This window comes from Alcaligenes faecalis (genome assembly GCF_009497775.1).
Taxonomy (GTDB): Bacteria; Pseudomonadota; Gammaproteobacteria; order Burkholderiales; family Burkholderiaceae_B; genus Alcaligenes; species Alcaligenes faecalis_D.
In genome coordinates, this window is record NZ_CP031012.1 from 3,189,235 (window position 1) to 3,419,920 (window position 230,686).

Below are 230,686 nucleotides of genomic sequence, written 5' to 3' on the forward strand. Positions count from 1 at the left end.
ACCAACCACAAAAGCGGTGGTGGAGGATGACGGGATCGAACCGACGACCCCCTGCTTGCAAAGCAGGTGCTCTCCCAGCTGAGCTAATCCCCCGAGGTAATCGTTGGTGGGTCAAGTTGGAATCGAACCAACGACCCCCGCCTTATCAAGACGGTGCTCTAACCGACTGAGCTACTGACCCATCTATCACCAGTGGGCGATACCTTCAATGGTCATGACATTAACTAACAGCCAATAAGTGTGGACGCTTTCGCTTTGCGAGCCATTCGCTCTAAAAGGAGGTGATCCAGCCGCACCTTCCGATACGGCTACCTTGTTACGACTTCACCCCAGTCATGAATCCCACCGTGGTAAGCGCCCTCCTTACGGTTAGGCTACCTACTTCTGGTGAAACCCACTCCCATGGTGTGACGGGCGGTGTGTACAAGACCCGGGAACGTATTCACCGCGACATTCTGATCCGCGATTACTAGCGATTCCGACTTCACGCAGTCGAGTTGCAGACTGCGATCCGGACTACGATCGGGTTTCTGAGATTGGCTCCCCCTCGCGGGTTGGCGACCCTCTGTCCCGACCATTGTATGACGTGTGAAGCCCTACCCATAAGGGCCATGAGGACTTGACGTCATCCCCACCTTCCTCCGGTTTGTCACCGGCAGTCTCATTAGAGTGCTCTTGCGTAGCAACTAATGACAAGGGTTGCGCTCGTTGCGGGACTTAACCCAACATCTCACGACACGAGCTGACGACAGCCATGCAGCACCTGTGTTCCGGTTCTCTTGCGAGCACGGCCAAATCTCTTCGGCTTTCCAGACATGTCAAGGGTAGGTAAGGTTTTTCGCGTTGCATCGAATTAATCCACATCATCCACCGCTTGTGCGGGTCCCCGTCAATTCCTTTGAGTTTTAATCTTGCGACCGTACTCCCCAGGCGGTCAACTTCACGCGTTAGCTGCGCTACTAAGGCCTAACGGCCCCAACAGCTAGTTGACATCGTTTAGGGCGTGGACTACCAGGGTATCTAATCCTGTTTGCTCCCCACGCTTTCGTGTCTGAGCGTCAGTATTATCCCAGGGGGCTGCCTTCGCCATCGGTATTCCTCCACATATCTACGCATTTCACTGCTACACGTGGAATTCTACCCCCCTCTGACATACTCTAGCTCGGCAGTTAAAAATGCAGTTCCAAGGTTGAGCCCTGGGATTTCACATCTTTCTTTCCGAACCGCCTACACACGCTTTACGCCCAGTAATTCCGATTAACGCTTGCACCCTACGTATTACCGCGGCTGCTGGCACGTAGTTAGCCGGTGCTTATTCTGCAGATACCGTCAGCAGTACCTCGTATTAGGAGATACCTTTTCTTCTCTGCCAAAAGTACTTTACAACCCGAAGGCCTTCATCATACACGCGGGATGGCTGGATCAGGGTTTCCCCCATTGTCCAAAATTCCCCACTGCTGCCTCCCGTAGGAGTCTGGGCCGTGTCTCAGTCCCAGTGTGGCTGGTCGTCCTCTCAAACCAGCTACGGATCGTTGCCTTGGTGAGCCTTTACCCCACCAACTAGCTAATCCGATATCGGCCGCTCCAATAGTGAGAGGTCTTGCGATCCCCCCCTTTCCCCCGTAGGGCGTATGCGGTATTAGCCACTCTTTCGAGTAGTTATCCCCCGCTACTGGGCACGTTCCGATATATTACTCACCCGTCCGCCACTCGCCACCAAGAGAGCAAGCTCTCTCGTGCTGCCGTTCGACTTGCATGTGTAAAGCATCCCGCTAGCGTTCAATCTGAGCCAGGATCAAACTCTTCAGTTTAATCTCTGTGGTTGTCCCGTCTTGCGACGAGACCGATTGTGTCTCAAAGAAAAATTCAGAGTTACACAAGGTAATTCTTCATCTTTCGTTTGTGAGCACTTGATACAAACTTGTGGCGATCCCCGAAGGGTTCGACTCGCTCATTCCAAGCGCCCACACTTATCGGCTGTTAATTGTTAAAGAGCAATGACAGTTGCCTGTCGTTCTACTGACTAACCCGGCTGGCTCGTCGCGCTTGGCGCTTCGTGCCTTGCTGTGTTAGCAGCAGAGAAACGAGATTATGAAGCAGATCAGGCAGTGTGTCAAGCGTTTTTTTTGAAGAAGTTAGAAAGTTTTAAAACTGTCTAACTCGTCCCGCTTAAACCAGAACTTTCGTTCCGAACTACCTGATGAACAATCAACCGTGAGGCTAACCATCCAACTTCACAAACAAGGGTAAATTTTCAAATCCGTTTCAACCTTCGAAACCGCTTAAAAACTTAACGTTGCGTTCTCTGGAGCAGAACCTAGAACTTTAACACAGAATTTTCTGATTTGTCAAGCTCCGGGTTTTACGCCGTGTCAGTTACCTGACTCAGTCATTCAAGCTTCGGTGCGGGCCTCTTGGCCAAGGCGGTGAAACTTGTCTAACTGCTCTCCGTAGCGCTTCAGGGAAAACCCTGTGTGTGCTGCAGCGAGAAAAGAACTATAGCACGATGATTTTCAGACTTGCAAGCCTTCTTTGCCATTTTTCTTGGTATTTCAGGAGAGAAAACTCCGTAAAACGACCTAGCATATTGATAACTATGAATAATAACTATAAAAATAATTTTTGGATTAACTTCGGATTTTTTGCCCTGATAGCAGGCCAGCCTGCCCTCAGACCCAAATCCTGGGCTAAGCAGCTATTTTCCTCGTGAAAAATCGTCAGATATTCCTCTGTCACTCAGCATTCTTCCTCTCTATATAGAGGGAAGGCGAGAACCCTCCCCAAAATAGTCACCAGTCCTTGTGTTTGCTTGCTTGCTTGCTTGCTTGCTTGCTTGCTGAAGAAGCAGGGAAATAGTGAAAAAGAAAAATGGAGAGATGGAGGACCAACAAAGGAACGCCAGTACGAACACTGCATCAGCCCTTCGCTCCAATCAACAGCGTCTCTATATAGATAGAGAGTTAAGTAGCCTCCAAGATCGAACACTATGCAGGGCTGCTAGCCACTCGGGGCCCCGGGACAGGGGGTTGGGGCGAGTCAGACGACTTGCCGCAGTCGGAGTCACCATCGGGGATGCAAGCAGTCTGCTGTTTGAGCCCAGCGTTTGTGATTGGTCCGGGGGACCAATCACTGGGCGAGTTCAGACTGCGCCCCGATGGTGACTTCGACAAAGGGACCGGCGCAACGCGCCGGCAAGTCGTCCGCCCCAACCCCCTGTCCCGGGGCTTCGAGTGGCGACCTACATAGAGCGGCTGGAGCAATGAACGCCTCTCTCTATATATAGAGGAGCCATTCATCATTGCGACTCTGCTCTCTCTATATAGATACGCTCACTCTATATAGAGACCAAAGACACCCTTACCTGATAGAGACACGCAGCTAGAGACACACAGCCAGAGCGGCACAAGCTCACCCACCGCAGAGCCACAAACAAAGCCCCTCCTATCTACTCTATATAGATAGCCCCCTCCCCTTACGCCCCACAGAAATAAGCTAATCCCCAATTCATTGTTATTTTCTGTAGCCACGTTCATTACCATTCCTTATGCACTTAATCCTCTAAGCAGGCCCCTGCTTACTCAAGCGAGTAATAATGATCAAACCTATCCTCATCTCCTTGGCATTTGCATTCAGCTCGGTCCTGGCACCGACTGTCTCCGCAGAACCAAGCGCACCCGAAACGGCCGCCAAACCCGCCGCCCTGATCTCGGCCGCCGACCTGGCCAGCCAACTGGATCAAACCAATCTGCGCATTCTGGATATCCGCAGCGACAAAGAATACGAAGCAGGCCACGTACCCGGCGCCGTTCACACCCCCTATGGTGCCTACCGTGGTCCAGCCGAAAACGCCGGTGCCCTGCGCTCCGAAGCCGACCTGTCTGCCCTGTTCAGCAAAGCCGGCATTTCCAAAGACAGCTACGTTGTCGTGACCTACGCGGGCGCCAACCCCACAGACTTCGGTGCAGCGGCACGCGTGTACTGGACACTGAAAGCAGGCGGCCTGACACAACTATCCATTCTGGACGGTGGCCTGCAAGCCTGGGAAGCCGAAGGCAAACCCTTGAGCAAAGACGCCCCCACAGTCACCCCCACCGAATTCAGCTACCACTACAACAAAGACATGGTGGTCAGCACACAAGAAGTAGCTGACTACATCAAGAACGGCCAAGCCCCCGTCCTGCTGGACGCACGCCCAACAGAATTCTTCAAAGGCGAAAAGCGCGTTGACGCCGCCGCCCGCTACGGCACCTTGCCCGGCGCACGCGAACTGGACTTCAACAGCTTCTTTCGTAGCGATAAGCCAGTCCTGAAAGACACGGGCGAACTCGTCAAGATCGTCAAAGAACAAGGCCTGGACGACAAGCCTACCGTTTCGTTCTGCAATACCGGCCACTGGGCTGCCACGAACTGGTTTGTCCTGTCCGAACTGGCAGGCAACCCCAATGTGAAGCTCTACCCCGAGTCCGTCGTGGAATGGAGCCGCAGCAACTTGCCTATGGATAACCAGCCCTCCCGTTTCGAAGTTCTGAAACTCGATGCCAAGCGCGCCATTAACTAAAGAAATCGATCATGCTTTATCTGACTAGACTGGGCTTTATCCTGGCCAGCCTCGCCCTGATTGTTGGGGTCGCCCTGGTAGGTGGACTGCGCCAAGGCCTGCTCGCCCTGTTGGGGATTGGCTTTGGTGCCGTGCTGCAAGGAGCCCGTTTCGGTTTCACAACCGGCTGGCGCAACTATATCGAGCGTCGTGACCCTCAAGGTATCTGGGCACAAATGCTCCTGCTGGTACTGGCCGCCGCTTTCACCCTGCCCTTGATCGCTGATAGCGGTGGCGAGCTGGTCGGTGCAATTGCCCCCTTGACCATCAGCCTGGTGCTGGGTGCCTTCCTGTTTGGCGCTGCCATGCAACTGGCCGACGGTTGCGGCTCCGGAACCTTATATAAAGCAGGCGCTGGCGCACCGATATCCTTTGCGGTTCTGCCTACCTTTGCGATTGGCAGCTTTCTGGGCGCCTCGCACCAACCCGGCTGGATTGCCTTGGGTGGCTTGCCCGCTATCGATCTGACTGTTTCCCTGGGCTGGCCCACCGCCTTGCTGATTACCGTACTGGGCTGCGCCGCCGTATCCTGGTTCGTCGGCCGAGGCGCACGTCGCCATCAGAAAGAGCACAACAGCGCACCCGCCAAATGGGAAATGCGCTGGTGGATGGGTGCCTTGTTGCTGGCCGTGCTCTACGCCATTCACATGATCGTTGCAGGCCAACCCTGGGGCATCGTCTACGGTATTGGCCTGTGGGGTGCAAAAGTATTCTCGGCTCTGGGCTGGTCCCCGGTTGGCGACGCATTCTGGGGCGTGGCTCCACACGCACAACGTCTGGCTGAACCCGTCCTGGCTGACGTTACCTCGGTCACCAACTTTGGTTTGATTCTGGGAGCCATGGCCGCCTCGCGCTGGAACCATCCTGCCAATTTCAAATCGCCCAATGCTCGCACTTTGTGGGTAGGCGCGATTGCGGGTCTGGTCATGGGCTACAGTGCCCGTATGGCCTTCGGATGTAATGTGGGCGCATTCCTGGGAGGCATTGCCTCGGCCAGCATACATGGCTGGGTCTGGTTTGCACTGGCCTTTGCCGGGTCCATCATAGGCGTGCGCATTCGTCGCCGCGTTAATCCTTGAGTCGCGCCACCATGAGCAAAACTACTTTCCGCCTTATTACCAGTACCTTCTGGCTGGTTGTTGTCTTGTTAGTTGTCATGGACAGTCTGCAAGATTATCCCTACCGTCCTGAGCCCGCCCCCATTGCCTGGGGTAGCGGACAAGCCGCCAGCGGCGGTCACTGCTCGGGTCGATAAGCCCCCCGACTGCCAGGCCTGAAACGCCCCTGATTTAAAAAACTTTGGCAGCGACTTCTGGCTGCTGCACCAGGTTTTGAGATCAGGGGCTTTTTTGTGGGCAATATAAACTCACCGCCCCCCCGTAGGAGTAAAGGGCAAGAACATTCAGCCCCCTGCTCTTCAGTTGGACAGGAGCCACAGCACAGCAAAACTGTCGGCTTGCCGTGCTAGCATCAGTCAAATTTTTCATCGCTCCCGCTGTCATGCTGAACTTCCTACGCACCACGCTGATCCGCAGCCTGCGCATGTTCTATACCGTTGCACGCATCATGCTCCCCATCATGATTGCGGTGCGTATTGCCGCGCAGTTGGGCTTGATCGAGCAAGTCGGCAAACTGATAGGTCCAGTCATGGCATTGGTCGGCTTGCCTGCCGAAGCCGGTATTGTCTGGGCAACTACCGCCCTGGCTGGTATTTACGCTGGTATAGGATCAATGGCCGCCTTGGGCGACAGCTTGAGCTTCAACGTGGCACAAATCAGCGTCTTGGGCACCATGATGCTGTTTGCGCACAATATGCCCATGGAACAGGCAATTGTGCGTCGGGCCGGAGCCAGCTTCTGGTTTACCGCCGCGCTACGAATTGTCTGCGCCCTGCTTTACGGCGGTCTGCTGGCCTGGGGCTTGAACAGTGCTGGGCTGTTGCAGGAACCTGTGTCGCTTACCTGGCTTTACGGACAATCCAATGCCACGCAAGGTGGCTGGCAAGGCTGGGTAGACTGGCTCTGGGGAACGGCCAGCTCGCTATTCATGACCTGGCTGATTATTCTTGGCCTGCTTTTGATCCTGTCAGTCCTGGATAAAATCGGCTTCACCCGTTTGCTGACCCGACTTCTGCTTCCCCTTCTGCGCTTTTCAGGGCTGGAAGAGCGAGTCGCTCCCACCACCACGATTGGCGTGTTGCTGGGCTTGAGCTACGGCGGTGCCTTGATTATTGATGAGTCCCGTCAGCAAAACTACAGTCCCAGAACACGCCTGCTGGCCTTGTCCTGGCTGTCTTTAAGCCATTCCCTGATTGAAGACACCATTCTTATTCTGGCTCTGGGTGCCAACATCTGGGTGGCCCTGGTCGGCCGACTTGTTCTGACCTTGCTGATTATTGGCCTGATGGCCCGTCTGACTTTACCAGGTAGCGCCCTGTACAGACGCTACCTTGCTTCTGCCTCGCACCCTCAGGATGCTTAGCTTTTGACCAGCAAATCCTGAAAACGCTGGTAGAACTTCTTGAGCTTGGGCGCAATCACCATCTGGCAATAGGCTTGCTCGGGGTGCAATGCAAAGTAGTCGTGGTGATAGTCCTCGGCTTCCCAGAATGTGGAGCTATCGAGCACATGCGTCACGATAGGTGCATCAAACTGCAGTTTGATTTCTTCGATGACCTCAAAGGCCTGACGGCGCTGTTCGTCGTTCTGACAGAAAATAGCCGACGCATACTGCGGCCCCTGGTCAGCGCCCTGACGATCCGGCGTGGTAGGGTCGTGGGTCAGGAAAAACACCTCCAGCAAATCCCGATAGGAAATGACGGAAGGGTCGAATTCCACTTTGACCACTTCAATATGGCCGGTCTGCTTGCCGCAAACCTGCTCATAGGTGGGATGCTCTACATGGCCGCCGCAATATCCGGGCACCACAGACTGCACACCTTGCAAGGCTTTGAAAATCCCTTCAGTGCACCAAAAACATCCGCCACCCAATATGGCTGTTTCCTTCATGAATTCTCCTTCGTTGACGAATTGGCTAGACTCAGCAACCAGGCTGCAATAGCTTGTGCTTGCTCGGCGCTGATCCGGTTTTGAGCGGGCATGGGAATGGCTCCCCAGTTCCCCCGGCTACCCTGTTGAATTTGTCGCTGCAAATACGCCTGGGTTTCCTGCGCCGGACCTGGCGCGTAGCGTTGGGCGATCTCCTGGAAAGGAGGCCCGACCCGTTTACGATCAATCTGATGACAAGACAAGCACTGCGCCTGCACGATATCCATCAGCGCTACCGTATCAGCCTTTGCCGCCGGATTAAAGACCATCAATCCACAAAAAACTACTAATGGTAAACGGCTGGCCCAAGAGACTGAATGCAGCATGATCCTTCCCTTACAATTTACCCAGCCCTGGTCTGGGCTCGCAGTCACGCTATTATCTGATATTCATCTCTGTAATGGGCACGCATGTTAATTCACCCGCAGTTTGATCCCGTCGCCATACAACTTGGACCCCTTGCCATTCATTGGTATGGCTTGATGTATTTAGTGGGCTTTGGCCTGGTTTGGCTGGCTGGCACGGCGCGTATCCGTGCGGGCTATGCCTTGCTGACTCGCAAAGACCTGGAAGACCTGATCTTTTACTGCGTCCTGGGCGTGGTGGCGGGCGGGCGTCTGGGTTATACCCTGTTCTATCAACCCTCTTATTACCTGTCGCACCCGCTGGAGATTCTGTATGTCTGGCAAGGCGGCATGTCCTTTCATGGCGGCCTGATCGGCGTGCTGGTGACAATCGCGCTGTTTGCTCGAAACCGTCAACGGCGCTTTCTGGAAGTCAGTGATTTTCTGGCTCCCTTGATTCCATTGGGGCTGGCCGTGGGCCGTCTGGGTAACTTCATCAACGGCGAGCTGTGGGGTCGCCCCAGTGATGTGCCCTGGGCCATGGTGTTCCCGCAAGTGGATGCAACGCCCCGCCACCCTTCGCAGTTGTATGAGATGGCCCTGGAAGGCATCGCCTTGTTTATCCTGCTGTGGTGGTTTACGCGCCGCCCTCGTGCCGTGGGTCAGACCAGTGCCCTGTTTCTGATCGGCTATGGTTTCTTCCGCTTCATGGTGGAATACACCCGCGAACCTGATGGCTACCTGGGTTTGCTGAGCGCAGGCTTGTCGATGGGACAGTGGTTGTCCTTGCCCATGATTGTGGCCGGACTGGCTTTGTTTGCTTATGCCAGCAAGCGGGGTGTGACGCCCGGCAGTCAGGGATAAGAAGATCTGCAGAAAAGAAAAAAGCCCGTCCAGATCTGGACGGGCTTTTTTTGTAGGTGCCCCACCATTGCCGTCAAGACCGGCATCCTGGAACCGAGGGTCCAAGATCGGCTGTCATCAAGCCAGCTTCGGGTTCGTCGACGAGGACGATCGCTCCTACTGGCTAATCCAACAACCTGTATGCCAAAAGCATTGGTTCAAGGAATGTATGGTCGTGTCACGAACACGGCAGGGACTTACTGGGATGAAGCAACCCGCGAGGGACAACAAGGGGCTGCTTTCAAATTTTTTTAGCGCGCAGTACCCGAAGGTTCGATGACATCGTCAATCATTGCGTGCATGTCCTCAATTTTACGCTTGAAATCGCCAAAAGCAACATTAGCCAGAGGACCATCAGGTGCTTTAGCAGATAAAAACTCGCTGGCGATCTGAATGGCGGCCATAACGGCGATACGTTCGTTACCCGAGACGCGGCCCGAACCCTTGATAGACTGCATGCGCTGGTCTACCAGTTTGACAGCTTCAAGCAAGCGTGCTTTTTCGGAAGGAGGGCATGCCAGAGAGTAATCGCGGCCCAACAGGGAAATATCGACTCGTTCCATGACTTACTCCTGTACGGCACCGGGTAAACGCATCAGGATCGAACCGATCTGGTCGCGAGCCTGTCCTGCTACATCACGCAACACACCCATGCCGGCGCGTGCACTGTCCAACTCGCGACGCAAGGCAACAATCTGGGCCTGTTCCTGTTCGAGCAGCTTTTTCAGTTCAGCCTGATCGGCTTGCGCTTGTTGCTGCACCACATCCAGTTGACGCTGATGCGAAGCAACTCCGGTGGACAGAGACTCGAACTCGTCCTGTTGACGTCGATTTTGCTGGCGCAAGGCGTCCAGCTCGGCATCCTGAGTTTTCAGACGAGCTAATAATTGAGCGCGTTCAGCGTTGAGCTGACGAGATTGCTCTACCAGTTGACCGATGCGGTCAGCGAGAAAGTCGAGATCTTGCAACATGGGCCTTATCGTAAACCATTGCTAGCGTTACTGGGTAGAGGAATTTCATACTAATGATAACCTTTCACCCATCTTTCCATTACCTTTCAAACTTCTTTCAAAGCCTGCCATCCCCCGGCGAACACGCTCCCAAAAAACCCTAAATTTCCGGAATTACCGGGAAAACCCTTAAAAACTAGGGTCATCTCAGGGTTTCCAGTCTTCAAGTGCTCCATTACCATGCGTCACCTCTGCTCAATGCAGTCGGCACAAGCAGAGTGTGGAGTTCGCTCCACCATAAAGAAGCTGACACAGGAAAAAGGAAAACCAATGCGCAAGGCAGACAAGGAGAATCCACCTTATGCAAATTAAAAATAAACAGGACTTCTGGTCCGGGGTCATGTTCGTGGTCGTGGGCGCCGCTTTCGCGCTCGGGGCTACCAGCTACTCGATGGGAACAGCCGCCCGCATGGGACCCGGCTACTTCCCCTTCTGGCTTGGTGTATGCCTGAGCTTGTTAGGGGCGGTTGTCACTTTGGGCTCGATGTCTGCCAAAGCAGAAAACACCGAGGTAGAGAAGTTTAACTGGAAAGTGCTCTTCGTTATCATCGGTGCAGTCGTGCTTTGCGGTCTGACACTGAACTCGCTGGGTGTTTACATCTCCATTTTCCTGCTTGTACTGATCAGCAGCTTTGCCAGCCATGAATTCAGCTGGCCTGTTGCACTGGGCGCAGCCGCCTTTCTGGTGCTGTTCGTCTGGTTGGCATTCATCAAGGGCCTGGGGCTGGTATTCCCCTTGTGGCCAAGTTTTCTGGCCTGATTAGGGGGTGAACAGATATGGAATTATTTGACAATCTGATGCTGGGTTTCTCCGTGGCGATCACGCCCGAGAACCTGGCCTACGCTTTGCTCGGTTGCATACTGGGCACCTTGATTGGTGTGTTGCCTGGCATTGGCCCTGTGCCAACCATTGCCATGCTGCTGCCTATTACTTATGTGCTGCCGCCCGTAGCTGGTCTGATCATGCTGGCCGGTATTTACTATGGTGCTCAATATGGTGGGTCCACAACGGCCATTCTGGTCGCCCTGCCGGGAGAAACCTCGGCGGTGGTAACGGTGCTGGACGGACACCAGATGGCACGTAATGGTCGGGCCGGTGCTGCCTTGGCCATCGCCGCCCTGGGTTCTTTCTTCGCCGGTTGTGTGGCCACGGTGTTGCTGGCCGCATTTGCGCCGCCCCTGGCTGAAGTCGCCTTCAAGTTCGGGCCGGCAGAGTATTTCTCATTAATGGTCTTGGGCCTGGTCGGTGCTGTGGTGCTGGCTTCGGGTTCCCTGCCTAAGGCCATCTGCATGATCTTGCTGGGTCTGCTGCTGGGTATGGTCGGTACAGACGTGAACTCCGGCGTAGCCCGCTACGACTTTGGTATTCCAGAGCTGCAAGACGGTATCGACTTTGCCGTGGTGGCCATGGGTGTGTTCGGTTTCTCCGAAATCATGAACAACCTGGAGCTGGGCGACCAGCGCGTTGAGATCACGGGCAAGGTAGGTAGCCTGTACCCCAACAAGCAGGAATTCAAAGAGTCCTGGCCTGCTGTGGTCCGTGGTACTGCCATGGGTTCTTGCCTGGGTATCCTGCCCGGTGGTGGTGCGGTTCTGTCCTCCTTTGCCTCCTACACGCTGGAGAAGAAAATCTCCCGCAATCCCGAACGCTTTGGTAAAGGCCACCCCGCTGGCTTGGCAGGTCCCGAGTCTGCGAATAACGCAGCTGCTCAGACCTCCTTCATCCCGCTGCTGACACTGGGTATTCCTGGTAACGCCGTGACCGCTCTGATGATTGGTGCGATGACCATCCACAACATTCAGCCCGGCCCACAAGTGATGACCAGTCACCCCGAGCTGTTCTGGGGCCTGATCGCCTCGATGTGGATTGGTAACCTGATGCTGGTGATTCTGAACCTGCCGCTGGTTGGTCTGTGGGTGAAGCTGCTGAAAGTACCTTACCGTCTGCTGTTCCCCGCCATTCTGGTGTTCTGCACGGTCGGTGTGTACTCGCTGAACTACAACGTGTTTGATATTTTGGTCACCGCCGCCTTTGGTTTCGTCGGCTACGTGTGGTCCAAGCTGCGTTGTGAAGGTGCTCCACTGTTGCTGGGTCTGGTTCTGGGACCCATGATGGAAGAAAACTTCCGTCGTGCCCTGCTGCTGTCCCGCGGTGACTACACCACCTTCCTGACTCGTCCGCTGTCCTTGTCACTGCTGGTGCTGGCCGCCTTCCTGGTTGTGGTTGTGGCCCTGCCTTCGGTGAAGAAAAAACGCGATGAAACTTTCGTGGAAGAGGACTAAGGCACAGCCAGTCCTCTGGTTTGAAAGCCCCCCCTGAAAGGGAGCATTCAAAACGGTGCAGTAAACAAGAAGGCCTGATTTCGTCTCTCCACGAAATCAGGCCTTTTGTTTTGTCGCCTGGTTTTGCTGCCTGGGTTCAAGACCGCTCAATCCTTGAAAGGCAGAACAGGGCTGCTGCCAAGAGCAAACATCAAGCAGCCAGCACCGCCTGCGTACACTGCCTTCCCAGCAAGGGAGCCAGAATGACACCGGGATGGGCTATGGCTGCGAACAAACCATCCAACGTTCCGATAGGCCCACACAAAGGTTGCTTATTGAGAGTCATGGGGCGCTGCCCGACCTCTAAAGACACAACGCGCGGGACAGAGGGCAATTGCAGCAACTGAGCAATGGACTGACAGGTTTGCTCTGCCAGGCTCTGCAAACCCGCCTCGCCTTCCAGGGGATAGTCCAACGCCGACATCAAGCCTCGTTCCTTGCCCGGTCGTAACTCCAGGTCCTGAGCACAGAGTAAATGTCGGACCAGGCTTCTATCAGCATCAAGGCGCAGCAATACGGCGGGCTGCTGCTCGATAGGCAACACCACTCCTGCACTGGCCGCCAAAGCCAAGGCGCCATAAGCATTGGCCAGCACCACCTTGTCGGCATGGATGGCTTGCCCTTGCAGCTCTACGCCGGTCACTCGCCCTCCTGTCGACAGCACTCGCTGAACAGTACCGGACAGAACCGTGGCTCCACCCGCTTGGGCAGCCTGAATAAAGCAGCGGGCCAGATCTACCGGCTCCAAGGCAAAATCATCCGGCGCCCACATTGCCAAATCCGGTACCGCCACCAGCGAGGGTTCTTTTTGGCGCACTTGTGCGGCCGACACGCTTTCAATCCTGGAACCTGCTGCCAAATGCTCTTCAATCAAGGCAACTGTCTCCTCCTTCGTCGCTCCCCAGGACAAGGCTCCACGCACTGTCACGGGTAATGCCCCCAAGGTCTGTTCCAGACGTTTGAACTCCTCCAGCGCATGCAGGCGCAAGGCAAAGGCATCAGGGTCATCTGAAGGCGTGCTGGCGCTGGCCCCTACCCATCCAAAAGAAGCCGCAGTTGCGCCAGGCGTACTGCCAGGACCTTGATCGATCAAGGTCACAGCGGCACCCGCTTGAGTCAGATGCCAGGCAACCGACGCCCCCATCACGCCGCCACCGACAACCAGCACTTTGCATTTATGCGTCATAGCTTTCTACGAATTAGGAAAACAAAAAGCAGTCTGCTCATGATGTGAGCACACAAGCGAACAGCCTGAATGGCGACAAGATACGATCTGCCCACGGCAAAAACAACAAAGGCCTGAATCCCTTGCGGAATTCAGGCCTTTGAAATCAGCCCAACTTACATCGTGCCTTGACGGCGCTTGTAGAAGTTGCCGATATACATGGCCAGCAGCACCAGCACGGTAGAGATCAGAATCATGATGATCCCCAGCGCCGAGAGCTTGCCCCACAAACCATCTTCGGCATAGCCCAGCACCTGTACCGCCAGCACTTCCGTACCGGGACGGGACAGCACCACCGACACCGTCAACTCACGAATGAACATGGTTGCCATCAAGATCCAGGCAGACACCACACCGGGAATCAGCAAAGGAATAATGATGCGGCGCATGGTGGTCCAGGAACTGGCCCCGGCTACCGACGAGGACTCTTCCAGGTGAGCGTGGACCTGCACAAAAGCGGCCGACAAAGGTCGGATACCGTAAGGCAGGTAAGCAGCGATATAGGCCAGCAGCAAGGCAGTCAGCGTGGCATACAAAGGCGTTTGCACAAAGAACCACATAAAGCCGATACCGATCACAATCCCCGGAAAGGAGAAGGACAGGAAGCTCAAGGTATCCAGCAGCGCCGCCGCCCGTGTTCGCAGCTTGACCACAACATAGGCCACAAACAGGGACAGCAATACACCCAGACTGGCTCCGACCACCGCCAGGAACAGACTGTTCTTCATGGCCACTTTGGAGATCGGGTCTTGAATGACATCTATCCAGTTCGCCCAGCTCATCAGGGAGAAAGCACGCGCACTAGGCACCATGGAGTACGGAATCATGGAGGTGTAGAGCAGCACAGCCACCGGCAGCACCACCATCAACAAGCTGATAATGCCCACGATGATGAACAGCGGGATTTTCGCGCGACGCAGTTCCAGCTGGGTGGGTTTGAAACCACGGCTGGAGATCGTCACGTACTTGCTGCTTTCTGCCGTCATGTAGCGGTACAGCACAATCAGGGCAATGGAGGCCGACAGCACACTCATGCCCAGCGCCGCCGCTTTTCCGTAATCCGGCGCGAAGCCGGTTGAGATCATCTCGAACAGATACGTGGCCAGCACATCCACACGACCCGGCGTACCCAGAACTCGGGGTACGGCGTAAGAGGCCAAGGCCCGCACAATCGCCAGAATGAACGCCGCCATGATGGCTGGACGCAGAATCGGCAGGGTTACCCGCGTCAAGGTACGCCACAGACCGCCCCCGAATACACGGGAGGACTCTTCCATGGAAACGTCAAACGAGGCCATGGCAGGCGCAATGATCAGATAGGCCACGGGCATGTTCAACAAGCCCTCGACCAGAATCATGCCCCACAGGGAATAAATATTCAGCGGCGCTTCCTGCAGACCCAAGGTGTCCTGCAAGAACATATTGATCAGGCCGTTGGACGGGTTCAGCAGCAGTGCCCAGCTAACCGAGAACAGCAAGTGCGGAATCATCATGGGAACGATGGACAGCACTGTGAACACCCCTTTCATGGGCATGTTCGTACGCGTATTCAGGTAGGCCAGGAAAACCGCCAGCGCGGTAGAGAACAGGGACGAGCCCAGCACGAAAACCACCGTATTGAAGGTAACTTCCAGCAAGAAGGGATCGGTGTAAGCGGCTACATATTTAGCCGTGGTGAAGGAGCCAAAAGCCGTCAGGCCCTGCGAGAAGCTGCCCAGCAACAACATCAGGACCGGGCACAGCGTCAGAAAGCCGACAATCAGAATAAGCGACCAGCTAAGTGGCCTGCGAGTTTGATTCATGATGCCCCGCCCTTATGCCGACAACAGCATGCAGTGTTCAGGGTGCAGGTTAAAGCGTACGGTATCGCCCTCTTTCACCTTCACGTCCGGATCAATACACACCAGGAGCTGCTCTTTACCCACTGTGACCTCGGCCTCGTAGGACTCACCCACGAACTCCAGGGCCTGGACTTGGCCGTGGAACAGGTTCTGGCCCACTTCACTGGCCTGGCTGCTGACACGAATAAACTCCGGACGAATGCACAAGGTGACCTCGGCGCCCACGGGCAGGTCGCGCTTCTTGCAATGCAGTTGGCCCAGCTCGCATTCCACAATGGTGGAATCCACACGCTGCTCCAGCACTTTGGCGTTGATCTGGTTGGCACGACCAATAAAGTCCGCCACAAAGCGGTGATCAGCATCAAAGTAAATTTTTTCAGGCGTACCAATTTCCAGAATCTTGCCACCGCGCATCACAGCGATGGAGTTGGACAAGGCCAGTGCCTCGACGCGGTCGTGCGTCACGTATACAGCAGTAATGTCCAGACGGCTCAGGAACTCACGCAATTCTTTACGAGTTTCTTCGCGCAGCTTGGCGTCCAGGTTACTGAGCGGCTCATCGAACAGAATGACTTTAGGCTCGGCCACCAGGGCTCGTGCCAGCGCCACACGCTGTTGCTGACCACCGGACAGACGCGTTGCGGAACGCTGATCCACCCCTTCCAGCTGCACAAACTTCAGGATGTTCGCAACTTTTTCACGAATCACCTCTTTGCGCTCGCCACGCACTTGCAACGGGTAAGCGATATTGTCGAACACCGTCATGTGCGGCCAGATAGCGTAGGTCTGGAACACCATGCCCAGGCCGCGCTTTTCCACCGGCACAGCAATATTCTTGGCGCTGGACCAGACGATCTCGTCCCCAATGCGGATTTCACCCTCGTCTGGGGTTTCCAGACCAACAATGCACCGCAGCAGCGTGGTTTTGCCGCAGCCGCTGGGTCCTAACAGTGTGAAAAACTCATTAGCGGGAATCGTCAGGTTGATATTGTCCAAAGCTTTGAAGGTTTTGCCCTCTGAGACATAGGTCTTGCTTAGGCCGGTAATTTCAATTTGCATAATGAGTAAATGTTTTCAATAAAAATGAGGCGAGGCGCCAAGGCGCCCCGTTCTAGACGAATCTGTCGTTTTCGTCGTCCCGATTAACGGACGGCGAAGATACGGCTGAATTCGCGGCCCCAACGGACCAGTTCTTCATCGCTCAGGTCGCGAATAGGCTCGACCTTGGCTTTTTCGATCCCTGCTACCGGAGGATGTACCCCTGGAGCCAGGACGTATTCGCCAACCTTGTTGGCCAGAATGCCCATGGCTTCATTGCCCAGCCAGTAATCCAGGAACACGCGGGCAGCATCAGGATGCGGCGCATTCTTGGTCAGGGCGATGGCACGTGGAGAGCCCAGCAAAGGCTGATCCGACATGGGGCCCCAGGCCAATGGCGCAGGCGACTTGGTCACGATGTACTTGGGCATGGAAATGGCAATCAACTTCTCGCCACTTTCAATAGGAGCCGGGGTTGGGCCAAACGAGGCCACAAACATGGGCTTGTTGGCAGCCAGGCCTTTCAGGAAGTCCAGCCACTGCTCTTCACTGCTAAAGACCTTTTCCTTCAAACCAATCAGCCAGCCAATGGTGGATGGGTGGTTGGAAGGGTTGGCCATCACAATCTTGTCTTTCCACTTGGGATCGGCCAGATCTTCGTAGCGTTGTGGAGCATCCTCGGCCTTGAGGTGGTCCGTATTATAGATATAAGACACATATTCGATGCCAAATTGAATAATCGAATCGTCTTGAACGGCCCACTCGGGGTAGCCCTGCACGGCTTCGGACTGATGAGGAATCAGCACGCCCTGCTCTTTGAGCAGTTGCAACATGGGCAGGGGAGCCTGAACCACGTCCGCCATCAACTTGCCAGCGTTGAACTCGGTCAGGATGGTGGGGATGAACTTGGAGCTGGAAATACGGGTGTATTTGCCTTCAATGCCTTGTGCTTGTTGCAGGGCCTTCATGATGGGCTCTACGGCCGTGATGTTGGCGTAGAAAACAGCCTGGCCTTGAGCCTTTGCTTTTTCCAGTACGGCAGCGTCTGCCGCCCACGCCGCCCATGGCAAAGAGGTACTCATAGACGCCAGTCCGGTGGCACCTGCCAGCTTCAAGAAACGACGACGGTCAAAAGTAGTCATAAGGTTCACGTTCCAGTTAATTAGCTAGGAAATTATGTGGGCCCATCATAATCCAGACAGGCGACTTCCATTTATTACAGATCTATGTGTGGTTTAGAACATGAGGGGCCTGACGCCGTCAAGCCTCAAACGCTTTGCCGCTTATTCGCGCAGGCGAAGATCAAGGCGGAAAAGCTGCGCTAAGCTGTACGACCGAACCGATTATTTTCAAGGAGACCCGCGCCATGAGCTCATCCATTCAGCCTAAACACTATGAACCCGGCAGCCCGCAAAAAGTGGCGTTCATTGGTCTGGGGGTGATGGGTTACCCCATGGCGGGGCATCTGGCCCAGGCAGGTCATCACGTGACGGTGTACAACCGCAATCCGGCCAAGGCAGAACAATGGAGCGCGGAATTCAAACAGGAATGGGCTGCTACACCGGCCCTGGCTGCCGCACAGGCTGACATCGTGATGGCCTGTGTAGGCAATGATGATGACTTGCGCTCTATTTTTTTGGGACCGGACGGTGCGCTGGCCGGCATGAAGGCAGGCAGCCTGTTTATCGACCACACCACTGCCTCTGCCGAAGTGGCCCAGGAACTGGGCGCATTGGCGGCCAAGCAGCAAGTCGCATTTATCGACGCCCCGATTTCCGGCGGACAGGCGGGTGCCCAGAAAGGCATGCTCAGCATTATGTGTGGTGGGCAAGCAGAAGATATGGAGCGCGCCCGCCCCCTGATGATGAACTACGCCCAGGCCTGCACTTTGATGGGGCCCTTGGGATCAGGGCAACTGTGCAAGATGGTGAACCAGATTGCCGTGGTCGGTCTTTTGCAGGGTTTGGCCGAAGCCATGGCTTTTGGTGAACGCGCCGGACTGGATATGGAGCAGGCCCTGTCTGTATTGACCAAGGGCGCGGCGCGCAGCTGGCAAATGGAAACTAAAGGCCCCACGATGCTGGCCAGAGACTTTCAGCCCGGCTTTACCGTGAACTGGATGCTGAAGGACCTGAATTTGGTACAGCAGGAGGCTCAGCGCAACGGTGCCCAGCTACCGGCGACCCGCTTGATTCAGGAGCAGTTTGCGAAGATTGCCGAACAGGGCCACCGGGATTGGGACATTTCTACCCTATTCAATCTGCTGGCCCGCCCAAGCGACGCGGCTTAGTTTACGTGCTGGCTGGTTTAGGGGCTTCGGGTTGCAGCAAAGGCAAACGTAGCGTCGCCTTCAAGCCGTAGCCGCCCATATCGTTGGGCTCGCCATCGGTCAGCACAATCGTGCCGCCATTGCGCTCGGCGTAAGCCAGAGCAATGGCCAAGCCCAGCCCGGAGCCTGAGCCCCGTCCGCCCTTGCGTGCCGGGCCGCCCCGATCAAAACGCACAAACACGCTTTCACGCAAGCTGGCGGCCAAGCCCATGCCGTTGTCCGTCACGCTGATCCAGGCCAGCTTGTCGTCGTGTCCGGCAGAAACTGTAATTGCACTGCCACTACCAGCGTGATTGATGGCGTTGTGAATCAGGTTGGAAACGGATTCATGAATCTCGGCATCGCTGGCGTAAACCCAAAGAGGTGCTTGCTCGCCCTCTTCACCCGGCCCGATCCAGCCCAGGTCCTGACGATGCTCCCGCGCCAAGGGCAGGTATTGCAGCACGACCTCACGCCCCAGGCTGGCCAGATCCACCTGGCCCTGGCTCATGGTGGTGGTATGGCTGGCGTGCGCCAAAGCCAACAACTGCTCGGTCAGGCGAGTTGCCTGCCCCAATTGCTTGATGATCGCCCCCAGGGATTCACGGACGCGCTCAATATCCGGCTCACGGCGCGCGTACTGGGCTTGGGTATGAATAATCGCCAAAGGAGTACGTAATTGATGCGAGGCGTCGGCCAGAAACTGAGCCTGCCGATCCAGCACGGAACGGTACAGCTCAATATGGTGATTGACCGAACGCACCAATGGCACCACCTCGCGCGGTACATCGCGCTCGTCCAAAGGCTGCAAATCGTCCACGCTGCGGTTACGCACTTCCTGTCGCAAGGCCTGCAAGGGACGCAACGCCCACGCTACGGCAAACCAGACCAGCGCCACAGCCAGCAGCAACATGCGCAAATTACGGAAAATGCCTTCGCGCCAGGCTTCTTGCTGGGTACGCAGGCGCAAGTCCAGGCTTTCGCCCACCATGACCAGAACCTGCCTGTGCTGGCCTTTGTAGTGCAGGTCGCGCCACAAGGCCACCATGCGTACGGTGTCATTGCGGAAATAAGAGTCGTAGAAAACCGGCACGCCTTCATGGTCGGCCAGATTGGAGGGGCGCGGCAGCCCTTCCATCCCCAACAAGGTACGCCCTTTTAATTGATTGGCATCAGCACCGCCCAGGTTACGGACCAAAGGGGTGACTTCCTCGACACGGAAATACTTGCGATTGCCCGGTCGGGATTCCAGCATGACCTGCGCGTAGAAAGGCGGATCAATGCGCAAACTGCCGTCGGCATTGAACTCCACGCTGGTCTCCAGCACTTTGGCCGGTTCCAGCAAGGCGCTGTCGTAGACATTTTCCGTGACCGCATTCATGGCCAGGTAGTCTTCCCAGCTGTCGTACAGCAGTAAAGCCACCACCCCCGGTATCAGCAGTACCAGCAGCCAAAAGCGCAAACTGCCTTGCCAGGCATTGGCGGGGGGTGGAGAAGAGGCCGTCATGAAACGCCGGATTCCGCCTCAAGCACTTCCAGCATGTAGCCCAGGCCACGCACCGTCACGATGTGTACATCGCTATTGGCCAGTTTCTTGCGCAGGCGGTGCAGGACAACCTCGATGGCATCGGGGCTGGCGTCGCTATCATGCTCGAACACGCGAGCAAACAATTGGGACTTTTCGACAGGCATGCCGGAACGGCTGATCAGAACAAGCAAGGCCGCATGTTCACGCGGCGTCAAATGCACAATGGCATTGTCCAGCAGGAATGCCCGGCTTTCTGGGTTGTATTCCAGCGAGCCACAGCTGACCACAGGAGCCACACGGCCACGGCTACGCCGCACCAGGGCCGCCAGACGCGCTTCCAGCTCTTCCAGGGCAAAGGGTTTGGTCAGGAAATCGTCGGCACCCAGATTCAGACCACGAACGCGATCCTGCAAGGCACCTTGAGCGGTCAGAATCAGCACGGGAGTGTGATCGCCGCGTTCGCGCATCTCGCGCAAAAGCACCAGCCCGTGCTTGTCGGGCAGGCGCAAATCCATGACGACCGCATCATACTCATGAGCCGCCAACAACACTTCTGCTGTACGAGCATCGTGAGCGGGATCGGGCAAAAAACCACTTTGCGCCAAAGCCCGCTCTAGCCATGCGGCCATTTCCCGCTCGTCTTCAACCAATAATATGCGCATGATCCCTGCTATCTAAGGTATCGGCATCAACTGCGCTTTGGAGGCGCTGACGTAAATAACGATTTTCCTGACGCCGTCGGAACAAAATATCCGACAGCTCGTTCAGCGCTTGCTGATAGACTTCCCGCTTGAACTCAATCACTGAATCAAGTGGCACCCAATATTGACTCCAACGCCATGCATCAAACTCCGGCGTCGAGGAAGAACGCAGGCAGACATCACTGTCTCGCCCGACCAGCCGCAACAGGAACCAGATTTGTTTCTGGCCCTTGTAATGGCCACGCGCCTCCCGACGTACAAAATGATTGGGCACGTTGTAGCGAAGCCAATCTCGCGTCCGGCCTAATATACGGATATGCTCAGGCAGCAAGCCCACTTCTTCGTGCAGTTCGCGGTACATCGCCTGTACGGGTGTTTCACCGTATTTGATACCGCCTTGCGGGAACTGCCAGGCATGTTCCCGAATACGCTTGCCCCAAAAAACCTCGTTCTTGCGATTAACGAGGATAATTCCGACATTAGGACGGTAGCCTTCACGATCTAACATAGGCCACCTCTAACGAATTCAATACAATTAGATCTGATTATACGTACCTGACGAGTTCCCTACCATGCATGCTAGCCAGTATCACATTAATACCCTGAAAGAAGCGCCTACCGAGGCCGAAGTTGCCAGCCACCAGCTCATGACGCGTGCCGGCATGATCCGTAAAGCGGCCGGCGGTATCTATACCTATATGCCTATGGGTTTGCGCGTGCTGCGCAAGATTGAAAACATCATCCGTCAGGAAATGGACCGCTCCGGCGCCATTGAACTGCTGATGCCGGTGGTCCAGCCTGCCGAACTCTGGGTAGAGTCGGGCCGTTGGGAAAAATATGGCGACGAACTGCTGCGAATCAAGGACCGCCACCAGCGCGACTTCGTCCTGCAGCCCACGTCCGAAGAAGTGATTACGGACATCGCCCGCAACGAAATCCACAGCTGGCGCCAGCTGCCCATCAACTTCTACCACATTCAAACCAAGTTCCGTGACGAGCGTCGTCCCCGCTTTGGCTTGATGCGTGGCCGCGAATTCACCATGAAGGATGCCTATTCCTTCGACCGCAACGCCGAAGACGCCCAGGCCAGCTACGACAATATGTATGACGCCTACATGCGCATCTTTGGTCGTCTGGGCCTGAACTTCCGTGCCGTGGCTGCCGATACCGGCTCCATTGGCGGTACGCGCAGCCATGAATTCCAGGTGATTGCCGATACCGGCGAAGACTTGCTGGTTTACAACCCCGACACCGACTACGCCGCCAATATCGAGCTGGCTCCAGCTCCTTGCCTGCTGGCCGAGCGTGCCGCTCCTGGCCAGGCCCTGGTCAAGACAGCGACGCCTGACGCGCCCAAGTGCGAGCTGGTTGCCCAGCAACTGGGCCTGGACCTGACTGCCACCGTGAAATCCGTGGTGCTGGCTACTGACCTTGAAGAAGACGGAAAAACCACCAGCACGGTCTACCTGCTGCTGGTTCGTGGTGACCATGAAGTCAACGACATCAAGGTTTCCAAGCTGGCCGGCTTTGAAAAAGGCCACCGTCTGGCCACTGAAGAGGAAATTCTGGCCGTCTTTGGCTGCAAGCCCGGCTATCTGGGCCCGATCGGCACACGTCAGCCTGTACAAGTAATTGCCGACCTGACCGTGGCCAACATGAGCGACTTTGTCTGTGGCGCCAACGAAGAAGGCTTCCACTACACCGGCGTGAACTGGGGCCGCGACCTGCCCGAACCCATCAAGGCGGACCTGCGCAACGTGGTTCACGGCGACCCAGCCCCTGAAGGCGGCAAGCTGGCCATCCAGCGCGGCATTGAAGTGGGCCACGTTTTCTTCCTGGGCGATGTCTACTCCAAGAAGCTGAACGCCACCTTTTTGGAAACTGATGGTAAACCTGCTGTCATGCAAATGGGTTGTTATGGCATTGGTGTCAGCCGTATTGCAGCCGCTGCCATCGAGCAAAACCACGACGAACGCGGCATGATCTGGCCTCGCGCCCTGGCTCCTTTTGAAGTCGTGATCTGCCCGATCGGCTTTACCAAGAGCGATGCTGTGCGTCAGACTGCTACTGATCTGTACACCCAACTCAAGGAGCAAGGTGTGGATGTCATTCTGGACGACCGCGACGCCCGCCCCGGCATCATGTTTGCCGACTGGGAGCTGATTGGTGTGCCACTGCGCATTACCATCGGTGAGCGCGGCCTGAAAGAAGGCATGGTTGAAATGCAGGCACGCCGTGATGCCAGCAGCACCAACGTGCCAGTGGAACAGATTGCCCAGGTCAGCCTGGAGCGTCTGGCTACGCTGTAAGGACTCCAAGCAGGGCTGGCCGTGGGCCATGCCCTGCCCGTCAACATAAACTCTTTTACGAACGACATGCTTAATGACAAGTGGGACACCCAGGCTCGGCTTGATATTCGCGTATATTACGAGGACACCGACGCTGGGGGGATCGTATATTACGCCAACTACCTGAAATTCTTTGAGCGTGCGCGCACAGAATGGCTCAGGAACTTGGGCGTAAACCAATCCGATGTGGCCGAGCAGAATCAACGCCTGTTCGTAGTCAAGAAGGTTGAAATACAATATCTCAAACCTGCCCGGCTCGATGATTTGATCTCGGTGCGCAGCCGCATTACCCAGCTGGGTTCGGCTACCATCCATTTCGAACAAGGTGCCCTGCGAGGTGAGGAACTGTTATGCCAAAGCACCATCCAAATTGTTTGCGTTGACGCCAACACGCTTCGTCCAAGCAAGCTGGACTCTGATTTACGTACCCTCTTGGAAAAGGTTCAGGACTGACCATGCAAGCTACTAGCGACCTGTCGCTGATTTCGCTACTTCTCGATGCCAGTATTCCCGTTCAGCTTGTCATGCTGATTCTGTTGGGAATCTCGATTCTCTCGTGGGCCTATATTTTCAGTAAAAGGGCTGCACTTAAACGCACGCTGGAACAGACCCGCCGTTTCGAGGACGACTTCTGGGCGGGTGGCGATCTGGCCGTGCTACAGCAATCCATTTCCTCGCGTCGTGCCGAACACGGTGCACTGGCCCGTATTTTTGAAGCTGGCATGACCGAGTTCATCAAGGCCCGTCGCAGCCAAAGCTCGGGCCCTGCCCTGCTAGACGGTCCGCGTCGTGCCATGCGCGCCAGCTACCAGCGCGAAATGGACACACTGGAAACACACCTGAACTTCCTGGCCTCTGCCGGTTCGGTCAGCCCCTACATCGGGCTGCTGGGTACCGTCTGGGGGATCATGCACGCCTTTATCGGTTTGTCCGGCATGCAGCAGGCCACGCTGGCCTCGGTGGCTCCCGGTATTGCCGAAGCCCTGATCGCCACGGCTATTGGTCTGTTTGCCGCTATCCCTGCCGTGGTTGCCTACAACCGCTTTACCAACGAGCTCGATCGTATCTCGATCCGCTTTGACAGCTTTATCGACGAATTCCTGAACATCTTGCAGCGGCAGGTGAACTGATGCCATCGATGCGTGGAAGCACCGGCCGTCACGGCCGGCGCATGAAAAATGAAATCAACGTCGTCCCTTATATCGACGTGATGCTGGTGCTGCTGGTGATCTTCATGGTCACCGCTCCCATGATTACCCCCGGTCTGGTGGAATTGCCTTCGGTAGGCCAAGCCTCCGAAGTGCCTGCCAAGCCGGTGGAAATCCAGGTTGATAAGGACGGCAAACTGGCCATTCGCTTGCGCGATGCGGGCTCCGAGTTCATGAACATCGAAAAGTCCACACTGCTCAATGAAGTGCGCTCGCGTATGCAGGCCGACAGCCCGGTTGTCATTGCCGCCGACGGCAAGGTTCCCTACGAGACCGTCATGGGCTTGATGGATGAACTGCGCTCCAACGGCATCAACCGCCTGGGTCTGATCGTCGATCGCAATAGCGACTCCGACGCTCGCAAATAACCTCTGGCCGGATAGCGTGCTCGCCATCCGGCGCGAAAAACCTGAACTGAATGAAGCACAGAACACGCAATACCCGCAATCAGGCGCTGCGCTCGCCTGAGCAAAAGGAAGATCGGCGCGGCTTGCTCATCGCCCTGGGTCTGCACGGGCTGTTGCTGCTCGCCATTTTGGCGGGAGCCCTTTTTTCTGCGCCCAAAACACCCAATGCGGTGCAGGTCGAATTGTGGATGGACGGTGTCGCGCCCGATGCGGCCGTCAATGCTGATCCCGAAGCCCCCGAGGCCGAACCCGAGCCGCAGCCTGAGCCTGAACCGGCTCCAGAGCCAGAACCCAAGCCCGAACCCAAACCTGAGCCCCCTCCGGCTCCCAAGCCGCCTCCTGAGCCTGCCAAGGTCACGCCTCCTGCTGAACCCGAAGTTGATCCCGAGATCGCTTTGGAACAGGCTCGCAAAGAACGCGAGAAAAAAGAGCGTGAAGAAAAGCTGGAACAGGAACGTCAGGAAAAACAGCGTCAGGACAAACTAGCCGCTGAACGTCGCGAACGCGAACAGAAAGAAAAGCAGGAACAGGAACGCAAGGCCAAAGAAGCGGCCGAAGCCAAGGCCAAGGCCGACGCTGATCGCAAGGCCAAGGAAGAAGCCGACGCAAAAGCCAAGGCCGATGCCGAGCGCAAGGCCAAAGCCGATGCAGAAGCCAAAGCCAAGGCAGACGCCGAAGCGAAAGCCAAAGCAGACGCTGAACGCAAGGCCCGTGCTGATGCCGCCGCCAAGGCCAAGGCTGATGCCGACCGCAAGGCCAAGGAAGAAGCATTCCGCCGCGCCATGCGTGAAGGTGCCCCTGGTCGTCCCGGTGGTACTGCAGACCGCAACCAGGCCGGTGGCGGTGGTGGTGATGGTGGCTATGCCGCCAAGGTGCGCGCTTGCGTGCAGCCTGGCGTGGTCTACAGCACCCCTGCCCGCTCCGAAGTACGCGGCAACCCTGCCCTGCAGTACCGCGTGGACCTGAATGCCGATGGCACGCCTAACCGCGTTCAAATCAAACGATCGTCCGGCATCGCTCAGTTCGATGATGCCGTATCCAAGGGTCTTGCCCGTTGCAGCCCTTTCCCCAAACCGCCTAGCGGGCAGTATCCATCGTATATTGATGGCGAATACCGCATGTTCGATTAATCAGGAGATTGCATAATGACCGCCGCTACCCCTGCCCTGGCGACCTTAGGTCGTCATTGGCGCGCCACGGCCACTGGAGCGTTTGCCCTGGCCGCTGGCATGTTCGCCAGCCAACCGGCCCAGGCCCAACTGCGGGTCGATATATCGGGTGTGGGTGCTACCCAGTACCCCATCGCGATCGCCGATTTTGCTGACAACCCAGCCAGCCAATCCCTGGCTGAAGTTATCCGTGCCGACTTGACCCGTTCGGGTCAATTCCAATTGATCAATGCCACCGGTGCTGGTCTGAATGCAGAAAGCACGATTGCCTACGACGAATGGCGCAATCGTGGTGCCGATTATCTGGCCTATGGTTCGGTCGCCCAGACCGGCGGCCAATATTCCATCAGCTATCGCCTGGTGGATTCGGTCCGTCAAACACAGCTGGACGGGGTGGCTTTTGCGGGCAGCGAAAAAGAACTGCGCCGTATTTCTCACCAAATTGCAGACCGGATTTATGAAAAAATTACTGGCGTACGCGGTGTTTTTTCGACTCGACTGGCCTACGTGTTGCAAACAGGCAACAATTACGAGTTACAAATTGCTGACGCGGACGGCCAAAATCCGCAAGTAATGTTGCGTTCTCGACACTCAATCATCTCTCCAGCCTGGTCTCCTGACGGTAAAAAGCTGGCTTATGTGAGCTTTGAAAACGACAAACCTGTTGTATATGTGCAAACTTTGGCCACTGGTCACCGTGAACCTCTGGCTAATTTCAAGGGCAATAACAGTAGTCCGGCATGGGCTCCAAACGGCAACCAAGTCGCTGTTGTGCTCTCCAGAGACGGTATTTCGCAGATTTACACGCTAAATACGGACGGTTCCGGATTGCGCCGCGTGATGCGTTCTCCCTTGATCGATACTGAACCGAGTTTTATGCCCGATGGCAACTCCCTTGTATTTGTGAGCGATCGTGGTGGTGCTCCCAATATTTACAAAGTGAGCCTGGGTGGTGACGATGCACAGCGCATTACCTTCAACGGGAGTTACAATATTTCACCGGAGGTCTCTGCAGACGGTACTAGGCTTGTATACGTCACACGCAGAAACGGTGCTTTCCGAATTGCCACTCAAGATATGGCATCAGGAGCTGAGCAACTGCTGACGACAGGTCCCGACGATCAGTCTCCGAGTTTCGCCCCTAATGGGATGCAGATCTTATATAGTTCTGTTCAGGGGGGCCGCAGTGTCCTAGCTGTGACATCCGTGGACGGTCGCGTTCGTCAGACCCTCTCGTCTTTGAATGGCAAAGTACGCGAACCCACCTGGGGACCATTTACCAACTGACATCCTGTGTGACTCTTTTTCAAAAGGAATTCAAATGAGCTCGCGCATTCTTAAAAGTCTTACCCTCGCCGTTATGGCTGCCGCCCTTGCTGCTTGCAGCTCGGTTCCTCTGGATCAAAACTCCGGTTCAACCGGCGGTACAGGATCGGACTCTGCTAGCGCAGGCCAGATCATGGACCCCTTCAACCCTCAAAGCCCACTGGCACAACAACGCTCGGTGTTCTTTGACTACGACAGCTACGTGGTTAACGACCAGTACCGTGGCCTGGTAGAAATGCACGCTTCGTACCTGAGCAGCCATCCTCAGCAAACCGTACGCATCGAAGGTAATACCGACGAGCGTGGTGGTGCCGAGTACAACTTGGCTCTGGGTCAGCGTCGTTCCGACGCCGTGGCACGCATGCTGGGTCTGCTGGGCGTAAGCAACAGCCAGATCGAAGCTGTGAGCTTTGGTAAAGAGCGTCCAAAAGCCTTGGGTAACACCGAAGCTGATTACGCCGAAAACCGTCGCGCAGACATCGTTTACCAACGATAATTTCTGCATCGACCAAGTGGTTCCGACGCCGTGGCGGTTGTTAACGCCGCGGCGTTTTTTATCGGCAGTACGCCCGATCCACTGAAAATTCGTTATGCTGGACAGCGGGCTCGCCAGGCCGGCACAAAGCCCCCAGATCACAGCCCCCAACAGAGGGGAAACCGGCAGGTGAGGAGCCTGCGCATTGCGGATGCACATTTTTTAACGGACTTCACTATGCACGCTTATAAAAAGCCTTTTCGTCTCGCGACCGTTACCCTGATCGCTACGGCCGCCCTGTTCGCCAGCCTGCCGGCCAAGGCCTTTGCCGATGACGAGGCCCGACGCGCCATTTTGGAGCTGCGGCAGCAAATTCGTCAGATGAACGAGCAAAACACCCAGGCTCGCCTGCAATTGGCTGATCAAATTGACACCCTGCGCTCCGAAGTTGTGTCGCTGCGCGGCCAGGTAGAAAAACTGAGCTGGCAAGCCAGTGGTCAGGGCCAGGGCAATAGTCCGGCTCCCGGCCAGCAAAGCCCTCACGCAGCGGACCCACAAGAACAAGCCGTCTTTGATAGCGCCATGGACGCCTACCGCGCTGGCCAATACAAGCCCGCAGCCGATGCCTTTGCCGGTTTTCTGGCCGCCTACCCCTCCAGCGTTCTGGCTGACGAAGTGCGCTTTTACGAAGGCAGCAGCCTGTACGCCGTCAAAAGCTTCAAGACTTCCATCCAGAAACTTCAGGCATTTGTGAAAGCTTCCCCACAAAGCCCACGCGCGGCTGACGCCCTGATGGTAACGGCCTCCAGCCAGATCGAACTGAACGATCTGAGCGGTGCCAAAACTACCTTGCAGCGTATCGTCAAGGACTACCCGCAATCCGAAGCGGCCGAGACAGCGCGCAGCCGCCTGAAACTGCTGGAATAATACCCAGCGCGTAATGCCACACGGACCGGGTTCAGACCCGGTCTGTTTTTTTCAGGCCACGGATCCCAGCCTGACCTCTACTGCTTGCCATGACAAACCCTTTTGCCGACTTCCCCACGCTTGAACTGACCGCACAAGGCTATCGCCACACCTTTGTGGATCAGGGACAAGGCGTACCCGTTTTGCTGATACACGGTTCGCTGTGCGACTGGCGTTACTGGCGCTGGCAGATCCCCGCCTTTGCTAGCCAGTATCGGGTTCTGGCTCCCAGCCTGCGCTCTTACTGGCCCGGTGCTCCCAGCCCTGGCAACTTCAGCACGGCGCAACACGCCCAGGACTTGCAGGCCCTGCTGGACCAGCATATCCCTGATGAGAAAGTACATATCGTGGGGCACTCTCGCGGCGGTCATGTGGCCCTGCTGCTGGCTCAAAGAATGCCCGAGCTAGTGGCCAGCCTGACCTTGGCGGACCCCGGCTTTCCGACTCCGGGTGCCTATTCTTACGCCCCCTTGTTCCAGCAAGTGGCCGAACGTCTGAAACAAGGCGACCGTGATGGTGCCATGGCTCTGTTTGTCGATACGGTCAATGGCTCGGGGACCTGGAAGCAAATGACGCGCTGGTTCCGCGAGATGATTCAGGACAACGCCCACACCATGCTGGATCAGCAGCAAGAACCCAATCAGGGCCCGGATCTGGAATGGCTCAAGCAGCTGGATGCGCCCCTTAGCTTCATCACGGGCGAGAACAGCCCCACGCGCTACCACCACTGCATGGATATCATTCGTCAGTACCGGCGCGAGGATCAGATGCACCGCATCCCTCTGGCAGCCCATGGCATGAATCTGGCCAATCCCAAGGCCTTCAACCAGGCCGTGCTGGCAGCACTGCAAGCCTGAACAAGAAAACAGAACTGGCCGCTTGAGTGAACAGCTCCCCGAAAGTTAGACCGCTATCCAAGCTTTTCGGGGTCAATTCAAATACGGCCAGCGTCTATATAGAAGTGCCTGTCTGAATCAGTAGGCCTGGGTCTTGGCGGGACGTAACTCGCACTCGGCCTGGACCTGCGTATCGTCAGACAAATGCAGGCTCAAAATAATGCGTTCACCCAAAGCCAGATCTTCTTTGGCCTGCCCCAGCATCACATGAAAAGCACCGGGTTTCAGGCTGAGTTTTCCGCCCGCCGGAATCTCCACCTCGGACGTATGCGACATGCGTGACATGCCATCGTGCTCAGTAGTCTGGTGCAACATCACATGCCCGAATGACAAGGTGCTGGCCCCCACCAAAGCCACGCTCTGCTCGCCCTTGTTTTCCAGCTCCAGATACGCTGCCGAAGGGGCTGGCTCCGGGAGCATGCGCACCCAGCATTGGCTGGCATGAACCTGTGTGCTCAAGGCGCGTACCGGTTCGGGTGTGCCATGACCATGGCCTCCATGCCCTTGTGCCATCACGGTGCCGCTGGATGCCAGCAAACCCAAGGCAAAAACAATTGCGCTGCGTTTCATGATGCTCCTCGCTTCTTTCTGATCGATTGGAATGGGTCCAGCCCTGAACAGCCGGGCGCCGAACTACCCCGATACGCGGGACGATCTGATACAGTACCAGCCAGTATGCCTTTCTTACAACGGCCTTCTTTTCAGTGACGACGTCATGACCAGCACACACACTGCACCCGAACCCAAAATCGATATTGTTCAGTTTCGTGATCTTCTAGAGCGTCTGCATCCCTTTGCCGCCGTTCTGGGTATTGATGTCGTGCACATTGGCCACGACAACGCCTGTTTGCGCTTGCCCGAGCGCAATGCCCACCAGCGTATGGGGGGCATGGTGGCAGGCCCCATGCTGATGGGGCTGGCTGATCTGGCCTTGTATGCCGCTGTGGTCGGTGCCACGGGCAACCCCGATGCCGTCACCTCCAGCCTGACCATCAATTTCCTGCGCAAGGCCCCTCCCGGCGATATTCTGGCTCACGCCCGGATTCACAAGACCGGCCGTACCTGCGCGGGCGATGTTCTGCTGGAACCGGCCAACGGTGGTCCAGCTGTCGCACAAGTTATCAGTACCTGGTCCCTGCCTCGCGCCAAATAAACCATGTTTGCAAAGTCTCAAACTACCAGCCCGAGCCAGCTCTGGCTGGCGGAGCTGCAATCGTCCTTGCGCTTGGGCGGCCCTCTGATTCTGACCAATCTGGCTCAAGTCAGCCTGTTGGCAACCAACCTGATTTACATGGGCCGTCTTGGCCCCGATGAGCTGGCCGCCGGGTCCCTGTCCGCCAGCCTGTATCAAGCCTTCATGATTTTCAGCATGGGCCTGGTGTCGGCCGTGGTTCCCATGCTGGCCACTACCCTGGGGCGGCGACTGCGTAATGTGCGCGAGTCTCAGCAAATCATCCGTCACGGCTTTTTAACGGCCTTGCTGATCACCCTGCCCGCCTGGCTTGTGCTGTGGAATGCCGAGCACATCTTGCTGATGATGGGGCAGGACCCTGTCGTCGCAGCGCGCTCCGTCAATTACATGCATACGCTGCAATGGGCGCTCTTGCCTTATCTGGGCTATATCGTGCTGCGCTCCTTTTTGGCGGCAATGGAAAAGCCAGGATGGACCTTGGTGATTGCCATCGCGGCCATTGGGATCAATGCCTTGCTGGGCTGGTTGTTCGTATTCGGCAATCTGGGCATGCCCGAAATGGGACTGGCGGGAGCCGGTCTGGCTACGACCCTGTCCAGCATTTTCATGTTCGCAGGGCTAAGCTGGGTGGTTCTGAACGATCCCCGTTTCCGACGTTATTACCTGTTTAACGATGCCTGGCAATGGAGTGTGAAGCGTCTGTGGAAAATGTGGGCGCTGGGTATCCCGATTGCGATTACCTTCACCCTGGAAACACTGGTCTTTTACGCCGCCGTCATGATGATGGGCGTACTGGGACAATCGGATCTGGCCGCACACGCGATTGCCATGCAGATCTGCTCGGTGTCCTACATGATCCCGCTGGGCTTCAGCCAGGTTGCCACCATCCGTGTAGGGCTGGCCGCGGGCCGGGTCGATCCTTTGGGCGCACGCCGTGCTGGCTGGATTTCCTACATTCTGGGGGTAGGCTTCATGGGACTGGCGGCCCTGGTGTTCTGGTTCGCCCCCTTGACCCTGATTGGTCTGTTCCTGGATCTGGATGTGGCCGAGAACCAGGCCGTTATTCAGCTGGCCATTACCTTCCTGGCACTGGCGGCGCTGTTCCAGATCAGTGATGGTGCCCAGGCCGTGGCTGCGGGGATGCTACGCGGCCTGCATGACACGCGCATACCCATGTTGCTGGCCTTGCTAGGGTACTGGGTGCTGGGCGTTCCTACGGGCTCTCTGCTGGCCTTCCAGTTCAATATGGGCGGGATGGGGATCTGGATTGGACTGGTGACAGGTTTGTCTGTGGTTGCCGTGCTGATGACTCTGCGCTGGATGCGGGCATCGACACGGTTGGGACGGAAGCGGCCTGCGCAGGCGGCATAGTACTGAGGGTGGATCTAGAGGTCGGGGGTTATAGGTCGATTCTGTATATCGACTCCGTATCTCAGCTCTGTATTTCTGCTCTATGCATCAGACCTGTAGTCCTGAGCGACGACAAACCAGTCCTAAACAAAACAAAGAACAAGCTCAGGCTTAAACCGAGCAACAGCCTGAAAAGCCACACCGGCCACCTATAACAAAGCCCCTTGTCGGACTCTCCGACAAGGGGCTTTGTTTATCTACAGACTGCGAGGCAGATTACTGCTTGGGCAGTTTGCTGGCCACGCCTTCCACGTAGTAGTCCATGCGGTTCAAAGCGTCGTCATCCAGGAAGCCGGATTCCAAACGCACTTTGCCGTCGTTGTCCTTGATAGGAGCGGCAAAGGGTTGCAGTGTGCCAGCCACGATCTCGGCCTGTTTGGCCAGAACGAACTCTTTCACGTCGGCGGGCACTTCAGGACCGAAGCCTTCCAAAGCAGCCATACCGGACTTCAGGCCACCCCAGGTGCTGTCGTTCTGCCATTTGCCATCCAGAACTTCAGTGGCTTTACGAGTGAAGTAGTCACCCCAGTGGTGAGTCACCGCAGCCAGCTGGGCTTTAGGACCAAACTTGCTCATGTCGGAGTGGTAGGCAATCGCGTACTTGCCCGCTTCTTCAGCTGCCTGCACGGTAGCAGTCGAGTCGGTGTGGTGAGTCACCACGTCTGCGCCCTGACCCAGCAAGGTCACAGCCGCATCACGCTCTTTACCTGGGTCGTACCAGCTATTGGCCCAAACCACACGCACCTGAGCTTCAGGGTTCACGCTCTTCAAACCGATAGCAAAGGCGTTGATACCTTGCAGCACTTCAGGAATGGGGTGAGCACCCACGTAACCGACCACATTGGATTTGGTCATCTTGCCAGCCAGCACGCCAGCCAGGTAACGGGACTCGTAGAAACGGGCGTTGGTGGTTGCCACGTTAGGAGCCGTCTTGTAGCCGGTGGAGTGGACGAATTTCACGTCTGGAAACTGCTTGGCCACTTTCTGCGTCTGGTTCATGTAGCCAAACGAGGTTGTGAAAATCAGCTTGTTGCCTTGCTGGGCCAGATCGCGAATGACGCGTTCTGCGTCAGCACCTTCAGGCACGTTTTCCACGTACTGAGTGACCACGCGGCCTTTCAGGGCCTCTTCCATTTCACGACGGCCAATATCCTGCTGCCAGGTCCAACCGGCTTCACCGATAGGGCTGACATATACAAAACCAATTTTCAGGGGTTCTTGATCGTTTGCCTGAGCGGACACAGGCAAGGCGGCCAAGGGGGAAGCGATGGCAGCGGCCAAAAGGGCCTTGCGCATAAAGTTTCCAGTCATGTCAGTCCTCTAGTTGTTGGGATTGAAGTTTTTGCCAAGCGATGCAGGCATATTCAACCTGATCCAGTTAGCGTTTCGGGAAATTAAAACCAGCACAATAATCGTGGCCAGATACGGCATCATGGCCAGCAATTGCGAGGCTACCGGAACACCCAGAGCCTGCGCATGATAGGTCAGGATCGTGACCCCACCAAACAAGTAGGCGCCCAGCATCACGCGCCAGGGACGCCAGGTTGCAAACGTCGTCAGCGCCAGGGCAATCCAGCCACGCCCGGCGACCATATTCTCGACCCACATGGGGGTGTAGACCAGACAGATGAAGGCACCGGCCAGACCGCAGCAGGCACCACCAAACATCAGGGCACCCAGGCGAATGTAGCGCACGTTATAACCCAGCGAGTGCGCCGAGGCAGGCGATTCACCCACCGCACGCAGCACCAGACCGGAGCGGGTGCGGGCCAGGAACCAGGCCACGGCAATACACAGCACCCAGGACACGTAGACCATGTAATGCTGCTGGAAGAAAGCAGGCCCGATCAGGGGAATATCTTTCAGTACGGGAATGGACAGCTTGGTCACGACCAGGGAATTGCCGGTAAAGGGCAAGCCGATATAGGCCGAGGCCCCAACTCCGAATAAGGACAAAGCCAGCCCACAAGCCACCTGATTCGCGCCCAGCCAGACGGTCAGCCAGGCAAAAGCGGCTGCCATGACCATGCCAACTACCGCGCCCAGTACAAAGCCCAAAGCGGGGCTGCCGGTTTGCACGGCCACGGCAAAGCCCACAATGGCCGCCATCAGCATCATGCCTTCCGAGCCCAGATTGATGACGCCCGACTTTTCATTGATCAGCAAACCCAAGGCTGCCAGGAGCAAAGGGGTGCCTGCGTTGATGGTTGCGGCTAGCAAAGGTGCAATCGCGTCCATTACTTTCTCCAGACCAAACGCTTGGTGATGAGCACGTCACAAGCCAACAAGGAAAACAGGAGGATGCCCTGGAAAATGCCAGTAATCGCGTTAGGCAGACCCAAACGACTTTGGGCCAATTCCCCACCGATATAGAGCAAGGACATCACAAAAGAGGAAAAAATCAGTCCCAGCGGGTGCAGTCGCCCCACAAAGGCCACAATAATGGCTGCAAAACCATAGCCGGGAGAAATCGAAGGCGTCAGTTGCCCAACCGGGCCCATGACTTCTGCTGCACCAGCCAGACCGGCCAATGCGCCCGAAATCAGCAAGGAACTCCACAAGGCCTTACGGGAAGAAAAACCGGCGTAACGGGCTGCCAGCGGGGCCATGCCGCCCACTCGCAAGCGGAAACCGGCCATACTGCGTGTCAGGAACAGCCAGGCCGCCACCGATGCGATCACCGCCAGCACAATACCGCTATGCAAGCGAGTGCCGGGTATGACGGCGGGCAGCAAAAAGCCATCCGAAAACAGGCTGGACTGCGGGAAGCCGAAACCATCGGGATCACGCAATGCACCGTGCACCAGATAGCTGAGCAAGTGCTGGGCCACATAAACCAGCATCAGGGACACCAGAATCTCGTTGGCATTAAAGCGGTCTTTCAGGAAAGCCACGATCGCGGCCCAGGCCATACCGCCCAACATGCCGCAAGCCAGGGCGACGGTAATCAGGAAAAAACCGCCGTTATCGCCATCGTCCACTTGCAGAATAAAGGCCCCGGCGGCCAAGGCCCCCATCACCAACTGCCCTTCCGCCCCGATATTGAAAATATTGGCCCGGAAACAGATTGCCAGACCGACCGAAATCAGCAGCAAGGGCACCAGTTTGACGCCCACCTCAGCCCAACCATTCAGGTCACGCAAAGGCTCCAGAAAAAATACGTTCAAACCCGCCAGTGGGTTTTTGCCCAGCGACCAGAACAGGGTTCCGGCGACCACCATGGTCAGCAAGACCGCCAGCAAAGGGGAACACCAGGCCATCAAGGTAGAGGGCGTGGCACGAGTCTCAAGCCTGAGCATGTTCACCCTCCTCCCACAAACCGCTCATCCATTGCCCAATCTGATCAACACTGGCTTGCGCCACGGGAATAGAGGGAGACATACGACCTTTGGAGATAACAATCAGGCGATCGGCAATCGCAAACAATTCATCCAGCTCTTCAGAGATGACCAGCAAGGCGCAGCCCGCATCGCGCAAGGCCAGCAGCTCGGCGTGAATCTGGGCGGCAGCCCCTACGTCCACCCCCCAGGTTGGTTGGGCAATTACCAGAATGCGCGGCTGACGGGTAACTTCACGGCCAATAATGTACTTTTGCAGGTTCCCGCCCGACAGGCTGTTGGCAGCAGCCTGCTCGTTGGACGTCTTGACACGGAAACGCTTGATAATCCCGCCCGCCAGACGGCGAATGCTGGGAAAGCGCAGAAAACCACGCTTCACTGTTTCCGGGTTTTGATGAGACAGCAGCAGGTTTTGGGCCAGAGACAGCTCCGGCACAGCACCGCGTCCCAAGCGTTCTTCAGGCACGAAGCCCATGCCCTGGTCACGTCGCCAGGACGCATCGCGTTGGGCAATCGCCTGGCCGTCCAGCACAATCATGTCGGCCCGTGCGCGGGTATCTTCACCCGACAAGGCGGCCAGCAATTCCTGCTGACCATTACCGGAAATACCGGCCACACCCAGAATTTCGCCCTGGTGCAGATCAAAACTGACATCCTGCAATTCGCAGGCAAAAGGATGGGATTTGCTCAATTGCAGATTACGTACCTGCAAGAGCGTCCCGCCTTGTTGCGTGCTGCGTTCGCCCAGAGACTGAGGCTCGGCACCAATCATCAGGCGCGACAGACTGGCCGTGGTTTCTTCGCGAGGATCGCAATACCCCGTGACCTTGCCCATGCGCATGACCGTACAGGCATTGCACAGCTCGCGAATTTCATCGAGCTTGTGGCTGATATAGACAATGCTGCAACCTTCAGCAGCCAGCTGGCGCAAGGTGCCGAACAAGCGGCGCACCGCTTGCGGGGTCAATACCGAGGTGGGCTCATCCAGAATCAGCAGCTTGGGCTTGCCCAGCAAGGCACGCACAATCTCCACTCGCTGGCACTCGCCCACGGACAAGGTATGAATGTGACGTTGCGGGTCCAGATCCAGACCATATTGGCCGGCAGTCTCGCTAATGCGACCAGCCAGCTCCTGCATATTGGTGGAGGCTGGCAAACCCAGCGCAATGTTTTCCGTGACAGTCAGGGTGTCAAACAAGGAAAAATGCTGGAACACCATGCCAATGCCCAGTTGCCGGGCCGCAGCCGGGCTGCTGATCTGGACAGGCTGGCCGTCCCACAAAATCTGGCCCTGATCAGGTTTGACCACCCCATAGATAATCTTCATCAGGGTGGATTTACCCGCGCCATTCTCCCCCAGCACGGCATGAATCTGCCCCGGCAGGATAGACAGGGAAATATTGTCGTTGGCCACCACCGCCGGGTAGGCCTTGGTGATATTGCGAAGTTCCAGGCGTGGCACAGCCTTGGGGTCTAGGGATACCGTTTGCTCACCGGACTCAGAGGAATGGCCCACGGGAGACGATAGGGTCATGGCTGTATCAGCAAAAAAATATAAAACGCCTGAGCAAGCGCATCATGGCCTGCTCAGACGTACAAATAGGGAAGAAAAACCTTGGGCTTAACGCTTGCCCAGAGCTTGCTCGATTTTCTTGTCAGTCTTGTATTGGCTAAGCGAATAGACCGCCCAGATAGCGGCAGGGATCCATCCAATCACGGTCAACTGCAAAATCAGGCAAATAATGCCTGCCACAGGCCGACCAATCGTGAAAAAACCCAGCCAGGGTAGTAATAGTGCGATTAGTAAGCGCATGAGAACACTCGAAATAATGGGAAATGAGCGCTATTTTACCCTTTATTGCCCGGCTGAATCATTTGCCCACGAACAAGTGAAACATACGGCCCGGCTCAGATACGCTGAGCCGGGCCGCACACTTCAAACTGAAAGTTACAGCAACTCTTTACGCAACTGCGCAGGCGACTTGGGCGAGAGCAGGCCAGGAGCCACGTCCAGCACAGTTTGAGCACCGATCTGCCCTTGCTGGTTCATGCGGTAAGCGGCACGCGCGTAAGCGACCAGCACGCTGGAGGTGAACTCCGGGTTGCTGCCCAGATTCAGCGCGTATTCCACGACTTGCTGCGAGCCCGAACCCGACTGGCCGCTACGGATCACAAAACCACCATGTGGCATGGCAGCGTGATCGCGAGCCAAGGTTTCGGCGTCGATAAAGTTCACTTCGGTGTCGTAGTCTGCGAAGTAGTCAGGCATGGTCACAATCGCTTCACGCACGGTATCAGCATCGGCGCCCTGCTCCAGCACGACGAAACACTGGCGTTTGTGCTTTTCACGGGTGCTGAGCTCAGGCTGTTCGCCATTGCGCACGCGCTGTACCGCGGCTTCGATAGGCAGGGTGTATTGCACACCACCGGCTACACCGGCAACACGACGGATCGCATCGGAGTGGCCTTGGCTCAAACCCTTGCCCCAGAAGGTGTAAGTCTGACCAACAGGCAAAACGCATTCGCCATACAGACGGTTCAGCGAGAACAGGCCTGGGTCCCAACCCACTGCGATCAGAGCGGTTGTACCAGCGCCTTGAGCTGCTGCATCCACTGCCGCGTAATACTCGGGGATACGGGCGTGGGTATCAAAGCTGTCCACGGTTGTGAACCAGCGCGCCAAGGCCGGGCCTTGTTCGGGCAGGTCATTTTTAGAGCCACCACAGAGAATCAGCACGTCAATATCATTGCGGTACTGTTCGATCTGGTCCAGGGCGCGCACGGGCACGCCTGCACTTTGCAGACGCAGGGAAGCAGGGTCACGACGAGTAAAAACGCTGACCAGCTCCATGTCCGGGTTTTGTGCCAGGGCCAGCTCTACGCCTCGCCCTAAATTGCCGTAACCTGCAATACCGACACGGATTTTGCTACTCATGGTGTTTTCCTTAAAACTGATAAATAAGTGCTGTCAGAACTGCTGCGCTCTGAAGCGGCTGGCCTAGTCGCTGATCATGCGGGCCGCAAAGCCCATGAACAGCAGCCCCACCGAGCCATTGCCCATACGGGACAGACGCTGATGACGTCGGAAAATTCCTGCCAGGCGGTCACCGCCAAAAATCAGCAAGGACAAATAACAAATGCTGATCAGCTCCACCACCAGACCCAGCAACATGAAGGCCAGGCCGGTGTGACCTTTGGACGGGTCCACAAATTGCACGAAGAAGGACAGGAAGAACAAGATGGCCTTGGGGTTCAACAAACTCAGGAACAAGGCTTTGCGAAAACGGGTTTCGTGACGCAAACGCGTGTCCACGGACTGGACCGGGCCGCCTTGCCTGAAGGCCGACTGTAACAGCCGCACACCCAAATACAGCAAATAGGCCGCACCCAGCCAGCGTATGCCCATATACAACATGGGCAGCGTCTTGAGCAGCGAGGCTGCGCCCAAAGCCGTCAGCGTCATCAAAATGCCGTCGCCCACGACAACGCCCAATGCGGCTTTATAGCCTTCACGCACGCCATGTCCGGCGCCACTGGCCAGAACGTATAAAGAGTTGGGTCCGGGCAAAAGCACGATAAACACCGTGCCCACCACAAAGGCCCAGAAATTGACAATACCGATTTGTTCAAACACGCCGGCCTCGCTAAACGCAGCAGAATCCGCAATTTTAGCGCTAAAAAAATGCCCCTGGCACGGGTGGAATGCCAGGGGCGATCAGGTCAATTTGTAAGGTCTACGCTGCCGGACTGACTCGGCTACGCATTACCAGACCTGATGGACTACGCAGTGGCGAGTTCCTGGGTCTGGAACTGCTCCTGTTTCATGGTGCCTTCCTGCTGGAAACGAACGTGCCAGGACAAGGCTTCTTCCAGGATGTGGGGCGTATGGCCGCCACGTTGGCTGGCGCGTTCAACATAGTCCAGCAAAGCAGGACGGTAGTCGGGGTGAGCACATTTTTCGATGATGACGCGGGCACGCTCACGAGGAGCCAAACCGCGCAAATCAGCCAGGCCCCATTCGGAAACCAGCACAGCCACATCGTGCTCGCAATGGTCTACGTGCGATGCCATGGGCACCACACTGGAGATGGCACCGTCTTTGGCCACGGACTTGCTGACAAAAATGGACAGGTGCGCATTGCGAGCGAAGTCGCCCGAGCCACCAATGCCATTCATCATGTGCGTGCCACAGACGTGCGTGGAGTTCACGTTGCCGTAGATATCAAATTCCAGGGCTGTGTTGATCGCGATAATGCCCAAACGACGCACCAGTTCCGGGTGATTACTGATTTCCTGTGGACGCAGCACCAGCTTGTCGCGGTAGCTATCCAGACCTTCCAGGAACTGCGCCATTTTGGGGGCAGACAGAGTCAAGGACGAAGCCGAGGCAAAGCTCAGTTGGCCGGAGTCCAGCATGGCAATCGCGCTGTCCTGCAAAACTTCCGAGTACATCTTCAGATCGGTGAAGGGAGAATCCAGCAGGCCGTAAGTGACGGCATTGGCAATCGTACCGATACCAACTTGCAAGGGCAGCAAGGAGTGGCTCATACGGCCAGCGTCTACTTCGCCTTTCAGGAATTCAATAATGTGACCGGCAATTGCCTTGGTTTCTTCATCAGGTGGCAGCACGCTGGAGGGGCTATCCAAAGCATCGGTCACCACAATACCCACGATGCGGGAAGGATCCACCTGAATAGCGGTGGTGCCAATACGCTGGTCCACATCCGTCAATTCAATAGGCTGGCGATTGGGGCGGGCTTCAGGCACATAGATATCGTGCAGGCCCTCCATTTCCACCGGCATGCTCAGGTTCAGCTCAACAATGATTTGTTTGGCTTGCTGGGCAAAGCTGGCCGAGTTGCCTACCGATGTTGTCGGCACAATTGCGCCGGTTTCAGTAATAGCAACCGCTTCAATGACGGCAATGTCGATGGCAGGCAGGTTGCCCGAGCGCATGTGCTCCACCGTCAGGGACAAGTGCTGATCAGTGAACAGGACCTTGCCTTCATTGATATGACGGCGCAGCACCGAGTCCACTTGGAACGGCGAGCGGCGGGCCAGAACACCGGCCTCGGCCATCATGCCGTCGCTATCATTACCCAGCGAGGCGCCGGTAACCACATTCAGTTTTAATTGCTCGGTCTGGGCGCGCTCGGCCAAGGCACGAGGCATGACCTTACAGTCCCCAGCGCGTGTAAAACCGCTCATCCCGACATTCATCCCGTCTTTGAAGAAGGCGACTGCCTCCTGAGCGGTCATGACTTTGCCTTCCAATTCGGGGGAACGAATGCGATCCTTGAACATCGTGTGCTCCTGTCTCTGTGTCATTGATCTACCTGTTGTTGCTTTCGGAAGGAGCCAGGGCCGAAAGCGCCAGGCGAAATCTTCACGCAACAGAACGACATCACGCTTTAAAAATAAGGGCTGTATGAGCCGGAGATAAAAAGCCGAAATCGCCCTGACAACAGGCGTTTATGTTTTTTGAACAAAGCCAGCATAGCATCGCCATAATGAATAAAATAACTCCTAAGAAGTCGTAAAAGTCATAGATAAAAGGCCAGCCAATCATGGACATTCGATCCTTGCGATACTTCATTGAAACCGTTAAACATCAAAGCTTTACACAAGCTGCGCAGAGCCTGAACGTGACGCAATCGACCATCAGCAAGATGGTGAAGCAGCTGGAAGATGAACTGGGCGAGCCCCTGCTGATTCGCGATCATCGCCAATTGCAGCTGACCGATTGCGGCAAGGTGGTCCTGGAGCGAGGGCAGGAGGTTTTGCAGAGCATGCAAGGCTTGCTGCGAGAGGTTCACGAGGTACAGGCCTTGCAGCGCGGTCGCCTGGATCTGGGCATTCCACCCATGATTAATGTGCTGTTTACGGAAGTGCTCAAGAGCTTCAAGAACCGGCATCCGCAGATCGAGCTGATTCTGCATGAAGAAACCGGCATGGGAATTGAACGCATGGTTGCGGCGGGCACGGTTGAAATGGGGCTAAGTATTCTGCCTTTGGGGCCGGAGCTGAATGTATCGGCTACCCCCGTGGCCAAACATGCGGTTTGGGCGATTGGCCATAAAGATACGCTGGCGGGTGCGCAAAAGAAGATCAAGCTGCGGGAGCTGGAGAAACATCCTTTGATCTTCCTGGGCGAAGACTACGCCCTGACCCGTATGTTGCGACGCGCTTTCGCCCATGCGGGCTTACGGGCAAATATCGCGGCGCAAAGCAATCAGTGGGATTGGGTGGCTTCCATGGCGCAGGCAGGAATGGGGGTGGCTTTATTGCCCCAGCCGTTTCTGTCTCGTCTGGAACCGGGGGACTGGGTTGCAAAAGAAGTGGTGGAACCAGCACTGAACTGGGAAGTGGCGCTGCTGTGGAATGGACGGTATCTGTCGCAGGCAGCCAGAGCATGGCTACAGGTCTGTGCAGATGTACTCGGCGGGAACTGGCCGGAGCTTGAAGGGGATCTGTAGCAGGGCTTCTTGTGGATTAATGCATAGGCAATCTCAATAAAGCACCACTGCTGCGGCTTGCGGGGGCGCCGGGCTTGACCACTTGCCGACGCTACGCGTCGGCAAGTGGTCAGAAAGGCAGGACGGGCGCATTCTGAACTCGCGCGATAGCTCGTCCATGAAACGACTGAAAAATCACGCCATCTCATGCATTGAGCCGCTCAAGCCGTCTGCCCCTGCCTCGGGGCGATTCAGACTGCTTGCCGCGGGCTGTTCTGGAATCCGGGATGCAAGCCCTGTGCTGTTTGAGCGGGACGCTTGTACTTGGTCCGGGGGACCAAGTACCCCGCGAGTTCACAGGGCGCCCGGATTCCAGAACAGACAAGGGTACCGGTGCGCAGCACCGGCAAGTAGTCAAGCCCCGAGGCAGGGGCAGACGGCTTGAGCGGCGTCTTTCCTGAGACGACTTTTCTCAAAGAACGCAATCAATGCTGAAGTACTCCCGATACACAACAACTACTACTTATCCCCCCCACCCACAGACAAAAAAAAAGAGCCACCCCAAACAGGGTGGCCCTCTTGAACAGCCAGTTCCAACAATCAGAACGACTTAAGCAGTCACTTTCTCTGCAGCCGGCTCTTCAACTTCAGCCGAGCTACGGATCAGGTAGTCAAACGCGCTCAACGCAGCCTTGGCACCCTCACCTGCAGCAATCACGATCTGCTTGTAAGGCACAGTCGTCACGTCACCGGCAGCAAAGACACCTGCCAGCGAAGTTGCACCGCGTACATCAACCTCGATCTCGCCATGGCGCGACAAACCAACATCGCTGCCCTTGAGCCATTCCGTATTTGGCACCAGACCAATCTGAACAAACACACCGTCCAGCTTGATGCTCTTGGCTTCCTGAGTCTGACGATCCAGGTAATTCAAACCAACAACCTTGGCACCATCACCCAGAACTTCCGTAGTCTGAGCCTGCGTAATGATCGTCACATTAGGCATGCTGCGCAGCTTGGTCTGCAAAACCTGGTCAGCACGCAAGGCATCGCCAAACTCGATCAAGGTAACGTGCTTGACCAAACCAGCCAGGTCAATCGCCGCTTCCACGCCGGAGTTACCACCGCCGACCACAGCCACATCCTTGCCCTTGAACAGAGGACCATCACAGTGCGGGCAGTACGCCACGCCACGGTTACGGTAATCCTGCTCACCAGGAACATTCAGCTCGCGCCAGCGGGCACCCGTTGCCAAAATGACGGACTTGGCTTTCAACTGAGCGCCACCATCCACATCCACGATGACCTGCTTGCCCTCACGGCGAATACCCTTGGCACGATGCAGATTCATGATGTCCACATCGTAGGTTTTAACGTGCTGCTCCAGCGCTGTGGCAAAGGCAGGACCATTGGTCTCAACCACCGAGATGTAGTTCTCGATAGACATGGTATCCAGGACTTGACCACCAAAACGCTCGGCCAACACACCAGTGCGAATACCCTTGCGAGCAGCATACACAGCAGCGGCTGCACCAGCAGGGCCACCACCGACGATCAGCACATCAAACTCGTCCTTGGCATTCAAGGCTTCAGCACGAGCCGAGTTATCGCCTGTGTCCAGCTTGGCCAGCAACTCTTCAGCACTGGCACGGCCTTGATGGAACATTTCGCCATTCAGGAACACAGCCGGAACCGACATGATGTTGCGCTGCTGAACCTCGTCCTGGAACAGGGCACCGTCAATCGCCACGTGCTTGATACGTGGGTTGATCACGGACATGGCGTTCAGAGCCTGCACCACGTCAGGACAGTTCTGGCACGACAGCGAGAAATACGTTTCAAAAACAAAGTCGCCGGGCAGATTACGGATCTGCTCAATCACAGCGGCATCCAGCTTGATTTCATGGCCGCCCACTTGCAGCAGGGCCAGAATCAAAGAAGTAAATTCGTGTCCCATCGGGATACCCGCAAAGCTCACGCTAATGTCGGTACCGGGACGGTTAATTTGGAAGGAAGGCTTGCGCTCTTGCGCATCCGCATCTTCGCGATAGCTGGTCTTGTCGGACAAGCCATCAATTTCTTGCAACAGCTCGCGCAGCTCGACGGACTTGGCGCCAGTATCCAGCGTTGCAACGATCTCGATCGGTTGCGTGATCTTCTCGAGGTAAGCCTTCAATTGAGTTTTGATGTTTGCATCTAACATGTGAAACGCCCTTTATCCTGTACTGAACGAAACAACTTGAGGTGCCTGAACCGGTCAGGCACCGGGGTGGCGGCGCAAAGCGCCGACCACCGCTTAAGACCCGTGTTTAAAAAGGTCTTAGATCTTGCCAACCAGATCCAGGGAAGGAGTCAGCGTCTTGGCGCCTTCTTCCCATTTAGCTGGGCAAACTTCACCGGGGTGAGCGGCGATGTACTGAGCAGCTTTAACTTTGCGCAGCAGTTCGGAAGCCACACGGCCGATACCGTTGTCGTGGATTTCCAGAACCTTGATTTCGCCTTCTGGGTTCACCACGAACGTACCACGCAGAGCGATACCTTCTTCTTCAATCAGCACTTCAAAGTTGCGCGAAAGCTGATGAGTTGGGTCAGCCAGCATTGGGTAGTTAACTTTGCCAATGGCGTCCGACGTGTCGTGCCATGCTTTGTGAGCAAAGTGAGTGTCGGTGGACACGGAGTAAATTTCCACGCCCAGTTTCTGGAACTCCGCGTAGTTCTCGGCCAGGTCTTCCAATTCGGTTGGGCAGACAAACGTAAAGTCGGCTGGGTAGAAAACGAAAACAGACCACTTACCCGCAACGGTTTCGTTGCTGACTTCGATAAATTTGCCGTTGTGAAAAGCTTGTGCTTTAAAAGGTTTGATGACGGTGTTGATCAAAGACATACATGCTCCGGTGAGTGATTAATCATTGATAGTGAGTTCATTATAGGAACCCCCTCTCAATTAGTAAAATTGATTAATGCAATAATGTTCATTGCTATTAGCTATCGCACTCCGCATAAAAATTTCAATCTATGCGTCGCACAGACTTATGCTAACAGAGCTAGATGACAGTGCAACTATCAGCGTTCAAGCTATAAGGCTACTTCACTGGGCACACTAGGAAGCGACTGCCTGGCATCGCCCAAACAGCGGGCAAAATCACGCCAAAATGAGGCATCGTCGCCTAAAGAAACATTGATGCGCATATATGTAGATGGTTGCTGTTGCGGAGAAAACAAGGCCCCCGGCACCAATAAATGCCCCGGCCGCCCCAGGGCGCGCACCAGACTTTCCGTATCCACACCCGTATCCACCCAGACAAACATGCCCGCCTGAGGCGGTGCATCCGGCGCCAGACCGACATGAGCCAGTTGCTCCAGGGTTTTATGCCTGTCGGCATCAGCATGGCGGCGCAGCCGCTCCAGGTGCTTGCGATAGGGACCGTCTACCAGTACCCGGTGAATTACCCGCTCGCCCAGCTCTGGCGAGGTCAGCCCCGCCAGCATTTTCAGATTCACCAGCGCCTGTAAAAGCTCGGGGGCCGCTGCCATATAGGCCACCCGCAAGCCAGCGGCCATCACCTTGGAATAGCCTCCCACTAAGGTGACCCGGTTCAACTGATCCAGTTGGGCCAGACGGCAGGCAGGATTGGCATGCAGCTCGCTATAGGTATCGTCTTCAATAATGTGGAAGTCCCAGGTCTGGGCCAAAGTCAGAATGCTGTGCGCCACCGCCGGGCTCAAACTAAAGCCGGTGGGGTTATGCACCACGGTATTCAGGATGACCAGACGTGGACGGTGCTCGCGCGCCAATTGCTCCAACACCGCCAGGTCCGGGCCATCTGCACGGCGCGGCACACTCAGCACTCGCACATCCACCACGGCCAGACGGGCAAACAAGAGGTACCAGGCAGGATCCTCTACAACGACCGCATCACCGGGTCGCAACCAATGGCGCAAGAGCAAATCCAGCGCCTGCGTCACGCCACTACACAATAAAAGCTGGGTATCCGGATCTGCCTGTATGCCGCTATCTTCCAGTTGCCCCGCAATATGCTGACGCAAAGGTCTATAGCCATGCGAATGCCCATAGCCCAGCAAATTGGAGCCTGCACTACGGCTGACCTGTCGCAAGGCCGCCAGAATCATCTCGTTATCCAGCCACTGACGGGGAATGCCCGCGCTATCGCTATGCCCCATGAAGCTGTTCAACATCCAGTTCACATCAATCTTGCGCGGCTCATTCTTTTCTACGTGCAGGGATTCGGAACGCAGACGCCGAGGGCTGCGCACCCGCACAAAAAAACCTGAGCCGGGCCGGGACTCCACCAGGCCCAAGGCCATCAACTTGTCGTAGGCAGCCACAACGGTATGCGTACTGACACCGGCAGACTGCGCCAACCGACGCACCGAAGGCAAGCGGCTGCCACCCCGATAACGCAAATGCAGGGCCTGCTGTACCCAGGCGACCAACTGATCGCTAAGCGTCACGTCCGAACCGCGCACGGGCTGCCAATCCAACCATTCCATGATGCTGACCTTTAAGCGAGAAAACCGACTGTAGCGGAAGTTTGACCAGTACAGCTTGGCCGACTGATTGATGAACTGTATCGCAACTGTATTGCTTATTTATTTTAAGCTCAAAGCTGTGATAAACCTATTTCTCATCCGTGGTGATTTTCATGAGCCGCAGCACCAGTCTTCCCATGCCCAGTACCGCCCCAGCATTGCTGATCTATCTCTACGCTTTTATCGGGGTTACCGTCTTTGCCTTCACCTTGCCCATGACGCGGCTGGCGGTGCAAAGCTTTGATCCCTGGCTGATCGGGATGGCGCGAGCCAGTATCGCGGGGGTGTTTGCGGCCATCATCTTGCTGGCAACCCGCAGCCGTCGCCCCACGGCATCGGAATGGCGTGGTATTGCCCTGTCCTGTACAGGTGTGATCGTAGGCTGGCCCGTGTTTTCCTCGATTGCCATGCAGACCGTGCCGTCCTCGCACGGGGCCGTCTTGAGCGGACTGATTCCTCTGGCTACCGCCATTGTTGCCTCTGCCCGCAGCGGAGACCCCTTGAGCCGCCGCTTCTGGATGCTGAGCCTGCTGGGTGCCGTACTGGTGCTGCTCTACGCTTTTTATATTGGTGAAGGTGCGCTGCAAACTGGCGATATCTGGTTGGCGCTGGCGGTGTTCATGTCTGGCGTGGGCTATGCCGAAGGTGGCCGTGTCGCTCGTACCCTGGGTGGCTGGCGCACCATTTGCTGGTGCCTGGCAGCCAGCCTGCCGCTGACCATTCCCGCCACCTTGTGGCTGACCTTGCCCATGACAGAAATGCCCTCTTCCCAATCTGTCATGGCCCTGCTCTACCTGGCCCTGTTCTCTTCCCTGCTGGGTTTCTTCCCCTGGTACAAGGCCATGGCCATGGGCGGTGTGGCGCGTATTGGTCAGGTGCAACTGGCCCAGCCTTTTCTGACTGTACTGATTTCAGCGGTATGGTTAAGCGAGCAAGTAGACCTGCTGACCTGGCTGTCCTGCATCGTCATCATCGCCATTATTGCCGCCAGCCGACGCGCCTGAAAACACGATGACAAGGCGGCTAAATACAGCAAGGGCATATTCACCTAACTAATACTTCGTTCCCAGCGTGGGCTCGCGCAAGCACACTGGCTCATCATTCCATGAACCATGTAAGGCGATAGCGCGGCCCACGTGACTCCGTTTTGAGCAGGGCCGGTACTGGTATTGCCGCAAGGACATCTGATCATGCCCGCCCAAGCCCCTGCCGCGCTTGCCCTGAGCGCCCGGCCCCTGATGCTGTGGAAACAGCTGCGCGACGATCTGCAATACATCGCGCGCGAACACACGGATGCCGTTCTGGCCAGTTCCCTGGCCGCGGAAGACATGGTGCTGTTTCATGCCATGTCCATCTACACCCCCGAGCTGCAAACTGTCACCCTGGATACCGGTCGTCTGCACGAAGAGACCTTGCAATTGGGCCGCGACATCCAGCAGCACTACGAACGCCCCATCCTGTTTTTTCACCCTGACCCGGACCGGGTGCAGGAACACGTCAGCACACACGGCACACACGCTTTTTACGAAAGTGTGGAGCTGCGCAAAGAATGCTGCGCAATCCGCAAAGTGGAGCCGCTGCGCCGTGCCTTGCAAGGCCGATCGGCCTGGATTACCGGCCAACGCCGCGAACAGACCGCCAGCCGCACCGAGCTGTCCAGCAAGGAATACGACAGCGTCTTTGGACTGCAGAAATTCAACCCCTTGATCGAATGGACTCAGGATGATGTCTGGGCCGTGATCCGTGGCTTGAGCATCCCCTACAACCCGCTGCACGACCAAGGCTACCCCTCCATAGGCTGCGAGCCCTGTACGCGCGCCATTCGTCCCGGTGAAGACGTGCGCGCCGGGCGCTGGTGGTGGGAACAGCGCGACAGCCTGGAATGCGGCCTGCATGCCAGCAATCTGAATAGCAGTGTCAACACCTGAAGGAACCCCATGGGCGAACCACTCTCTACCCGTACTCATCTGGACTGGCTGGAAGCCGAAGCCATTTTTATTCTGCGCGAAATCGCGGCTGAAGCTGAAAAACCCGTGCTGCTGTTCTCCGGCGGCAAGGACTCCGCCGTGCTGCTGCAACTGGCGCAGAAAGCCTTTGCGCCCGGCCCATTGCCGTTTCCCTTGATGCATGTGGACACCGGCCACAACTACCCGGAAGTCATCGAATTTCGGGATCGCCGCGCCGCGGAGCTGAACGCCGAATTGATTGTGCGCAGCGTGGAAGATTCCATTGCACGCGGCACCGTCGTGCTGCGCAATGAAACCGCCAGCCGTAACGGTGCCCAAGCCGTCACCTTGCTGGAAGCGATTGCCGAATTTGGCTTTGATGCCTGTTTCGGTGGTGCCCGCCGTGACGAAGAAAAAGCCCGCGCCAAAGAACGCATCGTGTCCTTTCGCGACGAGTTCGGCCAATGGGACCCCAAAGCGCAACGCCCCGAGCTGTGGCACTTGTTCAACACCCGCATTCACAAGGGCGAGAACCTGCGCGTCTTCCCGATTTCCAACTGGACCGAACTGGACGTGTGGCAATACATCCAGCGTGAGGCCATTGATCTGCCATCCATCTACTACACCCACTCGCGCGAAGTGGTGGAGCGCCAGGGCCTGATCGTTCCCATCACTCCACTGACTCCTCTGCTGGAGGGTGAGACCTCCGAATGGCGCGATGTACGTTTTCGCACCGTAGGCGATATTTCCTGCACCTGCCCGGTGCTCTCTACCGCCGCGTCCGTGCAAGACATTATTGCTGAAACCGCCTTGGCCACCATTACCGAGCGCGGTGCCACCCGCATGGATGACCAGACTTCCGAAGCCTCCATGGAACACCGCAAGAAACAAGGATATTTCTAATGAACACAGTCAATGACGCCTGGCTGCAGGCTGCCGATCAGGGCGTGCTGCGTCTGATTACCGCTGGCTCCGTGGACGACGGAAAATCCACCTTGATTGGCCGCTTGCTGGTGGACAGCCAGGGCGTGTTTGCCGACCAGATTGCGGCCATTCAGCGCTCCAAGTACAAACGTGGCGAGGACGCCGAACCCGATCTGGCCTTGCTGACCGATGGCCTGGAAGCCGAACGGGAACAAGGCATCACGATTGATGTGGCCTACCGCTACTTCGCAACTCCCAAACGCAAATTCATTGTGGCCGATACCCCCGGTCACGAGCAGTACACCCGCAACATGATTACGGGTGCCTCCACCGCCCAGGCCGCCATCATCCTGATTGACGCACACCGCGCCAAAGACGGAGAACTGCTGACCCAGACCAAGCGCCACAGCACCGTTGCCAAACTGCTGGGCCTGCGTCATATCGTGGTGGCGGTGAACAAGATGGACCTGGTCGATTGGGACCAAGCCGTGTTCGACCGCATCCATGAAGCCTATCGCCAACTGGCCACACAACTGGGGATTGAGCACTTTCATATCATTCCGCTCTCGGCCCTGAAAGGCGAGAACATCACCCAGGCATCGCCACACACACCTTGGTATCAAGGCTTGCCGCTGCTGCCTTTGCTGGAATCGCTGGATCTGCGCGAGAACATTCAGCGCCCTGCCCGCTTGTTTGTGCAATGGGTAGCGCGTCATGGTGGTAGCAGTGCTGATGGTTTCCGTGGCTACGCCGGGCAGCTCAGTGGTGGCCGCATCCAGGTGGGCGATAGCGTTCAGGTGTGGCCTAGCGGGAAAACCGCCGTCATCACACAGCTGTTCCGCGCTGGTACGGAACAAGTTTCCGTCAGTGACGGGGACGCCGTGACTGTGGTGCTGGATCGTGAGCTGGATATTTCGCGGGGCGACCTGCTGACACTGGCCCATGATGAGGTCAGCACCAGCAAACGCTTTGACGCCCAGTTGTGCTGGCTGGACGAGCAGGCCTTGAACACCACCCGCTCTTACTGGTTAAAGCAAGGCACACGCCTGACGCAAGCCAAGGTGCAAGCCGTGCATGCCCTGCGCGACGTGCATAGTCTGCAAGAGCAGCAAGCCACTGGCACCCTGTCCTTGAATGATATTGGCCGTGTCAGCCTGGTCAGCCGTGACCCGCTGGTGCTGGACGATTATCAGGATCATTCCAGCACGGGCTCGTTCATCCTGATCGACCCCAGCACAAACCAGACCGTGGCTGCTGGTCTGGTTCAAAAAGCCGCCTAAGGTCTAGTCGCGAGTCTGCTGTTTGGCACGTACCAAAGCGAGGGACTGTTCAGCAATGATCAGTTCCTCGTTGGTTGGGATCACCAAAACACGTACAGCACTGCTGTCCGTAGAAATCACGGTTTCCCCTGCCTGGTTACGAGCCGGATCAATCTCCACCCCCATCCACTCCAGGTGCTTGGCGATGCCTGCGCGAATGGATGGGCTGTGCTCGCCAATCCCCGCCGTGAACACCAAGGTATCCAGGCCCTTCAAGGCCACGCACAAGCCCGCCAGATTCTCTGCCGTGTGATAGCAGAAGTACTCCACCGCCAGCTTGGCGCGAGGATCATCCGAAGCTTCCAGCGCGCGCATATCTGCCTGATCACCGGATAAGCCTTTCAGGCCGGATTGGGTGTAGAGCACGGACTGGATCTCATCGTGTTCCATGCCCTGCTCCAGCATCCACAGGACCACACCGGCATCCAGACGCCCCGGACGTGTGCCCATAGGCAAGCCGTCCAGCGCCGTAAAGCCCATGGTGGTGTGCACGCTGCGGCCTTCTTTCAGAGCGCAAGCCGATGCCCCGGAACCCAGGTGGGCAACGACGACACGCCCATCGGCCAGCTCGGGCATTTCGCGGCGCAGGTGCTGAGAAATATAGTGGTAGGACAGGCCGTGGAAACCGTAGCGGCGCACGCCCTGCTCAAAGAAACGGCCCGGCAAGGCAAAGTGCTGCAAATGCGGCGCATGCCCTTGGTGGAAAGCCGTATCCAGACACGCGACCTGGAAGATTTCCGGGTAGTGTTCAAAGATCACACGGACAGGAGCCAGATTGTTTTGCTGATGCAGCGGTGCCAAAGGCGACAGGCTGTCCAGATATTCCAACACCTGCGGCGTCAGGGGCACGCTGCTGTCGTAGCGAGCGCCCCCGTGCACAATGCGGTGGCCAACAGCAATAGGCCGACCATCTACATGCTCCAGCAGCCAGCGCGCCACCAAAGCCTGGGCCGTATGCAAGTCCTTGGCCTGTTCGCCATCCAGATCCTGCTTGACCATGGATTGGCCTTGCGCATCCTTGACCTTGAAAGCTGGCTGGCTACTGCCAATGCCAGAAACCTGACCGCCAAACTCAAAATCCAGCTGGTCGCCCGGCTGCACCTTGTACATATGAAACTTCAGGCTGGAGCTGCCTGCGTTAATGACCAGAATCTGCTCGCTCATTAGTGCGTGGCCTCCACGGCAACTTTACGTTCCAGATAGCCGGCGTAAATGCTGGCAACGGCGCAAGACGCCATGCGAGTCTGGGCACTATCGGCGCGGCTGGTCAGAATAATCGGCACGCGAGCGCCCATCACAATACCGGCAGCCTGTGCGCCGGACAGGAAGGTCAGGTTTTTGGCCAGCATATTGCCGGCTTCCAAATCAGGGGCCACCAGAATCTGCGCCTTGCCCGCAACGGGCGACACAATTCCTTTGATACGCGCCGCTTCGGGGCTGATGGCATTGTCCAGCGCCAAGGGGCCGTCCAGCACTCCACCTGTAATCTGGCCGCGATCAGCCATCTTGCACAAGGCAGCGGCTTCCAGTGTGGTGGGGATTTTTTCCGTCACCTGCTCGACCGCAGACAGGATAGCGACCAGCGGTTTGCCCAGGCCCAGACCATGGTGCAGATCAATGGCGTTCTGCACGATATCTGCCTTGGTGCTCAGGTCGGGGAAGATATTGATAGCACCATCCGTTACGAACAAGGGCTCGGGATAGCTGGGGACATCCATGATGAACACATGGCTCAGGCGGCGGCCCGTGCGCAAGCCTTTGCCCTGGGTGCAGAGCACGGCCTGAATCAGTTCGTCCGTATGCAGGCTGCCTTTCATCAGCAATTGCGCGCGTCCGGCCAGCACTTCTTCTACAGCGCGCTCTGCCGAGGCATGGCTATGCGGGGTATCAATCAAGGTCACCCCTTCCAGGCTCAAACCATGCTCTGCCGCGACGGAATGCAAACGGGCCTGCGGGCCAACCAGCACGATCTCGAACAGGCCTTGGGCCCGTGCCTGCAAGGCGGCTCCCAGGGACACGTCGTCGCAGGGGTGAGCCACTACACAAATCCGACTGTGCTCCTTGCGAGCTTGCTCGATCAATCGGGAATAATGACTGGAAGGCCCAGTGCGATCCACGGCGGCCATATCCAGGCCTGCAGGGTGATTCATGATAGATGACTCCTTGGAGATGAACGAAGCTAACCCAACACTAAAACATTTATCAGCCCGCATGTCTTTGATTGCGAACAGGGAAACTTCAACATTTTGCCCATAATTCTTTTAAGCACGCCATGAATGAGGCATAAAGATTAAAGATTTAAAAAAAATCCGGTTTTGCAAAGCGCAAACCGGACTTTTTTATTTTTATAACTGTTTATTCATGACCGTAGCCCAGATCCGACAGTATCCGGGCTGGGTGTTACAAGCCTAATTCACTCAGGCTGGGGTGCTCGTCGGGGCGTCGGCCCAGAGGCCAATGGAATTTGCGCTCGGACTCGGTAATGTCCAGATCGTTAATGCTGGCATGGCGGACTGCCATATAGCCATTCTCATCAAACTCCCAGTTTTCATTTCCATAACTGCGCCACCATTGTCCGTATTCATCTTGCCATTCATAGGCAAAACGCACGGCAATTCTATTTTCATGCCAGGCCCAGAGTTCTTTAATCAAACGGTATTCACGCTCTTTTTGCCATTTGCGTTCTAAAAAAGATTGAACCTGATCGCGTCCCTGCGGAAATTCGCTACGATTGCGCCAGCGCGTATCCACGGTATAAGCCTGCGAAACCTTGACCGGGTCACGGCTATTCCAGGCATCCTCGGCGGCACGCACTTTCTGGCGGGCACTTTCCAGATCGAAGGGTGGCAAGGGAGGACGTTTATCCATAGTGATCTCCTAGAAAACAAGAGTGGACCAGACAGTCTAGCGGCAAAACGTAAGCAGTCTCTTACTGGCCGGTATCGGCCCAGGGTGCTTGCTCAAATCCGGCGACCAGAAAGTCGATAAAGGCTTGTACACGGGCCGAGCGGGACCGGCCCGGAGGCGTCAGCAAATGCAAGGTCAGGGTGGGCAAATCCCATTGCGGCAATACAACTTCCAGTTGGCCTTGCTCGACCATATCGCCCAGCAGGAATTGCGGCAGCACGCTCAGCCCCAGGCCCTGGAGCAAGGGTGGGATCAAGGCCTGGGCGTTGTTGACTTGCAGGGCGCAGGGCACGGTTTGGGAGTAGTACTCCTCCCTCTGCTGAAAGCGCCAGACGCTGCCACGGCGCTCGTAGGCGTAGCGCAGGCTCATGTGTTGTGCCAAGTCGCTTGGGTGGGTGGGTCTACCGTATTTGGCCAGGTAACTGGGGGCTGCGACCAGGCGCAAACGCAGATTGCACAGGCGGCGCACCAGGAGACTGGAGTCATCCATGGTCGAGATACGCAAGGCCATGTCGAAACCTTGTTCAACGATGTTCACCTGGGCGTCGTTAAAGTGCAGGTCCAGCAGAACGGCCGGGTGCTTTTCCATGAAGGCTGGCAGCAAAGGGGCCAGGTGCTCCAGCCCGAAGGACATGGGCGCGGCAATCTTGATGCGTCCTTGCAGGCTTTCTTTCTGGTCGCGTGCCAGGGCTTCGGCGCTTTGTCCGGCCGCCAGAACGGCCTGGGCCTGTTCCAGGCTGGCCTGCCCGGTTTCTGTCAGGGACAGGCGTCGGGAGGTGCGGTGGAACAGGGATACGTGCAGCTGTTTTTCCAGCCGGGTGATTGCCTTGGAGACGGTGGGTTGTGACAGGCCCAGAACTTCGGCAGCCTGGGCGAAGGAGCCGGTTTCCGCCACAGTGGCGAAGATGGCCCATGCTTGTAGATCCGGTAATGTTTTCATGTCGTTTTTGGAATGGATTCTATGCTATTGATTCTATTTTATTCAATCAGCAAGACGCTTAGAATTCTTTTTAGTATCCAATATTAAGGAGCGCATCATGATTGAACATCGGCCTTTTAATGAACTGGGCGGCGCCAACCACGGCTGGCTGGACGCCAAGCACCATTTTTCTTTTGCGAATTACTATGATCCCGCTCGCATGAACTGGGGTGCCTTGCGTGTCTGGAATGACGACACGATTGCGTCCAACACCGGGTTTCCGCCTCACGATCATGCCGATATGGAGATCATTACGTATGTGCGTGAAGGGGCAATCAGCCACCAGGACAGTTTGGGCAATAAGGGTCGTACGGAAGCGGGTGATGTGCAGGTGATGAGTGCCGGCACGGGTATTCGCCATGCGGAGTACAACCTGGAAAGTGACACGACGCGGATTTTCCAGATCTGGATTCAGCCAGAGCGTCGTGGTTTACCGCCTGCCTGGGGTGCCAAGCCTTTCCCCAAGGATGAGCGTTCGGGGCAGTTTGTGGCTCTGGCCAGTGGGTTTGAGGGTGACGCGGAGGCTTTGCCGATTCGTGCCCAGGCTCGTGTGCTGGGAGCGACCTTGAAGAAGGGTCAAAGCACGACTTTGTCTTTGCCTGCCGAGCATCTGGCTTATCTGGTGCCTGCCACGGGGCGGGTTGTGGTGAATGGTCTGGAGTTGAGTGCTCGTGATGGGGCGGCGGTTCGCAATGAAACGACGCTGGAGATTCAGGCACTGGAGGATGCTGAGCTGGTGCTGGTTGAGACGGCGCAGTAATTGCGGATGAAGCGTTTTAAGGATGGGGAGAGCGATTTGGGCTCTCCCCTTCTTCTTTTTTGTTCTGCTGTTCTGTTGTTCTGTTGTTCTGTTGTTCAAGAACTAAACGCAGGTAAGAGAAGATGTTTGTTTTTTAGATGTCATGTGTCGGCTCAATAATTGAACAAACTAAAAGGACGCGTAGATGGCCGGGCGAGTGCTTATTCGGTACTCGGCGTTGTCAGAAAGACGCCACTTGGAGCCCTGCCAGGGTGTCCGGGCTGAGCACTTGCCGGTGCTGCGCACCGGTGCCCTTGTCAGGAGATAGCTACGGGCGCACCCTGAACTCCCGGGGTGGTTCGTCCCCCGGACGAACCACAAGCGCCCCGGTCAAACAACAGGGTGCTTGCATCCCTACGCTATCTCCTGACCGCGGCAAGTACTCTGAATCGCCCCGACACCCTGGCAGGGCTCCAAGCGGCTCGCATCGTGAGCAAAGTGAGGGCGAAACGTAACTGTGATGCCGCTTTGTGGGCTAATTGGTGATGGATTCAGGGGTGTTTTTTGTGGCCCAGTCTCTTGTCATGAAAAATGCAGCGGAGGGTGGGTCTCCCCAGCTGTCTGTTTTTGGTCCTGGTTTGGAAAGTATTCCTGATTTTTTGTTTAGGTAAGGTAAACAATCCTTTGTTTTTCTCCCCCTTCTTGTTCTGTGGAGCTTTCCCTTAACGGAAACTGGCTCATAAAGCAGATCAAAACATCTTCTTTACTCTGATTAAACTGTTTGTTCTCAATTGATAAGCGTTTGCCCTGCAGCAATATCGTTACAATTGTTGGAACGCCGATTTTCAACTTTTCTTAATGCACGCGAACACACCGTGTCCTCTTCCAACCAGTATTTCGTTCTGATCGTCCCTGCCTGCGCGGCATTGCTGGGCGTCGCGATGATTTACTGCTGGAGCCGTCTACGCGATCATCGTTATCTTCTCTGGATTGCCTCGGGGTATATCTCCACGGCTATTCCTATGGGGATCCATAGTCTGATGCCCAATGGGCTCTTGGCGCGCTGGACTCTGCCTTTGTCGGCTATGTATTTGTTTGGTGTCTGGGCCCTGTCTCATGGGGTTGCTTTGCGTTTTGGCGGGCGTGCTCATCCCAGGCTGGCCTGCGCGATCATGCTCCTGACGCTGGTGCTGCTTTTTTATTTTTCCCAGATTGATGATGATCTCTGGCTACGTTTGCAGATTCTGAACTGGGGCTTAGCCTTGCTGGTCGCCCTGCCCGTCAAGTCGATTATGTCCAGCAGATCGCGCACGATTCCTTTAGCAACGCTGTTGCGGGCCTCTTATCTGACGGCTCTGCTCTATGCTTTTGTTCGTGTTTGTGCGCTGGCCACGTTGATCCCTCGCGAGATGCAGCCAGAGCTGACCCGCTCCGGGTTTTGGCTCTTGATGCTGGCGACCAATATGTTCATCAGCATTTGGGTCGCGCTGGCTATCTTGACCAGTACAGCCATGTCGATTGTGCAGACGCTGGATCATGAGCGCAGCCGGGACCCTTTGACTCGCTTGCTGAATCGTCGTGCGTTTTTCGAGCAGGTTAAAAAGCGGCTGGAGCTGTATGGTCATAGTGGCTGGGCGGTCATGACTTGCGATCTGGATCATTTCAAGATGGTCAATGACACCTGGGGCCATGCCGCGGGCGACCGGGCCTTGAAGGAGTTTGGGGCTTTGCTGGCTCGCACGGTACGGCAGGATGATTTGGCCGCCCGCTTCGGGGGCGAGGAGTTTGTCTTGCTGATACGCAGTACCAGCCTGCATACCGCTGTGCTGGTTGCCGAGCGTTTGCGTAGCAGTGTGATGAATCTGCATATCCCCGCCACAGCGCATACGTTAACCGCCAGTTTCGGGGTGGTTCAGCTAAGCAGCAATGGCGACATCAATCAGGCCATTGAACATGCTGACCGGCTTTTGTACGAAGCCAAGCATGCTGGCCGCAACAAGGTCGTTTGGAAGGCTTCCTGAGTTATTCCTCCTGCTTGCTGATACCCTTACAGTCTCTTTTTCAAGACAGCCCTGTTAGAGGCTGATTGATCGGACTATCACAGCAAAAGCCGGGAGCGTTCACGCCTCCCCAGGAGACCTCATGTCACTTACCGAACTTAGCGCCAGCGATCTGCTGGCAGGTCTGGAAAAAAGCCAGTTCAGCGCCCGCGAGATTGCCGACGAGCTGCTCAAACAATCACAAGAAATGGCCCATTTGGGCGGCCTGGCTCATTTGAATTCGGAGCTGTTTTACCAGCAGGCAGATCAGTCCGACGCGCGCCGCGCCCGTGGCGAGGCCCTGGCGCTGGACGGCGTGCCTTTGGTGATGAAAGACAATCTGAACACCACGGACATGCCCACCACATCCAGCACCGGCGCATTGCAAGGCCGCGTACCCTTGAAAGATGCGGATGTGGTCACACAATTGCGTAAAGCCGGTGCCGTGCTGCCCGCCAAGTCCGTGATGCACGAACTGGCTTTTGGCATTACGACCAATAACGCCACCACCGGCCCCAGTCGCAATCCGTATGACCCGAAACGGATTCCCGGTGGCTCTTCCGGTGGCACTGCAACGGTTGTGGCGGCTCGTCAATTTCCAGCTGGTTTGGGCACGGATACCGGCGCTTCGGTGCGTCTGCCCGCAGCGCTTTGCGGCCTGTACGGTTTCCGTCCTACGGTGGGCCGATATTCGGGCCAGGGCATTGTGCCTTTGTCCCCTACCCGCGATACGGCTGGCCCCATGACTCGTAGTCTGGCTGACATCAGCCTGCTGGACAGCCTGCTCTGCCAAAAAGCCCCATCCGTTATCGCCACTCCCTCCTTGAAAGAACTGCGTCTGGGCGTACCCCGTGACAGCTTCTGGAAAGAGATGGATGCCGGTGTGGCCGACGTCACCCTCGCATTTCTGGATGATTTGCAAAAAGCCGGTGTCACGCTGGTCGATGTAGATCTGTCCCCGGTGCTGAAAATCAATGCCCGCGTCGGCATGCCGATTGTGCTGTACGAGACCTTGCAAAACCTGCCTTTGTATCTGGCCGAGAACAAGTACAGCATTGGTCTGGACGAGCTGATTGCCGGTATTCACAGCTCGGACGTAAAAGAGATTTTTGATGCCATTACGGGCGACTACACCATCAGCCAGGAAGCCTACGAAGAAGCACTGAATGTAGACCGCCCCCTGATGCAGCAAGCCTATGCAGACCTGCTGCGCCAGTCCAATGTGGGTGGCTTGATCTTCCCGACCAGCCCGCTGACCGCCTGCCCGATTGGCGATGATGAAACCACCATGATGAACGGCAAGGCAGTGCCTACCTTCAACACCTATATCTCGCGTACTGATGTGGGCTCGAACCTGGGTGCACCGGGTATCTCCCTGCCCATCGGCCTGTCGGGCGGTTTGCCGGTGGGCATGCTGATTGAAGCCGGTATCGGTGCGGATGATCAGTTGCTGGCTCTGTGCCGCGCAATTGATCCTTTGTTGCCAGCTACACCTGCGCCGGATTTGAGCAAACGATCTAGCGCTGCCTGAGACCTTGCTTTAGAACCAAGCAGACACACAGAACCGCGATTAAAAAGGCTTGAGCAGTTGGTTTTAACAACTCCACTAGCCCTATACAAAAAACAGGCCGGACTCCTTTGGGAGCCGGCCTGTTTTTTCGCCATTAATGCAATATCAGGACGTAGACGGAACGACTGCTACTGATGTTCAGTATCAGAAGCGCCCACGCAAGGTCAAGGTCGCGTTACGTGGTTCGCCATAGAAGCTGCCCCAGCCCGGCGCGCCAATAGTCTGGTAGTACTTCTTGTCGAACAGATTGTTGACGTTCAATGCGGCCGACCAGTTCTTGTCGAACTGATACCCCACCCGCGCATTCCATACAGCATAAGAAGCCTGCGCCACTCTCACGCCACGAGTTTCAGTATGGCTACCCGTCTGAAAGTTCACCCCGCCGCCCAGATTCCAGGCCGAGTAAGCGCCGGGCAATTGATAATCGGACCACAAACGGAACATATGCTTGGGCGTGAAGGTACGGCCAAACGCAGTCGGTTGCACCTCGGTATCATCAAGGAACTTCAAGGTATTGAAGGTATAGCCAGCAAACAGCTGCCAGCCGGGGGCCAACTCGCCACTAATCTCGGCATCCACACCTTGACTGCGCACTTTACCGCTGGACAGATAGCACAGATTGCCTACCGAGCACTGGCTGACCATATCCTGCTGTGCACGGTTTTTCTGATCAATACGGAACAAGGCTACCGAAGCATTGACGCGTCCATCCATCAGTTCCCCTTTCAGACCCAGCTCGTAGTTCTTGCCCTGAATGGGATCAAGTACCTTGCCGGCAGCATCCAGAGAGTTTTGCGGCTGAAAAATCTCCGCGTAGCTGGTATAGACCGACCATTCAGGTGTGACATCGTAGATCAAGCCGCCATAAGGCGTGACCACGCCGCTTTCCTTGAACGGATCAGAGTAAGTCAGGCCCGTGTCGCGATAGCGGTTGGTATTTTCATACCAACTGACACGAGCCCCCGCCACCAGAGTCAAAGGCTCGGCCAGACTGAACCGACCTACCCCATACACGCCCTTTTGCTTCATCTTCACAATATTGGCATCACCGCGATAAGCGTTCTCGCGCAACCAATCGTCTGAAGGCTCCGGTACATGGTGGTCCAGATTCCAGATATTCACCGACCGGCCCATGCGGGCCAGGGCAAAGTCACTCTTGCTGGTCAACTCGTTATAACTGGCACCAACGCTCAAGGAATGCTTGCGGCCCAGGGCTTCAAAAGCCCCGTTTACCTCCAGATCCAGCGCCTTGTTGCGTGTGGAGAAATCAAACAGACCGGCATACATGGACAAGCCTTGGCCGGTCAGGGGATTTACCGCCCCCTCCAAAAAAGCATATTTGGAGTCGTTTGACTCTTCCGTGGTCGAACCGGTAAAACGCATCGACCAGTCTTCGTTGAAGCGATGCGCCAACTCTGCAAATGCCGAAGTCTGCGTGCTATTCCAACTATTCCAGTCCTGCCCCAAAGATATGGAGCGCTTCAAGCCCAGATCTTCACCCGTGGAGGAATGCGGCAAACCATGAAAGAAGGGTGTGGCGCGCATCTTCTCATAGCTCAATCCACCTGTCAGCTTGGTACCCGGGCTGAAGTCATAACTGAGCACGCCATACAAAACGCCGGTCTTGCTGTCTGCCCCATCATAAAAATAGTCGTGCTGGTTGTGGCTGGCGACGGCACGCCCTTTCAAGGCACCGTCCTCACTGAGCGGGCCAGTAACATCCAGATCGGCTCGGTAGTTATTCCACGAACCACCACTGACCAGCATGTCCAACTGGTTTTCTGCCAGAGGACGCTTACGCACCAGATTCACCGCCGCACTGGGCGAGCCCGCACCTTGGAGCAAGCCTGTCGCACCACGGATGATCTCTACCCGATCCAGCAGCACGGTATTGCTGGTGAAGCTATTGGCCTGTGGATAATAGAAAGCGCGATTAACACCATCAAACTGAAAGCTATCTACCTGAAACCCACGCGAGAACACGTAGTTCCCGCCCATGGGGCTTTTATAAAGCGTCATGCCCGTGCTGTTGGCCAGCACATCATCCAGCGTGGTGGCATTTTGATCGTCCATGCGCTGACGCGTCACCACCGTCACGGACTGCGGGATTTCTTTCAGGCTTTGCTGTCCTTTGCCTATGGTCACGGCGCGGGTGGTGTAGCTGCCCGAACCCTCTGTCGCGGCATCCCTGGCCCTACTTCTGACTTTTACCGATTCCAGCATGGACACGCCAGGTGCCTGCTGGGCGATACGACGCAGGTGATAGCCTTCGCCATTACTGTTCGCGACCGCTTGCAGGCCAGTCCCGCTCAACAAGATATCCAGCCCCTGCTCGGCGGTATATCGACCGCTTAGCCCTCGAGTCCTTACGCCACTGGTCAGATCCGGCGATGCAGCTACCGTTACTTTGGCAGCAAGGCCAAACTGTCCCAAAGCTGTATCCAGGGCTGCGGGCGCAATCGCAAAAACAATGCCGCGCTCCGATGCTGCCTGCGCCCAGCTGGTAGCAGGCATGACAAGCGGAGCAGCAGCCATCGCAAGGCCTAGTGCCAGACGCAAATAAGTGGGCCGTACTCTGGGGCTGGTAAAGACAGCAGGATGGGATGAGGACTGACTTGGAGGCATGACTGAAATTCCTGGTTCGTCGAATAAAAGGATTAAACCCCTGGCGCCTCGGGGTCTATCACTATGTCTAACGAAGCAGAATCAGGAATCTTCGCAGCAGTTACAAATTAGTTTCGGTAAAGGGCGAAGGCAGTCATCAAGCCTGCCCCACGCTGACCCAATAACGGGTGCGATAGCGCAACTGCAACTTCAGAACATCGGCCAGTACTTCCAGAGCCTTGTCGGTGTCATCAATACGGAAGGCACCCGTGACGGTCAGATGAGCGACCTCGGGATCACAACGCAGAACACCGGGGCGATAACGGCTTAGCTCTTGCAGGAACAGATCCAGACGCATGCGATTGGCCACCAACATGCCTTGCGTCCAGGACGGCTCTGCATCTTGCAGCGGCTGAGGCGATGACATGCTGTGTCGACCGAACTCAATCTGCTCACCCGCGTGCAAGACCTGCGAAGCGGATGCGCTATCTGCAGGCTCCACCCGCACCGCCCCCTCAAAAACCGCCAGCCGTGTTGCAGCCGCCTCATCATCCATCTGCCGCACCGTAAAGCGCGTACCTAAGGCTGTCAGCAAACCATTGGGAGTTTCAACCGTGAAGGGACGCGCAGCCAGATCCTTTGCTGTGGAAATCAGGATTTCGCCACGACGCAGGTGAATGTGACGCTGTTGCGCGTCGTAGCGCAACTTCACGACGGAACCTGTATTCATCGTCAGCACCGTACCGTCCGGCAAGCTCACAACCCGCTGCTCACCAGTCGCTGTGCGATACACGTCTGCGCTATCAAACAGACCCTCGTGCAATCCGAGCCAGCCCAAGGAGCCAGCGGCCACGCCGCCCAACATCCATTTCATGACATGACGACGTGAACGGCGTTCGCAATAACGCAAGATAGTTTGCCCCGCGACAGGCGCAGCGGCGGAGCCACCAATCGCAGCATTCAAATTCTGGCTGATTCCCTGCAGGCGCTGCCATGCAAGTTCATGACGGGCATCCGCTTGTCGCCATTGCTGACAGGCTTGCTCCATGGAAGCATCCGGCCCATCCCCAAGCCGCATCATCCACTGCGCAGCCTGTTCAATAATGTCGGGATGCAAGGCCTCGGGACGGGACGTACTCATGCGTATAGCACCGCATAGCAATACTGCCAGGCCTTGACCATATCGCGCTGCACGGACTGCACTGAAATCCCCAGTGTCTGCGCCACTTGCTGATACGCCAGCCCTTCTACTTGCACCAGCACAAACACCTTGCGCACCCGTGCGGGCAACTGCTCCATCATGCGGCACACCGAATCCAGCGCTTCCACCACCAGAGCATGGGTCTCCGGACTGGGCTCCACTTCCACACTACGTGCAGCCAGAGTTTCCAGATAAGCCTGCTCAATAGCCTGCCTGCGCCACTGATCGATCAGCAAACGCTTGGCTACCGTCGTCAGAAATCCACGAGGTTCGGAAAATACAGCGGTGGATTGACTGCGGATTACCCTCTCGAAGGTGTCATGCGCCAGATCAGCAGCATGGTCCGTATTGCCGCTAAGCCGACGACGCAACATCTGCACCAGCCAGCCGTGATGCTCACGGTACAGGCTGACAAACTCGTCAGAAGAAGCGAAATCGGAAGGGCCGGAGGTCGGGCTCATTCAAACAGTAATGGGAATGATTTCTAATTAAGATTCGCATTGTACCTGTACTCGGAAAAAGGCGAACTTGGAAAATCAAACCAGACACTGTTTTTAAATACAGCATAAAATAGCAGGCCAAAAATCCCGCCTGCGCGGCAACACCACAACGTCACAGCAAGAACACACCATGAACACACAGATTCTTTTATTGCGTGGCGTCATGCCTACCGGCAAAAACAAAGTACTGATGGCACCGCTACGGGCGGCTTTGGAAGCGGCGGGTTTGCGGGACGTCAGAACCTATATTCAAAGCGGCAATGCCATTGTGTCCACGGAGCTTGAGCAGCCGGAACTGGAGCAACTAGTTCATCACGCCATCAAGGAAAACCTGGGCGGGGATATTCAGGTGATTGCCCGGACACCAGCCTATTTCATGCAGGTCATGGCGAACAATCCCTTCAAGGACCAGCCCTCCAGCCAACTGTATTTCACCTTGCTGCGTTCACCGGCAGACAGCGCACTACTGCATGCCTTCCTCGCCCTGGAACACGCGCCGGATCAGGTGCGCGTCATTGATGACATCGCCTATATCCTGTGCGCAACCCGGTATCGAGACCTGAAAGCGAACAATAATTTCATCGAGAAAAAGCTCAAGGTCGTTGCCACTACGCGTAACTTCAACACGATGAGCAAGCTGATTGCCTTGAGTACGGGGAATTAGGCAGTGGTTTGCAGAGCATCACAATAACTGAGCATTCGCTGCCCCCTAAAGGAGCAGCATCAAGCAAACCAGCGTAATGCTCTTAAGAGTGATTTCAGGCCCGGATAGCCCTGGACGCGGCCAGATGTCCTTCCCGCAGAAACAGGAAAAACGGCAAGGCCAATGATGGGCCTACCGCCAGACACAAAAGGGGTAACCACAGGCGTTGCATCGCAATCCTGTTCCCTTCGACAAGAATAAACACAGCAACTGCGATACCCGAAACTAAAACGTCTGCCCAGGCAAAGGCGGAGATAGAGCTGGAGGTGGCTTGCTGTAGCAAGAGCGGCAGGTTCAGCCCATAGGCGGAGAGCCACGGAACAAACTGCGACAGAGGCAATGCCGCGCCGAGGACGGCGAGAAGAAGGTAGATGTTCCGCACGATGTTTTTTGCTTTGTCCAAGAGGTGGTGGGGGGAGTGGATCGTGCACTCCCCTATATGAACTGCCCTGCATATATACCGGATATTAGAGCTGTGCGGGCCGCAGTCGAACGCCACTGAGCTTTGAGCTTTGAGCTTGCTGTATTGTTCATCGCTTAATTTTGAATCGTGTTTACTGATCTATATATTGAGGCGAGCATCAGGCAGTTGCCTAAACGGCGCGGCTGCTTTCGACCCAAAGGAGACATTCACAGTTCGACTGTTCTTTCCGAGAAATATAATTGAGGCATGAACGAAATGATCCAACTGGCTAATTCAAGCCAATAGCAAGCCATAGCATTATTGGTCAACAAAGCATACCGACCAGATGCGAATTCAGGTGGTTGGACGCACGAGTCAGATTTAGTCGCTGACAGTAGAGCCTCCCCAGAGCAAATAGCTCAACAGATGACTCCTAACTCACAAGTGTTGGTGGCAGTTCGCAACGATGAAATCGTCACTTGCGTTCAAGTTACTTATGATAAATCGGATTGCTGGATAGGAATGCTTGCCACGCTTCCCACAGAGCAAAATTCGGGAATGGGTAAGAAAATGCTTTTGGCGGCCGAAACTTATGCCATCAAGAACTTTGCCCCTGCGCGTTTGATGATGTCGGTGCTTTCATCACGCCCCGAATTGCTCAGTCTCTATCAGCGTAGAGGTTACAAGCTCACAGGCAACACTACCAACTACCCATTGAATGCAGGTGTAGGCACGCCGCTATTGAATGACCTTCTTGTCTTGGAACTGAGCAAGATGCCTCCAGAGATTTCAATGGATTGAAAGGCTCCTTCCGGCCGAATTTGGGCACTTATTCGCACGGCAACCCGACGTGTTGAGGTAGGTCATCGGTAATCTCAAACCAAGATGCTTTATTGGCGACGAATACGTGCTTTTCTGGGCGAACACCTGGATCATCGTCTAGCGCTCCTAGCGGTAATCCGTAGATGGATGGATGATTGTCAAATCGACTAAGCAAGGGCGTGCCGCATATGCGGCAAAATCCTCGGTGGTTGCCTTGTGATGACTCATACCAAGTAATTTGGCTTTCACCACTAACCCATTGAAAATCGCTCACGGATACCGCTGCTCTAGATCGAAACGCAGCGCCGTGTGCCTTGCGGCACATTGAGCAATGACAATTAAGTCCCCCTGATAGAGGCCCGGAAATTTTGTAGCGAACACTGCCACATAAGCAACTACCAATCATTTGTGGGTTCCTTGAGGTCATGCGAAATGAGGCTTACAGAATATTCGATACCGAAGAGGTTCGTCAGCAATCTATTTGCTTTGTCTAATGTCACCTCCTGGCCGAAAGCGGCCAACTGTTTGGTGTTTGTTCCATAAATGGACTCCGAAGTCCATAAAACCAACCAAACAAGGGATTTCCAAAACTTTCCATAAGTCCTCCTCAGCCTCATACCCTCCACTGACACCCAGTTGGACTGCTATTCAGAGTTCAAAACTGAGTGACGGAAGCTCAAACCTCGGTGCCCCTCTCCCCCTCCAACACCCCCACAACCCCACGCCCCAGGACAAATATGTAACACCAGCCCCCGGGTGCTCTTGAAATTAGAAAAGTCGTCCCTATAATTAGCACTCGAAGGGGTTGAGTGCTAAAGCGCCTCGCCCCCCAATCGGACTCACAACTAAAGTCATATTTAAACAGGAGTTTCTCCATGGCACTGCGTCCTTTGAACGATCGTGTGATCGTCAAGCGTCTGGACAACGAACGCACCACCGCTTCCGGTATCGTTATCCCCGAGAGCGCGACTGAAAAGCCCGATCAAGGCGAAATTCTGGCCGTTGGCCCCGGTAAGAAAACCGAGGACGGCAAGGTTCTGCCGCTGGATCTGAAAGTCGGCGACAAAGTTCTGTTTGGCAAGTACTCCGGCCAGGCCGTCAAGATCGACGGTGAAGAGCTGCTGGTGATCCGCGAAGAAGAAATCTTCGCCGTGATCGAATAAGTACCGCCAACGAAAATTCAATAGGATTCAAACCATGACCGCAAAACAAGTTTACTTCGGCGACGACGCACGCACCCGCATCGTTCGCGGCGTCAACGTTCTGGCCAATGCTGTTAAGACCACCATGGGCCCTAAAGGCCGTAACGTTGTTCTGGACCGTTCTTTCGGCGCTCCTACCGTTACTAAAGACGGTGTGTCCGTTGCCAAAGAAATCGAACTGAAAGACAAATTCGAGAACATCGGTGCTCAACTGGTTAAAGAAGTTGCTTCCAAGACTTCCGACAACGCCGGTGACGGTACCACTACCGCTACTGTGCTGGCTCAAGCCATCGTTGAAGAAGGCCTGAAGTTTGTTGCCGCCGGCATCAACCCAATGGACCTGAAGCGCGGTATCGACAAGGCTGTTGTTGTGGTTGTTGACGAACTGCGCAAGCTGTCCCGTCCTTGCACCACCAGCAAAGAAATCGCTCAAGTCGGTTCCATCTCGGCCAACAGCGACCACTCCATTGGTGAGATCATCGCCAATGCCATGGACAAAGTCGGCAAAGAAGGCGTGATCACCGTTGAAGACGGCAAATCGCTGGAAAACGAACTGGACGTGGTTGAAGGTATGCAGTTTGACCGCGGCTACCTGTCCCCTTACTTCATCAACAACTCCGAGAAGCAAGTTGCTGTTCTGGACGACCCGTTTGTTCTGATTTTCGACAAGAAAATCTCCAACATCCGTGATCTGCTGCCCGTACTGGAGCAAGTTGCAAAGACCAGCCGTCCTTTGCTGATCGTTGCTGAAGACGTGGAAGGCGAAGCCCTGGCTACTCTGGTTGTGAACAACATCCGCGGCATCCTGAAGACCACTGCTGTTAAAGCCCCTGGCTTTGGCGACCGTCGTAAAGCCATGCTGGAAGACATCGCTATCCTGACTGGCGGTACCGTGATCTCCGAAGAAACCGGTATGTCCCTGGAAAAAGCGACTCTGGACGACCTGGGTCAGGCCAAGCGCATTGAAGTGGCCAAAGAAAACACCACGATCATCGACGGCGCTGGCAACGGCACCGACATCGAAGCTCGCGTGAAACAAATCCGCGTTCAGATCGACGAGTCCACTTCCGACTACGACCGTGAAAAACTGCAAGAGCGCGTGGCCAAGCTGGCTGGCGGTGTTGCCGTGATTCGTGTTGGCGCTGCCACCGAAGTCGAAATGAAAGAGAAGAAAGCCCGCGTTGAAGACGCCCTGCACGCTACTCGCGCAGCCGTCGAAGAAGGTATCGTTCCTGGCGGTGGCGTTGCACTGATTCGTGCCCGCTCAGCTGTTGCCCAACTGACTGGCGACAACACCGACCAAGACGCTGGTATCAAACTGGTTCTGCGTGCTATCGAAGCTCCTTTGCGCACCATCGTCTCCAACGCCGGCGAAGAAGCCAGCGTGGTTGTTAACCAAGTGGCCAGCGGCACCGGCACCTACGGTTACAACGCTGCTACTGGCGAATACGGTGACCTGGTCGAGCAAGGCGTTCTGGACCCAACCAAGGTGACTCGCACTGCCCTGCAAAACGCAGCTTCGATCGCCAGCCTGTTGCTGACCACCGAAGTGGCCGTGACCGAAATCGTGGAAGACAAACCTGCTCCAGCCATGCCTGACATGGGTGGCATGGGCGGCATGGGTGGTATGGGCGGCTTCTAAGCCACACATCAGCACCCCGATTCGGGCGGAAATTGATCACTTCTGCCCTGATCGCCACGCTTTTAGTACAAAAACCGGATGGATTTTTCCATCCGGTTTTTTTTCGTCCAAGCAAACCCCTATAATCAGGGCACTTCAATCTGCAGCTTCCTTCATGTCAGACTCTCCATTCAAAAGCAAAGGTGGTTTGGGCCGCCTGTTCAATGCCTTGCGCTACTCCAGTCAAGGCCTGGCCGCTGCCCTGCGCCACGAGGCTGCCTTTCGCCAGGAACTGGCATTGGCTGTCATCCTGACTCCACTGGCATTCTGGCTGGGGCAAACCCCGGCGGAGATTCAGGTCTTGCTGGGCACACTGGTCTTTGTGCTGGTGGTGGAGCTGTTGAACTCGGCCCTGGAGGCCCTGGCTGACACCATTACCCTGGAGCATCACCCCTTGATCGGGCGCGCCAAGGACCTAGCCAGTGCTGCCGTGCTGCTGTCCCTTATTTTTGCTGGTGCCGTCTGGCTCAGCTTTTTGTATAGCCGTTTACTTTCCTGATTCCCATGACATTCATAGAAAAACTGAACCGTGCCTGGACGGACAACCAATCCATGCTGATGGTGGGTCTGGACCCAGACCCTGCCCGCTTGCCTTTGGAGCTGGCCAGCAAACCCGGCGCGATTTATGAGTTCTGCAAAGCGATTGTGGACGTCACCGCCGACTACACCTGCGGCATCAAGCCACAGATTGCCTACTTTGCCGCTCAGGGTGCCGAGGATCAGTTGCAAGACCTGTGCGACTACATTCGCAGCCGCTACCCTCACCTGCCCATTGTGCTGGATGCCAAACGTGGGGACGTGGGTTCGACAGCCGAACAGTACGCACGCGAAGCTTTTGAACGCTACCGCGCGGATGCCGTCACGGTCAGCCCTTACATGGGTTTTGACTCGGTAGAGCCGTATCTGGAGCACAAGGACAAGGGCGTGATCGTGCTGTGCCGCACTTCCAACCCCGGTGGCTCGGACCTGCAATTCATGGAAATGGCTGACGGCACCCCGCTGTACCTGCACGTGGCCAGCCTGGTGGCAGAGAAATGGAATACGAACGGCCAATGTGCTTTGGTGGTCGGCGCAACCTTCCCCGAGGAAATCGGTAAAGTGCGTGCCCGTATTGGCGATATGCCTTTGCTGGTGCCCGGCATTGGTGCACAAGGTGGCGATGTGGTCGCAACCGTTGCTGCCGGTATGGACTCGCAAGGTAACGGCATGATGATCAACTCTTCGCGCGCCATCCTGTACGCCAGCCGTGGCGATGACTGGCGTGATGCGGCACAAGCTGCGGCAATTGCTACGCGCAATGCCATTAATGACGCACGCAACAAGCAACGTTGATTGATGGCCCTCCCGGCTTGTTGAACAAGTCCGGGGATCGCGACAGCGACAGCGACAGCGACAGCGACAGCGACAGCGACAGCGACAGCAATTAGTGTAGATATAAGAAAGCCCCACTCACTTTGGATTGAATCCAAGTGAGTGGGGCTTTTTATTTATTAGGCTATGACCGATAGGTCCCGCTCAGGCTCAGTTGAACCTTAAGCGTAAGAAGCAACTTCCCCCCTACTGAGTCACGAGCCCCAGGCCAGGGTCTGAGCTGTATTTCAGGTAGCAGGAGCGGTGTCAATCGGACACTGCTCCTGCCACAAGTCCAAACGCTAAACCAGGCCTGCGCCTCGACTCTGGCACTGGCACTGGTTCAAATTCTGGTTTGGCTTTGGCTTTTAACCCTAGTCAAACCTGGTTCCGGTTACGCCACTGCTTCAATTCCAGGCTATCCGCCCCGAGCAAACTCTCCAGAGCCTGCTCCGTATGTTCGCCCAACTGCGGCGGAGCCATCCGATAGGACACCGGGCTATCTGAAAAACGCATGGGGCTGGCCGTCATGCTGACCTTCCCTGCCTGGCTATGGTCCAGCTCGATCCGCATGTTCCGGGCCTGAACCTGCGGGTGCGAGAACACACCATGCAGATCATTGATAGGCCCGGCTGGCACGCCAATCTTGTCCAAAGCTTCCAGCCAATAAGCACTGGGGTGCTTTTGCATCGCGGCACTCAGGATCTGCTCCAGCTCGTCCCGGTGTTTGACACGCTGGCTATTGATGCGGAAACGCGCGTCCTTCACCACTTCCGGATGGCCAATCGCTTCGCAGTAAGCCGCGAACTGACGGTTATTGCCGATAGCCACAATGATGTGACCATCTTCCGTCGGGAACACCTGATACGGCACCAGATTCTGATGTGCATTGCCCGCCCGCTTCGGCGCCTGCCCGCTGACCAGATAGTTCATGTTCTGGTTCGCCAGCATGGCAACCTGACAGTCCAGCAGAGCAATGTCGATATGCTGCCCCAAGCCACTGCGTGAGCGTTCAAACAAGGCGGCCAGAATGCTGCTGGTGGCATACATACCCGTCATCAGGTCCGCGACAGCAACCCCCGCTTTCTGGGGGCCACCGCCGGGCTTGTCGTCACGCTCGCCCGTCAGGCTCATCATGCCGCCCATGGCCTGGATCATGAAGTCATAACCCGGCCGCTCGGCGTAAGGGCCTGTCTGGCCAAAGCCGGTAATCGAGCAGTAGATCAGACGGGGGTTGATCTCTTTCAGGCTGGCGTAGTCCAGGCCGTATTTGGCCAGGCCACCCACCTTGAAGTTCTCGACCAGGATGTCGCATTCCCGTGCCATGGCACGCACCACATCCGCCCCTTCCTGGCTGGCAATGTCCAGGCTGATCGACTGCTTGTTACGGTTGGCGGACAAGTAGTAGGCCGCTTCAGCCGTATCTTCCTGTTCAGGTGTCTGCAAAAAGGGCGGGCCCCAGGCGCGAGTATCGTCGCCGGTTTCGGGCCGCTCTATCTTGTAGACATTGGCCCCCAGGTCGGCCAGGTTCTGTGTGCACCATGGGCCAGCCAGAATGCGTGTCAGATCCAGAACCCGGATGCCATCCAAAGGGGCAGGACGCGTCGCCTGCGAGGCGTGCTGATCGCTCACGTTACAGTGCTCCATTCAAAAAACGATTAGTCCAGCGTGATATTGGCTTGTTTGATCAGGCTGCCAAACTTCTCGTCTTCCTGACGCAGGAACTCGGCGTACTCGGCAGGGGTGGAGGAAATGATATCCACGCCCTGACGACGGAAGGTTTCAACAAACTCGCTGTTTTCGCTGACAGTCTTCATGGCCTGGCTCAGGCGGTCGACAATTTCAGCAGGCGTGCCACTACTGACGTGGAAACCAAACCAGGCTGTCACGTTGTAGCCCTGGTCCAGGCCCAGCTCTGCAAAGGTTGGAACCTCTGGCAGCAAGGAAGAACGCTCGGGACCGGACACGGCCAAGGGGCGCACGGTATTGGCGTTGATGTGCGTAATCGCGGTGCCCATGCTGTCGAACATGAAGGAGATATGGCCACCCAGCAGATCGGTCATGGCTGGTGCGCTGCCACGGTAAGGAGCGTGGATAACTTCGATATTGGCCATGGTAGTAAAGGCGGCTGCCGACAGGTGCGAGGACGAGCCATTACCAAAGGAAGCGTAAGTCAGATCATCAGGTTTGGCGCGAGCATGGCTGATCAGCTCTTCACCCGTATTGAACGGACTTTGCTTGGCATTGACCACCAGCACGTTCTGCCCTTCTGCCACCAGAGAAACAGCAGCCAGATCCTGCGCGGGGTCATAAGGCAGTTTCTTGTAGAGGTGATTATTCACCACGGCCTGACCAACCGCAGCCAGCAAGACGGTGTAGCCGTCTGGGGCGGATTTCGCGACGAAGTCCGTGGCAATAATGCCGCTGGCACCGGGCTTGTTTTCCACAATGATGATCTGGCCCAGATCCTTGGACAGTTGCTGTGCGACGCCTCGGGCAATCACGTCAGTTACACCGCCCGGCGTAAAGGGCACAACCAGACGGATAGGCTTGTCCGGGTACGCCGCTTGCGCACCCAAGGAACAAAACAGCAAACCCATTCCGGCCAGCAGAGGAGCCACTTTACGAGCTAGGACTTTTTTCATGAATCACTCCAAACTTATTTTGTTCGATAATCGAACCTGATTATTAAATTGCTAAGTCTTGTTTTTTTTACAATTTATCATCGATAATTCTTGATAATCCTGCCACGTTCGTTAATCGAACAAAACAAGCCCTTGCCCCCGACTGAGCAATGACAACGAATAAAGAGACAAATCCCCCCACCAGCAGCTACAAAGGCGACCCGGACTACATGCAATCGCTAGCCCGTGGCCTGCAGGTGATTACGGCTTTTTCAGACAGAAGACGCCCATTGCGGGCCGCAGAAATTGCCCTGAAAACAGGTCTGGCGCGAGCAGTGGTGCAGCGCTGCCTCTACACTCTGCAAGCCTTGGGCTATGCGGAGCAGGAAGGCGCGTTCTGGAAACTGCGCCCAGCGATTTTGCAGCTGGGCCATGCTTATTTTTCTTCGACGTCCATCGTCAGTCTGGCCCAGCCCATACTGGACGATTTAAGTGATCGCGTCGGTGAAACCTGTGCGCTGGCCTTGCTGGATGGGGACGAGATCCTGTATCTGGCACGTGCCCAACGACAGCGTGTGTTGACGGTGTCGTTGGGCCTGGGTAGTCGCCTGCCTGCCCACTGCACTTCGATCGGGCGAATGATGCTGTCGCAGTTGCCGCAAAGCAGGCTGGATGCCTATCTGGAGCTGGCTCCCTTCAAGATCATGACGCAATACACCGCCCATACTCGCGAAGCTTTGCTGCGCGAATTGAAGCAGGTGCAGGAAAAGGATTATTCCTTGATCAAGGAAGAGCTGGAGCTGGGTTTGACGGCGATTGGCGTACCCGTGCGCAGTGCCAGCGGGCGCGTTGTGGCCGGGATGAGCATCAGCATCAAGGACTGGCAGGATACGGAAGAGAAGCTGATCCAGCGCTGCCTGCCCGAACTGCGTTCGAGCGCCAGGCAGCTGGGTTTGATGTTGCCGGCCTGAAGAAATCAGGCAGGATTGAGCATGGTCAGCGCGCTGGCCAAGGCGTATTCCACGGCCTGCTGACGGATCTGAGCCCGATCACCATCAAAGATACGGGCAGAGGCGCGAGTCACAATGCCATCGCCCCGGCGTTGTGCAAAACCAAAGCACACCAGGCCAACCGGCTTTCCTGCTGTGGCTCCGTCCGGACCGGCAATGCCAGTCGTGGAAATAGCCAGTTCTGCATCTGCAGTGGCTTCCAGCGCACCCGCCGCCATTTCCATGGCGGTTTCTTCGCTGACTGCACCAAAGCGATCCAGGGTGTCCTGGTTCACGCCCAGCTCCTGAACCTTGGCCTTGTTGCTGTAGGTGACCAGACCACGTTCAAACCAGGCGCTGGAACCGGGCAGGTCCGTCAAGGCAGCAGCCAGCAGGCCACCTGTACATGACTCGGCGCAGGCGACCATCCAGCCGCGATCTTTAAGGGCTCGCCCCAGGGCCAGGGCGGCATTGCCGTGCTCGTAATCGCTCATGAGAAAACTCCAAAACGTACCAAGACAGCCATTAGCAACAAGGTATAACCTGCCGCCAGGAGATCGTCCCACATAACGCCAAAACCATTATGCAGACGACGATCAAAATAGCGGATCGGCGGTGGTTTGAGAATATCAAAGAAACGAAATAAAACGAATGCGATGCCCTGTGCCAGCCAGGTCTGCGGAATCAGCCACAGCACCAACCAGAAGGCGACCATCTCATCCCAGTTCATGCCGCTGTGATCGGACACGCCCAGATCGTAGCCTGTGCGATGGCAAGCCCAGCAGCCTATGAAAAAGGTGACTGGCAAGAAAATGGCCATTTGCGTGTCGGTCAGTACATGCAGACCCAAGACCCACAAGACCCAGGCCAGCACCGTGCCCCAGGTGCCCGGCCCCGGACGCAAGACGCCGGTACCACCACCAAAGGCAATCAAGCGCCAAGGCTTTTTCACCACCCAATCCAGGGTAGGACGTTGAATCGGATTCAAGGAAGGATCAGGAAATGTGCTCATGACACAGACTCAGCCACCAAAATGATCGAAACCGCCCTGGGCAGGGGCAGGATGCAGACCCTGTTGATCACGCACATGCACCCCGCTACCAGCATGCATGGAGCCAATACGGCTAAGCTGCACGCCTTCGCGCTGGGCCAGCGCCATGATGGACTCCCGTTCTTGGGGAGCACCCGTAAAACACAATTGAAAAACGTCGCCACCAACCAGAGCCGCTTCACGTTGCAGCTCGGCTGGTAAACCCTTCAAGGAAGGATCCAGCGGCAAGGCATCCCAATCCAGATGGGCGGCACATTGGCTGGCTTTGGCAATATGGCCCAGGTCCTGGACCAGGCCATCAGACACATCAATGGCGGCATGAGCCAAACCTGCCAGGGCATGACCCAGGCGATAAGGCGGCCAGGGTTGCTCCAATGCCGGGCGACTGGCAGCCAGACGATCAGGATCAGCAGCCAAGCGACCTTGCAGGAGACGCAAGGCTATGTCTGCGGCACCCAGGGTGCCCGTTAACCAGATATCGTCACCGGGCTGGGCTGCATTGCGTTGCAACGCCTGCCCAGCCGGAACCTCACCCAGCACCGTAATGCTGATGACCACGCCTTGTTTGCTGCGCGTGGTGTCACCGCCAATCAAGGGGCATTGCGCCTGATCGGCCAACTGGAACAAACCTTTGGAGAATGCGGCCAGCCATTCGGGACGGACTTCGGGCATGGATAAAGCCAGCAGGCAGGCTCGTGGTTTGGCTCCCATGGCGCCCAGGTCCGACAGATTCACGGCCAGCGCCTTGTGCCCCAAGAGAAAGGGGTCCACATCGGGAAAGAAATGTTGCCCTTCGATCAGAAGATCCACGCTGCTGGCCAGTTGCCAGCCGGGTGTGGGGGTAAAAAGGGCGCAATCGTCACCCACTCCCAAATATCCTTCGGGAGCGGGGCGATTGAAATACTGCTGGATAAGACCGAACTCGTTCAGCACGGCACGCCCCGTTTTAGCGGCGGGCCTGCTTGGCAACTTCAGGAGCGCGTACGTCGGCGGCCAGTTTGTCCAGCACGCCGTTCACGAATTTGAAACCGTCTGTGCCGCCAAAGGACTTGGCCAGTTCAACTGCTTCGTTAATGGCAACGCGGTAAGGCACTTCAACGTGATGCACCAGTTCGTAGCTGCCAATCAGCAAGATGCCGTGTTCGATGGGAGAGAGCTCTTCCAAAGGACGATCAACATAAGGCAAGAAACGTTCGCGCAGCACAGGGGCTTCGCGCATGACGCCGAACAGCAAGGTTTTGAACCAGGCTGCGTCAGCTTCGCCAAACTCCTCGTCGCCCCGGATATGGGCGTCGATGGAGGTGGCTTCCTGCAGGCCATCAGCGCCTCGCAAAAGCCAGGAGTAGATGCCCTGCAGGGCAAATTCGCGCGAGCGGCGGCGCGCGGATCGTCCGTTGGCCTTGCTGGCCGGGACTTTATTTGTCGTCGTCAAGATCTTCGTCCTCGTAATCTTCGTCCTCATCGTCGTCCAGCTCGGGTTCGAGGACGGCGATAAGATTGCCCAGCTCGACCGCTGTACGGGCGCAATCGCGACCTTTTTCAGCAGCGCGAACTTCGGCTTGTTCATCTGTGTTGGTGGTCAGTACACCGTTGGCAACTGGAATACCGGTTGCCAGGGAGACTTGAGTAATGGCCGAAGCGCTTTCATTGCTGACCACTTCAAAGTGGTAGGTATCACCGCGGATAACGGCGCCCAGAGCGATCAGAGCGTCAAACTCGCCGGTTTCAGCCATCTGGCCCAGAGTAATGCCCAATTCCAGCGCGCCAGGCACGGACAGAACGGTCACATCGCGCTCGTCCACGCCCAGAGCTTCCAGCTCTTTCAGGCAAGCTTCCAACTCGGTCAGGCCGATGGATTCGTTGAAACGTGCACGCACAATACCAATGTGCAGACCTTCCCCATTCAGGTCAGGGGTAACAATGTAAGGATTCATGTTGGAAGCTCCGCTTAGGATTGAGAATCTGGTTCGCTATGGTAACCCGTCACGGTCAATGCAAACCCGGCCATGCTTGGCATTTTACGTGGTCGCGACATCAAACGGGCTTTGCCAACATTGAGGTCACGCAAAATTTGTGCACCAATTCCATACGTGCGCAAATCATTGCGGCTAGGACGACCGCGTGGCGTTGGTACCGGACTGTCGGCACCCCAGGCCTGGATCTGCTCAAAACTCTCTTCTTCGGAGTTCTGACAGTTCATCAGCAAGACAACACCGCTGTCGGATTTGGCTACGGTACGCAAGGCGGTAGGCAGGGTCCAGCTATGGCCTACGTCACCCTCGATCAGCACATCCAGCACGGTCGTCGGCTCATGCACACGGACCAGGGTTTCCACGTCCGGGCTGATTTCACCGTGCACCAGTGCCAGGTGCAAGCCACCGGAAGACAGGTCGCGGTAAGCGTGGCATTCAAATTCACCATAAGGAGTCTTGACGGGCTTCTTGTGCAAACGCTCGATCATGGACTCGTGTTCACTGCGGTACTGGATCAAATCTGCAATGGTGCCAACCTTGATGCCGTGCTCGCGGGCAAACATCAGCAAATCCGGCAGGCGCGCCATGGTGCCGTCAGGATTGAGCACTTCGCAAATGACAGCCGCTGGCGTCAAACCCGCCATGGCCGTCAGGTCACAACCGGCTTCGGTATGACCGGCACGCACCAGCACGCCACCTTTGGCCGCCTTCAGCGGGAAAATGTGACCGGGTTGCACCAGATCCACCGGACGCGCATCGCGTGCCACGGCCGCTTGCACGGTACGAGCGCGGTCAGCAGCCGAAATGCCGGTTTCCACGCCTTCAGCCGCTTCAATCGACACCGTGAAGTTGGTGCCAAAACGCGTACCGTTGCGGGTGGCCATCAAAGGCAGGTCCAGTTGGCGGCAGCGCTCTTCGGTCAGGGTCAGGCAAACCAGACCGCGACCATGCGTCACCATGAAGTTGATCGCTTCGGCATTCACGAATTCGGCGGCCATGACCAGGTCGCCTTCGTTTTCGCGGTCCTCTTCGTCAACCAGAATAACCATGCGACCTGCGCGCAGCTCTTCAACAATCTCTGGAACGGGAGCGATTGGACTGGCGCCCAGTTGACCAGCGTCGGACTGAATTTCTTGATTCATCGTGCTCTTTGCTCAGACAGATAATAATTAAGGCCATTTTACGACACCCAGGCCCCGGCGGGCAGCTTCATTAGTCGGTACACTTGAAGACCGTGCCAAACCGCCCCAAACCCCTATGACCGAACCCATTTTGCCTGCTCTGGACGACAAACGTCGCCGTATCCAATCCATTGAAACGGGTTTTGGCCTGTTGAAAGTGCTGGTGGACAGCGGACAACCCATGATGTTGCGTGATCTGGCCACTCAGGCGGGAATGAGTTCAGCCAAAGCCCACCCCTATCTGGTCAGCTTTACCAATGTAGGACTGGTGCAACAGGCTCCGGCTACCGGGCTGTATGAGCTGGGGCCCTTTGCCTTGCAGATGGGCCTGGTCAGCCTGCAAAGCCAGAACCCGGTCAAGATTGCCCTGCCCCTGGTTCAGGCCTGGGCCTCGCGCATTGGGCATACCCTGGGCTTGGCGGTGCTGGGTTCACACGGCCCCACCATGGTTCATATCAGCGAGGCCAGCTACCCGGTCCACGTGAACATGCGCTGCGGCACGGTCATGTCCATGTTGCATACGGCCACTGGCCACGTCTTTGCTGCCTGGCTGCCCCCGGAAGTGGCGCGCCACTATATAGAGCGCGAGGCAGGCGACAGTGCCGTGGTCACCAGTATCAGCCCGCTGCGCCCCAGCCCCAAAGAGCTGGCCGCCATGCTGGAAAAAATCCGCGAGCAAGGAGTGGCACAGGCGCTGGGCAACCCCTTGCCCGGTATTGATGCCCTGTCCGTCCCCGTGTTCGATCACTCCGGCCAAATTGTGCTGGCCCTGACCAGTCTGGGCCCCAGCACCTTGTTTGATGCCAGTATCGACAGTCCCATCCTGGCTCAGTTGCGACAGTGTGCCAACAGCATTTCGCATCAGCTGGGCTGGCGCGAGCCGCTGGGCACTCCCCCTTTATAAAGCCTGACACGACTGCAAACATTTATGCGGGGTATCGGCACTTCAAGTTTGGCGTGTTTACATGCAAAATAATCGTTTTATCCGCCCACCCTCTGTGGGCGACATCTCGAGTGCGATGCTGTGCTAGAACAAGAGTTGAAATTTTTTGTACCCGAGAGTGCCCGTCCCGGCTTATTGACCGCCTTTGACGCTGTACGCACGGGTAGCATTACCTTAAATGCCATTTACTTTGATACGCCCGAACGCGATTTGGCGCGCTCGAGTATCGCCCTGCGACTGCGCAAGGAAGGCGAACAATGGGTTCAGACCGTCAAACTGCCCGGTCCTGACACCCTGTCCCGCATTGAAATCAATCACCCCAGACCTGGCCCGGAACTGGACCTGAGCCTGTATCAGGACACGCCTGCCCACGCGGCGCTGGCTCGCTACGCGGACCAGATTCAAGCCCGTTACCAGACTCGCATCCAGCGCGAGCTGGCCCTGATCAAGCAAGGCCAGTCTGAACTGGAGCTGGCCTACGATGTGGGCCATATCGAATCCAATGGCTTGAAGCTACTGGTCAACGAGCTGGAAATTGAACTGATCAGCGGCGAGAGCCTGACCATGTTTGAGGTCGGCCAGCGCTGGCTGTACAAGCATGGCCTGATTCTGGAGATGCGCAGCAAGTCCGAGCGTGGTGATGCACTGGCCAGTCTGGCGGATCGCCGTCGGGCGAAATCCGAAAGCTTGGACCTGTCACCCGAACAGGTGGCTGCTGCCCTGACGCGCAAAGCCTACGATCTACCCAAACCGCATTTTTTCGATACCGAAGAGCTGGAGCAGTTTTACAGCCTGAGCGCCACCATGAGCCTGGAACAGGTCATTCGCAATGCCGCTTTGCTGGCGGGTGTGGATGGCATACGTCCGGACTCCTCCCGTCAGGCCGATTATCTGGCCTTGATGCGTGTGGGTCTGCGTCGCCTGCGCTCCTGCCGCAAGCTGTTCAAAATGTGGCTGTCGGCCAGCGAAGGCTATGCCAATACCCGTCTGACGCATTATTTTGGTCTGTTCGGTCAGGCACGCGATCAGGACCTGGTGCATCTGGAAATTACCCCCTTGCTGCTGCAAGCAGGGATGCCCGGCCCAGCCCCGGAACCAGCCCCTGCTCATCTGGAGCACGACCCGGTTCAACTGGCCAGCGCGGCCGAGTTCCAGTCCTTGCTCTTGAGTAATCTGCAAAGCCTGATCTGCGGCCCTACGCTGGAACTGAATGGCGTACCCCAGCCCGAGCATCTGGTTGAAGCCCGTATCAGCCGCTGGTTCCAGACGATTCAATTGCGCAGCCAGCGCTTTGCGCAAATCAGTCAGGACAAGCAACATCGCCTGCGTAACCGGATCAAGAGCCTGCGCTACTGCCTGGAGTTTTTGCCCAGCGCGGCCGACAAGCAGGGGCTGCACAAAGTGCTGCGTGAATGTCAGGCCTTGATTGGTGCGGTCACCGATGTGGATGTGGCGCTGGATTGGTACGCCCAACATGCGGCCAACCCCGAGCAAGCGCAGTTTGCGCGGGACTGGCTGACGCATGCCCGCCAAGGTCGTGCCGCCCATGCCCAGCATGCGCTCAATGCCTTGGACCAGCATCAGCCACAAACTGAGCTTCTGCGACGCTAAGCGCTACAAGTACTAAATAGGCGTCCATATACTAAGCGCCTATATACGCTGAGCCTTTGCTTTTCACCAAATGGCTCTTGTTGCCTTGGACGATCCAGCAATAAAAAAACCGGCGATGCCTTTAGAGACATCGCCGGTTTTTTGTAGCCAAACTTGGGCTTAAGCGTTCATGCCCAACAAGGCCGACGCAAATTCACGGGCCACAAAAGCCTGCAGATCCTGCATGCCTTCACCCACGCCAATCCAGTAGACCGGAATAGGACGCACGCCCTGAGCACAGGCAGCAACTGCGGCCAGCGTACCGCCTTTGGCCGTACCGTCCAGCTTGGTGACGACCAGGCCAGTCAGACCCAAGGCTGCATCAAAAGCACGGATCTGGGAAATGGCGTTCTGGCCAGTGTTGCCGTCCACAACCAAGAGAATTTCATGGGGAGCCTGGCCATCGGCCTTGCCGATTACGCGCTTGATCTTCTTGAGCTCTTCCATCAGGTGAAGCTGAGTCGGCAAGCGACCGGCGGTATCCACCATGACCACACCCATATCGCGGGCGCGGCCTGCGTGTACCGCATCAAAGGCCACCGCTGCCGGGTCGCCACCGTCTTGAGCAATCACGCTGACGTTATTGCGGGTGCCCCACTCAATCAACTGTTCACGAGCAGCTGCACGGAACGTATCACCGGCCGCCAGCAGAACTTTTGCGCCCTGCTCCTGGAAGGTGTGCGCCAACTTACCGATGGAAGTGGTCTTGCCTGCACCGTTCACACCAGCAATCATAACGACCAGCGGCTTGCTGGAACCCAATGGAAAGGACTTCTCCAAGGGCTTCAGGTGATCGGTCAGGATGTCACACAGGATTTGTTTGACCTGGGCCGCATCGCTGACTTTTTCCTTGCGAACACGGGCACGCAAGGCGGTAATCAGCTTCTCGGTAGCCTCGACACCCGCGTCTGCCATCAACAAGGCGTCTTCCAGTTCCTCGAACAGAGCTTCATCAACCTTGGCACCGACGAACAGGCTGCTCAGGCTTTGACCTGTACGCGACAAGCCCTGTTTCAGGCGAGACATCCAGGAAGTCTTCACCACGGGTGCGACGGCTTCCGGCTCTGGAGTCGGAGCTGGTTCAGGCTGTGGAGCAGGAACAGGGGCTGGTGCAGGAACTGGAACAATCTCTGGCTGTGGCTCGGGTTCAGGAGTCGGCTGCACCTCAGGTTCTGGCTGCGGTGCAGGCTCAGGAATCGGCTGTACCTCGGGCTTTGGCTGCACCTCTGGCTCAGGAATCGGTTGCACCTCGGGTTCAGGCACCGGCACAAACTCAGGAGTCCGAATGGGCTCCGGCGCAGGTTGCACTTCCGGCTCGTAGACGCGTGCAGGCTCTGGTGTCGGAACACTGGCCGGGGCCGGTTGTGGCACCTCTGGCTGCGTGGGCGTAGACTCGGGAGCAGCGCGATGTTCAGCCTGACTACCTGCCTGGCTATCCAAAGCCACAGCAGGCGGGGCCACCGGCGTTTGAACCGGCGTGCCTTGCTCCTGCGATACAGCGGGGGATGCGTCTGCCGCGTCTGCCTGGGGCTGAGACTGGGCAGGAGAAAGCGGCTCGGTCAGCTCCGTTTGAGTGACTTGTGGCTCTGGCTTGGCCTTCTTTCTTTTAAAAAAACTGAACATACGATTTACACTAGAAAATTCTGTTGAATGACCACATTATCCGATCAAAGCGCTAATGAGAAAACATGCTGTCCGTATTGTAGGTGGTGATTACCGCCGCACACCGATTTCAGTCGTCGATGCACCCGGTCTGCGGCCCACCCCGGATCGTGTGCGCGAAACGCTGTTTAACTGGCTTAACCACTTCTGGGGCGGGCAATTCAGCGACAAGAACGTGCTGGATCTGTTTGCCGGTAGCGGAGCCCTGGGCTTTGAAGCGGCCTCGCGCGGTGTCGCCTTTGTACAAATGGTGGAACGCCACGGACCCGCTGTTACCAATTTGCGCAGCCTGCGTACCAAGCTCAAGGCAGACCACGTCCGTATCCATGCGGGTGACGCCCTCCATATTCTGGAGCGCAGCCAGATGCGCTACGATCTGGTCTTTATAGACCCGCCCTTTGCGCGCGACTGGATGGAACGCATCTGGCCCTTGCTGCCCAATGTGCTGGCACCGGACGCACTGGTTTACATTGAGTCCGAAACCCCTATACAAGCCCCAGATCAATACGGGATACTACGACAGGATAAGGCAGGGCAGGTACATTATCATTTGTTGCGATTTGCTGCGATGCAAAAAACAGTCAATAATGCCGAATTTTCCGGGACGCCTGCACCGCTCCCCCCGGACTCCGACCTGCCAACTTGAACCACTTACGCGGATGCACCATGATCACAGCTGTTTACCCCGGCACCTTCGACCCCCTGACCCGAGGCCATGAAGACCTGGTCCGGCGAGCCGCCAACCTTTTCGATCACGTCGTGGTCGGTGTGGCCTCCAGCCAGAACAAGCGCCCTTTCTTCACCGTTGAAGAGCGTGTTGAGATCGCCTCCGAAGTGCTCAGCCACTACCCGAACGTGGAAGTGAAAAGCTTTTCCGGCCTGCTCAAGGACTTTGTACGCGAACAAAATGGTCGCGTTATCGTACGTGGCCTGCGCGCCGTGTCCGATTTTGAATACGAATTTCAAATGGCGGGCATGAACCGTCACCTGCTGCCCGAAGTCGAGACCATGTTCATGACTCCTTCGGACCAGTACCAGTTCATCTCCGGCACCATCGTGCGCGAAATTGCCATTCTGGGCGGCGACGTGGGCAAATTTGTGTTCCCATCCGTGGAGCGTTGGCTACAAACCAAAGCCAAAGAACGCAGCCAACAAGCGGTTTCAGCCACCTGAACTCGCCCTGCGCAGCGGTCCGTACTACACTGTAGGGTGACCGACTGGTCAAATCCAAGGACCACGCTTATCAGGACACTGCGCTATGGCACTGCACATTACTGAAGAATGCATTAACTGCGACGTTTGTGAGCCGCAGTGCCCTAACTTGGCTATTTACATGGGCGAGGAGATCTACGAGATCAATCCCAACCTGTGTACCGAATGCGTCGGCCACTTTGACGAGCCGCAGTGCGTGGTGGTGTGTCCGGTTGAATGTATCGAGATTCATCCCCAGCACAAGGAAAGCCAGGAAACCCTGCTTGCCCGCTATCACCGGCTGCAGTCCGAACCTGCAACATGATCTGAATGCAAAAAAAGCCCTGCCATGAGCAGGGCTTGTTATATGTGGGCTCACAACGCAGGCGGCTTACTCGGCCTGGGGCAAACGCTTTAGCAAACGCAGCGGCTGGCCTGTATAGCGGCTGAACCACTGGGCAGGTAAATCCCCTTCGTCTACCAATTGCACGGATTGACCATTTTCTTGCCACAGGGAAAAGGAATCCGGATCGTCTTCAATAACGTCCACTTCAATATCCAGGCGCAACATGCCTGGAGCGCGCAGCACCAACTGACCAAAACGCAGTTCCAGGCTGAGCTCGGCCAAGGCGGGCAGCGCATCAGGGGCCAGAACCTGCCCCTGATCGTTTCCCAGAACCCAACGCCCCTTGCAGGCCAGCGCCTTGCTGTCGCTTAGAGCCGGGCCACCTTGCAACAGGCAGACCGTCTCTTCAGGCGAATTCACCACTGAACCCGTACTCATGGCTTGAACCACTGCTTCATGGCTTCGCCCACGGTTTGTGGAACCTTGGCACCCAGCTCTTCCTTGATGATCTGCTTCACCTCGGATTTCACATCAGGCTTGGACTCCGCTTTAGCTTCCGAGGCTTGCTGGCTCAACAAATCCAGCAAACCGTCTTGCAGCGCCTTCTTGATGGAATTGCTGGCAATGTCTTTCCACTGAATCTGGTAGGACAGCTCTGTCCAGGGACCGGAGATGTGGATAGGAATCAGCACATTACGCAGATCCTGGAAGGACTTGCGCTCTTCTGCGGCCAGATTGTTGTGATTCAGGCGGGCCTGCAAAGTCACATCCGCTTGCTGGTTAACCAAATCCAGCGTGGCGCCTTTAGCCGTTGTCACCGACAGAATCGGGGTGGTGGCACGGAAATTACGGAAAGTCGCTTGTCCTTTCTTGATATCCAGACTGCCCTGCAAGCGGTTCAGCACCGTGCGACGCAGAGGATCGGACTCGGGCAGCAGCAAAGGAATCTGACCGCCAAAGGCATTACGCACGGCTTCGTTAATGTCGCGCACGCTCTGGTCCAGATCCACACTGCGCCAGCTGCCATCACGCAAATCGACCGTCAGACCACCTTCCAGCGCATTCAGGCGTTCTTCGCTTGTAGCGCCTTGCGCCTTCAGGTTCAGGTCCACATTGCCCTTGCCAGCCAGATAGTCATTGCCGAACGCATCCAGCAAGAGCGAGCCGACCTGCATTTGTTGCAGCTTCAGGCCCAGTTCAAAGCGCTTGCCAGGCTCAACCTTGGCCTTGGCCTGGAGTTGACCTTCATAAGCCTGTGCATTGAACTGCGACAGATTGATCACCTGGCCCTGGTTCTTCACCTGAGCCTTGACCTGATCCATTACCACACCCAGGCTGCGCAGCTTTTCGATTTCAAAGCGCAGATCAAAGCTGAGCGTATCCAGCCAGGCGTAAGGGGAGGCTTCTTCAGGCACTTCTTCTGCAGCGGGGGCAGCCTCTGGCTGCTCTGCCTTGGGCAGCTCGGCTTGCTCAGCGCCCTCTGCGGCAGGCTCCTGCTCGGCAGTGGCTTCCGGGGCTTCGGCCTCGGGCTCTGGCTCCGGTGTAGTCACCACTTCAGGGGCGGTTACCCAGAAAATCGAACGCAGCTCGTCCAGATCCAGCTTGTCTGCTTTCAGCACCGCACCCAGCAAAGGTCCTTTACCTTTATCCTGCAGCGTCACATCCAGGCTACCTTGAGCCTGCTCGGTGCTGCTGCTTAGCTGTGCACTGTATTCCTGTTTGCCTTTATTCAGATCAGCCTGACCAGTCAGCGGCATCTCGAAGCGGCTACCTGCATCGGCTTCGTCTTCCACGCGAATATTGGCTTGAATTTCGGGCAGGCGCAGCCACTCGTTCGAGGGTTGCCACTGCATGGGGGAGCTGGCCTTCAACTGCGCAACACGGCTGCCTTGCTTGATGGCACCGTCCAGCTTGGCCTGCTCAAACACCAATTCCTGGCTGTTGCCGGACAAGCCTTGCAGCGTCAAACCCAGGCCCAGGACCTTGGGGCCGCTGATTTTCAGGCTGGCAACGACAGGCGAGCCTTCAGCTTGGGCAGGCGATACCTGGATACGAGGCACATCCAAGGCCAGATCCAGATTCTGATCGTCACTCTTGCCACGGACACGCAAAGCCAGCTTCTCGAAAGACACCAGATCGCTGACGCTGTCGATTTCCATCTTGGGCGTATTGAGCGTGGCGTTCAGATCGCTGACCGGGTAAGCGCCCAACCACTGACCTTGCAATTGGGTATCCAGATTAGTGGCGCTGAACTGACGCTGAGCGGACTTGTAGGCCACATTGCCCTTAAGCGTCAGGCTTTGTGCCTGCAGTTGGTCCAAATCACCAACAAAGCTCAAGTTCAGCTTTTGCGCGCCGTAGGATTTGGAAGCAGGGTCCAGACTCAACTGCCCTTGCCCTTCCAGCACACCATCCGCCACGGGGTAATCCCCAGACAAGCGGCTCTTGAAAGCCACATCAAAAGGCTGACCAAAGGTCATGCGACCCGTGTTCACTTCCAGTTGCAACAAACGGCCAATCACATTGCTGCGTTTGCTGAAGTAATGGATTTCGCCACCCTTCAGGCTCAGCCCGGCAATATCAATCTGGAAATCCGTTTCGCTGCCAGAACGCTTGGCAATCAGTTCAGGGACAGGCAAGGATTCGGGGGCAGGCTCGGCTGGCTGAGGAGCCTCGGCAGCTTGTGCTGCGGGCAACAAGGACACGCCGGAGCGGGCAACGGGAAGATGAGGGCCGGCAGGCGGGGCTTGCAGCAAGTCATCGAAATTCAGCTTGCCTTCTTCATCGCGCACAATCCAGGCTTTGAAGCCGGTAACAGCGACGTGGTCCACCACCAGGCGGTTATTGATCAAAGGCCACAAGGCCACCGCAAAACGGGCGCTTTCCAAAGAAGCGAAGGGATCTTCCGAATTACGGTCAGACAGGGACAGCCCCTGCACGGACAGGCCAATGCGGGGAAATAAAGAAAGTTCGATATCACCGTCAATCTTGAGCGTACGCTGATACTTTTGCTGGACGATGTCAGCCAGCTTCTGTTTGTACGAATTGGGATTGAATGTCAGCAGGAAAATCGCCCCGCCTACCACCGTGACAATAGCTAAAACGACGAGGCTGAATAAGCCCCGCTTAAACCATACTTTCATGTAAGCCTCTAGGACCTCGGGGCAGGATGCAACACGCCATCTGCCCGGATACGAAATGCTAACCCATGTAGGGCCATTGCGAAGTAACGAAAATAAGAAATATCCACCCACTCTTTAAAAAGCAGAGCCGGCTGTCAGTAATTCGCCATTATTACCAAAAGAAATAAAGGCATAGTATTAATGTCTGCGCCCTTAGATGCATTTCTCTACATACAAGGGTTATGCTTGCTTTGTCTTATATAAGCCACTTGATCATCAATTCCAGAATTAACCATGAAACTAGAGACTCTTGCCATTCATGCTGGCTATCAGCCAGATCCGACCACAAAAGCAGTTGCTGTTCCGATTTATCAGACCACTTCCTACGCTTTCGACAATACGCAACACGGCGCGGATCTGTTTGACCTGAAGGTGCCCGGCAATATTTACACCCGCATCATGAACCCCACCAATGCTGTGCTCGAAGAGCGCGTTGCAGCACTGGAAGGCGGGATTGCTGGATTGGCAGTAGCCTCTGGTATGGCGGCCATCACGTATGCTATCCAAACGATTGCAGAGGCCGGCGACAACATTGTGTCCGTCAGTAAACTGTACGGCGGCACCTACAACCTGTTCGCACACTCCTTCCCACGTCAGGGCATTACCGTCAAATTTGCCCAGCCCAACGACATCGAAGCGCTGGAAGCCCTGATCGACGATCGCACCCGTGCCGTATTCTGCGAAACCATCGGCAACCCCGCTGGCAACATCATTGATATCCGTGCGCTGGCTGATGCCGCTCACCGTCATGGCGTGCCCCTGATTGTAGACAATACCGTCGCCTCGCCTGCCCTGTGCCGTCCTATCGAGCACGGCGCCGACATCGTGGTGCACTCGCTGACCAAGTACATGGGCGGTCACGGCACAACCATCGCCGGCATGGTCGTGGACTCCGGTAAATTCCCCTGGGCCGAGCACAAAGAGCGCTTTGCCATCCTGAACACCCCTGACCCGTCCTACCACGGCGTGGTCTACACCGAAGCCTTCGGTCCCGCTGCCTTCATCGGCCGCTGCCGCGTGGCTCCGCTGCGCAACACCGGCGCTGCCCTGGCTCCCCTGAGCGCCTTTCAGATTCTGCAAGGCATCGAAACCCTGCCTTTGCGCATGGAACGCCACACAGAAAACGCCCTGAAAGTGGCCGAGTACCTGAACAAGCACCCACAAGTGTCCTGGGTCAAATACGCCGGTCTGGCAGATCACCCTGACCACGAACTGGCCAAGCGCTACATGGGCGGCAAACCTGCTGCGATTCTGTCCTTTGGTATCAAAGGCGGTATTGAAGCCGGTACCCGCTTTATTGACGCACTGAACCTGGTCCTGCGTCTGGTCAACATTGGTGATGCCAAATCCCTGGCTTGCCACCCTGCCAGCACCACGCACCGTCAGCTGAACGCCGAAGAACTGGCCGCTGTGGGCGTGAGCGAAGACATGGTGCGTCTGTCCATTGGTCTGGAACACATCGACGACATTCTGGCCGATCTGGAACAAGCTCTGGAAGCAGCGGCACGCGGCTAAGACCAAAAAACCTGTACAGGCCGGAATTGCTGTACAGGTTTTTCTACATCAAGCTAAAAAAAGGCCTGGAATCGGTATTGCACCGACTCCAGGCCTTTTTTGCATTCTTATCAATACGGCTTTCAGACAGGCCGTATCACTGGCGCAAGTCAATCAGGACTTGCGAAACAACTGCGTCAAACCGCCCAGCAGGCTGCTGGCATCGGTAATGTGGGATGGATCAAACTGACCATTGGGGCTGGCTTGATTGATCAGGGAAGGCAGCATGATCTTCAGATTATCCAGCACGCTTTGTTGATTCAAACCGGACAGGTCCACCAGTTGCTTGATGGCGGGTTGGCCCATGACACCCAGCAAATCCTGCTGGCCGATTTCCTGGTTGCTGCCCTGCGAAATCCAGGACGACACCACATCGCCAAAACCACCCGAGCGAAAGCGTTCAATCAGGCCGCTCAAACCGCCTGGGTAGCTGCTGATGACTTGAATCAGGGCGGGCAACAAAGCGCCCTGCTCTTTGGATTTGGCATCCGTCGACGACAAGGCCGACACAACAGAATTAAGCAAACTCATTATTTTTCTCCCCAATGCACGGCCCCGCGCGTGGGCAGGTGCTGATATCAGGCCTCATTATGCCGTGACAGGCCGCCAGACGGGGCGGATTAATTGTCAAGGTGGGTCAATAGATCACTGGCGGAAAGGCCCTATTGCCCTTAGCTGGGCCTACGCTACACTGAATTGCCGATAGTCCTGCACTATGCGCTGCCCACAGACCGACTCCATGGAGATCCTGGAATGACGCAAGCTTCCTATACCGTCCTGTCCTCTGAAGAGACTGCTCGTGCCCTGCCTTATCCCGAGCTGGTCGCCCAGCTCGGCAAAGCCATGGCCCAATATGCCGCTGGCACTATCGTCGCCCCCACTCGTCAGGTTCTGGACTATCCGAAAACCGGACAAATGCTGTCCATGCCTGCCGTCTCCAGCGATATAGGTGTGCATAAACTGGCTAATGTGATGCCGGACAATCTGGAGCAAGGTCACGGCATCATCCAGGGCCTGGTCAGCGTCTACGACGCCCAGAACGGCTTGCCGCTGCTGATCATGGATGCTCCCACCCTGTCCGAACGCCGTACCGCAGCCGTGTCCATGCTGGGTATTCAGGCTCTGTGGCCGCAGGGCCCGGAGCACGTCACCTTGCTGGGCTACGGGCGACAAGCCCTGGCTCATTGCGATGCCATCATGACGCTGTACCCCAAAGCGCACGTCACCCTGACCGGCCGCAACCCTGACCGAGCTCAAGCTGTGGCTACTTCCCTGCAAGCCAGATTCGGAAACCGAGTCCAGGCCGCCGCGGCCGTTCCAGAAAAAACCGATGTGCTGATCACCCTGACATCCAGCCTGACACCCGTGTATCACGAACCTGCCCGGCTGGACCGCTTGCTGATTGGCCTGGGCGCCTTCAAACCGGATATGGCCGAATTCGAGCCTCACACCCTGCTGGCCAGCCGTCTGTATGCCGATGATGTCGTCGGTGCCCGCCAGGAAGCAGGCGACCTGATTCAGGCCGAAGTGGACTGGGAGCACGTCCACAGCATTCATCAAGCGCTGCGCACCCCAGCACCCAAAGACAAGCCTTTATTCTTCAAGTCGGTGGGCTCGGCTGCCTGGGATTTGGCAGCGGCCCGCTGTGCTTTGCATCATTTAAACCAAGCTTAAATACTTAGGCTGCTAACTAGCGGACTTCACACGCCAAAGCGCGTCCAGAGTGTTACTCTGGCGCATACAATCCCTTACAGTCACTTACCGATCTCTTTTTGCCGCGCTACCCATGACTTCTCCGCTTCCTCCCACCGAAGACGATCCGTATCAGATCCAGTCCAAGTTTGAAATTCTGCGTGTTTTACGGGCTATCGAAAAAGGGGGCCTGCTACTGCACATGGAAGCCAATCAGGGCAATGACCGGATTGTCACCACCATTCTGGACATTGATCTGGACAACAATGTGGTGGTGATTGATACCGCCAACAAAGAAGAAAAAACCCGCAATCTGCTGCAGTCCGAACACACCAGTTTCGAGACCTCGCTGGACAAGATCAAGGTGACATTCCAGGGCCCTACCCCGGAGGTCGTGTCCTACGAAGGTCAGCCAGCCTTGGCGATCCCGATCCCCGAGTCCATTCGCCGTTTGCAGCGACGCGAATTCTTTCGAGTCAACGTGCCCGTCAGCGAACCGGCCATGGTGATTCTGCGCTTGAATAATGAATCCAAAAGCTTTCTGCTGCACGATATCAGCGGTGGCGGCTTGTCCCTGGTGGACGAATCGCAAAGCCTGGCAGAGGTGATCGGCACACATAAAACCGAATCCCTGCTGGAACTGCCGCAGGCCGGTTCTTTTGTAGTGGCGCTACAAGTTGCGCGTACAGAAACGCAGCAACTGCCCAATGGCAAACAAATTCAGCGTTTGGGCTGTACCTTCATTGACCTGTCTGCCTCCACGCAGATGGCGATTCAGCACTACATCGGCCGTCTGGAACGCCAACAAATCGCCAAACAGCGCGGTCACGGCTAATTCGATGCCCGGGACATCCCCAAATCGCTGGGGGTGTCCACATCGCGCAAAATCCCCTCATCCACTAAAGGCACAAACAAGGTCTGATCCTTGTTGGCCTGCAACAAGCCACGCGCGCCTTGCTCGTCAGGAAGCTCCAAAAGCTGCTGACGCCACTCCAGGCCAAAACCAATAGGATTGCCGGGCTGGCCATTCAAAACGGGACGCACAATCCCAGCCCCATCCTGCACAGCCTGAGCCACCGCCGCTACGGTGCTTGGCCGCAACCAAGGCATATCCGCCAGCAAAACGACATAGCCATAAGCGGGACTGCAAGCCTGAATACCGGCTTTCAGACTGACACCCATACCGCGGATAGCCTCAGGAGCCTGAACAAAGCGGACCGGCAAGTCACCCAGCTCCTGACGCAAAATCTGCTCATGGACATCACAAACAAGCAGCACTTCGTCGAGCACAGACAAGGCCGTCTCACAGACACGGCGCACCATCGTTCTGCCATCTTCAGTTCTGACCAATAGCTTCAACTGCTGGCCCGACGGGTCAAACCGCCGCCCCAGGCCCGCCGCCAGAATAATGCCCGTCACCCCAGATACATGCTGCTGCCCTGCCATGAATTCACCTTTCCAATCTCACGTGACCTCTCTGTCACACAATGTCTTTTCACATCCCTGCCTACAGGATAAATTTATTAATAGAAACAAGTACCAAGAAACCAAGCAACACTCAATGTAGTAACATACCTACATTCACAAATCGCAGGAGGGTGCATCATGACTATCACCACTCTTTCAAGCCGAGAATTCAACCAGGCCACCAGCGAGGCAAAAAAAGCCGCAAGCAATGGCCCCGTCATCATTACCGACCGCGGCCGTCCTTCACACGTGCTGATGACATTCCAGAACTACCTGCAACTGACCGAGCAGCGCCGCAACATCATTGATGAACTGGCCATGTCAGACGAAGACGCCGACATCGGTTTTGAACCAGGCCGCAGCAACATCAACACCCGTCCCGTTGACTTCTGAACATGTACCTTCTGGACACCAACGTCATCTCCGAAATACGGAAAATGAAATCTGGCAAAGCCGATGCGAACGTCACTGCCTGGATTCGCAGCGTCAACACCGCCACGATATACATATCCGTCATTACCGTCCTGGAACTGGAACAAGGCATCCTGGGCAAAGAACGGGAAGATGCTGCCCAGGGAGTCATATTGCGCAATTGGTTTGAAAACCAGGTGCTACCCGCATTCTCCCAAGCCACCTTGAACATCGATGCAGCGGTAGCGCGACAATGCGCCCAATTGCATGTTCCAAACAAAAAGGGTGAACGAGACGCCTTGATCGCGGCAACCGCTCTGGTACACAACATGACCGTCGTCACGCGCAACACCAAAGACTTCAAAGATACCCCTGTCGCCCTCCTAAACCCTTGGGAACGCTGAACTCAAACAACCCTCCAAAAACAGCAGCCCCAAGCATCTTCTGGTCAGATACCCAAGCCAGACACCCAAGCACCAGCAAATATCATCTACCCAAAGCGTACCTACGCCTGCTACCCCAGCTTCCCAACCCTGATTAGCAGTCCAGCTATTCTCTGCTGCCCCCCTGCATCCTCAAGTCCTCAAGTCCTCAACTCCCTAATTCCCTAATTCCCTAATTCCCTAATTCCCTAATTCCCACCCTGCCTCATTTCTTTTCCTCCGTCCCAGTGCCGTTTGGGCTTTAAACCGTGTTGCTTGTTTTCTTGTGGGGCCCGGGTACGGCTTGGCGGGCGAGTCAGGGCTCTTGCCGCCGGCAGAGTGCTGGGGCGGGATGCAAGGGTCGTGCTGTTTGAGGAGCACGCTTGCGGTTTGTCCGGGGGACAAACCGCGCTCCGAGTTCACGACCCGCCCGCCCCAGCACTCTGACAAGGGCACCCACGCGCAGCGTGGGCAAGGGCCCCGCCAAGACAAGCCGTACCCGGGCCCCACAAGAAAACTATCCGCCGCCCTCACGCAAAGCCCAAACGGCACGCCCAGAAGAAAGCCCCCTCAAAAAACAGCGACGTCCTCGGCAACCCTTGAACCCAAAACTCAAAGCCCAAAAAAACAAATACACCGCGTTTAAAAACCAGGACCAAGGGTTTAAAACCAACAATATCAATTTGACACCATCTGCTATATTTTTTTGACGCAGGCCAAGGTACCCCCCCCATCAGCCCTGCCCCGACGCAGCAACAATGAACGCCCCACTCGAATCAAACTGTTTCCTCTACCTCGGGGGCCATTCAGTGCAAACAATATCTCGCGCATTCAACACCTGCTCAACAATGAAACTAACAAAACTGTATGCCGCCCTGGCACTCGCCATTGCCCCACTGTCTGCTCACGCCCTGGAAGACAGAGCCGTCACAGACGCATCGGGACGCACCGTATTTATCGCGCGGTTTTTTGACATGGGCGATGGCCCATTCGACGAACGCCACAACACGTCCTACTGGAGCTGGCAAGGACATGAAGCCTACAAAAACGAGATCGTTGACGGCATAGGCTACTGGACTGAAATACTCCAGACCCAAGGTGCCAATCCCCCAACCATCATCAATATCGGCACCATTAATATGCCAGGCAATGCCTACGGTGGCTCACCCACAGCAAACGACGGCCAAAGCGCATTGACGCAAATGCAGCAGAGCATATTCGGTCTGTCGCCAGCCGAAGGTACGCTACCACTCGGCGGGCATGGTTTTTTTGGCCTGGGCCAAGACGACTACGCAAGCAACCCAGCATTCACACAAACACCCCTGACTGGTAAAGACAGCGTACTCCTGACGGCTATCCACGAAGTTGCCCATGGGCTAGGCGTGACCAGCCATGTGATAAACAAAGGCGACAACTATGACATACAGCCGTATTTCACAAGCCAGCTGACCAGTTGGGCGCAACTGCTAAGGGACGACAACGGCAATCCAGCACAGGCAGACCAGAAGATTCTGTGTAATGGCTGCGACACCTCCTACGATCCTGATGCCTTCGACTTGCGTCAGGACAAGGGTTTTCTGATCGGTGCCAACATCGAGCAAGTTCTGGCCGGTGGCCTGCGTGGTGTTCCCGTAAAAATACTGGGAGAGGACGGCAGCATAGATAACAACTTCATGAGCCATATCGAGCTTCGAAACAGCGTCATGAGCCACCAGAGATACCGTAACTATTCGGGTTTCATGGAGGCTGAGCTGGCGGCTCTGCAAGACCTGGGCTACACCATTGACCGGGCCAACTTCTTCGGACGCTCGATCTACGGCGATGGCCTTGAGCTGGTGAATACACAAGGTTTCTTTGCACGCAATGCCGAAGGCACGCAATACCTTCCAGGCCAATACAACCAATCCACATTAGGCTTGGGCCTGCATATCTATGGCAGCAATAATCAGGTCCGACAAGCCGCTGACCTGTTGGCAGCAGGATCAGGCGGTGCAGGCATACGGATCGATGGCGAGAACAACACCCTTGTCATCGACTCAGGTGTCAAAATCTACGCCGATGGTCTGAACGGGCAAGGCATTCAATTTGCCTACGGACGTGGGCACACACTGGTTCATCGCGGTGACATCCAAGCGACCGGCTCTCAGGGCGTAGGCCTGCGTTTTGACTTTGGCACCAACTCGCTAGGCAACGTGGTCGAGCGACGTGGATCCTACATCCGCAGCATCAAGGGCGTCGATCAGGCCCTGCTCCCCGAACTGAACGGCCCCCTGGTTCAACAAGCCGACATTAGCGGACGAGTTGCAGGCCAGGAAGCGGCCATCCTGATTTCCGACAATGCCTACGTCGGGCGCATCAACCTGATGCAAGGCGCCCAGATTGAAGGCGATATCATTTCGCACTATGCAGAGCGCGACAACAACAACCAGCTACGCCTGACCACGCTGTCCTTTGGTCAGGCTGCGGACACAATGGGCCGCAGCATTGATCAGCCCGATGCCACATTCCACCTGAGCTACGCCGGTAACATCACAGGCAAAGACAATCTGACTCTGTCATTTGACGGCGGCACAACAAAGCTGGATGGCACCTTGCAGGTCCACAGCGCCACCATCCAGGAAGCGGCAACATTGGGCGGGAATGCCAGCTTCGATCTGGCCAGCGGTCAGGCCCTGATTAACGCTGGCACCCTGACGCCCGGCAACTCCATCGGGGGCATCCAGGTAAATGGCGACTTCCAGCAAACAGCAACAGGCCAACTGGTAGCCGAGTTTGATGGCAAAGGCGGCCACGACACGCTTGCCGTCAGTGGCAATGCGGACCTGGCTGGCGCGCTGAAGCTGACGCCTTTGGCAGACTGGTATCAAAACTCCTGGTCCGTCGACACAGGCTCGTTTGTGGAAGCAGCCAGCTACAACGGCAGCTTTGACGCCACACAGATCACCGCCGTATCGCCCACCTTGCAGTTTGACGCGGCACCCTTGGGCAACGAACGCTACCGCTTGTCTGCCACCCGAGCCGACAATGCCTACAGCCAGTATGGCCGCAACGACAACCAGCGCGAGGCCGGCAAGGCTTTGTTCAAACTAGCCGCCGCCGGAACGGCACCCGCACAAGCCCTGTTCCAGACACTCGATTTCTCGGCCACGGACGGCTCACAAATACCCGCTGCTCTGGACCAGATTTCACCCGCTGGCTATAGCGCTGCCATGGCCGCCTCCCTGATGCATGAGCGTTCGATCATGCAAACCGCCCGCCAAGGCCTGAGCCAAAGCATGTTGCGGCCCGGCACCGACTGGCAGGGCTACGCTCTGGTATTCGGTTCAAGTGGCGATCAAAACACGCGCGGGTCCATGCTTGGCTACGATGCCAACAGCTACGGCCTGATCGTTGGAGCCGGGCGCGCTCTGGAGTCGGCCCCTGACTTGGCCGTAGGAGCCCAGCTTGATGTTTCCGATCTGTCGGTCAAACCGGATGCCCCTTACTCCGGCAAGAGCAAAGCCACCGCGTTCGGCCTTGCCGCCCATCTGCAATACCGCCCCGGTACACGGGAAGGTCTTTTCGCATTCAGCGGACTGCGCCTGGGCCTGGAACAAGCCGATATGCGCAGACAGATTGCCATTGGAGACTACCAGGCCACGCACTCGTCTGACTGGACGGGACGCAATCTGTCGATTGACGCCGGCACAGGCTACCTTTGGCAACTGAGCCCCTCGTTTTCGGTAGGCCCTTTTGCCAGCATGAATTACGCCTTGGTATCCCGCCCATCAGTCGACGAATCGGGCAACGACGCCACGCGTCTTCACCTGGACAGCAAACGCGTAGATGCCTTGCGCTCCAGCCTGGGGATGACGGCCGAATGGAATCGCGACCTGGCTGATGGCAGCAAGCTGGCCGTGAACCTGGACCTTGGCTGGAATCACGAATGGCTGGATCGCGACCTGACTCAAACAGCCCGTTTCGCCATTGCGTCCACGGATACGGCGTTCAATACCCGCAATAGCGTGCTCCCCCGCGACACCATGAGCGTTCGAACCGGCCTGACCTGGCAACGCAGTGAGCGTCTGTCGATTGGCACCGGCATCAGTTCACAGTTCGGAGGCGGATATTCGTCGCTGCAAGGACAGGTGAATCTGCGCTGGGCGTTTTAACAGTCCACGCCCTCACACGGACCTGAACAGAAACTATAAAAAAGCCCCCGAGAGTCGTTCGACTCTCAGGGGCACAGGTCCGATAGCCTGCCCCCAAGCGGCAGACCACCGATACTCAATCACCAATCTGTAGAAACAGACCAGTTAAAAGACGACACAGGCTCCGTCAATCAAACTGCTAAAAAATGACGAAGCACATCGTTCTTCTCAAAGACTCAAAAGCTTGAATAGCTTTAAAGACCAATCAACTTCATCGCCTCTTCACGCGTTGCCACGGTGGCGTACTTCTGACGCATGTCGAACAGGTTAGCCTCGTGCGGGCCAATCGCACGGTCACCCACGCAGTCAGAGACGACCAAGGGACGAAAGCCCAGTTGCATCGCATCAACCACGCTGGAACGCACGCAACCGCTAGTGACGGCACCGGCGACCAGCAGTGTTTGCACACCACGTTGAGTCAGCCACGCGGCCAAGGGTGTACCAAAGAAAGCCGACGGCACATTCTTGCGAACAATGAACTCACCGGGTGCAGGAGCCAGCTCCGGCACGATGTGGCTGTTGTGCGCGTCTTCAGTCAGACCCAACATGCCGGGGACTTTGATGCTGAAGATGTTGTTATCAGCACCATCGTCCGCATACACGATGCGAGTGTGAGCCACCGGCCAGCCCTGTTCACGCGCCGTTGCCAGCAACTTCTGCGTGTTCTCGATCGCCTCGGGAATATTGCCACCGCCAAACACCGCCGGATCAGCAAAACCATTCACCAGATCAATAATCAACAAGCCATACGGAGCTTTAGGCTCCAACGTCGACCCAAACCCTTGTTGAGCGTAAACCGCCCCTTCATTCGTACTCACCAACGCCTCCATCCAGTACTTTGCCGTCACGCACTACGGCGCGGCCATCCAGGCTGACCGTGCAATTGCGCAAAGGAATATCAATGTGGCATGCCGTTGTACGCTTGCCGCCAGCTTCATTGTTCGGGCCCAGGGAGAACAGGAAGTTACCCTCGAAGGCACGAGCATCCATACCAATCGTGTTTTCACGCGAGTACAGACCCAAAGTGGACCAGTGAGCGCGTGGCTGCAAACCCCAGCCAATGTGGGAAATTGCATAACCTTCAGGATCGTTGAAGGTCTTCATGTATTCGTCCAGCAGCTCGGCTTCGATACCACCTTCAATCTTGGTGGCGTAGCCGTTTTCCACGGTCAAAATGATCTGCTCAGTCGAGTATTTCTTCTGCGGCAACAGGATGTCGCCCTTGTCGATCACGATGGTGCCGTTAGTGCCCAACTCGTTCGGCCAGGTCAGCACAAAACCGCTAGGCCAGTGGTCCCAACGACCGGGCTCATCCACAAAGCCGTATTCACGAATCGCGGGGAATTCACCCAGCGGGCACCGCAGACTGGTGCCGGCAGGAGAGGTAATGCTCATTTCCTTGGCAGCCTTGATCAAAGCGGCGGCTGCGGTCACACGCGCACGATCTGCTTCGGTTGGTACCGTGCGAACCAGAATTTCGGGTGGCTCCACGGCCAACAGAATCTTGGTACCCGACTTCAGAATGTCGATCTGCTCGGGCGAGAACAACAAGGTCATCAGGTCCAGAACCAGATCGCTGGCCTTCAAAGCCGCAATCGCCGCTTCGTTACCCGTCAGCGGGGTCGTACCCAAGTACGCCAGCGAGTCACGGCTCAAGGCTTTTTCCGCGTTGACCGGCAACAAGTCCAGGCGATTCACAATCGCCCCCATGGACTGAGCGGCAATCTGCGCGCACTGCATGGTCTGCGGGTGAGTGGTCGAGCTGGTCAGCAAGGTCACGGTTTGACCCGCTTCCAGCTTGGACAGGCGCAGCACTTCTTGCCATGCCTCGATAAGTTGATAATCACTAACTGCCATCTTGTCTCTCCTTGTGAAAGGCTCCGACACTGACGCGGAACCTCTGCATCACGACGGGCCGCCCATGCGGCCCTTTCAACATCACACCAAGCGCTGGCCCAGGAAATCACCGAAGGCCTCGTAAAAGCCTGCTTCGTTATCCCAAGGAATCATGTGACCCGCATTGGGCACACGAACGTGCTGCACGCCAGCGGCCAGTTGCTGAATCTCGGCTACATCTTCATCGCGCACCACGTCGCCACGCTCGGCGGTCATCAGCAAGGCAGGCACTTTCAGATGCGGGAAATCGACGTGAATATCGTCGGTGTGGAAACCTTCGAAGCTGGCCAGAATCGCAGGCTCGTGGCAGGTATGCAGCCACTGAGCACGCAATTGCAACTGCTCTTCGGTCCAGGTCGGGCAGAAAGCACGCATGTCTTCAGCGGTACAACCCTTGCGAGCCATCGCCATGGAATCCACGTACCAGGGCAATTTGGAAGGATAGGCACGACGATCAGGACCGGAGACCGGAGGATCAACCATCACCAGACGGTTCAGGCCTTCGCTGTTCTTGTGAGCCGCACGCAAACCAATGCGCGCACCCATGGAGTGGCCGACCACGATGTAGTCTTTCAGGCCCAAGGCTTGAGCCAAGGCGATCAAGTCATCCGCCTGCGCATCCAGGCTGTAATCCATGCCCTCGGCAGCTTCGCTCAAACCACGACCACGCACGTCCTGAATGTAGGTGTCGAAGTGCTTGCCGAACTGCTCGCCCACAAAACCCCAGGTCACCGCCGGGCTGGTAATGCCGGGAACGATGATGACCGCAGGGCGCTGATCGCGACCCTCGCTGGAACCGCCGTAGCGCAAGTAATGCTGACGAATGCCATTGGCGTGAACATGGCCGCCGTAAAGAAAGGTACTCATTAATCTGTCCTTGGATTGAAACCGTCAGGCCGGGGCCCGACCTATGAAAATTGCTGCTGCCTACGCCATCTGGGGTGTAGCAGCCAGCGCGGCCCGGACCACATCCGGTGTAAAAGGCACCTGCCGAAAACGTCGGCCAGTTGCATCAAACAAAGCATTGGCAATGGCCGAGGCACAGGGCACAGAGGCGGACTCACCCGACCCCATAGGCGGCTCGGACTGCCTGTCCATCAAAATCACCTCAATGGGCGGGATACGCGGAAAATCCACAATCGGATACGCACCCCACTCCGCACTGACCACACCCTGTGCGTTAAAGCGCACCTGCTCATACAAAGTGCGGCTCAAGGACTGAATCACATTGCCGTGAATCTGGTGGCGCACACCAGCCGGGTTCACCATCTGCCCGGTGTCCTGGCCCACATAAATCTTCTGAACTTCAATCACGCCTGTTTCCACATGGACTCGCAGGTCCAGCACCCAGGCTGACCATGCAGCCCCGAAACCGGGAAACTTGCTATGTATATAGCGGGCGTACGACAGGCCACGACCGTAGAGATAGCCTTGCTCGTCCGGCTCCCCGCGAGACCCTCGATGCCCAATCTGCCATTGCCCCTTACCCGCCACCGCCTGTAGCAGTTCCTGCGCGCGCACATCCTGATCCAGATAACGCAGGCGATAGATCAAGGGGTCCACACCGGCTTCCACTGCCAGCTCGTCCAGAAAGCAATCATGCGCAAAAGAATTGGGCATGGCCGATACGCCGCGCAGCCAGGAAGCACGCACAATCGCGGGCATGTCCTGACACACAATGCGCTGCTTGGGATAGCTGTAAGGCGGTACTGCCGTGCGATCCCCCATTTCCAATTGACGGGGGGCCGCCGACTCCCGCCCCGTCAACAAGAGCGCCAGATTCGGCGCATCGTTGGAGGGGTAATGGGTCACAAAATCGTAATGACGCAGCTGTCCTTCGGCATCAATGGAGCCTTCCACATCCATCAACTGAGCAGCGCCTTTAGGCTCCCAGCCGTGTTCTTGCTCACGCGTCAGTTGCACGCGCACCGGCGCACCGACGGCTCGTGACAAGAGCAAGGCGTCCGCACATACATCGTCAGCGCAATTACGGCCATAGCAACCGGCCGCTTCATGACGAATGATCTCCAGACCGGCTTCGTCCTCGTCCAGCAACTGACTCAAGTGAACACGCAACATATGCGGATTCTGCGAGCCTGACCAGATTCGACTATGGCCGGGCTGGTAATCCGCCACAGCGCAAGACGGGCCAATGGAGGCATGCAGCTGAAAAGGCCAGACATAAGTACGCTTCAAGCGTTTGCCTTCTGGCGGCAGCTCGTCAAAATCCGGGCCTTTATCGGCCAGCAAACGCTCCGTCATGGGCTGACGACGAATCAACTGCTCCAGATTGTTCATGTCCTCCAAAGGAGGAATCGCTTTCCAGCGCACTTTCAATTCACGGGCGGCGCGCATGGCGTGTTCTTCACGACGCGCGACCACACCAATAAAGTCGCCAATCACCACGACACGCACATCGTCGGCAATATGGCGGATGGACTCCTCGTCCACGGATTCCAGGCTGCGACCGATAAAGTCACCGCTATCGCGCCCTATATAAGGAGGGCGCACAACACGGCCATGCAACATGCCGGGCACGCGCACATCGTGTACATACACCCACTGCCCCGCGACCTTGCCCGGAATATCGACACGCGCCTGGGCTGTCCCTACAATGCGCAATTGCTCGGCCGGTTTGGTGGGGGTTTCCTTATCCAGATAGGCCCGCAGTTCCAGACCTTCCAGCAATTGCCAGTACGTCAGGCTGCGCCCGTCCGGGGCAATGACAGTGCCGTCTTCCACGCGTAATTGATCGGCAGGCACCGTCCAGCGCTCTGCAGCTTGTGCCAGCAGCAGTTGACGCGCCTGAGCCGCCGCCTTGCGCAGCGGTACTGCATGGATCTGAATGGACGCACTGGCGATGGTAGGACCTTGATTGGGCACAGCATCGGTATGGCCCAGCACCATTTGCACGCGCGCCATGGGCACATCCAGCTCGTCGGCCACAATCTGACTGAGCGCAGTTTGAATGCCGGTACCCAGATCCACGTGTCCATTAAAAGCGCGCACCCAGCCCTGCTCGGACACCGCGACAAAGACATCGTCGTGCGCCTGCAAGTACTCGGACACCACGCCGGGCTGACCGGGCGAAGGCTTGGGAGGCCGTGCCGGTGCCGCTAAAATCAGCAAGGTGCCGGGCGCCCTGAGCAAGTCTTGCTGCTGGTGGCGCGGCGCATCGTAAGACATCACACTCTCCTGGCTGGGCTTTATATAAGGGGCTGGAAACCGGCTTCAGGGATTCATCCCTGAAAACTTGCCTGAAGCGCACCTTGGCAAAACATCGATTACTAGCGTACACACCCTAATAAAATCAAATGCAGTGCGCTGAAACCCATTTATCGCAACTACTATAAAGAGAAAATCAAGGGCTTAATAATCAGTGTAAACCCTATACTAAATAAGATTAGACCGAATTTCGAACGTCTCCCCAAGAGAGCTTTGATTGATGCCTCAAGGGAGTAGTAGAATCTATTTACTCTATAAATTAAAGTGTATACACTTAATTTAAGCATATCAATACCGAGCTGATAAAAGCACCGCACACGCTGTTCGACAATAAGGTGCGATCTCCCAAAGGTGAAACCCATGAACCCTTGTACTCGCCCGCATACTTTGCGGGTCAATCAAGAGACCCACATCATCGAGGTGGAACCCGATACGCCGCTGCTTTATGTATTGCGTAACGACCTGGAACTGAATGGCCCTAAATTTGGTTGTGGCCTGGGTGAATGTGGCGCCTGTACGGTGCTGGTCGATGGTGTGGCCGCCCGCTCCTGTATCGTGCCAGTCAGCCTGGTAGAAAACCGTCAGATCACGACCCTGGAAGGTTTGGCCCAAAACGGCCAGCCCAATGATGTTCAGCAGGCATTTATTGATTGTCAGGCTGCGCAATGCGGCTACTGCCTGAATGGCATGGTCATGACCGTGCAGGCCCTGCTGGAACGCAATCCGCAAGCTACCGAAGAGCAGATCCGGGACGAGCTGCGTTATAACCTGTGCCGCTGCGGCACTCACGTAGAAATCATGCAAGCTGCCGTACGCGTCGCAAAGGCCAGGCAATGAGTCATTCAGTACAAGACCTTTCCCGAGCGCTATGGCCGGAACTACCTGCGGGCACCAGCCTGCTGCATGGCGCTGTTGTGCGCCCTCCTTACTGGTCCTATGAAAACGGGCAGTATCTGGGAGCTGAATTACAAACAGTAGACCAACAAGCCGCCCTGAAAGTGCCCGGTGTCGTGGCCTGTGTGCATATGGGCAATTTTCTGGGTGTGCTGGCGGTACAAGCCGAACAGGCTCAGCAAGGCGCTGCTCTGCTGGATGCACGCTGGGCCACGCCCGTCGTAGCAGACCAGGTGGCCCTGCCAGCCGATGAGGCTGTTGCTGCGACGCCTGGCGCCCCCGATCAAAGCTATGAGTGGCAATCTGCCGCCGAGCATCAAGAAACCGCCTGGGCCCGTGCTTGTTATCACGACAAGCAGTTTTATGTCTGGGCGCATACGCAGCGCCCCGCCGCTCTGCTGCTTGAGCTGCAAGCCTTGAGCGGCCTGCCCAGCGAGCAGATCCATTTGCAGGATATTGCCGGCAATCAGGCCGATGCCTACGACTGCGCCATGGATGCAGCCGTCATGGCCTTTGGCCGCCCCCAGGCTGTGCAAGTCCGCGCCAGCCACAGCGTAGCGACCATTCGCCTTAGCGTCTATAAAGGCACCGCAGAGCGAAACGACCTGAATGCCCATTTGCGGGCGACCCGCTGGCAACTGAACACCTTGTCCGGTGCTCGCCCTTCTCTGGCTGCCATTCTTTGCGGTCAGCAAGATTTGCCCAGCAGCGGCCCGGACGTAAAAAGCGATTACTTTTCCGCCCCTGCGCCTAACTATGATGGCGCGGCCGCCAGCAGCGACCCCGATAGCCTGGCCCAGGCCACGATCTTTGCTCAGGAATCGCAGTTCGATCAGGACTGCCACAGCCTGGGGCTGGATCCTTTGGAAGCACGACTGGAACAAGTCAGCAGCCCTCAAGGTCGAGAGCTGCTGCAACGGGTTGCCGATCAGTCGGACTGGTCCGAGCCCTTGCCCGCCCATCAAGGTCCTTTGCGCAAAGGTCGCGGGCTGGCCTACAGCCATATTGTTGAACAAGTGCCCGGACAGGCTGCACGAGAGCAGTGGTCCGCCTGGGCCGTGGATGTCAGCGTCGATACCCGTCAAGGCACGCTCAGCATAGACAAGCTGACCATTGGCCACGACAGCACCGAACTGAGCAATCCCGAGCAGACCCCGGAGTCTGCACCCGCCCTGGCCGACCGACTGGGCCGTTGGGCTCAACAACTGCTGAACAATGGCGTGGGCAAAGGCAGCGAAGGTAGCAACGACAGCCCTGTCAAAGAAACCGCCGACAAGCCCGCCGTCCAGCTGGTCAAACGGGAGTCTGCCGTAGGCCAGCCTTTGGCCTGGAACCAGGGCGTGGAACTGCCTGCCGCGGCCGCCATTGCCAATGCAATTTTCAATGCCAGTGGCATACGCCTGACCAGTGCGCCTTTTAGCGAACAGTCTCTGGCACTGGGCTATCAGTCCGATAAAACAGGCAGCAGCAAAAAACGCAAAGCCTGGTGGGGAGCCTTGGCCGCGGTCGCCACCGGCACAGTCTTGAGTGCCCTGCCCTGGCGGCCCGCCATCGCGCCCGTCGGCCAAGTGGACACATCCATCTTTTCAGAGCTGGCGATTGAGCGTGGCCGCCTGGTTGCCATTGCAGGCGACTGCATGGTCTGCCACACCGCCGAAGGCGGCACACCCAATGCGGGCGGTCTGGGTCTGGATACGCCGTTTGGCACTATCTACACCACCAACATCACCCCGGACAAAGAAACCGGCATAGGCAGCTGGAGCTACAAAGCCTTTGAACGCGCCATGCGCGAGGGCATTCATCAGGACGGTCGCCACCTGTACCCGGCCTTCCCTTACACGGCCTTTGCCAAGATCAGCGATGAGGACATGCAATCCTTGTACGCCTACCTGATGACGCAAGAGCCGGTGAAGTCCGAAGTGCCTGAAACCAAGCTGCCCTTCCCCATGAATATGCGGCCTTTGGTGGCGGGCTGGAACCTGCTGTTTCACCGTGATCCGAATGCCTACGTGCCGGACCCGACTCAAACCGTGCAATGGAACCGGGGGGCCTATCTGGTCAATAGCAGCGGTCACTGTGCGGCCTGCCATAGCCCGCGCAATATGCTGGGGGCCGAGAAAGGGGGGAAAGCGAATTTCCTGGCTGGTGGCTTTGCAGATAACTGGGAAGCGCCTGCGCTCAATAGCCTGTCCAAAGCCCCCATCCCCTGGACGGAGCAGGAACTGTACCAATACCTGCGTACTGGCTACTCGCCACGCCACGGCGTAGCGGCTGGACCGATGGGACCAGTCGTCGCGGGCTTGGCAGAGCTGCCTGAGTCCGACGTCCGCGCCATGGCAAATTATCTAAGCAGCCTGAACCCGGTTGAGAGCGAGCAAGAACAAACGCACGCCGCCCAGGCCGCGCTTCTGGAGCAAGACAGCCGCAGCAATAAGGAAGTGATGGTGATGCCAGGCGAAAACCTGTTCAACGGCGCTTGTGCTGTTTGCCACGATCCGCGTGGTGGGCCGGTGTTGTTTGGTGCGCGCCCGTCCCTGGCACTGAACAGTAATCTGCACAGCGAGCACCCGGACAATACGATTCAGGTGTTGATGCACGGCATTACCCGTCCTGCCCAGCCTACCCTGGGCTCCATGCCCGGTTTCAAGAACAGCATGAATGATGAGCAGATGGAAGATTTGCTGAACTATATGCGGGCACGTTTTGCACCCGAAAAACCGGCCTGGACGGGACTGAAAGACAAGATTGCAACCATCAGGGAGCAGAAGGGACACTTGTAGGCAGGGTTTGTCCGCAGATAGTGCTTAGATACGCGGAAAACAAAGGCGGCTTCAAGTTTTCACTTGGCCACCTTTGTTTTTTAGCTCATCACATTCAGACCTGACTAAACCAGCAACCCTCAACCCAGGCTCACTGCCAGCACTCTGAAGGACTGGTCTGAAGCTTGAATTTACGTGTGGGTTTGGGTTTGGGTTTGGGTTTGGGGCCAAAGCCTAGGCCAACAATCGAAGCTTGCGTTCCTACCCAAGCCCGAGACCAGACCCAAATCAAAGTCATCCAATCCTAGGTCTAGGCCCAGTCCAAATCAGGATCAGGACTCAGCTTCCGCTACAGACCCAGACCCAGCCTGGGCCAGACTCAAAACCCATCAACCGGAAAAACCACCGGCCTCCAGAAACTTCTGTTCTTCCGCAGTCGTGGTACGTCCCAGAATCGAGTTGCGATGCGGGAAGCGGCCAAAGCGCTCCACCACATCCAGATGCTCTTCGGCGTGATCCAGCCAAGGACGGCCAATTTCCTGATTCAGGCGCACGGCCTCTTGCTGATCGGCCAAATTCTCCGCATGGGAATACGGCAGGTAGCAAAACACACGACGCTCCAGCGGAATCTGCTTATCCAGCCCCTTGGCCACCATTTCCTTGGCAATCGCCAAACCCTTCTCGTCGGTCGCGTACATGCGGGTGGTATTGCGAAAGGAGTTGCGCGGAAACTGGTCCAGCAAAATCAGCAAGGCGTAGGCCCCTTCTGCGGTCTGTGCCCAGTCATCCAGCTCGCCCTTGGCCGCACGTTCGTGCCAGTCCAAAAACCGTTCGCGAAATTCCCGGTCGAAGTCATCGGACTTGCGAAACCATTTCTCTGGCCCTGATTCAACCCAGAAATCAATCACTGCCTGAGGATTGGGACGTGCATCTGCCATGGTGTTCTCCTGGAGCCGGTCCGGCCTCCACGATCTGGAGGCCCGAAGTTAAACGGACAGGTAAGTGCGCCGCACTTGCTCGTTGGCACTTAATTCCTGCATGGCGCCACTGTACCGTATTTGCCCCTTTTCCAGCACATACGCCCGATCCGACACCAGCTCGGCAAAGTGCAGATTCTGCTCGGACAGCAAGATGCTGACCCCGGCCTGCTTCAGCTCCAGAATCATGTGCACCATCTGCTCCACAATCACGGGAGCCACACCCTCGGACGGTTCGTCCAGCAAGACCAGATAAGGATTGCCCATCAAGGTGCGCGCGACAGTCAGCATTTGCTGCTCGCCCCCACTCATCTGCCCACCGGGCCTGTCCTGCATCTGGCCCAGATTGGGAAACAGGCTGTACAAGCGTTCGGGCTGCCAGTGCGGAGCTGCTGTGCCATCCGGCCAGCGCCGTGCGGGCTGACGACCCACTTCCAGATTTTCTGTGACGCTTAAATCAGTAAAGATGCGCCGGTCTTCGGGCACAAAACCCAAACCGGCACGAGCGATTTCAAAGGGCTGCTTGTCGTGAATGGCTTGGCCCATGAACTCAATATGGCCGTCGGAGCGCTCCATCAAACCCATGATGGATTTCAAGGTAGTGGACTTGCCCGCACCGTTACGCCCCATCAAGGCAACGACCTCACCGCGTTGTACGGTCAGGGACAAGCCAAACAAGATATGCGCGGCGCCGTACCAGGCATTCAAGCCATCCACACTTAGCAAAGGCTGCTCGTCCACCGTGCCTGCGGCGATTCGCTCAGAACCGGCTAATAAATCCTGCGTCATGCTGGCTCCTTGCTCTCGAATGTTTTGCCTGTGCCAAAGTACACCTCCTGCACCTTGGGATGCTGACGGATATAGTCCGCATCCCCTTCCGCCACCAGCCGACCACGGGCCAGCACCAGCATGCGGTCCGAGTGCTCGAACACCACATCCATGCTGTGCTCGGTAAACAGCACACCCATATTGCGTTCGATCACCAGTTTTTTGGTCAGACGCATCAGCTCATTACGCTCTTTGGGGGCCATGCCTGCTGTGGGTTCGTCCATCAGCAAAAGACGCGGATCGTTGGCCAGTGCAATTGCCAGTTCTACCCGCTTCACATCACCATAAGCCAGCTCGCTGCAAGGCCGTTCGGCCTGTGCCAGCATGCCTACCTGATCGAGCAAATCCAGCGCACGCGCACGCTCGAACTGAGCCGCCCGACGCCAGAAGGAAAACAGCTTTTTCTGATGCGCCAGCAAGGCCATCTGGACGTTCTCCACCACCGTCAGGGATGCAAAAGTTGCGGCGATCTGAAAGGTACGGCCCACGCCCAAAGCAGCAATCTTGCGCGGGGCCAGCCCTACCAGTTCCTGATCGCCCAAACGCACCGATCCGGCTGTGGGCGTCAATTGCCCGCCCACCATATTGAAGGTGGTAGTTTTGCCAGCGCCATTGGGGCCGATCAAGGCCAGGAATTCCCCGGCCTGCACATCAAACTCGATACCGTCTACGGCCAGATTGCCACCAAACGCTTTTTTAAGACCTCGTACTTGCAGCAAACTCATGACGATGCCTCCGGTGCTACGCGGCGATGCGCCCAGCGTTTGAAAAAGCCGGCAATACCCTGCGGGAAAGCCAGAACCAGCAGCAGAATCACGCCGCCAAACAAGGCACGCCAATACTGTGTGATGCCCAGGAAGAAGTCCTGCAACAAGGTGAACACCGCTGCCCCCACCACCGGGCCAACCAGGGTTTGCAAACCACCCAGCAAGACCATGACCAAACCATCCACGGACTTGTTCACAGCGATCACTTCGGGCGAGACGCTACCCTTGGAAAACACGAACAAGGCACCGGCCAGACCGGCAAACGTGCCCGCCAGAATAAAGGTCAGCCACTGTACGCGCTTGACGGGGATGCCAATGGCCTCGGCCCGCAAGGCTGAATCCCGGCTGGCACGCATGGCGTAACCAAAGGGCGAGAACAAGATGCGACGCAAGAGGAAAGCCGCCACCACAACCAGCAGCAAGGCAAAGTAATAGTAGCGATCACCCGACAGCCACTCCGCAGGCCAGATACCGACCACGCCATTGGAGCCGCCTGTAAAACTATCCCACTGGTACACAATCGACCAGATAATCTGCGCGAAAGCCAAGGTCAGCATGGCCAGATAGACGCCTGACAGACGCACGCAGAACCAGCCAAAGATCAGCGCACCCAAACCTGCGACAGCCGGAGCCAGAACCAGGGACCAGCCCATGGACAAGGCAGCCGCCTTGAACAGCAGAGCCGCCGCATAAGCGCCCAGACCAAAGTAAGCGGCGTGACCAAAAGAGTTCATGCCCCCTGGTCCCATCATGAAATGCAGGCTCAAGGAGAACAGGGACAAAACCAGAATATCCAGAGCCAGCACAGGCGCGTACGGGAACCAGTCGCTCATCAAGGGCAAGGCAGCCATCACACCCAGAACCACCAGCACCATGATCTGGAACGCTCCACTACCGGCACGCAAAGGCGCTTCGATCGGAGCCGAGTTACGGCTGACGGCTTGAGCCTTTCCGAACAGGCCCCAGGGCCGGAACACCAGCACCACGGCCATGAAGATGAACTCCACTACCAGCGTCAATTTAGGAAAGGCAAAGTCCACACCAAAGAAGGTGACAGTACCCAGAGCGATACACAGGGCCTTCAATTCAGCGACGATCAAAGCAGCCACATAAGCACCGGGAATGGAGCCCATGCCACCGACCACCACAATCACAAAAGCATCCCCGATCACGCTCAAGTCCAGCAGCAGATTGGCGGGCTGACGTGGCAATTGCACAGCACCACCCAAACCGGCCAGGAAGGCGCCCAGTGCAAACACACCCGTAAACAGCCAGGCTTGATTCACACCCAACGCACCCAGCATTTGTCGGTCGTGGGTTGCGGCGCGCACCAGCACGCCCCAACGGGTACGGGTCAGCAAGAGCCACAGCAAGCCCAGCACCACGGGGCCAATCACGATCAGCACCAGGTCATAAACCGGGAAGAAGCGCCCTGCAATGGAAATGGAACCGTTCAGACCCGGAGCCAGTGGCCCCAGCAGATCTTCCGGCCCCCACACGGCCAAGGCTCCGTCATTGATCACCAGCACCAGGGCAAAGGTGGCCAATAACTGGAACAGCTCGGGCGCTTTATAAATACGCCGCAGCAGCACGATCTCCAGCAAAGCCCCCAATGCGCCCACCAGCAAGGCGGCCACAATCAAGCCTGCCCAGAATCCCAGCGCCGAACCACCCATGAATTGCACGGTGGAATACGCCATGTAGATGCCCAGCATGTACAGAGAGCCGTGTGCAAAGTTGACGATGCGTGTCACCCCAAAAATCAGGGACAAACCCGCCGCCACCAGGAACAAAGACGATGCCTCGGCCAGTCCGTTAAGGAACTGCACCCATAAACCCGATAAGGCCATTACTGCCTCGCGTCAGAAGTGGCGCGCCATTTGGCGCGCCGATCTACGAAATACTGCGTTCTTGGAATTATTGATTGGCCGCGGCAGGACGCCACTGGCTGACTTGCTCATCCGTAGGCTGTACATCCTTGCCATCGGCATAACGGATATTGGTCATGATGCCTTTGCCGTCCTGCTTGGCCAGCACACCCACATAGGCTCCCTGCGTGGATTGCTGATCTTGCGTACGGTAAGTGATGGGCCCAAAAGGCGTGACCACATCCAGACCACGGAAGGCTTTGATCATGGCTTCCGTGTCGGTAGAACCGGCTTTTTCAATACCGGCGGCAATCGACACAATCGTGCTGTAGCCAATAATCGTGCCCAGACGTGGGTGCTCTTTGTACTTGTCCTGATAGGCTTTCAGGAAGGCATTGTGCTCGGGCGTGTCGATGGCATACCAGGGGTAGCCCGTCACAATCCAGCCTTCCGGCGTTTCTTCACCCAAGGGGTCCAGGTACTCCGGCTCGCCAGTCAACATGCTGACCACCGGCAAGGCAGGGCTAAAGAACTGACGCTGATTACCGGCGCGAACCAAACGAGCCAGGTCGGACGCAAACAGTACGTTAAAGACCGCATCAGGCTTGGCTTCGGACAAAGCCTGCACCACGGCACCGGCATCGACCTTGCCCAATGGCGTGGCCTGTTCAGCCACGAACTCGATATCGGGCTGAGCTTCTTTCATCAAAGTCTTGAAGGTGGCAACGGCGGACTGACCGTACTCGTAGTTGGGGTACACAATCGCCCAACGCTTCTTGTTCAGCTTGACGGCTTCAGGCACCAGCATGGCCACCTGCATATAGGTGGAGTTGCGCAGGCGGAAGGTATAGCGGTTGCCATCGGCCCAGACAATCTTGTCGGTCAAAGGCTCGCTGGCCAGAAAGAATACTTTTTTGTGTTTGGCGAAGTCGGTAATGGCCAAGCCGATATTGGACAGGAAGGTCCCGGTCAGCACATCCACTTTTTCACGCGAGATCAATTCCTCGGCAGCGCGTACCGCATCACCGGGGTTGGAGTTGTCGTCCTTGATGATCAATTGCAGCTGCTTGCCGTGAATCCCCCCGGCCTGGTTGATCTGCTCAACCGCCAGCTCCATCCCGTTTCGATAAGGCCCCAAAAAAGCGGGCTGGGATTTATAGCTGTTCAGCTCCCCAATCTTGATCACCCCCTCGGCGGCAGCGGTGGCCCCCAAGGTTTGCAACATCATCGTTCCTGCCAGTGCTACCCCTGCAAATGTCTTGTTCATTGTCTTCTCCGTGGGCTTGTGAGGCGAAACACGACTCAGCAACTTGTCTTGTTTTAGTGATTTAAAGTGTACACATGGTATTTTTGCGAGTAAATCGGCCAAGACCTAGGGATATACCCTTGAACACTTTAAACATAAAACACAGCAAGCCACGCAGAAAGCCGTTAAAGCAAGGAGATGAAGAAGAAATGAGCAGAAAAAGTAGATAGCCTGAGAAGAGAAGAACCGCCGATATACAGTGACTACACTTAATAAGCCCAAAGATTAAAACGCAACCACCCCGCCTGGTTCCTGCACGCGCCGAATCATGGATTTCATAAACTGCTCCATCATATCCGGCAAGCCGCTTTTGTACTGGGGAAATCCTCTAGAAGGTTTCACCTGGAAATATCAATACCTAAAGAACTTTGACGTTATATTCTCAATAGATAAAAAAACGGTAGCCCCCACAGCTACGATTGAGGAGACCAGATTTTGACTTTCCCCCGTCGCTTCCCATCCCGACTGACCCTTGGCGTGCTGACCACCAGCGTCTTGCTGGCCGCCTGTGCCAGCGCCCCTGTAAGTGAGCGCAGCGTCACCATCAAGCGTGACAGCTATGGCACGCCGCATATCTATGCCGACAGCACCTATGGCCTGTTCTATGGCTACGCCTATGCCGTGGCGACGGACCGTCTGTACCAGATGGAAATTGCCAAGCGCTCTGGCTGGGGAACGGTAGCCGAAGTTCTGGGAGCGGATTTCCTGGAACTGGATAAAGTCACCCACAACAATATCGACCCGGACTCCATCCGCAAGCAATTGGCCGCCCTGTCCAAAGAAGACCGCGCCATGTTTGAGGGCTATGCCGCTGGCTTTACCCAGCGTGTACGCGAGGTGAAAGCCCAGCGCGATACCCTGATGCCCAAGGAGTTTCTGGACAAAGGCTTCGAGCCATCTGAATGGCAGCCCGAAGACATTGCCATGGTCTGGGTGGGCCTGATTCTGAACCGCTTCTTTGCCGGTACGGCGGAAGTGGCCAACCTGAATCTGCTGGAAACCCTGAAGGCCGACCAGGGCGCGGAGCGTGGCGAACAGCTCTACAAGCAATTGCGCTGGCTGAACGACCCCACTGCCCCAACCATCATTCCGCAACCAAAAGCCAAGACCGCGCTAGCCGATTTGCCTACGCATTTGCAGGCCCTGTCCTCGCAAGCGGCGCAGGACTATCTGCACAAGCAAGCCGTAGCCCTGGGCCCTACCGTGGCCGCCGGCACACCTACGGCCAGCAATGCCTGGTTGCTGGGCCCCGAAAAGACAAGTCACGGCCATGCCGTGCTGTACAACGGCCCGCAACAAGGCTGGTACACCCCGTCCATTACCTATAGCGTCGGCCTGCACGGTGCAGGCTATGACCTGACCGGCAGCACCGCCGTGGCCCTGCCCGCCATTCTGTTCGGCACCAATGGCCAGATTGCCTGGGGTTCCACAGTGGGTTCGCTGGACACCAACGACGTCTACCAATTGCGCTTGAAAGACGGTGATCCGCACAGCTACTGGTACAACAATGCCTGGCGTCCCATGGAGCACAAGCAGGTACGCATCAAAGTACGTGGCCAGGACGATGTGATGCTGGACGTCTACCGCGCGGCTCAAGGCTATGTCAGCAGCTGGGACAAGAAGAACAACACCGCCTACGCCAACCGCCGTACCTGGGAAGGCCGGGAAATTGAAACCCTGCTGGGCTGGGCACATGCGGCCAAGGCCAAGAACTGGGATCAATTCATGGCCCAGGCAGCTCGTGTCAGCGCCTCCATTACCTGGTTCTATGCCGATACCAAAAACAATATCGGTGCCGCTGCCTTGGGCCTCTTGCCCCAGCGTCCGGCCAATCAGGCCATCCAGTTCCCGGCAGCGGGCGACGGCAGCATGGAATGGCAAGGCTTCCTGAGCTTCGAGCACAACCCGAAAGTGCTGAACCCGCAGCAAGGCTATATCGCCAGCTGGAACAACAAGGCTTATGGCGCCTTGCTGGCTGACAACTCCAACTTCTCCTATGTGGACCGCGTGCAGGAACTGCTAGCACCGCTGCAAGCCAAGCAACGCCTGAGCGATGCAGAAATCTGGGGTATTGATTCCCTGGGCGCACGCTCTGACCTGAATGCGCGCTACTTCGCCCCCATCATCCAGGAAGCAGCCAAGCTGCCACGTGCCAGTGCCCTGGCCCGTCAGGCTGCCGAGCAATTGAAAGGCTGGGACTACAAGCTGCAGGTAGCCAGCAATGGCAAGCAATATGAAGGCAGTGCTCCAGCCGTGATGCAGGCCTGGATGCAAGCCGCAGTGCCGGTATTCTTGAAAGGTCGTTTGCCGGATAGCGTCTACAACACCTACACGCAAAGCCTGTACCCGGCCATGAATGATCCACGCAGCGCTCAGCCAGCCGCAGCAGCCAAGCTGATCTGGAACGCCATCCAGGGCCCGAATGCCGGTGTGCCACAAACGATTGATTTCCTGCAAGGTCGCCCGGCCCAGGAACTGGTGCTGGACGCGCTGGAACAAGCAGCCGCCTCCTTGCAAAAGTCACAGGGCGCACAAGCTCAGCAATGGCGTGCTCCTTCTGTTTCCATGCTGTTTGCGGCGCGCAATGCGATTGGAGTGCCATGGTCTGACCCTGCACATGAACGCCGCATCATGCCTTATCTGAACACCGGCAGCGCCCGCTTCCAGTACGTGCTGGACCCCGCTGGCGTGCGCATGTGTTCGGTTATGGCTCCGGGACAAAGTGGCTTCATCAATCCCAAAGGCGAAGCCGACACGCATCACTCGGATCAGCTGGAGATGTTTGCCGCCTTCAAGTGCAAGAACGATGCCATCAGCGCTCAGGACATAGACAAGGCCAGCCAGGAAAGCCAAACCCTGCGCTACTAAGTCGTAGATAGAAAACGGGGCCTGGAGCATTTGCTGCTCCAGGCCCCGTTTCTTTGTGCATCGCCCAACGGGCTTAGTCCTTCGCCACCACCTGATTGCGACCCGCACGCTTGGCTTGATACAAGCGCTGGTCAGCCTGCATCAGCACGTCCTCAATCACCTGACCGGGCTGGCACACCGCCAAACCCATACTGGCCGTAATCTGGAAGGACTCGCGGTCGTGGTTATAAAAGGTTTGTGCCTGCACCTGGCGCAAGAGCAAATCGGCAAAGCTCAAAGCCTGCGCATCACTACGGCCCGCCAGAATCAGCACAAACTCCTCGCCACCATAACGGGCCGCCAGATCATCCGGCCCCAGATGTGCCTTGAACAAAGAGGCGGTACGCGTCAGCACGTCGTCCCCCACCGAGTGGCCGTGGGTATCGTTGATCTGCTTGAAATGATCCAGATCCACCATCAGCACATGCAGCTTTTCATGTACCGGCCCCTGCCCCAGTTGACGGCTGACCGCGCCCCGGTTCAGCAAGCCCGTCAAGGTATCGTGCGTGGCTTGCCGATATAAACGCAGCAAAAGCCCCAGGTGAAAATAATTGGCTGTTAAAGCGACCACCAGCAAGGCTGTCAAAAGCCAAAGATCCTGCAAGCCTTTCATGCTTAGCCAGGTTCCCGAACTGACGCTGGCCAAAACCTGCAAAGCAATTAAGGCCCCTCCAACCAAGGCAGATTCCAGCAAGGTAAAGGGGAAAATGCTTAAGGTTGCCACCAGCAAGAAGGGAATAAAGCCATACCCCAGCACCACGTACTGGCCCGCCCCCGAGAGCGTCAGCAGCATATAGGCGTAAAAAGAGGCCGGCAAAATAAAGACCAGGCCGCTTAAAACATAAATGCGGGTAATGCGCTGGTGGCCGTTAAAAGCCAGCCACACACACAAGATCAATCCCCCCAGGCTCAACACACGCACTGCCATCAAATGCGCGGGCCAGCTGGGCAAAACCAGCCAGTCCATCAAAGTCCAAAGGGGCGTCAACAAAGCAAATAACAAGCCGACCAAGATGACACGGCTGCGCAAATACTCCATTCGGGCATGAATGAAGTCACGAGAATGATATTTCCCGCTCAGTGTGTCGCGCACCGAGCTAATACTGATCGCTTGCAAGTTTTTCCAGCCTTCCAGAATTGTTCCCATCAATCAATTCGCTAAGAAGAAACAAAGTAACATAACGGCAATTTTTAGTTACATGAGTTTGAAAAACAAGCTGTCAGTTCTTTCAGGGTCAGCCCGTGCTGACCCCGACTTACAATCACACCACTTGAGGTTGCTTACTCATCCAGCTAATTACCTCTTCCAACATCGGTTCGCCCGAATCCTGCGGGCGCCACAACAGACCGAGCTGACCATGCAAACGCGGGTCACTCCAGTCCAGCTCCAAAATACACAGCTCCGGGTAGACCGGCACCATGCTGCGTGTCATGGGTACTAAAAAATCGCTATTGACCGCCACACGGGCATTGGTATGCGCGTAGGCGGACTCGATCGCACAGGTGGGATACGGCAGGCCCTTGGCATCCAGGCTCAACTCGAAACTGCGCCGCATGGGGCTGTTACGCGGTGGCAGGATCCAGGGATATTCCAGCGTCTGCTCCCAGGTCACCTCATCTTGCTGCGCCAAAGGGTGCTTGCGGCAAGCGGCCACACCCAAAGGCACCATGCCCAGTGGCAAATACGCCATCGCCGGATTACGGCCTGCTTCATCCACACGACCAATAACCAGATCCAGCTCACCCTGTTCCAGATTGCGGCTCAAAATATCCAGCGTGCCTTCCTGAATACGGATATGGCATTGCGGATCGCGCTCGTGCAAATACACCAGCAGCTGCGGCAAATAAACCGCGGCCACCATAGGCGAAATACCCAAGGTAAATTGCTGGCGAAAGCCCTGCCTGTATTGCTCCAGAGTCGCATTCATGCGGTCAAGGCGATTCAACACCCCCTGGGCCTGAGAAACCAGCGCCAGGGCGGCTGGCAAAGGCTCAATCCCGCGAGCATGGCGCTCGAACAAGGGCATGCCTATATTGTCTTCAAAATCCTTGAGCCATTTTGACAAGGCAGGCTGAGTCATATTGGACTGCCGGGCCACATCGCTCATGCTTTTCTGTTCGCACAAACGAATTAAAACCTGCAGATGCTTTAAGCGAATGCGTTCACTCCAGCTCATGACTTACCTATATGAAAGAGGTATATATACCTGCAAGTTATTCAATTTAACATTATGGCTACTGCTTCCATAATGGGGATACCCAAAGCTACAAAATAGGCACTTCATGTCTCAGTCAGTACCCAATTTTTTATTGATTATTGCGGATCAACTCCGCGCGGACCATTTGGCTTGTTACGGCAATAAAGAAGTAAAAACGCCCAATCTGGATGCTTTAGCCGCTCGTGGTTGGAGTGCTGACCGATTTTACGTCGCCACCCCCATCTGTATGCCCAACCGTGCTTCCCTGATGACGGGTCGCATGCCTTCGCTGCACGGCGCCCGCCACAACGGCGTTCCCCTGCCCCTGGACTCCAGCACCTTTGTCGATGTACTGCGAGAAGCAGGCTGGAGCACGGCTTTGGTCGGCAAGGCGCACCTGCAAAATATAACGGATACCCCCCCGCTCTACCCACGCCCGGATGATCCTCCGACCAGGGGTGAAGCACGTCCTCCTTTGCCTACCAACGATTACGGCCAGGAATGTGGCCAATGGTGGCGCGATCGCGCCGATCACGGTGTTCAACTGCCTTTTTACGGCTACGAGCACGTGGACTTGGCCATTGATCACGGCGATCAGGTCTGGGGCGACTATGGTCGCTGGCTGCAGGATGAACACCCAGAGATCGCCGCCCTGTCCGGCCCGGAAAACGCTATCCCGACTCCGGACTACGAGTTAAGCCGCATTGGCCAAGCCTGGCGTACCCGTGTGCCAGAAGAGTACAGCACCACGGCCTGGATTGGTGAACGGACCCGCGCTGTGCTGGACAAATATGCCCAGGAACAACAGCCTTTCTTTATCCAGTGTTCCTTCCCGGACCCGCATCACCCCTTTACCCCGCACGGTCAGTACTGGGATATGTACAAGCCTGAAGAAGTCAGCCTGCCCGACTCCTTCCATCTGGGCCCGCATCCCCTGCCCGCGCATCTGCAATTGCTGCATCAGCTGCGTGATGAAGGCAAGGCTATCAAGCACACTCCCACGCTGTTTGCCTGCTCCGAGCGCGAGGCCCGCGAGGCGATTGCGCTGAACTACGGTTCCATCACGCATATTGATGCCGAGATCGGACGCATTCTGGATCATCTGGAGCGCACTGGTCAGGCGGAAAACACCATCGTCATGTTCATGAGTGATCATGGCGACTTCATGGGCGACCATCAATTGATGCTGAAGGGCCCTGTGCATTACCAGAGCATTATTCGCAGCCCCTTTATCTGGTTTGACCCCAAGGATGCGAAAACTCAAGGCACAAGCGGGGAAGTCTGCTCTACCATTGACGTCGCGCCTACGGTGCTGGAACGTGCGGGCCAGTTGCCTTACAACGGCATTCAGGGTCGCTCCTTGCTGAAAGTGATGCACAAGGAGCCTGTGGAGTGGCGCAAGGGTGTACTGATCGAGGAAGAAAACCAGCGCAAGCTGTTCAATACGCCTATTCGCACCAAGCTGCGCTCGCTGGTCACAAAGCAGCATCGTCTGAGCCTGTATGAAGGCGGTCAAATTGGAGAGCTGTACGATCTGCAAGCCGATCCGCTGGAACAGCATAATTTGTGGAATGAACCTGATGCACAAGCGTTAAAAACAACGCTTTTGTGTCAATTGATCGATACCATGATGGCTCACAGCGAAACCAGTCCTCTGCCTTTGGCGATTGCGTGAGCTGAATACTGTTAATTACCCCTATCTGGAGACATCTATGCCCACCCTTTCCTTGCTGCGCAAAGTAAGCATTTGTGCGCTGATCCTACCTTTGGCTACGCCAGTCCAGAGTGCCGAGGTGGCCACTATTGTGGTCAGCTCCGTGGCAGGTGGCCCGCTGGATGTCCTGGGTCGCATGTTGGCCCGCGAAGCCACTGAAACCACGGGTCAGACGATTGTGGTGGAGAACCGGGCGGGTGCAGCCGGTACGATTGCTGCTGAAGCGGTGGGCCGGGCCAAGCCGGATGGCAATACCTTGCTGCTGACACTGGATACGGTTGCCACGGCCAATCCGCATATTTACGTCAACAGCAAGTTCAAGATCGGGGAGTCCCTGGAGCTGGTGTCTTTGCTGGGTACTTTTGACCAGGTTCTGGTGGTTCCCAGCAAGACCGGCATCACCACACCTGCCGAGTTTCTGGACCGTGCGCGTGCCAAGCCCATGAATTACGGTTCGGCTGGTATGGGTTCGCCTGGGCATTTGATGATGTCGGCCTTGACGCAAGATAGTGGTATCAAGCTGGATCACATTCCGTATCGCAGCAATAGCGCTGTGGTCAATGATATGTATGGCGAGCGTCTGGACAGCGGCTTTCTGACGATTGCCGGTGTTTTGGGTCCGATCAAGGAAGGCTTGCTGACGCCTTTGGCAACTTCCGGCGGCAAGCGCAATCCTTTACTGCCTGAGGTCCCTACGTTGGCCGAAGCGAAATTGCCCGGTCTGGAGAACTTTGACGAGAGCTTCTCGTACCTGGTTTTCACTACCAAGGGTTCGCCTCCAGAGAAGATCAAGGCTTGGAACGAATTGCTCAGCGATATCGTGAAACGTCCTTCTACCGCCGAGACTTTGCGGATGCTGGATATTCAAGCCTACGATTCGTCCAAGGTTTCGCCAGCACAATGGGTACAGCAGCGTAGTGCGCGCTGGGAGCAGATTGTGCGGGACAACAATATTCGCTCTGATCAGTAATTGTTGGAATTACGGCCCCTGGTTTCAGGGGCCGTTTTTTTTGGGGCTGCGTAGGTATTGCTGAGGGCAGGCTTTCTTCGTGGAGTTGATTTGGGGGGGGGCTTAATGCTTGATGGCGAAGCAAGCTCGTAAAAAGAAGGGAGCAGGAGCAGGGAGCCGGTTAGTGCCGGTGTAGCCGTGGTCGGGCTGAGCACTTGCCGGTGCTGCGCACCGGTCCCCTTGTCAGGAGATAGCTACGGGCGCACCCTGAACTCCCGGGGTGGTTCGTCCCCCGGACGAACCACAAGCGCCCCGGTCAAACAACAGGGCGCTTGCACCCCTACGCTATCTCCTGACCGCGGCAAGTACTCTGATCCGCCCAACCACGGCTACACCGGCACCAACCGGCAGACTCACACTACTCTGCTACCTTCTTTTTAAGATGGAACTGAATGGCGCAATACGACGCGAGGTTTACTATTTTTATGCGCTGTTTATAGTGCGAAAGCTGTGGTGTGGTGTGGTGCCAGAAGTGGCCACGCCACCACCACCACCACCACCACCACCACCACCACCACCACCACCAACAACAACAACAACAACAACAACAACAACAACAACAACAACAATCAAAGCAAAAGCCAAAGCCAAAGCCAAAGCCAAAGCCAAAGCCAAAAGAGTAGCGCCCAAAAACCTTAAAGCCTCCTCCAGCATCATAAAAACGCTACTTAATCCCTACCCACTTTTTCTTCAGCTCCGGTCACCTCGCCTATCACCCACGTACTCAACCCAAGCTCAAAACCTGTCTGAAGCGTCCAAGAAAAACGAAGCCACCGTTCAACAAGTCCAAACCTTTTTTATTCTCCAGTGCTGTTTGGGCTATGCACACGATGTGGCTTGTTTTCTTGTGGGGCCCGGGTACGGCTTGTCGGGCGAGTCAGGGCTCTTGCCGCGGTCAGAGTGCTGGGGCGGGATGCAAGGGTCGTGCTGTTTGAGGAGCACGCTTGCGGTTTGTCCGGGGGACAAACCGCGCTCCGAGTTCACGACCCGCCCGCCCCAGCACTCTGACAAGGGTACCCACGCGCAGCGTGGGCAAGGGCCCCGCCAAGACAAGCCGTACCCGGGCCCCACAAGAAAACTATCTGCTCCCTTACGCAAAGCCCAAACAGCACGTCCAGAAGGAAGCCTCTCCTGCAGCAACCTCCCCATCAGCAGCAAAGCCCTCAACTGCCCCCACAGCGAAGCAATACAGCCCGCAAAAATCAATCCAAACTGATTCCCGCCCGAGTCACAATGTCATGCCAATAATCCGCCTCCGCAGGCAGCCCCTTCCGAAACTCCTCGGCCGACACCTTGGACAGCAAATACCCCTGATCCAGTAACTTCTTGCGAATCTCCGGATCCGCCAAGACTTTCTCCAAAGCCCCTTCAATCTTGGCCACGATCTCCGTGTCCGTCCCGGCAGGAACCGCCAACGCCCACCAGTTACTGATCACCACATCCTTGTAGCCCAGCTCCTCCATCGTAGGGACATCGGGTAAAGCCGGGAAACGCTCTGGCAAGGCCACAGCCAAAGCCTTCAAACGACCCTCTGGCAAAAAGGCCGCCCCCAAACCATAGCTGCTGACAAACATCTGCACTTCATTGCTCAACAAAGCCTGAATCCCCGGCGCCGAGCCTCGATAATGAATGCCCAGCATGTCGCCTTCCAGGGCCTCGGACAACTTCCAGGCCGACAGCTCCGGCGTGGTGCCCGCCCCCGGCGTCCCGTAATTCACCTGCCCCTTGCGCTGCTGAACATAATCCCGAAATTCAGCCATATTCTTCACCGGCAACTGCCCATTCACATAAACCAGAGCCGCCGCATCAGCCACCTTGTTGATCACATACAAATCCTTGAAAGGCTCATAGCCCATGTTCTTGTACAGGAACTGATTGATCACAAAATTATTGGTCGCTGAAAACAGCAAGGTGTAGCCGTCCGGCTTGGAGCGCGCCACCATTTGCGTGCCGATATTGCCGCCCGCGCCAGTCTTGTAATCCGTAATCACCGTCTGCCCCAGCTCCCGAGACAGCTCGGGCTGCAAGATACGGAAAATGATGTCACCCGCCGCTCCCGGAGGGTAAGGAATCACCACTCGCACAGGATGATCAGGATAATCCGCCCAGGCCGGTCCCACCGCCCCCAGGCCAAGCGCGACCAGAAGGCCCGCGACAGTCTTTTTAATTGCTTGCATCTTGTCTCCCCCGCGCGCCTTTTACAGGTCTATGCGCATCAAATCCGTTGCCAAACGCAAATCGCCTTTATAGCTTTTGCGAATATCCCGAGCCACTTCATCCAGGCGCTCCGGCCCCATCAAATCAACCGGCAGATGATTACCCGCCGCGCGTTTAATCACCGGACTGGTGGAATCGTAATGCCCGAAATGGGTGGCCACTAAACTCTTCACATTGGCTTTGCGAGCGATCTCACCCAGTTGCAAAGGACTGGTATGAGCAAACGTCCCCACCCCTGATTCCGCACGATGCTTCAGGAAAGACTCCGGGAACGTGCACTCGTGTATCAGCAAATCGGCATCCTGCGCCAGACGTATCATGGACTCGCAAGGAGCCGTGTCGCCACTGAACGCCACAACCTTGCCTTCGGCTTCCATGCGAATGCCAAAACAATCCGTAATTTCGGTAGGAATGTGGTCCACCACATCAATGTAGATTTTGACGTCCTCGTCCTCGTACATCAGACCAGGTTCCACCTCGAAGACCTCGGGGCGCACAGCTTCGATATTTTTCTGACGCGCCGGATAAGCTGCACGGGCCTGAATGTCCACACGGAACGCACCATTCTCGAAGGAATGATCCACAAAATCCTGCGTACCCTTGGGACCAAAAACCTTCAGCTTGCCTTCACGGTTAAAGACCCAGCTGGACAGTACAAAAAACGGCAGGCCACAAACGTGGTCATAGTGCAGATGGCTTAAAAATACCCAGGGCACATCGGCCGGATTGATATTGGCCTTCACCATCTGACGCGTGGACCCTTCGCCGCAATCAAACAGGTAATTCTTGCCGTTCTCCAGCGTCACCAAAATGGACGACTGAGCACGGTCGGGATCTGGCAGCGCAGCGCCGGTGCCAAGCATGGTTATCTTCACGTAAAACTCCTCCAAACAGATAAAAACATCCGGCACAAGAACAGTGCCTTTTCCATAAAGTCATAAAGTTCTATTTTTAGGACTTTATGAGAAAAGTGTACACCCCGCTATCCAGCGGAATAACTTGGTGTTTTTACCTAGGAGCGTCGTAAAGGCGCATCGCGCCTGGGATGGCAGGCTTAAAAGCCCGGTGTCAGCTCAGTCTGAATGCTGAGGTATTTGGCGGGATAAAAGACCTGCGCCGCATAAACCAGTTGATTTGCACGGTTCACAATCAGGCGAATCACGCGCACCACAGGCATGCCTATGTCCATGTTCAGATGGCGCGCCAAATCAGCATCAGCAACCCGCACGGTCAGTGTTTGACGAATGGTATGAATCTGCTCGCGAGCCAGACGATTGAGCACCAGCAGCACAGGTTCCTGGCCTAATTCAGGCTGCAAGGTCTGCGCCAGGGGATTCAGGACGTAGACCGTATTCAGGCTGTAAGCCACGCCATCGGCGTAATTCACACGGCTGGTCCACCAATATTCATCGGGCAAGGACTGCCCGGTGATTTCAATGGGCAAGGCTCCCAGACCATTGCCCAGCTCCACCATGACCGAATCCAGACGCGTCAGATGTTCGATCAAGGCATCCCAATTGGTGGGCAACATCAGCCAATGATCCTGCGCAACGTCACCAATGACAAAAGTGCCCTTGCCGCGCGTGCGCTCGATCAGACCTTCATGTTCCAGCTCATCCAGCGCCGCCCGCACCGTAGCGCGTGAAACGCCGTATTCCTGCATCAGCTCTTCCAGCGTGGGGATACGCGTGCCCACCGGCCATTCGCCACGCTCCAGGCGCGCTCGCAAGGTATATTTCACCTTGAGCGACAGAGGCAATTTGGACTGTTTGCGCAGTGAAGAACGTGTGGGATCAACCATACGAAGAGGCAACCAAGCACAGGAAAGTGACAAGTCCACATCATAGCCTGCGATGAGATAAGCCGGAGATATCCCAAAAAGGTTTAACCTTGAACAAGCAAAGCGTTTATTTTTGCAAAAGTTAGTAAACGAAAATTAAACGGATCGGATACATTATCCCAATCATTGCTTAACTCTTGATACGAGCCCGAGCCCATGGATGTCTTGCCTTCCTCCGCCTCGCACTTGGCCCAAATTTACCTGCTCGGTACCTACCGACTACTGGTTCAAGGGCAATGCCGCGCACAACTCATTAACTACGATAAAGCGCGTATTTTGTTGTCCATGTTGGCCTTGGCCCAGGGCAAGCCTATCAGTCGCAGCCGTCTGGCTGAAACGATCTGGCATGAAGACCCTATCAGTGTGGGCCGCGCTCGTTTGCGCCACGCGCTGCATGCCCTGCGCCGCGCCTTTGAGGGCTGTGATCAGGCCCTGCACATTACCAATGACGCCCTGGCCCTGGACCCCAGTCGCGCCCAGGTGGATGTGCTCAGCCTGCTGCAACACCCCAGCCAGCCATCGCTGAACGATCTGGAGCGCCTGAATCTGTATCAGGGCCCCTTGCTGGGGCAGGTCAAACTGCACCATGGCGAGCAGCTACAGGATTGGTTGCAGGATACACAGCAAAACATTCGTCAAACTCTGTCGCAATGCCGTGACCGTTACATACAGTCTGGCCTGAGCGCGCTGCCTACGCCGCAAGCAATCAGTTACCTTAAACGCTGGCTCCTGATCTGGCCGGAAGAGGAAAAACTGCATCAAGAGCTGATTCGACTGCTGAAACAGGAAGGTCAGCACGAAGCCGCCCTGCACGCCTATGAGCAGTGTTCGGTCTTGCTGGCCGACCGCCTGGGTTGCGAGCCCAGCGCCCAGACACGCAATCTGGTGGATTTGCCGGCCCGCTCGATCAGCCCCGCCAAATCCCTGCCCACGACGGTCTCTTTGCGCCTGCGTCCCCTGGCCGCAGTCGGCTTTTGCCTGCGCTTTGAGCCCGGCCATCGTCATGCCTGTGAACGCGGCGGCTATTTGCTGGAACAAAGCCGTCAGACCTTGCAGACTTTGATCGAACAGCATGGCGGCTGGCCCTGTGAGGCCGGTCCCAATCAGTTGATTGCCTACTTCGGTTATCCCGAGTTGCTGGAGTCGCCTGTCGCACAAGCAGCTGCATTGGCGCGGGTTGCCGCAACCTTGCGCATGGATGAGCACGTCAAGCTGAGTATCGCCCTGCATGCCGATCTGGCCATGGACGATCACAGTGCCTACCCCGACCCTTGGGGCCAATTGGCACAAGTGGTGCTGCCCTTGAGCTGGGAAGCCAGCCCCGGCGCACCGCGTATCAGCGTGCAGGCTGCTCTGCGTCTGGACACCAAGGATGTGCAAGGCCCGCTGGGTCGCCAGAATGAAGCCCTGTGGCTGAATCTGAGCCCCTCCGATGCGGACCATACGCGTTTAACCAGCCGCGTCTATGGCCGCTCGCAAGAGTTCGACCATCTGGTGCAAGCCTGGTCACATATCGGTCCTAATCGTGCCTTGCATCACATTGCCATTCACGGTCGCGCCCATATCGGCAAGAGCCTGCTGGTGCAGTCGCTGGCGGACTATGTGCAGAAAACTGCCCACCACTGCATTGTGCTGAATTGTCGTGAAGAGAAGCGCCGCGTGGCCTGGCACCCGATTCGCCTCTGGCTGCACGAGCAAATTGCCGATTACATCGCCGCGCAAAACGGCAAGCAGCGCGATCCTTTCTCCGTGCAGACCCTGCAAGAGGCACTGGAAATCAGCCCCAAACAGGCCCAGTCCCTGCATCAATGGTTGAACAGCGGCCCGGACGAACAGGACCTGAACGAGCCTTCCACGGCTCATATGGACTTGCTGTTCAACTTGCTGAGCGGCACTGGCAATTCGCCGCGCCGTCGCCTGCTGATTATTGAAACCGTGCAATGGGCCGACCCGCCTACCCAGCGCCTGATCCGCTTGCTGGCGCACACCGCCCCGCGTCACCCGACCTTGCTGCTGACGACCAGCCGCAAGCCCGGCCATGGCCTGGAACGTGCCGAGCACCTGAGCCTGCGTACGCTGGACCGCTCCAGCATCAACAGCCTGTTAAGTGGTCAACGAGGACAACGCCTGGCGCGAGATAAACGCAGCCGTCTGGTCAAGCTAAGCGCGGGCAATCCTGGCCACGCCAATGAGCTGCTGCGCTGTCACGAACTGAATAGCGAATGCAGCGATGCCTTGTGCCTGACTGACCTGATCTGCACCCAGTACCACAGCCTCCTGCCCGCCACGCGTCACATCCTGAGCAGCATCGCCTTGCAGGAACACCCCATTTCCATCGACGAACTGGCTCTGATGCTGCGCCAGGAAAACACCGCTTTGAGCAGCGGCTTGGACACCTTGGCAACACTGGACTTGATTGATGTGCATGACAAGCATGTCTCCTGCCTGCCGCTGGTCTCCCAGGCGCTGGAACGTGTGGCCATGCAGGAAGAACTGCGCCAGGCCCACTACGCCATCGCCCAGCACGGCATACGCCGTCGTCATGCGCCCGAGTATGTTGCCCTGCATCTGTGCGAAGCCGAAAGTCCGGAAGCCGCTTTCTGGTGGCAACGCGCTGCCCGCGAGGCTCTGGCGCAGGACGATTTGCGTCAGGCCAGCCAATACCTGCAACGCTCCTTGAACCGCAGCGAGCTGATTGAGGACCTGCAAGTACGCCAAACCCTGCAATTTGAATGCCGCATGCTGCAAGGCGCCATTGAGTCCTCCTTGTACGGCCCGGCCTCGGCCTCTACGGCCATGGCCTACGAGCTGGGCCATGAGCTGCATGACGAGCACGATTCGGATCAGGTCATGGTCAGCTTGTGGACAGCCTGGACAGCTTTCCAGGCCCAGGGCAACTTCGAACAAGCCCTGCAAAAAGCACGCCAGCTGCTGGCCCTGGCCAATGAAACCAGCCACGATCAAAACCGCAGCTGGGCCTTGTACGCAATTGGTCAGCATGAGCTGTGGAAAGGGAACGTTACCAATGCCATCCAGACGCTAAACCTGAGTCTGGCTGTCTTTGATGACCTGAAGGAGCAAAACAGCCGTCAGGCCATTGCCGAGCACTTCCCTCAGTCCATTACTTTTGGAACCCTGAGCGTCGCCCTGGCCTTGAAAGGCAATATGGACGCTGCACAGCAGCACGCCCATCTGGCCTTGCAATCCTTGCGTGAGGACACCGCCTTTTCCCTGCGCGCCATTACCCATTTGTTCGTTATGCAGGCCTACTACCTGATGGAACAGCTGGAAGACTGTCTGCAAGTGGCCGAGCTGTCCCTGCAAGAGCTGCAAAAATCACATAACCCCGAGCCCTGGTCTGCGCTTAGCCGCTCTTACCTGCACTATTGCCATGTAATGCTGCATGGCCGCGAAACCAGCCTGCAATCCCTGCTCGATTGCGTACAGATCGCCCAGTACGGCCTGCCCATCACCGCCGACGGCCTGATGAGCCGCATTGCCCGTGCCATGATTCGCCTGGGCCGCAGCAATGAAGCCATGCCCTGGCTGGACAAGGCGGCCGCTCAAGGACTGCGCTACGACACCGACAGCCTGGGCACCGAGCTGCACTGTGTGCGCGGTGATGCCTGGATGGCTCTGGGCGAAAACGCGCAAGCCTTGCAAGAGTGGAATCTGGCCGAGCAACACATGGAAAAACATGGACTACGTCGCTACGCAGACTGGATTCAGACCCGCCGACAGGCCGTACAAAAACTCAAAGTCTAGTCAGCAACGGGCTACGCCAACATGAAAATGCCCCCAAGGATAACGCTTTATCCTTGGGGGCATTTCACATCAAACGTAAGTGCCTGAATCGGGCTTAAAGCAGCCACTCGATTGGCAAGATAGACAAGACGCCAACCCCGGCTCGTCGCCAGATACTGGCATTAGGCTCGGAAGTGAAAAAGCGCTGGGTGCCGTCTTCGTTCAGTTGAATCCACACCAGATCGCCCTTCTCGTCCAGTTCCACACGATAGCTGCGGTAAGGCAGGACTTCCTCAAAACTCTTGGACAGGGCCTGCGCCATTTCAGAGCTTTCAATAATAAAACCCAGTTCCGTATTCAAATTGACCGAGCGCGGATCGAAATTGAAGGAGCCAACAAACAAGCGCTTGCCATCCACCGCAAAGGTCTTGGCATGCAAGGCCGAACCCGAACTACCAAAAGGCCCGGAACCGTGGCGGGTCGGGTTATCCAAGGTGGGGCGCAGCTCCAGCAATTGCACACCCGCTTCAAGCAAAGCCTTGCGTCGTTTCGCATAACCTGCATGTACAGCCGTCACGTCTGTTGCAGCCAGGGAGTTGGTCAGAATACGGACCTTCATGCCAGGCCGTTTCATCATTTCCTCAAAGGCCCGCACACCCGCAGCGGTAGGCACAAAATACGAGGACACCAGATCCACCTGGCTGGTGGGTTTACCCAGCACATGGTCCATCTGCCAAACCAGCAACTGCTCCGGGTTAACGGGCCCTAAAGCCTTGGCCGGATCATCGCTGATCATGGTGGTGCGCGCCCACTGGAAATCCAGCTCGCCACGCACTAAATAACTGACCAGATCGGACTCGCGCAGCACCTGCTGGTAATCCTTGGCGCGTGGCTGACCTTCAGCCTCTTGCAACTTCGCCTGAAACTTCACCAGCGCTTCCGGCCCGCCTGTCTTGATCAGGCTGTCCACCGGATAGGCCGATTGGCTGGCCCAGTAACGATCAAAATCCTTGGAGACGTCCTGCACCACGGCACCAATTGCCATCACGTCCAGATCCGCAAACAGGACGTCCTGAGTCGCACCGAAGTACTCATCGCCCACATTGCGCCCACCAATAATGGTGACCTGGTTATCCACGGTGAAAGACTTGTTGTGCATGCGCCGGTTCAGGCGGGAAAAGTCCGTCAGAAAACCCAAGGGCTTGGGCCAGCGCAGCACAAAGGGGTTGAACAGCCGCACCTCCACATTGGGATGGGCATTCAGGGCGGCCAAGGTATCATCCAGCCCGGTGATACCGTTGTCATCAATCAACAAACGCACACGCACGCCGCGCTCGGCAGCCTGCAACAAGGTGCCCAGCATCAAGGTGCCGGTGGTGTCGCCCCGCCAGATGTAATACTGCACATCCAGCGTTTTTTGAGCGGCAAACGCCAGCAAGGCACGGGCGGCATAAGCGTCGTGCGGATCGAACAAAGGATAAATGCCGGTCAGGCCCGGATGCTCCTGTGCCATGGGGGCCACCGCCTGGCCAATCATGGTGTCCCTGGCCTGATCCAGCGGCAAAGCCTCGCTTTGACTACGTCCTTCCAGCGAAGGCAAGGCACAGCCTGTCAGGCCGGCCACCAAGGCGCCACCCGCCATCAAGCTGCGCCAGAAAAAGGACGGAGCTTGCCCCGAGGAACGGGGTATCGTCGGCTTCTTGGCGGGGTCGATTTTCATGAAAGCATCTCTGTGGGCATGGGTATCGCTCCACATAGTAGCACCGCCCCTGTGGCCAATCCCTGGCACGTTTCGCAATCAATACTTGCAGCAAGTGGCAGGGCGGACAACAATAAAGCATCCGCCCATTCTTTAAACTTGAAACAAGTAGCATGCCCCCCGCCACGTCCTCTGCATTACTGCCCCGCCACCTTGCCATTATTTTGCTGTTGATGCTGGGCAGCTCCTTCGCCGCCAACCATATTGCGGCCAAAGTAGCGCTGGACCATGGCACCGGGCTGATCATCTCGGTTATTTTTCGCTCGGCCGCCGCCACCCTGGCCTTGAGCATGCTGCTGATCTGGCGCAAGCAAGCCCTGTACGTACCCCGTCAGTATCTGGGCTGGCAGCTGATGCTGGGCGGGCTGATCACCATGCAGTGCATGCTGATTTATTCCTCCATTGCCCGCATCCCTGTCGCCCTGGCCTTGCTGGTGGCCAATATGTACCCGATTCTGCTGGCCCTGCTGACCTGGATACTGGGCGGGCACAAACCCACGCGCAAGACGTCCATCATCATGGTGGCGATTCTGGTTGGCCTCTTGCTGGCGCTGGACGCCCCCAGCCTGATCAAAGGGGCCACACTGGATGGGCAATGGGTGCTGGGTGTGGTGTGCAGCCTGCTGACCGCCCTGACCTTTGCGATTGGCCTGTGGATTACAGAAAATAAACTGGCGCCCCTGCCCGGTCTGGTGCGCAGTTTCTGTACCATCAGCCAAACCCTGGTCTGCCTGATTGCGCTCAGCCCCCTGGGGCTGCTGCCTGGTGGCTCTTCCCTGCCCCACGATGCTGTAGGCTGGATTGCCCTGTCGCTGGTCTGCGTGCTGTACACCACGGGCTTTGTAACCCTGTTTGTGCTGGCTCCCCGCCTGGACATGACACGCAATGCGCCCTTCATGAATATGGAGCCGGTGGCCTCACTGATTCTGGGCTGGCTGATTCTGAAACAGACCTTGAACTCCACCCAATTGCTGGGTGGAGCGGTGGTGCTTAGCGGGATTGTGGCGCTGGCCTACCAGCGCGCCCCACGCAAATAAGCCTCAGGCCCTGGACAGAAGGTGCTGCCAAACACGCGGCAGTACTTCTATCAAATCCTCCGGGATCAGGCCGGGGCCAAACTCCAGCGCAGCTTGTGAATGCAGCCAGACTGCCGCACCGGCCGCTTCAAAGGCTGGCATGCCCTGGGTCAGCAGGCCACAAACCAGGCCCGCCAAGACATCCCCGCTGCCGCCTGTGGCCAGCCAAGGCGGTGCGCAGGCATTGATCAGGGCCCGCCCATCGGGCGCGGCAATCACCGTATCGGCCCCTTTCAGGACTAGCACGGCCCCACACTGTCTGGCGGCCAAACGCGCTGCCTCCAGCCGGTCCGGTGCCGCCTCAAAAACACGGGCAAATTCTCCAGCATGGGGTGTCAGCACGCATTGTTCATGCAAGGCATCCAGCAATTCCTGCGGCTGCTCTGCAAAGCTGCTGATAGCATCGGCGTCCAGAACACAAGGCCGTTCCGTCGCCAGCAAGGCCAAGGTCAGACGACGGGTTTCCTCGCCCAACCCCGCCCCCGGCCCCACCAGCCAGGCGCGAATACGCTCGTCCGTGGTCAGAGTGTCATCCAAAGGGGCCACCATGATGCTGTCCAATGCACCGGCGTAAACCGGCCAGACCGAAGGCGGCACGGCCATGCTGACCAGCCCGGCACCCGCGCGTTGCGCAGCACGGGCCGCCAGACGACTGGCTCCGGTCATCTGCGCGCCCCCGACCACCAAGGCATGCCCACGTGTGTATTTGTGGCTCTGGGCCCCCAACTGCGGCAGATGAGCCTGCCACAAGGCGGGCTCATTCAACCAGGTGTTGGCCTCTTGCAAGGCCGGGGCTGGCATGCCGATTTCGGCCAGCTCCAGCTTGCCGCACAGCGCTCGCCCCGGATACAGCACATGGCCCGGTTTATAGCGCACAAAGCTGACTGTCACCGTGGCAGGGGCAACCACACCCTTCACCTGCCCGCTGGCTCCATCCAGGCCCGAAGGTACGTCAATGGCACACACGGGGACTTTGGAAGCAGCCAGGGACTGAATCAGGGCCGCTGTCTCGCCTTCTACGTCACGATCCAGACCTGCGCCCAGCAAACCATCCACCACCACGGAAAAACGTCGAAAGTCCGGGCATTGGCTTTCCCAACGACCCTGCCATTGCGTTTGGGCCCAGGCAGCCGTTCCTTGTCGCAGGGACGGGTCCACCAGACTGAACACGGAAACAACCCGCCCCTGTTCGCGCAGAATTTGCGCCGCTACCAAGGCATCCCCGCCGTTATTACCCGGCCCGCACAAAAACAGCACCGCCCCTTGCGGCCAGTGCCGCTGCACGGCACGCGCTACCGCACTGGCGGCGGCCTGCATCAATTGCTCGATGGATACCCCGAAAGCCGGCGCTGCCGCATCCATGCTGGCGCACTGTGCCGGGCTGTATAGAGCCTGTTTTCCTGGAGCAGCACTCAGGGGCAAAAAACCGTATTGGGACACGAAGGGCATGGCAGGCTCACAAAGGCAGAAATCAAAACGTCCCTACGCGGCACGGGCTTGTCACCCGCTGGCGGCCTGCTGAAGACAGCAAGCGTCAGGTCCTGGGCGGCCCGGAGACAAAAAAAGAACGGGTCGCCGCCCGTTCTCTTATCTTAGTGCGAATTGTCTGAATGCAGAACTGTCGCAGCAGCCACCCTCTAGGCCGACTGCTGTTCTTGTCTATCCTTGACAGAGCCAACGGACAGCTCACGCGGCACATCCACACCGTTCTTGATCGCAATGATCTCGGCCATGATACTGACAGCAATCTCTGCCGGGGTCTTGCTGCCTATATACAAGCCAATCGGACCTTTGAGCTTGTCGATTTCTTCAGCCGTCAGGTCAAAGTATTCGGCCAGGCGTTCACGACGGCTCTGATTATTACGTCGCGAGCCAATCGCCCCCACATAAAAGGCACTGCTCTTGAGCGCCTCCAGCAAGGCCATATCGTCCAGTTTGGGATCGTGCGTCAGAGCCACAATGGCTGTGCGTCGATCCGGCACGCAGGCAATGACTTCATCGTCCGGCATGCCGCTGACCACACGTGCACCCGCCACGCTCCAGCCCTGAATATGCTCGCTGCGCGGATCGCAGACTGTCACATCAAAGCCATTGAACAAGGCAATGGTCGCCACGTACTCGGACAGTTGTCCGCCCCCGATCAGCAAGAGCCGATAAGACGGGCCAAAAGTGACCGACAGGCAGTCCTGGCTTAAATGCAAGGCAGCCGGAACGCGGGTGGCACTGCTCCAGACACGGCCGGTTTGCAGATCCACGTGTCGTTGCACCAGACGACGCTGTTCCAGCAGGCCCAACACGTCTGACAAGGCTTGCGGGCAGGGGTTGAACTCCACCAGCAAACGGATCGTGCCACCACAAGGCAGGCCAAAGCGATGCGCCTCATCCGCGCTGATGCCATACGTCAACAACTGGGGACGGCCATCGCCATGCAGGCGCTTATCCGCCCCTTCGGGGTCGTGGTAGGCGCGGATCAGATCGTCCTCGATACAACCGCCCGAGACCGACCCGACCACCGCCCCACCTTTTTCCAGAGCCATGATGGAGCCCTCTGGACGCGGGGACGAGCCCCAGGTCTGCACAACCGTGACCAGAATGGCGTCACGTCCTTGTGCGCGCCACTCTTGCAGCTGGCGCAATACCCTGACATCCAGGCTCTCCATATCTGTCTCCTGTCTTTCCTGTGTTTACTTGAATACCGGCATCCCGCCGCCATCGCCCGAATCATCAAACGGATTCAAGTCGGCACCGTATTCATCCTGCATTTCGATCGTGACCGTACTGGGATCAACTTTCGCCCCCGTCCCCTTGTAGTGCGTCACCATGCCTGGGAACAGCAGCACCACGGCAATCATGACAATCTGGATGCAGATAAAGGGTACGGAGCCCCAGTAAATGTCGCCTGTGGCCACACCCGGGATCTTCTTCTTGGTCACTTTGTCGATGTAATCATCCTTGGGCGCCACCGAGCGCAAATAAAATAGTGAGAAGCCAAATGGTGGATGCATAAAGGATGTTTGCATATTAACGGCTAAGAGCACGCCAAACCAGATTAAATCGATGCCCATCTTGTCAGCCACCGGCCCCAGCAAAGGCACGATGATGAAAGCCAGCTCGAAGAAATCCAGGAAAAAGGCCAGTACAAACACCAGCACACTGACCAGAATCAGGAAGCCATATTCGCCGCCAGGCAGGTCAATCAGCAGGTGCTCCACCCACAGGTCGCCATCCACGCCACGGAAGGTCAGCGAGAAGATGGTGGAACCGATCAGAATGAACATCACAAAGCAGGAAAGCTTGGCCGTGGTATCCATGGCTTGCTTGAGCAGGTCGATGCTCAGGCGGCGACGGCTGACCGCCATCAGAATCGCGCCCACGGCGCCCATGGCCCCGCCTTCGGTCGGTGTCGCAATACCCAGAAAGATCGTCCCCAGCACCAGGAAAATCAGGCCCAAGGGCGGAATCATCACGAACACCACGCGTTCGGCCAGCACCGACAGCAAGCCCAGCTTCAGCCATTTGTTGATCAGGGCCAACACGAAAGCCACACCACCAACCAGCAAGATGCAAATAATGACCTTCTCATCTACCGGGCCGTTAGGATCAACCCAAAACTCGTCCAATACATAACCGGCCACCAACGAGATCAACAGCAACACGCACAAGGAGCGTGCACCCGAGCGACCATTGGATTCCGAGTAAGTACGATGTTCGGCGGGGATCGGCGGCACATCCTTGGGACGCAGCACTGCCAGAATCAGGATGTAGAGCAGATAAGCGCCGGTCAGCACCAGACCGGGCACCATGGCGCCACGGTACATATCGCCTACCGAACGACCCAACTGGTCAGCCAATACGATCAACACCAGAGATGGCGGAATAATTTGCGACAAGGTGCCCGAAGCAGCGATCACACCCGTTGCCAATCGGCGGCTGTAGCCATAGCGCAGCATGATGGGCAAGGAGATCAAGCCCATGGAAATCACCGAGGCCGACACCACACCCGTGGTGGCTGCCAGCATGGCTCCCACAAACACCACAGCAATGGCCAGGCCGCCGGGCATGGAGCCAAACAGCTGACCAATCGTATCGAGCAGGTCTTCTGCCATGCCCGACCGCTCCAGAATCAGCCCCATAAAGGTAAAGAAGGGAATCGCCAGCAAGGTATCGTTGGCCATGATGCCAAACACACGCAGCGGCAGCGCCTGGAACAGAGACCAGTTGAACAGGCCCATTTCCACACCAATCAGACCGAACACCATCCCGTTGGCGGCCAGCGCAAAGGCAACCGGAAAGCCCAGCAGCAAGAAAACAATCAGTGATGCAAACATCACTGGCGCCATATTGGCGACAAATAAATCCATCATGATCTGGTTCAGCCTTTGTGTTGATGCGCTAACTTGGCCTCGGCTTGCCGTGCAATTTCTTCAGCCAGCAATTCTTCGGGCGTTTTGTCCTGCAACTTCTTGTTGGGGTTGGGGCAAGCGCCGCGCAGGAAACCGATGCACTTGATCAGGTGCGAAATTCCCTGCAGGGAAATCAGGGCAAAACCAATCGGGATAATCAATTTGGCAGGCCAGCGAATCAGGCCACCGGAATTAGAAGACACTTCCTGGCTCAGGTAGGAGTCCATGAACACCGGCCAGGACAAGGCCATGATGGCAATACAGGCCGGCAACATGAACAGCACCACACACGCGGCTTCGATCACAATTTGCTTGCGCTCGGACAGGCGCGAGGCCAGTACGTCCACACGCACATGCTCATTGCGCAAAAAGGTGTAGCCGCCCGTCAGCAGGAACAAGGCACCAAACAAATACCACTGCACCTCCAGCCAGGCATTGGAGCTGGAATCGAAGAATTTGCGCGCGATGGCGTTATAGGAACTGATTACGACAACCAGCAGAACCACCCACATGACCACCCGGCCACATAGCTGATTCAGGCTGTCGATCGCCCTTGATAGTTTGAGTAAAGATTGCATCAATCCCCCAGATTTTCTGCGTTGAAGTTAGTGGAAATCTAATGAGACCGAAAACGGGTGGCGCGCTTTTCAACTGCATCCAGCAGGAAATACAACACCAGCCCCATTACGGCCAGAATGAACAGGGCGGAGAACACCCGCACCGTGTCGAACACCCCTTGGGCGCTCATGATCACAAAGCCCAGACCGCGCTGGGAGGACACAAACTCACCCACGATGGCCCCCACCAAAGCCAGGGACAGGGCCACTTTCAGGCCCGCCATGATCGATGGCAGCGCAGAGGGCAGGCGCACTTTGAAAAACAGGGCAACAGGCCCGCCTTTCAGTACGCGGCCCAGGTCCAGAATGTCGGGCGAGACCGAGCGCAAGCCTTGCACCGTATCCACAATCACGGCAAAGACGGCGATCAGAAAAGCAATGGCCACCTTGGGCTCGTAGCCTGTACCCATCCAGACCACGAACAGCGGTGCCAGAGCCACTTTGGGAATGCTGTTGAAACCCACAATCAGGGGATAGCAAAAACGCTCGAAGAGCGGTGAACCCACTAAAGCGACGGCGATCAGTACGCCGCCTACGGCGGCCAATACAAATCCAGCCAGCGTGATGCCGAGCGTGTATAACGCTTGACCCATGTACCAACCCAGTTCGCCATACAAATCCTCCAGAATCAGCGAGGGGCGCGGCAAAATCACTTCCCGCACCTGACCCAGCCAACAAATTAATTCCCACGCCAACAGCACCACGACGGTAGAGACCACGCCCGCCAACCAGCTGGGCATGGAACGCAAGGCTTTATTCATGGCTGTCTCCCGCGCCATCGGCAATACCAAACAATTGACGGATATGAGCGACATGCCGACCGAACTCCGGGGTCTCGCGCAAGGACAGCGGGCGCGGGCGGGGAAAGTCGATCTTGATCTGCTCCAGAATGCGACCCGGACGGGACGAGAACACCAGCACGGTATCGCCCAGGAAAACGGCTTCGGCAATGCCGTGCGTCACAAACAAGGTGGTGTTGCCCGTTTTCATCCAGATGCGTTGCAACTCGGCGTTCATGTTGTCGCGTGTCAGCGCATCCAGCGCACCGAAAGGCTCGTCCATCAGCAACAGGCGCGGATCATCCACCAGGGCGCGGCAGATGGACGCCCGCTGTCGCATGCCGCCGGACAGCTGGCGTGGATAGCTGTCGGCAAACTGGGACAGGCCGGTCAAGGCCAGCAGCTGGTCCACCTTGTCCAGATAATCAGCCGTGCGCTTGCCGGCAAACTCCAAAGGCAAAAGGATGTTGTCGCGTATGGTGCGCCACTCCAGCAAGGCATCGCGCTGAAACACCATGCCCACCTGATCGGGCGGGCCGCTGACGGGTTGCTGGTCTACCGTCAAGGAGCCACTGCTGATGTTTTCCAACCCGGCCACGCAACGCAGGAAGGTACTTTTCCCGCAGCCGCTGGGGCCCAGAATGCTGATGAACTGGCCTGGCTGAATATCGACATTGATGCCATCTAGCGCCAGCACATCGCGCGCGCCCTCAAAGCGCTTGCGCACATCTTGAGAAAGAGCCCGCGCCGCCATTACTTCAGCTCCAGACTGCTCAGGGATTGCGGGGTGACCACGCCGGACTGGTAGTAGTCCGTGGCTTTCTGGCCAGCCGGGATCAACTCAACCCGTTCCAGCGTGGCAATGGTCTTGTCCCAATCCGCAGGCTGGTTCACGCCAATGCTGCCTTGCTCGACAGCCGGGCCGAAGTAGGTTTTAAGAATGTTCAGCTGGTCCAGCAAAATGGCCTTGTCCAGACGTGCATTGGGGCGTTGCGCCACAATCGCATCCACCGCCTCTTGCTCGTGGCCGTTGTAAATGTAGTTCCAGGACTTGGCCACCACGTTGGAAAAGGTCGTCAGCTCCTGCCCCCGGCTGGCCAGTTTGGCTTCGCTGGTGAACAGGCCAAAGCTGACCATATCCAGACCATGCTGGGCGAAAGGAATCGCATTGGAGGCGCGCTGACGCGACACCGAAGCCAGCACAAAAGGAATGGTGGAGATCACCGCATCAGCCCGGCCCACCGCATAGGTAGCGGCCTTGCCTGCGGCATCCACGCTAAGCAGATCCACATCGCTGCGGCGCAATTCGCCCGCCGCCAGGAAGGCATCCACAAAAGGCGCTTCCAGAGAACCGGCGGTATAGGCGATCTTGAGTCCCTTCAAACCCTCCGGCCCGCTAATGCCCGAATCCTTGGGCACCAGCACGCCGATATCGCTAGTCGTGGCAAAGGTAGCCAGCCCTTTGACCGGCAAGCCCTTGCTGCGCGCAATCACCATGGAGGCCAGCGCCGCCTGACCCACATCAAAGCGGTCACTGCCACCCACGATCTGCACGGCCGTAACAGAACCGTTGCCATCTTCCAGCCGTACATCCAGGCCAGCCTGCTTGAACCAGCCCTTTTCCACGGCCAGATGAAACGGTGCATGGACGGCCCAAGGGGTCCAGTCCAGCTTTACATTCAAGGGCCCCGCTGCCGCCCCCCAGGTGCTCAACAAGAAGGTGGCCCCGATTGCGAGGCGCACACGTCCCCCCAAAGCTTTACGCTCCGTCATCTCCTTACCCCCGTTATATTTATCGTCTTGCGTCGTCTATGCGCTTATGAGCGCCGGAAAAGTCCCTTGAAGCGGTCCCACAAAATGCTGAAGAACATCTTGACCGGATTGAACTCGGCCACCACCGGCTCTTCACCTTCGGCCAGCGGTTTTTCCAGGCGCAGGTTCACGTTCTTGCCGAACTCCGCAATCATGCGGCGCACGAAATCCTGAACCAGCCCGGAGCGCGAAAACTGCGCCAGCGGCCCTTGCAGCGAATACACCAGTTCCACTTCCACGCGGCTGCGCTCTTTGCCATCCGGATTGACCTGAAAGCTGACATCACCACGAGCACGCGACTGGCTCAAGGAGTCCACACCCTCGCCGCGCAGCACAGCGGCACGGCGTTCGTTGTCTTCCTCCAGCGTGGCATTGCCCTTGAAGGCAGCCGACATGGGGCCAAACTTGATGGCAATCTTGCCCTGTACCGTGGCCCCCTCCTGGGACTCGATAATCGCGCCGGGCAGACAGCCCGCCACTTTGGGCAGATCCTTCATGAAAGCCCAAACCTGATCGGCCGGGAAACGGGCATCAAAACCACCTTGAATGGCCTGACCCTTGCCCTTGTCAGCACTACCGGACGCGGCGGGCGCAGCAGCCGCCACCGGAGCGGGAGCCTGCACTTCTTCCTGTACAGCTTCAAAAGTCGTAAAGCCGTTCTGGTTCCAGTCTTGCTGCACGTTCTGCACCACAGCGGCGCGCAAGGCTTCCACCTGGGCGTCGGGCTGATCGCGCAGGGCTTGCAGCACGGACAGAATGGCAGCCGTAATACCTTGATAGCCGGTGCAGCGGCAAATATTGCCGGACAGTTCAATGCGCACACGGGCCTCGTCCGCGTCGGGCAAACGCAGCACAATATCGCGGCTGGTGGCCAACATGCCGGGCGTACAGAAGCCGCATTGCAAAGCATGTTTTTCCGAAAAAGCAGTACGCAGACGGCTCATGATCGGGTCGTCGTCGTAACCCTCTACGGTGGTGACTTCGTGACCATCGCAAGCACCGGCAAAGGTAATGCAGGAGCGCACCGGACGACCGTCCACCAGCACCGTGCATGCGCCACACACACCGTGCTCACAGCTCAGGTTGGTGCCGGTCAAACGGCTTTTCTCGCGGATGAAATCACCCAGGTGGGTGCGCGACTCGGCCTCGTGCTTTTGCTGGCGACCGTTAACTTGAATCGAGATTTCTGCCATGTCTTAACCTTTCACGCCCAGCGCTTGCTTCAGGCTGCGCTCTACTACCGTACGGAACAGCACCTGATGGGCTTCGTCCCGTTGTGCCAGATACGGCTGCAGGGCCGCTTCAATCGTGTCCCCTTCCAGGACGGCAGCCCCTTGTGCGGCCACTTTCACAGCCAGCTCGGGCAAGGAGCGCGGGGCGCCTTCCATGGCACCAATCACTACGCGCGCCGTGCGGGTGGCCGGATCGAAATAGCAGGCACAACTGGCATCGGCAAACTCGCCCACTTTACGGGTGAACTTGTAGTAACCCCAACGGGCTGAGCCGGACACTTCTGGCACGTCTACGGACTCGATAAACTCACCGGCTTCCAGCACCGTGGTGTAGGCGGCCAACATGAATTCGCTCATGGGAACGCTGCGGCTACCCTGGGTTCCACGCACATTGATGCGTGCGCCCAAAGCGGCACAGGTCAGCACCCAATCCGCGGCCGGGTCCGCATGGGCCAGGCTGCCACCCAGAGTGCCGCGATTGCGCACACCCCGGTAAGCGATGCGGCCTGCCACTTTCTGCATCATGTGACCGCGCAGCAGTTCGTGAATGCCGTCTTCAATCTGGGCGTGAGTCACGGCTGCACCGATACGCACCTGCCCTTTAAGGGCTGATGCCTGACGCAGTTCGGGCACTGCCGACACGTCCAGCACACGGCCTGGACGTACCAGACGCAGATTCAACATGGGGCCCAGGGACTGGCTACCGCCCATCAAGCGCAGCGCTGAAGGGTCGCTGCCATAGGCATCCTGGATCTGTTTCAGGCTCTGGGCCTGTTCGTATTCAAACTTGGCGGCCTTCATGCCTGAACCTCCGACACGGGCTGTTTATCTTGCTGATTGGCGGGCTGTGCTGCGGCGCGAATCGCGCTTAGCAGTCGATGCGGTGTCACGGGCGTGTGCGAGACCTGTGCCCCCGTGGAGCGCAAGGCATTATTGATGGCCGACATGATGGCGGCGGGAGGTGCAATCGCCCCACCCTCACCCATACCCTTGGCACCGAACTCGGTATTGGGCGAGGGGCTTTCCATGTGTTCGATATGAATATTAGGCACTTCGCAGGCACCGGGCATGACGTAGTCTGCCAAGGTGGAGGCCAGCGGCTGACCAAACTCGTCGTACGGCATTTCTTCGTACAAAGCGGTGCCAATCCCCTGGGCAACGCCACCAATAGTCTGGCCTTCCACAATCATGGGGTTGATCATGACGCCGCAGTCTTCCACCACCACGTACTTGAGCACTTCCACACCGCCGGTGCGCGGATCAACCGCCACCACCACGGCATTGCTGGCGTAGGTGAAGCTGCCAGTATCGACTTTGGGCTTGTAGCCTACGGACAGTTCCAGACCTTGCGGGTCCACGTCCTCAGGCAAATGCTGCGGGTTGATGTACCAGGCATCGGCCACTTGGGCGATGCTGACCTGACGGTCACCGGCACTGAACATATCGCCTTGATGCTGCATGTTGTCCACATCGGTTTTCAGCATATGCGCGGCAATCTTGCGCACGCGCGGCAGCAGCTCTTTACAGGCTTTGGACACTGCACCACCGGACATCACCAAGGAGCGCGAGGCGTACGTGCCAGTAGAGAATGGAGTACGGCCGGTATCACCGTGCACCACTTTGATCTTGGCCACGGGAATACCCAGAATCTCGCTGGCGATCTGGGCAAAAGACGTTTCCATACCCTGACCGTGCGAGTGCACACCCACGCGCACTTCCAAACCGCCGTCCGGAGTCATGCGTACAAAAGCCTGGTCGAAACCGGGAATCACCGCCGTACCCCAGCTGGCAAACACGGACGTGCCGTGTGCAGACTGCTCGGTATAAGAAGCCACACCCAGACCAATCAAGCGGCCATCAGCCTCACCCTTGGCCTGACGGGCCAGGACAGCATCCACATCCACAGCTGCCAAGGCGCGGCGCAGGCTTTCTGGATAATCGCCCGAGTCGTAATGCTTGTTGGCCACGTTGACGTAAGGCATTTGCTCGCCTTTCACCAGGTTCATCAGGCGAATTTCCCAGGAGGATTTGCCGACCGCCAAAGCGATCTGGTCCATCATCTGTTCAATAGCCAGACAGACACCCGTACGGGCCACGCCACGGTATGGCATGAAACCAGGTTTGTTGGTGCCCACACCACGCGTGCGGCAACGATAACCACAGAAATCGTAAGGACCGGGCAAGTTACCCAAGGCCTGGCCTACTTCCAGCCCCACGGTAAAGGGCCAAACAGAGTACGCGCCGCCATCAATATCAATTTCAGCGTCCAGCGCCAGCAGGCGGCCTTCATTGCTGATGTGTGCTTTCAGGCGGTATTGGTGTTCACGGGTATTCGCGCCCGCAATCAAGTGCTCGCGACGGTCTTCCATGAAGCGGAATGGCTTGCGGAAAGTCTTGGCCAACCAGGCCACGCACAGCTCTTCTTGATGCAGCACGCATTTATAACCAAAGGCGCCACCCACATCGGGGGAAATCACACGCACCTGCGCCTGATCCATGCCCAGAAACTGGGCAATGCCGGTACGGTGCATGTGCGGGATCTGGCTTCCGCAATACACCACCAACTGATCGGCCTGGAAATCCCAGTAGGCCAGAACAGCCTTGCCTTCCATCGGCAACATGCATTGACGCGACAGGCTGACGGAATGCTCGATCACGCGGTCGGCACGGGCGGCGTGCTCTTCAAAAGCCACGTCCGAGCGCAGTGTCACAAACTCATTGTTCTGCCAGCCTTCATGCAACAGATCACTCTGTGCGGCCAGCGAGGCCTGCACACTGCCATAGACCGGCAGTTCGTCATACAAGGCTTCAATCTCTTCCAGAACGTCCTCGGCCACGGCGCGGCTTTCGCCAAAGGCCAGAGCCACCGGCTCGCCCACATAACGCACACTACCCGAGGCCAGCGGCGGCATGCTGGAGGCCTGATAACTGGGCAAGGTGGACGCGGCGTAAATATCCAGACAGTCCGGCATATCGGCGCGGGTAATAACCTGCGCGCGTGCGCTGTCTTCAATATTGATCTGACGAATACGGGCATGCGCCATAGGGCTGCGCAGGAAGGCGACTTCCTGCAGCCCTGGCATGGTCATGTTTCCGATGAAGTTGCCCTGGCCATTGAGATGGCGCGCATCCTCCTTGCGGAGAATACGCGCACCCACTCCTTGGCCACCCAGGCTTGACGGGTGACTGTGCTGACTCATTTCACTACCTTAAGAATGTGCTGCTTAACTGCGCTTGCCCAACTCGCTGAAGGTGAAGTTGTCCAGGGCGCTTTCGGCCACCCGGAACCAACTGGCTTCCTGTTCCTGGAAGGCCTTCCAGCTTGGATAGATCTTGGCAAAATCGGCGTTGCTGTCCGACAGTTCCTTCCACAGTTCCTGGGACTTGTCGTAGGCGGCCTTCATGACGTCCTTGGGGAAGTAGCGCAGCTTGGCACCTTCAGCCACCAGCTTGCGCAGGGCGCCGGGGTTCAAGGCATCGTACTTGGCCAGGCTGAGCATGGTCTGCTCGTTACAGGCCGTCTCGAATGCTGCCTTGAAGTTGGCAGGCAAGGCTTCCCAGGCATCTTTATTGACCATGGTGGTCAGGGACGCACTACCCTCGAACCAGCCGGGGGAGTAGTAGAAGGGAGCGACTTTGTTCAAGCCCAGTTTTTCGTCGTCGTAGGGGCCAATCCACTCGGCCGCATCAATCGTGCCTTTTTCCAGCGAGGAGTAAATGTCGCTAGGTGGAATCTGCTGAGGCACCGCGCCCAGTTTGGACAACACCATACCGCCGATACCGCCGATACGCATTTTCAGGCCTTGCAGGCTATCCAGGTCCTTGATTTCCTTGCGGAACCAACCACCCATTTGCACGCCCACGTTACCAGCCACAAAGTTCACGATGTTGTACTGGCTGTACATTTCGCGCAGCAATTTCAGGCCGCCACCGAAGTGAACCCAGGAATTGTGCTGGCGGGCGTTCATACCAAAGGACAAGCCAGTATCAAAGGTTACGGCGGTGTTCTTGCCCACAAACGCGGTACTGAGCACGTGGTTGCACTCGACCGTGCCGTTGCTGATGGCATCCATATTCTGAGCGTAAGGCACCAGTTCGCCACCGGGGAAAGCGCGGATTTCAAACTTGCCTTCGGTCAGCTCGCTGACACGTTTGCACAGCGCTTCGGCCGAACCGTAAATGGTGTCCAGGCTTTTGGGCCAGCCGGTGGACATACGCCAGCGTACGGTGGGGCTGTTTTGTGCAATTGCAGGGGCGGCTACTGCTGCCAAACCTGCACCAGCGACCGTTGCCGATTTCAGCAGAAAACTACGACGCTCCATCACTCACCTCTTTGTATTTTTTAATGTATTTACACCCCTTGCTCGATAGGGGCCTGGGTAGCTGCCCGCCAGTCTGGTCTCGGGCCCGGACAGTAGCTGTCTGAACCTTGCCAAACCGTCCCCCCCGAGGGGCCAGACGGACGTTCCAAGCGGTGTCACTGCCCTGTGAAATTCACATTCACCGCTTCGATAATAGTAAGTGTGCTGATTAATTAATTTTTGGTCAAGCAGGGAAACTACTGACGCATGTCCTTGATGAGATAAAGGAAAGCCGCATCAATAGCTTAAGTCTAAACTAGCGCAATCCCTTATAAAAACGATATTTGATTTTATAATTTATACAGTATACTGACTAATTGAAAGCACAACCCGGAGACAACTTTGAACTGGATAAAAATTTCCGAAACCGATGCCATCGACAACGAAGAGTCCCTGGCAATCGAGTGGGAAGGCAAGAAACTGGCCCTGCACAAACTGGATGACGAGTTCCACCTGACCGACAACGTCTGTACCCACCAATATGCCCTGCTGTCCGACGGCTATCTGGAAGACGGTTGTGTGGAATGTCCCCTGCATCAGGCCAAGTTCTGTTTGCGCACTGGCAAGGCCATGAACGCCCCTGCCACGGTGGACATCAAGGTCTATCCGCTGCGCATTGAAGGCAACGATATTCTGGCCGACTTGAGTCAGGCCTGAGCTTTTTTCTGCTGACGAGACCTGCAACATCATGGCACACCACACTTCCGTACTGATCATCGGCGCTGGCCAAGCGGCTTCGGTGCTGGCGCGCGAACTGCGCGGCCTGGGCTTTAGCGGCAGCATCACTTTAGTGGGGGATGAAACACCCCTCCCCTACGAGCGCCCGCCACTGTCCAAAGACGTGCTCAAGTCCAGCGCGACCACTGACAGCGTGTTTTTGCAAAAAGCCGAGTTCTATCAAGAACAAAATATTGAACTCTTGCTGGGCACCAGCGTGCAGTCCCTGGATTGCGCCACGCGTCAGGCAAGCTTGAGCAATGGCCAGACCTGGAGCTTTGAGCACGCGGTGCTGGCCACAGGCGGCGCGGCCCGCGAACTGGCTCTGCTGCCTGCCAGCCAGGCCAACGCCCTGTATCTGCGCACACTGGACGATGCCCTGAGCCTGCAAGCCCGTCTGCATCCCGGTTTGCGCGCCCTGGTGGTTGGTGGCGGCTTCATGGGTCTGGAACTGGCTTCTACCGCCAGCGAAACCGGCGCACAGGTCACTGTCATTGAAGCGAATGAACGTCTGCTGGCCCGCAACGCCCCTGCGCTGCTGTCGCAATGGTTGCTGGAGCGCTTCGAGTCGCAAGGCATCACCGTGCGCTTGGGTCAGGGAGTACGTCAGGCCCACTTTGTGGCTGAAAACGAACATCCCGTTCAGCTGGAGCTGAATGATGGCCAGACCTTGAATGGCGATCTGGCTATTGTGGCCGCCGGTCTGACGGCGAATTCTGCCTTGGCCCGGGCCAGTGGCATTGCCGTCGACGATATGACAGCCGGGATTATTGTGGATCGCCAGGGTCGCACCAGTGTGGCGGGCGTTTATGCGGCGGGCGATTGCGCCACGCAGATTTGCCCCGACACCTCCGTGCGCACGCGCACCGAATCCTGGCAGAACGCCAATGAACAAGCTCGTCAGGTAGCCCACGCCATTGCCGGGCAGGATGCCCCTGCGGCACCTGTCAGTTGGTTCTGGACGGATGTGCTCGGTTGCAACATTCAGATGTTGGGCCAAGGCAGCCCGGATCTGGACTATCAGGTACGCGGCGTCATGGACAGCCAGGGCGATGCCATCAGCTTCATGTTGCTGGCTTTCGAGGGCCAGCATCTGCGACACGCGATTGGCGTCAATGCCGGTGCGGATCTACGCGCCTTGCGCAGCATCATGGAACAGGACTTGCCTGTAGATCCGGCCATCGTGCTGGACCCGGCAAGCAAGTTGCGCCAGTACGTGAAAGAAGCGGCTCGTACGGCCCAAGTCTAAGAAAGAGAAGCGGCCTGCGCCGCCTCGTCATCACGAATCATTAAAGAGTTATCAGAGGAGAACCCCATGTATCAGACGCAAACGGTGATAGGCCAGACGGTCGGGTCCAAAGACCGCCCTGTCGAGGAATGCACCTGGCCCGAGGACGTGCTCAACACCATTCCGGATTGGGTCTACACCAGCAACGACATCTACAACCGCGAGATGGAACGCATTTTCCACGGTGACACCTGGAACTTTGTGGCCCTGGAAGCAGAAATCCCCGATTCGGGCGACTACAAGCGCTCGTATGTGGGTTCCACACCGGTGGTAGTGGCTCGCGCGGAAGATGGCAGCATCAACGTGTTTGAAAACCGCTGCGCACACCGTGGCGCCGAGTTCTGCCGCCACAACCAGGGCAATACCAATGAGTTTGTTTGCCCCTATCACCAGTGGTCTTACAGCCTGAAGGGGGATCTGCAAGGGATTCCTTTCAAGCGCGGTGCGAATAAAGAAGGCGGCATGCCGCGCAGCTTCAAGAACTCCGAGCATGGTCTGAAAAAGCTACATGTGACAACGCACAATGGCGTGATTTTTGCGTCCTACAGCGACAAGGTCGAACCGATTACGGAATACCTGACACCTGAAATCCTGAAGGATTTCGAGGCCGTATTCCCCGGCAAGAAGCTGAAGATTCTGGGTTACTACCGTAACGAGCTGCCTTGCAACTGGAAGATGTACCACGAGAACCTGAAAGACCCGTACCACGCTACCTTGCTGCACTCTTTCCTGGTGGTGTTCGGTCTGCTGGTGGCGGGCAACAAGTCGCAGATGTATGTGGACCCTGTGCATGGTCGTCACGGCTATATGGCATCGGCCAAGTCCGAGGACAAGTACGCCGAGGTCAGCGAGGACAACAAGAAGGAAATGCGTTCGTTTGTGGACGATATGCGTTTGCGCGATGAGCGTTTCCTGGACTACATCAAGGAGTTTGATTCGCCTTGGTCGGTCACCATGCAAACGATCTGGCCCAACCTGATTGTTCAGCGCGAGATGAATACGCTGGGTGTGCGTCAGATTGTGCCCAATGGCCCCAACAGCCTGATCATGCAATGGACCATGTTTGGCTATGAGGACGATACCGAGGAGATGACTCGTCACCGTCTGCGTCAGGGCAACCTGATGGGTCCTGCCGGTTTCCTGGGTCTGGAAGACAACGAGGCCATGAAGTTTGTGCAGGAAGGGGTACGTCGTTCCAGCAGCGAGGTGAACATCATCAAGCTCGATGAGAGCAAGCTGGGTACGTCCAATACGCTGATCTCGGAAGCGGCTATTCGCTCCATGTACCAGTACTACCGCCAAGTGATGGATCTGTAAGACGAGCTGACTTATGAAAATGGATTTTTCTTTCAAACCCGCCCAGGTTTCTGTTGAGCGTGCTTTGGCGTTGAAGGCGGAAATTGAGCTTTTCAATGCCGAGTACTGTGCCACTTTGGATCGTGGCAATGTTGAGGACTGGCCCATGTTTTTTGTGGAGGACGCGGTTTACCGGGTCACTTCACGCGAGAACGCGGATCTGAATTTGCCAGTGGGTCTGGTTTATGCCGAAGGGCGCGACATGATGCACGATCGTGCGGTGGCAATTGCCCGCACACAGATGTATGCCCCACGCTACATGCTGCATCTGGTCACGGATGTTCGTGTGATCAGCGAGGCAGACAGTGGCGACATTGAGGCCGAGGGTAATTTCATGCTGATGCAGACTTTGGTGGAAGGGCCTTCCACGGTGCATCTGGTGGGTAATTATTTTGATACGTTCACGCGTGTGGATGGTCGTTTGATGCTCAAGGAGCGTCAGGTGATTTTTGATACGTCCATCCTGGCGAATGATCTGGTGTTTCCGGTGTAAGCGTTCTTTCTTACGTCTGGTTTGTTGGTTTTTTATAGCTGTTTCCGAGCCACTTGAGTCAGAGGGTCTTCTGATTCCTTTAAGCACCTTTCTTTGTTGAAGGGTGCTTTTTTTTGCTTATTTTTTGAGAAGTGGGATGAGAGTTTGGAGCTGTTAGTGCAGGTTGAGGGGGAAGATTGATGGATCTGAAGGGGGGTGGGTCAATGGAAGATTGATCCTGGAGGTGAAAGAAGGCTCTGTGAAGACGCCATTCAGTCAGCCTGCTGGGGTGTTGGGGCTGAGCACTTGCCGGTGCTGCGCACCGGTGCCCTTGTCAGGAGATAGCTACGGGCGCATCCTGAACTCGCCGGGTACTTGGTCCCCCAGACCAAGTACAAGCGTCCGGCTCAAACAGCAGGATGCTTGCACCCCTACGCTATCTCCTGACCGCGGCAAGTACTCTGATCCGCCCCAACACCCCAGCAGGCTGACTGAACGGCTCACAATGGCTTTTTATCTACCAGTCTCTTACGACCGACAGACTCCTTGAACCAACAGGGCCTCTTGCCTTGCTCTTCTGCGTTTCCTAAGCGCTTATCGTTCCGCTCCTCTGCACCCCCTAAAACCTTATCGTCTTGCCCTTTTGCATTCACTAAATGGGCTTCGTCACATCAACAACTCAAAAGCCGAGAGCAGAACTAACTCGCTGATTGACTGCGTGACCTGTCCTGATTGCACACCAAGATCTCTACTCATTCACGGGATCTCTAAACACACACTCCACTGCCACTCTTCGTTTTACTTTCCCCCTAAACACAAAAGAGCAATTAAAAAAACCACATCTAAACTGATACCCCAAACCCCGAGAACATTCAGCCTCAGCCACAGCAAACCCCATCCAATCTGAGCCCCCGCCTTTCATTCCACCTCTGTAAGTGCCGTTTGGGCTTTAAACCGTGTTGCTTGTTTTCTTGTGGGGCCCGGGTACGGCTTGGCGGGCGAGTCAGGGCTCTTGCCGCCGGCAGAGTGCTGGGGCGGGATGCAAGGGTCGTGCTGTTTGAGGAGCACGCTTGCGGTTTGTCCGGGGGACAAACCGCGCTCCGAGTTCACGACCCGCCCGCCCCAGCACTCTGACAAGGGCACCCACGCGCAGCGTGGGCAAGGGCCCCGCCAAGACAAGCCGTACCCGGGCCCCACAAGAAAACTATCCGCCGCCCTCACGCAAAGCCCAAACGGCACGCCCAGAAGAAAGCCCCCTCAAAAAACAGCGACGTCCTCGGCAACCCTTGAACCCAAAACTCAAAGCCCAAAAAAACAAATACACCGCGTTTAAAAACCAGGACCAAGGGTTTAAAACCAACAATATCAATTTGACACCATCTGCTATATTTTTTTGACGCAGGCCAAGGTACCCCCCCCATCAGCCCTGCCCCGACGCAGCAACAATGAACGCCCCACTCGAATCAAACTGTTTCCTCTACCTCGGGGGCCATTCAGTGCAAACAATATCTCGCGCATTCAACACCTGCTCAACAATGAAACTAACAAAACTGTATGCCGCCCTGGCACTCGCCATTGCCCCACTGTCTGCTCACGCCCTGGAAGACAGAGCCGTCACAGACGCATCGGGACGCACCGTATTTATCGCGCGGTTTTTTGACATGGGCGATGGCCCATTCGACGAACGCCACAACACGTCCTACTGGAGCTGGCAAGGACATGAAGCCTACAAAAACGAGATCGTTGACGGCATAGGCTACTGGACTGAAATACTCCAGACCCAAGGTGCCAATCCCCCAACCATCATCAATATCGGCACCATTAATATGCCAGGCAATGCCTACGGTGGCTCACCCACAGCAAACGACGGCCAAAGCGCATTGACGCAAATGCAGCAGAGCATATTCGGTCTGTCGCCAGCCGAAGGTACGCTACCACTCGGCGGGCATGGTTTTTTTGGCCTGGGCCAAGACGACTACGCAAGCAACCCAGCATTCACACAAACACCCCTGACTGGTAAAGACAGCGTACTCCTGACGGCTATCCACGAAGTTGCCCATGGGCTAGGCGTGACCAGCCATGTGATAAACAAAGGCGACAACTATGACATACAGCCGTATTTCACAAGCCAGCTGACCAGTTGGGCGCAACTGCTAAGGGACGACAACGGCAATCCAGCACAGGCAGACCAGAAGATTCTGTGTAATGGCTGCGACACCTCCTACGATCCTGATGCCTTCGACTTGCGTCAGGACAAGGGTTTTCTGATCGGTGCCAACATCGAGCAAGTTCTGGCCGGTGGCCTGCGTGGTGTTCCCGTAAAAATACTGGGAGAGGACGGCAGCATAGATAACAACTTCATGAGCCATATCGAGCTTCGAAACAGCGTCATGAGCCACCAGAGATACCGTAACTATTCGGGTTTCATGGAGGCTGAGCTGGCGGCTCTGCAAGACCTGGGCTACACCATTGACCGGGCCAACTTCTTCGGACGCTCGATCTACGGCGATGGCCTTGAGCTGGTGAATACACAAGGTTTCTTTGCACGCAATGCCGAAGGCACGCAATACCTTCCAGGCCAATACAACCAATCCACATTAGGCTTGGGCCTGCATATCTATGGCAGCAATAATCAGGTCCGACAAGCCGCTGACCTGTTGGCAGCAGGATCAGGCGGTGCAGGCATACGGATCGATGGCGAGAACAACACCCTTGTCATCGACTCAGGTGTCAAAATCTACGCCGATGGTCTGAACGGGCAAGGCATTCAATTTGCCTACGGACGTGGGCACACACTGGTTCATCGCGGTGACATCCAAGCGACCGGCTCTCAGGGCGTAGGCCTGCGTTTTGACTTTGGCACCAACTCGCTAGGCAACGTGGTCGAGCGACGTGGATCCTACATCCGCAGCATCAAGGGCGTCGATCAGGCCCTGCTCCCCGAACTGAACGGCCCCCTGGTTCAACAAGCCGACATTAGCGGACGAGTTGCAGGCCAGGAAGCGGCCATCCTGATTTCCGACAATGCCTACGTCGGGCGCATCAACCTGATGCAAGGCGCCCAGATTGAAGGCGATATCATTTCGCACTATGCAGAGCGCGACAACAACAACCAGCTACGCCTGACCACGCTGTCCTTTGGTCAGGCTGCGGACACAATGGGCCGCAGCATTGATCAGCCCGATGCCACATTCCACCTGAGCTACGCCGGTAACATCACAGGCAAAGACAATCTGACTCTGTCATTTGACGGCGGCACAACAAAGCTGGATGGCACCTTGCAGGTCCACAGCGCCACCATCCAGGAAGCGGCAACATTGGGCGGGAATGCCAGCTTCGATCTGGCCAGCGGTCAGGCCCTGATTAACGCTGGCACCCTGACGCCCGGCAACTCCATCGGGGGCATCCAGGTAAATGGCGACTTCCAGCAAACAGCAACAGGCCAACTGGTAGCCGAGTTTGATGGCAAAGGCGGCCACGACACGCTTGCCGTCAGTGGCAATGCGGACCTGGCTGGCGCGCTGAAGCTGACGCCTTTGGCAGACTGGTATCAAAACTCCTGGTCCGTCGACACAGGCTCGTTTGTGGAAGCAGCCAGCTACAACGGCAGCTTTGACGCCACACAGATCACCGCCGTATCGCCCACCTTGCAGTTTGACGCGGCACCCTTGGGCAACGAACGCTACCGCTTGTCTGCCACCCGAGCCGACAATGCCTACAGCCAGTATGGCCGCAACGACAACCAGCGCGAGGCCGGCAAGGCTTTGTTCAAACTAGCCGCCGCCGGAACGGCACCCGCACAAGCCCTGTTCCAGACACTCGATTTCTCGGCCACGGACGGCTCACAAATACCCGCTGCTCTGGACCAGATTTCACCCGCTGGCTATAGCGCTGCCATGGCCGCCTCCCTGATGCATGAGCGTTCGATCATGCAAACCGCCCGCCAAGGCCTGAGCCAAAGCATGTTGCGGCCCGGCACCGACTGGCAGGGCTACGCTCTGGTATTCGGTTCAAGTGGCGATCAAAACACGCGCGGGTCCATGCTTGGCTACGATGCCAACAGCTACGGCCTGATCGTTGGAGCCGGGCGCGCTCTGGAGTCGGCCCCTGACTTGGCCGTAGGAGCCCAGCTTGATGTTTCCGATCTGTCGGTCAAACCGGATGCCCCTTACTCCGGCAAGAGCAAAGCCACCGCGTTCGGCCTTGCCGCCCATCTGCAATACCGCCCCGGTACACGGGAAGGTCTTTTCGCATTCAGCGGACTGCGCCTGGGCCTGGAACAAGCCGATATGCGCAGACAGATTGCCATTGGAGACTACCAGGCCACGCACTCGTCTGACTGGACGGGACGCAATCTGTCGATTGACGCCGGCACAGGCTACCTTTGGCAACTGAGCCCCTCGTTTTCGGTAGGCCCTTTTGCCAGCATGAATTACGCCCTGGTATCCCGCCCATCGGTCGACGAATCGGGCAACGACGCCACGCGTCTTCACCTGAACAGCAAGCGCGTAGACGCCTTGCGCTCCAGCCTGGGGATGACGGCCGAATGGAATCGCGATCTGGCTGATGGCAGCAAGCTGGCCGTGAACCTGGACCTTGGCTGGAATCACGAATGGCTGGATCGCGACCTGACTCAAACAGCCCGTTTCGCCATTGCGTCCACGGATACGGCGTTCAATACCCGCAATAGCGTGCTCCCCCGCGACACCATGAGCGTTCGAACCGGCCTGACCTGGCAACGCAGTGAGCGTCTGTCGATTGGCACCGGCATCAGCTCACAGTTCGGAGGCGGATATTCGTCGCTGCAAGGACAGGTGAATCTGCGCTGGGCGTTTTAACAGTCCACGCCCTCACACGGACCTGAACAGAAACTATAAAAAAGCCCCCGAGAGTCGTTCGACTCTCAGGGGCACAGGTCCGATAGCCTGCCCCCAAGCGGCAGACCACCGATACTCAATCACCAATCTGTAGAAACAGACCAGTTAAAAGACGACACAGGCTCCGTCAATCAAACTGCTAAAAAATGACGAAGCACATCGTTCTTCTCAAAGACTCAAAAGTTTAAAAACCCCGAGTCTTAAACTCCAATCAACTTCATCGCCTCTTCACGCGTTGCCACAGTGGCGTACTTCTGACGCATGTCGAACAGGTTAGCCTCGTGTGGCCCAATCGCACGGTCACCCACGCAATCAGATACCACCAAGGGGCGGAAACCCAGTTGCATTGCATCAACCACGCTGGAACGCACGCAACCGCTAGTGACGGCACCGGCGACCAGCAGTGTTTGCACACCACGTTGAGTCAGCCACGCGGCCAAGGGTGTACCAAAGAAAGCCGAAGGCACATTCTTGCGAACGATAAACTCACCGGGTGCAGGAGCCAGCTCCGGCACGATGTGGCTGTTGTGCGCGTCTTCGGTCAGACCCAACATGCCAGGGACTTTGATGCTGAAGATATTGTTATCAGCACCATCGTCCGCATACACGATGCGAGTGTGAGCCACCGGCCAGCCCTGTTCACGCGCCGTTGCCAGCAACTTCTGCGTGTTCTCGATCGCCTCGGGAATATTGCCACCGCCAAACACCGCCGGATCAGCAAAACCATTCACCAGATCAATAATCAACAAGCCATACGGAGCTTTAGGCTCCAACGTCGACCCAAACCCTTGTTGAGCGTAAACCGCCCCTTCATTCGTACTCACCAACGCCTCCGTCCAGTACTTTGCCGTCACGCACTACGGCGCGGCCATCCAGGCTGACCGTGCAATTGCGCAAGGGGATGTCGATGTGACACGCCGTCGTACGATTGCCGCCTGCCTCGTTATTCGGGCCCAGGGAGAACAGGAAGTTGCCTTCGAACGCACGAGCATCCATGCCAATGGTGTTCTCACGCGAGTACAGACCCAGCGTGGACCAATGACAACGCGGTTGCAGACCCCAGCCAATATGCGAGATAGCGTAGCCCTCTGGGTCATTGAAGGACTTCATGTATTCGTCCAGCAATTGCGCCTCAATGCCGCCTTCGATCTTCGTGGCATAACCATTCTCCACAGTCAGAATAATCTGCTCGGAGGAATACTTTTTCTGCGGCAGCAGGATGTCGCCCTTGTCGATCACGATGGTGCCGTTGGTGCCCAACTCGTTCGGCCAGGTCAGCACAAAACCGCTAGGCCAGTGATCCCAACGACCGGGCTCATCCACAAAGCCGTATTCACGAATCGCAGGAAACTCACCCAGCGGGCAACGCAGATTAGTGCCGGCAGGAGAGGTAATGCTCATTTCCTTGGCGGCCTTGATCAAAGCGGCGGCTGCGGTCACGCGTGCACGATCTGCTTCGGTTGGCACGGTGCGAACCAGAATTTCGGGTGGCTCCACGGCCAACAGAATCTTGGTACCCGTCTTCAGAATGTCGATCTGCTCGGGCGAGAACAACAAGGTCATCAGGTCCAGAACCAGATCGCTGGCTTTAAGCGCTGCAATCGCCGCCTCGTTACCAGTCAAAGGCGTCGTGCCCAGATAAGCCAAAGGATCCCGGCTCAGGGCCTTCTCTGCATTCACAGGCAACAGATCCAGACGGTTCACCACCGCGCCCATGGATTGCGCCGCAATCTGCGCACACTGCATGGTTTGCTGATTCGTCGTGGAGCTGGTCAGCAAGGTCACGGTTTGACCTGCTTGCAGCTTGGACAGGCGCAGAACCTCTTGCCATGCTTCGATAAGTTGATAATCACTCACTGCCATTTTGTCTCTCCTAGTGAGACACCTCGGCTTCAAACCGACATGCCTAATCACGACAGGGCCGCCGTGGCGGCCCCTACTCAACATCACACCAAGCGCTGGCCCAGGAAATCACCGAAGGCTTCGTAAAAGCCTGCTTCGTTATCCCAAGGAATCATGTGACCCGCATTGGGCACACGAACGTGCTGCACGCCAGCGGCCAGTTGCTGAATCTCGGCTACATCTTCATCGCGCACCACGTCGCCACGCTCGGCGGTCATCAGCAAGGCGGGGACTTTCAGATGCGGGAAGTCAACGTGGATATCGTCAGTGTGGAAGCCTTCGAAACTGGCCAGAATCGCAGGCTCGTGGCAGGTGTGCAGCCACTGGGCACGCAACTGCAGTTGCTCTTCGGTCCAAGTCGGGCAGAACGCGCGCATGTCTTCAGCGGTACAACCCTTGCGAGCCATCGCCATGGAGTCCACATACCAAGGCAACTTGGAAGGATAGGCACGACGATCTGGGCCGGACACTGGCGGATCAACCATGACCAGACGGTTCAGGCCATCGCTGTTCTTGTGAGCCGCACGCAAACCAATGCGCGCACCCATGGAGTGGCCGACCACGATGTAGTCTTTCAAACCCAAGGCTTGAGCCAGTGCGATCAAGTCATCCGCCTGCGCATCCAGGCTGTAATCCATGCCTTCAGCTGCTTCACTCAAACCACGACCACGCACGTCCTGAATGTAGGTATCGAAGTGCTTGCCGAACTGCTCGCCCACAAAACCCCAGGTCACCGCCGGGCTGGTAATACCGGGAACGATGATGACGGCAGGGCGCTGATCGCGCCCACCGACGGAACCACCAAAACGCAGGTAATGCTGACGAATGCCATTAGCGTGCACATGAGCGCCGTACAAAAATGTGCTCATGCTCAGCTCCGGTCCAGCTTGAACAGACGGGCAGCGTTGCCGTAGCACACCAACTCGCGTGTCTTGTCATCCATAGGCGCTGCTTCGATGAAATCTGCCGCCAGCTCAGTGGATTCGTAAGGGTAGTCCACCGAGAACAGCACGGCTTCAGCACCCATTTCACCAATCGCACCCATCAAGGTCGGGGCGGAACAGACACCTGATGTGGTGATCAGAATATTGCTGCCGATGTACTCGGATGGCTTGCGCTTCAAGGTGACACCGTGCGGGTAGACCGCAAAACGGCTGTCGTAGCGCCAGCGCTGGAATGGTAGGCCTTCGCCCATATGGCCCAACACCAGCTTCACGTCCGGACAACGATCAAACACACCACCGAACAACATGCGCAGCGCGTGGGTGCCGGTTTCTACACCCCAGCCCCAGGTCGCGCCCATCAGCTCCGGGTGGCCCGTGTAAGCGTGTGGCATTTCGTAGGCGTCGAACGGATGCAGATAAAACGGCACATCCAGCTTCTGCACGGTTTCCCAGAAGGCATCATATTCGCGGCCGTCGTAGTACACGCCATGCGTGTGACCGTTAACCAACGCGCCCTTCAAGCCCAGATCCTGCACCGCGCGCGTCAGTTCTTGTGCTGCGGCAGCCGGGTCCTGCATGGGCAAAGTGGCAAAGCCGCCCAGGCGATCGGGATGGCGGGCAATTTGCTGCGCCAGGAAATCATTGTTCTGACGTGAACGCTCGATAGCGACGGACACATCCTTTTCCACCTGTACCCCAGGGCCGGTCTGCGACAGCACGACGTACTCGATACCGGCACGATCCATCACCTCCAGACGCTGCGCGTCGAAGTCATGCAAACGAGCCATCAGTTCACGCGCGTCGGCACTGTCAATATGTTTGACAAAGGCCTTGGAATAATCCTCAAAGCCAACGGCGTTGAAGTGCTCCTCCAGTGCTATTTTTTTAATACGTTTCACCGTAAATTTTCCCTAAATTATTGATTTACATAAGGTCAATCGTTTGACCCCCCAACAATATCTATCAGTATGCTGATTATTATTGTTTTCAGCAAGTCGGGAAATCACATATACTTTGGGGCGTGGACAGCGCCTGTAGACAAGACTACAAATCAGAAATCGGGGCTTCTGTTCACGTTAGCGTAGCCCTGCTTTCCTTGTAGACGCCGACCTTGCAGCCGTACCCTTTGCAGGTCGTCCCGCTTTCAGTGTGCTGCCTTTTTGGCAACAGGCTGAAAGCCACTCAATCGATGACTGACTTATCCATGAAGAATCACGCCGAGCTAAAGCAAGAAGAACGACTGGAAGCCGACGAGGCCGAAATCCTGGGTCCAGTGGAAGAAGAAAATGCCGAGCTGTATCGACGCAAACTGTGGTCCCGGCCTGGTTTTCTGGTTCGCCGTCTTAACCAGATTCACTACGCCATGTTTTACGAGGAGTGCAAAAGTGACCTCACCCCTGTCCAGCACGGTGTCCTGTCCGTGTTGATGGGTTCACCCTGGTTGGATCAAACCACGATCGGCTACGAGCTGGGGCTGGATCGCACCACCTCGGCCGATGTCATCCGCAGGCTGGAGGAAAAGGGGTTGCTGGGGCGTCGTATCAACCCCGAAGACCGCCGCTCTCGCCAGACCTACATCACCGAAGCAGGACTGGCGGCGATGAAGGAGATCAGTACTGGCATGAACCGCGCCCAGGAACGACTGCTGGACCCACTGACCGCCAAGCAGCGTCAAACTTTTATGACCATGCTGACGCGCGTGGTGGAGCACAACAACCAATATGGTCGTGCTGCCCTGAAAAACATGTGAGAAGCTCGGGGGGCCTCAGGCCCCTCGCGCATACCAATCCGGTAGTTCAAAGGCATGCGCTGGCAGTTGGTACAGCTGGCGCAAACTGGCCTGACTAAGCATGTCGCGGGGCTGTCCCTGCGCCAATATGCCCCCATCCCGGTACAAGATCACCCAGTCCGCCACGCGGGCCGCATGTTCGGGTTGATGCGTACACAAGAGCACACCCAAACCTTCCTGACGCAAGTGTGAGACCTGATCCAGCACGCGTAATTGATTCGCGAAGTCCAGGCTGGAGGCGGGTTCATCCATGATCAAGAACTGCGAACGCTGCGCCAAGGCACGTGCTATCACGCACAGCTGGCGCTCTCCACCGCTGATCTGATCAATACGTTTTTGAGCCAGTTGCCCTATGCCCAAACGCTCCAGGCAAACGCCTACCCATTGCCGATCTGCCGCACTCGGTTGGGTGTACCAGGCCAGCTCACTGGCGCAACCCAGCAAGACCCATTGCTCTACCGTAAAGGCAAAGGCCGACTCCTGCGCTTGCGGTACATAGGCCAGCTGTCTGGCCAGGGCACGCGCACTCCATTGCCCCAGGGGCTTGCCCTGCACCTTCACCTGCCCTTTTAAAGGCGGCTGCAGGCCCAACAAGGTGCGTAGCAAGGTGGACTTACCGCTGCCATTGGGTCCGAGCAAACAGACGACCTGCCCGGTCTGCACACGCAGATTCAAATTGCTGGCGACTTGCTTGCGCCCGTAGCCTACAGCCAGATCAATCGCTTCCAAGCCTTGTTCGCTCATCGCTGCCTCGCACCACGAGCCAGCAACAGCAAGAAGCCGGGAGCACCCACCAAGGCCGTCAGCACGCCCAAGGGCAATTCCAGCGTGCCTATGCTGCGTGCCAAGGTATCGGTTAACAAGAGAAAGGCGGCGCCCACCAACAAGCAGACGGGCAATAGACGGGAGAAGTCCGGGCCAACCAATAAACGGGCCGCGTGCGGGATCAACAAACCGACCCAACCAATAATGCCTGCCAGGGCCACGCACACCGCCGTCATCAAGGTCGCGCAAACGATCAGCAGGCAACGCAAGGCGGAGACGGGCATGCCCAGGGAGCGGGCCTCGTCATCTTGCAGCGCCAGGACATTGATACGCCAACGCAAGAGCCATACAGGGACGATGCACGCCAACACCATCATCGCGGCGGGCCAGACTTCGTAAGAGCGCACAGCACTTAACCCACCCAGCAACCAGAAGGTCATGGAAGGCAATTGGGAATATGGATCAGCCAGGATCTTGATCAGCGACAAGGCTGCACCCAGCAAGGTGCCAACCGCCATCCCGGCAAGAACCAGAATCAGAATGGGTGGATGATGGCGCAGCATGCGCGCCAGACTCAAGACAATGCCCACTGCCAGCAGGCCGCCCACAAAGGCTGCCATCTGTACGCCGAACAAGGAGAAATTCAAATAGATGGCCAGAATCGCCCCCAGGCCTGCGCCCGAGGACACGCCCAGAATATCGGGTGAAACCAGTGGATTGCGAAACATGGTTTGATACGCCGCGCCTGCGGTCGAGAGCGCCGCCCCCACCAGCAAAGCCGCTGCAATACGTGGCAGACGTAGATCCCAGACCACGCGCACGGCCTGATTCTGCCCCGCTTCCGGGTCGCTACCAAAACCGGCGGCCAAGGCACGCAGCACTTCTGTCCCGGACAAGGGATACGCCCCCTGCCCCAAGGCAAACACCACCAGTACGGCCAGAATCAGCCCCAGCAAAAGCAGCAATAGCCCGTAGGGCAAATTGGCTTTCATGCGCCTTGCTGCGAACCCAGCGGGTCCAGCCCTTGTACCAATCGCTTAACTTGCGCCTCGTCCAAGGACATGCCGTAAAAGGCCGAGTAAAACTCCTGCAGCTCTGCATACATACGTGGCATGGCCGCGCTGCCTTCCAACAAGGCATTCAGCCAGATCACACCGGCCAGACGATTGATTCCCGGCGGGCCATCCAGCCAACCAAAGGGCAAGGCAGGCACGCGATACAAGCGCCCTTCCTTCACCGCTTTGAGCTGATTCCACGGAGCCTGGGTACGGGCCAGTTCAAAGAAAGCATCATCCTGGGCAAACAGAATGTCCGGATCCCAGGCCAATAATTGTTCGTAGGAAATACGGCCCAGGCGATTATCGGTTTTCTCATCACCCATTACCGTCAGGCCGCAAAGCCGCAGCACCTCAGTATGAATGGATTGGCCCATGCCGGTTTCCAGACCATCGTTACCGCGTGCCAAATAGGCCTTCAAACCTTTGGCTCGGGGGCTGGCAGCCTGATGGGCGGTATCCAGAATAGCTTGTGCGCGCAAGGCCAATTGCTGGCCGCGCTCGGCCTGCCCCAGAATATGCCCCGCTTGGCGTAACTGCGCCGGGCTGTCGTTCAGGCGACCATCCAGCAAGACATAAGGCACGCCCGTCTGCTCCTGCACGGACTTGGCGGCTGACTCGTAATAGGGATTCACATCGCCTATATCCACCACCATATCGGGCTTTAGAGCCAGCAGGCTTTCCAGGGACAAGGTACTGCCCCGACCGGCCAGACGGCCAAGATACGGTAAGGAAAAACCAGCGGCCTCCATCATGCTGCGTGCAGCAGGAGCCAGCTGAAAAGGCCAACCTGACAGCGTGTGGGGTGCCAGGCAATACACCAGCACCGAAGCGGGCGGACCGGCTGCCACCACCCGCCCAACATGGGCCGGATCGGGCAATTTACCCGCCACGCTGATATGCAGATTGATCGGGGCGCTGGCTCCCGCCTGCTCAGGCCGAGCCAGCAAACGGGCATGAGGCGCCAAAGCCGGCAGTGCCGCCAAGGCACGCAATATGTCACGACGCTTCATCCCGCCCTTCCTCTTTTAACTGCCAATAACAGCACGGCTTTAGAAACGATAGCTTCCACCCACAAACCAGACACGTCCGGGCATGGGGTAGCCTTCTTTGTATTGGTACAACTTGTCGCCCAGGTTACGCACACCGGCTTCCAGGGTAATGTCCGAGTTGGGACGCCAGATACCCTTCAAGCCCAACAAGGCAAAGCCCGGTGTTTTTTCGTAGATCTGATCACCCTTGCTGTTGGCGTAGGAGTAGTAACGGCCACTTTCGGTTTCCACCGAACCCATTACTTCCCACTGCGCAGTGGGCTTCCAGCTCACGTGAGCAAACAGGCGGTGATTGGGTGTATCCACCAGTTTGACGTCTGGGTCAGACTGGTTGCGGCGATTCAAATACGTGTACGCCAGGCCTGCTGACCAATGAGCAGAAAACTCCTGCTGCAAGGACAGCTCCAGACCCATTTGCCGCGCCTTGCCGACGTTGGTGGCCTGATCACAAAAACCCACTGGACGGTACTTGTCACAACCAGGAGCCTGGATGACGGTGCTTTGAATCATGTCACGCACCTGGCTCAGGAACAGCGCCGATTCCAGCTGTGCGCCTTCCCAGGGTTGACCACGCAAGCCCAGTTCGTAATGAATGGCATGCTCGGGTTTCAGATCCGGGTTGGGTTGGGCGTAACCCATGCGGCTGGAGTAGCGATCTTTAATCGTGGGGAAGCGAGTCTTGTAGGCCACACTGCCGTAGACCTGCATGGCCTCGCTCCAGTCGTAACCCAGCTCCAGCAAGCCGTTGGTGGCATCGGTATCGCCGGTTTCAAAGTTGTGCGCTTCTTTGGCCTTGCGACGCTCGTGACTGGCACCCACACGCAACTGCCACAGCTCACCCAAGGCGATGCGGTCCTCAAACGCCAGAGACGTGGTCACATCCTTGTAGTGCTCGGTGCCCGATGACTTGGGGTCACGGTGCTGATCTTCCTTGTAGTGCAAGACGAAATGCAGCTCGTGATTGTCCAGGCTGGTGTTGACCCATTCCAGGGCAGCACCACGGGTGCGGTCCGTGTACTCGCTGGTCGGGCCAGTCAGAGTCGCGTATTGACCATCGCTATACATATCCAGACCGTTCTTGTACTTGTCTTCGTACACGCGGGTCTTGATGGTGTTGCTCTCGCCAATCTGGGTAGAGCTCAGAAAGTACAGGCTCTCCTTGTCCCAGTATGGCCAGCGCCAGTAACGTTGACCCAGCTTGGCATCGTTCACGCCGGTGTAAACCGGATTGTCTTTCTGACCTTTCTGGTTCACGTAGCCAATGACGTATTCATCCGTCGCATTGGGGGTGATACCCAGTTTGAAGGACGCTTTCTTGTCCATTTGCGAAGCATTGCTGCGCATGCCGCCGGTATCGGTAGGACGTGCTTTTTGATCTTCAAAGCCACGGCCCAAGGGGAAGGTACGCTCGCCCGACCAGGACAGGCCAGCTTGCAAGTACCAGGAGCCCTGGTTGGTGCCCACGTTCAAGGCACTGTAGCGTTGATCGCCCGTGGCGTAACCGGCGCGGAACTCGCCTTCAAACTCTTTGACGGGTTTACGGGTCACCAGGTTGATGGCACCACCCATAATATTGGGGCCATACAGTAAGGAAGCTGCCCCCTTGGCCACGCGAATCTCGCTCAGGTCCATGGTGGTGAAACGGGTAAAGTCCACATAGCCGTCATACGGCACGTACTGTGGAATACCGTCCAGGAACAAAGGCACCTGACGCGAATCGAAACCGCGCACATAGACCATTTGTTCGTTACGAGCACCGCCCGCCGAAACGGTCACGCCAGGTTGCACACTAACGGCGGCACCCACATCGCGCAAATCAAAAGCCTGCATTTCCTTCTGGCTGACGGCGCTCTCCCCCAACGGAGCCTCGCGATCCAGGTTGGATTGAACAACCACTTTGCCCAGCTGAAACACGCGGTCGTTGTTTTCCTGAGCCTGAGCCTGGCCAACTGCCAAGGCCCCCATCAAGCTCAAGACCACTGCGCGAGGCACAAAACAGACGGACTGATGACGCGCCGCGATAGCGCGTTTGGACTGATGTCTCATTCCACTTCCCTATTCGATCTTTCTAATTGATTTATGAACTGACACCACGCAGTGGTGCAAAAAAAAACGGGCCCCAGGGGGCCCGTAAATAGAACCCATCATCGAGCGATGAGTGATGGTTCTTTCGAAAACACCGCTATATAGTAGAGCATATAGCGAAGAACAACAACTAGCCAGAAACTTTAAGGTTCAGGTTTTCCCGTCTTCCCAATTTGCGGCTTCTCGCCAACAATACGGCTGTACTGAGCATTTACATCAAAATGCTGCCAGCAAGGTGCCCGCACAAACGAGCACCCAAACAATCCCAAGACATCAGGACCCGCGCAAATACTGGCGCAAATCCACAGGAGCACAATTTATGTTTAAAGCCATGACGCGCGGTTCGGTCCGCCTGGTTGAACGCTATCTACCCGATCCGTATATTTTCGTCATCCTGCTCACACTGATTGCCGGTATTGCGGCCATGGCGTTTGAGCAACGCTCTCCCATGGAGATCATCCAATATTGGGGTAACGGTTTTTGGGGCCTGCTGACCTTTGCCATGCAAATGCTGCTGGTCTTGCTGACCGGTCACATGCTGGCCAGCACACCGCTGGTAAAAAGCTGGTTGCGTGGCCTGGCCTCGCTAGCCCGTTCAGCCGGTTCGGCCATTATTCTGGTGACCCTGGTGTCGCTAGCAGCCAGCTGGATCAACTGGGGTTTCGGCCTGGTGGTCGGTGCCCTGTTCGCCAAAGAACTGGCCCGTCAGGTCCGTGTGGACTACCGCTTGCTGGTTGCCAGTGCCTACTCGGGCTTTCTGGTCTGGCACGGTGGCCTGGCCGGTTCTGTACCCCTGACCATTGCCACCTCGGGGCACTTTTCTGAAGACAAGATCGGCATTATCAGCACATCGGACACTATCTTTGCCTTCTTTAACCTGGCCATTGTGATCGCCCTGTTCATCCTGGTGCCGCTGATCAACCGCTTGATGCTGCCCAGCGACAAGGAAAGCATTTATGTCGATCCCAAGCTGCTGGAAGACACTCCAGACGATGTCAACCAAACCACCGATCGCCCCGCAGACCGTCTGGAAAACAGCCGTCTGATCTCGATTGTGATCGGTGTTGCTGGCCTGGCCTACCTGTTTGACTACTACGTGCTGCGCGGCGCTACCCTGAACCTGAACGTGATCAACTTCACCTTCCTGATTCTGGCCATCTTGCTGCACGGTACTCCCCGTCGTCTGCTGAAAAGTCTGGATGAAGCCATTCGCGGTGGAGCCGGGATTGTGATCCAGTTCCCCTTTTACGCCGGCATCATGGCCATCATGATCGACTCCGGTCTGGCCGCCAGCTTGTCCGAGTGGATGGTGTCCTTTGCCACGGCGACCACCCTGCCTTTCTGGACCTTCATGAGCGCCGGTCTGGTCAACATTTTTGTGCCCTCGGGCGGTGGCCAGTGGGCGGTACAAAGCCCGGTCGTGATCGCTGCTACTCAGGCTCTGGATGCTGATATGGCCCGCACCGCCATGGCCGTTGCCTGGGGTGATTCCTGGACCAATATGCTGCAACCTTTCTGGGCCTTGCCGGTATTGGCGATTGCCGGTCTGAAAGCCAAAGACATCATGGGCTTTTGCCTGATTCAGCTGATTGTCTCGGGTATCGTCATTTCGATTGGTTTGACCTGGTTGTAAGACACAGAGCGATGTCTTGAGCAGACATCGCGGCTTGCTTGCTGGTAAAAAAACGCCCCATGAATATTCATGGGGCGTTTTTCATTCCACGAACTGCTTCCTGCAATCAGCAATCAGCAATCAGCAATCAGCAATCAGCAATCAGCAATCAGCTGGAGGATAACTATTCTTTTTTGAGTTCCCCAAGACTTATATCCTTCTGCCGAAGGACGCTGCCTGCACAATTTAAGGTCGCCATCAACACAGTAGCCAAAATGAGAAGACGCGCAAAAACCGCCTAAAACAAAGGCAATGGAAAACAACTGGGGGGAAATAAGGAAGGTAGAGATGGTGGGCGGTACAAGGTTCGAACTTGTGACTTCCACCGTGTGAAGGTGGCACTCTACCACTGAGTTAACCGCCCGAAGCTTTCAAGAACTACAAAAGCTGCGAAGAAAAAGACTATAGCACGGCCCTGCTCTATTAACAAGATTTGGGCCGGCTATTTTCCTAAATAATTACTCTGCTGCGGGATTGAGCATCTCGCGCCACATCGGTGGCTTCTTGTTCTGCTTTTCCAGCAAATCCATGTATTTCTCGTGCTCGGCCTGATCCGCTTCGGACGCGCGCAGCACTTTCAGCACGCTGGTATCAAACTTGCCCAGGCTCAGATCGCTGCCGTCACCACCTTGGCCGTCGGACTCGTCAAAATCCATCAGCAAGGCGTCCTGGCCACGGGTCATGGCCAGCCAGACATCAGCCAGCAATTCCGAGTCCAGCAAAGCGCCGTGCAAGGTACGGTGAGAATTGGAAATGCCGTAGCGTTCGCACAAGGCATCCAGGGAGTTTCGTTTACCAGGGTGCATTTCCCGCGCCACCAGCAAGGAGTCGGTGATGCTGTCGCAATACTGCGAGAACGGTCCCTTCCCTACCTTTTGCAGCTCGGCATCCAGAAAGCGCGTGTCAAAGGAGGCGTTATGAATAATGACTTCCGCGCCCTGCACAAAATCCAGCACCTGATCCACCACGTCCTTGAAACGTGGATGGCCAGCCAGAAACTCCGTGGTCAAGCCGTGAATCGCCAAAGCCTCAGGGTCGGAATCCCGATCCGGGTTCAGATACAAGTGCAGGTGACGGCCCGTCAATTTACGGTTGAACAGCTCTACCCCACCCACTTCAACGATGCGGTGCCCCTCGCGTGGCTCCAGACCGGTGGTTTCAGTATCCAGAATAATTTGACGCATTCACTTTCCCTACAAATTCAATCACGGTCACGGCCTTCGACAAGGCAGCTGTATTGCCAGCTACCCTGGAGACCAGAACCACAGGTTTAGACAGAGGCCTCGGGCTTATCAATCAATTCCAGCTGCTTGTCCTGCCCCACTTTCTTGCCGGCAATCAGGGTGTAGGCCACGGGCACCACAAACAAGGTCAGCAAAGTACCCAGGGACAAACCGCCCACCAGCACCCAACCAATTTGCTGACGGGATTCGGCTCCCGCCCCGGAGGCATAGGCCAGCGGCAAGACCCCCAGCACCATGGCGCCAGTTGTCATCAAGATGGGGCGCAGGCGCATCTCGCAAGCACGCACCACGGCATTGTACAAACTGGCCCCAGCTTCGCGTTGCTGGGTGGCAAATTCCACAATAAGGATACCGTGCTTGGTAATCAGCCCCACCAGGGTAATCAAACCGATCTGACTATAGATGGACAAGGTCCCGCCCGACAGCCATAGGGCCAGCAAGGCCCCCGTCATGGACAAGGGTACGGACAGCATGATGATGAGCGGATTGCGCCAGCTTTCAAACTGCGCGGCCAGCACCAGATAAATAAAGGCCAGGGCCATCAGGAACACCAGATAGATGCTGCCCGAGGAATCCCGGAACTCGCGCGACTGGCCATCCAGGTCCGTCTGCACGGTTTCCGGCAAGGTTTTGCGAGCCACTTCATTCATGTGTTCCAGCACTTCACCCAAGGCATAACCGGGGGCTACCGAGGCCTCTACAATCACCGCCCGCAAGCGGTTGAAGTGGTTCAGCGATTGTGGCGATACGCTTTCGCGCACATTCAGGAAGTTGGAAGCCTGCACCATTCCACCGTCTTTGGTGCGCACGTATATATCCAGAATGTTTTGCGGGCTGGAACGGGCCTGCTTGTCCACCTGCACAATCACGTCGTACTGTTCACCGTCGCTCTTGTAACGGGTGACCTGACGCCCGCCCAACATAGACTCCAGAGTGCGGCCTACGGCTTCCACCGATACGCCGGTATCGGCCAGCTTGTCTCGGTCTACATCAATGCGGATTTCCGGTGTGTTCAAACGCAAGTCCGTGTCTACGTTCAGCAGCCCTGGATAATCTCTCAGCTCGGCCAGAAAACCGTCCACGATCTTGGCCAGCTCCGGATAGGGTGCCTGGCTCATGATGACAAACTCCACCGGCTTGGAAGTGGCACGCTGTCCCAGAGAGGGCGGATTAGTGGGGAAAGCACGCGCACCGGGAATAGCAGAGAAATGCGGTTGCAGTTCACGCGCAATGGATTGCTGGTTACGTGTGCGCTCCTCCCACGGCTTCAAGCGCAAAATCGCAAAGGAGTCAGTCACAGTAGGGAAACCAATGATGGACTGGTAACCCTCTGTCTCCGGTATGCCGCGATACAGCTCTTCCACCCGCTCCACATTGTGCAAGGTGTAGTCCAGCGTGGCCCCTTCGGGCGAATTCACAATCCCGAAAATCACACCCCGGTCTTCAATCGGAGCCAGTTCGCTTTTGATGACCGTAAACAGCAGGCCACTGGTCGCAGCAACGGCCACACCAATAAACAAGACCAGAAAACGCCAGCGCAAGGCGCGAATCAAGACTCGACGGTAACCCCGCGTCAACCAGACCAGGAAGTTCTCGATACCCTGGCTGATACGGCCCACTTTCGCGCCATGCGGACGCAACATGCGCGAGCACATCATGGGAGTCAGGGTCAGGGCCACGAAACCGGACACCAGCACGGCAGCGGCCAGGGTCAGGGCAAACTCGATGAATAATCGTCCGGTGCGACCTGTGGCGAAAGCCAGTGGTGCATACACCGCCACCAGGGTCAGCGTCATGGCAATCACGGCGAAGGCAATTTCACGCACGCCCAGGAAAGCGGCCTGCATGGCCGTCTTGCCCTCTTCGATATGGCGGTACACGTTCTCCAGCACCACAATCGCATCGTCCACCACCAGACCAATCGCCAGCACCATGGCCAGCAAAGTCAGCGTGTTGATGGAAAAGCCCAGCATGTACATGATGGCGAAGGCCCCGATCAGAGAGATCGGAATCGTCACAATGGGGATGATGCTGGCGCGGAAACTACGCAGGAAAAACACAATCACCAGGACCACCAGCAAGATGGCCTCGGCAATGGTGGTGTACACCGAATCAATGGATTTCTGAATGAAGATGGAGCTGTCATAAGACACGGCCAGCTTCATATTGCCCGGCAAGCTCTCGTTGATGCGTTCTACTTCCGCCCGCACGGACTTGGACAAATCCAGCGGGTTGGCGGTGGACTGCTTGGTCACACCAATATTCAAACTGTTTTGTCCGTTGAAACGGGCCAGGACCCGCTCTTCGGCAGGCCCGATACGCACGTCGGCAATATCGGAAATGCGCACCGGATAACCCGCTGCCTGACTGATGATGATGTTGCGAAACTCCTCGGGCGTTTCCAGGTCGGTGGAAGACACTACGGAGAACTCGCGCGCACCGGACTCGATACGGCCCGCCGGAATCAGCACGTTTTGTTTGCGCAGGGCATCTTCCACATCCTGCACCGTTAACTGGTACGCGCCCAGGCGGGTGCGGTCCAGGTCGATACGCATGGCGGGCAAGCGCTCGCCAAACACGCGCACCTCTGCGGCACCGGGCAAAACTGACAAGCGCGTTTTAATGTAGCGGTTGATGTAGTCCGAGGCCTCCAGCATGCTGTAGTCGCCGGTATCCACACCTACATAAATAATTGGGGTGGAGTCTGCCTCCACCTTATTAATGATGGGCTCGTCCACCTCGTCGGGCAAAAAGCGGCGGGCGCGCGAAACCTTGTCACGCACGTCTGCCGCGGCCGCATCGGGGGCCCGGTCCAGATTGAATTTGATGTTGATCAGGCTACGTTCGGAGCGGCTGCGTGACGTCATTACGTTCACGCCCTCAATCCCGGACAACTGGTCTTCCAAAGGTTTGGTGACCTGGGACTCGATCACCTCTGGTGAAGCCCCTTTATAGTTGGTGATGACGGACACCACCGGCTCATCAATGGCGGGGTATTCGCGTACGGTCAGGCGTTCATAGGAAATGAAACCGACCAGCACAATCACCAAAGACAGAACCGTGGCGAATACCGGGCGACGGATACATAAATCAGAGAGAACCATGATTCCGTCCTATTGCTGCGGCTGTGTTTGCACGTCGATCACTTCCTGAATATCGACCGGCACACCATCACGCACCTTTTGCAGCCCAGCCACCAGCACATTGTCACCCGCTTTCAGATCGCCTGTGACTTGCACCCAGCCTTGCTCGCGTACACCAACCTGCACCTGACGGCGCTCTGCCCGGCCGTCTTTCACAATATAGATGTACTGATCCTGCCCCGAAGGTGCCAAGGCGGTTTCGGGCACCATCAAGGCCTGGTAGCGCGACAGTTCAAGACGTACGCGGCTGAACAAACCGGGGCGCAGGGCACCATCTTCATTCGGCACCTGGGCCCGCAGCAAAATGGAACGGCCCGCCGTATCGACGGCTGGGCTGACAGCCAGTACGGAGCCATGGCGGGTTTCACCCAGGAAAGCGTCAAAACGCAACTCAACCGGCATACCGGCCTTCACATCGGCCAGATACTGTTCGGGGATACGGAAGTCCACGTTCAAGGTGGAAACCGCTTCCAGCTGCACCAGATCCGTGCCGGGTCCGACATAGTCGCCCACCGACACATTACGCAAGCCAGTCACGCCATCAAAAGGAGCACGGATACGGGTCTTGTCCAACTGCACGCGTGCCAATTGCACTTCGGCCTGCTGGACGGCCAAACGACTGCCGGATTCATCTTTGGCCTGTTGGCTGATAAAGCCCTGACGGCTCAACTCCGAAGAACGCTTGTGCTGGCTATTGGCCAGATTCAAATTTGCCTGCGCCTGATTCAATTGCGCCTGTGCCATGGCCGGGTCCAATTGAATCAGGAGCTGGCCTTTCTTGATGGGCTGACCTTCTTCAAAACTGATTGCGGAAATACGACCGCTGATCTCGGGGCGCAGGACGACCGACTCTCTGGCCACCAGGGTTCCCACTGCCGCCACATCACGAATCAACTCACTTTGCCGCACTGGCAGCACTTCCACTCGCGTGGCGTCAGACTGCGCCCAACTGGGGCTGCTACTGGCAAACAGCACAAGAAACAGAGAGAAAATCGTGGGGCGCAGCGTGGAAATCATGGGCGGCTTATCCTGACCGGCCAGGCCGGTAAAGCTGTCTGACAAAATATGACGGGTGGCTAATAGTACTATCAGCGGGCAGAGAATCTGCCCAAGATCTTATAACTGCCTGGCTATTTCCACCCCTTCATTGGCCAGCTGATCCGCACGCTCATTACCGGGATCGCCCGCGTGACCCCGTACCCATAGCCAGGTCAGCTCATGTTTGGCGGCCTGCTGCTCCAGCTCCTGCCACAGGTCGGCATTCTTGACGGGTTTTTTATCGGCAGTACGCCAGCCACGGGCTTTCCAGCCGGGCAGCCATTCGTTCATGCCTTTCTGTACGTACTGCGAATCGGTGTGCACCCGCACCTGACACGGGCGTTTCAAGGCTTTCAGAGCCTCTATCACGGCCATCAGTTCCATGCGGTTATTGGTGGTATCGGCCTCGCCACCACAAATGGCTTTTTCGCGCCCACCATGACGCAACAAGGCGCCCCAGCCACCTAACCCTGGGTTGCCCTTGCAGGCACCATCGGTCCAAATATCGACAACATCAGTCATGTCTTGCTAATTCCTTCATCGGCAGCGCGTCCAGCAACCACCATAGGCCGACGCACACGCCGACGGTTTTTCTTCCACTTGGGCCCGACCATACGCAAGGCAGGCGTGCGTTTGACGGCACTAATCATATAGACGGCCCCCGCAAAGCTCCACCAGCGCGCCCCGCTTTGCTCCATCCAGGACCAGCGATCCAGCCAGGACTGCTGGCGGCACAAAGGCGCATAACAGCCCATCTGCGTGCTTTGCACATCAAAGGACAAAAGCTTCAACCAGTCGCGCAAGCGCGAGGGGGACAGGACGTCGCCCGGCAAGGTGGGGATTCCCCGTTCCAGACCCGGAATCCAGTCGTGGGCACCCCACAAACTCAAAGGGTTAAAGCCCGTCAGGAGAATGCGCCCTTCTGGCACCAGCACGCGCTCGGCCTCTCGCAACACCTGGTGCGGGTCGCTGGCGCTTTCCAATGTATGGGGCAGGATCAAAAGATCGATGCTTTGCGTATCAAACGGCAAATGCTCGGGTTCGGCATAAACCAGGTTTTTTTGCTGGGCGGACAAGACACCCGCCTGGGCGGTACATACCCTGCAGGAGATCCGGCTCTGGGCCAGCAGGTCCCAATGCGGCAATCCAATTTGTATGGCATGATACCCGAAGGTGTTGACCACCTCCGCATCGATTCCGGCTTGCTCCCAGGCCCGCACATATCGCCCCGGCACGGTTTCCAACCACTGGGCAAATTGATCATTCAAAGTCTGCTCCACTGGCGCTCTCTCCCTCTACCATGATGAATGCATTTACCTGGCCTGTGCCAAGCGATGTTCGCCTGATTCCACTACCTGCCCTGAACGACAACTATATATGGGCTTTAAGTCGAAACGGTCACGCCCTGGTTGTGGACCCCGGTCAGGCCGCCCCGGTTCTGGATTGGCTGGAACGCGAGTCCTTACAACTGGATGCCATTTTACTGACACACCACCACGGTGACCACGTTGGAGGTGTCATGGATATCCTGGCCAGGCACCCGGCCCGCGTCTGGGGCCCGGCACACGAGCGTCTGCCCACCTGTGACGTGCGTGTCGGCCAGTCCGACAAGGTCGAATTACCCACGCTGGAACTGACGCTGGACGTGCTGGACATCCCCGGCCATACCGCCGGACACGTTGCGTACTTTGGTCAAAATGAGGTAAAACAGCCCTTTGTTTTCTGTGGTGATACCTTGTTTGCTGCTGGTTGCGGACGCCTCTTTGAAGGCACCCCGGCACAAATGACGGATTCCCTGGGCAAGTTGGCAAAACTGCCATCGGACACCCTGATCTGCTGTGCGCACGAATACACTTTATCCAATTTACGCTGGGCTCTACAGGTAGAGCCGGACAATCCCCAACTGCATGAACGTTGGGAACAGGATAATCTCAAGCGTCAGCAAAACTTGCCTACGGTGCCCTCCACCTTGAAAACAGAATTGGCTACCAATCCGTTTCTGCGTTGCGAGACGACTGCTGTTATCAAGGCTGCCGAGCACCATGCCGCCCGGTCCCTTAATAATCCTGTCGAGGTATTTGCCAGCCTGCGCGACTGGAAAAACAATTTCTGAAGATTCCGCAATGAACCTAATGAGACTTTTTGCGCTGCTATGCGCTTTCGTGCTGGCAGGCTGCGCCACAGGCCCCAAGGTCAGCCCTCAAAAAGCCGCCAAGACTTCCACCAGCATTGCCGCCGATACGTCTCGCACCATTGATCTGACCCACCCACCCAAAGACGCGTGGGACCGGATGCGCCGGGGTTTCTCCATCCCCAATCTGCATACCGATCTGGTTGATTACTGGACCAATTACTACGCTTCGCACCCCGAATCCATCCGTACCATGAGCCAGCGCGCCTCGCGCTATCTGTACCACATCATGGACGAGCTTGATGCCCGCGGTCTGCCTTCCGAACTGGCCTTGCTGCCTTTTGTGGAAAGTGCCTATAACCCCGTGGCTTACTCCCGCTCCCACGCCTCCGGCCTGTGGCAGTTCATCCCCAGCACCGGCACGCAATACAAGCTGGAGCAGAACTGGTGGGTAGACCAGCGCCGCGACCCGGTCGAGTCCACCCGCGCTGCTCTGGACTACCTGTCTTACTTGTACGAATTCCAGGGCGACTGGTATTTGGCTCTGGCTTCCTACAACTGGGGTGAGGGTTCGGTACGTCGTGCCATGGAGCGCAACGAACAGGCTGACCTGGACGTTGACTACCTATCGCTGAAGATGCCGGACGAAACACGCAATTACGTCCCCAAACTGCAAGCCATCAAGAATATCGTCGCCAACCCGGAGCGTTATGGCATCACCCTGCCTCCGGTCAGCAACACACCGTATTTCACCGCCGTGCGCAAGAACAAGGACATTGACGTAGCCCTTGCCGCTGAACTGGCTGAAATCTCCGTGGACGAATTCAAGGCCCTGAACGCCGCCCACAATCGCCCCACGATCCCCGCTGATCGCGGCACCTTGCTGCTGCCCGCCAACAAGGTAGATATTTTCAATGCAAATCTGGCGGCCTACCAAGGCAAGCTCAGCAACTGGAAAGCCTACCAATCCAAGCGTGGCGAAAGCTACCTGTCCATTGCCCAGCGCCACGGCATTACCTTGTCGCAGTTGCGCTCCATCAATGGTCTGGGCAGCAAGAGCACCAAGGCCGTCGCCCAGACGCTGCTGGTGCCCAGCACCACCCTGGGTGAAGGCAGCCTGCAACTGGCCTCCTTGACCAATACACCGGCCGCCCCCGTGGCCCAGACCGCCAGCCGTGCACGTGTGCAAACGGCCAGCGTCAACCGCAAGAATGACACTGTTGTTTTGCGTCGCGGCGCCAATGTGCGCACCCATACGGTTCGACAGGGCGATACACTCTACGCCTTGGCCAAACGGTACGACACTTCGGTGGCTGAACTGCGACGCCTGAACAATATCAAAGGCAACTCTCTTTCCAGGGGGACACGTTTGCGTGTTCCTGGTTCCAATATTCGTGGCTAAGTCCACCCACTAATTACATAAAGGATTTTCAGCATGGGTTTCCTGCAAGGAAAACGCATCCTGGTCACAGGCGTCCTCTCGAATCGCTCTATTGCTTACGGGATTGCGCAAGCATGTCGCCAACAAGGTGCTGATATTGCCCTGACTTATGTGGGCGAGCGTTTCAAGGAACGCGTAGAAGGCTTTGCCAAAGAACTGGGCACGGATATCGTGCTGCCCTGTGACGTGTCCGAAGACGATCAGATCGAACAAGCCATGGCCTCGCTGGGCGAGCGCTGGGACGGCCTGGACGGTCTGGTGCACTCCATTGGTTTTGCGCCTCGCGAAGCCATTGCAGGCAACTTCCTGGATGGCCTGTCGCGCGAATCGTTCCGCATTGCGCAAGACATCTCGGCCTACAGCTTCCCCGCACTGGCCAAGGCTGCCCTGCCCTTGCTCAAAGGCCGCAAGAGCTCGGTGCTGACCCTGACCTACCTGGGCGCTGAAAAAGCCATCCCCAACTACAACACCATGGGTGTCGCCAAGGCTGCTTTGGAAGCTTCCGTGCGTTACCTGGCTGTGGCTCTGGGCGAGTACGGCATTCGTGCCAACGCCATCTCGGCCGGTCCTATCAAGACTCTGGCTGCCAGCGGCATCAAGGACTTCTCCACCATTCTGAAATTCGTAGAGACGCACGCTCCCTTGCAGCGCAACGTCACCATCGAAGAAGTGGGCAATGTCGCCTCCTTCCTGATGTCCGAATTGGCCAGCGGTATCACGGGCGAAATCACGCACGTTGACGCCGGCTTTAACTGCATCGTCCCTGGCATGCAGGAATAAGGCTTCACGCCTTGTTGGGAATAAAAATAGCGGCCTTGGCCGCTATTTTTTATTGCCCAGGAACTTCCAGACAAAACCTGCGCAGCTTGCTGTGTGCAGCTGGAGATAGGATCCGAACAGGTCCTGCCCAAGTCAGGTAAATCCGGACACAAGCAAGTCAGGCAAGACAGACAGTCCTGTAAGGCTCTGGCGAATCAATCGCCCTGCGCCCCCTCTTCCACAAAGTCGCTGCGCAAAATGCCATGCCGCTGCAACTTGTCGTAAAAGGTTTTGCGCGGGATACGCAGATCCTGCAAGGTCGCCTTGATATCGCCACGATGGCGCGCCAGGGCCTGCCGTATCTGCTGCGACTCGAACTGCTCCATGCGGGCGGGCAGGCTCAAATCCTCGCTTTCCAGCTCCTTGATATCCGGATGCTGCACACCCAGCACCTCACGCTGCGCAAAGTGTGCCAGCTCGCGCACATTGCCCGGCCAGTGATGTGACTGCATATAGGCCAGACTGCGTGCATCGGGCATCTTTTGCGGCATGCCGTACTTCTTGGCAGCCAGCGCAGCAAAGTGGGCGAACAGCATGGGGATGTCCTCCTTGCGCTCCCGTAAAGGCGGCAGACGCAAGGTGACCACGTTCAGTCGGTAATACAAATCTGCGCGGAAATTCGCACGCTGAGCAGGGTCGGACAAATCCACCTTGCTGGCGGCAACTACGCGGATGTTCACCGGGTGCTCTTCGTTGGAGCCAAGGGGAGTCACGCAACGGGTTTCCAGCACCCGCAGCAGGCGCACCTGCGCAATCATGGGCATGCTTTCGATTTCATCCAGAAACAGCGTGCCCTGATGCGCATGTTCCACGCTGCCCACGCGTCTGCGCTGCGCGCCAGTGAAAGCCCCGGCTTCATGACCGAACAGCTCGCTTTCAATAATGGTTTCGGGCAAGGCACCGCAGTTCAGCGCCACAAAACGATGCTGGGCTCGAGCGCTCCAGCGGTGCAGCAACATGGCCACCACTTCCTTGCCTGTGCCGGTTTCCCCTTCCACCAGCACGTCCACATCGGACTGAGCCAGATGCCGCAAGGTGCTGCGCAAATTGACCATGACCTCTGAATTGCCCAAGAGCGCCGGGCCTTGGCCGTCCTCGTCCAGTTCCTCACGCAAGGCACGGTTTTGCAGAACCAGACTGCGCTGCATGGCGGCATGACGTATCACCGTCAGCAAGCGTTCGGCCTGATAGGGTTTGGTCAGAAAATCAAAGGCACCATCGTGCATGGCCTGCACGGCCATATCAATATCACCGTGGCCAGTAATCAGCACGACGGGCTGCTCGGGATCACGAGCATGCAAAGCTTGCATCAGCGCCAGACCATCCATGCCCGGCATGCGAATGTCCGTCACCACCACACCGGGATAATCCTTGGGCAAGCGGCTCAGGGCCTCCTGCCCGCTGGCACAGGCCACCACTTTCAGGCCCGCCAGTTCCAGACTTTGCACCACCGCGGCACGCAGGTCCGCATCATCATCGACAAATGCGACTTCCATTCTTATTTCTCTCCCTGGCCCAGCTCGCTATCGGCATTGCGCAGCACGATATGGAACGTGGCACCACCCAGGCGCGAAGGCCCTTCTTCCAAACGGCCACCCAGGGCCGCCACAATATCGTGCGAGATCACCAGCCCCAGGCCCACGCCTTGGCGGCGACTGGAGCTAAAGGGCGTAAACAGGCGCTGGCGGATTTCCGGACTCAGGCCGGGGCCGTTATCGGAAACCACAATGCGCACATGCTGCTGCTCGCTCATCACTTCAATACGAATGCGTCCCTGACGGCTCCCTTCCAGAGCATCAAGTGCATTACGCAGTAAATTCACCAGAACCTGTTCCAGACGTACCGGCAAAGCCCATACACGCACAGATTCGTTCACGCCTTCCAGCTCCAGATCTACACCTTGAGCCCGTGCCCTGTGCTCCAGCAACTGCCAGGCACTATCCACGGCCGAGCGTACGCGTACCGGGCCTTCCTGCTCCTGAGGCTTGCGGGCGTAATGACACAACTGAGAGGTGATGCTGCCGATGCGTTGGGTCAGCATCTGAATACGGGACAGGTTCTGCCGTGCTGTCTCCGTCTGGCCTTGATCCAGCAAACGCAAGGTGTTGTCGGCATAGACTTCAATCGCCGCCACAGGCTGGTTGATCTCGTGGGCCACGCCTGCCGTCACCTGCCCCAGAAAGGACAGTTTCTCGGCCTGCTCCAATTGCTCACGCAGATCACGTGCACGCGAACGGGCTTCTTGCAGGGCCTGCATCTCCTGCTCAAGACGACGACGCGCCACCTGCAACTGGGCGGTGCGGGACTCCACCGCTTCCTCCAGCGCATCGCGCAAGAGCTCCTGCCGCGCCTGCGCTTCCCGGCGCTGTTGGCTGCGTTGCAGCGCCAGAGCCGTCAACACCAGTGCCGCGCATAGCAGTCCCATCACCATCAGGCGGGATTGAAAAGCCTGCGTCTGCAAAGCGGCATCCATAGGAGCCATCGCGTGCAAAGTCCAGTCACTGCCTACTACCGGCTGCTGCACATGCAAGAAGCGTTCCTGCCCCAGTGTCCAGAAAGAGGCCCGCTCGCCTGAATCCGACATGCTCAAACCCACCGGCTCCAAGGGCTCGTCCCCAAACTGCTGGCTGGCCCGCAGCTTTGCCAATTGCTCCGGCGCGGCTTGATCCAGACTATGCAAACGCCAGCCCGGCTCCCCGCTTAGCAAAATCACGCCATTGGGATCGCTGACAAACATGCGATCACCATAGCCTTCCCACTCTTGCTCCAGCAGATCAAACACCAGCTTGATCACGACAACACCAACGGGCTTGCCATCCTGATCCTGCACCATGCGGGAGATATACAGACCCGCCTTGCCGCTGGAAGTCCCCAAGGCAAAGTATTCAGCGTGCCCTTGCTCCAGGGCTTTGGTGAAGTAAGGGCGGAAGCCGTAATGATTGCCTACAAAGCTGTCGGGCTCCTGCCAATTACTGGACACGAGCGTCTGCGAATGGATATCCAGCAAATACAGCACGGGAGCGCCCGTATCTTCGGCCAATTGCTCGAACTTGCGGTTCAAGGCCTCGGCATCGCCATAGGCGGGGTTGCCCATCAGGTATTGGCGCAGCGCCTCGTCCTGCGCCAGCGCAAAGGACAGGGTGCGGAATTTGTCGCGAATCGTCCTGATCCAGCCTGCATTACCGCGCATCAATGAATCAAGCCGCTGCTCGCTTTGTGTCAGCAGGCGAGCCGTACCCAAATCGGCCGAGCGCCAAAAGGCAAATAGCCCCAGCACCACGGCCAAGCCCAGCAGCAGCAACCATTCGAGCCTGAAGCGACGCTGCATGCTCGAAGAAACCGAAATGGAGTTCATGAAACCTGTGCGAAATATCGCCAAAAAATAGTAATCCCTGTGCGGATTTTCGCACACATATACAGATAGCGGGGAAGTCTCCAGCCCGCAAGCCGCTTATTTACTGGTTTTCTGCCTGCGAGCAGATTGGCACGGATGTTGCTTTAGTCATGAGCTTATGGGCCGGGACAAGGATTCCGGCGAGCTTAAACCGCCTGCCCACACACAATTCCAAGCGGGCCACCAGCTGACTGCCAAGTCGGCTGCATCAAGTCACGGAGACGACATCATGATGGATATAAGCACAGGAGACCGTTCGGTACCGCAGATCGTCAAAATCAAGTGGTATCGGATTTTGTATGTCCAGGTCATCATCGCCATCACTATCGGGATTTTGCTGGGCCACTTTTACCCCTCGCTGGGCGAGAGCATGAAGCCCCTGGGCGATGCCTTCATCAAGCTGGTCAAGATGATTATTGCGCCCGTCATTTTCCTGACGGTAGCCACCGGCATTGCCGCCATGACGGACCTGCAAAAAGTGGGCCGTGTGGTGGGCAAGGCCATGATTTACTTTCTGACCTTCTCCACGCTGGCCCTGATTGTGGGTTTGGTGGTCAGCAATATCGTGCAGCCCGGCCATGGCATGCACATTGATCCCAACACCCTGGACCCCAGTTCTATCCAGGGCTACGTGCAGCAAGCCCATGACAGCACGCTGACGGGCTTTTTGATGAACATCATCCCTTCCACCCTGATCAGCCCCTTTACCGGCGGCGACATCCTGCAGGTGCTGTTTGTGGCCGTGCTGTTTGGTATTGCCCTGGCTGCTGTGGGCGATCACGGCAAGCCGGTGCTGAAACTGCTGCAAGCCTTGATGACGCCTGTGTTCAAGCTGGTGGCCATTCTGATGAAAGCCGCCCCCATCGGGGCCTTTGGTGCCATCTCCTTCACCATTGGTAAATACGGGATTGAATCCGTATCCAGCCTGGCGCTGCTGGTAGTGACTTTCTACGTCACCTCCGTGCTCTTTGTGCTGATCATTCTGGGTGCCGTGGCCCGCTACAACGGCTTTTCCATCACCAAGCTGATCCGCTACATCCGTGAAGAACTGCTGCTGGTGCTGGGCACCAGCTCCTCGGAAGCGGCTTTGCCTACCCTGATGCAGAAGATGGAACGTGCCGGGTGTGCCAAGTCGGTTGTGGGCCTGGTTGTGCCTACGGGCTATTCCTTCAATCTGGACGGCACCAATATCTACATGACCATGGCAGCCCTGTTCATTGCTCAGGCTTGTGATATCCCACTGACCTTGCAGCAGCAGATTCTGCTATTGCTGGTTGCAATGCTCAGCTCCAAAGGGGCAGCAGGCGTGACGGGTGCCGGTTTCATTACCCTGGCAGCCACCCTGTCTGTAGTGCCTTCGGTGCCTATTGCCGGTATGACCTTGATCCTGGGTATTGACCGCTTCATGTCCGAATGCCGTGCGCTGACCAATCTGGTGGGCAATGCGGTTGCCACCATTGTGGTTGCCCGTTGGGAAGGCGAACTGGATGCCGATCAGCTCAACAGCGCCATGAATGGCGAGCTGCCACCACTGGATACCAGCGTCACCTTGCATCAACGTGGTGAAGTGGGGATTCCCGCACAAGAGGCCAGCGAGCCGCGCGCTACCGTTACGGCCTGATCCAGACACTTAAACAGAAAGGCCGGTTTTCAATTGAAAACCGGCCTTTTTCTTGTCTGCGCGTTCTTGCCTGGCTGCTCCTGCCCACCCGTTTTCCCCAGTCAGCTTTAGCAGTTCCAATTTGTCTGCTCCAGCTTGTTTTTCCCTTGCCATGTCTCCCTGCCCGCCTGACACAGGCCATTCACGACTCAATAAAGTCTTGAGCCAATAATCCAGGAGCCATCACAAGCTCAAACAGGCATTGAGTTGAACAGCTAATCACTCAGGCAGAAGGAAACTGCACAATCTCGCTTTCCGGCGTCCAGGCAGGATATTTATCCATGATGCTCAGGAACAAAGGGCTGGCCTGAAAGTTCAACAACCAGGTCGATAGCGCCGTCCAAGGCTGCGCATCAAACCAGGCCCTGTCCACTTGTGCGAATTGCCGCACAAAGGGGGCAATCGCCAAATCTGCCAGACAAGGGCGCTGGCCCATCAAGTAGCCTTGCTGTGCGATGCGGGCATTCAGACCCATTAATAATTCACTGGCTTGTGCTCTATGCAGGGCCAAGAAGCTGGCTGCATCCGTGAACTGTTCATCCTCGGTATGACGGTCTGGGTACTTATAGCAATCCAGATTCTTTTTGAAAGGACCGTCGTTGGCTGCAATCAGGGCCAGCATCTGCTCGGCATCGCCCTGCTCGGGCTGCAAATACTGCTTGGGATCTTGAATCGCCAAAGCCCAGCGCATGATGTCCAGGCTTTCATCAATGACCTTGCCATCGGGCAAGACCAGCACAGGGACGGTGGCTTTGGGAGAGGCCAGACGCAGGGCCTCGGGTTTGTCGCGCAGAACCACCTCGCGCAATTGGCAGCTTACGCCGCTGGCAGCTATAGCCAGCCGTGCCCGCATGGCATAGGGGCAGCGACGAAAGGAGTACAAAATGGGCAAATCAGATAAGGACATGCTCGATACCGTTAAAAAGCCGCAGTCGCGGACTTAAAGCGCTGGCGTTTATACAAAGCGCCCTTCTGCTAGAGAAGGGCGGACTATAAACGACGCAGCGCCAGAATCAAGCTAGTAGAGGTAACACAGCTGCCCAATCAGGGCTAGGCATCCTTGCCTTGCTGGGCCAGCAAGCGTTGCTCTTCCGCCTTGCGACGGGCAGCTTCGCGGCGCTCGGTCAGCTCGTCCATGCTGACGCCAATGTGACGCTCTTCACGCTCGCGCGCCAAGGCCACTTGCTTTTGGCGCTCACGGAAACGCTCGACTTGCTCGGGGGAGCTGTGACCGTGGCAGTAAGGGCAGCTGACGCCTTCCTCGAACTGGGGCGAAGCTTTTTCTTCTTCGCTGATCGGCATGCGGCAAGCACGGCAGAAATCGTAATCGCCCGGTTCCAGACCGTGGCGCACCGATACGCGCTCGTCAAACACAAAGCAGTCGCCGTCCCACAAGCTTTCTTCAGCCGGAATCTCTTCCAGGTATTTCAGAATGCCACCTTGCAGGTGATAGACCTCATCAAAACCCTGGGAGCGCATGAAGGCCGTGGATTTTTCACAGCGAATACCGCCGGTGCAGAACATGGCCACGCGCGGCTTGCCGTGCAAGACGCCGCCTTCCTTGGACTGCTCGGCCACCCACTGTGGAAACTCGGTAAAGCTTTGAGTCTTGGGATTGATGGCACGGTTGAAGGTGCCAATACCCACTTCGTAATCGTTGCGAGTATCCACCACCACCACATCCGGATCGCTGATCAGGGCATTCCAGTCTTCGGGGGCAACGTACTCGCCCACCATCTCGGCGGTTTTCAGATCCGGCACGCCCAGGGTGACGATCTCTTTTTTCAGCTTCACCTTGAGGCGGTAGAACGGAGCCTTGTCGGCGTAGGATTCTTTATGCACCAGGCCAGCAATACGCGCATCCGCATTCAGATACGCCAAGACGGCACGGATACCCTCCTGAGGGCCAGCAATGGTGCCGTTAATCCCTTCGCGGGCCAGCAACAGCGTGCCTTTGACCTCGTGCTGTTCACAAAAAGCAAACAAGGGGTCGCGCATTTGGGCGAAATCGGGCAATTCCACGAACTTATATAAAGCCGCGATCAGGTAGGTAGACATAGGTAAACGAATTCTCTGGATAGAAGCGGTGGCGCAGCCCGCAGGCGGTAGGACAGCGTAGGCCGTCGTACACTATACGCGACTGATACCCCTTGGGCCTTTGACGCCTGTCAAAAAAATAGGGCGAGCCGGGGATTCAACTTTAAAATCATAACGCTAAAGCCGTCAGGCCGCATCTGGCCCCGGTCCCTGTTTTACTTTGCACGAGAGCTATGGATTCCGTAACACAAGCAGTCCTCGGTGCCAGCATCTGCGGCTCCCTACTGGGACGGCAGTATGGCCGCAAGGCGGTCCTGTCCGGTGCCATCATCGCCACCCTGCCCGATCTGGATGTCTTCATTCAATATGGAGACCCGATTACCTCCATGGTCAGCCATCGGGGTTTCTCGCACTCTTTATTTGTGCTGAGCGCGGCAGGCATCCTGGTCACCATTTTGTGGCGACTGCTGTTTCCGCAGGCACGCGCCTCTGCAGGGCGGCTGGGGCTGGCTGTCTGGCTGGCCCTGATTACCCACCCCCTGCTCGATGCCTTTACCAGTTACGGAACGCAACTGCTGTGGCCGCTGGCTGCGACCCCGGCAACCTGGTCCAGCATCTTCATTATTGACCCGCTCTATACCGTGCCCTTGCTGATCGCCACGATCATAGGATTGATACGTGGGCCGGTACCCACAACGATACGGGCCTGCAACTGGGCCTTGCTCTTGAGCAGCCTGTATCTGGCGGCCTCGGTCGGTGCCAAGTTCTGGGCTGAGCGACAGGCGACCGAACAGCTCAGGCAAGAGCAGGTGGAAATCGCGCGGGTTTACTCCGCCGCTCAACCCATGAACATCCTGCTCTGGCGTGTACTGGTGCGCGACACGCAAGACCGGGAATGCGAAGTCATTGTGGGCCTGCTAGACCGTTTACGTGCCCCCAAGGGGCATCAATATGAGTCCCTTTGCCTGCCCGTCCATAGCGACTACACCCAGCTGTTCCCGCCCTTGACGCAACTGGAACAACTGCGCTGGTTCTCGGACGATTGGCTGCGCTACGACATCATTGACGACCTGTTGGTAGTCAGTGACATACGCATGAGCCTGGGCCCTGGCCAATACAGTTTCCGCTTTGTCGTAGCCGAACGCATTGCCGACGACACCTGGCTGCCAGTGATTCCGTATCGTTGGGCCAGTGGTCACAATATGGCTTTGCTAAAGCCCGTTCTACGTCGTATTTGGGAGCCGATTCCGCCGCTGCCGCTGCAAGAATGGGCCAAGCGCATTAACGCCGGTGTGCCTATTCCTCGGGCAAGCCCAGACTTCCAGGACCTGGATTAAGCAGGGCCAAAAACCAAGGGGGCGACCGGCCTGTATGGGTGGGTATAGCAGACTTTTGCTAGCCTGCCCGGCAGCATGTGGCACGCTCTCCTGAAACATACCGACCTAGCTTGATACAAAATACGAAGTGGTGAGCTTATAAAATTACGTCCTACCCGATAGAGGTTTTAACGTATTGCCAACGCATCAAGAGCATCACCACTTTCATCATGAATTTAAAAAAAATATCTGTTTTCGCCACGCTGGGTCTTTGCATCGCTATTGCGGGCTGCAACAGCGAAGAAGCTACAGAAGCCTCACCTAAAGCGGTCTCATCCGAGCAAGGCTTTATCCAGAAATACAATGCCTATGTTGAAGTTGCCAATAACTTGCATACGCCTTTCTACCGTGAGCTTTCCGATTATCAAACTGTCTACGAGCCTGCCGTGCTTGCAGGAAAGAAGCTTGATAACTATTCGGTAGTCTCACTGGTGAGCATCAAAAACACGCAGGAAAAACTGAAGACCGCCTTGGCACTGGACGCTGCGATGCCGGAAATAGATGGGCCTGCAAAACAGTTTGACGACTCCTTGAGCAAGTTTGCACCGCTCAATTCCGAATTGAGCAACTATGCCGAATCGAAAGAGTTTCTGACGGATGACGGCAAAAAGGCAGCCGACAATAACGCGGCATTCGTCAGCGCCCTGACAGAAGTCGTGCAGGCAGAGGCTGCATTTCTCCAAGGCATTCAGAAACAGGATGAAATAAACATCCAGACCTCTTTCGATAAAGCTCCTAAGGACTCCGTAGAGCATTACCGTCTGGGAGTGGTCCTGTTCAGCAAGCAGGCCATGAACAAGGTCGATGCCATTTTCGAGCAGCAGGGAGCGAAAGAGACCATCCCCCCCTTCCAGGAAAGTCTTGACCAGGCAGCTGCGATGATCAGCAACTGGGATAAAAAATTCAAGGAAGAAACGCCGCAAGGATGCCCCAGAATCATGTCGAAAATGAATGAGTTCCTGGCCCAGGGCAGAAGCGTCATCCAGCATGCCTCTGAAGGCAATTATGTACCTCAGCAAGGCTCGATCAGCTGGCAGATCAATAACCCAATAAAAAATGACGCCAGCAGCTTGCAATTGAAATTCAATGCAATGATCGGAGCACTTAACTATCCACGGTGCTAATGGCCTGCAGAGACTGAGCTTGAAGCCGTAAACCTGGCGTCAGGCTCTAGTCTCAACTCAGGCAGTCAAGCCTATTCCGGCCGGCACGCTTTGTCTTGAAGCGACCTACACAATAAGCCCCCACGCTGCGCCTTTGGCTTGCTGCCCCCCGAGGGGGAGCTATTTGCCGGGGGCGCCGAGCTTTGGGGCGGCCCGGCGACAAAAAAAACCCTGGACGGTATCGTCCAGGGTTTAAATTTACCCACTACGGTCACTACAAAATGACACCCGGTGCTCTGTCAAACCCGAGGATCACAAACCTTACTTCAGCATCCCTTCAACACGCTGGCGCAAGGCCGGGTCCTGCTGAATAGCCAGACTGATACCGTTGTAGTCCGCCAGATCCATGCCATTGGCACTGACCACGCCTACCAGGCGCTGGTCGGCTTCCTGAACGATGGACTGACGCTCTGCATCACTCTTGGCCGCATCCAGACGCGGCTGATATTCCGAAGCAGTCTGGGCGACCTTCTTGTAGGTGCGCGCATATTGCTCCAGTTGAGAATCCGTAGGTTTAACGACCTGAGTGGCAGCAGGGGCTGCCGAATTGGCCGGAGCCGCATTGCCCTGGGCCATCGCAAAAGGGCTGTACATGCCAAATGCGACTGCGGTAGCAGCAAGAAACGCTTTAATTGAGGGCTGCATGGATAGAACCTCCTAAACAGAGTCAATGAACGATCATCATGACAAGAGCGGCGGCAGCTTACAAGTTTCGCTATGTAGTTTCGTGTATCTGCATGCCACCCGTCCCGTTACAGATTTCAGTCGCGCGAGTAAGGACGCCCGTCAAAATCCACGGTAACCAGATTGCCGTCCATCGGGCCCATGCCGGGTGAATTGGCAGGCATGCCAGGCGCGGCAACCCCACGCACACTGCCATCGTTCATCATGCGTTTGACGACCTTGGCAGGCACATGGCCTTCAATCAGTTGGCCCGTCTCCTCAATCATCGCGGTGTGGCAAGACGCCAGGTTCTCCGGGACTTTAAAAAGCCGCTTCACGTCTTGAATCTTCACGACCTTGACCTCTTTGACCTCAAAGCCCTCATCGCGCATGTGCTGTGCCCACCCCCCACAACAACCACAGTTCGGGTCCTGGTACATCGTAATAGCGGGACCCTCTGCCAACGCCATGGAACTGAAGGCCATCAGGCTGGCCGTCAACAATAAAGGTTTAATCACAATTACATTCCTGTTTTGCAGCGCCACGGCGCTCTGGTTGACACTCTCATGCACTTGACTAAGACTAGGCACTCGCAAAAAAGTTTAACAAAACACACTAATTCGTCCTGATCCGCCATGAGTCTTGATTCCGTCAAACAGTTTTTTAACGAACACGCCGCCGATCTTCAGGTGATTGAAACCACCGAAAGTACCGCCACCGTCGTACTGGCCGCGCAAGTCCACCAAGTTGAACCAGGTCAAATTGCCAAAACACTCAGTCTGAAAGTGGGCGATAAAGTGGTGCTGCTGGTCGCTCGGGGCGATGCCCGCCTGGACAACAAGAAGCTGCGCACCGCCTTTGGTACGCGCGTGAAAATGCTGGATCTGGAAAGCACCGAAGCTTTGACGGGCCACCCGGTAGGTGGGGTCTGCCCCTTTGGTCTGGCCACTCCGCTGGAGATCTACTGTGATCTGTCCTTGCAGGACTTCGACACGGTTTTGCCTGCGGCAGGCTCTATTAATTCTGCGGTGCGCATCACCCCACAGCGCCTGGCCGAGCTGACCAGCGCGCAATGGATTGATGTGACCCAGCCGCCTGTTACGGTTGAACAGGCTTCCTGAGGGGCCAGGCCCCTGGGCAGGACTTAGGCTTGTGCAGGCCGGTTGGCATAGCCGGAGACAAACTCCTTGGCCTGCCCGGTCTGCGGGTCAAACACATGGCGGCGTACCTTGCCGATATCCGCGCCATAAACGTGAATGCTGATGGACACCTGGTCGTCATACACATTGGAGACCTCGTGTATATCGCCCACCGTGGGTGACACCACTTCCACCACGCCCGGCTCCAGAATCTGCGTGTCTTCTTCTGTCATATGACCGGTCTGAGGATCACGATCAAAAGGCCGGGAGCGTTCGGCACCGCGCAACATGCCAATCAAACCCCACACCGTATGGTCGTGAATAGGTGTTTTCTGGCCGGGGCCCCACACAAAGCTGACCACGGAAAAGCGTTCCTGCGGACAGCAATACAGCAAGTACTGCTGATAAAACTGCGGATGGGGCTGAGTGTATTCCGGGGCCAGCCAATCGTCCTGGGCGACGAGCTCACCCAGCAGGACACGGCCATCACGCAAGATATCCGCTTCGCCCACAGCAGGGCGAGCGGTCAATTCATTCATCCCTTGGATAAAGCGCTCAAAACGGGGGTGCATAAGGGGATGTCTCCATGGTTGACTGGGCCTTGCGGCCCAATTCGTGAATCAGTTCTTATTTGTTCAGATACACCGGGGCACGTTTTTCTTTGAACGCGTTCATCCCTTCCTTGGCATCATAACTATCCTCAATCGCTTTCAAGTGTCGCATGGTGCGCGCCATTTGCTCGGACGGGCCGCGTGTCAGCACTTCATTATTGATAAAGCGCTTGAGGGTCTGCAAAACACGGGGCGACATCTTGGCCAGATCCTGTGCCATGCGCAGCGCGGCGGGAACCTGCTCGCCCACCGGTACGATTTCATTGGCAAAACCCAGGTCATAGGCACGGCGTGCTTCCAAGGTGCGGCACAACAAAATCACTTCCATGGCGGCGTGATGCGGAATACGCGAGGCCAACCCGGAGATAATGCCGCCGGTAAAGCCCAGCTTGGCTTCCGGGTAGGAGAACTTGGCGCTCTCGGACGCCACCAGCAAGTCCGTCATCATGGCCATGACCAGGGCGCCGCCCACGCACCAGCCACTGACGGCCGCAATAATAGGCTTGTCGGTTTCAAAGCCCACCGTGGGGATCGCACGCCACAATTCGGGCCACTCATTGACGTCGGCACCGGCTGAAAAGGCATCGTTACCCGCCCCGGTCAGCACAGCTACGCGGCGTGTGGGGTCCTCATCAAAAGCCAGAAACGCCTGCTGCAGTTCCTTGACCACCGTGGCACTCAAGGCATTGCGGCGATCGGGACGGTTGATCGTAAAGATGGAAACACCGTCATCGTGGTTTTCTACAAGAATGCACTGATAATCCGACATGGTTTACTCCTCCTGGGTATTTTTAAAAGAATAGGTCTTGGTTTTATGCGCCTATGGACAGGCGGGCATCGACGGCATGACAACGGGTGGCCGCCACGATCAAGGGGTTGATATCCAGTTCAAATTCGGTGTCGCGCAAGTCGTGGGCCAGGAAGCTGACGCGCACAATCGCATCGAGCACACCGGCACGATCCAGCATGCGCCCCCGGTATCCCTTCAACAGCTTGTCGATCATCAAGATGGACAAGAGCCGGTCCGCATCGGCCAGGGTTAGCGGTGCAGCCGCAATGACCCGGTCTGACAACATTTCCACCAGAATGCCGCCTGCGCCAAACACCACGACCGGGCCAAACTGCGCATCCTGGCGTGCCCCTATCAGCAGCTCCACATCGCCCTTGGCCATGGCCTGCACCAAAACACCTTCCAGACGGGCGTCGGCTTTATAGGCTTTGGCATTCGCGTAGAGCCGGGCAAAGTCGCGTCGCAAGCTAGCCTCGTCGGCCACATCCAGCGCCACCCCGCCCGCTTCGGTTTTATGGACAATGTCGGGAGAGACAATTTTCATCACCACCGGATAGCCAATCTGCTCGGCCTGGGCAACTGCCTGTTCCACGTTCTCGCACACCTGGCCCAGATTCACCGGCAGGCCGTAATGCGCCAGCAAGCGTTTGGACTGGTCTTCATTAAGAACACCACGCGGCATCACGGTAGGAGCCTGGCAAGCACTGGGGCGCATCGCCGCCTGACGCGGCACGAACTGCACATGACGTTTCCAGGCTGACAAGGCCAAGGCCGCTTCCAGACTGGAACTGGCATAAGCATGGCCGTGCTGGGCCAGCTTTTGCCGCAAAGGCTCGGACGTCGCACCTGCATCAAAAGCCACCATGACGGGCTTGGCCCAATGCGCTTCGGGATGAATGATTTTTTCAATCAGGGCCGCTATCCATTCCTGCGGACACATGGAGGCCGTAATCAATACCGCATCGCTTTGCTGATCCTGCATCAAAGCATCCAAGGTGGCACGGGCCACTTCGGTGGAGTCCTGAGTCAGACGTGCGCCCAGATCCACCGGGTTATCCGCCTGCCCGCTCGGGTAGTGGGCAGCCAGGGCACTCTTGGTAGAAGCGGAAAAGCTGGACAGCTCCACGCCATGTTCAGCCAAGGCATCGGCGGCCAAGGCTCCACCGCCACCGGAGGGCGTCACAATCGCGACTTTGGAAATCTTGTTGCTGGTAAAGCGCACCATGCTGTTTGCCAACAGGAGCATCGCCCCCATATCGTCCATCAGGCTGATGCCTTCATCGCGGCAGACACTGGCAAACACATCGTGATCACCTGCCACACTGGCGGTATGCGAGAAAGCAGCCGCCTTGCCCGCACTGGAGCGCCCGGCCTTGACGGCCAGCCAGGGCTTGCCTGCTGCTTGTGCCCGACGAGCCGTGCGACGCAAAGCCTGAGTATCTTTAATGCCTTCTATATAAGTACAGATCACTTGCGTCTTGGGATCATCAATCAGGAAATCCACAAAGTCGCACAGATCCAGATCCGCCTGATTACCCACCGAGAAGCCATAGGTAAAGCCGCCGCCCATCGCCCATGCCCGATCAAAATAGGTAGTCATCAAGGCACCGCTTTGGCTGACAAAACCAATAGGCCGTTCCGGCAGACTGTCTCTGTCCAGCACCGGCGAAGAGCACAGCACCAGATTGCGGCTGGGGCTGATCATGCCCAGACAATTGGGGCCGATCAGACGCATGCCCGAATCACGGCAGATACGCAGCAAGGCTTGCTCGCGCTCCAGCCCGCGCTCGCCTGCATCTGCAAAGCCCGCAGAGATCACCAGCAGACCACGAACTCCCATTTGAGCCGCAATCTGCGCCTGTTCCAGAACGGTATCGGCCCCCACCGTAAACACGGCCAGATCCGGGGAGCTGTCCAACGCAGCCAGACCGGGCACGGCGGGCAAGCCAAACAGACTGCTGCGGCTGGGATTGATGGGCAGGACCTTGCCGCCATAACCGTGCTTGAGCAGCATACGGAACAGTCGCCCGCCAAACTTGGACTGATCTTCCGAGGCGCCGACCAAAGCTATGGATGCCGGGTCCAGCAAAGCGTCCAGCGTGCTGGCGCAAGTGACGGTTTCCATCACGTTTGTCTCCTGTTGGTGGTTCTGTGAGCGTTTAGTCATCGCTCATCTTGATGGTCTTGAACAGTTCGCTGTAATAAGCCCGACTCTGTTCCAGATCCTTGGTATAGGCCGCACCGTCTTTCCAGCTGGCACTGACACTGATGCGGTGGAAACGCTCTTGAGTCTGCGGCTCGGCCAGGATTTCTTCGGTAGCCTTGGCCAGTTTCTTCATAACATCGTCAGGAGTGCCGGCCGGTACCGCCAGCCCCCAGAACCCTTCAAAGGGCAAGGCCAGATCAAAACCGGCTTCTTTAGGTGTGGGCACATCCGGCAATTCGGGATGACGCACGCTGGCATAAGTCACCAGGGCTTTGGCCTTGCCGCTTTTGACCAGCTCCAGTCCGACGCCATCAATAAAGAAGTCGATGTGATTGCCCATCAAGGCTGTCATGGTGTCGGCCGAGCCTTTGAACGGTACATGCAGCAGGTCCAGCTTCTCGGCATTTTCCAGAATCTCGCCAGCCAGATGGCCACCGGACGCAATGCCTGCCGAGCCATAAGTCAGGGTGCCGGGCTCCTTGCGGGCCAGCTCCACAAACTCTTTCAGATTGGAGACGGGCAAGTCGTTACGGACCGTCATGATGGGCAGGTAACCCGCCAGACTACCTACAAAGTCGAAACCCTTGACCGGGTCATAAGGCACGTCGCGTATATAGGGCAGCACGGTAAAGGCGGTGCTGGTGGCCAGCAACAAGGTATAGCCATCGGGTTTGGCGCGACCCACGATAGACGTGCCCAGCGATGTGGTGCCGCCGGGTCGGTTTTCAATCACGATGGGAACGCCCAGCTTGATACGCAGACGATCGGCAAACAGACGCGCCAGATTGTCGCTGTTACCGCCTGGGGGGTAGGGAACCACAAAGGTCACTTCACGGCTGGGATAGGTATCGGCCGCGATGGCCGCCGGGGCGGAAAAGCTGCTGACTGCTGCCAGTCCCGAGACCAGTACGGTGCGTAGAAACCCTGTGCGCGAAAAAAAAGAACTGAACATGATCCTTGCCTCCTGTGTGAGAGTTTTCCTCTCTTGGTGTTCCAATATATAGAACGCTGTTCTTGTTTTTGATATTAAAAATGCCGTGAGAACGGCTTGAATACAACAGACAGCAACAACACAAGCAACTTAGGACAACGGTTCAAATAGTGGGATATTTGATTTCAGGTGTCAACTATTAAACCCCTTCGGGATTTCCCCAGTCCGATCATCCTGTCGCATTGGGCTTGACCGCAACGAGCTTCTGGATAAAATGAAAACATTGCTTTTGCATGTCATTTTTAAGAACGCTGTTCCAAATATCAGAACACAATCCCTTAACTGATCGAAGGAATTCATTCATGTTCTCTGCCATCGTCATCGACAAAACCGACGGCCAATACAAAGCCAGCCTGCAATCCCTGGACGAGTCCGCCCTGCCCGAAGGCCAGGTTACCGTCCGCATCGACTACTCCACCCTGAATTTCAAAGACGGCCTGGCCATGACGGGTAAATCCCCCGTGGTGCGCCAGTTCCCCATGGTGCCCGGCATTGATTTCGCAGGCACGGTGACTGACAGCAGCGACCCGAATTTCAAGTCCGGTCAGAAAGTGGTGCTCAATGGCTGGGGCCTGGGCGAAGTGCATTGGGGCGGTCTGGCACAGCAGGCCCGCGTGAAAGGCGATTGGCTGATCCCCCTGCCCGACGCTTTCTCCACCCAGCAAGCCATGATGATTGGCACCGCAGGCTATACCGCCGCCCTGTGCGTGCGTGCCTTGCAGCGCCAGGGCGTCACGCCCGACAAGGGCCCGATTCTGGTGACAGGTGCCGCGGGTGGCGTAGGCAGTGTCAGCGTGGCTCTGTTGCATGCGCTTGGCTACACCGTGATGGCCAGCACGGGCCGCCCCCAGGAGGAAAGCTACCTGAAAGCACTGGGTGCCAACGAAATTGTGGACCGCAACACCCTGAGCGAACCTGGCAAACCGCTGGGCAAGGAACGCTGGGCCGGTGCCATCGACAGCGTAGGCAGCCACACGCTGGCCAATGTTGTCGCAGGCACCCAATACCTGGGTGCAGTGGCCGCTTGCGGTCTGGCTCAAGGCATGGACTTCCCTGCTTCCGTGGCCCCCTTCATTCTGCGCGGCGTGCAGTTGATTGGCGTAGATAGCGTGCATTGTCCCAAGCCCGAGCGCCTGGCGGCCTGGGATTTGCTGGCCAAGCATTTGTCTATCGAAGCCCTGGAGCGCATCGGTGCCAGCACCATCACGCTGTCCCAAGCCATTGATCAGGCCGGCCAGTTACTGGAAGGCAAGGTACGCGGCCGCATCGTGGTTGATGTGAACGCCTAAGGCCCTGTCGGCCCCCATCTACCTATCACGCTCTGGAGCTGATTCATGGATACGACATTGCCCCTGAACGGGGTTCGGATACTGGAATTTTGCAATGTGGCCGCTGGCCCGTACTGCGGTATGTTGTTGGCCGATATGGGGGCCGACGTCATCAAGATCGAACACCCCAAGGGGGGTGACACCTTGCGTAGCTGGCCGCCCATCAACCAAGGGTATAGCGAGAACTTCGCTTCGCTGAACCGCAACAAGCGCTCGGTCACGCTGGACTTGAAGAACCCTGAAGATGTGGCCAAGGCACGCCAACTGGTGCTGGATGCCGACGTCTTGCTGGAGAACAACCGGCCCGGCGTCATGCAACGTTTAGGACTGGACTACGAAAGTCTGAAAGCTATTAATCCCAGACTGCTGTATTGCTCAATTTCCGCCTATGGACAAAGCGGTCCCCGTTCACAAGAAGGCGGCTTTGACCTGACCATTCAGGCCATGAGCGGCGTGATGAGCGTGACTGGCGAAGCAGGTGGTGCCCCCGTTAAATGCGGGGTTCCACTGGCGGACTTTGCTGCCGGTTTGTATGCCGCTTTTGCCATCAGCGCCGCCTTGCCACAAGCCCGCGCGACGGGTCAGGGCGCACATATCGACGTGCCCATGCTGGGAACCACCTTGGCCATCGCTGCGCTGCAAACCTCCGAGTATTTCGGCAGTGGTCGCGACCCGGACAAGCTGGGCTCCGCCCACCCCCGTAATGCCCCCTACCAGGCATTCCAATGCAAAGGGGGTTATTTCGCCATGGCAGCGGGCAACGATGCGCTGTGGCGCTCCGTCTGTCAGGTTGTCGAACGCCCTGATCTGACCGAGGACGAGCGTTTTACCAGCACCACCTTGCGCGCCAAACATCAAGACGCCTTGCGTGAACTGCTGGAAGCCATTTTTGTGCAACACGACTCCGAACACTGGCTGGCGCAATTCCGTGCCCAAGGCGTGCCGTGCAGCCCTATCAACCGCTATTCCGACGTCTTGCGCGACCCGCAAGTCGAGCACATGGAATGGGTGCAAAACATTCGCCTGCCGGGCACAGACACCGAAACCCGCACCTTTGTCTCGCCCCTGCGTATCAATGGGGTGGGCTTGCCCGTCCGTCTGGCACCACCCGCGCTGGGCGAACATAACGACAGCATCTTGCACGGAGTCACCCCATGACAGCGCCGTATTGCAGCAGCAGTCCCAGTCTGAATGTGGGCTGCGCGGGCAAAGTCTGGACCCTGACACTGAACCGGCCCGACAAGCGCAATGCCTTGTCGGCCGATCTGGTAGAAGCCTTGATCGCGGCCGTGCAGGCCGCGGAACGAGCCCAGGCTGATCTGCTGATCTTGCGCGGTGAAGGCCGCAACTTCAGTGCCGGTTTTGACTTCAGCGACTACGAGCAAGAAAGCGAGGGGGATCTGGTGCTGCGCTTTATCCGCATCGAAACCCTCTTGCAGATGCTGGCTCATACACCTTGCGCCACTCTGGCCCTGGCGCATGGGCAAAACTTCGGCGCTGGTGTGGATTTGATCGCTGTCTGCCGACAGCGCGTCGCCAGTGCAGATGCCCGCTTTCGCATGCCTGGCCTGCAATTTGGTCTGGCACTGGGAACTGGCAGACTGGCGGCTTTGATTGGCGGCCAGCCGGCGCATCAGCTCCTGGCAGGCAGCCAGATTTTTGATGCAACCAAGGCGGAGCAACTGGGTTTTATTGAAGGCATACAAGAGCCCGACGCATGGCCCACTGTCATCGAACAAGCTCAACAAACAGCAGGTTTGCTGGACGCGACCAGTCGCGCCTATCTGCATCAGTTAACGGGCTGCCCGGAACAGGCGGATCGGGATATGGCGGCCCTGGTGCGCTCTGCTTCCGCCCCCGGTATCAAGCAAAGAATTGCGGTCTTCAGGCAGGCCGCAAAATCTTGAACGCTGAAATTGAACTGCCCAAAAAAAGCCCCCACGCTGCGCCTTCGGCTTGCTGCCCCCCGAGGGGGAATTTTTGCCTTGGGGCGGCCCGGCGGCAAAAAAGCCCCCACGCTACGCCTTCAGCTTGCTGCCCCCCGGGGAGGAGTTTTTGCCTTGGGGCGGCCCGGCGGCAAAAAAGCCCCCACGCTACGCCTTCAGCTTGCTGCCCCCCGGGGAGGAGTTTTTGCCTTGGGGCGGCCCGGCGACCAAAAATGGGAGGGGCGTCCAAGCTTTGACAGCAGTTCAAATCCGGGCTGTTTAATCCAGCCCGGAACCTATCTTCTATAACGTTTAGCGACCGCTATAGCCCAAACGGCGCGAGATCTGCGCCGCTGCCGTCATCAAGGTTTTACCGGCCTGAACCAATCGGGCTTCTTCCAGGCGCTCGGCTGGCCCGGAAATACCCAAAGCCGCCACCACCACTCCCCGACTATCGTAAATAGGTGCAGCCGCACCCACGACCTGCTCACGCCACTCGCCACGGTTAATCGCATAGCCTTGTTCGCGCACCTGCTCCAGCTCACGGCGCAGATCACCAAACTTGACCAGACTGCGAGGCGTATAAGGCTTGAGGCGATTCTTGACCAGATTCAAGGTATCTTCACTGGCCCAGGCCAGCAAAGCCTTGCCAGTTGCCACACACTGCGCGGGCGAGCGTCCACCCACCGTCGTGTAGGCACGCACAGGCTGCGGGCTGTCTATCTTTTCGATATACAGCACCTCTACCCCATCCAGCAGGGATAAATGCACCGTTTCCTGGGTTTGTTCGGCCAGCTCTTTCATGAAGGGCAAGGCCTCCACGCGTACATCCAGCCGGTTGGCCAGGCCCGAGCCCAGTTCCCAGAGCTTCATGCTCAGCTCGTAGCGCCCGGTGTCTTCGTTCTTGCGCGCAAAGCCCTGGTGAACCAGCGCTTGCAACAGGCGATGCACATTGCTTTTATTGAGCATCAGTTGATTGGCCAGCTCGGTCACACCCGAGCCTCGTTCGTGCTTGGCCAGGGCTTCCAGGAGCACCAGGCCCTTAACAAAAGTCTTGTCCAATCGAATATCCCATCAATCACTAAAAGTGCATGAATTGTCTCATGGAACCGGGCTGCACCATAGCCAGACAAGCCCGTATAGCAAAGCAGCAAGCGGCTTTCGCAACATTTTCATCAGACATGCAAGCAGACAGGCGTACAGACTTGAACCTTCAACAACAAGCCCGCTACCCGCCCAGGCCAAACCCCGGCCAGCAGCACAGGGGTTTTTCCACTTTCCAGCACAGGTCGAAAGCGTGTACAAAGAGCCTTGCCCCCCCTTTCTACCCCCGGAGCCAAACCCCGATGGACACCCCTTCTACGCCCTTAGCCCTTGCGGCCATCGTGCATGCAGGCAAAGGCAGTGCCGACGCCTTGCTACTGGAATTCGTGCAGGAATTACGCGCGAAGAACTACCGCGTCTGTGGTCTAGTGCAAGGCCCGGAAATTCAGAAGGAAGACCATAGCCTGCGTACCGTGCAGGATCTGGACAAGGGCACGCTCTACCCCATCACCCAGAATCTGGGTTCGGAATCTACAGCCTGTTGCCTGGATATTGGTGCCCTGCTGGAAGCCAGCGAAGTGCTGCGGCAGGCGCTGGAAAGCCCCGCCGATCTGGTGATTGTGAATCGCTTTGGAATTATGGAAGCGGACGGCCAGGGCTTTAATAACGAGATCATGGCCTTGATCGACCAGGGCTACCAGGTGCTGACCGTTGTGGCCCACACTTACCTGCCTGCGTGGCGTGAGTTTACGGGTGGCCTGGCGGTGGAACTGACACCCGAGCGTCAGGCACTGTGGGACTGGTTTGAAAGCAGCCGTCAGGCAGCCTGAGGGCATCCGACGGAACTAGCGTAATCCAATTTACGGAGCTGCCAGAATCAATCGGCAGCTCCTTATCAAACTGTCATGGCTGACAGATAGCCCTTCAAAACCCCGGCGAACCAAGCCTAGAACGCCCAGTTCAGCGACACATTCCCCGAGATATCCGCCCGGCTATTGCCCAGCAAACGGGTCCCTGCGGAAATACCCAAACGCAAACGCTCGGAGCTTTGTAGCGTCAAACCAGCCCGCAATGCCAGCGCATGGCTATCGACACGCGCATAGCGGCCATCAAAACCTGTCTGTGGCGAAGCCTCAAACTGTGCGTACTGTGTCTGTTTGCGGCCCAGCAAGGCCTGTTCCCAGGAAGCGGACACCTCGGCCTGCAAACGGCGGCCCTGCTTCAATTCCCAAGCCTGATTGACAGCCAGACCCAGCGACGCTTGCAAGGAATGGGCACGGGTCGAATCCAACTGCAAACGACTCCCCGCATCACCCTCTTCACTTAAACCGGGGCGGCTGTAACGCAAATAATCCAAGGCCAGAACCGGACCTATGCTGCCTGCTTCGCCCAAAGGCCAGTTATAGGCAGTCTGAACACCCGCTGCAAAGGTATGGCCAGTCCAGTCAGATTTGGGATTGGCCTGATAGTCAGAAAACGCGATGCGTCGGTTCAGCTTGCCCTGCTCCAAGCCCATACGGACTTGTGCCAGACCTTTCCAGCCCTCACGAGCGTCAGCACGGTACAAGGCATGCACACCGGCACCCAATCCCGTCAACGTGCTTTTCGCCTGATAAGGGGCATCTATATTCAAACTTTGCTCATTAGCAGTCGCATGGGCACCCAAGCTCCAATCACTACCGGCAGCGCGATGTTCAGCACCGAACACGACACCATAAGTCTGACTGCGGTGGTCTACATCATTGCTGCTTAACTGCCAGTGATAACGGCCACCAAAAGGCTGGATAAAAGTCTGCCAGCCGTCCTTGCCCAGGCCAGGGCGTTGACGCAGTTGCTCTGACACCAGTTGCTCTCGACGCACGCTGGCAGCCAATTGAGCACCGTAAGCACCGGCACTTAATTGATTGAGAGCATCACCAATCTCGCTGCCATCCGCGCTGGAGAAGTCCAAAGCCTGGTAGATAGAGGCCAAGGGACGCTGATTGTCAGTGGAGGCCTGCTCCAGACTGCGACCTACTGCACCCGCATTCGGATTAGCGGCATAGGGCGAGTAAGCCGCTGCCTGACGGCTGACCGACCAGCCGCCGTTATTCACATGCACGCTCAGGCTGGGCGAATTTAGGCTGGCTGTCAGCAGATCAAAACCACCCTGGGTCTGTGTGGCCTGAAAGACCGTGCTCTGGCTCAAGGACCAGCCATCGGCATACCAGTCAGGCTGCAATTGCAGCTTCAATTCACCGGCCAACTGGGCCAGTCCTTGAACCTCAATACGATCATGCTGGCGAGTATCCGCCTCGATCAGAATGCGGCCTTCGGGGGCCTGAACAAAATCCCCCTGAATCATCATCTGACCAAAGGAGTTTCCCGGACTCAAGGTGCCGTGGTTACTGAAATTGCCTTCCGGGTTGATGGCGTAACTGCTATTGCCACTTAAGGTAGCGCCCGTATCCACACGCAGGCCGAGCAGCTGATGCTGGCCATTCAGCGAACTTTCGCCCCCTGCAATCACCACGGCCAAATTGTCCGCGCCCTGAATATTGCCGTCGTAACGCAGACGGAAATCAGAGTCGGCCTGTAGCGTGGCGCGCCCTTGTTCATCTGCTTTTTGCCCGAAATTCACATGGGTGACAAACAGCTCGCCATTGTTTTGACGAGTGGAATAGTCAGACAGGATATCGCCCTGAATCCGGGCTCCCTGCATGATATTGATATTCTCAACCTGGGCATTCCTGGAGATCTGGATAGCGGCTTTCTTGCCCGACAAAAGACCGGCTAAATGATAGTCCTTGATCAGTGCGCCCTGCAAAGCCACAGGCAAATGCTCGGCAGGAACCAGGGTACCTCGGTAGTTCCAGAGCCAGGAGCCACGATAGTCCCCGCCCTCAACACCATCCGCAAAATTGCCCATCGCATTATTGCCGAAGTCAAACAGCGCAGCGACGCCATCTTCGCCCTCAGCGCGTACTTCACCCCGCTGCACAATCGTGTGCTCGCGACCGTAGCTGAACTGCAGGCCACGGCCATACCAGCCTTGTGCATGAATACGAGTACTTTCGGGGATGATAAGTGTATTCTCGCTACCATCCACTCGGACACCGACCCCGCCCGGACCTGCGCTCAACAAATCCGCCGCCTGGGTCAGGGTGTTACGCTCACCATAAATATGCAACCCCACGCCTTGAGTCGCCTGGTTGTATTGGCCCGGCAGATAAGCAGTCCCTTCGCTATCACGAGCGAAAAAGCCATTATTGCTCGTCAGTGTGAGCCCATCGCCGTAAACGGAGTAGCCATAGAAATTACGCCGATCGATCTGCAAGCCCATATCCTGCAAGGATGCCAGCTCCGCTTCCATCATATTGGTGTAATTGCGATAAGACTGGTGGCTCATCAAACTGTTACGCAGCTCCGAATGCCCCATGTAATCGCGATCCACACCGAGCGGCTGCTTACCCGCATAAATCAAGATCCGCACCGGGATGCCAGGCATGGCACCGTCCAACACTTCCTGCACAAGCTCACCTGTGAAATAGCCCTGGTCCTTGCGCAGATCAAACGCATCTGGATCGTAAGCGTTATTGCACATTGAACACAGCACCGCCTGTCCGGGCCGAGCCGCATTGCCATTGTCATCGCGCAAACCCTGCGCCCAGGCTGTCAGCCTTGACCGTATGTAAGGTGTCTCCGACCCTCGCCCCCATTTGTCTGCGGCCACACCGATCATTCCCATCGTATGACCAAACTCATGGAACATGACGGCCGCATAATCTGCTTGATCATTCAAGGGAAGCTGACTGGGCCGAAGTGCAGCGCTCTCAAAATCGATGGGGCCCACCACAACCTCGGCCAGAGGGAGTTTGAGCTGGTCACTGTCCAGCTTATTGAGCAAGGCAGCCTGGGGCAGAAGCAGGTAAAGCGAGCCAGCGGAGGCAGGATCAAGCGTCACATCGGTAGTTACACGGGCGTCCCAGTCTGCCACTGTGCCGACATTCACAATGGCAGGCACATACCCTGGTTTCAAGGACACGATCTCTGCCCAGCGGCTGAGTGCACCTCGAATTTTCAGATGCGCATTATCGTCCAAATCAAAAACGGACTGTGCTCCATTGACCGGATCAAACATTGAGTAAGGCCCATCCTGCGTACCGAAAATGCGCAGTTCAAATACGGCCTCCCCGTTCTTGTTGTGGATCGTTTCAGACTGATAGGCTTGGGCGCTGGCCGAAGCCACCAGCAAGACACTAGCATTGAACAGGGTTTTCAAGATCGCGGACATGAGCAAGAGTTCCAGGATTGAGAGGGACACAAGGTGCCTCTGACAGTAAGCACCCCAGAGGGGCAACCCCTCGAGCCAGCACCTTAATGCAAATAACGCGCAAGAAACGTTTAATTCGTGCCGTCCCAAGCCCTTGTCGCCGCATAGCAACAAGCACGCGGCCTGCCCGCGTGCTCCTGACTACCTACTCAAGGCGTCACGATGTTGAACCACAAGCCGGGTTCCTCAAACAGGCCTGCAAATTCCTGGAACTTGCGACCCGCCCCTTGCAGCTTGGCACGATCCGTTTTCATGGCCGTTTTCCAGTCCAGCATCTTGCCTTGAATCAGCTTGAAATCCGCCAGGCTAACTGACATGGTGGCCTGAGCTGGCAAACCGGGGCGCGTACTGTAATTGAGTACCGAATTGCCAATGCTGATGGTGTAGGTCGTATCTATATCCACAAAGTGGAACGCAACCGTCAGCTCCTTGTCTTTGACCTTATCATCGTCCAGACGCACGGCCATCAAATCAAACATCATCTCTGGCGTCAGTGCGGCCAGCATATCGGCATTGTTATTCGGGGGCACAGGCAGATCCGGCGCACCATTGCGCAGTTCCAAAGCCCCTTGCAGGTAGATGGAACGCCACGGCCCGGACTCGGCCTGATAACCCAGTTGCTCGTAGCTATTGGCCAGCAATTGGCGCGCTTCCGTATCTTTGGCATTGGCAAAGACCAGATGCTTCACCACCATGGCCACCCAACGGTATTCACCACGATCAAAGTCTTCCCGGGCTTTTTGCAGCAGCCGATCACGCCCTATGTATTCCACATACTTCGCCCCCGCTGCCGTGGGTGGCAAGACATCCAGACTGGACGGATTGCCGTCATACCAGCCCATGTAGTACTGATACACCGCCCGCGCATTGTGCTTGAGCGAACCGTAATACCCGCGCGCCGCCCAGTCTTTTTGCAGGGACTCGGGCAGCTCGATCAGCTCGGCAATTTCTTCGCCGGTATAGCCCTTGTTCATCAGGTTTACACTGCGATCGTGGATGTACTTGTACAGATCACGCTGCTTGATCAGGTAATCGTGAACCTGCTCCTTGCCCCACACAGGCCAGTGGTGCGCCTGAAACTTCACTTCCGTGCTATCGCCAAACAGATCAATCGTTTCATTGATGTAGTTGGCCCATTCCCTGGCATCTCGCACCTGCGTGCCGCGCAAGGACAGAATATTGTGCATGGTGTTGGTGGTGTTCTCGGCCATCCACATGGCTTTGAACTGCGGCAGATAGGTATTCATTTCCACCGGGGCCTCGGTGCCCGGTGTCAGTTGCATGACCATTTCCACGCCATCCACCACCAGCGTCTCGCCGGACTTGGATACCGAACGGGTGGGCGCAATCAGGGAGACGGAACCCAGCGGATTGGTCATGCCCAGCCCCGAACCCACGCTGTGCTCCGGACCGCGCGGCAAGAAGGCACCATACATATAAGTCGCGCGACGCTTCATGGCATTGCCTGCGATCACCCCTTCGCTGATGGCATGCTCCACAAAACCTTCAGGCGCAATGATCTGTACCTGCCCTGAATCCACTGCGGCCTGATCTACCAGCCCCTTGGCCCCCGCGTAATGGTCTATGTGGGAATGGCTGTAGACAATCGCCTTGATGGGCGCTGCCTGCACATGCTTTTGCAGCAAGGCATACGCGGCAGCGGCCGTTTCAGTAGAGGTGCCCACATCGAACACAATCCAGCCCGTTGTGCCGCGTACAAAGGTGATGTTGGACAAGTCATAGCCCCGCACCTGATAAATATTGTCCGTCACCTTGTACAGGCCATCGAGCAGGTTCAGCTGCGACATGCGCCACAAGCCTGGATGCACCGTGCTGGGTGCAGCGCTATCGGGCTTGATGAAAGCCTTGTAGGAATCCAGATCCCACACCACGTTGCCGCTCGCACCTTTGATCTGCAAGCTGGGTTCGCGGTAAATCAAACCGCGCTGGGCGTTCTTGAAATCCTGGGTGTCATCAAACGGGAGCGTTTTCATCCACTGAGCGTGGCGCTCCTGAGTTGCCTTCGTGGCAGGCGCGGCCTGTGCCTGACTCAAACCCGCACTGACTACTGCCGCCAGCATGATCGTTCTTATTGCTGCATGTGCCATGACACGCTCCTCCTGATGGGCTTTTTCAACAAGCGTCTCATTCTGGGAGCAAAGCGGGTCCGATAGCCCAATCTGCGGATTTACCACAGTGGCCCGCTTTAAATGCTTTTTCAACGCCGCTTTTCTACCTTCGGTTTTTCGAGGAGGTATGCATATGCAAAAGACATTATTTGGCCTGTTGGCCACCAGCCTGATCAGCACGGGTGCCCTGGCCCAGTCCCAGAACGAGGCCAATAACCCGTTGAGCCCTCGGCCCATGGTCAGCCTGCACGACTACTACGTGCCCGAGCTGTACAAGGTCGACAATGCCTGGGCAAACCAGACGGTGCTGCGCGCCGTCCTGCCCAACAAGACCTTTGGTTTGCCGCAGCTATGGCGTTTGAATGTTCCGATTGTGGCCTTGCACCATGATCGTCTGGGCAGCAAATCCGGCCTGGGTGACATCACCTTCATGGATGTGTTCATGAAGAACGCAGGCAGTTTTTCCTATGGCATCGGCCCCCTGCTGGTGATGCCTACGGCATCGAACGACTTGCTGGGACAAGGCAAATGGCAAATTGGTAGTGCCGCGGCCCTGGTTGCCACCCGGGATTGGGGTCTGGCAGGCGGGTTGCTGACCTTTCAACAATCCTTTGCCGGGGACTCGGACCGCGAGAAGGTGAAGATGGCCTCCTTCCAGCCCGCCCTGTTCTATAACCTGCCCAATGGCTTTTACCTGCGCTCCAGCGGAGTGTGGACCTTTGACCTGAAAAACCATACCCATCACATTCCCGTGGGTCTGGGCCTGGGCAAGGTATTCAAGCCTGGCAAAAGCGTGATCAACGCCTTTATCGAACCGCAATACTCGGTCGATAAAAAGGGCGCGGGAGCACCGGTATGGCAAATTTTTGCGGGTATCAACTTCCAGTTCTAACCGGGCTGGCGCTGGATCCACACACTGCGAGCCGCCAGATCGGGCAGGCGCTCGCGCCGATGCCGGATCCAGCCTTCATAGGCGTACAAGCCGCTGCGCAGGACTTCTTGCTGGGCCTGTGCCCAGCAAAGCTGTGCTTGTTGGCGATCGGAGCGTACCCAGGCCAGATCTCCGCGCAAGCAATCCACTTCGGGCAGATACAAGGTCGAAGCCCGTTCCTGCGCAATCTGACACACCTGATCCAGCGTCTGACTGGCTCGTTCCATCTCGCCTTGGGCCAGATAACAGCGCGCCACAATGCACAAGAACGCATCCGTCGCCAATGGCATGCTGCGTGCAAACTCGGGCAACAAGGCGACTAAACGGGCCAGCTCAGGCCCGGTTTCCTCGCCTTTAACCAGACGGCAATACAGCACATAGGTCTCGGCAACCGCACACCAGACACTACCGGGCAGGACAGGCTGCAACAAGGCCAGCAAAGCCTGACTACGCCCCGCCAGCATCTCCAGATCGCCTTGCAGATACAGAATGCGCAGCATCTGAATCTCTGCAATCACCGCCGAAATGCGCGACTGACTTTGGCTGGCCAGGAGCTGCGCATGGCGGGCATTGGCTACACCCTGCTCAAAGCGTCCCTGCAGCACCTGAGTCAAACCCAACAGGCTGTGCACCAAAGCCGGGCAATGATGGCCCAAGGCCGCATCCATGGCCGGAACGGGTTGCTCGTAAGCCAGGGCACGCAGCGCCTCGTCCAGGGCCAACTCGGCCTGTTGCACACGGCCTTTCCAGAACAGATATTGCGCTTCGGCATACAGGCCCCAGCCGTACCAGGCGCTTTGGCCCTGACGCCGGGACTGTTCCTGCAATTGCTTGGCATGAGCCAGACTTTCCGGCAGCTTGCCAGCGCCGTGCAGCATCACCCATTGGCCCCACAACACAGGCAAATCATCCTCGCCGCCCTCACTGCGTCCGGCCGCCTGCTCGTAAGCTTGCGACACGGGCATGGCAGCAGGCCCGCCACGGCTGATTTCCAGCGCCCCCAAGGTGACGTAGCTGTCACGCTCGTACTGACGGCGCAACTGCACATCATTCATGTATTGCAGGCTGCTCAAGACCTGCGACAACTGCTCTGCCGCTTGCAGGTTGTCACCACTGCGCAGCGAAGTATCAATGGCCTTGCGCCACCAGATAGCCGCTTGCGCGCTTTGAGCCTGCGCCAGACAAGCGGCAATTTCTTCTTCCGCCTGCTGCATTTGAATCAGGCTATGGGCAAGCTTGCCGTACAAAGCCTTGTTTTCTTCCTTGGCAATCAAACGGCGCAAAGCGGAACGCATCAAGGGGGCACACAGTATCTGGCCCTGACCGTCTTGCTGCAACAAGCCTTTGTCCAGCAGGCTGATCCAGGATTGCTCTACAACGGGTAAAGGCAAATTGCAGGCCTGTGCCAAACCCGCAGGCGTGGCACGTTCCCACAACACAGTCATCAACAGCACACAGCGGCTGTCTGCATCGAGTTGCTCCAGATCCAACAGCAAGCGGTCTGCCAGACGTGGCAAATAATCCAGCGGCATGCCAAAGCGCTGCAAATGCAGCGTGTCTTTGATCAGCATGGGATTGCTTAAACGCTGACCGCGAATCTGCGTGTTCGCGTCCGGAGACAGACGCTTGCCGCGTGCATAAAAGCTCATCGCCTTGCCCACATCCGGCTCGGACAATCGGCGCAAAGCCATGCTTTGAGCAAAGTCCAAAGCCAACTGAGCCTGGCGCGACAGGATCAATAACAAGGCCCCGGCAGGCTGCTTTTGCACTGCGCTCCATATTGCCGCCAAGCTGTTTTGATAAGCGGCATCCAGCGCATCCACATGGTCCAGAATCACCAGCACAGGCCGGTTCTGACTGGTAAAGGCCTGCACCGCCGCCAGCAGCAAACGGCACGGATCGGGCACCGCCTGGGCGTCTTCCGTATTCAGATGGTGAGCCTCTTGCAGCACCTGATCCCAATCGGCATCAGACACTCCAAACCAGGCATGCAGGCACTGACTTAAAGCAAGGGGCAAGTCCTGGGGGCCGCTCCCTTCATCCAGACGAGCCTGCATCATCTCGCGCACGCCTTCCAGCACATCCTGCCGCGAGAAATCAATCAGCAAGGGCTGTCCGCCATCGCGCACAATGTAGCTGCGCAAGGCCTCGGCCAAACGGGATTTGCCCGAACCCAGATCACCGTGAATTCTGTAGGCGGCTTTGTGGGACTGACGGCTGCACTGCTGCCATTGCGCCACCAGTTGCTCGAACTCGGGCTGACAACCGTACAGGGGATCGTTCATCCACTTCCCCTCTCCCAAGCTGAAATACACACCCTCCGGGCCACGGTGTTGGTTGATCTGCCAATCCGCCATACGAGCAACGGCCTGAGCGCTCAGCAGAATCTCGCCATGTTTGGCCTTCCACACCAAAGGCATGACCAACTGCCCGAACAGGCTATGTGTATTGACCTGCTGTTCGTCCACCAAAGCCAGGCTGACATGCACTACCTGACCAATGCTGATTCCCGGCGGCGTTCGCAAGGCACGAATCACACAAGCCAGTTCAACCGCCCGATTTACAGGCTCGGACTGCGCATGTGGCCAACCAAAGTGAGCCAACAAGGTGGACCCGCTGGACTGACTTACCCAGGCCCCGTGCTGACGCAAAATATCCAGCAATTGCTCGTGCCAGGACTCCAGATATGCCACAGCCTGATCCGGCACCAGATCGCCATCCAGATGCGCCTCGGAGCCATCTGCTGGCAACCAGGACAGGGCCAGGGCCAGCGTGGCAACCGTGCGATGGGCCTGAGCAGAGTTAGGGGGTATCTTGCTTGCCGCGACCGGCCATTGGGCTTCGGCCAGACGGCGGGTTTCCGGGTCGGGACGTACGCCCAGATACTGACGCAAAGCCTGCTCACAATGAGCATAGGCTTGCAAGGCGGCCTGCCTGTCCCCTCTTTGCATCAGGGCACTGATCAAGAGGCGGTGATAGATCTCCTGCTCGGGGGCTTGTTGCACCCACTCCTGCGCCAGTGCAAGCGCCTGATCCAGCTGGCGAGCCTGCACGAGCTGCTCAAAAAGGCGGGCGCGCAAGCTGAGCAATGCCAGGGCAAGACGATCTTCCCAGCTTTGTCGCCAGGAAATAAAAACTTCGGTATCGGGGGATTGAATCGCGTCCAGAAAGGGACCGACATACAGGCTCAAACGTTGCGCAAGGCGGGCAGCCTGCGGGGCATCGGCCAGCAGAAACTCCAGCACATCCACCTGTACGCACTCAGGCTTGAACGCCATTGCGCCTTCGGCATTGGCGACCAGACAAGCAGCCTGCTCGCCCAGGGCCTTGCGCAGCACATGCAAGGCATGGCGCAAGCGCGATAACGCCTTGTCGCGTGTCAGATCGGGCCAAAGCATTTGTGCCAGCCGCTCGCGCTGCAGCACCTTGCCTTGCGCCAGGCACAACACCGCAGCCAGCAGTTTGACCTTGTCATAGCTAAGCAATGCAGTGCGATCCACCTGATCGACAATAAAGCGGAATGGGCCCAGCAAACCTAGCACGATCATTGAACGATGCTCCGAGCTCAAGGCCATTTCGGCCCAGCGTCACTCGTGTCAAATTGACAGCAAAACCGACACTACGTCTTAAAAAAGCTGTAATTAGCTGCCGATTGTACTCAAAGCCCTTCAATCTTCAATCAAAGAGTATTAATTGTGTCCAGAAATTTCCTGAGGCTCCGAATTTTGAAGAAGCCTTGGCATTGCGCAAGGAAACATAAACGACTGCATAGACGTATCTGTGAGTTTTAGGCTACTGTTCCTGCAGAGGCCATGACAGTCAGTGGTGTAAATTCATCCATTTGCTGCTCCCAATCCCCATGTTGTAGGGCCCGTCAGTTCTGTTTGATTTACTCCCAGGGAGGACGAAGACCATGCTTGGCATGATGATGAATACCCCACTGCTAGTATCATCCATACTGCGTCACGCAGCGAACTACCACGCAGACCGAGAGGTCGTCTCGCAAACCGTTGAAGGTCATATTCATCGGTACACCTATACCGAGCTTTCCAAGCGCAGCCAGCAACTGGCCAATGCGCTGAAAAAAATGGGCCTGCAACATGGCGACCGTGTCGGCACCCTGGCCTGGAACGGCTACCGCCACCTGGAGCTGTATTACGGCGTGTCGGGCTCGGGCCTGGTGTGTCACACCATCAACCCGCGTCTGTTTCAGGATCAAATCGGCTACATCATTGAGCACGCGGACGATAGCGTACTGTTTGCCGACCTGAACTTCATGCCGATTCTGGAAGCTCTGGCCGATCAGTTGTCCAAGCTGAAAGCCGTGGTCATCATGACTGACGAAGCCCACATGCCCAAGTCGGACTTGCTGCCCAACCTGAAGTGCTATGAAACGCTGATTGCCGCCGAGTCCGATCATTTCGACTGGCCCGTGTTTGATGAAAACACGGCCTCCGGCCTGTGCTACACCTCCGGCACTACGGGCAACCCCAAAGGCGTGCTCTACAGCCATCGCTCCACTATTTTGCATGCCTTTGCCTTGAGCATGCCCGATGCCCTGTGTCTGTCGGCCTCCGACACCATCACCCCCATCGTGCCCATGTTCCACGTCAATGCCTGGGGCCTGCCCTATGCGGCCTTGATGGTGGGCGCCAAATTGGTCCTGCCTGGCCCGAAACTGGACGGTGCCAGCCTGCACACCTTGTTTGAAAACGAAGGCGTCACCATGACAGCCGGTGTGCCTACCGTCTGGCTGGGTCTGCTGGACTGGATGCAAGCCAATGGCAAAACCTTCAGCAGCCTGCAACGCCTGGTAATTGGCGGCTCGTCTGCGCCTCCGGTCATGATTACCCGCTTCCAGAAGCTGGGCGTGAAAGTGCGCCACGCCTGGGGCATGACGGAAACCAGTCCTGTCGGTCTGGCGGCTGCTCTGCTGCCCAAGCACGAGTCCTTGCCTGACAACGAGAAACTCAAGCTGCTGGCCAAACAAGGTCGTCCGCTATTCGGGGTCGAGTTCCGGGTGGATGGCGACGATGGTCAGCCCATTGCCCGCGACGGCAAGATGTTTGGTGCCATGATGGTGCGCGGTCCCTGGATTGCAGGCTCTTACTTCAATAGCAATGACACCTCGGCCCACACCGCAGATGGCTGGTTCAATACGGGCGACGTGGTCACCATTGATCAGGATGGTTTTATTCAGATCGTGGACCGAACCAAGGACGTGGTGAAATCCGGTGGCGAATGGATCAGCTCCATCGAGCTGGAAAACATTGCTCAGGCTCACCCGGCTATCAAGGAAGCGGCTGTCGTGGCCAAACCCGACGAGCGCTGGGGCGAGCGTCCAGTGCTGGTGGTACAGCTGCAAGACGATGCCACCTTCACCAAACAGGACATGATTGATCTGTTTACGGAACAAGTCTCCAAATGGAGCATTCCTGACGAACTGATCGTGGTGGATGAACTGCCCCATACCGCCACCGGCAAGCTGCTGAAAACCGCTATTCGCAAGCTGATCCAAGAGGATCTGGACAAGCTGGCAGCACAAAACAAAGCGGTTTAAGCAACACTGACAGCAGAATGAAGGAGCCAGCCTCGGCTCCCTTTACGTGCAATACAAAACTGCCCCCCGAAAGTCGGATAAGCATCCAAACTTCCGGGGGGCAGTTCTTTGGCCAGAGCCTGAGCATGACGCGTCTCTTGCAAAGGCAGGGGCTTCAAACTGCTATTTCAGCCCCTAAAACTCCTGGTTCTTGTTCCGAAAAATCACGCTCAAGAACTGGAGGCAGCACTCATGACAAGCCCACCTTAAGGATGAACTGGCGTAGGAATATCCCAGATATTCAGATCCGCATTCTCGCGCTCCCAAGCGCGAACAGAGAACTTGGCACGGTTGAACAAACGTACATAGTTTTCATGGCGAATCTTGTTGCCGATAGCGACAGGCAACTCATCCAGGAAGTCCTTCATTTTGGACAAATCAGCGTGATACTGAGCCGGTTGCATCAAACTGCCCGGCGTCACCGAGGTGGGCGGGTTGGACTCAAATCGATTACGTGTAAAGATCACCACATCCGATCCCCACAGAATCCGGTTCTGATATTCCTTGAAGAAATTCAGCCAGTCCTGACGGCTGGGCATCCCTGGCTCGGGGTCCAGCATATAGTCCTGCACCAGATCCCAGGAGATATCGGTAGACCAGCTCGGGCACGCATCCAGCACTTTCTTTACCCGTGTAATGTGATCACTGGTGGGTTTAACAAAACGGCCCAAACCAGTATGAGCCCACACCACCTTGGCATTGGGAGCGTGCCCGCAGACGTGCTTCAAGCCATTTACATAATCCTGATTCGGGTAGGCATGTTCCAGCTCCCCCTTGTAGTTGACCTCTACCCGGTACATATCGTTGTGCAAAATGGCGACCAGACCAACCTCTTCAATGGTCTTGAACAGGTACTCCAAGGACTCGGAGTACAAGGACACCTTGCTGCCATCCCCCGCATCAGGGGGTAAAGGCACGGACGGTGCCTTGGTTTCTTCTACTGTTTCACCCGCCAGCTTGCTGGACACCAGTTCCTTGTGAATGGTGAATTCACCTACCCCGGAAAATACACCTGGAAAGCTCAACACAGCGCGCTTGATGTGCTGTGAGGCATAGACATCCATAGGGTTGAAGGCCGTAATCATGACATCCAGCTTTTCCTGGTACTGAGGTTCCAGCCTTTCGTACTCTCGCGCAAACATGGCATCGATAAACGAGTAGTAGTACAGGTCCGCTTTAGAGCCAATGTAGTAATTAGGGCCAAACATCTGATTATTGGGCCCTTGCGCCTGATATTCCTCAAAGCCGTCCCAGCGTTGCTGCAAGGGAATCGGCATGATGGTGGAGCGAATAATCTGCTGCCGGTCTGCGCTCATGTAGCGCTGGGCGTATTCCTTTAAAGGAATCCCTTGCATGGCGTAATTGGACGCATGGAAATGCACGTCAGCATAAAGCTGGCTGGTATCCAAACGGGGTTCAGGGGTTTGCGCCACGGCGCTACCCTGAAATGCAGCCAATAATGCAAAGCAGGAACCAACAATTATGGTGGGACGAAGGTAATTGCAAGCCATTCTTGTCTCCCTATCGACAGGTAGTGTGCGAAACGAAATACAGTGACTTGCAAACTATAACCAGACATCTCTCAATTAATGACAAAAAATAACAGATATTCTTTTTTAATTTTCAATTCCTATTATTTTTTATATTTTTAAATTTCCATTATTAATAGCCATATAAAATTTATTAAAAAACAATTTATCAATTAATTCCAATTAATTAAAAAATCAGGTTTTCTTAAAATCTTGAATAATCAGGCCACATAGAACAGGCCGTTGCCCTTGCTCGCTCCAGCTCCTGCCCCCCTCTAGGACACCGAATTGGTAAACAAGAGCGACGCCCCCAAACCCAGCAAAGCAACGCCAATCACCCTATCCAGCAGCCTCTGCCTAGCCAGCATCGCCGCCCGCAGCCGCCTGTTTGAAAACACGATGGCGACGATACTGAACCAGACCCAATGGGCAAAAGACATAAAGAACCCATAAGCGAAATTCAGCCAGAACGGCGCACCCGGCTGTACCAACTGCGTAAAGGTGGCCACCACAAACAACATGGTTTTGGGATTCAAGGCATTGGTCAGAAAACCCATACCAAAAGCTTGCCAAGCAGTGGGCATATTCCCTGCTTCGCCATCCGTATTCAAAGCAGTGCGATTACGGAAAGACTGATAGCCCAGATACATCAAGTACGCCGCACCCGCCACTTTCATCACCAGGAACAAGGCGGGAGATTGAGTAATCAGAATCGCAACCCCCAGCACCGTGTAGATCACATGCACCTGTACCCCGGCCGCAATGCCCAGGGCTGAAATCAGGCCAATCTTGCGACCAAAGGAATAGCCATTGCGGGTGACCATGGCAAAGTCGGGGCCGGGGCTGATCACAGCCAGGATAGTGATAGTGGCAACTGCCAGCAGTTCATGCATTTTTAACAAGCCTAAGTTTGATGAAATCGGCGTGACGAGCTAGTTCAAAGGCAGCCAAAACGTAGGCCCCGCCCTACACTCTAGGAATCAGGTCGTTCCTCTACGAACGGTCTGCAAAGACAGCTGCAATCAGAAATTGAAAGCCCTTCCTGGTGAGCTATGTATTCCTCGAATTTATATAGTTTTTGTTATTCTCAAGCGGATCAATCCACCCCTTTAAACTCCAAGAAAAACCCTTCCAAGACCGTATCGTTTTCATATTTGAATATCTGCTCTCAGGATTTCATTATTGATAATCCTGTGCTAATTTAAAAACGATAATTCCTGCGCCATTTCTGTGAGTTTTCATCGACCATGCAAATCCCCAACCTCACGGCCTTCCGCTACTTCGACACGGCGGCTCAGGCAGGCAGTTTTGTGCAGGCAGCCCAGCTACTGCACGTCACTCACGGCGCAGTCAGCCGCCAGATTCGGGCGCTGGAAGAATCTCTAGGAGTAGAACTGTTTGAACGGCGCAATCGGGCCGTATTTCTGACACCGGCAGGCCGCCAGCTTTTGCATGTGACCGCACCCATGTTCGAGCGACTGGAGGATGTGGTCTATCAGTTGCAACAGACCCAGCGCGAGCATGCTCTGGCCGTCTCCTGCGAACCCACTATCGCCATGAAATGGCTGATTCCGCGCCTGGGGGATTTCCACGCTCTGCACCCCAATATCACCGTGCACCTGATTACAGCTGGAGGGCCGGTGAACTTTGCTCAAATGGGGGTGGACCTGGCCATACGCCGGGACGACTTTCATTGGGCAGACTCGGTCTGCGGCCTGAAGTTATGCGAAGAAATGATAGGTCCGGTCTGCCAGCCTCAATATCCACATACGCAGGACACGGCCAAACAGGTACTGATACAGAGCAGCTCCCGACCGCAAGCCTGGGCCACCTGGGCACGCCTTAGTGGCCAGGCCATACGCTCTGCCAACAAGCTGGAACTGGAACATTTTTATTTATGTATTCAGGCAGCCTTGTCCGGTCAAGGCATGACTATCGTGTCACGTCTGATGGTGCAGGATGAACTGCAAAGCGGCCAGCTCATCGCCCCGCAAGGATTCATCCCGGACGGCTCGGCGTACTACCTGCTCTCCCCCCAGGCTCTGGATCAAAACCCGCGTGCGGAAGTGTTTGCAGATTGGCTTTGCGAGCAGTTGGCGGGCTGAAAACAGCCAGATGAATCCAGGCCCACAAGATCAGCGTTTACTGGCCCGACCCAAAATACTTGGTTTTGAAGTCATCCACCTTGCCTTCATCAACCGCCCCCAGAACAGCCAAAGTGACCTCTCGGGATAGCTCGCTTTGCAATGGCAAGGCAAAGCCATACTTGTCGCGCTCGAACAAGCGCCCAACGACATTCACGGGCAGGCTAGGGTTGGAATACACGTAGTACTCCAGCACAGGGGCATCCGCAATGACGGCCACTACCTCTCCATTTCCTAATGCTGTCGTCGCCTCCTCCAGGCTAGGGTAACTGCGCATGAAAAGGCCCCGTTTGCGGGCGTAGTCTTCCTCTACGGTTCCCAGCAACACGCCTACCGGCCGCCCCTTCAAATCGTCCACGCTATTGATCTGGTTTGATATGGCCAAGGTCGTCATCACACTGGTGACGGATGAGGTCACAAAGGCCAGAATGCCTACCCCACAGACCAGCCAGAGCGCCTGCCAGATACGGCCCAACCAGCCAAAAAGATTCTTTCTGGCCGGAGCACGCCCCGATGTCACGATGGACATCACGGTATAGAAACTCTCTGCTACGCCGTCGCGCCAGCGGGAAGGGAAAGATTGATCAAAGCGCCGGTCAAACAAGGTCAACATCACCGTGACGAACAGGATCACAAAAGCAATCCACGCATACGCAGTGATAAAACCGGCTTGAGCCAAACCCTTGACCACATTTTGAAAGCCGGTTCCCTGATCGGAGCTAACCATCAAGCGCATACCGCCATCGAACCAGGGCTGCGTGAAATCCACCTTCAAAGCCCGCTGCTGAGTGATCGTCAGATTGGTCATGGCCACATCCAGCGAGCCTGATTCGGTCGCACCCAGCAAATCCCGAAATGTGCTGTATTCCTTGTACTCGTAAGGCCAGTTTTTCTCGGCTGCCAAGTTTTCCCAAAGATCGATAGCCAGACCCGTAAAGGCCCCATCCGTTTTCATCACAAACGGGGGCGATACCAGTACACCTACCGTCAACGGCGGCGCTTTACCATGTCCTGCCTGGGGAAAGGAAGCCAGTAAAACCAGGAAAAAAGCCAAGCAAAGAAGTCGTGCTTGAGCAATGCGGCGGCCAAGCTGATGGCGGCTCAGAAAGGGTGTTTGCATAGTCAGTCTTGTGGGAGCGGTCAGAAATTCCGTGCACAAGGCGGACTGAGAGTGACACGGACGGACGAACATTCTGGTAGAGGATAGCAAATTGAAACCGTGCCTGTTCCCAGTTCCCGGCAGGTCCGCAGATGCAGACGGGAGGTTTCACAATGCCTGAAAAATGAATATGCTCACGCACATTTGTAGGACCAAACATCCTCCCTCAGGGCAAATAAATACATCTATTCAATAATTCAAGAACTGTTGTATTATTTGCTCATGGAAGAATCTCAAGTTATCCGCTCACTGGCCGCCCTGGCCCACGAAGCCCGCCTGCGGGTGTTTCGTGCTTTGGTCGTCGCAGGCCCATCCGGTCTGACTCCCAGCATCCTGGCAGAACGACTAGGCATCGCCCCCAACGCCCTCTCCTTCCATTTAAAGGAGTTAAGCAATGCGGGGCTTATCCATGCCGAGCGACAAGGTCGCAACCTGCTGTACAGCGCCACCTTTCCCGCCATGAATAATCTGCTCGCCTACCTGACTGAAAACTGCTGTCAGGGGGAAAGCTGCAACACCGCAGCTACCTCTTGCCAGCCTTGTTAAGCGATGCGCCTGCACCAAGTGGAATCCACACCTCTTGGCGTGCCTTCTTTCCCACCTCAAACCTCGAAACCAAGCCCTCTGTCATGCTAACGGCCATTCTTATTTTCATTGCCACCTTAACCCTGGTGATCTGGCAGCCCAAAGGACTGGGCATCGGTTGGAGTGCATCATTCGGTGCCGCAGCTGCCCTGCTTTTAGGCGTGGTGCAATGGACTGATCTGGCTGTGGTCTGGGGCATCGTCTGGAATGCTACGGCCACCTTTGTCGCCATTATCATCATCAGCCTGATACTGGATGAAGCAGGTTTCTTTGAATGGGCCGCCTTGCATGTCGCTCGCTGGGGAGCCGGAAATGGACGCAAGCTCTTTGCTTTTATCGTGATCTTGGGAGCCGCCGTCTCCGCCCTGTTTGCCAATGACGGCGCCGCCTTGATTTTGACTCCCATCGTCATGGCCATGCTGCTTGCCTTGGGTTTTTCACCCGCGGCAACCCTGGCCTTTGTGATGGCGGCTGGTTTTATTGCCGACACCGCCAGTCTGCCTCTGGTCGTCTCCAACCTGGTGAACATCGTCTCGGCTGACTATTTCAAGCTGAGCTTCACGGAGTACGCCGCCATCATGACACCTGTCACTCTGGTTTCCGTGCTAGCCAGCCTGATCGTCCTGATGCTGTATTTCCGGCGTGATATCCCCACTTTTTACCGTCTTGAGCAATTGAAACAGCCCGCTGAAGCGATCAAGGACAAGGCCACTTTCAAGGCTGGCTGGATAGTGCTGGCTTTACTGCTTACAGGCTTTTTTGCACTGGAGCCTTTAGGTATTCCCGTCAGCGCAGTCGCCGCCGTGGGAGCCATTATCCTTCTGGCCGTCGCTGCCCGTGGAACGGTAATCAGCACCCAAAAAGTGCTGCGTGGTGCTCCCTGGCAAATCGTTGTGTTCTCGCTGGGCATGTATCTGGTGGTGTATGGCCTGCGCAATGCTGGGCTAACGGATTATCTGGCGCTGCTCCTGGACAAATTCGCCCAGGCTGGCGTATGGGGTGCGGCAATGGGTACAGGCATCTTGTCAGCCCTGCTGTCCTCGGTCATGAACAATATGCCTACCGTACTGGTCACCGCTTTGTCGATTGATGCCTCCAGCGCCGAAGGTGCCGTCAAAGAAGCCATGATTTACGCCAATGTCATCGGCAGCGATCTGGGCCCTAAATTCACTCCCATCGGGAGCCTGGCTACCTTGCTGTGGCTGCACGTACTGGCCCAGAAAGGCACAAAAATTAGCTGGGGCTATTACTTCAAGGTTGGGGCCATCCTGACCACACCCGTACTGCTCATCACCCTGGCGGCCCTGGCCTTACGTCTGGGTATTACAAACTGATTTTCTGACAAAGAGCACAACGCCATGGCAGCCATCACCATCTATCACAACCCGGCCTGCGGCACGTCCCGCAATACGCTGGGCCTGATCCGCAATAGCGGTCAAGAGCCCACCATCATCGAATACCTGCAAACGCCGCCAGACCGAGCCACCCTGCTTCGCTTGATTGCAGACTGCGGTCTGAGCGTACGGGAAGTCCTGCGACAAAAAGGGACACCCTACGACGCGCTGCAATTAGGCGACCCGAAATGGTGTGACGAGCAACTGATTGATTTCATGCTGGAGCACCCGATTCTGATCAACCGCCCCATCGTTGTTACCCCACTGGGCACACGCTTATGCCGCCCCTCTGAACAGGTACTGGAGATACTTCCCCAGCCACAACAAGGTGCATTCTGGAAAGAAGACGGCGAGGCTGTCATTGATGCAAAAGGACAAAGAATTGAGCAAGTCTGACCTACCCAATCTGGACGAAGACGCTTTTAGAACCCCAGATCTGACAGAGCTGCTGCCTCAGAAACGTGCTTCACACCCACCCCGCATCCTGCTGTTGTACGGCTCCTTGCGAGAGCGCTCCTACAGCCGTTTTTTGACACAGGAAGCAGCGCGATTGCTGGAAGCAATGGGTGCAGAAACCAGGGTCTTCGATCCCCATGGGCTGCCCTTGCCCGATGGAGCAACAGACGACCATCCCAAAGTGCAAGAGTTGCGCCAGTTAGTGCAGTGGGCTGAAGGCATGGTCTGGACATCACCCGAACGTCACGGTGCCATGAGCAGTGTCCTGAAAGCACAAATCGACTGGATACCGTTAAGCATCGGTGCAGTACGCCCGACGCAAGGCAAAACACTGGCTGTCATGCAAGTGTCTGGCGGCTCGCAATCCTTTAACGCCTTGAACCAGATGCGGGTGCTGGGCCGCTGGATGCGCTTGATCACCATCCCTAACCAGTCTTCCGTTGCCAAAGCCTTTCTGGAGTTTGACGAAGAAGGTCGCATGAAACCCTCGTCCTACTACGAGCGGGTGGTGGACGTGATGGAAGAGCTGGTGAAGTTCACCTTGCTGACGCGTGACTGCGCGGAGTATTTGGTGGATCGATACAGCGAACGCAAGGAGACGGCGCAGGAACTCTCAAAACGGGTGAATCAGCGCAGCATCTAGCAGGCTCCTTAGGGCAAGCAATGCAAAGCTGCCATACTTTTCAACATACACAGCAGCTATACAAGCACTTCCAGGTTGGCAGTTGCTTTGCCCATGCATGGCTCCCACACCCTAGCAAAACTTTGCTTTTTTTTATTCAAACTGACCTTTTTTTAAAAAAATTCAGGGTGTTGGCCTGCAATCTTCATCAGCATTCAGATTTAATAAACCCTCGCCTCTACCTGTTTGTTTATTTGTAAAACGTAGATGGACAAACGCTGCACATACCTGGGCATAGCTACATCGCAACAGGCCCAAAGCCAGAGGAGCAGAGAAATTGAGCATTCTGGAATCCATACCAGAACATTGGGGATACAGATTTGAATCTGCGGGTGCCGCCATAGCCGACGCTCAGGTAGATCCGGCCTCCATTCACCTCAAGACCAAGGCCTATTTTTTCCTGATCATGCTCTGCGCTCAACCCGAGCGCACCTTGGCCATCAATAGCGACCGCCGCCTGACCGGCTTCGCACCGACAGGCAGCATCGAAATCGTGCCTCAGGACTCTGAGCTTTTTTCAACCTGGCGGCACACCAAGCACACCATGCTGATTGCCATGACAGAAAAGCGGCTGTTGCAGTTGAGCGGTCGCGAATGGGGGGAAGATCCCGGAGAGTTTCATCTTCCCAGATTGGGGGTTGTGGATGAAAAAGCGCTGGCCATTGCTGCGGAAATGCGCAATGAACTGGTATGCGCCTCTTTTGGCTATGAAGAGTGCCTCGAATCCCTACTGACGCTTTTCGGCATACATGTCCTGCGCACCTACACCAGTCTGAACAAGCAACCTGCTCATGATCTGCCCATCACCGGCGGTCTGAGCCCCATGGTGCGCAGCCGAGTCATCGAGTACATCCATACTCATTTGTCCAGGAAGATCACCATCGAAACACTCGCGAGCATCGCTGAGCTGTCTCCCAGTCATTTTGCCCGAGCCTTCCGACAATCCCTGGGCCAAACGCCCCATGAATTCGTCATCACTACCCGCTTGCAGCTGGCAAAAAAAATGATTCAGACATCCAGCACTTCGCTATACGAAATATCACAGCTCACGGGCTTTTCCAGCAACAGCCATATGAGCGCGTCCATGAAGAAAGCCTGGGGGCAAAACCCGTCGCAGATCCGTCATTCTGAACGTCAGACCCTCCAGGCACACTGCACCCTGCCTACTTTTCCTACAAAACCCTGACACACAAGGCTGGGCCAACCCCATTGACCTCGGATTCCAACGTATGACTCCCTACCGCTTGACCCCTTTATTACTTGCACTTTTCCTTGGCGTATCTCCAGCCCCTGGCGAAGCCACCAATCTGGATACGCAACATGCGCCACATCACAGCCAGGAACCCAATCAAGCCCCAACATCGGATTTGCCAGCCGGAACATTTGTAGGCGACGACATCAAACTGATATTGAAGCCGCAAGGAAGCTATACCCTCAGCGGTGACGCTGTTGGCACACCCATACACGGTACCTGGTCAATAGACCGACAGGGTAAGCACCCCATCTTGCAATTGGTGCCAGGACGGACAGGCGATACATGGAGCTTCGGTATCCGATCAGCCAACACCTTACAAGTGATAGACCCGGAGAATACGGCTGCCCTGGATAGGCCGTTAGATATCTATGAGGATGCAGGCGTTCTTACTCGGTCAAAAGAATGAAAAATGGGTTCCTGATTGGAACCCATTTTCACTTAAGGCAGACGAGAGACAATATAAGACGTCTCGTACTCATGACCCGGATAAGTGCTGTTGATATGGCGCATCAAGTCATGTTTGCTGATTTCGCCTCGAAACGCATCATGCAGCCAGACCAGAAACTGCTCTTCCTGCGCTTTACTGTTAATAGGCAAACGATCATATTTAGGATTTGCCTTGATCTGAACCAACAAGCCATCCAGCCAGGTTTTAAACGAAGCGTCCTGCTGCGCAGCTACGACGCGCCCATCCTGAACAGTCGTACAGCCCTGCAGCAAAGGGACCACCAGGACCAAAGACAGCAGGGTACTGCCTCCCAATTGTCGAATCAATAATCTCATGGCGCCCCCCTTCAATCCTCAAATAGGTCCCAATAGGTTCCCATCCACTGAAAAGTATAGGAATGCCCAGCCTTTAAACGATAAGTCACCTCGCCATTATGAGAAATCTTGAAGAATCTGGCATTGAAATTCTTGCAGCCATCCTCTTCGTATGACTCGGATCTTTCGCCCCGAATAATATATTGGGCTACCTCGCTTTCCTCTCCGTCTGGAAATGTGCATGACAAGTTGAAATGCACTTCCCCCCTAGGATTGTCGGACGAAATTGTGACAGAACCGGCCTGAGCCGCCCCGCCTACTGCCATTCCCGCAGAAGCGACAAGCAGCAATGCTGCACTCTTCAATCTCATAACTCCCCCTCGGTATCTACTATTTTGGCCAATATCAAGAATCTAAAAAATCCTATTTTGATTTTATCCAATCAAAAATAGACACACAGGCCAGCACAATCAGTTCCTCGCCCTAATTGTTAAAAACCAATCCTTTATTTATTAAATATCTATTCAAAGTCTCCCATCCAAATCACGCAGCCAGCAAAAACACCAACACACGTGTCGGCTGCACCAAGATGGTATTGGATCGTTTTGGAGGCCTGCATGGCCTAAGCAGTTAATGGATTTCGTCTTGAGAGAGAAGGCCCTGAAAAGGGCATATGGAATGACGAGATAGAAGAAGGAACACCCACCTTTCAAGCATGCGCTGAAAGCCATCAACCGCACAAGCCACCAAAGGCGAGCCCGTCAATCCGGCGGTCGCTCAGGATGGTGAAATCAATCTGCAAGCTGAGCAACAAAGCGATCAAGCCAATAAAAACATACCAGAACCATTGCTTTCGGCGCCGTCCACCACCTGACAGCACCAGCACATGGAAAGTCAGTACGGCTGAAAATAACAGCGTCAAAAACATCTACCCCCCTCATTCCAGCGTCTCAAGCAAGGAGCAGCCCTGCAGACTCTGACTCTTCTGGCCAAGAGCAGTCTTGAGTGCCACATCAATATCCTGCTGCAAATCAGCAAGCGACTCCAAGCCCACTGACAAGCGCAGCAGATTATCCCCAATACCGCAGCTCATGCGATCCTCCGGCGACCAGCGCCCATGTGTCGTCGAAGCTGGGTGCGTGACCATGCTGCGTGTGTCGCCAATATTGGTCGCAATGGAAATCAGCTGCAAAGCGTCCATAACAGCCCAAGCCTCTTTTTGGCTCATGCCCACTTCAAAGCTGACCACCCCACCAAAACCGGCCTGCTGTGCGCAGGCTATTTCATGGCAGGGGTGCGACTCCAGGCCCGAGTAAAACACCGCACCTACATGCGGATGCTTCTCCAGCCAACGCGCCATCGACAGTGTGTTGGCACTGATGCGCTGCATACGCAACTCAAGCGTCTCCAGGCTCTTGAGCAGCAGCCATGCATTCATCGGACTCAAGCAGGCTCCCTGCGAACGCAACACCGCCCGCAGCGGCTGCATCAATGCATCGGCTCCACACACCACTCCAGCAATGCACCGCCCGTGGCCATCCATATATTTACCGGCAGAATGCACTACCAAATCTGCGCCTTGTCGTAATGGCCGCTGCAAAACAGGGGTCAGCATGGTGCTGTCTACCAGGAGCAATGCACCATGGGCATGAGCCATGCGCGACAGCCGGGCAATATCGGCGACATGCTGCATCGGATTCGCTGGAGTTTCCACAATCACCAGGCATGTATCACTGTCGATCGCCTTTTCCCAGGCATCGTAATCCAGCATGCCGACGACACGAACCTCAATCCCATAACGGGCAAAATGCTGGCGCAGCATGATCAGGGTCGTGCCAAACACATCACGTGCGCAGACGATATTGCGACCACTCGCTGCAAACGCCATCACCACCGCTGACAGTGCTGCCATACCGGATGCAAACGCCACCGCCGCTTCGGCCTCCTCCAGGAAGGCAACCCGCTGCTCGAACGTGTTTACTGTCGGATTGGTAAAGCGGCTATAGACATTGCCCGGTTCTGTCCCGCAAAAACGAGCAGCCGCCTCACTCGCGGAGCTGAAAGAATACGCAGACGTCAGCGCAAGCGGTTCACAAAAGCTGTCAGAGAAATCGGCATCCTGTCCAATCCTGAGCATTTGTGTCGCACGTTGGTCATTGAACATGATAGATATCTCAGCTGAATTCAGATTGAGTCCGTCGAAACACAACAGACGATAGAAAGAGTGAAGAAACACCAGCGATTGCTGTCAGCAATGCCAGAACCATGACCGTCGCCTGATAACTGCCCAGACGGTCATAGCCGTAAGCACCTAGTTGCGCAGATCCAAAAGCGCCTATCTGGTGAACCAGGAAAAGCATGCCAAATACCTGCCCCTTGACGGCGCCTCCATAGCGATCCAGACAGATCGCGGACGTCAATATGACGGTTCCGAGATAGCTGGCCCCAAATACGGCGGCAAATACATAGGTCGTCAATATTCCGGAGGGAGCCAATAGCAAAGTCATGGCCAGACAACGTAGTACGTAGAAAGCCGCTAGTAGTCGGTGCTGGGCAAATCGCACTGCCAACCAGCCAGCGGCCAAACCACTGATCATTTCCAACACGCCAAACAAGCTCAGACTCATCCCCATGCTTGATCGGCTGACCCCGGCGTCCCGCCATAAAGGCACCAGATGAACGTCAATGAAGGCCATCGACGCTCCACATCCGAAGAAACCAAAGGCGAGGACATAAAAGCCAGGGTCACGCAACACGACGGGCCAGGTACCAACGCGTTTCTCGGGAGCATTTTCAACAGGTTCTTTCGCAGGCAAGGGCACACGCGCACCTAACCAGAACAGCACCGCCAAAGGCCCCAGAAACAGCAGACCGACCACGGAAAACACCTGCTGCCAGTCGAAATGGGCTTGCAACCACAACCAGAATGGGGAAAGAACAATGAATCCAATGGCCGTGCCATTGGTGATCAAGGCGTAAGCAAAACTTTTATGTCTCTGGTCGAACAATCGATCAACCAAGATCCCCATGGGTACAAACGTCATCGCCGCAAGAGAAAACGCGGCCAGCAGTCCATACAGGATGACAAAAAGCCAATATTGATGAGGCATGAGGCCAAGCAAAAGGAAGGCAGCTCCTCCAAGCACACTGCCGATCAATACGGTCCAGATAGGCCCAAAGCGATCAGACAAGGCGCCGACCATCGGCGATGCCAGCCCGGATACCAAAAGGAATACCCCGCCAACAAAACCAAAGTCTGATCGGCCGCGTTCAAAAGAGAGAGCCAGGTCATTGAAATAGACCTGGAAAACCCCTTTGAACGCGCTGGAGAGGAACATCGCCAGAAACCCCAGCCCGACCAGAGAGCGGATCACATTCTTGTTTTGCATGAAGCAGCATCTACCCCAGATTTTTAGTGGCGCACCCAATTAACTCAGACGAATGGTGCTGGGCTGGCAATACTCTCGATGCAAGTTGTCATACATATTCCAGAACAATGTGCAGGTATGGTCCACGGCCTCCAAGGCTTCTTTCTGCAATTTTTCAGTATTACAGAGCTCGGTCACCAAACTCAGCCCTTGCATGACATGGCCAACATCCTCTTCCTGGTGCACGGAAAAGAACAAAAGGTCCTTTTCCTGCAAGCCGTAGACGTCGCCCAAGAGGGTGTGACGAGCCTCACCGGCCTTTGTCTCCAGATTCTGGCCTTCGCTGGCGATCATGACGGCCGCAGCGCCCACATGGTAGCGCTGCGGATCTTCGACAGCTTTCAGTCGATAATCAATCAGCTCTTGCGTGGCGGGTAACGGAGTTGCGGCGTCGCGCTCTTCATCACTAATTCCCAGGGCGCGAATAAAGTTCTGCATCAAAACGACGTGATTGTCTGTCTGGGAGAGGCGGCCCGTCTCTTCTTCATACACATTAACCAGCAAAGCCCGCTTGAATTTTGGGACCGGGCAATAGAAGAAAAGGTGCTCCACATAATGCAGAAAATGCTTGGTCAATTGATAACCTTGCAAAGCCACTTGCTTCAACAATTCCTTATTAGGCTGCTGCGTATTGAGCAATTCAATAAAGATAGGATGAGCCAAAGTAAGATGGCCATGCAATGTACTTTCAAGCTCATTTTTAAATTCTGACTTACTCAACATTTACAAGATCCTTTTTAAGAATTCCTAAATTCCCATGCGTTGGGCCAGCACTTCTATGGATTGCGACATGTAGTGACCCGCAAAAACCTGTCCGGCCACACGGGCATAGTCCGGTAGAATCCCCCAGGTCTGAAAACCATATCGAGTCCATAAACGATGTGCCCGAGACCCCTCGCGCACATCTAAAACAAACTGCTCGATGCCCAACTCCCGAGCTCGGCAGATCAAGGCTCGCAGCGCCTGTTTTGGCAAACCCTGTCCACGAAGCCCCGGAGCCACGACTGCCTTGGCTAACTCGGCACTATGTCGGCAATTGGGCATGCCACTCAAATTCATCATCACAAAGAAAGCGGGCTGACCTGCATAGGTCGCATACAAGGCTTGCGTATCACCGTCTGCAACCCTGCGATTCAGAGCGTCCAGGAACATGTGCGCCTGCTCTCCCGAAAGCTCGGAGGCAAACCCCAGCGTGCCGTTATCAGCGACAGTCTTATTGATCAGCTCTAGCACCCCGGAGCCGGTTGATCCCATAAAAGCAGGATTCCAATGCAGCTCAATGACTCTTGATTCTTCCGCCACAAGGACAAATCCTTTCCATGTAAAAAGTTCTTGCTTATCGTAGTTTTTCGACTAGCCAAGCTCCAGACTGTTTCAGGACATAAATAGAAAAAAAAACACCATTAAAGAAAAAGAATAAAAGGCGATAACATGAGTCAATCAAATCAATGATTCATCCGAATAAGCCATGAAGCGGATTTTCTTTGTAATCCTTCCCCAGATGCACATCCTGGATCTGGGAGGGCCCATGCAGATCTTTGCCTCTCTAACAGAGCTGGATATAGCCGACATAAAAATCCAGTGTGTGGGACCGGAACCCCACATACAAAGCTACCAAGGGCTTTGTCTGAACGCGATCGCGCCCCTCCCGAAACGTCTGATCGAAGGAGATGTCATTGTCGTAGTCGGAAGCAAAATCCAGGCCGAACTCCCCGCTACCTCAGCCCAGCAAAAAGTGACGCGATGGCTCAGTGAGATCGGAGGGAAACTGCCGCCGGGAGTCTTGATCGCTAGCGTTTGCACGGGTGCTGTACAACTGGCACAAGCAGGACTACTGGATGGCCGCCTCTGCACGACGCATCACAATCACCTCAAAATGCTGCAACAACTTGCGCCACAAGCGCGGGTTATCAACAAACGCATCCTTGTGCAGGATGGCCCGATCTACACTTCAGCTGGCGTTTCTGCGGGCATCGATCTGGCATTGCACTTGATCACTCAGTATTTCGGCAGCGCCATCAGCGCACGCATCGCGCGCGAAAATCTGATTCAATTTCGGCGTCTGGAAGCAGACCCGCAGTTAAGCGTCCATCTGAGTTATCGCAATCACCAACATCCCTTGATTCATGCCGTGCAAGACTGGTTGGCACAGCAGACGACGGTCCAGACCCCGCTCAAGGAATCCTTATCAGCACAGTTTTCAGTCAGCTACAGGCATCTGAGCCGTCTGTTCATGAAAGAGTGCGGGATCAGTCTGAAGCAGTACCAACAAATCATGCGACTGGACAGATCACGCCAATTATTTATGGATACCGACTGGTCTATTGAACGCATTGCCGAGCACTGCGGTTTTGCCAGCCTGCAATCATTTCGTGCCGCCTGGCGGCAACACGAAACACTTTCTCCTTCCAAATGGCGGGAGAAACAAAAGCAGGACTCCCAAGGCCTGAGCTGCTCTTGATCTGTTCCAGTCAGTGATCTTTTTGCTGTCACTGTGCGTAGTCGGCCTGCACATGAATTATTAATTTCACCGACTTTGTAAAACAGGCCCAACAAAAAAGCCCCCGCACATTGCTGTGCGGGGGCTTTCGGATTCTGGCGGACAGAGGGGGATTCGAACCCCCGATACGCTATAAACGTATACACGCTTTCCAGGCGTGCGCCTTCAACCACTCGGCCACCTGTCCTAATTGTTCTTCTTGGCCAAGCAATTTGAAGCTGCTAATGCCAAGTCCATAATAATAGCAGCACTTGTCCTTGTAACGCAAGTGCTCAAATTTTTTCCGTGGCTAATTGTTGGTGGCAACGAAGCAGCAACATCAATTTATATTGAATACGGTCTCTTGGACTGTTTGCATAAAGACCATTGCCATGCTTTCGCAGGTCTCTTGCCTTCATTCCAGTCCAAGCCCTAATGCTGAAAAACGATTTATTCCGAGTCCGGCGGATAAGCCCCACCTACCGCTCGCAGCAAGGCTTCCCAATGATCGCGTTGGCGTGCCAGGACGCGCAGATCAGCACCTAGCAAGCGAACATCGGTAAACTCAAAGGGCTCTACATCGTCCAGCCCGGCCAGCTCGGTAATATCGGCCACGCCTCGTCCCTGCCCCAGAATCTTGGGGGCCAGGTACATCAGCAATTGGTCAACGACACCAGCATCGATCAAAGCGCCAGAAAGACGGGCACCGGCTTCTGCGTGGACTTCATTGATCTGTTGATCGGTCATCCAGTCCAGAACGGCGCGCACATCCACCTGGCCTTCGTGTAAGGGCATGGGAATGACCTGCGCATTACGATCTGCCAGTTCGGCCTCGCGCTCGGGATCACGGCGGTGGCTGAATACCCAGCATGGCGTGCCATCCAGCAAGGCGGCTTTCGGGTCCATGCGTAAATGCGTGTCCAGCACTGCCTTGATCGGGGGGCGAGGTGTGGAAACCGCCCGCACGTTCATTAGCGGGTTATCCGCGTGCACGGTTCCGATGCCAGTCAGCACAACGCAGCTGCGAGCGCGCCAGTGGTGGCCATCGTCACGGGCCTGCGGTCCGGTAATCCATTGCGAGCGGCCATCCGGCAAGGCACTGCGGCCATCCAGCGAGGCCGCCATTTTCATCCACAACCAAGGGCGCCCACGTGTCATGCGGGCAAAGAAACCCGCATTGATCGCCAACGCCTGCTCCACGCACAAGGGGCCATCTACGGTGATACCCGCCTGACGCAGGCGTGAAACACCGTTGCCAGCCACCAGAGGATTCGGGTCGTACATGGAAAAGACGACTCGCCCGGCGCCTGCTTTGACCAGCGCATCGGCACAAGGAGGCGTGCGGCCATGGTGACTGCAAGGTTCCAGGGTGACGTAGAAGGTAGCACCGGCCACGTTGACGCCGCGCTCCTTGGCTTGGCGCAAGGCCATTACTTCTGCGTGAGGACCACCCGCTTGCTGCGTCGAACCCGAAGCCAGCAATTGGCCATCGCGCACAATCAGGCAGGCAACTCGTGGATTGGGGGCACTGATATAAAGGGATTTCTCGGCCAGCTCCAGGGCTTGCCGCATCCAGATGACGTCTTCTTGCTCGACCATCGCCTTAGCCGCGGTCGGGATCGTTCATTTCGTCGATCGCCTGTACGAACTCGCGGATGTCTTTAAAGCTCTTGTAGACCGAGGCAAAGCGCACATACGCTACCTGGTCCAGCTGCTTGAGCTCGGCCATCACCAGCTCGCCTATGGTCTCGGAGGAGACTTCGCGCTCGCCAGTCAGTTGAAGTTTTTCTTCGATGCGCTGCACAGCGGCATCGACCTGAGCCATGGGAATGGAACGCTTGCGTAGTGCAACGCCCATGCTCGCCCGCAAACGTGCGGGGTCAAAATCCATACGGGTGCCATTGCGCTTGGCCACAACGGGCAGGCTCAGTTCAGCACGCTCGTAGGTCGTGAAGCGCCGTTCACAGGCCGAGCATTTACGACGTCGCCGTATGGCGTCGCCTTCTTCGGTGATTCGAGAGTCGATCACCTGGGTATCGGCATGGTGGCAGAACGGACACTTCATTCAAGATCGCGGGCCTTGCAGCCCGCTCCGGCTGGATTACTTGGAGGAGTAAACGGGCAACTTGGCAGTCAGCTCGTGTACACGGCGACGAACGTCCGCCAAAACGGCTTCGTCGTGAGGATTGTCCAGTACATCAGCAATCAGGTGCGCCGTCAATTCCGCTTCGGCTTCTTTAAAGCCGCGAGTGGTCATGGCAGGAGTACCCAAACGCACGCCGCTGGTGACAAATGGCTTTTCAGGGTCGTTAGGAATGGCGTTCTTGTTGACCGTGATGTGAGCCTTGCCCAGTGCTTCTTCGGCCACTTTACCGGTGATGCCCTTGGGACGCAGATCCACCAGCATGACGTGGCTTTCGGTGCGACCGGACACGATGCGCAGACCGCGCTCGACCAGGGTGCGAGCCAGCACGTCAGCGTTTTTCACAACTTGAGCAGCGTAGGTCTTGAATTCAGGAGCCAGGGCTTCTTTGAATGCAACAGCCTTACCAGCGATCACGTGGATCAGTGGGCCGCCTTGAATGCCGGGGAAAATAGCCGAGTTGATGGCTTTTTCGTGTTCGGCCTTCATCATGATGACGCCACCACGAGGACCGCGCAGGGACTTGTGAGTCGTGGACGTCACAAAGTCAGCGTGAGGTACGGGGTTGGGGTAGGCACCACCAGCAACCAGACCGGCGTAGTGGGCAATGTCCACCATGAACAGGGCGCCGTTTTCATGAGCGATACGAGCCATGCGTTCAAAGTCGATGCGCAGGGCGTAAGCCGAAGCACCACCCACGATCAGCTTGGGCTTGTGCTCTTTGGCCAGGCGCTCCAGCTCGTCGTAGTCCAGCTCTTCGTTCTCGTCCAGACCGTAGGACACGAAGTTGTACAGCTTGCCCGATGCGTTCACGGGGGAACCGTGAGTCAAGTGACCGCCTTCAGCCAGGCTCATGCCCAGAACGGTGTCACCGGGTTTGAGCACAGCCATGTACACGCCCTGGTTGGCTTGCGAACCGGAGTTGGGCTGCACGTTGGCGGCTTCAGCGCCGAACAGCTCTTTCAGGCGGTCAATAGCCAATTGCTCGACCACGTCCACGAACTCGCAACCGCCGTAGTAGCGCTTGCCAGGATAACCTTCCGCGTATTTGTTGGTCAGTTGTGTGCCCTGGGCCTGCATCACGGCGGGGCTGGTGTAGTTTTCCGAGGCGATCAGCTCGATGTGCTGCTCCTGGCGCACATCTTCGCTTTGAATCGCAGCCCAAAGATCGGGGTCAACTTTGTCAAGAGTCGCAGAACGGTCAAACATGAGGGTTCCTAAGGATAAAGTGGTAGCAAACTAAGAAAGCAACATTTTAGCGCGGAAGCGCATCAAACCACCGAGACAAACGTCTCCGGTGGCAGAAACCCCAAAAAATGTGGAAATAAGTAAGGCGGCGGCAGGCGGACTCAAGAGAATATGAAAAAAACTCAAACAGTCCGCCCTGGGGAATCAGGATTGCTGGATCAAACGGGGATTCAGGGTGTACATGCCGGTCAGGGATGCACGACCCAGAATATGACCTTCCATGGCGCGCAACACGTCCTGGCCATTGAAGCGACCTTCCAAAGGCAGCTCGGCAATATCCAGGGCATAGACCGTAAAGACATAGCGGTGCGGCAAGGCATCGTTCCACGGAGGGCACGGGCCGTCGTAGCCGAAGTAATCACCGTTCATGTCGCGGTCGCTGGCAAACCAGTTGGTATAGTCGTTCACGCCCTGGCGCGTATCGTCCAGAGCCAGTGGACCGGCTTTACCGCGTGGCGTGATGCCCTTGGAATAAGAGCCCTCTGCCAGGCTACGCAGCTCGGGCGAGACGTTAATCAAGACCCAATGGAAGAAATCCACCCGTGGCAAATCCGCCGGTACCTCGCGCCCATCCTGGTTCACATCGTCCGGTTTACTGGGGACATCGGGGTCGTGGCAAATAACCACAAAGGATTGGGTCTGCTCGGGAACATCGGACCATTCCAGATGCGGATTGGCGTTACCGGCCAAGGCGACTCTCGATTGCGCGTCGTAACGGCAAAATGCCAGACGCTCGGGAATCACGCTCTGATCTTGAAAAGAATCACTACGCAGTTTCATTGCAGACCTCCACAATCAATCAGCCGGTCAAAGTGACGCGCGCAAACTTGCGCTTGCCCACTTGCAGCACATAGCTGCCCGGCTCCAGTTGCAAACCTTTATCGTCCACACGTTCGCCGTTGATGCGCACTCCGCCCTGCTCCACGTTGCGCTGGGCTTCGCTGCCCGAAGCAACCAGACCTGCTTCGCGCAAGACGCGCAGCAAGGCCAGTTCGCCCGCCACGGTGACCTCGGGCATGTCCTCGGGCATTTCGCCACGACGGAAACGGGCATCGAACGTTTCCAGTGCCTGCGCGGCGGCCTGGGCGTTATGGAAACGTGTGACGATTTCCTGTGCCAACTCCACTTTCACTTCACGTGGGTTACGACCTTCCTCAATCTGCTTTTGCAGACCGGCGATGTCTTCCAGGCTACGGAAAGACAGCAGCTCGAAGTAACGCCACATCAAGGTATCGGAGATGGACATCAACTTGCCGAACATGGAGTCCGGCGTTTCACTGATACCAATGTAATTGCCTTTGGATTTGGACATTTTTTCTACGCCGTCCAAACCCACCAGCAATGGCATGGTCAAAATGCATTGCTGTTCCTGACCATATTCTTTTTGCAATTCACGACCCACCAGCAAATTGAATTTCTGGTCGGTACCGCCCAATTCCACGTCCGCTTTCAATTGAACCGAATCGTAGCCTTGCAGCAAGGGGTACAGAAATTCGTGAATCGAAATAGGCTGATTGCCTTTAAAGCGTTTGGTGAAATCATCACGCTCCATCATGCGGGCCACGGTGTAACGCGAAGCCAGCTGAATCATGCCGCGCGAACCGAGCTTGTCGCACCATTCCGAGTTGTAGCGAACTTCGGTACGGGCCGGGTCCAGAACCAGCGCAGCCTGATCGTAGTAGGTCTTGGCGTTGGCAATGACCTGCTCGGGCGTCAAGGGCGGACGAGTCGTGTTGCGGCCGCTGGGATCACCAATGGTCGAGGTGAAGTCGCCAATCAAAAAGATGACGGTATGCCCCAGATCCTGCAGCTGGCGCATCTTGTTGAGCACCACTGTGTGCCCCAGGTGAATGTCGGGAGCCGTAGGGTCCAGACCCAGCTTGATCCGCAGCGGCTGTCCTGTTGCATGGCTGCGCGCCAGTTTGCGGGCAAACTCGGATTCGACGAGCAATTCGTCGCAGCCGCGTTTGACGATGGCTAAATCAGCCAGGACTTCTGGAGAAAGGGGCTCTGAGGGGGATGACATAACAAATCTGGTGACAAACTAATGAGTAAAAATGCTCGAAAAATTAAGCCTAATGCGCTAGGATAGCCTGCTATTGCGAGACGTGCTTAAGAATTGAGCAAGGTTTCGTAAACCAAATTATTTTATCATTCCCGCGCAGGTCAGATTGCCAGGGCTGGAATGTTCTGTCCGCCCAGTACAACTGACCTCCGCCTGCCAGCCGGGTGGACGGTGAACCGTACGTCCAACAAGGTTCTGGTTTTATGTTCAGCAAAGGGAAACGCTCCTCCTCCCACCTCGACATCCACCAGCCTCGGTCCGCCCGAGCCCTTTTTATCCGCGCCGGTCTGATCACGCTTGCCCTTGGCTCCTTTGTAGCCGCCGGTGCACTTGCCGTGGTCATGCCCAGCAGCCCGGAACCCCAGATTTACCAAGCCCGCACCGCCTTGACCCTGCCTTCGGACCTGACCGTACTGCAGGCCCAGGATCAGCAAGCCTACATTACTGAAACCCGCATCCGCCGTGGCGACACCTTGTCCGCCCTGCTCCAGCGCATGGAAGTCAGTGAAGAGGGCCTGCTGCAATTTCTGACGCATGACAAGAAAGCGCGCTCCATCTACAAGCTTTACCCTGGCCGCACCGTACAAGCCGCATTGGATGCCAATGGCAATTTGCAATGGCTGCGCTACCGTCACACGCCCTACTCCGACCAATCCGGCCAAGGTCTGGCCAGTTGGCTGGAAGTCCGCCCGGACGGCAAGGATGGCTTTATCGCCCAGGAACAAACCGACCTGACCCAGACCCGAGTGCGTGTGGCTCAAGCCACCATCAACAGCTCGCTGTTTGGCGCCAGTGATCAGGCCGGCATCCCCGACAACATCACCCTGCAAATGGCGGATGTGATGGGCAGCAAGATCGACTTCCTGAAAGACCTGCGCAAAGGCGACAGCTTCCGCGTGGTCTACGAGTCCTACGGCCATGAAGGCCAGGACGTGGGTTCGGGCCGCTTGCTGGCCGTAGAGTTCATCAATCAGGGCAAAACCCATGAAGCCGCCTGGTTCCAGCCTGGCAATGGCTCCGGCGGTTACTACGACTTCAGCGGCCAAAGCCTGAAAGGCGCGTTCCTGCGCACCGCCCTGAAGTTCACCCGTATCAGCTCCACCTTTGGCGGTCGCCGCCATCCGGTGCATGGCGGCTGGCGTGACCACAAGGGCGTGGACTATGCCGCCCCGGCAGGCACCCCCATCCATGCCACCGCAGACGGCGTCGTTGAATTCGTAGGCCGCCAGAACGGTTACGGCAACACCATCATCCTCAAGCACCATGGCGAATTCACCACGCTGTACGCTCACCAGAGCCGCTTTGCAGAAGGTCTGCGCAAGGGTGATCGCGTCGAGCAAGGTCAACTGATTGGTTATGTCGGCTCGACCGGCTGGGCAACAGGCCCGCACCTGCACTACGAATTCCGTATTGCACAAAAAGCGATTGATCCGCTGTCCGTAGACCTGCCCGTGGCACGTGTGCTGGATGCTCCGCAACGCAAGCAGTTCCAGCAAACACTGGCTTCCTACCAGAACAGCTTTGCCCTGCTGCATACAGGCGACGAGCCTGTAGAGCTGGCCAGCCGCTAAGGCCTATGCAAGCCCCCCTGTTTATCGGACTGATGTCTGGTACCAGCATGGACGGCGTGGATGCCGTGCTGGCATCCTTCGGCCCACAGGGGGCACAGATACACCAAACCCACAGCCTGCCCATGCCAGCTGCTCTGCGAGACGAGCTGCTGGCTTTGCAGCATCCGGGGCACGATGAACTGGCCCGCGCCAGTATCGCCGCCCTGCAGCTGACCGAACTCTACGCCCAGGCCTGCCTGCCCTGGACTCAAGGCTTGGAAAAAAATCTGATCCGGGCGATTGGCGTACACGGCCAGACTATCCGCCATGCGCCTGACCAAGGCTATACCCTGCAACTGAATGCCCCTGCCCTGCTGGCCGAGCGCTGCGGGGTGGATGTGATTGCGGATTTCCGCAGCCGGGATATCGCAGCGGGTGGCCAAGGCGCGCCTTTGGTGCCCATTGTTCATGAGGCACTTTTCCGTCACGAGCACGGACGCGTTATTCTGAACTTGGGCGGGATTGCGAATATCTCCCTGCTGCTGCCTAGACGTGATGTATTCGGCTTCGATACCGGCCCGGCGAATATGCTGCTGGATGCCTGGGTGAGCAAACATCAAGGCCAGTCCTACGATAAAGATGGGCAGTGGGCCAATAGTGCCGCCTCTGACCCCGACCTGCTTGCCAGCCTGTTAAGCGAACCCTGGTTTGCTCTGCCCGCGCCTAAATCCACGGGCCGTGATCTGTTCAATTTAGGGTGGTTACAGGAGCATCTGGATCGTGTTGATCCGAAAGGCGAGCTTCAGCCTGCTGCTGTGCAATCGACTCTAATGGATCTGACCGTACACAGCGTTGCACAGGCTATCCGGCCTTACGCAGATCAGATTCAGGAGTTGATTGTGTGTGGCGGTGGCGCTGCCAATCTCGCCATGCTGAAACGCTTGGGCGACTTGGCGCCGATGCCTATCCGCTCCAGCGCCGAGCTGGGCATGGATCCACAATCCATCGAAGCTCTGGCCTTTGCCTGGCTAGCCTACGCGCATATCGAACGCATTCCTGCTGGGCTGCCTGCTGTGACAGGCGCACGACGCGCTACGGTTCTGGGTGCTTGTTATCCGGCTTGATAGCTGTCTTAACAACTCATAAACAAAACACCCCAGCCTCTGGATTCAGAGTCTGGGGTGTTTTTGTACAAACCTGCCAAAGCCATCAGCGCTGAACTATCAGCGCTGACGCCACCTTCTTACATCGTGAAGGAAGAGCCGCAACCGCAGGTAGTCGTCGCATTCGGATTACGGATAACGAACTGAGCACCGTCCAGATCGTCTTTGTAATCAATCTCTGCGCCCACCAGGTATTGGAAGCTCATGGCATCAACCAGCAGTTGCACGCCGTCTTTATCAATGATGGTGTCGTCGTCGTTAACCAGTTCGTCAAAAGTGAAGCCGTACTGGAAGCCGGAACAGCCGCCACCTTGCACGAAGACACGCAGCTTCAGTTCGGGGCTGCCTTCTTCAATCAGGAGCTCACGGACCTTCTCAACCGCTGAATCAGTAAAGATCAGTGGGGAAGGAGGGGCTTGCAGATCAACGGATTCGGTAAGAGTGCTCATGTGGTTCTCCTGCCGGCCCCCGCCGGCATGAATAATTATCATGTGATCGCCTTGCACATGACCACCCGCGGGTAAGGTGATTAGTCTGGCTGGGCGATTTTTTCCTGGCGAGAGGCGCGGATAACGCTTCCTTCCAGGACGTTCAGCGTCAAGGCGGTGGGTTCAAAACCTGGCGGCAAAGCCAGCCAACCCATGGCGCGCTGAAACTGGTTGAAGTTTAAAACCAAAGGATCGATCTGTTCTACAGACGACTCTGCCAGTACCGAGTCCGGCCCGGAACTGGGTGATAGATCGATTTTAACGTTTTTTCCGTCTTGTCGCCCAGTCAGCTGAAACTGGAGGCGGCCGGAAAAAGCCTTTCCTTCTGGGGCGTTACGTTGCAGCAGCACCTTGTACTCCAGCAAATCGCCCCTTTTTGCAACGTCCAGGGCTCGGACAGTAACGGAACCACTGGGGCCGGGCGGGAGCAACTGCTCGTAAAAGGCCAACTGTTCACGTGTCTGCGCCAGTTCGGTCTGAGTAGACGCCAAGGACTTTTCCAAGCCCTTGCGTGTACTCTCTTCCAGAACCAGTTGCCCACGCAGCCCTTCAAACTCGCTTTGGATCTGTTGCAAGGATTGCTGACTACGCGCCAGATTCTGCATGGCCAGCTGTATTTGTTCTGACTGATCGGCGGGTTGAGTCAGGCTGCGGTAAAGCCACAGGCCCCCGCCACCCAACAGCACTCCCAGCAATACGGCCAGCCCAATCGTAGTCGCCCCGCCCCGCGAACGGGAAGGAGCGACAGTAGAAGAATTGGTTTGCGGTGATTCAGCCATAAACATTTGACCTGTTCACCAAGGCCAAGTTCCCTTTAAGGCAAAATTGCAACGTGATTCAAGCCGGTTTGTTCTGGCA

Annotated in this window: 200 protein-coding genes, 4 tRNA genes, 1 rRNA gene and 1 other RNA gene (1 of these 206 cut by a window edge); 83 read left to right on the plus strand and 123 right to left on the minus strand. The window is 56.6% G+C overall.

All coding sequences use genetic code 11. The features are described 5' to 3' along the window. Positions 1–17: 17 nt before the first annotated feature. The 3 genes from DUD43_RS14775 to DUD43_RS14785 form a co-directional block, all read right to left on the minus strand. Positions 18–93: transfer RNA gene (locus DUD43_RS14775), tRNA-Ala, on the minus strand. 11 nt (positions 94–104) lie between these two features. Further along, positions 105–181: transfer RNA gene (locus tag DUD43_RS14780), tRNA-Ile, on the minus strand. A gap of 93 nt (positions 182–274) precedes the next feature. Further along, positions 275–1,811, minus strand: a 16S ribosomal RNA gene (locus DUD43_RS14785). Between the two features lie 1,781 nt (positions 1,812–3,592). Here DUD43_RS14785 and DUD43_RS14790 point away from each other — a divergent pair. The 4 genes from DUD43_RS14790 (at position 3,593) to DUD43_RS14800 (ending at position 7,078) form a co-directional block, all read left to right on the plus strand. Next, positions 3,593–4,558: a sulfurtransferase gene (locus DUD43_RS14790; protein WP_153230869.1), complete on the plus strand. Its 966-nt coding sequence runs from the start codon at positions 3,593–3,595 to the stop codon at positions 4,556–4,558. Positions 4,559–4,569: 11 nt separating this feature from the next. Beyond that, positions 4,570–5,676 carry a YeeE/YedE family protein gene (locus DUD43_RS14795; RefSeq protein ID WP_153230870.1) on the plus strand — a complete coding sequence of 369 codons (1,107 nt, stop codon included), beginning with the start codon at positions 4,570–4,572 and terminating at the stop codon, positions 5,674–5,676. An 11-nt stretch (positions 5,677–5,687) separates the two neighbouring features. Further along, positions 5,688–5,852, plus strand: coding sequence for a hypothetical protein (locus tag DUD43_RS19135; protein ID WP_009454924.1), 165 nt, complete (start codon positions 5,688–5,690; stop codon positions 5,850–5,852). 245 nt (positions 5,853–6,097) lie between these two features. Beyond that, positions 6,098–7,078, plus strand: coding sequence for a hypothetical protein (locus tag DUD43_RS14800; RefSeq protein WP_153230871.1), 981 nt, complete (start codon positions 6,098–6,100; stop codon positions 7,076–7,078). Here the strand turns inward: DUD43_RS14800 and msrA are convergent. Beyond that, entirely contained in the window at positions 7,075–7,605 is a 531-nt protein-coding gene (gene msrA, locus DUD43_RS14805; RefSeq protein ID WP_153230872.1) for a peptide-methionine (S)-S-oxide reductase MsrA, read from the minus strand. The genes DUD43_RS14800 and msrA overlap by 4 nt on opposite strands. After that, positions 7,602–7,970, minus strand: coding sequence for a c-type cytochrome (locus DUD43_RS14810; protein ID WP_228125812.1), 369 nt, complete (start codon positions 7,968–7,970; stop codon positions 7,602–7,604). Before DUD43_RS14810 ends, msrA begins: the two co-directional genes overlap by 4 nt. 84 nt (positions 7,971–8,054) lie before the next feature. On the opposite strand from DUD43_RS14810, the gene lgt reads away from it, so the two are divergent. Continuing rightward, positions 8,055–8,852 carry a prolipoprotein diacylglyceryl transferase gene (gene lgt / locus DUD43_RS14815; protein ID WP_153230873.1) on the plus strand — a complete coding sequence of 266 codons (798 nt, stop codon included), beginning with the start codon at positions 8,055–8,057 and terminating at the stop codon, positions 8,850–8,852. Positions 8,853–8,906: 54 nt separating this feature from the next. Here the strand turns inward: lgt and ssrS are convergent. The 3 genes from ssrS to DUD43_RS14830 form a co-directional block, all read right to left on the minus strand. Next, a non-coding RNA gene (ssrS, locus tag DUD43_RS14820) (6S RNA) lies at positions 8,907–9,090 on the minus strand. 52 nt (positions 9,091–9,142) lie between these two features. Continuing rightward, positions 9,143–9,454: a cell division protein ZapA gene (locus DUD43_RS14825; RefSeq protein ID WP_153230874.1), complete on the minus strand. Its 312-nt coding sequence runs from the start codon at positions 9,452–9,454 to the stop codon at positions 9,143–9,145. Positions 9,455–9,457: 3 nt separating this feature from the next. Further along, positions 9,458–9,862, minus strand: coding sequence for a hypothetical protein (locus tag DUD43_RS14830; protein ID WP_153230875.1), 405 nt, complete (start codon positions 9,860–9,862; stop codon positions 9,458–9,460). 340 nt (positions 9,863–10,202) lie between these two features. On the opposite strand from DUD43_RS14830, the gene DUD43_RS14835 reads away from it, so the two are divergent. Continuing rightward, a complete protein-coding gene (locus tag DUD43_RS14835; RefSeq protein WP_153230876.1) occupies positions 10,203–10,661 on the plus strand; it encodes a tripartite tricarboxylate transporter TctB family protein in 459 nt (152 codons plus the stop codon). A 17-nt stretch (positions 10,662–10,678) separates the two neighbouring features. After that, positions 10,679–12,184 (plus strand): tripartite tricarboxylate transporter permease, encoded by a 1,506-nt coding sequence (locus DUD43_RS14840; RefSeq protein WP_153230877.1) that lies wholly within the window; start codon positions 10,679–10,681, stop codon positions 12,182–12,184. A gap of 190 nt (positions 12,185–12,374) precedes the next feature. Here the strand turns inward: DUD43_RS14840 and DUD43_RS14845 are convergent, their stop codons facing one another. From DUD43_RS14845 to DUD43_RS14860, 4 genes are all read right to left on the minus strand, one after another. Then, on the minus strand, positions 12,375–13,409 hold the full coding sequence (locus DUD43_RS14845; RefSeq protein WP_153230878.1) for an NAD(P)/FAD-dependent oxidoreductase: 1,035 nt from the start codon (positions 13,407–13,409) through the stop codon (positions 12,375–12,377). Between the two features lie 155 nt (positions 13,410–13,564). Then, positions 13,565–15,250, minus strand: a complete 1,686-nt coding sequence (locus DUD43_RS14850; protein WP_153230879.1) for an ABC transporter permease — start codon at positions 15,248–15,250, stop codon at positions 13,565–13,567. 12 nt (positions 15,251–15,262) lie between these two features. Continuing rightward, the gene (locus DUD43_RS14855; RefSeq protein WP_153230880.1) at positions 15,263–16,348 is read right to left on the minus strand and encodes an ABC transporter ATP-binding protein; all 1,086 of its coding nucleotides are present in this window, start codon (positions 16,346–16,348) and stop codon (positions 15,263–15,265) included. An 83-nt stretch (positions 16,349–16,431) separates the two neighbouring features. Further along, positions 16,432–17,469: an ABC transporter substrate-binding protein gene (locus tag DUD43_RS14860; protein WP_153230881.1), complete on the minus strand. Its 1,038-nt coding sequence runs from the start codon at positions 17,467–17,469 to the stop codon at positions 16,432–16,434. Positions 17,470–17,693: 224 nt separating this feature from the next. Here DUD43_RS14860 and DUD43_RS14865 point away from each other — a divergent pair, with 224 nt between their 5' ends. Next, complete coding sequence (locus DUD43_RS14865; RefSeq protein WP_153230882.1) at positions 17,694–18,617, plus strand: NAD(P)-dependent oxidoreductase; 924 nt, start codon at positions 17,694–17,696, stop codon at positions 18,615–18,617. A 1-nt stretch (position 18,618) separates the two neighbouring features. On the opposite strand, the gene DUD43_RS14870 is transcribed toward DUD43_RS14865, so the two are convergent. Genes DUD43_RS14870 through DUD43_RS14880 form a run of 3 tightly spaced genes read right to left on the minus strand, consistent with a single transcriptional unit; the run spans position 18,619 to position 21,372 of the window. Continuing rightward, positions 18,619–20,142, minus strand: coding sequence for a sensor histidine kinase (locus DUD43_RS14870; RefSeq protein WP_153230883.1), 1,524 nt, complete (start codon positions 20,140–20,142; stop codon positions 18,619–18,621). After that, the gene (locus DUD43_RS14875; RefSeq protein ID WP_153230884.1) at positions 20,139–20,825 is read right to left on the minus strand and encodes a response regulator; all 687 of its coding nucleotides are present in this window, start codon (positions 20,823–20,825) and stop codon (positions 20,139–20,141) included. The genes DUD43_RS14870 and DUD43_RS14875 overlap by 4 nt, the downstream gene beginning before the upstream one ends. Beyond that, positions 20,806–21,372, minus strand: a complete 567-nt coding sequence (locus tag DUD43_RS14880; RefSeq protein ID WP_009454891.1) for an RNA pyrophosphohydrolase — start codon at positions 21,370–21,372, stop codon at positions 20,806–20,808. The genes DUD43_RS14875 and DUD43_RS14880 overlap by 20 nt, the downstream gene beginning before the upstream one ends. Before the next feature lie 64 nt (positions 21,373–21,436). Between DUD43_RS14880 and DUD43_RS14885 the strand changes: the two genes are divergently transcribed. From DUD43_RS14885 to DUD43_RS14925, 9 genes are all read left to right on the plus strand, one after another. Continuing rightward, entirely contained in the window at positions 21,437–23,173 is a 1,737-nt protein-coding gene (locus DUD43_RS14885) for a proline--tRNA ligase (protein ID WP_153230885.1), read from the plus strand. A gap of 66 nt (positions 23,174–23,239) precedes the next feature. After that, positions 23,240–23,665: a tol-pal system-associated acyl-CoA thioesterase gene (gene ybgC, locus DUD43_RS14890; RefSeq protein WP_035273401.1), complete on the plus strand. Its 426-nt coding sequence runs from the start codon at positions 23,240–23,242 to the stop codon at positions 23,663–23,665. Between the two features lie 2 nt (positions 23,666–23,667). Then, a complete protein-coding gene (gene tolQ / locus DUD43_RS14895) occupies positions 23,668–24,342 on the plus strand; it encodes a protein TolQ (protein WP_009454887.1) in 675 nt (224 codons plus the stop codon). After that, a complete protein-coding gene (gene tolR, locus DUD43_RS14900; protein WP_153230886.1) occupies positions 24,342–24,788 on the plus strand; it encodes a protein TolR in 447 nt (148 codons plus the stop codon). The genes tolQ and tolR overlap by 1 nt, the downstream gene beginning before the upstream one ends. Before the next feature lie 50 nt (positions 24,789–24,838). Then, a complete protein-coding gene (tolA, locus tag DUD43_RS14905; protein ID WP_153230887.1) occupies positions 24,839–25,957 on the plus strand; it encodes a cell envelope integrity protein TolA in 1,119 nt (372 codons plus the stop codon). Positions 25,958–25,972: 15 nt separating this feature from the next. Next, positions 25,973–27,283, plus strand: coding sequence for a Tol-Pal system beta propeller repeat protein TolB (gene tolB / locus DUD43_RS14910; protein WP_009454880.1), 1,311 nt, complete (start codon positions 25,973–25,975; stop codon positions 27,281–27,283). A 34-nt stretch (positions 27,284–27,317) separates the two neighbouring features. Continuing rightward, positions 27,318–27,818 (plus strand): peptidoglycan-associated lipoprotein Pal, encoded by a 501-nt coding sequence (pal, locus tag DUD43_RS14915; protein WP_153230888.1) that lies wholly within the window; start codon positions 27,318–27,320, stop codon positions 27,816–27,818. Positions 27,819–28,034: 216 nt separating this feature from the next. Then, the gene (gene ybgF, locus DUD43_RS14920) at positions 28,035–28,724 is read left to right on the plus strand and encodes a tol-pal system protein YbgF (RefSeq protein WP_153230889.1); all 690 of its coding nucleotides are present in this window, start codon (positions 28,035–28,037) and stop codon (positions 28,722–28,724) included. An 89-nt stretch (positions 28,725–28,813) separates the two neighbouring features. Further along, positions 28,814–29,620: an alpha/beta fold hydrolase gene (locus tag DUD43_RS14925; RefSeq protein ID WP_153230890.1), complete on the plus strand. Its 807-nt coding sequence runs from the start codon at positions 28,814–28,816 to the stop codon at positions 29,618–29,620. A 117-nt stretch (positions 29,621–29,737) separates the two neighbouring features. On the opposite strand, the gene DUD43_RS14930 is transcribed toward DUD43_RS14925, so the two are convergent. After that, the gene (locus DUD43_RS14930; RefSeq protein ID WP_153230891.1) at positions 29,738–30,229 is read right to left on the minus strand and encodes a copper chaperone PCu(A)C; all 492 of its coding nucleotides are present in this window, start codon (positions 30,227–30,229) and stop codon (positions 29,738–29,740) included. Between the two features lie 145 nt (positions 30,230–30,374). Here DUD43_RS14930 and DUD43_RS14935 point away from each other — a divergent pair, with 145 nt between their 5' ends. Both DUD43_RS14935 and DUD43_RS14940 read left to right on the plus strand, forming a co-directional pair. After that, a complete protein-coding gene (locus DUD43_RS14935; RefSeq protein ID WP_153230892.1) occupies positions 30,375–30,812 on the plus strand; it encodes a PaaI family thioesterase in 438 nt (145 codons plus the stop codon). 3 nt (positions 30,813–30,815) lie between these two features. Beyond that, positions 30,816–32,222 (plus strand): MATE family efflux transporter, encoded by a 1,407-nt coding sequence (locus DUD43_RS14940; RefSeq protein ID WP_153230893.1) that lies wholly within the window; start codon positions 30,816–30,818, stop codon positions 32,220–32,222. A gap of 255 nt (positions 32,223–32,477) precedes the next feature. On the opposite strand, the gene DUD43_RS14945 is transcribed toward DUD43_RS14940, so the two are convergent. The 8 genes from DUD43_RS14945 to DUD43_RS14980 form a co-directional block, all read right to left on the minus strand. Beyond that, positions 32,478–33,557: a BMP family ABC transporter substrate-binding protein gene (locus DUD43_RS14945; RefSeq protein WP_009454862.1), complete on the minus strand. Its 1,080-nt coding sequence runs from the start codon at positions 33,555–33,557 to the stop codon at positions 32,478–32,480. A 24-nt stretch (positions 33,558–33,581) separates the two neighbouring features. Further along, positions 33,582–34,499, minus strand: a complete 918-nt coding sequence (locus DUD43_RS14950; RefSeq protein ID WP_153230894.1) for an ABC transporter permease — start codon at positions 34,497–34,499, stop codon at positions 33,582–33,584. Continuing rightward, on the minus strand, positions 34,499–35,560 hold the full coding sequence (locus tag DUD43_RS14955; RefSeq protein WP_153230895.1) for an ABC transporter permease: 1,062 nt from the start codon (positions 35,558–35,560) through the stop codon (positions 34,499–34,501). Before DUD43_RS14955 ends, DUD43_RS14950 begins: the two co-directional genes overlap by 1 nt. Next, complete coding sequence (locus DUD43_RS14960; RefSeq protein WP_228125813.1) at positions 35,547–37,133, minus strand: ABC transporter ATP-binding protein; 1,587 nt, start codon at positions 37,131–37,133, stop codon at positions 35,547–35,549. The genes DUD43_RS14955 and DUD43_RS14960 overlap by 14 nt, the downstream gene beginning before the upstream one ends. A gap of 87 nt (positions 37,134–37,220) precedes the next feature. Beyond that, positions 37,221–37,412 carry a YqaE/Pmp3 family membrane protein gene (locus DUD43_RS14965; RefSeq protein WP_153230896.1) on the minus strand — a complete coding sequence of 64 codons (192 nt, stop codon included), beginning with the start codon at positions 37,410–37,412 and terminating at the stop codon, positions 37,221–37,223. A 135-nt stretch (positions 37,413–37,547) separates the two neighbouring features. After that, positions 37,548–38,534, minus strand: coding sequence for a diaminopimelate dehydrogenase (locus DUD43_RS14970; protein ID WP_153230897.1), 987 nt, complete (start codon positions 38,532–38,534; stop codon positions 37,548–37,550). 63 nt (positions 38,535–38,597) lie between these two features. Then, positions 38,598–39,233 carry a leucine efflux protein LeuE gene (leuE, locus tag DUD43_RS14975; protein WP_153230898.1) on the minus strand — a complete coding sequence of 212 codons (636 nt, stop codon included), beginning with the start codon at positions 39,231–39,233 and terminating at the stop codon, positions 38,598–38,600. Positions 39,234–39,379: 146 nt separating this feature from the next. Further along, positions 39,380–40,903, minus strand: a complete 1,524-nt coding sequence (locus DUD43_RS14980) for an acetyl-CoA hydrolase/transferase family protein (protein WP_153230899.1) — start codon at positions 40,901–40,903, stop codon at positions 39,380–39,382. Positions 40,904–41,166: 263 nt separating this feature from the next. Between DUD43_RS14980 and DUD43_RS14985 the strand changes: the two genes are divergently transcribed. Further along, a complete protein-coding gene (locus DUD43_RS14985; RefSeq protein WP_153230900.1) occupies positions 41,167–42,075 on the plus strand; it encodes a LysR family transcriptional regulator in 909 nt (302 codons plus the stop codon). A 589-nt stretch (positions 42,076–42,664) separates the two neighbouring features. On the opposite strand, the gene ahpF is transcribed toward DUD43_RS14985, so the two are convergent. The 3 genes from ahpF to DUD43_RS15000 all read right to left on the minus strand — a co-directional run bounded on the left by ahpF (position 42,665) and on the right by DUD43_RS15000 (position 46,566). Then, entirely contained in the window at positions 42,665–44,257 is a 1,593-nt protein-coding gene (gene ahpF / locus DUD43_RS14990; RefSeq protein ID WP_153230901.1) for an alkyl hydroperoxide reductase subunit F, read from the minus strand. A 117-nt stretch (positions 44,258–44,374) separates the two neighbouring features. Further along, positions 44,375–44,938: an alkyl hydroperoxide reductase subunit C gene (gene ahpC, locus DUD43_RS14995; RefSeq protein ID WP_153230902.1), complete on the minus strand. Its 564-nt coding sequence runs from the start codon at positions 44,936–44,938 to the stop codon at positions 44,375–44,377. Positions 44,939–45,129: 191 nt separating this feature from the next. Next, complete coding sequence (locus DUD43_RS15000; RefSeq protein WP_153230903.1) at positions 45,130–46,566, minus strand: PLP-dependent aminotransferase family protein; 1,437 nt, start codon at positions 46,564–46,566, stop codon at positions 45,130–45,132. 152 nt (positions 46,567–46,718) lie between these two features. Here DUD43_RS15000 and DUD43_RS15005 point away from each other — a divergent pair, with 152 nt between their 5' ends. The 4 genes from DUD43_RS15005 (at position 46,719) to DUD43_RS15020 (ending at position 50,755) form a co-directional block, all read left to right on the plus strand. After that, complete coding sequence (locus DUD43_RS15005) at positions 46,719–47,609, plus strand: DMT family transporter (RefSeq protein ID WP_153230904.1); 891 nt, start codon at positions 46,719–46,721, stop codon at positions 47,607–47,609. Between the two features lie 186 nt (positions 47,610–47,795). Beyond that, positions 47,796–48,533, plus strand: a complete 738-nt coding sequence (locus DUD43_RS15010) for a phosphoadenylyl-sulfate reductase (protein WP_153230905.1) — start codon at positions 47,796–47,798, stop codon at positions 48,531–48,533. A gap of 9 nt (positions 48,534–48,542) precedes the next feature. Then, positions 48,543–49,454, plus strand: a complete 912-nt coding sequence (gene cysD, locus DUD43_RS15015) for a sulfate adenylyltransferase subunit CysD (RefSeq protein ID WP_026485483.1) — start codon at positions 48,543–48,545, stop codon at positions 49,452–49,454. After that, positions 49,454–50,755, plus strand: a complete 1,302-nt coding sequence (locus DUD43_RS15020) for a sulfate adenylyltransferase subunit 1 (protein WP_153230906.1) — start codon at positions 49,454–49,456, stop codon at positions 50,753–50,755. The genes cysD and DUD43_RS15020 overlap by 1 nt, the downstream gene beginning before the upstream one ends. A 3-nt stretch (positions 50,756–50,758) precedes the next feature. Here the strand turns inward: DUD43_RS15020 and DUD43_RS15025 are convergent, their stop codons facing one another. From DUD43_RS15025 to DUD43_RS15040, 4 genes are all read right to left on the minus strand, one after another. Then, positions 50,759–51,958 (minus strand): acetate/propionate family kinase, encoded by a 1,200-nt coding sequence (locus DUD43_RS15025; protein ID WP_153230907.1) that lies wholly within the window; start codon positions 51,956–51,958, stop codon positions 50,759–50,761. Further along, positions 51,958–52,944 (minus strand): phosphate acetyltransferase, encoded by a 987-nt coding sequence (locus DUD43_RS15030; protein ID WP_153230908.1) that lies wholly within the window; start codon positions 52,942–52,944, stop codon positions 51,958–51,960. Before DUD43_RS15030 ends, DUD43_RS15025 begins: the two co-directional genes overlap by 1 nt. A gap of 250 nt (positions 52,945–53,194) precedes the next feature. Further along, entirely contained in the window at positions 53,195–53,662 is a 468-nt protein-coding gene (locus tag DUD43_RS15035; RefSeq protein WP_042488755.1) for a DUF1348 family protein, read from the minus strand. A gap of 61 nt (positions 53,663–53,723) precedes the next feature. Further along, positions 53,724–54,641, minus strand: coding sequence for a LysR family transcriptional regulator (locus DUD43_RS15040; RefSeq protein ID WP_153230909.1), 918 nt, complete (start codon positions 54,639–54,641; stop codon positions 53,724–53,726). A gap of 97 nt (positions 54,642–54,738) precedes the next feature. On the opposite strand from DUD43_RS15040, the gene DUD43_RS15045 reads away from it, so the two are divergent. The 3 genes from DUD43_RS15045 to iaaH all read left to right on the plus strand — a co-directional run bounded on the left by DUD43_RS15045 (position 54,739) and on the right by iaaH (position 58,989). After that, positions 54,739–55,440, plus strand: coding sequence for a pirin family protein (locus tag DUD43_RS15045; protein WP_153230910.1), 702 nt, complete (start codon positions 54,739–54,741; stop codon positions 55,438–55,440). 854 nt (positions 55,441–56,294) lie between these two features. Then, a complete protein-coding gene (locus DUD43_RS15050) occupies positions 56,295–57,440 on the plus strand; it encodes a sensor domain-containing diguanylate cyclase (protein WP_153230911.1) in 1,146 nt (381 codons plus the stop codon). Between the two features lie 121 nt (positions 57,441–57,561). Further along, positions 57,562–58,989, plus strand: coding sequence for an indoleacetamide hydrolase (gene iaaH / locus DUD43_RS15055; RefSeq protein WP_153230912.1), 1,428 nt, complete (start codon positions 57,562–57,564; stop codon positions 58,987–58,989). Between the two features lie 183 nt (positions 58,990–59,172). On the opposite strand, the gene DUD43_RS15060 is transcribed toward iaaH, so the two are convergent. The 3 genes from DUD43_RS15060 to DUD43_RS15070 form a co-directional block, all read right to left on the minus strand. After that, positions 59,173–61,653, minus strand: a complete 2,481-nt coding sequence (locus tag DUD43_RS15060) for a TonB-dependent siderophore receptor (protein WP_153230913.1) — start codon at positions 61,651–61,653, stop codon at positions 59,173–59,175. Between the two features lie 136 nt (positions 61,654–61,789). After that, the gene (locus DUD43_RS15065) at positions 61,790–62,773 is read right to left on the minus strand and encodes a FecR domain-containing protein (protein ID WP_153230914.1); all 984 of its coding nucleotides are present in this window, start codon (positions 62,771–62,773) and stop codon (positions 61,790–61,792) included. After that, positions 62,770–63,294: a sigma-70 family RNA polymerase sigma factor gene (locus tag DUD43_RS15070; protein ID WP_153230915.1), complete on the minus strand. Its 525-nt coding sequence runs from the start codon at positions 63,292–63,294 to the stop codon at positions 62,770–62,772. Before DUD43_RS15070 ends, DUD43_RS15065 begins: the two co-directional genes overlap by 4 nt. Positions 63,295–63,463: 169 nt before the next feature. Between DUD43_RS15070 and DUD43_RS15075 the strand changes: the two genes are divergently transcribed. Beyond that, positions 63,464–63,997: a DUF1697 domain-containing protein gene (locus tag DUD43_RS15075; RefSeq protein ID WP_153230916.1), complete on the plus strand. Its 534-nt coding sequence runs from the start codon at positions 63,464–63,466 to the stop codon at positions 63,995–63,997. Between the two features lie 94 nt (positions 63,998–64,091). On the opposite strand, the gene DUD43_RS15080 is transcribed toward DUD43_RS15075, so the two are convergent. Beyond that, positions 64,092–64,439: a DUF2834 domain-containing protein gene (locus tag DUD43_RS15080; RefSeq protein ID WP_228125814.1), complete on the minus strand. Its 348-nt coding sequence runs from the start codon at positions 64,437–64,439 to the stop codon at positions 64,092–64,094. 321 nt (positions 64,440–64,760) lie between these two features. Between DUD43_RS15080 and DUD43_RS15085 the strand changes: the two genes are divergently transcribed. Then, positions 64,761–65,240 (plus strand): GNAT family N-acetyltransferase, encoded by a 480-nt coding sequence (locus DUD43_RS15085; RefSeq protein WP_228125815.1) that lies wholly within the window; start codon positions 64,761–64,763, stop codon positions 65,238–65,240. A 28-nt stretch (positions 65,241–65,268) separates the two neighbouring features. On the opposite strand, the gene DUD43_RS15090 is transcribed toward DUD43_RS15085, so the two are convergent. Next, entirely contained in the window at positions 65,269–65,667 is a 399-nt protein-coding gene (locus DUD43_RS15090) for a GFA family protein (protein WP_153230918.1), read from the minus strand. Positions 65,668–66,136: 469 nt separating this feature from the next. Here DUD43_RS15090 and DUD43_RS15095 point away from each other — a divergent pair, with 469 nt between their 5' ends. The 4 genes from DUD43_RS15095 to pyrF all read left to right on the plus strand — a co-directional run bounded on the left by DUD43_RS15095 (position 66,137) and on the right by pyrF (position 69,476). Continuing rightward, a complete protein-coding gene (locus tag DUD43_RS15095) occupies positions 66,137–66,424 on the plus strand; it encodes a co-chaperone GroES (RefSeq protein ID WP_153230919.1) in 288 nt (95 codons plus the stop codon). 34 nt (positions 66,425–66,458) lie between these two features. Beyond that, complete coding sequence (gene groL, locus DUD43_RS15100; RefSeq protein WP_153230920.1) at positions 66,459–68,105, plus strand: chaperonin GroEL; 1,647 nt, start codon at positions 66,459–66,461, stop codon at positions 68,103–68,105. 154 nt (positions 68,106–68,259) lie between these two features. Next, positions 68,260–68,643 (plus strand): diacylglycerol kinase, encoded by a 384-nt coding sequence (locus tag DUD43_RS15105; protein ID WP_153230921.1) that lies wholly within the window; start codon positions 68,260–68,262, stop codon positions 68,641–68,643. Between the two features lie 5 nt (positions 68,644–68,648). Beyond that, positions 68,649–69,476 carry an orotidine-5'-phosphate decarboxylase gene (gene pyrF / locus DUD43_RS15110; RefSeq protein WP_026485466.1) on the plus strand — a complete coding sequence of 276 codons (828 nt, stop codon included), beginning with the start codon at positions 68,649–68,651 and terminating at the stop codon, positions 69,474–69,476. A 396-nt stretch (positions 69,477–69,872) separates the two neighbouring features. On the opposite strand, the gene DUD43_RS15115 is transcribed toward pyrF, so the two are convergent. Both DUD43_RS15115 and DUD43_RS15120 read right to left on the minus strand, forming a co-directional pair. Next, on the minus strand, positions 69,873–71,126 hold the full coding sequence (locus DUD43_RS15115; RefSeq protein WP_228125816.1) for a CaiB/BaiF CoA transferase family protein: 1,254 nt from the start codon (positions 71,124–71,126) through the stop codon (positions 69,873–69,875). Between the two features lie 26 nt (positions 71,127–71,152). After that, positions 71,153–72,139, minus strand: coding sequence for a Bug family tripartite tricarboxylate transporter substrate binding protein (locus DUD43_RS15120; protein WP_153230923.1), 987 nt, complete (start codon positions 72,137–72,139; stop codon positions 71,153–71,155). A gap of 149 nt (positions 72,140–72,288) precedes the next feature. Between DUD43_RS15120 and DUD43_RS15125 the strand changes: the two genes are divergently transcribed. Next, positions 72,289–73,089, plus strand: a complete 801-nt coding sequence (locus tag DUD43_RS15125; protein WP_153230924.1) for an IclR family transcriptional regulator domain-containing protein — start codon at positions 72,289–72,291, stop codon at positions 73,087–73,089. Positions 73,090–73,094: 5 nt separating this feature from the next. Here the strand turns inward: DUD43_RS15125 and DUD43_RS15130 are convergent, their stop codons facing one another. From DUD43_RS15130 to ribBA, 6 genes are read right to left on the minus strand one after another with little or no spacing between them, the layout of a single operon-like run. Then, complete coding sequence (locus tag DUD43_RS15130) at positions 73,095–73,601, minus strand: CinA family protein (protein ID WP_026485462.1); 507 nt, start codon at positions 73,599–73,601, stop codon at positions 73,095–73,097. After that, a complete protein-coding gene (locus DUD43_RS15135) occupies positions 73,598–74,119 on the minus strand; it encodes a phosphatidylglycerophosphatase A (RefSeq protein ID WP_035275669.1) in 522 nt (173 codons plus the stop codon). Before DUD43_RS15135 ends, DUD43_RS15130 begins: the two co-directional genes overlap by 4 nt. Before the next feature lie 9 nt (positions 74,120–74,128). Then, entirely contained in the window at positions 74,129–75,091 is a 963-nt protein-coding gene (thiL, locus tag DUD43_RS15140; protein ID WP_153230925.1) for a thiamine-phosphate kinase, read from the minus strand. 13 nt (positions 75,092–75,104) lie between these two features. Beyond that, the gene (nusB, locus tag DUD43_RS15145) at positions 75,105–75,620 is read right to left on the minus strand and encodes a transcription antitermination factor NusB (protein ID WP_042488795.1); all 516 of its coding nucleotides are present in this window, start codon (positions 75,618–75,620) and stop codon (positions 75,105–75,107) included. Beyond that, positions 75,574–76,092: a 6,7-dimethyl-8-ribityllumazine synthase gene (gene ribH, locus DUD43_RS15150; protein WP_042488798.1), complete on the minus strand. Its 519-nt coding sequence runs from the start codon at positions 76,090–76,092 to the stop codon at positions 75,574–75,576. Before ribH ends, nusB begins: the two co-directional genes overlap by 47 nt. 14 nt (positions 76,093–76,106) lie before the next feature. Then, positions 76,107–77,273 carry a bifunctional 3,4-dihydroxy-2-butanone-4-phosphate synthase/GTP cyclohydrolase II gene (gene ribBA / locus DUD43_RS15155; RefSeq protein WP_153230926.1) on the minus strand — a complete coding sequence of 389 codons (1,167 nt, stop codon included), beginning with the start codon at positions 77,271–77,273 and terminating at the stop codon, positions 76,107–76,109. 115 nt (positions 77,274–77,388) lie between these two features. On the opposite strand from ribBA, the gene DUD43_RS15160 reads away from it, so the two are divergent. Both DUD43_RS15160 and DUD43_RS15165 read left to right on the plus strand, forming a co-directional pair. Then, entirely contained in the window at positions 77,389–78,216 is an 828-nt protein-coding gene (locus tag DUD43_RS15160; RefSeq protein WP_153230927.1) for an IclR family transcriptional regulator, read from the plus strand. A gap of 135 nt (positions 78,217–78,351) precedes the next feature. After that, positions 78,352–79,866 (plus strand): CYTH and CHAD domain-containing protein, encoded by a 1,515-nt coding sequence (locus DUD43_RS15165; protein WP_265588056.1) that lies wholly within the window; start codon positions 78,352–78,354, stop codon positions 79,864–79,866. A 159-nt stretch (positions 79,867–80,025) separates the two neighbouring features. Here DUD43_RS15165 and ftsY read toward each other — a convergent pair whose 3' ends face one another. Beyond that, positions 80,026–81,069 carry a signal recognition particle-docking protein FtsY gene (gene ftsY / locus DUD43_RS15170; RefSeq protein WP_228125971.1) on the minus strand — a complete coding sequence of 348 codons (1,044 nt, stop codon included), beginning with the start codon at positions 81,067–81,069 and terminating at the stop codon, positions 80,026–80,028. Here ftsY and DUD43_RS19265 point away from each other — a divergent pair. The 4 genes from DUD43_RS19265 to DUD43_RS15185 all read left to right on the plus strand — a co-directional run bounded on the left by DUD43_RS19265 (position 80,952) and on the right by DUD43_RS15185 (position 83,083). Then, the gene (locus tag DUD43_RS19265; RefSeq protein WP_228125977.1) at positions 80,952–81,296 is read left to right on the plus strand and encodes a hypothetical protein; all 345 of its coding nucleotides are present in this window, start codon (positions 80,952–80,954) and stop codon (positions 81,294–81,296) included. The genes ftsY and DUD43_RS19265 overlap by 118 nt on opposite strands. Positions 81,297–81,583: 287 nt before the next feature. After that, positions 81,584–82,213: a 16S rRNA (guanine(966)-N(2))-methyltransferase RsmD gene (gene rsmD, locus DUD43_RS15175; protein ID WP_153230930.1), complete on the plus strand. Its 630-nt coding sequence runs from the start codon at positions 81,584–81,586 to the stop codon at positions 82,211–82,213. Positions 82,214–82,233: 20 nt separating this feature from the next. Continuing rightward, positions 82,234–82,740, plus strand: coding sequence for a pantetheine-phosphate adenylyltransferase (coaD, locus tag DUD43_RS15180; protein ID WP_153230931.1), 507 nt, complete (start codon positions 82,234–82,236; stop codon positions 82,738–82,740). Between the two features lie 85 nt (positions 82,741–82,825). Then, positions 82,826–83,083 (plus strand): YfhL family 4Fe-4S dicluster ferredoxin, encoded by a 258-nt coding sequence (locus tag DUD43_RS15185; protein WP_153230932.1) that lies wholly within the window; start codon positions 82,826–82,828, stop codon positions 83,081–83,083. Between the two features lie 66 nt (positions 83,084–83,149). Here the strand turns inward: DUD43_RS15185 and DUD43_RS15190 are convergent, their stop codons facing one another. Together DUD43_RS15190 and DUD43_RS15195 are read right to left on the minus strand one after the other, a co-directional pair. Continuing rightward, positions 83,150–83,542 (minus strand): MOSC N-terminal beta barrel domain-containing protein, encoded by a 393-nt coding sequence (locus tag DUD43_RS15190; RefSeq protein WP_153230933.1) that lies wholly within the window; start codon positions 83,540–83,542, stop codon positions 83,150–83,152. Continuing rightward, the gene (locus DUD43_RS15195; RefSeq protein ID WP_153230934.1) at positions 83,539–86,247 is read right to left on the minus strand and encodes an AsmA family protein; all 2,709 of its coding nucleotides are present in this window, start codon (positions 86,245–86,247) and stop codon (positions 83,539–83,541) included. The genes DUD43_RS15190 and DUD43_RS15195 overlap by 4 nt, the downstream gene beginning before the upstream one ends. Before the next feature lie 273 nt (positions 86,248–86,520). On the opposite strand from DUD43_RS15195, the gene DUD43_RS15200 reads away from it, so the two are divergent. Continuing rightward, a complete protein-coding gene (locus DUD43_RS15200) occupies positions 86,521–87,801 on the plus strand; it encodes a bifunctional O-acetylhomoserine aminocarboxypropyltransferase/cysteine synthase (RefSeq protein ID WP_153230935.1) in 1,281 nt (426 codons plus the stop codon). Between the two features lie 153 nt (positions 87,802–87,954). Here the strand turns inward: DUD43_RS15200 and DUD43_RS15205 are convergent, their stop codons facing one another. Continuing rightward, positions 87,955–88,371: a YidB family protein gene (locus DUD43_RS15205; protein ID WP_153230936.1), complete on the minus strand. Its 417-nt coding sequence runs from the start codon at positions 88,369–88,371 to the stop codon at positions 87,955–87,957. Between the two features lie 222 nt (positions 88,372–88,593). Here DUD43_RS15205 and DUD43_RS15210 point away from each other — a divergent pair, with 222 nt between their 5' ends. Together DUD43_RS15210 and DUD43_RS15215 are read left to right on the plus strand one after the other, a co-directional pair. Further along, the gene (locus DUD43_RS15210) at positions 88,594–89,514 is read left to right on the plus strand and encodes a delta(1)-pyrroline-2-carboxylate reductase family protein (RefSeq protein WP_153230937.1); all 921 of its coding nucleotides are present in this window, start codon (positions 88,594–88,596) and stop codon (positions 89,512–89,514) included. Positions 89,515–89,626: 112 nt separating this feature from the next. Further along, on the plus strand, positions 89,627–90,367 hold the full coding sequence (locus tag DUD43_RS15215) for a flagellar brake protein (protein WP_026485448.1): 741 nt from the start codon (positions 89,627–89,629) through the stop codon (positions 90,365–90,367). Here DUD43_RS15215 and DUD43_RS15220 read toward each other — a convergent pair. Further along, the gene (locus DUD43_RS15220) at positions 90,364–90,978 is read right to left on the minus strand and encodes a nucleotidyltransferase family protein (protein WP_153230938.1); all 615 of its coding nucleotides are present in this window, start codon (positions 90,976–90,978) and stop codon (positions 90,364–90,366) included. The genes DUD43_RS15215 and DUD43_RS15220 overlap by 4 nt on opposite strands. Before the next feature lie 159 nt (positions 90,979–91,137). On the opposite strand from DUD43_RS15220, the gene DUD43_RS15225 reads away from it, so the two are divergent. The 3 genes from DUD43_RS15225 to DUD43_RS15235 all read left to right on the plus strand — a co-directional run bounded on the left by DUD43_RS15225 (position 91,138) and on the right by DUD43_RS15235 (position 95,983). After that, positions 91,138–91,392, plus strand: coding sequence for a type II toxin-antitoxin system prevent-host-death family antitoxin (locus DUD43_RS15225; protein WP_153230939.1), 255 nt, complete (start codon positions 91,138–91,140; stop codon positions 91,390–91,392). A gap of 2 nt (positions 91,393–91,394) precedes the next feature. Continuing rightward, positions 91,395–91,814: a type II toxin-antitoxin system VapC family toxin gene (locus DUD43_RS15230; RefSeq protein ID WP_153230940.1), complete on the plus strand. Its 420-nt coding sequence runs from the start codon at positions 91,395–91,397 to the stop codon at positions 91,812–91,814. A gap of 866 nt (positions 91,815–92,680) precedes the next feature. Continuing rightward, on the plus strand, positions 92,681–95,983 hold the full coding sequence (locus tag DUD43_RS15235; protein WP_153230941.1) for an autotransporter outer membrane beta-barrel domain-containing protein: 3,303 nt from the start codon (positions 92,681–92,683) through the stop codon (positions 95,981–95,983). 233 nt (positions 95,984–96,216) lie between these two features. Here the strand turns inward: DUD43_RS15235 and DUD43_RS15240 are convergent, their stop codons facing one another. The 4 genes from DUD43_RS15240 to DUD43_RS15255 all read right to left on the minus strand — a co-directional run bounded on the left by DUD43_RS15240 (position 96,217) and on the right by DUD43_RS15255 (position 101,104). Continuing rightward, positions 96,217–96,840 carry an N-carbamoylsarcosine amidohydrolase gene (locus DUD43_RS15240; protein ID WP_035275666.1) on the minus strand — a complete coding sequence of 208 codons (624 nt, stop codon included), beginning with the start codon at positions 96,838–96,840 and terminating at the stop codon, positions 96,217–96,219. Continuing rightward, entirely contained in the window at positions 96,827–97,879 is a 1,053-nt protein-coding gene (locus tag DUD43_RS15245; RefSeq protein WP_153230943.1) for a 2,5-dihydroxypyridine 5,6-dioxygenase, read from the minus strand. The genes DUD43_RS15240 and DUD43_RS15245 overlap by 14 nt, the downstream gene beginning before the upstream one ends. 81 nt (positions 97,880–97,960) lie before the next feature. After that, positions 97,961–98,785, minus strand: a complete 825-nt coding sequence (locus DUD43_RS15250; RefSeq protein WP_153230944.1) for an alpha/beta fold hydrolase — start codon at positions 98,783–98,785, stop codon at positions 97,961–97,963. 60 nt (positions 98,786–98,845) lie between these two features. Then, on the minus strand, positions 98,846–101,104 hold the full coding sequence (locus tag DUD43_RS15255; RefSeq protein WP_153230945.1) for a xanthine dehydrogenase family protein molybdopterin-binding subunit: 2,259 nt from the start codon (positions 101,102–101,104) through the stop codon (positions 98,846–98,848). Positions 101,105–101,503: 399 nt separating this feature from the next. Between DUD43_RS15255 and DUD43_RS15260 the strand changes: the two genes are divergently transcribed. Both DUD43_RS15260 and DUD43_RS15265 read left to right on the plus strand, forming a co-directional pair. Continuing rightward, entirely contained in the window at positions 101,504–101,980 is a 477-nt protein-coding gene (locus tag DUD43_RS15260; RefSeq protein WP_153230946.1) for a (2Fe-2S)-binding protein, read from the plus strand. After that, on the plus strand, positions 101,977–104,817 hold the full coding sequence (locus tag DUD43_RS15265) for a c-type cytochrome (protein WP_153230947.1): 2,841 nt from the start codon (positions 101,977–101,979) through the stop codon (positions 104,815–104,817). Before DUD43_RS15260 ends, DUD43_RS15265 begins: the two co-directional genes overlap by 4 nt. Positions 104,818–105,185: 368 nt before the next feature. Here DUD43_RS15265 and DUD43_RS15270 read toward each other — a convergent pair whose 3' ends face one another. The 5 genes from DUD43_RS15270 to DUD43_RS15290 form a co-directional block, all read right to left on the minus strand. Next, the gene (locus DUD43_RS15270) at positions 105,186–105,734 is read right to left on the minus strand and encodes a DUF924 family protein (RefSeq protein ID WP_153230948.1); all 549 of its coding nucleotides are present in this window, start codon (positions 105,732–105,734) and stop codon (positions 105,186–105,188) included. Positions 105,735–105,782: 48 nt separating this feature from the next. Continuing rightward, on the minus strand, positions 105,783–106,562 hold the full coding sequence (locus DUD43_RS15275) for an ABC transporter ATP-binding protein (RefSeq protein WP_228125817.1): 780 nt from the start codon (positions 106,560–106,562) through the stop codon (positions 105,783–105,785). Continuing rightward, positions 106,559–107,326, minus strand: a complete 768-nt coding sequence (locus DUD43_RS15280) for an ABC transporter ATP-binding protein (RefSeq protein ID WP_153230949.1) — start codon at positions 107,324–107,326, stop codon at positions 106,559–106,561. The genes DUD43_RS15275 and DUD43_RS15280 overlap by 4 nt, the downstream gene beginning before the upstream one ends. After that, complete coding sequence (locus DUD43_RS15285) at positions 107,323–109,218, minus strand: ABC transporter permease (RefSeq protein WP_153230950.1); 1,896 nt, start codon at positions 109,216–109,218, stop codon at positions 107,323–107,325. Before DUD43_RS15285 ends, DUD43_RS15280 begins: the two co-directional genes overlap by 4 nt. A 67-nt stretch (positions 109,219–109,285) precedes the next feature. Then, complete coding sequence (locus tag DUD43_RS15290) at positions 109,286–110,503, minus strand: ABC transporter substrate-binding protein (protein WP_035273686.1); 1,218 nt, start codon at positions 110,501–110,503, stop codon at positions 109,286–109,288. Positions 110,504–110,977: 474 nt separating this feature from the next. Between DUD43_RS15290 and DUD43_RS15295 the strand changes: the two genes are divergently transcribed. After that, positions 110,978–113,410, plus strand: a complete 2,433-nt coding sequence (locus tag DUD43_RS15295) for a penicillin acylase family protein (RefSeq protein WP_153230951.1) — start codon at positions 110,978–110,980, stop codon at positions 113,408–113,410. Between the two features lie 73 nt (positions 113,411–113,483). Here the strand turns inward: DUD43_RS15295 and DUD43_RS15300 are convergent, their stop codons facing one another. Next, a complete protein-coding gene (locus tag DUD43_RS15300) occupies positions 113,484–114,596 on the minus strand; it encodes a sensor domain-containing diguanylate cyclase (RefSeq protein WP_153230952.1) in 1,113 nt (370 codons plus the stop codon). Between the two features lie 115 nt (positions 114,597–114,711). After that, complete coding sequence (locus DUD43_RS15305) at positions 114,712–115,626, minus strand: LysR family transcriptional regulator (protein ID WP_153230953.1); 915 nt, start codon at positions 115,624–115,626, stop codon at positions 114,712–114,714. Between the two features lie 106 nt (positions 115,627–115,732). Between DUD43_RS15305 and DUD43_RS15310 the strand changes: the two genes are divergently transcribed. Together DUD43_RS15310 and DUD43_RS15315 are read left to right on the plus strand one after the other, a co-directional pair. After that, on the plus strand, positions 115,733–117,322 hold the full coding sequence (locus DUD43_RS15310; RefSeq protein WP_153230954.1) for a sulfatase: 1,590 nt from the start codon (positions 115,733–115,735) through the stop codon (positions 117,320–117,322). A 37-nt stretch (positions 117,323–117,359) separates the two neighbouring features. Further along, positions 117,360–118,331 carry a Bug family tripartite tricarboxylate transporter substrate binding protein gene (locus DUD43_RS15315; protein ID WP_153230955.1) on the plus strand — a complete coding sequence of 324 codons (972 nt, stop codon included), beginning with the start codon at positions 117,360–117,362 and terminating at the stop codon, positions 118,329–118,331. Between the two features lie 462 nt (positions 118,332–118,793). Here the strand turns inward: DUD43_RS15315 and DUD43_RS19140 are convergent, their stop codons facing one another. The 4 genes from DUD43_RS19140 to DUD43_RS15335 all read right to left on the minus strand — a co-directional run bounded on the left by DUD43_RS19140 (position 118,794) and on the right by DUD43_RS15335 (position 122,388). Beyond that, positions 118,794–119,027 carry a hypothetical protein gene (locus DUD43_RS19140; RefSeq protein WP_194273403.1) on the minus strand — a complete coding sequence of 78 codons (234 nt, stop codon included), beginning with the start codon at positions 119,025–119,027 and terminating at the stop codon, positions 118,794–118,796. Between the two features lie 545 nt (positions 119,028–119,572). Then, positions 119,573–120,547, minus strand: coding sequence for a Bug family tripartite tricarboxylate transporter substrate binding protein (locus DUD43_RS15325; RefSeq protein ID WP_153230957.1), 975 nt, complete (start codon positions 120,545–120,547; stop codon positions 119,573–119,575). Positions 120,548–120,568: 21 nt separating this feature from the next. Further along, on the minus strand, positions 120,569–121,462 hold the full coding sequence (locus DUD43_RS15330; RefSeq protein ID WP_042489475.1) for an MBL fold metallo-hydrolase: 894 nt from the start codon (positions 121,460–121,462) through the stop codon (positions 120,569–120,571). A 179-nt stretch (positions 121,463–121,641) separates the two neighbouring features. Beyond that, positions 121,642–122,388: a GntR family transcriptional regulator gene (locus DUD43_RS15335; protein WP_153230958.1), complete on the minus strand. Its 747-nt coding sequence runs from the start codon at positions 122,386–122,388 to the stop codon at positions 121,642–121,644. A gap of 195 nt (positions 122,389–122,583) precedes the next feature. Between DUD43_RS15335 and DUD43_RS15340 the strand changes: the two genes are divergently transcribed. Beyond that, a complete protein-coding gene (locus tag DUD43_RS15340) occupies positions 122,584–126,192 on the plus strand; it encodes a BTAD domain-containing putative transcriptional regulator (RefSeq protein WP_153230959.1) in 3,609 nt (1,202 codons plus the stop codon). Positions 126,193–126,286: 94 nt separating this feature from the next. On the opposite strand, the gene DUD43_RS15345 is transcribed toward DUD43_RS15340, so the two are convergent. Continuing rightward, positions 126,287–127,891, minus strand: coding sequence for a phospholipase D family protein (locus DUD43_RS15345; RefSeq protein ID WP_153230960.1), 1,605 nt, complete (start codon positions 127,889–127,891; stop codon positions 126,287–126,289). A 152-nt stretch (positions 127,892–128,043) separates the two neighbouring features. Here DUD43_RS15345 and DUD43_RS15350 point away from each other — a divergent pair, with 152 nt between their 5' ends. After that, positions 128,044–128,967 carry an EamA family transporter gene (locus tag DUD43_RS15350; RefSeq protein WP_153230961.1) on the plus strand — a complete coding sequence of 308 codons (924 nt, stop codon included), beginning with the start codon at positions 128,044–128,046 and terminating at the stop codon, positions 128,965–128,967. A gap of 3 nt (positions 128,968–128,970) precedes the next feature. Here DUD43_RS15350 and DUD43_RS15355 read toward each other — a convergent pair whose 3' ends face one another. The 11 genes from DUD43_RS15355 to DUD43_RS15405 form a co-directional block, all read right to left on the minus strand. Next, entirely contained in the window at positions 128,971–130,455 is a 1,485-nt protein-coding gene (locus DUD43_RS15355) for an NAD(P)H-hydrate dehydratase (RefSeq protein WP_153230962.1), read from the minus strand. Positions 130,456–130,643: 188 nt separating this feature from the next. After that, entirely contained in the window at positions 130,644–131,666 is a 1,023-nt protein-coding gene (locus DUD43_RS15360) for an XdhC family protein (RefSeq protein ID WP_153230963.1), read from the minus strand. 24 nt (positions 131,667–131,690) lie between these two features. Then, a complete protein-coding gene (locus tag DUD43_RS15365) occupies positions 131,691–133,367 on the minus strand; it encodes a TRAP transporter large permease (RefSeq protein ID WP_153231655.1) in 1,677 nt (558 codons plus the stop codon). A gap of 11 nt (positions 133,368–133,378) precedes the next feature. Continuing rightward, positions 133,379–133,987: a TRAP transporter small permease subunit gene (locus tag DUD43_RS15370; protein ID WP_194273404.1), complete on the minus strand. Its 609-nt coding sequence runs from the start codon at positions 133,985–133,987 to the stop codon at positions 133,379–133,381. 38 nt (positions 133,988–134,025) lie between these two features. Continuing rightward, positions 134,026–134,787, minus strand: a complete 762-nt coding sequence (locus DUD43_RS15375; RefSeq protein ID WP_042489440.1) for an ABC transporter permease — start codon at positions 134,785–134,787, stop codon at positions 134,026–134,028. Then, positions 134,780–135,559 (minus strand): ABC transporter ATP-binding protein, encoded by a 780-nt coding sequence (locus tag DUD43_RS15380; RefSeq protein WP_153230964.1) that lies wholly within the window; start codon positions 135,557–135,559, stop codon positions 134,780–134,782. The genes DUD43_RS15375 and DUD43_RS15380 overlap by 8 nt, the downstream gene beginning before the upstream one ends. Then, complete coding sequence (locus tag DUD43_RS15385) at positions 135,559–136,578, minus strand: ABC transporter substrate-binding protein (protein WP_153230965.1); 1,020 nt, start codon at positions 136,576–136,578, stop codon at positions 135,559–135,561. Before DUD43_RS15385 ends, DUD43_RS15380 begins: the two co-directional genes overlap by 1 nt. 44 nt (positions 136,579–136,622) lie before the next feature. Continuing rightward, on the minus strand, positions 136,623–137,810 hold the full coding sequence (locus DUD43_RS15390) for a xanthine dehydrogenase family Fe-S subunit (protein ID WP_153230966.1): 1,188 nt from the start codon (positions 137,808–137,810) through the stop codon (positions 136,623–136,625). A 3-nt stretch (positions 137,811–137,813) separates the two neighbouring features. Continuing rightward, positions 137,814–138,650 carry an FAD binding domain-containing protein gene (locus DUD43_RS15395; protein WP_153230967.1) on the minus strand — a complete coding sequence of 279 codons (837 nt, stop codon included), beginning with the start codon at positions 138,648–138,650 and terminating at the stop codon, positions 137,814–137,816. Beyond that, the gene (locus tag DUD43_RS15400; protein WP_153230968.1) at positions 138,647–141,049 is read right to left on the minus strand and encodes a xanthine dehydrogenase family protein molybdopterin-binding subunit; all 2,403 of its coding nucleotides are present in this window, start codon (positions 141,047–141,049) and stop codon (positions 138,647–138,649) included. The genes DUD43_RS15395 and DUD43_RS15400 overlap by 4 nt, the downstream gene beginning before the upstream one ends. A 24-nt stretch (positions 141,050–141,073) precedes the next feature. Next, a complete protein-coding gene (locus DUD43_RS15405) occupies positions 141,074–142,171 on the minus strand; it encodes a TRAP transporter substrate-binding protein (protein WP_042489462.1) in 1,098 nt (365 codons plus the stop codon). Positions 142,172–142,552: 381 nt separating this feature from the next. Here DUD43_RS15405 and DUD43_RS15410 point away from each other — a divergent pair, with 381 nt between their 5' ends. The 5 genes from DUD43_RS15410 to DUD43_RS15430 all read left to right on the plus strand — a co-directional run bounded on the left by DUD43_RS15410 (position 142,553) and on the right by DUD43_RS15430 (position 150,881). After that, positions 142,553–142,867 carry a non-heme iron oxygenase ferredoxin subunit gene (locus DUD43_RS15410; protein WP_042489465.1) on the plus strand — a complete coding sequence of 105 codons (315 nt, stop codon included), beginning with the start codon at positions 142,553–142,555 and terminating at the stop codon, positions 142,865–142,867. 31 nt (positions 142,868–142,898) lie between these two features. Beyond that, positions 142,899–144,176, plus strand: coding sequence for an NAD(P)/FAD-dependent oxidoreductase (locus DUD43_RS15415; RefSeq protein WP_153230969.1), 1,278 nt, complete (start codon positions 142,899–142,901; stop codon positions 144,174–144,176). Between the two features lie 66 nt (positions 144,177–144,242). Beyond that, positions 144,243–145,532, plus strand: coding sequence for an aromatic ring-hydroxylating dioxygenase subunit alpha (locus DUD43_RS15420; RefSeq protein ID WP_035273649.1), 1,290 nt, complete (start codon positions 144,243–144,245; stop codon positions 145,530–145,532). A gap of 13 nt (positions 145,533–145,545) precedes the next feature. After that, positions 145,546–146,064 (plus strand): aromatic-ring-hydroxylating dioxygenase subunit beta, encoded by a 519-nt coding sequence (locus tag DUD43_RS15425; RefSeq protein WP_153230970.1) that lies wholly within the window; start codon positions 145,546–145,548, stop codon positions 146,062–146,064. 1,514 nt (positions 146,065–147,578) lie between these two features. After that, on the plus strand, positions 147,579–150,881 hold the full coding sequence (locus tag DUD43_RS15430) for an autotransporter outer membrane beta-barrel domain-containing protein (protein WP_153230971.1): 3,303 nt from the start codon (positions 147,579–147,581) through the stop codon (positions 150,879–150,881). A 239-nt stretch (positions 150,882–151,120) separates the two neighbouring features. Here the strand turns inward: DUD43_RS15430 and DUD43_RS15435 are convergent, their stop codons facing one another. The 4 genes from DUD43_RS15435 to DUD43_RS15450 all read right to left on the minus strand — a co-directional run bounded on the left by DUD43_RS15435 (position 151,121) and on the right by DUD43_RS15450 (position 154,665). After that, the gene (locus DUD43_RS15435; RefSeq protein WP_153230972.1) at positions 151,121–151,744 is read right to left on the minus strand and encodes an N-carbamoylsarcosine amidohydrolase; all 624 of its coding nucleotides are present in this window, start codon (positions 151,742–151,744) and stop codon (positions 151,121–151,123) included. After that, entirely contained in the window at positions 151,731–152,783 is a 1,053-nt protein-coding gene (locus tag DUD43_RS15440; protein ID WP_153230973.1) for a 2,5-dihydroxypyridine 5,6-dioxygenase, read from the minus strand. Before DUD43_RS15440 ends, DUD43_RS15435 begins: the two co-directional genes overlap by 14 nt. An 83-nt stretch (positions 152,784–152,866) precedes the next feature. Beyond that, the gene (locus DUD43_RS15445; RefSeq protein ID WP_153230974.1) at positions 152,867–153,691 is read right to left on the minus strand and encodes an alpha/beta fold hydrolase; all 825 of its coding nucleotides are present in this window, start codon (positions 153,689–153,691) and stop codon (positions 152,867–152,869) included. A 2-nt stretch (positions 153,692–153,693) separates the two neighbouring features. After that, on the minus strand, positions 153,694–154,665 hold the full coding sequence (locus DUD43_RS15450) for an amidohydrolase family protein (RefSeq protein WP_042486206.1): 972 nt from the start codon (positions 154,663–154,665) through the stop codon (positions 153,694–153,696). 290 nt (positions 154,666–154,955) lie between these two features. Here DUD43_RS15450 and DUD43_RS15455 point away from each other — a divergent pair, with 290 nt between their 5' ends. Continuing rightward, entirely contained in the window at positions 154,956–155,516 is a 561-nt protein-coding gene (locus DUD43_RS15455) for a MarR family winged helix-turn-helix transcriptional regulator (protein ID WP_035275664.1), read from the plus strand. Positions 155,517–155,531: 15 nt separating this feature from the next. Here DUD43_RS15455 and DUD43_RS15460 read toward each other — a convergent pair whose 3' ends face one another. Genes DUD43_RS15460 through DUD43_RS15475 form a run of 4 tightly spaced genes read right to left on the minus strand, consistent with a single transcriptional unit; the run spans position 155,532 to position 160,473 of the window. After that, on the minus strand, positions 155,532–156,299 hold the full coding sequence (locus DUD43_RS15460) for an ABC transporter ATP-binding protein (protein WP_153230975.1): 768 nt from the start codon (positions 156,297–156,299) through the stop codon (positions 155,532–155,534). Further along, positions 156,296–157,312, minus strand: a complete 1,017-nt coding sequence (locus DUD43_RS15465) for a FecCD family ABC transporter permease (RefSeq protein ID WP_153230976.1) — start codon at positions 157,310–157,312, stop codon at positions 156,296–156,298. Before DUD43_RS15465 ends, DUD43_RS15460 begins: the two co-directional genes overlap by 4 nt. Beyond that, a complete protein-coding gene (locus tag DUD43_RS15470) occupies positions 157,309–158,388 on the minus strand; it encodes an ABC transporter substrate-binding protein (protein WP_153230977.1) in 1,080 nt (359 codons plus the stop codon). Before DUD43_RS15470 ends, DUD43_RS15465 begins: the two co-directional genes overlap by 4 nt. A 39-nt stretch (positions 158,389–158,427) precedes the next feature. After that, positions 158,428–160,473, minus strand: a complete 2,046-nt coding sequence (locus DUD43_RS15475; RefSeq protein WP_153230978.1) for a TonB-dependent receptor plug domain-containing protein — start codon at positions 160,471–160,473, stop codon at positions 158,428–158,430. Between the two features lie 358 nt (positions 160,474–160,831). Between DUD43_RS15475 and DUD43_RS15480 the strand changes: the two genes are divergently transcribed. Continuing rightward, on the plus strand, positions 160,832–162,145 hold the full coding sequence (locus tag DUD43_RS15480; RefSeq protein ID WP_045929763.1) for a short-chain fatty acid transporter: 1,314 nt from the start codon (positions 160,832–160,834) through the stop codon (positions 162,143–162,145). A 328-nt stretch (positions 162,146–162,473) separates the two neighbouring features. Here DUD43_RS15480 and DUD43_RS15485 read toward each other — a convergent pair. The 6 genes from DUD43_RS15485 to DUD43_RS15510 form a co-directional block, all read right to left on the minus strand. Further along, positions 162,474–162,548: transfer RNA gene (locus DUD43_RS15485), tRNA-Val, on the minus strand. A 94-nt stretch (positions 162,549–162,642) separates the two neighbouring features. Beyond that, on the minus strand, positions 162,643–163,368 hold the full coding sequence (gene dnaQ / locus DUD43_RS15490; protein ID WP_153230979.1) for a DNA polymerase III subunit epsilon: 726 nt from the start codon (positions 163,366–163,368) through the stop codon (positions 162,643–162,645). 86 nt (positions 163,369–163,454) lie between these two features. Further along, positions 163,455–166,532 carry an efflux RND transporter permease subunit gene (locus DUD43_RS15495; protein ID WP_153230980.1) on the minus strand — a complete coding sequence of 1,026 codons (3,078 nt, stop codon included), beginning with the start codon at positions 166,530–166,532 and terminating at the stop codon, positions 163,455–163,457. A gap of 9 nt (positions 166,533–166,541) precedes the next feature. Further along, entirely contained in the window at positions 166,542–167,588 is a 1,047-nt protein-coding gene (locus DUD43_RS15500) for an efflux RND transporter periplasmic adaptor subunit (RefSeq protein WP_153230981.1), read from the minus strand. Positions 167,589–167,687: 99 nt separating this feature from the next. Further along, positions 167,688–168,131, minus strand: a complete 444-nt coding sequence (rnhA, locus tag DUD43_RS15505; protein ID WP_042486244.1) for a ribonuclease HI — start codon at positions 168,129–168,131, stop codon at positions 167,688–167,690. Further along, entirely contained in the window at positions 168,128–168,889 is a 762-nt protein-coding gene (locus tag DUD43_RS15510; protein WP_153230982.1) for a class I SAM-dependent methyltransferase, read from the minus strand. Before DUD43_RS15510 ends, rnhA begins: the two co-directional genes overlap by 4 nt. A gap of 23 nt (positions 168,890–168,912) precedes the next feature. On the opposite strand from DUD43_RS15510, the gene gloB reads away from it, so the two are divergent. The 3 genes from gloB to fabI are packed head-to-tail and all read left to right on the plus strand — an operon-like array spanning position 168,913 to position 171,961. Then, positions 168,913–169,722, plus strand: coding sequence for a hydroxyacylglutathione hydrolase (gloB, locus tag DUD43_RS15515; protein WP_416202952.1), 810 nt, complete (start codon positions 168,913–168,915; stop codon positions 169,720–169,722). A gap of 10 nt (positions 169,723–169,732) precedes the next feature. Next, positions 169,733–171,142: a transglycosylase SLT domain-containing protein gene (locus DUD43_RS15520; protein WP_194273405.1), complete on the plus strand. Its 1,410-nt coding sequence runs from the start codon at positions 169,733–169,735 to the stop codon at positions 171,140–171,142. A gap of 33 nt (positions 171,143–171,175) precedes the next feature. After that, entirely contained in the window at positions 171,176–171,961 is a 786-nt protein-coding gene (gene fabI, locus DUD43_RS15525) for an enoyl-ACP reductase FabI (RefSeq protein ID WP_153230985.1), read from the plus strand. A 194-nt stretch (positions 171,962–172,155) separates the two neighbouring features. On the opposite strand, the gene DUD43_RS15530 is transcribed toward fabI, so the two are convergent. Then, positions 172,156–173,496, minus strand: a complete 1,341-nt coding sequence (locus DUD43_RS15530; protein ID WP_153230986.1) for a sigma-54-dependent transcriptional regulator — start codon at positions 173,494–173,496, stop codon at positions 172,156–172,158. Between the two features lie 2 nt (positions 173,497–173,498). Then, the gene (locus tag DUD43_RS15535) at positions 173,499–175,355 is read right to left on the minus strand and encodes a sensor histidine kinase (protein ID WP_228125818.1); all 1,857 of its coding nucleotides are present in this window, start codon (positions 175,353–175,355) and stop codon (positions 173,499–173,501) included. Between the two features lie 268 nt (positions 175,356–175,623). On the opposite strand from DUD43_RS15535, the gene DUD43_RS15540 reads away from it, so the two are divergent. Further along, positions 175,624–177,015, plus strand: coding sequence for a dicarboxylate/amino acid:cation symporter (locus DUD43_RS15540; RefSeq protein ID WP_153230987.1), 1,392 nt, complete (start codon positions 175,624–175,626; stop codon positions 177,013–177,015). Positions 177,016–177,024: 9 nt separating this feature from the next. Here DUD43_RS15540 and DUD43_RS19145 read toward each other — a convergent pair whose 3' ends face one another. The 3 genes from DUD43_RS19145 to DUD43_RS15550 all read right to left on the minus strand — a co-directional run bounded on the left by DUD43_RS19145 (position 177,025) and on the right by DUD43_RS15550 (position 179,112). Beyond that, the gene (locus tag DUD43_RS19145) at positions 177,025–177,168 is read right to left on the minus strand and encodes a hypothetical protein (RefSeq protein ID WP_194273406.1); all 144 of its coding nucleotides are present in this window, start codon (positions 177,166–177,168) and stop codon (positions 177,025–177,027) included. A 109-nt stretch (positions 177,169–177,277) separates the two neighbouring features. Then, complete coding sequence (locus DUD43_RS15545) at positions 177,278–177,961, minus strand: glutathione S-transferase (protein ID WP_153230988.1); 684 nt, start codon at positions 177,959–177,961, stop codon at positions 177,278–177,280. 143 nt (positions 177,962–178,104) lie between these two features. Then, positions 178,105–179,112 (minus strand): rhodanese-related sulfurtransferase, encoded by a 1,008-nt coding sequence (locus tag DUD43_RS15550; protein ID WP_153230989.1) that lies wholly within the window; start codon positions 179,110–179,112, stop codon positions 178,105–178,107. Positions 179,113–179,324: 212 nt separating this feature from the next. On the opposite strand from DUD43_RS15550, the gene DUD43_RS15555 reads away from it, so the two are divergent. Both DUD43_RS15555 and DUD43_RS15560 read left to right on the plus strand, forming a co-directional pair. Then, a complete protein-coding gene (locus DUD43_RS15555) occupies positions 179,325–180,428 on the plus strand; it encodes a metal-dependent hydrolase (protein ID WP_153230990.1) in 1,104 nt (367 codons plus the stop codon). 209 nt (positions 180,429–180,637) lie between these two features. Beyond that, on the plus strand, positions 180,638–181,591 hold the full coding sequence (locus DUD43_RS15560; protein ID WP_153230991.1) for a DUF3829 domain-containing protein: 954 nt from the start codon (positions 180,638–180,640) through the stop codon (positions 181,589–181,591). 300 nt (positions 181,592–181,891) lie between these two features. Here DUD43_RS15560 and DUD43_RS15565 read toward each other — a convergent pair whose 3' ends face one another. Then, complete coding sequence (locus DUD43_RS15565; protein ID WP_222668768.1) at positions 181,892–182,275, minus strand: DUF4168 domain-containing protein; 384 nt, start codon at positions 182,273–182,275, stop codon at positions 181,892–181,894. A 116-nt stretch (positions 182,276–182,391) separates the two neighbouring features. Continuing rightward, positions 182,392–182,811, minus strand: coding sequence for a DUF411 domain-containing protein (locus DUD43_RS15570; protein ID WP_153230992.1), 420 nt, complete (start codon positions 182,809–182,811; stop codon positions 182,392–182,394). Between the two features lie 117 nt (positions 182,812–182,928). Here DUD43_RS15570 and DUD43_RS15575 point away from each other — a divergent pair, with 117 nt between their 5' ends. After that, complete coding sequence (locus tag DUD43_RS15575; RefSeq protein WP_153230993.1) at positions 182,929–183,414, plus strand: YbaK/EbsC family protein; 486 nt, start codon at positions 182,929–182,931, stop codon at positions 183,412–183,414. Between the two features lie 23 nt (positions 183,415–183,437). Here DUD43_RS15575 and DUD43_RS15580 read toward each other — a convergent pair whose 3' ends face one another. Genes DUD43_RS15580 through DUD43_RS15595 form a run of 4 tightly spaced genes read right to left on the minus strand, consistent with a single transcriptional unit; the run spans position 183,438 to position 187,991 of the window. Continuing rightward, on the minus strand, positions 183,438–184,004 hold the full coding sequence (locus DUD43_RS15580; protein WP_153230994.1) for a cysteine dioxygenase: 567 nt from the start codon (positions 184,002–184,004) through the stop codon (positions 183,438–183,440). Positions 184,005–184,059: 55 nt separating this feature from the next. Next, positions 184,060–184,812, minus strand: coding sequence for an enoyl-CoA hydratase/isomerase family protein (locus DUD43_RS15585; protein ID WP_153230995.1), 753 nt, complete (start codon positions 184,810–184,812; stop codon positions 184,060–184,062). 43 nt (positions 184,813–184,855) lie between these two features. Then, positions 184,856–186,958, minus strand: a complete 2,103-nt coding sequence (locus DUD43_RS15590; protein WP_153230996.1) for an acetate--CoA ligase family protein — start codon at positions 186,956–186,958, stop codon at positions 184,856–184,858. Between the two features lie 34 nt (positions 186,959–186,992). Next, positions 186,993–187,991, minus strand: a complete 999-nt coding sequence (locus tag DUD43_RS15595; protein ID WP_153230997.1) for a Bug family tripartite tricarboxylate transporter substrate binding protein — start codon at positions 187,989–187,991, stop codon at positions 186,993–186,995. A 341-nt stretch (positions 187,992–188,332) separates the two neighbouring features. Here DUD43_RS15595 and DUD43_RS15600 point away from each other — a divergent pair, with 341 nt between their 5' ends. Genes DUD43_RS15600 through DUD43_RS15610 form a run of 3 tightly spaced genes read left to right on the plus strand, consistent with a single transcriptional unit; the run spans position 188,333 to position 191,265 of the window. After that, positions 188,333–189,319, plus strand: a complete 987-nt coding sequence (locus tag DUD43_RS15600) for an MDR family oxidoreductase (RefSeq protein ID WP_153230998.1) — start codon at positions 188,333–188,335, stop codon at positions 189,317–189,319. A gap of 45 nt (positions 189,320–189,364) precedes the next feature. Next, positions 189,365–190,516 carry a CaiB/BaiF CoA transferase family protein gene (locus tag DUD43_RS15605; RefSeq protein ID WP_086069167.1) on the plus strand — a complete coding sequence of 384 codons (1,152 nt, stop codon included), beginning with the start codon at positions 189,365–189,367 and terminating at the stop codon, positions 190,514–190,516. Further along, a complete protein-coding gene (locus DUD43_RS15610) occupies positions 190,513–191,265 on the plus strand; it encodes an enoyl-CoA hydratase/isomerase family protein (RefSeq protein WP_153230999.1) in 753 nt (250 codons plus the stop codon). Before DUD43_RS15605 ends, DUD43_RS15610 begins: the two co-directional genes overlap by 4 nt. A 330-nt stretch (positions 191,266–191,595) precedes the next feature. Here DUD43_RS15610 and DUD43_RS15615 read toward each other — a convergent pair whose 3' ends face one another. Beyond that, on the minus strand, positions 191,596–192,345 hold the full coding sequence (locus tag DUD43_RS15615) for an IclR family transcriptional regulator (protein WP_026485368.1): 750 nt from the start codon (positions 192,343–192,345) through the stop codon (positions 191,596–191,598). A gap of 284 nt (positions 192,346–192,629) precedes the next feature. Here DUD43_RS15615 and DUD43_RS15620 point away from each other — a divergent pair, with 284 nt between their 5' ends. After that, a complete protein-coding gene (locus DUD43_RS15620) occupies positions 192,630–193,157 on the plus strand; it encodes a DUF2478 domain-containing protein (protein ID WP_026485367.1) in 528 nt (175 codons plus the stop codon). Positions 193,158–193,273: 116 nt separating this feature from the next. Here the strand turns inward: DUD43_RS15620 and DUD43_RS15625 are convergent, their stop codons facing one another. Further along, positions 193,274–196,600, minus strand: coding sequence for an autotransporter outer membrane beta-barrel domain-containing protein (locus DUD43_RS15625; RefSeq protein WP_026485366.1), 3,327 nt, complete (start codon positions 196,598–196,600; stop codon positions 193,274–193,276). 188 nt (positions 196,601–196,788) lie between these two features. Continuing rightward, on the minus strand, positions 196,789–198,747 hold the full coding sequence (locus DUD43_RS15630; RefSeq protein WP_228125819.1) for an alkyl/aryl-sulfatase: 1,959 nt from the start codon (positions 198,745–198,747) through the stop codon (positions 196,789–196,791). Positions 198,748–198,901: 154 nt separating this feature from the next. Here DUD43_RS15630 and DUD43_RS15635 point away from each other — a divergent pair, with 154 nt between their 5' ends. Next, positions 198,902–199,660 carry a hypothetical protein gene (locus tag DUD43_RS15635; RefSeq protein ID WP_153231000.1) on the plus strand — a complete coding sequence of 253 codons (759 nt, stop codon included), beginning with the start codon at positions 198,902–198,904 and terminating at the stop codon, positions 199,658–199,660. Here the strand turns inward: DUD43_RS15635 and DUD43_RS15640 are convergent. Beyond that, positions 199,657–203,247 carry a BTAD domain-containing putative transcriptional regulator gene (locus tag DUD43_RS15640; RefSeq protein ID WP_194273407.1) on the minus strand — a complete coding sequence of 1,197 codons (3,591 nt, stop codon included), beginning with the start codon at positions 203,245–203,247 and terminating at the stop codon, positions 199,657–199,659. The genes DUD43_RS15635 and DUD43_RS15640 overlap by 4 nt on opposite strands. A 365-nt stretch (positions 203,248–203,612) precedes the next feature. Here DUD43_RS15640 and DUD43_RS15645 point away from each other — a divergent pair, with 365 nt between their 5' ends. Beyond that, positions 203,613–205,259, plus strand: a complete 1,647-nt coding sequence (locus DUD43_RS15645) for a long-chain-fatty-acid--CoA ligase (RefSeq protein ID WP_153231002.1) — start codon at positions 203,613–203,615, stop codon at positions 205,257–205,259. Positions 205,260–205,504: 245 nt separating this feature from the next. Here the strand turns inward: DUD43_RS15645 and DUD43_RS15650 are convergent, their stop codons facing one another. Beyond that, the gene (locus tag DUD43_RS15650) at positions 205,505–206,731 is read right to left on the minus strand and encodes a hypothetical protein (protein ID WP_153231003.1); all 1,227 of its coding nucleotides are present in this window, start codon (positions 206,729–206,731) and stop codon (positions 205,505–205,507) included. A gap of 371 nt (positions 206,732–207,102) precedes the next feature. Next, positions 207,103–207,720, minus strand: a complete 618-nt coding sequence (locus DUD43_RS15655) for a LysE family translocator (RefSeq protein WP_153231004.1) — start codon at positions 207,718–207,720, stop codon at positions 207,103–207,105. A gap of 354 nt (positions 207,721–208,074) precedes the next feature. Between DUD43_RS15655 and DUD43_RS15660 the strand changes: the two genes are divergently transcribed. Beyond that, on the plus strand, positions 208,075–208,932 hold the full coding sequence (locus DUD43_RS15660) for a LysR substrate-binding domain-containing protein (RefSeq protein WP_153231005.1): 858 nt from the start codon (positions 208,075–208,077) through the stop codon (positions 208,930–208,932). 37 nt (positions 208,933–208,969) lie between these two features. Here DUD43_RS15660 and DUD43_RS15665 read toward each other — a convergent pair whose 3' ends face one another. Further along, a complete protein-coding gene (locus DUD43_RS15665; RefSeq protein ID WP_153231006.1) occupies positions 208,970–210,091 on the minus strand; it encodes a transporter substrate-binding domain-containing protein in 1,122 nt (373 codons plus the stop codon). A gap of 261 nt (positions 210,092–210,352) precedes the next feature. On the opposite strand from DUD43_RS15665, the gene DUD43_RS15670 reads away from it, so the two are divergent. The 6 genes from DUD43_RS15670 (at position 210,353) to DUD43_RS15695 (ending at position 214,908) form a co-directional block, all read left to right on the plus strand. Beyond that, the gene (locus tag DUD43_RS15670) at positions 210,353–210,676 is read left to right on the plus strand and encodes an ArsR/SmtB family transcription factor (protein ID WP_153231007.1); all 324 of its coding nucleotides are present in this window, start codon (positions 210,353–210,355) and stop codon (positions 210,674–210,676) included. Between the two features lie 83 nt (positions 210,677–210,759). Further along, a complete protein-coding gene (locus tag DUD43_RS15675; protein ID WP_153231008.1) occupies positions 210,760–212,049 on the plus strand; it encodes an arsenic transporter in 1,290 nt (429 codons plus the stop codon). Positions 212,050–212,073: 24 nt separating this feature from the next. Then, positions 212,074–212,505, plus strand: coding sequence for an arsenate reductase (glutaredoxin) (gene arsC / locus DUD43_RS15680; protein WP_153231009.1), 432 nt, complete (start codon positions 212,074–212,076; stop codon positions 212,503–212,505). Next, complete coding sequence (gene arsH, locus DUD43_RS15685; RefSeq protein WP_153231010.1) at positions 212,492–213,208, plus strand: arsenical resistance protein ArsH; 717 nt, start codon at positions 212,492–212,494, stop codon at positions 213,206–213,208. The genes arsC and arsH overlap by 14 nt, the downstream gene beginning before the upstream one ends. A gap of 316 nt (positions 213,209–213,524) precedes the next feature. Then, positions 213,525–214,433, plus strand: a complete 909-nt coding sequence (locus DUD43_RS15690) for a helix-turn-helix domain-containing protein (protein WP_153231011.1) — start codon at positions 213,525–213,527, stop codon at positions 214,431–214,433. A gap of 43 nt (positions 214,434–214,476) precedes the next feature. Beyond that, on the plus strand, positions 214,477–214,908 hold the full coding sequence (locus DUD43_RS15695; protein ID WP_153231012.1) for a hypothetical protein: 432 nt from the start codon (positions 214,477–214,479) through the stop codon (positions 214,906–214,908). A gap of 32 nt (positions 214,909–214,940) precedes the next feature. Here DUD43_RS15695 and DUD43_RS15700 read toward each other — a convergent pair whose 3' ends face one another. The 6 genes from DUD43_RS15700 to DUD43_RS15725 form a co-directional block, all read right to left on the minus strand. Then, positions 214,941–215,285, minus strand: coding sequence for a hypothetical protein (locus DUD43_RS15700; RefSeq protein WP_153231013.1), 345 nt, complete (start codon positions 215,283–215,285; stop codon positions 214,941–214,943). A 709-nt stretch (positions 215,286–215,994) separates the two neighbouring features. After that, positions 215,995–216,192: a hypothetical protein gene (locus DUD43_RS15705; RefSeq protein WP_153231014.1), complete on the minus strand. Its 198-nt coding sequence runs from the start codon at positions 216,190–216,192 to the stop codon at positions 215,995–215,997. Positions 216,193–216,201: 9 nt separating this feature from the next. Continuing rightward, entirely contained in the window at positions 216,202–217,500 is a 1,299-nt protein-coding gene (locus DUD43_RS15710; protein WP_228125820.1) for an aminotransferase class V-fold PLP-dependent enzyme, read from the minus strand. Continuing rightward, positions 217,439–218,653: an MFS transporter gene (locus DUD43_RS15715; RefSeq protein ID WP_153231015.1), complete on the minus strand. Its 1,215-nt coding sequence runs from the start codon at positions 218,651–218,653 to the stop codon at positions 217,439–217,441. The genes DUD43_RS15710 and DUD43_RS15715 overlap by 62 nt, the downstream gene beginning before the upstream one ends. Before the next feature lie 39 nt (positions 218,654–218,692). Further along, on the minus strand, positions 218,693–219,415 hold the full coding sequence (locus DUD43_RS15720) for a TenA family transcriptional regulator (RefSeq protein WP_153231016.1): 723 nt from the start codon (positions 219,413–219,415) through the stop codon (positions 218,693–218,695). Positions 219,416–219,439: 24 nt separating this feature from the next. Next, positions 219,440–219,994 (minus strand): GNAT family N-acetyltransferase, encoded by a 555-nt coding sequence (locus DUD43_RS15725; protein ID WP_153231017.1) that lies wholly within the window; start codon positions 219,992–219,994, stop codon positions 219,440–219,442. A gap of 166 nt (positions 219,995–220,160) precedes the next feature. Between DUD43_RS15725 and DUD43_RS15730 the strand changes: the two genes are divergently transcribed. Continuing rightward, entirely contained in the window at positions 220,161–221,153 is a 993-nt protein-coding gene (locus DUD43_RS15730; protein ID WP_153231018.1) for a GlxA family transcriptional regulator, read from the plus strand. A 135-nt stretch (positions 221,154–221,288) separates the two neighbouring features. On the opposite strand, the gene DUD43_RS15735 is transcribed toward DUD43_RS15730, so the two are convergent. The 6 genes from DUD43_RS15735 to tyrS form a co-directional block, all read right to left on the minus strand. Further along, positions 221,289–221,379 (minus strand) — tRNA-Ser (locus tag DUD43_RS15735). A gap of 242 nt (positions 221,380–221,621) precedes the next feature. Then, complete coding sequence (gene ribD, locus DUD43_RS15740; RefSeq protein ID WP_153231019.1) at positions 221,622–222,770, minus strand: bifunctional diaminohydroxyphosphoribosylaminopyrimidine deaminase/5-amino-6-(5-phosphoribosylamino)uracil reductase RibD; 1,149 nt, start codon at positions 222,768–222,770, stop codon at positions 221,622–221,624. Between the two features lie 4 nt (positions 222,771–222,774). Further along, a complete protein-coding gene (gene nrdR, locus DUD43_RS15745; RefSeq protein WP_094197704.1) occupies positions 222,775–223,236 on the minus strand; it encodes a transcriptional regulator NrdR in 462 nt (153 codons plus the stop codon). 36 nt (positions 223,237–223,272) lie between these two features. Next, on the minus strand, positions 223,273–224,523 hold the full coding sequence (gene glyA, locus DUD43_RS15750) for a serine hydroxymethyltransferase (RefSeq protein WP_153231020.1): 1,251 nt from the start codon (positions 224,521–224,523) through the stop codon (positions 223,273–223,275). A gap of 183 nt (positions 224,524–224,706) precedes the next feature. After that, a complete protein-coding gene (locus tag DUD43_RS15755; protein WP_153231021.1) occupies positions 224,707–225,342 on the minus strand; it encodes a YbhB/YbcL family Raf kinase inhibitor-like protein in 636 nt (211 codons plus the stop codon). Between the two features lie 19 nt (positions 225,343–225,361). Then, positions 225,362–226,588 carry a tyrosine--tRNA ligase gene (tyrS, locus tag DUD43_RS15760; RefSeq protein WP_153231022.1) on the minus strand — a complete coding sequence of 409 codons (1,227 nt, stop codon included), beginning with the start codon at positions 226,586–226,588 and terminating at the stop codon, positions 225,362–225,364. Positions 226,589–226,830: 242 nt separating this feature from the next. Here tyrS and DUD43_RS15765 point away from each other — a divergent pair, with 242 nt between their 5' ends. Both DUD43_RS15765 and DUD43_RS15770 read left to right on the plus strand, forming a co-directional pair. Further along, complete coding sequence (locus DUD43_RS15765; RefSeq protein ID WP_153231023.1) at positions 226,831–228,198, plus strand: M23 family metallopeptidase; 1,368 nt, start codon at positions 226,831–226,833, stop codon at positions 228,196–228,198. A 5-nt stretch (positions 228,199–228,203) separates the two neighbouring features. After that, positions 228,204–229,301 carry an anhydro-N-acetylmuramic acid kinase gene (locus tag DUD43_RS15770; RefSeq protein WP_153231024.1) on the plus strand — a complete coding sequence of 366 codons (1,098 nt, stop codon included), beginning with the start codon at positions 228,204–228,206 and terminating at the stop codon, positions 229,299–229,301. Positions 229,302–229,420: 119 nt separating this feature from the next. Here the strand turns inward: DUD43_RS15770 and erpA are convergent, their stop codons facing one another. The 3 genes from erpA to argC all read right to left on the minus strand — a co-directional run. Then, the gene (erpA, locus tag DUD43_RS15775) at positions 229,421–229,789 is read right to left on the minus strand and encodes an iron-sulfur cluster insertion protein ErpA (protein ID WP_003801826.1); all 369 of its coding nucleotides are present in this window, start codon (positions 229,787–229,789) and stop codon (positions 229,421–229,423) included. Between the two features lie 80 nt (positions 229,790–229,869). Continuing rightward, positions 229,870–230,607, minus strand: a complete 738-nt coding sequence (locus DUD43_RS15780) for a DUF6776 family protein (protein WP_153231025.1) — start codon at positions 230,605–230,607, stop codon at positions 229,870–229,872. A gap of 35 nt (positions 230,608–230,642) precedes the next feature. Then, positions 230,643–230,686, minus strand: the 3' end of a protein-coding gene (argC, locus tag DUD43_RS15785) for an N-acetyl-gamma-glutamyl-phosphate reductase (RefSeq protein WP_153231026.1). 1,021 nt of this gene lie beyond the right edge of the window; 44 of the gene's 1,065 nt are visible here — the last part of the coding sequence; its start codon lies beyond the right edge, outside the window; the stop codon is at positions 230,643–230,645.

Bases quoted from the DNA above. Each gene is read 5' to 3' on its own strand.
- DUD43_RS14985 (WP_153230900.1), top strand. From the start codon at position 41,167: ATGGACATTCGATCCTTGCGATACTTCATTGAAACCGTTAAACATCAA.
- DUD43_RS15235 (WP_153230941.1), top strand. From the start codon at position 92,681: ATGAAACTAACAAAACTGTATGCCGCCCTGGCACTCGCCATTGCCCCA.
- DUD43_RS15300 (WP_153230952.1), bottom strand. From the start codon at position 114,596: ATGGGAACAATTCTGGAAGGCTGGAAAAACTTGCAAGCGATCAGTATT.
- DUD43_RS14880 (WP_009454891.1), bottom strand. From the start codon at position 21,372: ATGTTAGATCGTGAAGGCTACCGTCCTAATGTCGGAATTATCCTCGTT.
- tolB (WP_009454880.1), top strand. From the start codon at position 25,973: ATGACCGCCGCTACCCCTGCCCTGGCGACCTTAGGTCGTCATTGGCGC.
- DUD43_RS14940 (WP_153230893.1), top strand. From the start codon at position 30,816: ATGTTTGCAAAGTCTCAAACTACCAGCCCGAGCCAGCTCTGGCTGGCG.
- DUD43_RS15195 (WP_153230934.1), bottom strand. From the start codon at position 86,247: ATGAAAGTATGGTTTAAGCGGGGCTTATTCAGCCTCGTCGTTTTAGCT.
- DUD43_RS15630 (WP_228125819.1), bottom strand. From the start codon at position 198,747: ATGGCACATGCAGCAATAAGAACGATCATGCTGGCGGCAGTAGTCAGT.
- DUD43_RS14860 (WP_153230881.1), bottom strand. From the start codon at position 17,469: ATGACTACTTTTGACCGTCGTCGTTTCTTGAAGCTGGCAGGTGCCACC.
- DUD43_RS15675 (WP_153231008.1), top strand. From the start codon at position 210,760: ATGCTAACGGCCATTCTTATTTTCATTGCCACCTTAACCCTGGTGATC.
- DUD43_RS15000 (WP_153230903.1), bottom strand. From the start codon at position 46,566: ATGGAATGGTTGGATTGGCAGCCCGTGCGCGGTTCGGACGTGACGCTT.
- cysD (WP_026485483.1), top strand. From the start codon at position 48,543: ATGGGCGAACCACTCTCTACCCGTACTCATCTGGACTGGCTGGAAGCC.
- DUD43_RS14930 (WP_153230891.1), bottom strand. From the start codon at position 30,229: ATGAAACGCAGCGCAATTGTTTTTGCCTTGGGTTTGCTGGCATCCAGC.
- DUD43_RS15280 (WP_153230949.1), bottom strand. From the start codon at position 107,326: ATGAGTTTGCTGCAAGTACGAGGTCTTAAAAAAGCGTTTGGTGGCAAT.
- DUD43_RS14870 (WP_153230883.1), bottom strand. From the start codon at position 20,142: ATGACGGCCTCTTCTCCACCCCCCGCCAATGCCTGGCAAGGCAGTTTG.
- DUD43_RS15250 (WP_153230944.1), bottom strand. From the start codon at position 98,785: ATGAGTACCTTTCTTTACGGCGGCCATGTTCACGCCAATGGCATTCGT.
- DUD43_RS15475 (WP_153230978.1), bottom strand. From the start codon at position 160,473: ATGAGACATCAGTCCAAACGCGCTATCGCGGCGCGTCATCAGTCCGTC.
- DUD43_RS15380 (WP_153230964.1), bottom strand. From the start codon at position 135,559: ATGGCGGCGCGGGCTCTTTCTCAAGATGTGCGCAAGCGCTTTGAGGGC.
- DUD43_RS15405 (WP_042489462.1), bottom strand. From the start codon at position 142,171: ATGGAGCGTCGTAGTTTTCTGCTGAAATCGGCAACGGTCGCTGGTGCA.
- DUD43_RS15585 (WP_153230995.1), bottom strand. From the start codon at position 184,812: ATGTCGGATTATCAGTGCATTCTTGTAGAAAACCACGATGACGGTGTT.
- DUD43_RS15495 (WP_153230980.1), bottom strand. From the start codon at position 166,532: ATGGTTCTCTCTGATTTATGTATCCGTCGCCCGGTATTCGCCACGGTT.
- DUD43_RS15480 (WP_045929763.1), top strand. From the start codon at position 160,832: ATGTTTAAAGCCATGACGCGCGGTTCGGTCCGCCTGGTTGAACGCTAT.
- DUD43_RS15370 (WP_194273404.1), bottom strand. From the start codon at position 133,987: ATGCAATCTTTACTCAAACTATCAAGGGCGATCGACAGCCTGAATCAG.
- DUD43_RS15185 (WP_153230932.1), top strand. From the start codon at position 82,826: ATGGCACTGCACATTACTGAAGAATGCATTAACTGCGACGTTTGTGAG.
- DUD43_RS15445 (WP_153230974.1), bottom strand. From the start codon at position 153,691: ATGAGCACATTTTTGTACGGCGCTCATGTGCACGCTAATGGCATTCGT.
- DUD43_RS15545 (WP_153230988.1), bottom strand. From the start codon at position 177,961: ATGTCCTTATCTGATTTGCCCATTTTGTACTCCTTTCGTCGCTGCCCC.
- DUD43_RS15160 (WP_153230927.1), top strand. From the start codon at position 77,389: ATGACCGAACCCATTTTGCCTGCTCTGGACGACAAACGTCGCCGTATC.
- ribBA (WP_153230926.1), bottom strand. From the start codon at position 77,273: ATGAATCAAGAAATTCAGTCCGACGCTGGTCAACTGGGCGCCAGTCCA.
- DUD43_RS15040 (WP_153230909.1), bottom strand. From the start codon at position 54,641: ATGAAAACATTACCGGATCTACAAGCATGGGCCATCTTCGCCACTGTG.
- DUD43_RS15255 (WP_153230945.1), bottom strand. From the start codon at position 101,104: ATGTCTTACGATGCGCCGCGCCACCAGCAGCAAGACTTGCTCAGGGCG.
- DUD43_RS15660 (WP_153231005.1), top strand. From the start codon at position 208,075: ATGCAAATCCCCAACCTCACGGCCTTCCGCTACTTCGACACGGCGGCT.
- DUD43_RS15125 (WP_153230924.1), top strand. From the start codon at position 72,289: ATGACAACGAATAAAGAGACAAATCCCCCCACCAGCAGCTACAAAGGC.
- ribD (WP_153231019.1), bottom strand. From the start codon at position 222,770: ATGGTCGAGCAAGAAGACGTCATCTGGATGCGGCAAGCCCTGGAGCTG.
- DUD43_RS14875 (WP_153230884.1), bottom strand. From the start codon at position 20,825: ATGCGCATATTATTGGTTGAAGACGAGCGGGAAATGGCCGCATGGCTA.
- DUD43_RS15580 (WP_153230994.1), bottom strand. From the start codon at position 184,004: ATGCACCCCCGTTTTGAGCGCTTTATCCAAGGGATGAATGAATTGACC.
- DUD43_RS15670 (WP_153231007.1), top strand. From the start codon at position 210,353: ATGGAAGAATCTCAAGTTATCCGCTCACTGGCCGCCCTGGCCCACGAA.
- DUD43_RS14980 (WP_153230899.1), bottom strand. From the start codon at position 40,903: ATGTTCAAGGATCGCATTCGTTCCCCCGAATTGGAAGGCAAAGTCATG.
- DUD43_RS15530 (WP_153230986.1), bottom strand. From the start codon at position 173,496: ATGGAAGTCGCATTTGTCGATGATGATGCGGACCTGCGTGCCGCGGTG.
- tolR (WP_153230886.1), top strand. From the start codon at position 24,342: ATGCCATCGATGCGTGGAAGCACCGGCCGTCACGGCCGGCGCATGAAA.
- DUD43_RS15345 (WP_153230960.1), bottom strand. From the start codon at position 127,891: ATGAAAATCGACCCCGCCAAGAAGCCGACGATACCCCGTTCCTCGGGG.
- DUD43_RS14825 (WP_153230874.1), bottom strand. From the start codon at position 9,454: ATGGAACGAGTCGATATTTCCCTGTTGGGCCGCGATTACTCTCTGGCA.
- DUD43_RS15695 (WP_153231012.1), top strand. From the start codon at position 214,477: ATGACTCCCTACCGCTTGACCCCTTTATTACTTGCACTTTTCCTTGGC.
- DUD43_RS15420 (WP_035273649.1), top strand. From the start codon at position 144,243: ATGTATCAGACGCAAACGGTGATAGGCCAGACGGTCGGGTCCAAAGAC.
- DUD43_RS14970 (WP_153230897.1), bottom strand. From the start codon at position 38,534: ATGAGTAGCAAAATCCGTGTCGGTATTGCAGGTTACGGCAATTTAGGG.
- DUD43_RS15715 (WP_153231015.1), bottom strand. From the start codon at position 218,653: ATGCAAAACAAGAATGTGATCCGCTCTCTGGTCGGGCTGGGGTTTCTG.
- fabI (WP_153230985.1), top strand. From the start codon at position 171,176: ATGGGTTTCCTGCAAGGAAAACGCATCCTGGTCACAGGCGTCCTCTCG.
- DUD43_RS15640 (WP_194273407.1), bottom strand. From the start codon at position 203,247: ATGATCGTGCTAGGTTTGCTGGGCCCATTCCGCTTTATTGTCGATCAG.
- DUD43_RS15265 (WP_153230947.1), top strand. From the start codon at position 101,977: ATGAGTCATTCAGTACAAGACCTTTCCCGAGCGCTATGGCCGGAACTA.
- DUD43_RS14950 (WP_153230894.1), bottom strand. From the start codon at position 34,499: ATGGACGCGATTGCACCTTTGCTAGCCGCAACCATCAACGCAGGCACC.
- ybgC (WP_035273401.1), top strand. From the start codon at position 23,240: ATGCTTAATGACAAGTGGGACACCCAGGCTCGGCTTGATATTCGCGTA.
- DUD43_RS14800 (WP_153230871.1), top strand. From the start codon at position 6,098: ATGCTGAACTTCCTACGCACCACGCTGATCCGCAGCCTGCGCATGTTC.
- erpA (WP_003801826.1), bottom strand. From the start codon at position 229,789: ATGAGCACTCTTACCGAATCCGTTGATCTGCAAGCCCCTCCTTCCCCA.
- DUD43_RS15340 (WP_153230959.1), top strand. From the start codon at position 122,584: ATGGATGTCTTGCCTTCCTCCGCCTCGCACTTGGCCCAAATTTACCTG.
- DUD43_RS15395 (WP_153230967.1), bottom strand. From the start codon at position 138,650: ATGAAGGCCGCCAAGTTTGAATACGAACAGGCCCAGAGCCTGAAACAG.
- rsmD (WP_153230930.1), top strand. From the start codon at position 81,584: ATGAGAAAACATGCTGTCCGTATTGTAGGTGGTGATTACCGCCGCACA.
- arsC (WP_153231009.1), top strand. From the start codon at position 212,074: ATGGCAGCCATCACCATCTATCACAACCCGGCCTGCGGCACGTCCCGC.
- rnhA (WP_042486244.1), bottom strand. From the start codon at position 168,131: ATGACTGATGTTGTCGATATTTGGACCGATGGTGCCTGCAAGGGCAAC.
- DUD43_RS15130 (WP_026485462.1), bottom strand. From the start codon at position 73,601: ATGAGCGATTACGAGCACGGCAATGCCGCCCTGGCCCTGGGGCGAGCC.
- DUD43_RS15020 (WP_153230906.1), top strand. From the start codon at position 49,454: ATGAACACAGTCAATGACGCCTGGCTGCAGGCTGCCGATCAGGGCGTG.
- DUD43_RS15060 (WP_153230913.1), bottom strand. From the start codon at position 61,653: ATGCCTCCAAGTCAGTCCTCATCCCATCCTGCTGTCTTTACCAGCCCC.
- DUD43_RS15605 (WP_086069167.1), top strand. From the start codon at position 189,365: ATGGATACGACATTGCCCCTGAACGGGGTTCGGATACTGGAATTTTGC.
- DUD43_RS15600 (WP_153230998.1), top strand. From the start codon at position 188,333: ATGTTCTCTGCCATCGTCATCGACAAAACCGACGGCCAATACAAAGCC.
- DUD43_RS19135 (WP_009454924.1), top strand. From the start codon at position 5,688: ATGAGCAAAACTACTTTCCGCCTTATTACCAGTACCTTCTGGCTGGTT.
- pal (WP_153230888.1), top strand. From the start codon at position 27,318: ATGAGCTCGCGCATTCTTAAAAGTCTTACCCTCGCCGTTATGGCTGCC.
- DUD43_RS15730 (WP_153231018.1), top strand. From the start codon at position 220,161: ATGAAGCGGATTTTCTTTGTAATCCTTCCCCAGATGCACATCCTGGAT.
- DUD43_RS14965 (WP_153230896.1), bottom strand. From the start codon at position 37,412: ATGCGCTTACTAATCGCACTATTACTACCCTGGCTGGGTTTTTTCACG.
- lgt (WP_153230873.1), top strand. From the start codon at position 8,055: ATGTTAATTCACCCGCAGTTTGATCCCGTCGCCATACAACTTGGACCC.
- DUD43_RS15190 (WP_153230933.1), bottom strand. From the start codon at position 83,542: ATGAGTACGGGTTCAGTGGTGAATTCGCCTGAAGAGACGGTCTGCCTG.
- DUD43_RS15665 (WP_153231006.1), bottom strand. From the start codon at position 210,091: ATGCAAACACCCTTTCTGAGCCGCCATCAGCTTGGCCGCCGCATTGCT.
- DUD43_RS15035 (WP_042488755.1), bottom strand. From the start codon at position 53,662: ATGGATAAACGTCCTCCCTTGCCACCCTTCGATCTGGAAAGTGCCCGC.
- DUD43_RS15415 (WP_153230969.1), top strand. From the start codon at position 142,899: ATGGCACACCACACTTCCGTACTGATCATCGGCGCTGGCCAAGCGGCT.
- DUD43_RS15705 (WP_153231014.1), bottom strand. From the start codon at position 216,192: ATGTTTTTGACGCTGTTATTTTCAGCCGTACTGACTTTCCATGTGCTG.
- groL (WP_153230920.1), top strand. From the start codon at position 66,459: ATGACCGCAAAACAAGTTTACTTCGGCGACGACGCACGCACCCGCATC.
- DUD43_RS15645 (WP_153231002.1), top strand. From the start codon at position 203,613: ATGCTTGGCATGATGATGAATACCCCACTGCTAGTATCATCCATACTG.
- DUD43_RS15560 (WP_153230991.1), top strand. From the start codon at position 180,638: ATGAATTTAAAAAAAATATCTGTTTTCGCCACGCTGGGTCTTTGCATC.
- nrdR (WP_094197704.1), bottom strand. From the start codon at position 223,236: ATGAAGTGTCCGTTCTGCCACCATGCCGATACCCAGGTGATCGACTCT.
- DUD43_RS15360 (WP_153230963.1), bottom strand. From the start codon at position 131,666: ATGGAGAGCCTGGATGTCAGGGTATTGCGCCAGCTGCAAGAGTGGCGC.
- ybgF (WP_153230889.1), top strand. From the start codon at position 28,035: ATGCACGCTTATAAAAAGCCTTTTCGTCTCGCGACCGTTACCCTGATC.
- DUD43_RS15375 (WP_042489440.1), bottom strand. From the start codon at position 134,787: ATGAATAAAGCCTTGCGTTCCATGCCCAGCTGGTTGGCGGGCGTGGTC.
- DUD43_RS15030 (WP_153230908.1), bottom strand. From the start codon at position 52,944: ATGAATCACCCTGCAGGCCTGGATATGGCCGCCGTGGATCGCACTGGG.
- DUD43_RS15325 (WP_153230957.1), bottom strand. From the start codon at position 120,547: ATGCAAGCAATTAAAAAGACTGTCGCGGGCCTTCTGGTCGCGCTTGGC.
- DUD43_RS19145 (WP_194273406.1), bottom strand. From the start codon at position 177,168: ATGGCAAGGGAAAAACAAGCTGGAGCAGACAAATTGGAACTGCTAAAG.
- DUD43_RS15765 (WP_153231023.1), top strand. From the start codon at position 226,831: ATGTTCAGCAAAGGGAAACGCTCCTCCTCCCACCTCGACATCCACCAG.
- DUD43_RS14945 (WP_009454862.1), bottom strand. From the start codon at position 33,557: ATGCGCAAGGCCCTTTTGGCCGCTGCCATCGCTTCCCCCTTGGCCGCC.
- DUD43_RS15455 (WP_035275664.1), top strand. From the start codon at position 154,956: ATGACTGACTTATCCATGAAGAATCACGCCGAGCTAAAGCAAGAAGAA.
- DUD43_RS15385 (WP_153230965.1), bottom strand. From the start codon at position 136,578: ATGACGGAGCGTAAAGCTTTGGGGGGACGTGTGCGCCTCGCAATCGGG.
- DUD43_RS15620 (WP_026485367.1), top strand. From the start codon at position 192,630: ATGGACACCCCTTCTACGCCCTTAGCCCTTGCGGCCATCGTGCATGCA.
- DUD43_RS15225 (WP_153230939.1), top strand. From the start codon at position 91,138: ATGACTATCACCACTCTTTCAAGCCGAGAATTCAACCAGGCCACCAGC.
- DUD43_RS15270 (WP_153230948.1), bottom strand. From the start codon at position 105,734: ATGGCAGATGCACGTCCCAATCCTCAGGCAGTGATTGATTTCTGGGTT.
- DUD43_RS15305 (WP_153230953.1), bottom strand. From the start codon at position 115,626: ATGAGCTGGAGTGAACGCATTCGCTTAAAGCATCTGCAGGTTTTAATT.
- DUD43_RS14810 (WP_228125812.1), bottom strand. From the start codon at position 7,970: ATGCTGCATTCAGTCTCTTGGGCCAGCCGTTTACCATTAGTAGTTTTT.
- DUD43_RS15425 (WP_153230970.1), top strand. From the start codon at position 145,546: ATGAAAATGGATTTTTCTTTCAAACCCGCCCAGGTTTCTGTTGAGCGT.
- DUD43_RS15215 (WP_026485448.1), top strand. From the start codon at position 89,627: ATGACTTCTCCGCTTCCTCCCACCGAAGACGATCCGTATCAGATCCAG.
- DUD43_RS15565 (WP_222668768.1), bottom strand. From the start codon at position 182,275: ATGCAGCCCTCAATTAAAGCGTTTCTTGCTGCTACCGCAGTCGCATTT.
- tolA (WP_153230887.1), top strand. From the start codon at position 24,839: ATGAAGCACAGAACACGCAATACCCGCAATCAGGCGCTGCGCTCGCCT.
- DUD43_RS15335 (WP_153230958.1), bottom strand. From the start codon at position 122,388: ATGGTTGATCCCACACGTTCTTCACTGCGCAAACAGTCCAAATTGCCT.
- DUD43_RS15355 (WP_153230962.1), bottom strand. From the start codon at position 130,455: ATGCCCTTCGTGTCCCAATACGGTTTTTTGCCCCTGAGTGCTGCTCCA.
- DUD43_RS15220 (WP_153230938.1), bottom strand. From the start codon at position 90,978: ATGGCAGGGCAGCAGCATGTATCTGGGGTGACGGGCATTATTCTGGCG.
- gloB (WP_416202952.1), top strand. From the start codon at position 168,913: ATGAATGCATTTACCTGGCCTGTGCCAAGCGATGTTCGCCTGATTCCA.
- coaD (WP_153230931.1), top strand. From the start codon at position 82,234: ATGATCACAGCTGTTTACCCCGGCACCTTCGACCCCCTGACCCGAGGC.
- DUD43_RS15365 (WP_153231655.1), bottom strand. From the start codon at position 133,367: ATGGATTTATTTGTCGCCAATATGGCGCCAGTGATGTTTGCATCACTG.
- DUD43_RS14840 (WP_153230877.1), top strand. From the start codon at position 10,679: ATGGAATTATTTGACAATCTGATGCTGGGTTTCTCCGTGGCGATCACG.
- DUD43_RS19140 (WP_194273403.1), bottom strand. From the start codon at position 119,027: ATGATGCTGGAGGAGGCTTTAAGGTTTTTGGGCGCTACTCTTTTGGCT.
- DUD43_RS15465 (WP_153230976.1), bottom strand. From the start codon at position 157,312: ATGAAAGCCAATTTGCCCTACGGGCTATTGCTGCTTTTGCTGGGGCTG.
- DUD43_RS15005 (WP_153230904.1), top strand. From the start codon at position 46,719: ATGAGCCGCAGCACCAGTCTTCCCATGCCCAGTACCGCCCCAGCATTG.
- msrA (WP_153230872.1), bottom strand. From the start codon at position 7,605: ATGAAGGAAACAGCCATATTGGGTGGCGGATGTTTTTGGTGCACTGAA.
- pyrF (WP_026485466.1), top strand. From the start codon at position 68,649: ATGACATTCATAGAAAAACTGAACCGTGCCTGGACGGACAACCAATCC.
- DUD43_RS14830 (WP_153230875.1), bottom strand. From the start codon at position 9,862: ATGTTGCAAGATCTCGACTTTCTCGCTGACCGCATCGGTCAACTGGTA.
- DUD43_RS15090 (WP_153230918.1), bottom strand. From the start codon at position 65,667: ATGATTGGTAGTTGCTTATGTGGCAGTGTTCGCTACAAAATTTCCGGG.
- DUD43_RS15470 (WP_153230977.1), bottom strand. From the start codon at position 158,388: ATGAAGCGTCGTGACATATTGCGTGCCTTGGCGGCACTGCCGGCTTTG.
- DUD43_RS14790 (WP_153230869.1), top strand. From the start codon at position 3,593: ATGATCAAACCTATCCTCATCTCCTTGGCATTTGCATTCAGCTCGGTC.
- DUD43_RS15700 (WP_153231013.1), bottom strand. From the start codon at position 215,285: ATGAGATTATTGATTCGACAATTGGGAGGCAGTACCCTGCTGTCTTTG.
- DUD43_RS15200 (WP_153230935.1), top strand. From the start codon at position 86,521: ATGAAACTAGAGACTCTTGCCATTCATGCTGGCTATCAGCCAGATCCG.
- DUD43_RS15535 (WP_228125818.1), bottom strand. From the start codon at position 175,355: ATGAACTCCATTTCGGTTTCTTCGAGCATGCAGCGTCGCTTCAGGCTC.
- DUD43_RS15440 (WP_153230973.1), bottom strand. From the start codon at position 152,783: ATGGCAGTGAGTGATTATCAACTTATCGAAGCATGGCAAGAGGTTCTG.
- DUD43_RS15010 (WP_153230905.1), top strand. From the start codon at position 47,796: ATGCCCGCCCAAGCCCCTGCCGCGCTTGCCCTGAGCGCCCGGCCCCTG.
- DUD43_RS15595 (WP_153230997.1), bottom strand. From the start codon at position 187,991: ATGTTCAGTTCTTTTTTTTCGCGCACAGGGTTTCTACGCACCGTACTG.
- DUD43_RS15390 (WP_153230966.1), bottom strand. From the start codon at position 137,810: ATGGCAGAAATCTCGATTCAAGTTAACGGTCGCCAGCAAAAGCACGAG.
- DUD43_RS14865 (WP_153230882.1), top strand. From the start codon at position 17,694: ATGAGCTCATCCATTCAGCCTAAACACTATGAACCCGGCAGCCCGCAA.
- DUD43_RS15025 (WP_153230907.1), bottom strand. From the start codon at position 51,958: ATGAGCGAGCAGATTCTGGTCATTAACGCAGGCAGCTCCAGCCTGAAG.
- DUD43_RS15135 (WP_035275669.1), bottom strand. From the start codon at position 74,119: ATGAGCACATTTCCTGATCCTTCCTTGAATCCGATTCAACGTCCTACC.
- DUD43_RS15755 (WP_153231021.1), bottom strand. From the start codon at position 225,342: ATGAAACTGCGTAGTGATTCTTTTCAAGATCAGAGCGTGATTCCCGAG.
- DUD43_RS14925 (WP_153230890.1), top strand. From the start codon at position 28,814: ATGACAAACCCTTTTGCCGACTTCCCCACGCTTGAACTGACCGCACAA.
- DUD43_RS14855 (WP_153230880.1), bottom strand. From the start codon at position 16,348: ATGCAAATTGAAATTACCGGCCTAAGCAAGACCTATGTCTCAGAGGGC.
- DUD43_RS15770 (WP_153231024.1), top strand. From the start codon at position 228,204: ATGCAAGCCCCCCTGTTTATCGGACTGATGTCTGGTACCAGCATGGAC.
- DUD43_RS15070 (WP_153230915.1), bottom strand. From the start codon at position 63,294: ATGAGCCCGACCTCCGGCCCTTCCGATTTCGCTTCTTCTGACGAGTTT.
- DUD43_RS15260 (WP_153230946.1), top strand. From the start codon at position 101,504: ATGAACCCTTGTACTCGCCCGCATACTTTGCGGGTCAATCAAGAGACC.
- DUD43_RS15625 (WP_026485366.1), bottom strand. From the start codon at position 196,600: ATGTCCGCGATCTTGAAAACCCTGTTCAATGCTAGTGTCTTGCTGGTG.
- DUD43_RS15575 (WP_153230993.1), top strand. From the start codon at position 182,929: ATGAGTCTTGATTCCGTCAAACAGTTTTTTAACGAACACGCCGCCGAT.
- nusB (WP_042488795.1), bottom strand. From the start codon at position 75,620: ATGAGGACGAAGATTACGAGGACGAAGATCTTGACGACGACAAATAAA.
- DUD43_RS14960 (WP_228125813.1), bottom strand. From the start codon at position 37,133: ATGACCCTATCGTCTCCCGTGGGCCATTCCTCTGAGTCCGGTGAGCAA.
- DUD43_RS15120 (WP_153230923.1), bottom strand. From the start codon at position 72,139: ATGAAAAAAGTCCTAGCTCGTAAAGTGGCTCCTCTGCTGGCCGGAATG.
- DUD43_RS15245 (WP_153230943.1), bottom strand. From the start codon at position 97,879: ATGGCAGTTAGTGATTATCAACTTATCGAGGCATGGCAAGAAGTGCTG.
- dnaQ (WP_153230979.1), bottom strand. From the start codon at position 163,368: ATGCGTCAAATTATTCTGGATACTGAAACCACCGGTCTGGAGCCACGC.
- DUD43_RS15780 (WP_153231025.1), bottom strand. From the start codon at position 230,607: ATGGCTGAATCACCGCAAACCAATTCTTCTACTGTCGCTCCTTCCCGT.
- DUD43_RS15555 (WP_153230990.1), top strand. From the start codon at position 179,325: ATGGATTCCGTAACACAAGCAGTCCTCGGTGCCAGCATCTGCGGCTCC.
- DUD43_RS15400 (WP_153230968.1), bottom strand. From the start codon at position 141,049: ATGAGTCAGCACAGTCACCCGTCAAGCCTGGGTGGCCAAGGAGTGGGT.
- DUD43_RS15655 (WP_153231004.1), bottom strand. From the start codon at position 207,720: ATGCATGAACTGCTGGCAGTTGCCACTATCACTATCCTGGCTGTGATC.
- DUD43_RS15230 (WP_153230940.1), top strand. From the start codon at position 91,395: ATGTACCTTCTGGACACCAACGTCATCTCCGAAATACGGAAAATGAAA.
- DUD43_RS15065 (WP_153230914.1), bottom strand. From the start codon at position 62,773: ATGAGTACGTCCCGTCCCGAGGCCTTGCATCCCGACATTATTGAACAG.
- DUD43_RS15610 (WP_153230999.1), top strand. From the start codon at position 190,513: ATGACAGCGCCGTATTGCAGCAGCAGTCCCAGTCTGAATGTGGGCTGC.
- DUD43_RS15095 (WP_153230919.1), top strand. From the start codon at position 66,137: ATGGCACTGCGTCCTTTGAACGATCGTGTGATCGTCAAGCGTCTGGAC.
- DUD43_RS15500 (WP_153230981.1), bottom strand. From the start codon at position 167,588: ATGATTTCCACGCTGCGCCCCACGATTTTCTCTCTGTTTCTTGTGCTG.
- DUD43_RS15310 (WP_153230954.1), top strand. From the start codon at position 115,733: ATGTCTCAGTCAGTACCCAATTTTTTATTGATTATTGCGGATCAACTC.
- DUD43_RS15075 (WP_153230916.1), top strand. From the start codon at position 63,464: ATGAACACACAGATTCTTTTATTGCGTGGCGTCATGCCTACCGGCAAA.
- ahpF (WP_153230901.1), bottom strand. From the start codon at position 44,257: ATGTTAGATGCAAACATCAAAACTCAATTGAAGGCTTACCTCGAGAAG.
- DUD43_RS15430 (WP_153230971.1), top strand. From the start codon at position 147,579: ATGAAACTAACAAAACTGTATGCCGCCCTGGCACTCGCCATTGCCCCA.
- DUD43_RS15550 (WP_153230989.1), bottom strand. From the start codon at position 179,112: ATGTCTACCTACCTGATCGCGGCTTTATATAAGTTCGTGGAATTGCCC.
- tyrS (WP_153231022.1), bottom strand. From the start codon at position 226,588: ATGTCATCCCCCTCAGAGCCCCTTTCTCCAGAAGTCCTGGCTGATTTA.
- DUD43_RS15540 (WP_153230987.1), top strand. From the start codon at position 175,624: ATGATGGATATAAGCACAGGAGACCGTTCGGTACCGCAGATCGTCAAA.
- DUD43_RS15590 (WP_153230996.1), bottom strand. From the start codon at position 186,958: ATGGAAACCGTCACTTGCGCCAGCACGCTGGACGCTTTGCTGGACCCG.
- DUD43_RS14845 (WP_153230878.1), bottom strand. From the start codon at position 13,409: ATGACGCATAAATGCAAAGTGCTGGTTGTCGGTGGCGGCGTGATGGGG.
- DUD43_RS14850 (WP_153230879.1), bottom strand. From the start codon at position 15,250: ATGAATCAAACTCGCAGGCCACTTAGCTGGTCGCTTATTCTGATTGTC.
- DUD43_RS15275 (WP_228125817.1), bottom strand. From the start codon at position 106,562: ATGACGCAGGATTTATTAGCCGGTTCTGAGCGAATCGCCGCAGGCACG.
- DUD43_RS14795 (WP_153230870.1), top strand. From the start codon at position 4,570: ATGCTTTATCTGACTAGACTGGGCTTTATCCTGGCCAGCCTCGCCCTG.
- ribH (WP_042488798.1), bottom strand. From the start codon at position 76,092: ATGAATCCTTACATTGTTACCCCTGACCTGAATGGGGAAGGTCTGCAC.
- iaaH (WP_153230912.1), top strand. From the start codon at position 57,562: ATGTCACTTACCGAACTTAGCGCCAGCGATCTGCTGGCAGGTCTGGAA.
- DUD43_RS15520 (WP_194273405.1), top strand. From the start codon at position 169,733: ATGAACCTAATGAGACTTTTTGCGCTGCTATGCGCTTTCGTGCTGGCA.
- DUD43_RS14885 (WP_153230885.1), top strand. From the start codon at position 21,437: ATGCATGCTAGCCAGTATCACATTAATACCCTGAAAGAAGCGCCTACC.
- ahpC (WP_153230902.1), bottom strand. From the start codon at position 44,938: ATGTCTTTGATCAACACCGTCATCAAACCTTTTAAAGCACAAGCTTTT.
- DUD43_RS15315 (WP_153230955.1), top strand. From the start codon at position 117,360: ATGCCCACCCTTTCCTTGCTGCGCAAAGTAAGCATTTGTGCGCTGATC.
- DUD43_RS15205 (WP_153230936.1), bottom strand. From the start codon at position 88,371: ATGAGTTTGCTTAATTCTGTTGTGTCGGCCTTGTCGTCGACGGATGCC.
- DUD43_RS14955 (WP_153230895.1), bottom strand. From the start codon at position 35,560: ATGCTCAGGCTTGAGACTCGTGCCACGCCCTCTACCTTGATGGCCTGG.
- DUD43_RS14835 (WP_153230876.1), top strand. From the start codon at position 10,203: ATGCAAATTAAAAATAAACAGGACTTCTGGTCCGGGGTCATGTTCGTG.
- glyA (WP_153231020.1), bottom strand. From the start codon at position 224,523: ATGTTTGACCGTTCTGCGACTCTTGACAAAGTTGACCCCGATCTTTGG.
- DUD43_RS15105 (WP_153230921.1), top strand. From the start codon at position 68,260: ATGTCAGACTCTCCATTCAAAAGCAAAGGTGGTTTGGGCCGCCTGTTC.
- DUD43_RS14935 (WP_153230892.1), top strand. From the start codon at position 30,375: ATGACCAGCACACACACTGCACCCGAACCCAAAATCGATATTGTTCAG.
- DUD43_RS15350 (WP_153230961.1), top strand. From the start codon at position 128,044: ATGCCCCCCGCCACGTCCTCTGCATTACTGCCCCGCCACCTTGCCATT.
- DUD43_RS15635 (WP_153231000.1), top strand. From the start codon at position 198,902: ATGCAAAAGACATTATTTGGCCTGTTGGCCACCAGCCTGATCAGCACG.
- DUD43_RS15210 (WP_153230937.1), top strand. From the start codon at position 88,594: ATGACGCAAGCTTCCTATACCGTCCTGTCCTCTGAAGAGACTGCTCGT.
- DUD43_RS15460 (WP_153230975.1), bottom strand. From the start codon at position 156,299: ATGAGCGAACAAGGCTTGGAAGCGATTGATCTGGCTGTAGGCTACGGG.
- DUD43_RS15720 (WP_153231016.1), bottom strand. From the start codon at position 219,415: ATGTTGAGTAAGTCAGAATTTAAAAATGAGCTTGAAAGTACATTGCAT.
- DUD43_RS15285 (WP_153230950.1), bottom strand. From the start codon at position 109,218: ATGGCCTTATCGGGTTTATGGGTGCAGTTCCTTAACGGACTGGCCGAG.
- DUD43_RS15290 (WP_035273686.1), bottom strand. From the start codon at position 110,503: ATGAACAAGACATTTGCAGGGGTAGCACTGGCAGGAACGATGATGTTG.
- DUD43_RS15045 (WP_153230910.1), top strand. From the start codon at position 54,739: ATGATTGAACATCGGCCTTTTAATGAACTGGGCGGCGCCAACCACGGC.
- tolQ (WP_009454887.1), top strand. From the start codon at position 23,668: ATGCAAGCTACTAGCGACCTGTCGCTGATTTCGCTACTTCTCGATGCC.